The sequence below is a fragment of the Methanolapillus millepedarum genome (assembly GCF_032594115.1).
In the GTDB taxonomy this organism is placed as follows: domain Archaea; phylum Halobacteriota; class Methanosarcinia; order Methanosarcinales; family Methanosarcinaceae; genus Methanolapillus; species Methanolapillus millepedarum.
This window is the reverse complement of sequence record NZ_CP131060.1, coordinates 862,830-1,093,515: the sequence shown is the minus strand read 5'-3', so window position 1 is coordinate 1,093,515 and position 230,686 is coordinate 862,830. Positions and strand designations below refer to the sequence as shown.

The following is a 230,686-nucleotide window of genomic DNA, read 5'->3' as shown; positions in this document are numbered from 1 at the left end:
TGGTTGGCAATAAGTCCCGAGACGGATTGGCTTTCGACGTCAATGATTAAATCAACAACTTTTCCGACATAAATACCGGTGACGGTATAAATGTCCAAACCAAAAAGTGAAGTAATTTCTGTTCGCATGTTCTCGCCTTTGAATTGGAATTTGGAAGTAAGAGGGTGTGTATCGGATTTGTAATTATGGAATAGACTACTTGATAATCTGATTGTATAACATAATACTGAAATGTAATATAAATTATTTGTTTGAAATTCAATTTATTCATGAATTATTTCAATTTCATTTATATTTGATTCGGATATTATTTTTGTTTTATTTTATTCGTCTTCAATTTTGAATTGAACGGTTGTAAACATTGGTCCGCGAACATCGATTTTCTTTTTGGTTCCGGTAATATACCTTTGTCCAAGGTCGGTCAATTTTAAATTGACTTCGGAAAGCATTTTGATCATGCGAGCCCGGGTTTCGTGTTCGGATTGTCCCGACAAAACTGCCTCTTCAGCTTCCGCCGCTGCTTCTGCCGCAAACGCACCGATAAACGTTATTTCGGTTCTTGCGGAATGGTTTTCCAAAGCTTTTTGCCATTTTTTATCGTTGGGAATTCCGAGAATATCGCCGTTATAAGCCACAATTTCGTTAAAGGCGGCGGGTCCGCACAGGTTGGTGTCCGGTTCGGGTTCCACCAATCTGACGGTGACTTTTTTGCCGTTCAGTTGTCCGGACCAAATTTCAAATTCGCATGGGCTTGGAGTTTTGCCGTACTTTTTGCAGCCGTCGACAATCGCGTCCGCAATTTCCCGTCCGGCATCGGTGGCCGGCATTTTGACGAGTTTGACTTGGCGCGCGAGATTTGAATCCGACATTTCCCAGTCACCGTATTGTGAAAATTGAGGATAGGACATAGAGCGCATGTCTTTGGCGTCATGCACAATCATAGCCAGGCGCTCAACACCGAGACCAAGATTCATCACCGGCATCGGGATGTTGTATTCCGAGAGCGCGCAGGGGGAATAAATGCCGAATGTGGCGACTTCAATCCAGCCGTCTTTGTATTTGGTATTGCCGCCGTCGAGTTTCGGGTGGTAAGCATAAACTTCAATTTGCGTATCGGGCGCATAGTATTTGCTGCGCTTCGTATCCGGTTTGAACATGAATTTTTGGAAACCGAATTGGGAAAGGATGCCTTCGGCAACGGCTTTTCCGTGGTCTATTGTCACGTTTTCGTCCATGATCACGCAGGAGGCGGAATAATAGGTCATTAAGCGGGACGCGTCTTCCTGTTGTTCGCGGCGGAAGCAGCGGTCGATGGAGAAGAGAGAAAACGGCGGCTCGTTTCGTTCGAGGAGTTCGGAAAGGGAAATAAACCAGCCGCTGGTCATGTGGCTGCGCAGGGTTTTTGTGGTTCCTTCGGGTTTGAGTTCCTTAAATTCCGGGAAAACTTTGTCAATGACATCGACGACAAGTGCGTCTTCGACGCCAAGCTGTTCGGACAGTTCAAATACCAAGTCGTCGCCTTCAATCGTTCCTTTTTTGTACATGTGAAGAACTTTCCGGATTTTTTCAATGCCGTCGTCATCGGTTCCGGGTAAAATGTCGCGAATCATCCGGATGCGCTCATCGGAAATGCCGACGTTGGGACGGGGCAGTCCCGCCAAATAGAAACAGCGGTCCAGAACAGCCAGCGCTTCTTCGCCGAATTGTTTGTGCACATCTTTTTCGTCAACGATGAGCGGGTTCATCATTTCGATAAATCCCATTCTCATGTACGCTTCCCGGAGGCGTTGAATCGTATCATAAACCGGATGCGGCTTTCCAAAACCCAATTGGAGGCGCGGATATTCTTCTTCAAGAGGCGCTTTTTTGATGTATTTTTTTGTCTCGTTCCACGCTTTTTCGAAATGGTCGTTTTTTTCCTCGCGAACGGTTTTCGGGTCAAATCTCATAATTTTCCTCATCAAAGTTATCTTTCAAAATAAAAATTCAAATTGACTCTTAAAATCATCTTTTCATTATTAATCTTTGTCACAAAAAATTCCTACGCTTCGCTTCGGAATTTTTCAAAGGGCGGGGAGTCTATTTCCAAAGAGTTCGCTGCGCGAACGGCTCCGCTTAAAAATTCCTACGCTTTGCTTCGGAATTTTTCAAAGGGCGGGGGAGTCTGCATCTGTAAGTTCGCTGCGCGAACGGCTCCGCTTAAAAATTCCTACGCTTCGCTTCGGAATTTTTCAAAGAGTGGGGAGGAGTCTGCATCTGTAAGTTCGCTGCGCGAACGGCTCCCTTCGGTCGCTGTTTTTGTTTTGCTTTTTTTGGCGGCCAGCTAGCGCGCGCGTTACAGCAACACATTTTTATTTAGATTTCAAAAATTGGGGGGGATTTTTTTGAATCAAGCAAGACTGTTTGGCAATTTCGATTTTTGAGTCAAGCAAACCTCTCCGCTTAAACAGACGCTCATCGCGTCTGTTTAAGCGGATTTCATTCAAAGGATTGGATGCAGGAGTGGCAGATGCAACCGGAACTGTAAACAGCCGGTACAAACTGAAAATAGAAAACAGCAGATACAAACCAATATTTGGAAAACAGCTGCTGCACCGTTCAAATTAAAAGTGGCGTTGCCATCCTAATCGGAATGAAAATGTGCCGCCTTAATGCGCGCGTATGCCGCCGCCGAATCAAAACCATTGGTCTAAGGTCGTTTTCTTTTTTGCTGATCTGGCCGCATTCAATTTTTGAGCCGCGTTCAAAACCCGGTCTTCGGAAAAGTCGCGTTTGCGGCATAAAAACTCAACCATTTTGTCCGCATCCGGTTTTTCCCATTTGAGCACGTAATCGGTCGTCACCGGCGGATGTTCAAAAAACGCTTTTGCCGAATGATAAGCCGGAATCAGGTCTTCTTTGTCTTTTGACCGGAGAATTTCATCGACCGTTCCTTTTTCCTTAATTAACTTGAGAGCGGTTTTCGCGCCGACACGCTCAAGTCCTTTGTTAAAATCCGTGCCGACACACAAAGCGATGTCAATGAACTGTTCGTGCGTGATTCCAAGCCGCTGCAAATTTTTGCTCAAATCGACTTTTTCGGGCACAACATCCACATAAATGCTTTTTCCGGGAAGCTTTCGTTTGCCGGAGACTGTTAAATTCCGAACAACCGAATTGGCGCCGAAAATGAACGCGTCATAATCCTGAGACGACACAAAATCCACATCTTTTTTTCCAAGCATAAAAGCCGCTTGCGCTTCGCCTTCCGACGGACTTTCAACAATCGGAATGCCCATCATGGACAAAAGCATTTTTGACTCGTCAATCACTTGCGGGTCAATGCGGGCGGATGCTTGCGCGTATTTGTAAATTTCAGCGGCGTCGCCTTTCTCAACCGCCAGCTTCCATTTTTCATGCGCCTTGTCCCGAAGCTCACGGCGCTTTTCAATTGTTTCGGCTTTCAGTTCCGGCGGTTCGCCGTCAAAAACAAAAACCGGCTTGATGCCGGCCTCCGCAAAACTCGCCGTCCGGTATAGAAGTCCGGTCAGATGCGAGGTGATGTTTCCGTTGGAATCGGAAAGCGCTTGCCCGTCCCGCCCGCGAACGGTGGTCACAAATTGATAAATCACATTAAAAGCGTCAAAGGCAACGATTTTTCCATCCAAATCTTTCATGGAAATGTCGTCCCGTTCCAGCAAATCGCCGATATCCGCACCCATTTTTTCACCAAGAGGAAAAAGGAAAACGTTCTATAAAATGATTTGGAGGCGGACGGCATGCGCGCGCGTTATAGCGACAATTTTTTTCAAGTTTAGAAAAATCGCGGGCAGTTTTTTTGAAATAACAGGCAAACCCTCCCGAAAAATCAAACGCTTTGCGTTTGATTTTCTCGGATTCCGATGAAAGATGGCAAAATTGGAAACAGCAGATGCAGACTGAAAATAGAAACCGCAGATGCAGACTGAAAATAGAAACCGCAGATGCAGACTGAAAATAGAAACCGCAGATGCAAACTGAAATGAAAGATTTATTCAAAAATACAGACTTTCGTCCATCATTTTAGAATCATTCAAAAATCGATTGTGGTTATGAGGGTTGTGTTGTGATATCAATGACAGGGCCTTCTGCCGCGTCGAATTTAGAAACAGTTAAGATATTTCCTTTGCGCTCAACCAATGTCGCTTCAGAAATTTTAATTTGCCGCGCCCCATCTTTACATTTGTGGACAACCAATAATTTTTGTCCTTTTTCAGGGTGGTCGCCGAATTTATTAACCATGCTTGTGACGACTTGCTCAAATTCCGAATAAATTAATATTTCGGTTTTGTTCGCTTGTTTTCTAATACTGCCAATCGGTTCAACCGTAAGGAGCATATGCAGATTCCGTTCCTGTAAATGAAGTTTTATGTGAAATTCAAAATTTCATTAAATTTTCATTTTAAGATATTTAAATTCACTTTTGATAATTCAATGATCATTCTGCCAAAAAGGCATCAGACATCAACTTATCGTTAGTAGTCGATAATCAATTCGCAAGTATATATGTATTTCGTTGATGAACGTAATAATGATTGATGATTGGTATAACAAGACTCTGCCTCTATACTTCGAAATTTTCGAGGGCAAGCAAGGATACAGACAAAAAATGAACCGAAATGAACAAAAAAGTGTCGAAAATTCGGGAAACTGTCGATAAAATGAAACGGAAAAATGAAAAAATAAATTATTCATTCACAACAAAAAGTCCCGGAAACACAATGGTATAATTTTCCGTCCCCCAGTTTTTCGCATAGACTAAATATTTATCCCCGACCTTCAAATCCCAAGCATCCGGATAATACGACTCCGGCATGACAAACTGATCAACCTGCCCACCCTGAACTTGAATCGTGACATCTTTTGTTTGCGGTCCTTTGACCCAATCATTAACTTCAAAAACAACATCCGTATAAATGTATTCATCCAAACCGGGAACTGAAACTTTATCAACTTCATAAAAACAGGTTTCGTTTCCGTATCCGCCTTTTCCAACGATCGCTGACTCCGAATACAAAACCGCCGGTGTATTTCCGTCTGATGTCGACCAAACCGAGGGGCGAACTTCTGTGACCGTTCCGTAAAAAATTAAGTCGGCTTCCGAAGTAAGTGTTTCATTTGAAAAACCGGCGCCGCAAAAATTTGTCCATGTGCTGTACCAGAGCAGGCCGTCACCGCGAGGAATATTGTCCATGGCACCGGTTTCAAACTCGGAAATATCTTTTCCGAGAGGATTGAGCGAATCTTTGGGTTCACCGACACAGCCGGTTGCCAAAATCGAAATCAAAAGAATGATTCCGATCCCAATGATTTTGAGTTTCATAGACTTCATCTCTTACGGTTGAAAAAATAAAGAATTAAAACCAATGTTAAGGCACAACTTTTCGAATTCCGGATGGCATAATCAAGTCATATTCATCCGAATATTCTTCCAAATAGAGCAAATATTGTTCTCCTTCCTTGAAATCCCAATATTTCGGGAAATCGCCGCCATACATGACAACATTACCGACTTGACCGCCCGGTAAATAAAGATTGATCACATCAGGAGTTTCCCCTTTGACCCGTTCGTCGACCGTGAAATAAACGTATGTATAAATTTCATAACTGCCGGCGTCGAGATACTCTTCCGATTCCGTTTCATTTGTGAGATAGTTCATCCATTCCCGAGTTTGAATTTCACCCAAATTCGGCTCGGCTCCGTCCGGCGTTGTCCAAAAAGAACGAACCTCTTTCACTGTGCCGTAAACCACAACGTCGGACCAATTTGTGACATTGACCGGATCATAAGAAACATAGTCGACATTGGAAGAAATGCTGTTGAACTTGTAAGCCCGAACGCTCAAATTGTCGTTGGGTCTATTATCCGGATTGGAAAAGAAACTGACCGTTTTGATGTCGGTACAATCAACGGCAATCGGTTGACCGGAATAATAGTCTTGAGATTTCCGATTGCTGTTGATTTCATTGATGTCACAAACAGTTGTGCTTGTATCGTCGGAAGAACTGTTCAAACAGCCGCCCGCAAAAACCGACATCAAAAGAAGAATTCCGACAACAATAATTTTGAGTTTCATTCGTCTTACCTGCTTATATTTTTAATAAAATGAAACTGTTATTCTCTTTCTTAAATGTTTTTAATTTATCAAATAATAATATAATAAATATATAAAATTAAAAACATGATCATATCGACCATTTCTCATTTCAATTTATTGACATCTTAAACCATCCGCAGATTTTTAAAACTTGAAACAAAAATGTGTCGTCATAACGCGCGCGTATGCCCCGCCGCAAAAACCAAAAAAAAGTAAAATGTAAATGAAACAAAATGAAAAACAAAAAAGAAAACAACCGACAAAAAGAATGTCAGTTGTTTCATTATGGAGAAAAAACCCAAAAAGTTATTTGTCCAACTCGAATTTCGTGCCGTAGTAAAGAATTCCGTCCTCACCGTCGCTGCCGAGTTTTCTGAACACGGAGTGAACGCGCTTTCCGATGTCGGCTTTTTCGGGCTCGTCCACAATTTGCGTGGTTAAGCACGGGCCTTCGTCCAACTTGACAATGGCAAGCGTGTACGGAACCAAATCGTTGAACTCGTCGGATGTGGTGTGGGTAATCGTATACGTCACGATTTCACCGTTTCCTTTGAATTTGTATTGCTCCATCTCACCGTCTCTGCGACAGTTCGGGCAAAGGTTTCTGATCGGATAGAAGTATTCATTACATGTTTTGCAGTGGGACCCGACTAAGTTGTACCGGCTCGCCTGCTCTCTCCAGAATCTTGGTACTGTCATTTAAATCACCTCTCGTTTGAGAAAATGTGCACAACAGCCGTCGCGCCCGAGCCGCCGACGTTGTGAGTCATGCCGTATTTTGCGCCGTCCACTTGACGTTTGCCGGCGTCGCCGCGCAGTTGTGTCACGGCTTCGACGGCTTGTTTGACGCCGGTCGCGCCGACCGGGTGTCCGCAAGATTTGAGACCGCCGGAGGGGTTGACCGGAATTCGTCCGCCGAGTTTGGTTTCACCGTTTAAGGAGACAACGCCGCCTTTGCCTTTTTCGGCAAATCCGAGGTCTTCAATCGCACATATTTCAGCGATGGTGAAACAGTCGTGAACTTCGACGAAGTCGATGTCTTTTACAGTGAGTCCGGCCATTTCATAGGCGCGCTTTCCGGCAACAACCGTCGCGTCAAGCGTTGTGATGTCACGGCGGTCATGAAGAGCGATGGTGTCGCTGGCTTGAGCGCTGGCTTTCACATAAATCGGTTTGTCCGTGTACTTCAAGGCGTCTTCAGCCGGAACCACCACAACAGCGGCCGCGCCGTCCGATACCGGGGAGCAGTCCAAAATGTGAAGCGGGTCCGAGACCATAATGGATTTTAAAACCTGGTCGATGGTGATTTTGCTCTTGAATTGAGCAATCGGGTTGTGCATTCCGTTCTCATGGTTTTTCACGGCAACCGCCGCCAATTGTTCGCCGGTTGTTCCGTATTTTTTCATGTGCAGCTTTGCGATCATCGCGTAGATGCCCGGGAATGTCGCTCCTTGAATGCCTTCCCACTCGCGGTCCGCCGCAGCCGACAAAGCGTCGGTGGCGCCCGACGATGAAATGTCTGTCATCTTCTCGGCACCGGCCGCAATGGCCACATTGCTGTAACCGGAAGCAACGGCTTGAATCGCTTGGCGCAACGCCAAACCGCCGGAAGCACATGCCGCTTCCACACGGGTAGACGGAACGTGAAGTCCGCGCGCCAGACCGGAATAGTCCGCAATGAGCGCTCCCAAGTGTTCCTGTTCCACGAACCGGCCGCCACTCATGTTTCCGACATACATGGCGTCGATTTCTTTTCCGGAAATTCCGGCGTCTTCAATCGCACCGATACCGGCTTCGACAACGATGTCACGCAAGGACCGTTCCCAAAGCTCTCCGAATTCTGTCGTTTTCGCACCGACAATTGCAACTTCTCTCATGTTATCCCTCCTCATCCGAACTTAATTTTACCTTTGTGGTGCGCGTATTTACCGTAGCTCAAGTAAATCGGGTCGGCCAGAAGTTGCTGAACGGACGGCGCCAAGTTTCTCTTGGCTTCGATTTTGTCAGTCACAAGAATGCTGAACGCATCGGAACCGGCACCGGAACCATAGGCGGTTGCAAAGATCCGGTCGCCGGGCTTTGCAATGTCAAGCGTTGCGGCAATTCCCATCAAACAGGATCCGGAGTAGGTGTTTCCGAGTTTCGGAACCACGAGTCCCGGCTGGATTTGTTCTTTGGTAAATCCGAGAAGCTGGGCGGCCCGTTCCGGGAATTTGCCGTTGGGCTGGTGGAAAACCGCATATTTGTAATCGGACGGGTTGGTTCCCATCTTTTTCATGAGGCCTTTTGCGCCGCTGGTGACGTGTTTGAAGTAACCGGGGTCACCTGTAAAACGGCCGCCATGGCCGGGATACGGTTGCCCTTCACGCCGCCAAAAGTCGGGTGTGTCGGTTGTAAAAGAGTATGTGTCTTCGATGATGGCGACGAGTTCGGATTCTTGGCGTCCGATCACAAAAGCGACACCGCCGGCTGCGGCTGTGTATTCTAAGGCGTCGTTTGGAGCGCCCTGAGAAACGTCAGCGCCGATCGCAAGTCCCAAATCAATCATGCCGGAACCGACAAGTCCCATACAAACTTGAACGGCTGCCGACCCGGCTTTACAAGCAAACTCAAAGTCTGCTGCAGTCATATCCGGTGTCGCGCCGACCGCTTCGGCCACAATCGTGCTGGTCGGTTTGACCGCATACGGATGGCTTTCAGAACCGGTGTAAACCGCGCCGATTCTTTGCGGGTCAAAGCCGCCGCGTTTCATCGCGTTTCGCGCCGCTTCGACGGCAATCGTCGCCGCGTCTTCGTCAACATCGGGAACCGATTTTTCATAAACTTTCAAACCGGCTTTTAAAATTTCGGCGTCGCCGCCCCAAACACCCGCGATTTCTTCGGTTTTAATTCGGTATTTGGGAATATACGCGCCATAGGAAACAATTCCGACTGTCATTTATTCACCTTTATTTTTTAAATAATTTCATTAAAAAAGCTTAAAGTCAAAAAAATTAAAAAGAAAAGAGGAGCATTTCAAGAACGCTCCCCGATCTTTTTGAGGTTCTAGAATTCGTTTTTTACTTTTGTTTTTATTTATTGTTTATTTTGGGTTTTTGAGAGAATTTAAAGATTCTTAACGGTTCTTTAAATTTTATTTTAGTTTGGTATTTTGTTCGTTTTTTCGTTTTTGTTTCTTCAAATTTTTCGTTTTTTATTTTAAACCATTTCTTTGAGTTTACCTCTGAAACTCTGAAATTGTGCTTCCAAATCAAGAGGCACGATTTCAGAGAACTTAATCTCACAAATGAACATGAGGTATATAAATATAACGTAGGTGACTTCGTTATTTGACGAAAAAACCGGTGAAAATGATTTCAAAAAATACGGTATCGACGAAGTTAAAATTTTATAAGGGGGAAGTAGAGGCAAATTTAAAAAATAAAAGGGACCGAAAGAACCATATAGCCAAAATTTCGGAAATAATATAATATTATATTAATAAATGAATTCAACAACGTTTTTTATTCGACGAATATGAGAATAGATGAAGTGCATACTTAAAAAATCCTCCGCTTCGCTTCGGAATTTTTCAAGGACGGGTAACGATGACAACAATAAGTTCGCGTCGTGAACGGCTCCCTTTGGTCGCTCAGCTTTTTGTGAACGGTTTTGTTGCCAATCAATCCCTCCCGAAAAATCAAACGCTTTGCGTTTGATTTTCTCGGATTCCGATTCAATGGATTAAGTACAGTTATAGCAGATGCAATCGGGACTGTAAACCGCGGATGCAATCGGAACCGTAAACCGTAGGTACAATCTGAAAAATTAGAATGGTTGATTTCGCTCAAAAAGAATGAAAAAAAGAATGCCGGTTTTTATTGATTTTCCGATAAATGTGCCGCCATAACGCGCGCGTCCGCCGCTGTGCCAAAAAACAAAACCGGTCAGATTCCTTTGATGGAATATTGTCCGTATTTTTTCAACTCGGCAATCGCTTCGCTGATGTCTTTTGTGGTACAAAGGAGCGGGATTCGGTCAACTTCCGCCATTTTAACAGCCATCGGGTCCACTTCATCTTTACCAAGCCCATGTAAAACGATGGCGCCCGGCTTTAAATTCGTCACCCGGATGGCGACGAGCGGAGACTTTCCGGTTGACACTTTTGTAAAAATCATGGCGCGGTCGGTACTCCAACCGTACAGGCGCTGAAATTCATATGACGACATTTCCAAAATGGAACGTTTGCTGTCGACGACGGAAAAACCGTAAAGCGGGCGCTCCATGCCGCGGTAAAGGACATGAGCGTCAAGAAGCGACACCAACTTTTGAAATTGAATCGGGATGGAATATTCGTAAGTGGAATAGATGGATTCTTTGGAACTGTCATTGGTAAGCATTGTTTCATAAGCATGAATTTTTTGCCCGCCGCGCTCGGTATCGATTGCCAAAAGAGATTCGACGATTTTACTGACCATGAGCGTTCCCGGAGATTTTCGCCGGCCGCTTTCATAGTCGCTGATTACCGAGGGTGAGACTTGAAGCGCGTTTGAGATATCGGTTTGCGATACTTCGAAGTTGAGACGCCATTTTTTGAGGCATTCGCCGGGCTTTTCGGAAAGTGTAATCTCTCCGGCCATCTTTTCGGCAAGCCTTTTTTTCAAATTTTCAAAAGCTTCGTTGTCTGTCATGACGAACAAGAAAAGGCTTGAATGAAATATAAACTTAACTCACCTTTTTTCAAAGGTTGACAATTAAAAAACAAAAACAACAGGCTTTTTAAAAACCGAATTTTCGGACTTTTCATCGCTGAAATTCATCGCATATAAACCTGTCGATTTTGAAAAAATGAAAAAGAAGATGAATAACCTTTGTTTTTTCCGATTTATGACACAAAATAAAAATTCTCAAGATTCGGTCATAGAAGAGACTCAAACGTATTGTTTTGAAAAAAAGCAAACCTATACAACCGTGTCAGACATCCGGTCTTGGTCAATTTGTCCGCGCCTGTTTTTCTTTAATGATTCATCCCCCAAAAATAAAAAACGACGGAATGAGAACGATGGAAACGATAAGAATGGCGGGGACGATGAGATATCCAACAGTTTCCTCTTTCAAAAAGATCCGGTTCATTATTTTGAATCCGAATTTTTAAGAGAAATGTGTTTCTTTTTACCGGAAATGGTGATCAGCGCCGCTCAGGAAAATGAAAACGGCGATATTTTAGATTTTCGCAAACTGGAGAAAGACATCAAGCAACTGGCCGATGATTTAAAAGAAGAAATGAAACTGTGGATTCCGAAAAAAACAGACTCAAACGCGGAATTGGCCAAAACAAAACCGGCGGACGAAATTTATAGTTTTTCGGAAAAACCGGTTTGGGACAATCTTCTTCAAGGAAAGCAAAATCCGGTCTTCTTGTCTGCGATTGTCGCCGAAAACGCGGATTTTGGTTATTCGACGTCTTTTGAAAGCAGCAAACCCGTTGAGAAAATCTCACCAAAAAATGAGTCCGCCATTGATGAAGCTTACGAAAACACAATCCGCCAAATTCCGGAACTGGTTCAAAACGTTTCCAAAACAATCGAAAGCCACGGCTTTTCAATTTATGAAGCAGCGGCAAATCCGATCCACACGAAAGCTCTTTTTTATTTTGAAAAGCTGAATCTGTCGGGTGCGCCGCACAAAATCATCGTTCTTGACAACAAAATTCTCCCATATTTGATTAAAACGTCAAAGGCGCCTCAAAATGGAATTTGGGAAAAAGATAAAATCGCGGCTGCTGCATATGTGCTTCTTCTTGAAAACAAGTTCGGAAAAACAAATGTTTTCGGCAATTTTGCCGTAGATTATGCCGGAGAAATAAGAATCGGACGCACTCGCTTGGAGGATAAGAAAGCCGTCTTTCGAATCTTGCGGCAAATGAAAGAAACGAAAAACGGAAAAATGCCCAACGCTCGAAATATCCGGTTTTGCGACCATTGCGATTACAAAGAAAAATGCCGGCCGAAGTTGACATCATTTTTTTCAAAACTTTTCGGATGAAAAATTTCGGACAAAATTTCAACATTTTTTTAAAGATTTTTCAAACAGAATCCAAAACAGAATCCAAAACAGAATCCAAAAAAAAACCCAAGACAAAACCCAAGACAAAAACCAAAACAGATTTCAAAACAAGTTTGGGAATTTTTAAATAGAGAAGCGGTATAGTTATGAAAATCAGTCTTGGAACAATCGGAAACAGATTAAAATCGGTTGAAACAGAAAAAATTTCAGGAAACGGACAATGGAAATCGGAAAAGTGCCGCACGATGTTTTAAAAAATATCGTTTTTGACAAATTGAAATTCTTCGACCCGGACGTCATGATTAAACCCGGAATCGGCGAAGATTGCGCGGTTTTAAATTGCGGCGAACAGTTGGCGGTTTTATCCTGCGACCCGATCACCGGCGCGTCCAAAGAAGTCGGACGCCTTGCCGTTCACGTTTCCTGCAACGACATCGCGGCGTGCGGCATTCGTCCGCTCGGCCTTTTGGTCTCCATTCTTCTTCCGCCGGGAACAACAGAAAACGATCTTGAAAATCTCATGACTGAAATTGCGGAAACGGCAACCGCGATTGGCGTGAGCGTCATTGGCGGCCACACGGAAGTGACCGATGCTGTCACCCGCGTCGTCATTAACATGACGGCGATTGGCATTTCCAGGAAAGAAAAGATTATTTGTTCATCCGGCGCAAAACCGGGCGATAAAATCGTCGTCACCAAAACCGTCGGTCTTGAAGGAACCGCCATTATCGCGAACGAAAAGGAACCCGAACTCAAAAAAGTGTTCGGACAGCAATTTGTTGACAAAGCCAAATCCTGCATCACCCAAATCAGTGTGGTGGAAGAAGGAATCGTTGCCGGCGAAATCGGACCTGAATTCGTTCACGCGATGCACGACATCACGGAAGGCGGTGTTTTCGGCGCCGCTTGGGAAATGGCGGAGGCTTCCGGAGCCGGTGTGATTGTTTTTGCCGACAGCATTCCGGTTGCGTCCGAAACCGAAACAATTTGCGGCCATTTCCGGCTCAACCCTTGCCGGTTCATTTCAAGCGGCAGCATGATGGTGGCAACATCCAATCCCGAGTTGCTGATTGAAAAATTGAATGAAAAAGGAATTCGAGCAACGGTTGTCGGCGAATTTTTGGAAAAAGCGGATGAACGGTTTATCGTCAAAACCGGCGAGAAAAAGATTTTAGAGCCGCCAAAATCGGATGAATTATATAAATTAGATTAACTTTCTATCTTTTTCTTTTTAAAAGACGGGGGTCGGCATTGGCGCGCGTGCAGCGGCACCGGCAAAAACAAAAATTCGATTTTTATGATTGCGCGACAATCCGATTTTCGGTATTGAGTTGCATCTGCTGTTCCTATTTTCAGTTTGCATCTTCTGTTTCTATTTTCAGTTTGCATCTACTGTTTCTACGATAATCCGATTCAATTCGTCGGAATCCGAATAAACAGATGCGATACGCATCTGTTTATTCGGGAACGTTTGCTTGAAAGTTTAAAAAGATCGCACGAATTGTTTTGACATTTCAATAAGGGCTTTGGCTTTTGAAATCCAAATAAAAATGTGTTGCCATAGCGCGTACGCCGCTGCCGCAATCAAATAAAACAAGTAATAAAGTGAAATAAATCAAAAAAAAAGCCGCCTGCCAAACGGCAAACGGCTTTCGCTAGGAGAAATACGCAAACGTCGAAATTACTTGTATTTTGCGGTTTTTGTGTATTCAACCAAGGCTTTCAAATTTTCCGTCGGAGTCGCGGTCACGATACCGCAGCCGACTGTCACAATGGTTGCGCCTTCGGCAAAGGCTTCTTTGCAGCGGGCGGTGACATCGGCCGGGGTGCCTTTCCAGAGGAGTTGAACCGGGTCGAGGTTTCCGACGATTTTTGCCTGCTTGGATGCGGCAGCTGCGGCTTTGATGTTGACTTTTTGGTCAACGCTGATACCGTCAACGCCGGCTTTGTCCATGAGAACGATTCCTTTTGTGGTGTCGCCGCAGATGTGAAGAATCGTGGAGACATTTAAGGCGCGCATGGCGTCCGCGATCTTTTTGTGGTACGGAACTGCGAATTTGTCGTAGAATTGGTCGCCGAGGAGTTCGTAGCTGGCCGTCGGGTCGATGATAACGATGGTGTCCGCGCCGGCTTTGACCATTTCGGTCGCGTATTTGATACAGAAGTCGGTAGACATGTCGAGAAGCGGTTGAACAACCGGGTCGTCCATCATGATTCCCATAAACCAGTTGTCGCCGTTGAGGTGCTGGGCGAGGGAGAACGGACCAATCATGGAACCGATAATCGGAAGCTCTTTGCCGTATTTGTCGGCCAAGATTTTGACGGATTTAATAATTCTGTCGACACGTGCGTTGCCGCCGAATTTGAAGTTTTTCCATTTGTCGACGTCTTCCGGTGTTTTAACGCTGTGTCCGACGACGGAGGGCTGTTGTTCGCGGGTTCCGGCTTTTAATTTGCAGCCGAAGAATTCCGCTTCCGCAGTGATGTCAAACGGCACACGGACCGCTTCAAAACCGACGACGGTGTGGGCAGCTTCCGCCAATTTGGCGAGCATTTCAGGGTCTTCGTGGGCTTCCGGCCAGAAAATCTTAACGGCTTCCATTTGTTCGACAGTTGCGGTTTGTGTGAAACAAACGGCCGGCATTCTGTCAACTTCCATTCCTCTTAAAACGCGGTATAATCTTTCTTTTGGTGTGTATGTTGTCATTTTGAGTTCCCCCATGACGAATAAAAATTCCGTACTTCAAAATTTGTCCTTTGCATCAAATCCAATGAATCCGACGCATCCGGCAATCTGACCAGTAAGCTGATCAGTTCTACTTATCAGTTTACGTTTATCTGATTTTTGAAGTTTTGAAAGAAAACAGCGAAATCATTAACTTTCGTTAATTTTCGCATTTTTTCGTTCAACTTTTCAACCATTTTCAAAAAATGATTAAAATCCAATTTATTTGCAAAAACAATTGCAAACGCCATGTAGTGCATTTCAATCGGATAAACTTACACTCATAAAGCCTTGAAGATTTTTAAATTTTATCCTGAATTTTCATGATATAGCGGATAAAAATTATACATGAGGTGTTAAATTATTACAACGCTGTAAAAATACAATAGGTTTGAATTATATGCGTCTGTTATCTAAAAGAGTCGAAAAGGAAATAAACCTAAAAAACGAATGACATTGATTTATTTTTTCAGTTTTGTCTGCTTTAAATGATGGCATCGGGCAGTATATTATTGAATAATTGTATACGATGTTATTTGTATGCATTATTGATGGACAGTATGCTGTTTTTACGCTAAAAAATGTAAATTGAGAGAGGGAAAAAATGTACGTTATCGCACTCGATCTTGGAACCAGCGGTTTTCGCGCGCAGCTTTTGGATCCGAAAACAAATGAAACAATAAAAACCGTCATCACCATGGGCCACCCGCTTCCCGGCGGAAACGTCATTGACCATTTGGAATTCGCCATCGTCACCGGCGAAGATGTGGCCAACGAAGTGATGCTTCAAACCGTGAAGAAAATGCTGAACGCCTTTGGCGTCGACCCGAAAGAAATCGATTACATTTCGATCTGCGGAAACCCGATTCAGTTGTCTCTTTTCCAAAACATCGAAATCCGCGACTTGGCTTACGCCGGAAAAACAAAGCAAAAGGCATTGGGCATTGAAAACGTCATGCGCGATGCCCGCATTTTCCCCACCAAAGAGCTTTTCGACGGCATTTGCGACCTGGGCGACTGCCAAATTATTGTTCCGCCCGCCATCCAGCACGAAATCGGCGCAGACGCGCTTGCCATGATGACAGAAACCGATTTTAATGTTCAAACCAAGCCCTGTATGGTCACCGACTACGGAACAAATGCCGAAATGGCGATTAAAGTCGGCGATAAAATTATTACTGCCAGCGCTGCCGCCGGTCCTGCGATTGAAGGCCAAGGAATCCCGTGCGGAATGCTGGCCAGCCCCGGCGCGATCAGCGACGTCAACTTGGAAGGCAACTACTGGCGCTTAACCGTTCTGGATGAAAAAATGCAATCGTCGATTGGCGACCTGATCAATCCGGTCACCGGCGAAATCATTGAAAAAGGCGCGATCCGGCCGATCGGCATTACCGGAACCGGTGTTATTTCCTGTATGTCGGTTGCCCTCAAAAGCAAACTGATGACCAAAATTCCGAAACTGCCCAACGGCAAAATCATTCTCGGAAAAGATATTGAGATCACCGAAAAAGACGTTGTGGAAATCGGAAAGGCCATCGGCGCCATCCGGGCCGCCCAGTTGACACTCATGAAAGCCGCCGGTCTTGGATACGACCAATTGGAATACGCCTATATTTCAGGCGCGACCGGCACTTACGTGGACGGCAAAAAAGCCGCCTACCTCGGATCTGTCCCGAATTACGCGAAAAATATCATCCAATTCGGAAACACATCCATTGGTCTCGCCCGCAAACTTGCGATTCATCCGGAGCGGTTGGACGAAGTGTCCAAAATGGCAAAAAAGATTACAGCCGACCACTTGATGATGGCAACGTCTCAAACGTTTAAAGACATTTACATTTGTGAGCTGTCCTATTGGGAGCAGGGCATGCCGATGGAAATGTTTGACGAGATGCTCAAAGCATTCAAAATCGAACCGTTTCCGCACAATCTCCCCGACCCGAACGTCGAGCGCCGCGTGGTCCGCGATATCGACAACGTCGGAAAAGAAGGTATTCAAATGGTGGAACATATCGGCGTCTACCTGACCGCTCCCGCTTACGGCTGTATTTTCTGTCACAAATGCGAAAAAATCTGCCCGGAAAACGCGATTGTCGTTGAAAAGCGTGACCCGGACAACTACATCATTATTGACAGTCAGAAATGCCTGGGTTCCAGCTGCAAGCGCTGCATTGCCGGATGCCCGAAAAATGCGGTGAACCACTCCATCTTGAAAGTTGTTCGCAAAGAGTAAATAATAACCAAAACCGGGTTTTGACGGCGTCAAAAAAATGTGTGCTGTAACGCGCGCGCAGGTTGCCCTGCAAAAAGAAACTGAAATGAATACTCATTTCGTTTCTTTTTAAAGGATTTATAAATGACAATTATTTGTAATCCGCTTTCACAACGCCCAAAATTCTTCCCGCTGTTTTTTTGCCGATACCTTTGACCCGGCAAAGGTCTTCTTCCGTCGCGCCAAAAACATTTTCAAGAGACCCGAATTCATTCAGCAGCAGTTTGGCGACGTGCGGCCCGACGCCCGGAATGGATGACAAAATATATTCCTGCTGCTCTGCCGTTGTCTTGGCAACTTTTTTGCCGTGCGGGTTGACGCTTTTCTTTTCGTTGATTTGCTCTTTTTTCGCCATCATTTTCAGCAACTGTGCCGTTTCTTCTTCGTTTTTGGTATAAAAAATCGACACGTTCAAATCCATTTCAATCGACAAAAGAGCGCCGCGAATGGAATTCGGATTAATCATATGTCCGGCTGTGATGTTTTCTTCGCCTTCCACGATCAACGCCGGTTTTTTGTACGTTCTGGACAAGTCAACTAATTGCGAAAACAGATTACGCTTTCCGTCTAAAAGAGACGCGGAAAAGTCAGCGACGCTTTTTCGTTCGACGGCCATCTCATCGCTGATGACATAATCGCCGACTTCCAATTGCGCCATTTGAAGTTCAACGCCTTCCGCCTCCAAACGTTTTCGAACCCCGCTTCTCATCTCACGGTTATCAACCAATATTTTCAAGGTTTGAGAATCTGATTTTTGGAAAAAATTGCCGGTTACAGCGGAAGAATCAGCCGGATTTTCATCATCAGCCTCAATTTCAATTCTGTCGTCTCCCGTCGAATTATCTTTGAATTCAAGATCTTCATTGATTTTGAGTTCGTTTTTAGTTTCCTTTTCCTTCCTTTGGGTTTGGTATTTTTCCTTGAACTCTTTTTCAAAATCCGAAAATGTTTTTTGCGGCTCTTCCTCTTCTTCTTTATCGGAATAAGCCTTTTGAAGATTTTTCATTGTCGAAAGCATTTTTTTCTCTTTGCTTTGGCTGCTCCAGCGGTAAGCTTCGTCGCGGGTGCCTTTCGTCACCAAAACAATCACGCGTCCGGTTTGGAACCGGCCGGTGCGTCCTTTTCGTTGAATACTTCGGACTTCCGACGGAATCGGCTCGTAAAAAAGAACCATATCTGTGGCCGGAATGTCCAGTCCTTCTTCAGCGACGGATGTCGCAATCAGCACATTAAATTCGCCGCTTCGGAATTGATCCAGTATTTCCGTCTGCTGCTTCTGAGTCAGTCCTTTGTCCTTATGGCGCGAGCCTTGCCCGACAAAACGAACCGGGCGGATGCCGGAAATATCCGAGAGCGCTTCTAAGACGGTATTGGCGGTATCTCGGAAGTTGGTAAAAACAATGATTTTCGACTCCGGAAATTCCGTCAATTGCTTTTGAACAAATTCCCGGACGGCGTAAAATTTCGGGTGTTCAACATCGCTGTTTTCTGCCAAATGAAGCGCTTGACGGAAATACAAATCGTGGACGAGCCGTTTTGCCGCTTTGCTTGAACTTGATGACGACGCTTCACTTTCCAGTTTTCTGAGATAAGCAAGGAGCGGTTTTGTGCCTTGTGTTTCAATCAGTTCGACGGCATGCTCGATTTTCATAATTTCCGCCAGAACCGAAATCGCCGAGTAAACGTTAGAGTCGACGTCTCCGGATTTCATTTCGTTCGCAAGCGTTTTTTGAAGGGCGAGTAAATCTTTTTTGGCGACATATTTGGTTCCGAGAGAGTAGCCGTATTCGGAAAGCTTTTGGAGTCGGTCGTCAAGAACCCTTTTGAGAGCCGTTTCAATGTCCGCCATTTCTTTCGGGAGGGACAGCATGATCCATTCCACTTCTTTTTGATGAACATACGGTTTGATGTCGGCATCGTTTTCGGTTTTAACGATTACGTTTTCAATCGACAGGGTTTGGCAAACGTCGGATATTTTTTCATCTTCGCTGCCGGGGCTGGCTGTAATTCCCAATATAAGCGGATTTTTAGCGGTTTCCATATACTTTTGCGCAATATACGTGTACGCGTAATCGCCAACGGTTCGGTGCGCCTCGTCAAAGACAACGCAGGAAACGTCGTTCAGAGAAATTCGGCGGGAAAGAAGATCGTTTTCAATCACTTGCGGCGTTGAAATGATGACTGTGGCTTCGTTCCAAATGTCGCCGCGTTTTTCCGGGGCAACGCCGCCCGTAAACGCCGCAACTTTTCCGTCCCCGAGTTTTAAAACGCGGGAGAAAAAAGAAAAATGCTGCTCCACAAGCGGTTTTGTTGGCGACAGCAAAAGGACTTTTCCGCCGGCGCGTTCCAGCCGGGCAACCATAATCAAAAGCGCGACAACGGTTTTTCCAAGAGACGTCGGCAAAACCACCAGTGAATTCTTTTTTGTACAGCCGGAAGCAATATTGAGTTGATAGAGGCGCTGCTCAACAGCGTTTTCCAAAATCAGCGGATGCTTAATATATTCCTTTTCCGGCATCGAATCAACTCTCAAATGATAATTTAAATTGACAGAAATCTGTCTGAAATAAATGTTCTTAGGGAAACATTCCTTAAATAGTTGAAGTTGACGGAGTGAAACTATTCAACATAATCAAAAAACAGCCCGCAGCTCTTTGATGCTGACATAAATGTGTCGCTGCACGCGCGCGCAAACGTCTCCGTAAAAAACAGAAAGAAAATGAAAAGAGGCGTGAAAAAGGTGAAAAGAAGAAAAAAGAAAAATTATTTTTCTTTCAGACTTCCGGCGGAATCGTTTCCAATTTTCCGAGAATGCTCCAAATCAGAGTTCCGGTATGCATCGGAAGGTTCGGGTCGGAGCTGACATCGGATAAGATGGAAAGTCCGGACGTCGCCCGTAAAAACAGTTCTTGGTCTTCGTTTTGGAGAATTGAAATAATTTCCGTCACCGAGCGTCTGATATTTCGCGGAACGGACGTATCATTTGCAATCATATCCAGTTCCGCCACACACTGCGCAATTGTTGACTTGTATTCGTCTGCTGACATTTGAATCACCGTAATTTTTGATAACAATAACAAAACTGCAAATCTTGCCGGAACCCGGGTGAGCGCATCTCTTTCATTTTGAAATAATCCTCAAGCCGATGGTAAAGCAATAAGGAAAGACGATAACCGGAAAAGGCTTTGAGATATTGAATATTTTGTTCAAACTGCGACAGTTCAAAGCACTTTCATGGACAGAGATTCCGAAAAAGCAAGTTCGCATCAATGAATTATACGATTTTTAAAGTTTCAGAAATAATTGTATGAAACGTTAGTCCTAAGAGATGCATCTATCATTTAAATCTAACCTTTAAAATTTAAAGAAAAAGACGGGTCTGCAATAAACAAACGAAAATGAGAACGAAAAATCTCATAAACAAAATATATATAAAATCGGATGAATAAAAATGATAACTTAACAATGACAAATCAATCAACAACAATTTATTATAAAAGCAAAGACAATTCGGCATGAAAAGATAAATCAGGTGAAAGAATGAGTTCAGACGACGATATTAAAAAGATTGCCCGCTTCCTTGAAACCGGCGGCACGATGTTGGCCAATCACTGCGACATTTGCGGTGCGCCGCTTTTCCGTTTTAAAGGAGAAATCATTTGTCCGCTGTGCAGCGGCGCCGACACCGATGAGCCGTCAAAATCGGTTTCCGAAAAATCAACGCCGGTGTTCTGCTCGGCAACACTTCCGGCCCAAAAATCCCCATCTCCGAAAGTGATTCAAAAGCAGCAGCAAAGACAAAATCGCGATGACGATTATGTGGTGGGAGAACGTGTTTATTCGGCCGCCGAAAACCGTCTTCGGGAATTAATCCTTCTCAAAATTACCATCATCGCCGAGGATGTTCAAAACGAATCCGATCCGCGCCGCATCGCGGAATGTTTCGATTTAATCGAAAAAGGACTCGACATGATTGGAAGGCTTTACTGACCTTCCTTTTATTTATTTTGGCGTTGTTTTTATTTTTGTTTATTTTCATCTTTTTCATTCATCTTTTTTTGGTTCAAAGTTGTCGTCCGGTTTTTAAATTCATTTTCAGAATCCGATGGGTTGATTCTTTTTTTGCGGCGGCGGTTTTTCGGATTAAGCCGTACGGCCATTTTTTATTTTGAAATTTTATTTGCAGCGGCTGTTTTTGTTTTTCATCGGCGCTTTCATTTCCGATTTGTGCCAGTCGGGTGCGATGCAGATTGCATCTATGAATGATATATCCAACTCTTTTTATTGAAATCCGATTAAACAGACGCGAAACGCGTCTGTTTAATCGGGAGGGTTTGGCTGACTCAAAAATAAAAAATGCAGGAAACTTCTTTGTTGAAATCGAAAAAATGTAAGCCGATTTTTTTAAAGGAATTTTATTTATTCTTTGAAAGATTTATGATTTTGTTTTAAAATTCGGGGGAATCATCTTGAATCAAAATTCAAATGCAAATTTAATATCGGAGTCCGATGTCAATCAAAAACCAAAAGCGAATATTTTGAAGATTATTTTCAACATTGTTTTTGTTATTGCCATTTTATTTTTTTCAATTTGTTTGGCTATTTTGGAACAAACAACCGAAATGGCGACGTTCATGCTTTTCGGTTGCATTTTGTATGCGCTTTTTAATTTGGATTCTTTAAAAAGCATCAAAGGCGGCGGTCTTGAAGTGGTTATGAAAGACATGGCGGAAATTAAAAAATCGGTTGAGGAGACGAAAAATATGGCGGCGGATTCCCGGAGAGCTTCAATGAAGGCTGAAGAGGTTTCCTTGGAGACGCAAAAAGCCGTTTATGAGGTTGAGTCGCAAGTGAGAAGTGTGAGAATGGTGAGGAGTGGGGACGAGATAAAAGGGTGAAGGGATTGAGATGCCGGTCAGTAAATATATTGAAAATTCAAAAATGACGGATTCGAAGTTTAAAATTCTTGTCCGCTTTTTTTTAATTGGTCTTCGGGCAGATCAAATTTCACAGGTTTTAGGATTTGATTTGGAAACTGTTCAATGCTAGATTTTTGAAATTCGATAGAGGCTTGCAAGATATTCGGATGAGGTCTCAAGAGAATGCGTGCCTCCTGATGATTTCAGTCATTTTCATTTAAATTCAAATGAAAGTGTGATCGGTCTGATTCAAAAAAATAAAGATGTTTTTATTCGAACATTACCGGATTGTTCAAAAGAAAAAATTCAAAAATGGATAAGTATCAGAGATTCAAATCCACTTGAAGCCGTCTACGGCGGGTAGGTTGATTTTGATTTTCATTATTATCGGGTCAAAGATGAAAGAACAAATACAGGACATGTAAAGCTTGGAGTTTTGGATAGCTTCGTCGCTTTTTCAAAGACATGTTTTAAGGACTATTCCGATTTTTTGGGTTTTTATTTGTATCTGAAGGAATGCGAATTTCGGTGGAATTGCCGGGAAAATGACAGCTATTTGAAAACATTAAGTGTTTTGAGGAAAGATAAGTTGGTTTTTTGATACAAATTCATCGTTTTTTAAAAACATTTATATATTTATTGGATTTAATTAGCTTAGCAACAAGAGTTGTTTCAACAAAACAGGTGTCAACGGTATAGTGTTTTTGAATCAAAAACCAAAAACATTCGCGCTTATACATAAAATACCGGCGTCGGGAAGTCTTTCCTACTATTGATAACCTTTTTAGGTAGTGAAATGTATGAACAGGAACAAAATGAGCAGCGTATGCTCTCACAAGAGGCTGGTTTTATGATCTCTGTAAACCGGTTGAAAAGACAAATAATTGAAAATAAATTTGTAAAAGCGGAGATAACGCTTCTGTTGGCGTTGATGCTTTTCAATTTTATTCCGGGAATCAATCAATTAATTGTTGACCGTTTGCTTTCCGGTTTGGAAAGCAATGTCTTAAACATTGCCGGCCAAATTGAGTGGTTTGATTTGATTAATGAAACGTTGCTTGCGTTTCTGACAATTCCTTTATACTTCTTATTTAATGAGGTTGCCAAGGACAAAGAGATTTTTAAATCCCGCATTGTACAGGTTTTTACGATCGGATTTTTGCTGTATCTTGCAGCAGCGATTGTTGTGTATCTGTATGCAGGTTCACTTTCTATTTACATGAACGCGCCTCCGGAGAGCACTCTTTATCTCCAAATGGAGACGATTGGTTTTATCGCGGGATTTGTGAGTTCGTTCATGTATGTCGTTTTTGTCGTTCGTGGGAACTGGAAATACATTATTTCCCTCTTGATTGCAAAAGTCGTTATGCTTTCAATCGGTAATGTGTTTCTGATTCCGGATTACGGCGTCTTGGGGCTTGCAACGACAAACATTATGTGCAACATCATTTTGTCGGCGGTTTCAATTTTTTTGTTGTACAAAGATGGCCTTCTTCAAACGAAAATATCATTTGAGAAAAAAACGCTTCAAACATGGGCACGAGTCGGTTTGTTTTCAGGCGGCCAAATCTTTCTGGACAATTTGATTTACATGCTCATTGTCTGCAAAATGGTCAATGCCGTCTCTTCCGCCGGCGTTTATTGGCTGGCGAATAATTTCATCTGGGGATGGCTACTCATTCCGATTGCAGCATTCGCTGAAATCGTCAAAAGAGATTATACACGCGGCTACTCACGGATTTATAATTACATCTTGTTTGTCGCAGGCATTGCCGTTTTATGGCTGCTCAGCTTCCCGCTGTGGTCGGTTATGTTTGAAGATGTGATTCATGCGCAAGAACCTCAGGTCATTCTGGACATTCTGTACATGCTGGTTCCGTTTTACGTAGCATATGCTTTGGCCACGGTTTTTGACGGGGTTCTCGTCTCTGTCGGAAAAACCCGGTATTTGTTTGCAAATTCCATTTTGGTCAACATTGGTTATTATGGAATTGTTTATCTGTTGTTTTTGACCGGAGTGTTCACGGCTTCGATTCCCTTCATTGTTATGATGTTCGGATTTGGAATGTTTGTTCATTTGATCTTCAGCATTGTGTTCTTTTGGGATGCGAAGAGGAAGTTTGGGGGACAGGGTAAAAGATATGATAATCGAAAAAACATAAAGACAGATGTTTTAAGAATACGATTCTCAAAACATGATATGGTAATGGTTTTATTAAAAAAAGAAATTAAATTTTTATAAATATTGGAAGCAGAGAAATCTGCTTCCGTATATATTATTACTTTTTATTTTTTGCGGCAGCACTTTGAGCGCGGCTTGCAAAATCTTGGTTTGTACCGGATTTTGTTGCATTTGATTGAATGCGTGATGCATCATTTTGAGTCATTGGCTTTTTATCGGCCATAGTTTTCACCTCCATAAAATTTATTCAATTTTAGCTGGTAAGGCAACACGGCTTTTAACCATGCTTGAAGTGACCGCATTGCTTTGGTCAACTACCATTTACGAAATAAATTATTCGTAAATACTAATATCAAATAAGAATATTTGAGTTAGCAACATTATTTAATATATCCTATTATTTAAATCTTATTAAAAATTATGTCGGGCATTTGTAAAAGTCACAACATGAGAGTTTTTTCCCATAAGTCCTATATTCTGTCCACCATCTTTAAAATCTTTGAAGAATTTATTAATATTATTGGGGAATGATATGAATATTGGTAAACCGTTTATCAAGTGGGCCGGGGGTAAACGCTGGTTTGTTAATAATCATTCAAATCTTTTTCCTCAACAATACAATCGATACATTGAACCATTTTTAGGTGGTGGTGCTGTTTTTTTTTATTTGAAGCCTGAAAAAGCAATTCTGTCGGATATCAATTCTGAACTAATTGTCACTTATGGTGCATTACAAAAAGATTGGGAAGCCGTTGTGAAAATATTAAAAAAACATAAAAAACTTCATTCAAATAAATATTATTACAAAATTCGTTCTCATAATCCTTTTGATAATGGTCAGAAGTATGATGAATTTCAAATCGCTGCTCGCTTTATCTATCTAAATAGAACTTGTTTTAATGGAATTTATAGAGTAAATAGCGAAGGTAAATTTAATGTTCCGATTGGAACAAGTTCAAGCATAATGTATGACACGGATGACTTTGAATGCGTATCTAAAATTTTAGAATCCGCAAGGTTGTTCGATGATAATTTTACTAAAACTATTTCAAAGTCACGAAATAATGATTTTATATTTGCTGACCCACCTTATACGGTTAGTCATAACAATAATGGTTTTTTACAATATAATGAGAAAATATTTTCATGGGAAGATCAGATTAAATTATCCGAATCTTTAGCAAGGGCAAAGGATAGAGGAGTAAAAATAATTTCTACAAACGCAAATCATCCAGCCGTCCTGGACCTATATCTTAAAAATGATTTCAAAGTAGACAAAGTTTCAAGGTACAGTTCGATTTCAGCAAATCCTCGAAACAGACGTCAATATGGTGAAATAATAGTTCAAGCAAATTTATGCGATTAAGCATGGGTGTGAGAATATGGGAATTGAAACAATGACAATGGCTGATGCAATTGAAAAAACCCCGATATCTTTATTAACTGCATTTTTAGAAAAACAAGAAAAATATGAAAAAACGCAACAATTATCAAAATGGCGTTTTGTCGGATATGTTTTGGAGCTTGGATTTGATTCCGCCAAAATTATTACTTCCGATCCATATAAGATTGCTGTTGGTGGAATTCCCAGAGGATCGTTTATTATAATGGTTCCAGAAAGTTTTGAAGGGCTAATCCCGCATTTTACTTTATTAAGAGTTACAGGTGTTGCAACAACTCCTTTAAGTTCTCAGGTCCAGCAGACATATTTTGAGTTGCATAAAAAATCAATGCCTGAAATAGATATTTGGACACAAAGTGAATTACAATGGGGTGCTTTAGATTGTGATGTTTTGGGAATGTTTTATCCGGATCCTGAGAATTTCAATAAATTATCTTTTTCCGGTGATGTAAACAATGTTGTCAGCGCTCATAAATATAAAGTGTATTCACCTGACGCTCAACTTTTGGATTTGGTTGTCAACTCTTTGGTGAAAGAAGAAAACAAAGTCGAAATTGGAAATTTGCGAACAATGGAGTGTAAATTGAGCTCCTCGGAGAATCCGATTTATCAAGTTCCTGTACAAATTTCAATGAAAGATTTTATGGGTTGCCGTACAGCCATGTTTGGAAAAACGAGACTCGGAAAATCAAACGTTGTCAAACTTATAATGCAAGGGATGCTTGATGCTACGGTAACGGATAAAAATGTAGGACAACTTGTTTTTGATGTAAATGGTGAATATGCAAACGATGGGGAACAGTTGGATATAACTGATACAGATGTGGAAAAAAATAGTTTATCAATCTGCTCGGCTAATAAAGAAAGGTGTGAAATTTATGCTCTTACAAAGCGTTCAACCACCGAATCAAAAGAATTAAGACTTAATTTTTATGAAAATCCAGAAATTTGCCTTGGTGTTTTAGCATCCATGCTTGAACAAAGCGGAAATAATTCAGGATATGTGAAAGGATTTTACAGTTCAGAATTGCCATCAATTGAAGATGTTGTTTCAGAGAAAAAAGAAAATTTAAAAATAAGATCCATTCGAAAAATTCAGATGTATTGGGCAATATTAAAAAAGGCCGGTTTTCCTTCCAATGAGTCAAATTTGAAAAAATTAAATCTTAGGGCAAAGTCGACTTTTGATTTTAATCCCGGATTCAGTGAGGAATTGAGGGCCGCTATAGAAGTTGATATCAACCAGATTCCCAATACATTAGATGCATTAGTAAATGAATTGGAAAAAATAGCAAAATTTGTTCATGAAAATGAAAGTTCTTCTTTGTTGTTAAGTAGTAGCGGCAATGCATTGTTTGATTCAGACGACAAAGCATTTTTAAAGTTTTTACGTCCAAGTTCTTCAAATAGCAGTGGGCCAAGCATTTTGAGAAGTTATATCAAATATCATAGTCCAAATGCAGGTGATTTCATTAATGAAATCCTTAAATCTTTAGATCAAGGGAAAACCGTAATTTTAGATTTAGGGAATGCAAATAAGGAAATTAGAGAATATTTTTCAAAAATACTATCTTCCGCTGTTTTTTCTCATCAAGAAATAAAATTTGTAAATAATAAGTTGGGAAATCACTTTATTGAATTGTATTTTGAAGAGGCCCACAATCTTTTTCCAAAAGATGATGATTTAACTGGGGTTTATGCTCGATTTGCAAAAGAAGGTGCTAAATTTCATATCGGTATGGTTTATTCGACTCAATCTCCTTCAACTATTAACAAGGAATTGCTTGTTCAAACAGAAAATTTTTTTGTCGGACATTTATCATCAAAATATGAAACAAAAGCATTATCCGATCTTCAAATTTCTTTTGCGGGCGTTGAAGAGGATATTTTACGTTCAAAAACTCCCGGATACATGCGAATGTTGACATTGTCTCATCGCTTTGTAATACCCGTTCAGGCTTATTTGTACGATCCTAAAATTGGAGAGGAGATTTAATGCCATATCAAAGTACGGATCAACGACTGCCAAGTGAAAAAGCCTCAAAACTCGGACACTTAACAGTCATTGAAAGTGATTGGGTTAGATCATTAGTAAATGATTTTGAAAATTTAGATGATTCTGCTCAGTGTGTTTCAAATATTGCCTGGGTCAAATTTCCTCATGAGGCAGATGCATTAACAAATATTTGGGCCGTTGATGGTTCGCATGTTGTTATCCAATCGGGCTCTCCTCCACAAAAAGAGTTGGCATATATAAAAACTGCACTATTAAGACTAGACAAATCAAAAATAGATAAAATTGATAAAAAGAATCCGCATCCACTGCAAATGAAAAGAATTATGGATAATTCTGCATTATTCCATTCAACAGTTCTTCCGCTTAATAACATTCGCACAAGCAAAGGTTCAAATTACAATTCGGTGAGAAACATCATTTTTGAATCGATTAAAATAGATGAAAATGGTCAGTATTATGAAACTTTAAAGTGGCTTGTTTATGAAAAATGGCTGCCTGGGAACGATCTCAAAAAATCACCTAATTTTGATTGCCCTCATTGTGACTTGGAAATTGCCGGTTTCCTGTTTGATGAAGATAAAATGAAGTGTCCGCATTGTAATAAGGAAGTTTTATTGACTGATATGTTAGGGTTTCATTTAGACATGAATGAAGAGAGTGCTTCTCACTCGATTGTTTCATCCTATATGCTTATTGTAGAAACTTTAATGCTTTTCACACCAATTCGACTTTTTTGGAATTATCAAGATTTGAATCTCATATCCAACGTCCTATTTATTAAAGACGGGCCTTTGAGTTTATCCAGTCAATATAGTAAAATTGTCCCCTTAATTCGTGATTTTTTACAATTTGCATCTGACCAGAGGCGCCCTGTTCACATTATCGGGTGTGAAAAAAGCGGTAAATTTTTTGACCATTTAATGAGCATAAGACAATTTTCTCCACCTTTAAACAAAGAGAATACTCCTTGTTATTCTGTATTATCTCATGGTTACATTGTCGATGAGGTACAACGTCGGCCACGTACTAAAAACCAATATGGTTCCCGAACAAACTGGGGAGAAAAAGTTTATGTGAAGTTGGAGCCGAATACTTGCATGGTTCTCAACATTCCAACAGGCAATTACAACAACGAAGATGTCGATTTCCCCAAAGATAGTGATATAATCGGATTAGCTCGCATATTGGCCACAATTCCTGCATTAATCAGCCGAAAGTATGAAGGTGCTTTATATCCAATAGCACTTGTAAATGGCATTGCTTCAATGTCCAATTATCCTTCCGCAAAAATATTGGAACATTTCACGGAAAGCAATATTCGGAGATGTTAAATTTTAATTGATTAATCAGTCAGCCCCATATTTATGCCTTTTATTTTTTTATAGAGATCTGAGGCGTAATTATCGGTCATTCCGGAGACATAATCAATTATGCATAATATTTTTTTGTATGGTTCCTCATCGGTTGTTTCAAATTGTTTTGGCAAAAGTTTTAACTTTGTTTTGTCTGCTTCTGTACGCTTTTCTTTTTCTTTTAATACAGGTTTTATGAAATGATCTAACAGTTCATACATTACGTTGTAACCGGCATTTTTAATTTCGACAACTGATGAATAATCATACATTTTCTTATTTTGAAACTCTTCAATCTCTTTAAGTTTTGATGGTTTTGGTAACTTCTCTTCGACAAGTTCATAAAGTGCTTTATTGAGGCTCCCATCAAGAATTTTTTCAAAATTGATTTTATATTTTTCAGTGGTGGCTATAATTAAAGTATTAATCGATTTGGCACGAAGGTAAGATATCATGTCATTTTCATCGGTTTCATCGCTGATCTTGTCATAAATATTTTTAATTTTTTCAAACTCAAACTCATCTTGGTCTAAATAATCTTTTAACTCCTCGATAAGTCCAAATAATAATTTGCTACATTCTTTAAATGGAATTATTTTTAAACGGTGTGCGTCTTCCAGATCTATAACACGGTTACAAATGTCATCGGCTGCTTCCACAAGCCAAACAAAAGGATGGCGGAAGTAAGCACCATTAATGTTAGGGTCTATAATCATGCCGGTATCATGAGCAATCTTTTTGACAATTTCCTTTTCTGTAGTTAGGTATCCAAATTTATTCCGTTTTAAATCTGTTTTCGTTTTATCTTTGGCAGTTGATGAACAGGGATATTTCATAATAGCAGCTAATGTAGAATAAGTAAGGTTTAGCCCGCCGACCGATTTTCCCTTTTGTTGTAAAACGAGGCACCGTATGGAATTAGAATTTCCTTCAAAATTAATCAGATCTAACCATTCTTCTTCTGAAATATTATATTTCACTTTTAACGATTCATTTTGTCTAAAATATTCAGCAATCGAATCCTCTCCTGAGTGCCCAAACGGTGGGTTTCCAATATCATGGCAAAGGCATGCAGCAGCAATGACAGATGATAAATCTCTCTCATAGAACCTTTTACTTTCATCTGTTAATTTTTCAGAAAATTCAGTTGAAATAAAATCTCCGATCAACACACCTAAGGACCTTCCGACAGATGCTACCTCCAGAGAATGAGTCAAACGATTGTGAACAAACTTGCTTCCCGGCAAAGGAAAAACTTGTGTTTTATTTTGCAGCCGCCTGAAAGAAGAAGAGAAAACAATGCGATCAAAATCACGCTGGTAATTTGACCGCGGATAATTGGGGTTCACTGGATGTTGAATTGAACTGTCATATAAACCTACATACATTTCATTCTCGGGTTCAACATCTGTTATTCTTTTATCCGAATATAATTTGTTTAAATCCATTGTTGGTTTCATGACATTCTATAAGAATTCAATAAATATATAACTATTTTATAATTTTTTCTTCTCCCCTTCACTCAAAACCTCATAAATGTCCGTTGCCACTTTAAAATCGACACCCAATGCTTTAAAGTGAGCTTTTCCGCATTTTAATTTTTCATTTTCTTTCCCGCGCCGTTCGAATTCATCAAGGCTTCCTTTTGTTTCGCGAACCAAATACAATTTTTTGTCATTTTCAAGAACAATTGCCCAGTCCGGACGATATTCACCGACCGGCGTCGGAACGGCAAACCAATTCGGAAGCTTACAGAAGAATTTGACGTTTTCATCGGAGTCAAGCTGCTCCGCGATTTTGTGTTCTAACTCCGAGTCATATTCAACAAAATTGTAAGGCGTCCGGTCATCTTTACTTTGAATTTCATATAAGCGGTCAAGATACTTTTCAACTTCATCAATGTCAAAAAGTCTCATCTCATAATATTGTCCGTCAATGATTTCATATTTGATTCCGTCAATCACCAGTTCATTCATGGCCCGATTGATTAATTTAGCAACTTCCGTCATGAATACTTGCGGATTGGATTTAAAGTTGTACAGCCTATCAGATTTTTTGAGGATTTCAACAAGAGTACTTCGGGTGAGTTCAGTTTCCCTTTGAAGGAATGAGAGTATATCCGGCAGCGGATACGCTCCCGTTACAAATTCAACCTTTGCCTCTTTAACCTTCCCTTTTTCAACACCGGCTTTAGTGATGTCAACTTCCGCTTTTTCGGTGATAGCACGAACACCGGTGACATCTTCCATGTTTTTTATGTTTTCAGAGGCTTTTTGAATCAAATGATCTGTTTTGAATTCCACAAAGTAACGGGTTTTTTTACTGATCTTCTCCCACAACACTTTGAAATCTTCATTCAATTCAATGGCTTTATTATACTTGACAAGTTTCTTATCATCCGACTTTTTAATCCGTCCTTCAAAGATGCGGCTTTTGATTTCCTTCTTGATTTCATTTTCCAAATGGACAAGTTCCGGCGGCAAATCTAAACTTTTGTCCGGTTTGAATTTGCCGGTGATTTGACCGGTTTTGTCGATGAATCCGTTCTTTTCAAGGAGTGTTTTGATTTCAGCGGACTTTTCCTGACCGATTGGTTTTTGTGTTTTTCCGTCCACTATTCCTGAAAAGGCAATAGCTTCGATTTGTCCGAATTTGAAATCTTCTCCCATATCTTTTTCGATATCTTCTTGGAGAGCAGCGGCATATTTTTCAAAAGATTCGCCGGCGATGACCGTTAATCTGTTGATGGTGTCGTCGAAAATGCGCTCTCCGGTTTGATTAACCGGCAGACGAAGACCACGACCGATAGTTTGTCTTCTCTCGCGTTCGGTTCCCATTTCTCGAAGAGAGCAGATTTGGAAAACATTGGGGTTGTCCCATCCTTCTTTTAAGGCAGAGTGACTAAAAATGAATTGAAGCGGAACATCGGTTGAAAGCAATCTCTCTTTGTCTTTCATAATCAATTCATAGGTGTCTTCATCATCTTTCGTTGTTCCGGATGTATCTTTCAAGGAAACAATTTTTCCTTTTTTAACATCGGCAGAGAAATAACCGTTATGCACCTCCTCAGCTTTGTAAGGAAGCAACCCTTGATACATTTGTTTTTTTGAAATTTCAGTGTAAAGCTCTTCAAACCAAACAGCCAATTTTCCGTTTTTCGGCTCGCCTTCTTCATAAACGCGATAATTAGAAACCTTGTCGATGAAGAATAAGGAAAGAACTTTAATTCCTTTATCTTTGAACCGCTTTTCTTTTTTGAAATGCTCTTCGATGGTTTGTTTAAGTTGGAATTTTAAAAGGTCATCTCCGGTGCCGCCTTCTTCTTTAGAAACTTCAAGGATCTTGCCGTTTGCGAATTCCACATGCTCCAATCCTTCTTCAGCACAAATGTTTGTCACAACATATCCTTCATATCCGGGACGATTCGTTTGGTCGCTGATGTCGGTTCCATGTTTTAATGAGACCGGCTTTTCACGGGTTCCGGTTGGAGTGTCTTCGTAAATAATTGCTTTTCCTTGGGGTGTTTTTGAACCTTTGGGATATCCGATGCTGACCAACCGAAGTAAATTTTTGTTATAATTTTGTTCAATTTGGACGGATGCGACTTCAATTTGTTTCACCAAGCGGAGGTCGTAGGCTTTGACAGGATCCAATTTGTAAATGACATTGTAAGATTCTGATTTTTTATGGGTTGCAGAGTAGCGAAGACCAAACAGTGGTTTTAATTTGGAAACGGCTTTTTTAGACTTCGGAGTTCCATCAACGCTTTGAGGCTCATCAAAGATAACAATCGGTCGTGTTGCCTGAATATATTCAATCGGGCGTCTTCCGGACATTTTGTCTTGTTCTTGGTGAATAACATTGAGTTTTTTGATTTGTTCCTCAGTCAATTTAGAATAATCTTCTTCATTTTCGCCGGCATCTTTTTGAAAAGCCTGAATATTGATAATCATGATTTGAATTTCATTACTGACAGCGAATTGGCGGACTTTATTGAGGTCCTTTGAATTGTAAATGAAGGAATCAAAAGGCACGTTGTCATAAAGTCCTTTGAAATGGTCTTTCATAATGCGGATGGACGAGGAAACGCCTTCGCGAATTGCAACCGATGGGACAACGATCACGAATTTTTTGTACCCGTATTTTTTGTTGAGTTCAAAGATCGTCCGCAAATAAACGTATGTTTTTCCGGTACCGGTTTCCATTTCCACGGAAAAATTCGGGAATTTATAAATACCTCCCCTCTCCGCTAATGCAGAGGATTTCGGAATGAAATTTCGTTCCTGAACAGCATGCAGGTTTTTTAAAATCGTTTCCTCATTTATGAACATTTTATTGCCGAGACCGAGTTCGGTATATTCCGAAACGCGTCCGGCTCCGGTTCCGGACGTAAACGTAATATCAAAATCGCTTTGTTTTTGAGGCGTTCCTTCAAACAGATCAACAACAGCAGAAATTGCTTCTTTCTGAAAACTCAGATTTGAATCAAATTTTAATTTCATGAAATTCCTCTCCAAAAATTGAAATCAAAATCAAATTGTTCTGAATTCCATTTGAAGTCCTTTTTCTCTTCCCTGATTTCGAGCTTCAAACGTTTTTACTGCATTTGCTTTCAATTGGTCGTTTCCTTTAAAGCCCAAATCCAAACAAATAAATTTAGACAAAACCGGCGACGCTGCAATTTCATCGATCAATTCCCGTGTTATTTCATTGTCCAAACAAATCAAAAGGGCGCCGTCCGAAACAGAATAAACAGTTTTTCCGGCCATCGTTTTCTTTTCAATTTTCTCCGTCAGCGAAAATCCGGCTTTAAGTAAAATCTCGTAAAGAATGTCTTCCTGGGACGCTCCATCCCGAATGTTGTCGATAAAGAGATCCAAGCTTTCCAAGATTTTCGAATCCGGTACCGTCGAATCCAAAGAATCCCACATTTTAAAGTTCGATTGATCCAATTTAAAAACTTTAAATCCGATATCCAATTCCGTTGCATCCTGATTTTCAGATTTAATTTTCAAACCGGCTCTTCGAATTCTTTCCTTCCCAACATCAGCAATCGTTTTGTATCCTGCTTTAAAGGCTTCTGAATCCTCCGCACACGGTTCCGGCAATTGAGCCATGATAAACTTTCGATTCCCACCGTCTTCAGCGTTGAGTTGCATGACGGCGTGGGCTGTTGTGGAGGAGCCGGAAAAGAAGTCGAGAACAGTTGAATTTTTATCAGAGCCAATAGTTAAAAAATATTTTATTATCTTTACTGGTTTAGGATAATCAAAAATTGACTCTGCTTCGATTTTTTCTAAATCTTTTTTTCCATCGGATGTTAGTGAAAAATCAATCCACGATCTTGGTACTAATCCCTTTTTGTCATTTAAAAACCTTTTTCGTTTTGGCATAGAATTTCCATCATTTCCAAACCACACCAAATTTTGTTTTATCAGGTCGTTCATATTCTCCTTTGTATAACTCCAACATTTTGTAAATATTCTCCCAGTAGGTGAAGTAACATCATATATCCTCTTGGGATCATTATCGTGCGCAGGAGCTGTTAAGTCTGTAGATGCCCAAGCTCCTCTCGCGTCATTATCAGGATTTGAATATTCCTTTTTCTGTTCATCTGTTAATGGTTGATACAATTCACCAAGTTCGGTAGCATTTTTTGCATACAACAATATACTTTCGTGTTGCCTGAAAAATTGCTTTGAATCAGCACCAGCTCCAACTTTCTTTCTCCAAACAAATGCTCCTATACAATTTTCTTCCCCAAAGATCTCATTACAAATCTTCTTTAAATTATCCACTTCATTATCATCGATTGATACAAAAATAACTCCATCTTCCGTCAACAAATTTCTTGCCAAATAAAGGCGCGGATATATCATATTCATCCACTTCGTGTGGAACCGTCCTTCATTTGCTGTGTTCGTTGAAAATTTCCGTCCTTCGTTGTCGACCAAACCGGCATACATCAGATAGGTATCCAAATTCTCGGAATAATTATCCGGATAAATGAATTCGTTGCCCGTATTGTACGGCGGATCGATGTAAATCATTTTGACTTTGCTGTAATATGATTTTTGAAGAAGTTTTAAAACTTCTAAGTTGTCACCTTCAACGTATAAGTTTCCCGTTGAATCAAAGTTGACGGATTCATCAGGTGACGGTTTTAAGGTTCCGATAGATTGCTGCTGAATGAGCGTCATACAATCCTTTTTTCCGGGCCAATCCATACCGTAACGCTCGCGGCGGCTTTCAAAAATGTCACTGAATTCCCCAAGCTCCGCTTTCAGCTTCTCAAAATCAATACTTTCAACAAGTTTTCCTTTTTCGTTTTTGGTTTCGGTGAAGACGGAGGGGAAGAGTTGTTTGAGTTTTTGTTTGTTGAGAGAAGCAATGTCTTCTGATTTCAAGTTTAATTTTTCAGGTTTTTGAAGTTTTTCAGGCATTTTGGAGGCTCCTTCAATAAAAATAAAGTTATTTTAATAATTTAAGTTCTTCATCTGTTTTCCATTCGTCAGGAATTAATTTTTCCTCGTACCAATTTTCAATTATACTTTCTTGGAACTTTTCATCTTTTTTGAAATCAGCGTGGTCAACAACAATAACTTGGAATCCATATTTTGATGAAACTTCTCTAACTAAATTATAAATTTTTAAAACGGATTCATTTTCCATATTTTGATATTCTTTATCATCAGTTGATTCAGGAGGATAGTGAGATTGTGAAGGTTGATCAATAAATAAAAATGATGGAACTGGTCTGTTGTTTTCAATAAACCATTTGTGAAGGGCCAGATGTGCAACAATATGGTAGCCTACAAAATTGTGACCGCTTCCCATTTTATCAAGAGTAATGGGAGAATTTTTAAAATCAGCGGAAACCGTTAATTTTTTGATGTCAAGCCGAATTGGGTTTTCCGAGTATTCCAATTCTAACTTCTTTGCGAAACATCCCATGTCTCTGGAAATATTCGACAATATTGAATTCAATTTTTCCTCTATTGCTTCACTATCCGTCTCAGATTCAATGCGTTCAATCTTTTTCTGAATTAATTCTACCTTTTCTTTTAATTCTTGACTATTATCTTTAATATCAGAAATTGATTCAAGATATAATTCGATTTTTCCCTTGAGTTTTAAACGTTGTTCTCTCGTGTCTTTTAATTTTTTATCATTCTTTATTATCTTTTCAATTGCATAGACATCCTTTTTTAATTTATTAAGCTCTGATATTATTAATGTTCTTGATTCTTCTTTTTCTTGAATTAGTTTATCAAGGTGGTAGTAATCATTCGTGAAAGCGGCTAAATCTGATTTAATATTTTTCAAATTTTGAGATATTTCTTGTGCTGTCGGAATTGGAGTTTCGAGGGTTGAAGAACACAATGGACACAAGCAATTATTGTAATCCATTTCCTTAAGTATCTTTATACTATTTAATCGGGATATCTGCTCTTTGAGTTCGGTCTCTGCATTATAATTTTTTTGTTTCATCTTGTTTAGTGACCGAATTTCCTCTTCAATGATTCGATATTCATATCTTTTCTTATTACGTTCTTCTTCAAGTTTGTCGAATTCTAAATTTTCAGTTTGAATAGAGTCGGTGGATGCTTCAAAATCAAGTATTTTCTGAAAAACATTTTGAATAATGACCACATCTTTTAGAATGGGACTGTTGTTCCCATCCATTTCTGCACCATAATCTACGACCATTGCACATTTTTCAAGTGTGGCAGATTCCTTGCTGTTACTTAATTCAAGCTCTTTTTGTTTATCATATAATCCCAAGCCTTTAGCTTGCACAAATAACATGCTTGCCTTTTCAAAATTTTGCCCAACAATTGACTTCATTTCAGCTAATTTGTTTTCATTTTGTTTTAATTCCTTTCTCAACTTTTTAAGTTCTTGAAGCTTGGATATATAATTCTCATCAATTGCACCTAAAAAATAAGGCAAATAATCTCGAATGCTAATTGGGATAAATGGTTCGTCTTGCCGGTGGAACAAGTTTTTTTTGTTTATTAATTCACTTTGCTCTTGAAAACAGTATGTTAATGATTTTTTAAATTCATTTTTTCCCGTTGGTAAACTTGTTGTACTATTCTCATTTGAGTACTCAACGATCCCAACAAGGTTAGAGAGAAAGGTTTTTAGTCCATCCATATTCATGTTCTGTTTTACATTTTCAAATGGCGGTAAATCTTTTCCTTCTTTGAAGTAAATGTATTCTGATGTATCATTCTTTTTGGGGCATTTTCGAAAAATAAAATATAATTCATTATTTTTATTTATTTGAAGACCATACCATGACACTTTATCACGTATAACAGAAATCGGGACGTTGCACTCACCCCCTAAACAATATTCAATTATTTGACTAATAGCACTTTTTCCTGTCCCTGACTTTCCTGTTACTATATTTATTCTATTTAAATTAAAATCTATTTTTCGAATGTTTCCTTCATTACTGTACAATATTAATGATTGAATTTGAAAACTCATGGTCTTACTCCCAAAAAAAGCATAATTGTATTTATATCCCCGGATCTTGCAAACCATTTTCCGCAGAAGGATGCCTTTTTTATACATTCAAGCGCATCCTCTGTAAAAATCTCATTTGAATATATGTCTTTTGACAATTTCGTTCGAATCTCAAAGTTTCCTTCTCGTGAAAATTGAATCAAATTCGTATTGCATGAGTATATGATAGCTTCTTTGACGTATGGAACAAAAGCGTTTGCTCTCGAATTATAGTCTATTTTTAATGAGGAATTTGTTTCATTTACCATCCATGTTGTAAATTGGGTTCTTGTAGTGCTCGGAAGCCGATCCCTCGTTTTTTTATGTAAAATAAATGGAATTATAAGAAAAGGCAAAATGAATGGCGAATTTAATTTTGTTTCCTCATTATAATTTTTTATTGATTCATAACATAGGATTGATAAAAATGGGGGGTTGAACAAATTTGCCTCCTCTTCATTTCGTTTTGACCAATCAATCATTTTCATCACCATTTTTCATATTTCTACTTTTTAATTTTTCATAATATTGTGGATGCCATCCAACTTCCAGTTCATCGGATAGTATGTGATACGATCCTCGAGAAAGAAAGGGGTCTGAAAAATTTTTCCGAATGGGTTCCCCGGTTTTTTGAAATGTATTATAGATTTCTTGACCTATTTGTATCAAATCTTCTTTTTTTAAATAATTATTTTTTGATTTTTCAAACTCAAATTGGCGCTCCCATTCTACTTTTAATTTTTTATCATATTTATCAAGTTCACCGGGATAAAGAAACCCTTCTCTAGCCCATCGAGATCTCTGTTCTCGAGACTGATAATAATCCTCAACAGCGTATCTTTTTGTTTTTTCAGACATGTGTATTAAATCAAGTTGCTTTATGAACATATATCTCCAATATGATTCATATTCCAGTTGAATCTCCATTATCTCAGAGTCCACAGGAAGATTGTCTCGTTTAAACTCTTCCCTCAACTCACTAATTATTGAATAAATATCAACGCCACTAATAAGTTTGTAATCTGATCTTATTTTAGTTTCAACCAGAGTTAGCCAACGCTCAATTAAACGATCAACAAACTTTTCGATTTGATTAGGTTCACAGGAATGGTGTATTTCCTTTGAAATTTCCTCTCGGATGTTCGAAATATTTATAGATTTATCCAAAATAAAACAATTTTTAAATAAATTTTCTTTTTCAAAACATTCCATCTCATTATATAACTCAAATATTTTTTTAAAATCTTTTTGGACTTTTTCTTTTACAGTCCACTCATCCATTTTTTTAATTGCTTCTGCAACATCTCTGTGACCGTCTTCTTTTAAGTAATAAGGAATTGAATCTTCAGAAATTGTTTCAGTTGTTATCAGATAAAATAAAGTATCGTTTGTAACACCCGGCTCATTTTTAGTATCAATCCATATTTTAACAGTTTTCCAAAAATCATTACTCGAACTTGTAAGATTTTTGCCACTTTCATGGTGTTTTACTTGTATAACATCAGTTACATTATCCTCATTCTCATAAACAATATCATCCAGTGTTTCAATTGACACAGATACTAAAAGACCGTCAGTTAATCGCCTCAAAGATTCTAGTAATGCAAATTGGCATTGAAATAAATAACCTTTTAGAGATGCTGCTGCTGAGTGGGGTATTCAAAACACTTCCTTTTACCGAGTCTTTGTAGTCCTAAAATTTTATATATAATTTATTGCTTAATTTCATTGCTTGTAAATACATTTGGTATTTCATTTCGGCTCATTCCCGAATACAAGTCTGGCCTTAGTGCCAATGATAGCGGTCTTCCTCATCATTTTATTCTCGGTATTCATTCTTGGATTTGTGTACTTAGAGAGCTTGAGATTGTCTAGGCGGGCAAAACATCGAAAAGTGGAGAAGTGGTGCTGCGTTGCTGGAAAGGTGACGTGGAAGGGAGGATTGATACTTATGACCAGGATCATAATTGAAATTGTCGTAAAGATGAGCGCGGACCCGTCATTCTTTTTTCAAACAACTTCCCATCTGATAACAAACAATTTTTCTTCTCGAATTTCCTGAACTAACTTCGCTTCGACTTCATCCAAAAATGATTCTTTTTGCTTGTCAATTTTGCGGGCATCTTCGTCATATTCCCGCCAAGCGTCGTCGTACTTTTTCTCCAAAGCTCGAAGTTGTTTCTGAATTTGGACCTTCTCTTGGAAACTGACGCCGGAGCGAATTTCAGCGTTTAACTTTGTCTTTTCAGATTCAATGTCTTTCATTGTTCCTTTGAGTGATTTTCTTTTGTCGTCCGCCCAACGGGTCAATTTGTCCATTTCCTCATCGAAATATTTCTCATTTCGGGCGTCGATTTGAGTGAGAATTTCTTGTTTTTGAATCTCATAAACGTTGGCAATAACAGATTCGTCAATTTCCGTTTCTGTGTTTGTATTTTGTTTCACAATTCCGGGAAGATTGAATAGACGGCGGGCTTGATCAGCGTCAAGTTTTGTTTCATCGTCGCAAATGCCGGCGAGAATGATGTGCTCTTCCTTATCCAGTGATTCAATCGCCATTTTGGATGCAATCAATGTTCCCGATTTTCCGATGACCGGATCCAAAATCGCGATGTTTTTACCGCTGTTTGTGTAATCAAAAACGATTGCTGCTTTCGGCAAGTCAATCTTTTCAACCTCGTCGAGAATCCATTGAGCCAATGGATTGTTAATTCTATAGCAATGGCCGGATTGGTTACCGCGTTTTAAAAAGTACAATCCGGTTGGAATTTCTTTTCCGGAATCGTCTTGAATGGATTCATGGAGCGTAAAAGACATTTGAGAATCATTAAAATCCGCCATTCCGTAGAGCATGTATTTGGTAAGCTCCCAAAGAAGAACCTCGTATTTGTTCAAACAAAGATTTGTCTGCTTGTTATAAACTTTCAATTTCTCGGTTACTTCGTTGTCAAAGTTTTCCAAAAGCTTTTGACGTGTCGTTTGCATATTTTCATCAATTTCAACGCTAAGTTCCTGCTGAAGCTGATCAAAAGAAGTTTGTATTTCATCTGATGTTCGACATTGCTGGTAAATTTCAGCGATTCGTTTCTCAAAGTCCACACCGGATTCTATTGCACCTAATACTTCATCACTCGCCCCGAAAACACCGTTGAAAAGACGGAATTTTTCCGACAAAAGCTGGTAAACTCTCTGATCAGCTGCGTTTTCTTTGTTGATGAAATTGACGACAACGACATCATATTTTTGACCGTATCGGTGACAGCGTCCGATTCTCTGTTCAATTCTTTGGGGGTTCCACGGCAAGTCGTAATTCACAACCAATGAACAAAATTGAAGATTTATTCCTTCCGATGCAGCTTCTGTTGCAATCATAATTTTTGCGTCTTCACGGAAATGGTCTACTAAGGCAGCTCGAATATCAGCACTTCTCAAACCGGTAATTTTGTCAGAACCTTCATTTTGTTTTTTCCAATTATTGTAAATTTGAGTTGACTTAGGATCATTATTATCTCCGTTGAAAAGAACAATATCGTCGATATAGCCGTTTTCAGATAACAGCTGAACCAGATAATTTTGAGTTCTTTTGGATTCCGTAAAAATAATTGCCTTTTGGGCGCCGCCAAGTTCATTGATCTTTTCAAAACCGATGCTTAACGCCTGTAACAGAGATTTTCCTTTAGCGTTGTTTGTAATTAAAACAGCGCGGTCGTAAAATACCTTAAGCTCTTGGATTTCTTCTAAAATAGCTTCACGGTCATAATCATTTAAAGCAGGTTCATCGTCTAAATCCGATTCAATTTCCTCTTCAAGCTCTCCAAGTGTTTCAAAATCATTACCAATCTCCTCTATAAATTCTTCATCAGAATCTTTCTTCCTTTTAGAGCTGCAATCCAATTGCTTCTCCAGCTTTTTAATTAAGGAATCCAGGGCGCCGGCAATCGCAAAAGTAGACGATGCCAACAGCTTTCTCAAGACAAGAGTCATCAAAGAACGCTGACTTGGCGGAAGTGCATAAAGGTTTGGACGTTGCAAATAAGTTGAAACCATTTCATAAAGCTGCTTTTCTTCTTTGGTCGGAATAAACTCCTGCGTTTGAGCAATTCTTTCCGTAAATCGAATATATTCCGTTACTTGTCGCCGAAGTGTTCGTTTACAAATCGGTTGCAATCTATGCTTCAAATCATCAAAATTACTTCCCGGAGATAGCCGAACGAATTGTTCCTGAAAACTTTTTTTGTCGCCGAAAACCATCTCATCAATGAAACTCACTAAACCGTAAAGTTCAAGCAAAGAGTTTTGAAGTGGCGTTGCGGTAAGCAGCAATTTTGGACAGCCTTCAAGAGCGCTTTTCAATTCCCGTGCGATCACATTTGACGGTTTATACACATTCCGGAGACGATGCGCTTCATCAATCACAACCAAATCCCAATGAACACGGCGGACGAAATCTGATTTGTTTTTTGCGAATTGATATGAACAGATGACGATTTCATCGTTTTCAAATGGATTTTTGTGTCCACATTTCATGGATTTATTGAAGTTTTTTGTTTCAAGGATCTGAGTCGGGAGACCAAATTTGTCCCACAATTCTTGTTGCCATTGTTTTCTTAAATTAGACGGTAAAATAATCAAGATCTTTCTTTTTCGTTCCGCCCATTTTTGAGAGAGAACTATCCCGGCTTCGATTGTTTTTCCGAGGCCGACTTCATCCGCCAAAATGACGCCTTTTGAGAGCGGAGAGCGAAAAGCAAAAAGAGCGGCATCAACTTGATGCGGATTTAAATCAACCTGGGAGTCCATTAATATTGCAGTTAAACTTTCAACATGGTCGGAAGGACCGCGTTTTAAAAGTTCTTCAGCGTATAATTTCGCATGATAATCTGTCGCCATCTAATCACATTTTAGTTAATACAATATAATGATAAAATATATATGTCAACATAATTTATCATAATATTATTTAAATTGTTGTTTTAGTATCCTGCCTACAAGTTATAATTATAATTAATCTATTATTAAACAAAATTCAACATTTCTATCCCTGCAAATAATGGTATGATTTTTATCGAAAATATAAACGAAATCCTAACATCTCTTCTCAATGAAGGAGATAAAATTGCCAAAGCCCACACAAAAGAAAGGTCAGATGGCAGTTTTTATATTTCCGGAAAAGAGTACAGAATCTGGCACAAAGGACCTATGAAAGGCTCACCGGAAAACTTTTGGCGTTGAAAGAATTTCCACCGATTGAAAAAAAGTCAAGTGATTTGATATCCGTTCTCAAAAACTTTGATAAATTTGCAAAGCAACTTCAAAATCGTTATAATCAGAGACTCAGTCACGAATTCAACGATGAACACGATGCTCTTCATGCGATTTTAAGATTATTTTTCCAAGACGTGCATGCTGAAGATTATGTTCCGGAAAATGCTGGTAGTAAATCGGTTGTTGATTTTTATATTCCAAGCATCAAGACAATCATTGAAGTCAAATATCCCCGAGAAAATTTCAAAGATAACAAAATAGGAGATGATTTACTTATCGATATTGGACGATATAAAGCTAGAAAAGACAGCGATCATCTTATTCTATTCATCTTTGATAAATCCGGGGTGTTAAGAAACCCTTACGGGTTGATTGGGGACTTAGAAAAGTTAGCGACTTATGAAATGAGTGTTAAGGTCGTTATTTCTCCGGAATAATTTTTTCAAAACTCAAACCCCATCCCATCAAACCCCAACGGATACCTCTCGCATTCCCCATCATGAGGTCCGTAAAAATGGCTCAGATGTGTAAAAACAACCTTCTTTGCCCCAATCTTCTCCGCCATTTCAAATGCCTGCGTCGAATTCATATGTTTATTGACGGCCATGTGTTCGGGAACAATCGCGTCAACGATAAACAAATCCGGATTTTGAATATAATCAATGCTTTCTTGCGGAATGTCCAACTCGCAATCCCCGCTGATGATAATTTTATGTTTACCGTCAGAAATGACGACGCCGACCGGAAGTTTTTCCGGGAAATGTTTGACCTCAAACAACGAAAACTCAAGACCGATGAGCGAAAACGGCTCGTAAAGGTTCATATAATGCTTGTCGGCTGTGATGTAAAAATAAATATTCGTGATGTAGTCCACCGTATCTTTGACGCCGTAGACGGAAACCTCTTTTTGAACCCGATAAAATTCGGCAAAGCCGCCGTAGTGGTCATAGTGGCCGTGTGTCCAAATCACGGCGTCGATGTGGGGAACATTTTCCCGAAGCAATTGTTCGCGCATGTCGGGACTGGTGTCGATGAGCACGTTTCCGAAATCCGTTTGAACCAAAACTGAAAAACGAGTGCGACAGCTCTTGCTGCCGGGCAATTTTGCGTCCGTGCAGGACGGGCAATTGCAACCAATCGTCGGCGTTCCGGGAGCGTCTCCGGTTCCAAGAAGTGTGATTTTCATGTCGGTCCCTGCAAAATTTAATAATAAAATGGACAATAAAAAATAATATATTTAACAACAAAACAAAAGAAGTAAATAAATGAATCGGAAAAGAGTCATTTAAAAACTATCCTTTCGTTTTTGCATCACGTCAACAAAAAGGTGTTGCTTTAACGCGCGCGTCGCCATCCGCTAAAAAGAAAAAGCGAAAACGGTTTAAACGTTTTCGATGTAAGACGCCGATTTCAAACCGGACCGCCGGTCAAAGGATTTAATCGCGTTTTCCAAATCGGATTGGATCAAATTGTAACGGTTTTCAAGAAGCGCCGACAAAACGGCTTCCCGAACAACCATACGCAAGTCGGATCCCGTGTATTCTTCCGTCCGCCGGGAAATCGCTTCGGTATCAATGTTGCCTTCGATTCTCTTCAAAATCGAATCCAAAATCTGCTTACGCATCTCAATCGTCGGTTTTTCAAAGTCAACGATTTCATCAAACCGTCGCCAAACGGCGTCGTCCAAACGCCGGGTGTGGTTTGTGGCGGCAATCAAAAGGACGCCATCTTCCACCAAACTGACGTTGTCAATCGCTTTTAACAATGTGTTGACAGCCTGTTTGATGGCGGCGTGTTCGTCGGCGGAACTACGCGACATTGCGATAAAGTCAAATTCGTCAATAAACAATATGCAAGGGTTGAACCGCTTCGACAGCGCGAACACACGGTCAATGTTTTTGGATGTTTCTCCCAAATACTGATCCGTAATCATTGAGAGATGGACTTCAATGATCGGAACGGATAATTTTTTGGAAAGCGCGCGCGCAAAAGATGTTTTTCCGGTTCCGGGCGGCCCCACGAACAGCACTTTTCCGATGTCGTAAAGACCGATTTGTTTCAAATGGTCTTTGTTTTTGATGGCCATCTCAATCTTTTGCAACTCATTTTTCTGCCGTTCGGTTAAAATCAGCTCGTCCATTGTTTCGCGGACTTCTTCGGGCGCTTTAATATACGCCAGTTTCAGCCATTCCTTGCCGTTTCCTTTGTCGTCTTCAAGCTCTTCGATAATGGACTGAATCCATTCCCGGGACGCTTCTTTGGGCGGGTTTTTGGAAGCGGTGTTCTCGTAATTGACGTTGTCGCGCTTTAAAACATTTTGGAAATAATACGCTAAAACCGGATTCATATTGATTCTGTCGCCGGCGCCGTCCTGTTTTTCAAACCACTGGGCTGCCGCTTCAAGACCGCCGTCGGTCAAACGAAGCGTACCGGAATTTTCGTCAAAAATCGCGTAACTGAATTTTTTGCCGTTGATTTTTAAGGCTTCTTCGACATTGTCGATGCCGTAGATCTTTTTGACAATCGCCTTGTTCACTTTAATTGGTTTTTGGATGCCGCGGATTTTGCTGTCCCAAAAAGAGCGCCGAATTTCGGACGGGATATCGTTGGCATACAAACTGTTTTCCGTGTTGTATATTTCAGCCGTCAAGAGAAGCTCAATGACGTTTAAAGATGTCTCACTCATGTTTTTCCTTGTCCTTTTTTTGAATTTGAATAGAGTTCAACCAAAATCGATGCGAATGAATTATTTATTCCATATTATTGTACGGAATGTATAATTATATAATTCCTAGCATATATATTTGATTTCAGATAATATTTCAAGATTTTTCAATCTTTGATTTTAAGTCAAAGGAAAAATAATGAGATGACTTCCTTAATTCAAATTCAATTCAAATTCATTAAATTGAAATTTTTGAAATAGCCCATTATATACTCAAACGTAATAAAATTTTGCTCCCAAATACATTTTAGTTATTTTAAAAAATATCGTTCGATTTTTAATGTTAATCTTCATTCCATTGAAACTCTCTCACTTCCAAAAAATTCAATTAACAAAATAATCCTTCCGATTCTTATATTGGTATTCGTCCATTTTTAATGGATGAATTCATTCATTAAAAATGGATGAAATTATTCATTTCTGATAGACGAACTCGTTTTTTTCCGATAATGAACTCGTTTGCTTTCGATAATGAATGAAATACCCTTTTCTATTTGTTTTTCATTGCTATTTTTCATTTATTATTTTTGATTTCGATCTGTTCATTCTGTTAACGTCTCCTGTTTTTTCAACTTATCCAATCCAAATGACTGAAAATATTCAATACAATTGAATGATTTCATTCATTACAGGTGAATGAATTTAAATATTTTAAGTGGCTAGTAAAATATATGCTCAGACAAGATCAGATTAAAGCGGCAATTGATTTACAGAAGTCGTCTTTTTTAAAAAAAGATGCCGGATTGGGTCGCGAATCTTTGATCGAGATTCCGGTCTCAGATTCTTATGCAACAGTCGTCACAGGAATCCGACGATGTGGAAAAAGCACGCTATTGCTTCAATTGCTCAAAAAAGAATATTCTGATGCGTTTTATTTGAATTTTGAAGATATTCGGTTGGTCGAATTTGAAACATCTGATTTTTCAAGGCTTTATGATGAAATTATCAGTCGCCATCTCAATGTTTTGTTTTTTGATGAAATTCAATTCATAGACGGATGGGAAATTTTTGTCCGCCAGTTGCTGACCGAAGGGTTTACCGTTTTTGTTACCGGCTCCAATGCGTCCCTGCTGAGCCGGGAACTTGGGACGCGCTTGACCGGACGGCATTTACCGATGGAATTATTTCCATTTTCTTATCGGGAATATGTCCGGCTTAAAAATTTGGAAATAAATGAAAATTCGCTTGCAGAATATTTAAAAGTTGGCGGAATGCCGGAATATGTCAAGAAGGATCCGGATGTAAGAGGCACAATTTTGCCGGCTCTGGTGGATGATATTTTGATGCGCGACATTGCCGTCCGGTATTCGGTCAGAGATGCGGATTCGCTTCGGAAACTTGCGGTTTACTTAATGTCAAACATCGGAAATTTGGTCTCGGCTTACAAGCTGGCCGGTATTTTCGGAATCAAATCCAGTACGACGATTTTGGAATATTTTTCCTATTTTAAAAATGCGTATTTATTCGAATTTTTGCCGCAATTCAGTTGGTCACTCAAATCCCAAGCCAAAAATCCGAAAAAAGTGTATTCTATTGACACCGGAATGGTCACGGAAATTTCCGGCGCGTACACAGAAAATATCGGGCACAAATTTGAAAATTTGATTTATTTACATTTGCGGCGCAAACACAAAAGCAGCGAGATTTTTTATTTCAAGGAAAAGGGAGAATGCGACTTTGTTGTCTTTGAAAAAGGAAAAGCCAAGGAAGTTGTCCAAGTTTGTTATGCCATCGACGACTTGAATTTTGAAAGGGAATACAGCGGACTTTTGGAAGCGATGTCGTTCTTTAATTTGAAGGAAGGAACAATTGTGACGCTCAATCAGAAGGACCTATTCAAAAAAGACAAAATGACGGTTAAAATGGTTCCGGCACATGAATATTTAAGTTAAATCGATCAAAGATGATGAGAATAATTTTTAATCAACATTTTCAGTCAACATTTTCAGTCAACATTTTCAATCAATCGGCAATGAATAAAAATATATAAGAACCAAAACTTTTCAATTCACAATTAGGATTGATGTTGAAAATCCGTCAAAAATCCTGAAAATCAATTTTAAATAAAAAGTTTTAAAAACTCAATCGGAGTCCTTAATATGGTTTCAAAAGAACTTCCTTTCTCCAAAGAAAAAATTGAAGAAATTATTCAAACTTATCCGACGCCGTTTCACATTTATGATGAAAAAGCCATCCGTGCGAACGCTAAAGACATGCTGCGCGCTTTTACGGTCGTGAACGGTTTTAAGGAATTCTTTGCCGTCAAGGCTCTCCCGAATCCGTATATTTTAAAAATACTCCAAGAAGAAGGATTTGGCGCCGATTGCAGTTCCCTTCCGGAACTTTTGTTGGCCGAAAAAGCCGGCATTACGGGTGAAAACATTATGTTCAGCTCAAATGACACGCCGGCGAATGAATTCGTCAAGGCCCGGGAACTCGGCGCGATCATCAATTTGGATGACATCACACATATCGAAGTTTTGGAAAAAGCAGCCGGTCTTCCCGATATCTTATGTTTCCGGTACAATCCGGGACCCTTGAAAGAAGGAAACGCGCTCATCGGAAAGCCCGAGGAAGCCAAATACGGTTTTACGCGCGAACAACTTTTTGAAGGATATGCCGTTCTCAAGAAAAAAGGTGTCAAGCGGTTTGGTCTTCACACGATGGTCGCGTCAAACGAATTGAATCCGGATTATTTCATTGAAACCGCTCGTATTTTGTTTGAGGTGATCGTCGAGATTTCAAAGAAAGTCGGCATCGATTTTGAATTTGTCAATTTGGGCGGCGGCATCGGAATTCCGTACCGGCCGGAACAGGAACGTGTTTCGTTTGACAAAGTGGCTGCCGGCGTTCAAAAAGCTTACAACGACACGATTGTCAAAAACGGCTTAAAACCCTTGAAGGTTTATTTGGAATGCGGACGGGTTATCACCGGCCCTTACGGTTATTTGGTGACGCAGGTCCGCCACTTGAAATCCATTTACAAAGATTATGTCGGAACTGATGCCTGCATGGCAAACCTTATGCGTCCCGGCATTTACGGTGCCTACCATCACATCACAATACTCGGGAAAGAGAAACAGCCGGCGAATTTCAAATATGATGTGACCGGCTCCTTGTGCGAAAACAATGACAAATTCGCCGTTGACCGAATGCTTCCAAAAGTTGAGCGCGGCGACCTTTTGGTTATTCACGACACGGGCGCCCATGGTTATGCGATGGGATTCAACTACAACGGAAAACTGAGATCCGCCGAACTTCTGCTGCGTCCGGACGGCAGCGTCAAAGAAATCCGGCGGGCTGAGACGGTTGATGATTATTTCGCGACGCTGGATTTGGACGGATTGAACCGTTTCAAATAAAAATTCCTTCGCTTCGCTTCGGAATTTTTCAAGGGCGGGGGAGTCCGTTTCCGTAAGTTTGCTTCGCAAACGGCTGCTCCCTCCGATCGCAGCTTTTTTCTTTTTTTGGCGGGTGGTTGCGCGTGCGTTATGGCGACACATTTTCTTTTTGTCATGAAAAACATTGGCGGTTTTTGAATAAAATTAGGGTCATGATAAGAACACAAATATAATTTGGTGTTCAAATCATGCTCAAGAATATGAAAAACAAATATGTCAATCGTTCAAAAATTTCTGAAGCAAAATTTCGTCAAATTGTCAAGCTTTTTGCTTTGGATCTGGATGCAACACAAATATCCCAAATTGTTGGAGTCAGCCGTATTACGATCAACCGATACCTCATGGCAATCCGCGAGCGGATTGCCGAATTCTGTAAATTGGAATCTCCCTTCCAAGGAGAAATTGAAGTTGATGAGTCATACTTTGGCCCGAAACGTGTAAAGGGAAAGAGAGGACGCGGCGCCGGCAATAAAACGATTGTATTTGGATTGGTGAAACGGCAAGGGAAGGTTTACACAGAAATTGTTCCGGATTGTTCTAAATCCACATTACAATCTATCATTAAAGGAAAAGTTGATCTTGATAGCGTTATTTATTCCGACAACTGGCATGGATATGATGGATTAGTTGATGTGGGATATGATAAACACTATCGAGTAGATCATGGCAAATATGAATTCGTCAATGGAAGAAGTCACATTAATGGGATTGAGGGATTCTGGGGATTCTCCAAAACCAGGATGAGTAAATACAGAGGAATTGATAAAAGATACTTTAATCTTTACTTGAAGGAATGTGAATTTAGGTATAATTATAGGAATGAGGATTTATATCTTAAAATCCTAAAAATTGTCAGAGAAAATCCTCTATTCTTATCATGACCCTAAAATTAAATAAATCGACTGGCACTTTTTTGAAAAAAATCAAGCAAACCGTCCCGATTAAACAGACGCATTTTGCGTCTGTTTAATCGGATTGCGATGTGATGGATTGAGTACAGGTGCGGAAGATGCAGTTGAAACTGGAAACTGCAGGTGCAAATTGAAACTGGAAACTGCAGGTGCAAATTGAAACTGGAAACTGCAGGTGCAAATTGAAACTGGAAACTGCAGGTGCAAATTGAAAATAAGAAGTGCGGCCGAAAACTGACCCGGTATTTTCCGTCGAAAATCAACAGATTATTCAAAAGTTTGAAACGGAATTTATTTAAATAAGGAAATTCATTTGAGGACCTCCACGAAATCAAAAGGTATAAATTTAAAGATAACATTCTGTCGGAAACATTCCGCAGCTTTACTTTTATCACGCTCATCATTTCAACGAAATAAAAGAATTAAAAACCGACACAGAAGGAGATATTATGGGAAACATAAGACAGTCTAACATCAAAACCATTTCGTTCAAACTCTTAAACACGTACGGCGACGTTTTCACCGGCGACTTCGACGAAAACAAAGCCCTTGTGACAAAATACACCACCATCGAAAGCAAAGTCATCCGCAACAAGGTGGCCGGCTACGTCACAAGAAAAGTCAGACGCGCCCCAAAATACTGATTTTCTTTTTCATTTTTATTTTTTGTTTCATTTGCCGGCTCAATTTTTAAGAAGCCGTCTTCTCTTTTTTATTATAATGCCAATGAAGTGTTCATATTATGTTGGTATCAATGGCTATAAGGCAACAATTTATGGGTAATCAATGAACAAAAAAAATTTGTATTTTTATAGCTCGATTTCAGGAAATCTTTTGATTGCATTGACACCTAATTTGTTATTCAATTAAATAACACTTGTTCCTCTCCTGTAAATAATGGATGTGCAACAGCGATATATAAAAGATAAGTAAAAGGACATTTAAAATGAAATATAAACCAACACAAAAAACCAACATTATCTTATTTGTTGGTTTTTTTATTTTTTACATTATTCTGTCACATGCATATCATTTAGGACTTAATGATAATTCCTTTTCAAGCAGTTTGGTTTTTTTATTGGCATTACTGATTTTATTTATCATTTTCGTTGGTTCAGCCTGTTACGCCTTATTTTCAAAAAATCAACTTTTGTCATTCATTTTCGGAATATTGCTGCCGATTATTCCGTTTTATGACCTTTTGACGTCGGAATGGACGCTTTGGGTGACAATTCTTTTAAGCGGTCTTTCCGGATGGTTTTTTGCAAAAGAAGAAGAAGATCCTGAAATTAAAGGGTTTTATTACTTGATTGATTTTTCACTCATCTTTTTGCTGTTGATTTTTATTGTCAAATTTTATCGTATTAATTAAACATTTTCCTAAACATTTTCCGAAAGAAGGTCTCTTTCTTATGAAATACCGCTGTGCCTGACAAAATCCCGCCCACTTTTCATTTTTTTCAAAAACTTGCGTTTTACTTTCACTCCGCTTACCAAAAGCCCTTTTAAGAGATAAGGCGTAAAGTTGAGAAGAATGTCAGAAATCCAAACGGAAAACCGCCCATCAATTCTTGAAATCCCTTCCAAAACAAGATCGGAGATGCACTCGGTTCTTGAAAAATACTTCGGTTACACATCTTTTCGTCCGAATCAGGAGGAAGTGATCGCATCGATTTTGGCGGGAAAAGACGTTTTTGTTCTCATGCCGACCGGCGGCGGTAAATCTCTTTGTTATCAAATCCCGGCATTGATGATGAAAGGAACGGCAATTGTGGTGTCGCCGCTCATTTCCCTCATGAAAGACCAAGTGGACGGGCTCCTTGCGGCCGGCATTCCGACGGCATATTTAAACAGCACGCTTTCGGATTCCGAATCGGCGGAAGTTCGAAACCGGCTCATGAAAGGCGATTTAAAAATTCTTTACATGGCGCCCGAACGGCTGATGATGTCGGGAACGCTTTCACTTCTCAAAAAAGCGAACATCAGCCTTTTCGCGATTGATGAAGCGCATTGCGTTTCTGAATGGGGGCACGACTTCCGTCCGGAATACCGGAAACTTTCGGAACTTCGATCGTTGTTTCCGGACGTTGGCATGGTTGCGCTTACGGCGACCGCCACCGAACGGGTCCGAAAAGATATCGTTTCCGTTTTGCATCTCAAGGATCCCGTTATTAAAATTTCCAGCTTCAACCGGCCGAATCTATCCTATCAAATCGTTGAAAAAAAGGATCCGAACGAGCAAATCATTTCTTATTTGAAAAAGAACCGCGGTAAATCCGGCATCATTTATTGCCAAAGCCGCGAATCCGTGGAACGGCTGGCGGACCGGCTCAACAAAGCCGGTTTTTCAGCACTTCCGTATCATGCGGGTCTTTCGGATGACCGGCGTTCCAAAAATCAGGAAAAATTCATCCGGGACGATGTGGACGTTATCGTTGCGACGGTGGCGTTTGGCATGGGAATCGATAAGCCCGACGTCCGATTCGTCATTCATTACGATTTACCAAAGAATCTGGAAAGTTACTATCAGGAAACAGGACGTGGCGGTCGGGACGGGTTGGAATGCGAGTGCATTTTGTTTTTCAATCGCGGGGATTGGCATAAAATCCGGTTCTTTATTGAAAAAAAACCGAGCAAAAAGGAACGCGATTTGGCTTTCCAACAGTTATCTCAAATTATGAATTATTGCGAAAGCACGGAATGCCGAAGAAACGCGCTTCTCCGCTATTTCGGGGAAAATTTAACGGAGCCGTGCAACAACTGCGATTCCTGCATCAGCCCACGGGAAAAGTTTGACGGGACCAAACAGGCGCAGATGTTGATTCGCTGTGTTTCCGAAACCGGACAAAAGTTCGGCATATCGCATGTGATTGACGTTTTGTACGGCGCCCGAACCAAAAAAGTGAAAGAATCCCGGCACGACCGCCTGGAAATTCATGGTTTGGGAAAGAGCGTTTCCAAGGACGAATGGAAAAGAATCGGCAACGAGCTGATTCAATCCGGCTGCCTCAGCGTCAGCGGCGAACGTTATCCGATTGTCAAGATGAATGAAAAAAGCCGGAAAATTTTAGCCGGAACACTTTCGGTTGAACTCACAGAGCCGCTGATTTCCAAAATCTCCAAAACAAATACAAATCCGGCTTATTCGGTTCCGGCGTCGGATGCGGAAGACGACATTGATTCCGAATCTTTGTTTGAAGGGGGTGAGGTTTCGGATTTTGATTTTGATTTTGAGTCCGGCGAAAATGAAGAGACGGAATTCAATGAATCGGGCGGCGCCATTGTCTATAATGGTCGGCGTTCGCTTTTATCGGAAGAATTGGAAAGAAATCCGGTGACTGTGGTTCAAACGGAAACGAAGACAATCTCAATTCCGCTTCCGGAAAAGGTTTCGTCCAAATCCAAAAAAACGTCGTCTTTGGATTCTTTCGGAAAGCCGGCGGTCCGTGCCGTCAAAAAAGGATCGTTCGATCCGGTTTTGTTTGAACGCCTTAAAGTTCTCCGAAAGAAAATCTCCGGCGACAAAAATCTGCCGCCGTATATTATTTTTGCCGACACGAGTCTCAAACAAATGGCGACCGATTTTCCGACGGACGACGTTTCCTTTTTGAAAATTTCGGGCGTGGCGGAATACAAACTTCACAAGTACGGGCGGCTGTTTATTGAAGAAATTGTCGATTATTTAGGAGAAGATCCGGCGGTGCCCAAACCAAAAACAAAAACAGATGCCGCTGTTTCTCCGACCGAAAACAATCTTGAATCTTTTGACGTTGCGGCGGACGGCGATTCTCCGATTTTGCCGGAATCATTTTCGGATGACGATTTAAACAAAACAATGGGTTTGTTTTCTCAAGGGCTTTCCATTGGAGAAGTTGCTGAAATCCGGGGTCTTCCGGTTTCAAAAGTGACGGCGCACATTGAGGAACTGATCTTATCCGGCCGGATTGATAGTTTTAACTCGTTAATTTCAAATCAAAAGCAAGCGGCGATTGAAAAAACAATCCTGGAATTTCAAATTGAATTTATGAACCGTTTGCAGTCCGCGGCAATTGTTGAAAAATCGGATGTGGTGTGCACAGACGGTGAAATCCGCTTGATAAAAGCATTTTTGATTCAAAAAATGAAGAAAGAATGCGGTGAAAGATGTCCGGAAGACCGCTCTTCTTAATTTGCGTTTTGTTTTATTTTTTATTTTCTATTGTTTTATTTTTTCTTTCCATTTCAACGGTTTGTTTTGCCATCTTTTTCCTCTCTTCCGTTTTCTTAACCTTATTTTCAGAGTTTTCGACGCTGTTTTCTCTTTTTACCGCGTTATTTTTCTCCTCGCTCTCCAGAAGTGTTTTCGCTTCCTCTTTTCCTTTCCCTTCTTTCTTTTCTTCCGGAATTTCTTCTTTCATGTCGATAATGTCGGAATTTTCCGTAATCGGCGCGATTTTTTCTTTAATTTCTTCCGTTAAAACCGGATCTTCTTGGATAAATCCGTAAACGATCGTCGCTTTAATAGAACGAAGCGCGAGGAGGAGAGAGTACAAAAAGAGAAAAACAGCAATGCTGAGAATGATGGCGGTAATATCGCGGGTTTGATGGATGGATGAAGTGACGATGATTGAAAAGATTAAACTGATGATGGTGATCAAACATCCGAGTGCGTTTCTGTAATGCGCCATCACGGTTTCAATATAATATTTTTCTTTCTGCCGGTATTTTTTCTCTTCGTGTTCCGGGAAAAGCGATACGATGATGGTTAAGCTGGCAATGATAATCGCCAGAAGAGCGGCAGTCACTTGCAAAAATGTCAGAAGAATGCTGATTAAGCTGGTCGGTTCGATTTCAACGTTGATGTAAAGTAAAATTCCGGCGACAACGGCCGCCAAAATCAATGCCAGAATTAATTCAAGAATCGTTGCCCGCCACCCGAGTGTTTTCCGGTTGGCTTCGCGAATGACTTTCGTTTTTTTGGATTCGTTTTGACCGAGTTTGTCTAAAAAATTCATTGGATGTCTTCCGATTTTGCTTTTTACTTTTTATTTTTCATTTTGATTTTCCGGTTCAGTTCCGCATTTTATGGCATTTAACAAATATAAATCTATTTGAATAAAAATAAAGTTATTTTCAAAAATAAATTCCCAAAACAGATGGTCGTTAAAAATCCGAAAGAAATCGGAATCAGATACGGAACTCCGGGAGTTACCCATCCGTATTTGTCAATTTTTCCGGCAACGATGGATTTTCTCAAATTCTCAACATAATTTTGTTCTCCTTCCTCTCGAAAATCAATTCCCGAAAAGATCACTTTTTGAGTTACCGGTGGATTTTGACTTGAAAAATCGTACCGTTCTATCAAAAGCGGATATAAATTCAGCCTTTTGTTCCCTTTTTTGTTTGTTTGAGTTTTTATCAAATTCCAAACGTCTGTTTTGTATCCGGTTAAAAAAAGCGGCAACTCTTTTGGTTTTATTTTTTCGTGCCGTTTTTTGAAATCAAGTATATTTTTCAAAAACAAAAAGACCGGCAAGGTCAAAACAAAAACGGTCGAGTTTGAAAGCGTCGCTATCGGAATTGAGTCCAAAAATAAACCATCCGGCTGCGCCGGAAACAGAACGGAAAGACAAATCAAAGCTTTGGCGTCGGCGCCGCCCCAAATTTTCAAATAAAAAAAGGAGGCGGAGATGATTGCCATCAACAATCCGGAAATGAAAATTGCGGCGGCGTATGAAAGTCCGACGGTTTTGGTTTCAAACATCAAAATCGGAAGATTACACAGAAGTAGTTTAACCCATACCGAATCGGAAACGGCTCTCGTTTTCAAGTCTTGGAACGAGGCGGCCGTTAAAAATAAAAAACAAAGAATGATTTTGATTTCAAAGGGTTGATTGAGGTCCGGCAGCGAGATCATTCCCTTCAAAAAAAGAAGAAAGTATTTGTTTGTTTTTAAATAATTTTTTAATCGATAAAATTCCAGTTTTTAATTTTCTAACTCACAATTCATACCATTCGATGTCGTCCGTTTCGCTTTCGCATTGGACGTCCGCGTTTTCTTTCGGCGAAATCCCTGCCGTTCCCATCGCTTTTCGAATAGCGTTTCCGAAATCGTCCAAATAATCCGGGCAGGACAAACTGTTGTAAACGAATTTCTTATTCGGTTGAATGTTTTCTTGAATCGTTTCATCCGACGGCACAATCAAAATATCGATGCCGGTTTCTTCAGCCGCCCGCGTCATCGCTTCCCGGAAATCGCCGATGCAATACGCGATCCGGAATTCGTAATTGTCTTTGGTCCGGTTTAAATAATCGGCCAGCCGTTTTGTTTCGGTTTTTAAAAAATCGCGCTTCACTTTCGCTACGTTGCATTTTCCCATCATGAACGAATAATCCATAAACGGATATTCCATATCCAGTTCCCGTGGCGCGACCCCGCAGGTGCCAAACGTCACAATGTGGACGTCGTCTTGTTCCAGCATTGAAAAAATGACTTTGTCAAACTGCCGGTGGGACGGGCTTTCATGGTACGGTTTTTTCTTGGAACACGGCACAAAAATACAAATTTTCCGAACCGGAATTTCATATTCGGAAACGACCCAGTCGTTTGCGCGGACCATATCCGGATGGTGGATGATGTTTTCCGTGTCCAGCGGTTCGGCTGACCGCTCATTTTCGGGAATAATACGAGACATGATCGGGGATTTACGCGTTCTTTGTATTAATATTCTCAGGGCGGTGGTTTTGCGGGCAGACCATGCGCGCGTTACAGCCGACACATTTCCTTCAAATTTCAATAAAAAACAGGATAATTTTTGTTTTTATTTGAAAAAATCAATGGAATTCAAAAACTCCAACAATCTTAAAAAAAATAAAAAACCGGCAGAAGCTTTCGCCTTTGCCGGCAATTCGTTTTCACATTTTTTTCAATCTGTTTTGTTTTTATTTCTTTTATAGAAATACCAATACGCAACGCTGCCGATTAACACAATCACGACAACGATGACGACAATCCAAAACCAAGACGGAAGGCCCTTATTCTCATCTCCCGTTGTTTGCTCCGAACCGGTTTGGTTTTCTGAATTGCTCGTTCCGACTTGCGATCCGGTTCCGTTGCTGTTTTCGGTTCCGTTCGTTTCATTCGCCGCACTCGTTGCATTTTGTTGTTGTCCGGTTTTTGTTCCGCCCACAACTTTCACACTGCTGCTGCCACCGGAGCCGCCTGTCTGTGTTTTAGCAACCTCCAGGTACGCTGCATCGGATTCAATCGGCGTTGCCGGCTCAATTCCGGGTCCGGTGACTTGAACTTTGTATTTCCAGCCGGTCATATTCAAACGCGCGTCAATGTCCAAGGACGCGTTTGTTTCGCCGGTCAACTCGACAAAACCGTTTGTATCGTTTTTGTCAACAAGCCATTGATAAGACAGACCCGAAATGTCCGCCACCGAAAACGTTACCGGATGTTGTTCCTGAATGGTTTGGTTGACGGGATGAGCGAGAACTGTCAGCCAAACGGCGTCGGATGTTGAAACGGTATTGGTGCCGTTTTTGACCAACACATTGTATTGTCCGTCATCATTTGTTTTGTCGGCGTCGTCGATTATCAATTCAGGTCCGACTTCGTCGGTGATATTGGTGAAAGTTCCGGAGATGTTTTTCTGCCACTGATACGTCCATCCGGTCGGAAGCGTGCCGGTGACTGAAAACGAAGCGTCGTTTCCTTCAAAAGCCGTCGCGTTTTCCGGTTGTGTTATTATTCCCGTTATAATCGTCGAACCGGCCGATGTTTTGTACAAATGCAATCTTCCGTTTTCATCTGTGTATGAGGAAAAGGCACAATTCGGCGTTACTTCCGTGTTTGTCATGTTATAACGCTTGTTTGCGTTTTCAGGACCCAAGTCTATGATGTAAGGTTCAACAACATTTCCGGCGCTGTTTTTTGGCGTTCCTCCGAGAAGCGTTCCCGCTGTTGTGCGAATGCTTCCGCCGTCAATGACGATTGTTGAAGTTCCATCCGTTTCTCCTTCTCCGCCGCCGATTGCGTAATGGCTGCCGGCCGGTGTGACAATGACGGTTCCACCTTTTATTGTAACCTCTCCGGTTCCGCCGCCGCTATTGAAGCCGCCGCCACCCCCACCGATTGCTGCGCCGCCGCTGCTACCGCTGCCGTTGCCGCCCGTTGCTGTTGTAATTGTTACCGAGTCTGATAATGTAACATTTCCGGCTCCACCGTTGCTACCAAAGCCGCCACCACCACCACCGATTACCGCGCCGCCGCCGCCGGCAAGGCTGTCGCCGCCTGTTGCTGTTGCAATTGTTACCGAGTCTGATAATGTAACATTTCCGGCTCCGCCGTCACCGTCACTGCCGCCGGTGCCGCTACCTAAGCCACCGCCGCCGCCACCGATTGCCGTGCCGCCACCGCCACCACCGGCAAAACCGTCACCGCCCGTTGCTGTTGCAATTGTTACCGAGCCTGATAATTTAACATTTCCGGCTCCGCCGGCTCCGCTGCTGCTGCCGCCACCAATTGCCGCACCGCCACCGCCGCCGTCGCCGCCGTCGCCCCCCGTTGCTATTGTAATTGTTACCGAGTCTGATAACGTAACATTTCCGGCTCCTCCGACGCTGTCGGAGCCGCTGCCGCCGCCACCAATTGCCGCGCCGCCGCCGCCACTGTCGCCGCCGTTGCCTCCCGTTGCCGTTGTAATTGTTACCGAATCTGATAACGTAACATTTCCGGCTCCGCCGGCTCCGAAGATGCCACCGCCGCCGCCACCGCCACCGATTGCCGCGCCGCCGCCACTGTTGCCGATGCCGCCTGTTGCTGTTGTAATTGTTACTGAGTCTGATATCGTAACATTTCCGTCTCCACCGGTTTTGAAGACGCCACCGCCGCCGCCACCGATTGCCGCGCCGCCACCGCCGAAGCCGCCGTTATCGCTGCCGCCTGTTGCCGTTGTAATCGTTGCCGAATCTGATAACGTAACATTTCCGGCTCCGCCACTACCGAAGCCACTGCCGCCGCCACCGATTGCCGCGCCGCCACCACCGAGGCCGCCGTCATCGCTGCCGCCTGTTGCCATTGTAATCGTTACCGAATCTGACAACGTAACATTTCCGGCTCCGCCACTACCGAAGCCACTGCCGCCGCCACCGATTGCTGCGCCGCCGCCGCTGTTACCGATGCCGCCTGTTGCTGTTGTAATTGTTACTGAGTCTGATATCGTAACATTTCCGGCTCCGCCGTCACCGTCGCCACCGCCACCACCACCGATTGCTGCGCCGCCGCTGTTACCGATGCCGCCTGTTGCCATTGTAATCGTTACCGAATCTGATGACGTAACATTTCCGGCTCCACCGTCACCGTCGCCGCCGCCACCACCACCGATTGCTGCGCCGCCACCGCTGTCGTCGCTGCCGCCACCGCCTGTTGCCATTGTAATCGTTACCGAATCTGATAACGTAACATTTCCGGCTCCACCGACGCTGTTGGAGCCGCTACCGCCGCCACCGATTGCCGCGCCGCCACCACCGGCAAAGTCACCGTCGCCATCACCGTCGCCACCTGCAGCTGTTATAATTGTTACCGTGTCTGATAACGTAACATTTCCGGCTCCGCCGCGACCAAAGCCGCCGCCACCGCCACCGATTGCTGCGCCGCCGCCACCGATTACAGCGCCGCCGCCTATTACCTCGTCAATCACGACAAAACCGTTGATGACGATTTCTCCGCTTGCCTCTTGGTAATTTCCGCCAATTCCGGCGCCGAACGCGCCGCCGTAAATTTTCAGGTGATTCGTGTCTTTGACAGATTCGTTTGCGGTGATTATCAAAAAGTTACCGGAGATGACGTGAATGCCGGCTGAAGTTCCTCCCCGGATTGTGTTGTTGCCTTCGAGGAAAAGAGTGGTATTGTTGACGCCGTCGATGTCAATGCCTTGTCGGTTGGGTGCAATCGATACGTTTAGATTTAAGTTTTCGATTGTCAAGTTCAAAATCGTTGTGCGGGAATCTGCGACGATGCTGACGTCTAATTCCTTGCTTTCATTGTTGCTTATGATTTTTAAATTATTGATTCCGGCCGGAATTGTTATTGTTCCGATATCGGTCCAATTGTCGGCATCTAATGTCAGGATGAACGGTTCTGTTCCGGAGGATGCCCAAGTTGTCAAGTTTGAATTTGCGTCCGTTACGCTTGTAACGGTTGCCTCGTTTGCCAATGCCGGTGCTGCCGTTAGGATAAAAAGAATCGCCAGGACAGCGGCGAGTAAAAAGATTCGTTTTGAATGTTTTTGAGTCATATTTATCTGTTCCGTTTTAGTTATTCTTATGGAATATATGAATAATTTTCCGATATATTCCATTTTGTTGGTTTATTATTCTATTATATAAAAATAGTAGTCGAACCGATTAATTTTTTTTACACTATTTTATATTATGTTAACCAAATGGATGATTCATGTTACTATATGTCATATTTTTGAAAAAATAAATTGAACAGATGAAATACAAAAATAAGAAACGGTCCGGCTCTCAAATTAAAAAAATGTGTCGTTGTAACGCATGCCGAGCTGGTGGAAAAAATAAATAATAAAAAACAAAAAAGGAAGGAAAGCAAGAAAAAAGGAAGGAAAGCAAGAAAAAAAGAAGGAAAGCAAGAAAAAAAGAAGGAAAGCAAGAAAAAAAAGAAAACAAGAAAAGAAAATAATTGAAAAATTACTTTCTTTTCACAAAAGCGATGTCGCCCAAAGTAGCGCCGCTGCTCTTATGGCTTTGGAACGTTTCGCCGGTTTCTTTAGATTCCATCAACCGAATGTTGAGCGCTTTTTCCAATTTTTGAATGACGGCTTCTTCCGGATGAATTTCTTTTCTTTCGATTTTCTTAATCAAAGGCGCTTTTTCTTTGATTTGAAGCGCCAACTCTTCCTGAGTCAAACCTTTGGCTTCGCGCGCTTTTTTGATGACGGCATCGTAATCTTCAACGATTTCATTATCCAAGCCGGCAAAATAGTTTTTGGCGGTTTTTCCGGCGCCGGCCGGAGTTTTAACATGTTTTGTCGGCGCGGCGGAACTGACGCGGGGCGCAATCGTTTGCTTTTTAACGACAACAACACCGAGTTTCGTACAATCCGGACAAACGTTAAACTCAGCGCCTTCGATTTTGATTGTGGTCGTCTCCCCTCTTATTTTTTTACCGCAAATTTCACATTCTTTTGTTTCCATGGAACTCATCACTGGTTTTTATTTTATTATTGGATTATCTTTAATTTTTTAATTTTATTCATTTCGGTATTTCATATTATATAAATGAATGGAAAGCGGGGAATGAAAAGGTTCATTTCTATTTCAATTTAATGATTTTGATTTCATTAAGATTTCACCGGAATTGTTATTCAAGTCTTTTCACGATTCATTAAATCTATTATTATAGGAGATATTATATATTAATTATTTTATTTATTGAACTGTTTTATTTATTGAATTGTTTTATTTATTGAATTGTTTTATTTATTGAATTATTTTATTTATTGAACTGTTTTATTTATTGAACTGTTTCATTTATTGAAATGTTTTATTTATCGAATTGTTTTATTTATTTGATTTGTTTGGTGAATCTGTTGAATTCAAATGTTAATGAGAAAGGCATATATATTTATCAAATTTATTTGGTGTACTTAAATTAAATTCAGTAATAAACATGAAAAACAGATCAAAAACAGTGACAAAGGAGAGATAAAAATGGCAGATATGGTCAATTCCAGGGATAAACCCATATATTCGGAATCCGGCAAAGCAAAGCCGTTGTCGGAAGATATCTCCGGTCAGGAAATTACCCGTCTTCAAAATGAACTCAAAAAGGCGGAAACTTTGCTGAAAAGAACAAAAACGATTTCAGCGCAGCGACTGGAAGAAGTCAAAATTTTAAAGGAAAATTTTGAGACCGAACGCCAGGTTTTTTTGAGTGAAATTGAAAAGAGTACGGCGTTTTCCCGTGAGGTTCAAGACGATTTCAAAAGGTTGGCCGAAGAAAGAGATGATTTGAAGCGGATGCTGGACCGTTCTCGAAAAGAAATCACGGCAGTCAAAGACATTTTAAGTGAGACACGCAATGATTTGTCAAAAGTGCGCGATGAAATTGTCAAAGCCGCCGAAGACAATACGCTCCTTCGCGAAAAGGTCCAACATTTGGAAACCGAAAAGAAGACGGCGGATTATGAACGTATTCACTTTGAGCGTGAAACCCGACGCCTGCGCGCTGAACTTGACCGCATGAAAACAACGCCGCTTCTCTTGGGAACGGTGGTCAAAATGATTGACAACGAAAACGTTGTTGTTCGAAGTTCCGCCGGCCCGCAGCTTGTGGTCAGCGCCCCTGTTGAAATGACGGAAAAGGAGCTGTCGCCCGGCGCGAATGTGGCGCTTAACCAGCAGACCTTTTCGATTGCAAAGATCCTTCCAATTCTGGAAGAGCCGGAAGTATCGGCTTTGGAACTTATCGAAGCGTCCGATGTGACTTATGAACAAATCGGCGGCTTAGCCGATCAATTGCGTGAAATTCGTGAAGTGGTGGAACTGCCGCTCATCAAACCGGAAATCTTTGAACGCATCGGTATTGAGCCGCCCAAAGGCGCCTTGCTTTACGGACCGCCGGGTACCGGAAAGACGATGATTGCAAAAGCGGTGGCCAACAAAACAAATGCCACGTTCATTCGTGTCGTCGGCTCCGAATTGGTTCAAAAATACATCGGTGACGGCGCCAAAATGGTTCATGAACTTTTCGAGATGGCTCAAAAGAAAGCCCCGTCGATTATTTTTATTGACGAAGTGGATTCCATCGCTTCCAAAAGATTGGATGATACCACCAGCGCCGACCGTGAAATTCACCGGACGCTCATGCAGCTTTTGGCCGAAATGGATGGATTCAGCCGCCGCACCAATGTGAAAATTATTGCCGCCACGAACCGGCTTGACATTTTGGATCCGGCTATTCTCCGTCCCGGCCGTTTTGACCGGATGGTTTACATTCCGCTTCCGGATGAAGCCGGCCGTGAAACGATTCTGAAAATCCACTCCGTAAAGATGAACTTGTCGTCGGAAATCAATTTTAAAGAGTTGGCGAAAATGACGGAAGGCACCAGCGGCGCCGACTTAAAAGCCATTGTCACGGAAGCCGGCATGTTTGCCGTCCGCGAAGAAAAGTTGTCGATTGAGAAAATTGATTTCATCAACGCCAAAGAAAAAGTGATGAGTTCCAAAAAGAAAGAAAATATGCTTCCGGTTCCGGAAAATATGTTCTTGTAAATAAGAAGTTGGAATTGAATCATCGGTTTTGCCGGTGATTCCTTTACTTTTCCTTTTTTTGTTTTTTTGTTTAATTTTTTTTATTTACCTTTTTTGCTTTTATTCTGGCAGCGCCGACGCGCGCGTTATGGCAACACATTTTCTTTTCGCGTCTTCAAAACTCGGGGTCGTGTTTCGTGTCTTTCAAAGCATTTCGTTCAGATGCGCTGATGTATCAAAAAACATATATTATACCATGGGAATATATAGTCTGGAATTAAATTTCTAAAAATCATTAAAAATGAAATAAAAAGTATTAATACCAATAATCTAATATTGTGATAAATTTTAAGTCAATTGTGATGATTTAAAAATAATAAACTCATTTCATTGATTCAATGATTCGAATTTTCAATGACTGATGCCCACTTTGTACCGGCCGAAATCGGTAGAAAATCAGTCCGCAATTTTGAAAAAATAAGAGGTTCACACATGAAATCCATCGTCGAAGAAGCACTCGCCCGTACCGCCAGAGAGGAACGCGACCCCCGCTACCAATCTTATAACAACACCAATCTTGCCGGAGAAGATGTTGATGAAGAACTCCGGGCCTTTTTGGAAGGCTTAAAGACCAACATTAAAGTGATCGGCTGCGGCGGCGGCGGCTCTAACAGTATTCAAAGAATGCTTGAGGAAGGTATTTCCGGCGCTGAACTTTACGCGGTGAACACCGACGCGCAGCACCTTTTAAAAATCGGAACCAACAAAAAAATCCTCATCGGAAAAAAGAAAACACGCGGCCTTGGCGCCGGCAGTTTGCCGCAAGTTGGCGAAGACGCGGCGGTTGAAAGCGTGGACGATATCCGAAGAGCGGTTGACGGCGCCGACATGGTTTTCATCACCACAGGACTTGGCGGCGGTACCGGTACCGGATCCGCACCGGTTGTCGCGGAAGCGGCCCGCGCGGCAGGCGCATTGACGATTGCGGTCGTCACGTTGCCGTTTGCGGTCGAAGGCCGTGTCAGAAGATCCAATGCCGAAGCCGGCCTTGAACGCCTTCGTGACGTTGCCGACACTGTGATCGTGATTCCGAATGACCGTTTGATTGAAATGGTTCCGAAACTTCCGCTCCAAGCGGCTTTTAAGGTTTGCGACGAAGTGCTCATGCGCGCCGTGAAAGGAATTACGGAATCCATCACAGAAGACGGACTCGTAAACGTTGACTTTGCCGATATCCGCACCATTATGCAAAACGGCGGCGTCGCGATGATTGGCCTTGGCGAATCTTCCGGCGAAAACAAAGCGGTCGAATCGATCCAAAAAGCGCTCAGAAGCCCGCTTCTCGATGTTGACATTTCCGACGCGACTTCCGCTCTCGTGAACGTGACCGGCGGTCCGGACATGACCATTGAGGAAGCGCAAACGGTTGTTCAAGAAGTGCACAACAGAATTGACCAAAACGCCCGCCTCATTTGGGGAGCCAGAATCGACCCGAAACTCGAAAACAAGATCAGAACAATGATTATCGTGACCGGCGTCAAATCCTCTCAAATTTACGGACAAGGCAGCGGCACGTCTATCGCCATGAAATATGGCATTGACTTTGTCGAATAAATTCAAAAACCGGAAAAAGGTCTTCTTTTTCCTTTTTTTGTTTTATCTTTTTTTGTTTCTGTTTCTTATTTCTTTTATTAAATTATTACATTTTTTAAATTTGTCTTCTTGGGCAGCTTTTGCTTTTTTCAACTCTTCATGCAAACCTTCCCGCAAAATCAAACGCCTTGCGTTTGTATTTTGCGGATTCCCATAAACAGATGCATTCAAATTGGTAATTTCCGGTGCTGAACTGCTCCAATCATTTACAGTTCTGGATTGCACCTACTGTTTACTTTTTGGATTGCATCTGCTGTTTACTTTTTGGATTGCATCTGCGTTTTTCAGTTCCGGATTGCATCGGCCATTTTGTACCCAATCCTATCGCATCGAAATCCGAGAAAATCAAACGCAAAGCGTTTGATTTTTCGGGTATGTTTGCTTGATTTTCAAAAAAGCGGTCGTCTGCTTGCTTGATTTTCAAAAAAACAGTCGTTTGTTTGCTTGATTTTCAAAAAAACAGTCGTCTGCTTGCTTGATTTTCAAAAAAACAGTCGTTTGTTTGCTTGATTTTCAAAAAATGGTCACGTGATTGACTCAAATCAAAAATGTGTCGCCATAACGCGCGCATGCCTGCCCGCCCGCACCCCGCATCTATCCTTTGTCGCAAAATACGGTAAGGTATATTTAGGAGAAACGTCTTTACACGCGAGTATCTTTTTTGCGTTTTTGCTCGGATACCTGTGAGGCTCGATTTCGTCTCGCGTTTTTCGGCGAATGAAAAGGATTTAATTATATATGATAAAGGCGTAACAGCCTTCATTATGGTGTTTAAAATAATTCGGATGTGAAAAATTGTCGGAAACAGGCAATAAAACAGATAAAATTAAGGAATCGATCAACAACATCGTTCCGACCATTCGTTCTTATTTCAGAATTTTGAAATTGGCAAAAAAACCCTCCCGAGAGGAGTTTCTAACCATCGCGAAGGTGGCCGCTGCCGGCATTTTAGCAATCGGTATTGTGGGCTTTATCTTCTATGTGTTAATGGATGTCTTCCCGCAGATGATTATATGAGTGAGTATGAAGGCAGCGACGACGTCAAAATCTTCATTGTGAAGACGACCGTCAATCAAGAAAAATCAGTGGCGAAATCCATGGCCCTCGTGGCCAAAAAAGAGCATTTGGATGTGCGCGCCATTTTGGCTCCCGAAGAGCTGAAAGGTTACGTTTTTGTTGAAACGCCGCGCTCCGATGTGATTGACAGTTTGATTCAAGCTGTTCCGCATGCCAAATCCATGCTCAAAAGCCATTCCTCAATCGGCGAAATCGAACACTTCCTCAAACCAAAGCCGATCTCCACCGGCATTACGGAAGGTTCCATCATCGAAATCACGTCGGGACCGTTCAAAGGCGAAAAAGCCAAAGTCAAAAGGATCGGTACCGGCCAGCATGACGAAATCACGGTGGAACTGTTTGACGCTGTCGTTCCGATTCCGATTACGATCCGCGGCGATACTGTCCGCGTGCTCAAAAAGGAAGAAGAGTAAGAAAGAGTCCGAAAAATTTGAAAGCAAAAATCCGTATACGTTGCGGATTTTTTGTGTTTTTCATCATTTTTCTAAAATCTGTTTCCGTAAAAGTTTTCCATGAATTCATTTCATGAGAAAAGTTTAAATCAAATAATCCGATTTATTAAGAACCCGAACTCCCGCATTTTTGACATTTGCGGAAATTCTTGATTATAAAATCTATCTTATTTATCTAATATTATCTATAAAAATGGTGATGAAATGGTAAGCACTGTTGAAGCCTTAGTCCCCGGAGGAAAAGCCACACCCGGACCGCCGCTTGGTCCGTCCCTTGGCCCTCTCGGAATCAACATTAAACAAGTGATCGAACAGATTAACGAGAAAACAAAAGATTACAACGGAATGCAAGTTCCGGTCAAAATCATTGTTGCTGACGACAAAAGCGTTCAAATCGAAGTTGGAACTCCGCCGACCGCATCGCTTCTTCTTCAAGAAGCCGGCGTTTTGAAAGGTTCCGGAAAACCGAACGCCGAAAAAGTCGGAAACATCACGGTTCAGCAGGCCGCAAAAATCGCCCGCATGAAGAAAGATACTCTTCTTTCCTACGACTTAAAAGCCGCCATCAAAGAAGTCACCGGAACCGGTGTCTCAGTCGGCGTCACCGTCGAAGGCATGGACGTCCGCGATTTCCAAAAGGCCGTTGATGCCGGAAAGTACGACGACGTTCTCAGCAAAGAAGACTGGTAAATTGATAATTCAAACAATTATCATTTATCACCAATTATTTATTCCCGCTCATAAAAGCAAACGGTAACCTTTTTGGTTGCCGATTGTTTTTATTATAAATTAACCGTAGAAAGCCAAATCGGCTGCGCTTAAAAATTGTAACGGGCAAAAATAAATTCATAATCAAGGTTTGCTTGATTTTGATTTTTGTTTTTGTTTGTTGTGAAATTGAGAAGACTACGGGGAGGCCTTAAAATGGCAGACGTATCAATTGTAGAAATCGTAAAAGAATTATTAGAGGAGTCGCCTCAACGGAATTTCATGGAGAGCGTCGACCTTGCGATAAATCTCAAAAACATCGATCTGAATCAACCGAAAAACAGAATCGATGAAGAGGTTGTTCTTCCGAATGGTCTTGGAAAAGACTTAAAGATCGGAGTTTTCGCAAAAGGTGACATCGGTCTTCAGGCAAAACAAGCTGGCGCCGCATATGTCTTTGATGACGCGGCCATTGAAATGATGAAAGGGGACAAATCCTATGCCAAAACCATCGCGGAAGAATGTGATTTCTTCATTGCGGAAACGCAATACATGCAGGTGATCGGTAAATCCCTCGGTACCATTCTTGGTCCTCGTGGTAAGATGCCGGTTCCGGTTCTTCCGGGAAAAAGTATCGCTGACATGATTCAAACCAAACAAAGCGCTGTTCGTGTCAGATCCAAAGACAAAATGACATTCCACGTCTCCATCGGTCAAAGAAACATGCCGCCGGAAAAGTTGGCGCAAAACATTGAAACGGTGATTGCGAGAGTCGAGCGTACCTTAGTGAAAGGAAAGCACAACATCCGCTCCGTTTATGTGACCACGACGATGGGAACTTCCAAGAAGGTGGTCTGATGACAGAATCACGTGGTGCGGAAAAGATCCCGCAATGGAAGATGGATGAAGTCAACAACGTCAAAGACTTAATCAAATCTTACAAAATTTTCGGTGTTGTCAGCTTTGAAGGTATCATGGCTGATCAAATTCAGAAAATGAGACGTGATTTAAAGGGAACGGCTGTTCTTAAGGTCTTGCGAAACACGTTAAACACCAAAGCTTTAAGCGAAAGCGGCGATGATGTTTCCGAAATGACGCAATACATCGAAGGTCAGTCTGCTTTAATTTTCACAAATGACAACCCGTTCAAATTATACAAGAATTTATCCAAGACCAAAACCCCGTCACCGATTAAAGCCGGCGCGATTGCACCTGCCGACATCACCGTGACGAAAGGTCCGACCGGTTTTCCGCCGGGTCCTCTCTTGGGCGAATTCCAGTCTGCCGGAATTCCGACTGCGGTCGAAGCCGGAAAGATTGCCATCAAGGAAACGAAAGTTGTCTGTAAGGCCGGCGAAAAAGTATCGCCGAAATTGGCCACCGCGCTTGCAAAACTCGAAATTTATCCGCTTGAAGTCGGATTGAATTTGAGAGCCGTTTTTGAAAACGGAACAATTTATTTGCCGAGCGTTCTTGCCGTTGACGAAGACAAGATCTTTGCCGACATCGTGGCCGCTGTCCAGCAAGCCAACAACTTATCGGTTAACGCCGCTATTCCGACCAAAGACACAATCGTTGCCATTCTCCAAAAGGCACACAGAGAAGCAATCAACGTTGGCGTTGAAGCTGTTATTCTCGAAGAAGATGTTGTCGAATTGCTCATCGGAAAAGCAAACGTTCAAATGGTTTCCGTCGCCAAAATCGTGGCTGCCAAAGATGCAAACGCGGTTGACGACGAATTGAAAAACCTTTAAACGAAAAATGAAAAATTATAAATTAAAATTAAATCAATAAACCAAAAATACAAGGTGAATTCAAATGGAATACATTTACTCAGCACTTTTAATCTACAAAAGCGGAAAAGAAATCACAGAAGAATCAGTCACAGCTGTCCTTAAAGCAGCAGGAAACGATGCTGACGCATCCCGCGTGAAAGCTCTCGTCTCCGCTCTTGAAGGAATCGACATCGAAGAAGCCATCTCCAAAGCCGCCTTCGCAGCCGCCGCCGCACCGGCCGCCGCCGCACCGGCCGCTGCCGCTCCGGCCGCTGCCGCCGCACCGGTTGTGGAAGAAGAAGACCACTCCGAAGAAGAAGGTATGGCCGGCCTCGGCGCTCTCTTCGGTTAATTCGGTTGAATTTTCTGAATTCTGAAATTCTTAAAAAATCAAAGTCCTGTAGGATTTTCCTGCAGGACTTTTTTTTTGGACTTTCCATATTTGTAACTGAACCTGTTGGTATGCGGCGTAGCCGCTATTCGCGAAGCGAATTTTAGTGGTTTTTTCATTTTTTGAAAAATTCCGAAGCGTAGCGGAGGAATTTTTGAAGGCATGGCCGGCCTCGGCGCTCTCTTCGGTTAATTCGGTTGAATTTTCTGAATTCTGAAATTCTTAAAAAATCAAAGTCCTGTAGGATTTTCCTGCAGGACTTTTTTTTTGGACTTTTTTTGGACTTTCCATATTTGTAACTGAACCTGTTGGTATGCGGCGTAGCCGCTATTCGCGAAGCGAATTTTAGTGGTTTTTTCATTTTTTGAAAAATTCCGAAGCGTAGCGGAGGAATTTTTGAAGGCATGGCCGGCCTCGGCGCTCTCTTCGGTTAATTCGGTTGAATTTTCCGAATTCTGAAATTCTTAAAAAATCAAAGTCCTGTAGGATTTTCCTGCAGGACTTTTTTTTGGTTTTTTGGCGCGTCGGCGCGCGCGTTATAGCGACACATTTTTTACAGTTTGTCAAAAACTGACGGTTGGTTTTTGAATTTTGACTCTTTTAACAAACTATTTGAATCATCAAACGCTTTTTTCTGTGTGTCCAAATTCGATCCTGTTTTTATGGCCAAAAATGCTTGGCAAATGAAAATCAAACGCAAACCGACGATTTTATCGCATTCGATTAATTCAGATTGCAATCTACGCTGTGTGTTTTGCGACGAGTGGAAGAAAAAATTATCATCCGACTTAATCTCGGATTCCTCCTCCAAAAAGTCTGATGTTTCTTTGGAAGACATTTTTAAAATCATTGATCTTGCCCGCGATTTCGGAATTTTGTCTTACAACGCCTGGTCAACCGAACCGCTTCTTCGGAAAGATTTACCGGAAATTATGGCGTATGCGAAATCTGCCGGCATGAAGACGTTTATGATCACTAACGGCCTTTTGCTTAAGAAAAGGATGAATGATTTGTCGGATGTCGATTATATTTCAGTTTCAATGGACGGGCCGACGGCAACGCGTGAAATCCGAGGCGCCGATTATGATAAAATTATGGACGGCATCCGGTTTGCCGCAGAAAGCGGACAACTCAACAACCCGCTTTTGATGAATTGCGTTATCAGCTCCAAGAATCTGGATGAAGTGGTTGATTTGCTTCATTCGGCAAAAGACTTGGGCGTCAAGATGGCGGTAGAACCGGTTTATCTTTTTAAGCGAATGAATGAAACGCAATGGGACGATTTGATGATTCAGGACGATCAGCAGGAACAATTCATTAGCGTGATGAATCAACTGATTGATTTGAAGAAAAAAGGCTATCCGATTATTAATTCTAAAACTTATTTGAAAATGGTGCGGGACCAAAAGCCGATTTCCAATTGCAAAGTTAACTTAAGCCTTCTGGCGATTGACCATTCGGCAAACGTGTATAATTGCCGCATTCACAATCAACCGCTTGGAAATATTTTATCCGAATCCGTTTTTGATGAAAACGGCAACATTCAAGTGAATGGAATCACGCAGGTTTGGAACAAAAGCAAAAGCGAGCGGATGAACTTAATTCATGATTGTGCCGGCTGCCAGTTTTTCGGATATTCGGAACTGACGCTCATGAATAATTACAATCTGGAATCATTTTACGGATACGAGTGGCTTTAAAGTTTAAGTTTGTCAGCGGGTTTTAACAATACAGTTGCTTACTTGTTCCGATTTGCAGCTGCTGCCGCCCCACAATACAGTTGCTTCTTTGCTCAGTTTGCAGCATCCGTTTTCCAAAAGCGTATTCCTTCTGTTCATCATTCCTGTTTTTTGCGGTATCCGAGAAATTCGAACGCGAAACGCGTTCGAATTTTCGGGATGGCTTGCATTTTTAAGATCAGATCAGTCGTCAGATTATTTATTCTGAAACAAGCCGGCCACGGTTTTTTAATTTTGTCTCCAAAAATGGTCGCTATAACGCGCGCGCCGCCGCCCGCCGCAAAAAATCAGAGTAGGAATTTTTAAATACCACCGTTTCCGATACATTCCTTATTCTCACACCTGAATATAATTAAAATATAAAAATTGAGGAATTTAAAATGATTCTCCCGCCGACCATGTATGATGCGATTTACGATTATGATGACGCCGAATACGTTATTTTCGGTGTTCCGTTTGATAACACATCCTCTTTTCGAACCGGAAGCCGCTGGGCGCCGGACACCATTCGAAAAATGGCGTTTAATTTCGAAACGTACAATCCGAAATATAACCTCAACATGACCGACATTTTGGTTCACGACGCCGGAAACTCCGAAGTTTCAGTCAATTCCGACGAAACGCTGCAATGGGTCTACGAAGACGTTAAAAAAATCGTGGACGACGGTAAGTTCCCGATTATGCTTGGCGGCGAACACACCATGACGTACGCGCCCGTCAAAGCCTGTTATGAAGCCTGCGAGGACAAAGATGATTTTGCCGTTGTCGTTTTGGATGCCCACTTCGACCTCCGGACTGAATTCCGCGGGCTTAAAAACAATCACGCTTGCGTGTCCCGCCACATCATTGACGACATCACCACGAAGTATGTTTCCATCGGAATCCGAAGCGGTCCGCAGGAAGAATGGGAATACGCACGAGACACCGGATTAAAATTCTTCTCCGCCGACGACGTTTTTGAAATGGGCATTCAAAATGTGATTGATGAAACACTTGAATATTTGGACAGTAAGCACATTTATTTGTCCTTGGACATGGACGCGCTTGATCCCTCTTTTTGCCCGGGACTCGGAACACCGGAACCGTTCGGGATGACCGACCGTGAAGTCCGTGAAGTTTTGCGCCAAATCGCGCCGTATACGGTTGGGTTTGACGTCATGGAAATTGCGCCCGAATACGACAACGGTATGTCGGCCAACATTGCCGCAAAACTCATGCGCGAGTTTATTTTCGCCCGGGAAGCGTCCAAAAACAAGAAGTGTTAAATATCATTTTTCTTTAAAAGTCAAAAATCCGTTAAAAAAACAAAATGCAAACGCATTTTGTTCTTTTAAAATAAATCGGTTTGATTCATTTTCACTTTTTATTTTATTTTTATATTTACTTTAATTTATTCAGCTTTTTCTTTCTTGCTCTTTTTGCCGGCCTTTTCGGTTTTGCCGCTTTTGCACATGCCGCAGCAGCATCCGCCGTCCATGTGGTGTTTCAACAAAGCAAACGCCGCAATACCGGCCATAATTAAAATTGCAAGTTTAAGGATTTTCTTCATTTTATCATTCCTGTGATTTTTTGAAAAACAAAACGTTTATTTTGTTTTCCGGATTTAAACGAATAAAATTAGTCTCGAATTATATATAAATTTAATCATATATTTATACAGCTCTATTCTACGTATAATAAATGAAAAAGAAATCAGTTCTTTTTCATCATTTCAATGATCTTATCCGCCACTTCACTGAGTTTTTTGTCGCCGCCCAAATCATATGTCACATATCCTTCGGAAACGGCTTTTTCGGCAGCGGCAAAAATCTTTTTGGATTGTTCCTTCTCCCCCAAGTAATCCAGCATCCAGGCGCCGGCCAAAATCGTTGCGTAGGGATTTACTTTGTCCATGCCGGCGTATTTCGGAGCCGAGCCGTGCGCCGGTTCAAACATTGCGTAGTCGTCGCCGATGTTGGCGGAATAAATCATGCCGATGCTTCCGACCAACGCCGAGCATTCTTCGCTGATAACATCCATGAACAAATTCGTGGACAAAAGAACGGTTTTGTCAAACACCTGCGGGTTTTTAATCAGCTGCATCGCCACGTTATCAATGTGATATTCCCAAACTTCGATGTCAGGATAATCTTTCGCGACTTCTTCGACAACGGCGAGGAATGTGCCGCACGTCTTTTTCAAGATGTTACTTTTGTGAATCGGGACAACCGCTTTGTAACCGCGGCGGCGGGCTTCTTCAAAAGCGTAAACGGCAATTTTTCGAGACGCGCTTTTGGTAATTTTTCGGATGGCGATGACCATGTCGTCGGAGAGCTCAATTTCTTCGCCGATGTAAAGCCCTTCCGTTCCTTCCCGGACGCAAACATGTTCGACTTTTCCGAGGGGTCCCACGGCACCTTCGACGGATTTGATCGGACGGACGTTCGCATAAAGGTTAAACGCTTTTCGGATGGACACGGCAACGCTTCTTGGGGAGCCGATTCCGCCCGGCGTTGTGGTCGGACCTTTAAAACAGGCGTCCGCCGATTTTAAAATATCCCACGTCTCGGGCGGCACCAATGAGTTTCCGCCGTTTGCTTTCCACCACGTTTCGCCGGCGTCGCACATTTTAAATTCGACTTTTGTTCCGGCCGCTTTTAACACTTTCATCATGGCGTCCACAAGTTCGGGTCCGACGCCGTCTCCACGGATGACGGCAACAGTTTTTGTCATTTTTTCACCTTTATTATAGTTGATTTTACGATATTTACTGGTTTACTGATTTACGGTTTATTATTCGTTTTTTATTGAAACGGATGGATGGAAAAAACCTTATTCATTAATAAATTCATTGTTTGAGCGGTAAATTGTCCGGTTCGGTCCCATCGGCGTTTTGTGAAACACGTCATTTATGTTCATTTTCATAGAAACGGTTAAATGCTTATGTGACATTCTGTGCATTCCTTCATTTTATCAGCTGATTTTCATTTCAAAATCCGGTATCTTTCAAATTTTTAATTTTCATCTTAGAAGTGATTTCACATGCAATTTTGTCCGAAATGTAAGAGTATGATGTTTCCCGTCAACGGAGAATACAAGTGTAAAAAGTGCGGCTGCACGTCCGAAATGGATCAATGTTCCAACACATCTTTTAAATCCGAAATCAAAGAACGTGAAGTTGTTGTTTTGGAAGGCGACATTCAAGAAGGTTTGCCGACAACGGATGTGATGTGCCCGGAATGTAAAAACCGGACAGCTTACTGGTGGCTGCGCCAGCTCAGGTCCGCTGACGAATCTGAAACCCGGTTTTTCAAGTGTACCAAATGCGCTTACACCTGGCGTGAATACGATTAATCTTGTTTGCTAAGCTTGGTTTACATAATTTTGGAGGAATTCAAATGGAAGAAAAATATTGTCAAAGCTGCGGCATGCCGATGGGAAAGACGGATGAATTGTACGGAACCGAAAAAAGCGGCAGCAAAAGCAAAGATTACTGCCTGTATTGCTACGAAAGCGGTCAGTTTACCGCAAACGTTTCCATGGATGAAATGATTGAAATTTGCGTTCCGCACATGGCAAACGCCGATTCGGGAATGACGGCAGAAGAAGCCCGAAAAATGATGCAGCAGTTCTTCCCCATGTTGAAACGTTGGCAATAATGCTCATTAACTTCTTTTTTTATTTACTTTATTTATCTTTATTTTTGCCGGCACGGCGACGCGCGCGTTATGGCATTCGGTTTTGAAGGGTTTTTCAAAGAAAGCGGGATCATTTAAGAGAATCGAATAAAATAAATCCGTATTTTTCGTTTTTCATATCCTTTTTAAACCTTTTCATTTGTTTGGAATATTAAATATTATATATTTGGACCCTTTTATACCATTAGAATTTTCACGAAAACGATTTTATTTTAGGTTGTTCTTTCATATCTATCTTTTATTTTACATGAAAAGAGTGATTCATATGTTCAAAGCTTCTATTGATATTGATCTCCTTCGGGATTCGATTGCCGCGCTTTCTGTCATCGTTGACGAAGTTCGCTTAAAAATCACACCGGCCGGCCTCTCCGTTAAAGCGGTCGATGCGGCCAATGTTGCCATGGTTATTTTTGATTTAAAAGCCTCCGCTTTTGACAGTTTCAGTGCTGACGATACCGAAATCGGTCTTGATTTGGTCAAACTCAACGACATTTTGGGTATCGTGGAAAAGAAAACGCTCGTCGATATGGAGCTTGAACCGACCGCTCAAAAACTTCATCTCAACTTCGGCGGTCTTTCTTACACGTTATCGCTTCTTGACCCGTCCACCATCCGTTCCGAACCCCGCGTTCCGCAGCTGGACCTTCCGGCCCGCGTCGTTTTAAACGGACAAGATCTCAAACGCGCCGTGAAAGCTGCCGAAAAAATCAGTGACCACATGACGCTCGGCGTTTCCGGAAACATCTTTTTCATGGAAGCGAAAGGCGACACCGACCAAGTGCGCCTTGAAATGGATTCTAACCAATTGATTGACCTCAAATCGGGCGAAGCCAACTCTTTATTCTCGTTAGACTATTTGTTGGACATCATCAAACCCGCCGGAAAAGCCAACGAAGTATCGCTTTCCATTGGATGCGATTTCCCGATTTTGATTCAATTTGATATTGCGCCGGCTGTCTGCCATGTGATGTTCTTACTTGCGCCGAGAATTGAATCCGATTAAATGGTCAATCCGATAATTAAAAAGATGAAGTGTAAAGAAAAATAAAGAATAGAAGTTGTTTTTCTTCTTCTCTTTTTCCTTTTTTTAAAAAAGTATTTTTTATTGATTTCTTTGATCTGCAGAAATGTGCGGCCCGTCTGTCTGTTTATTTGAAAATTCCCAATTGAACCAGATATGAATTAACGTCCGAGAAATAGTAAATCACGGAAACGGAAATGACCGTCGCTATAAAGGTGAGTACCATAAAGGCGGAAACAGAAAAAGACCATCGGTAGAATTTAATCACGTAATATTTTTCTTTGTAAACGCGTCCGGTTGCCCGCTCTACATATGTTCCGATGATGGTTGAAACAATCGTACTGATGAAAAACGTGCTGATCAAACCGCCGGCAAGCGCGTAAATGGAACGGAATCCGGAAAAATAATAGGCCAGGTATTGCAAAACAGCCATTCCAATAATGAATAAGGCGACTTTGATTTGCATGGATTTATAAGGTTTCACAAAAGCAGTAAAGGTTTTTTTGTATAAATATTCAACCAAATTTTATTTGTCATTTTCTTTTGTTTCTCTTATATTTCATCGGTTAAATATTTGATAAAATTTCACGATCAATTGTTATATTTTTGAATGACGTTTTCAAAAAACCGAATCTATTTTCCTTCCTTTTTTGGCAAAATTGAAAAATTTCAAGAAAAATCAATCCAATTTGTTTTTTATACCATTCATTTTTCTTTTTCATTTTCCTTGCTTTTTGTGTTTTTTAAAAATAGATCATTTCTTTTGGTTTTCAGTAATTTTTCCGTCTCTTGATTTACATTTGGAATTGAATATCTTGTTTGGCACGAAATAACGGGGTCAATTATAATCTTGTAACATTTTCTGAAACTTATTGATGGATGATTTATTTTTCTCGAAGACGAAAGTAAAAAACGGTTATGCTATATATTTTTCATACCTTATGACTGCCCGTACAAGTATTTTCTTGGAAGTTTTTTATTGTACAAGGGGGGGTGCAAAGTTGTTTTTGCATCTAAAAAACCGCTCCATTTCGTTCAAATGAATAATCCTGATAATTGCTCAATATTATTCAATTCATGAATCTAATATATTGAATTCAATTATGTGGAAAAACGGGAATTATTCATCCAAAAACTACAATATTTACGGAGGTAAATAAATGGACAAACAACAAGTTTTAAAAGAATTGTCAGACGCCATGGTCACCTGTAAAAAAGACAACATCATGGCCGCAGTCGACAAAGCAAAAGCAGCCGGCATGCCGAGTGAAGAAATTATTGACGGTCTTGCCGCCGGTATGACCGCTGTCGGTGACCAATTTGAACGCGGAAAATTATTCCTTCCGCACGTGATGATGGCCGCAACCGCTATGCAAGCCGCTGTTGACTCTCTCAACCTTGGCAGTAAAGGCGGCGCTGTCGCTGTCAAGAAAGTTATCATCAACGGAACGGTCGAAGGAGACGTTCACGACATCGGAAAATCCATCGTGTCCACCATGCTCCAATCCTCCGGCTTTGAAGTCCACGACCTCGGCCGCGACGTCCCGATCCAAAAATTCATTGACGCTGTTAAAGAATACAACGCAGACATGGTCGGCTTGTCCGCTCTGATGACCACCACTTTAAACGGTCAGAAAGATGTTATTGAACTCCTCAAGGCCAACGGCCTCAGAGACAAAGTGAAAGTCATGGTCGGCGGCGCGCCCGCAACCACAGCCTGGGCCAAAAAAATCGGTGCCGACTGCTATGCGGAAAACGCCAGCGAAGCCGTTGTCCAAGCAAAAAAACTCTTACTCTAAGGTGATTTCAAATGGCAACAGAATATGCATTAAGAATGGGTGACGGCAGCAGAGTCTTCATGACCAAAGACAAAATCAAAGAAGACATCCTCGCCGGTGCCGGAAATGCGGTTGATTACGGAGGCGTTCCGGACCTTTCCGCCAACGAAGTTGAAAAATTAATTGAAATTATTACCATGCCGGGAAAAGCCGTCAGTGTTGAATACGGTATGGAAGTTCCGGTGACACACGACATCGGTACCATCCGCCTCGACGGTGACCAGGGCAACAGCGGTGTCGGTATTCCGTCCAGCCGCTTGGTTGGTATCTTGACCCACGAACGCGCCTTTGGTGCCGACACGATGGAACTCGGACACATCGACTACAGTTACAAGCCGGTGAAGCCGATTGTTTCCCAAGAATGCCAAACCATGGAAATGTGCCAGGCCAACACCACCATTCCGCTCTTCTACGGCGCTATGCCGAACATGGGTCTTTACTACACCCCGGACGGACCGTTCGAAAACCCGGGAGACTTAATGAAAGCTTTCAAAATCGAAGAAGCCTTCGCCTCCATCGAACACTCCGCAGAACACCTTTCCCGCGACATTGTCTGGATTATGCAAAAACTCTGGGCCAGCGGTGCAGACGGTGTCAACTTGGACACCACCGCAGCAGCCGGCGACGGCGACGCTTTCGGTACCCTCAACGCGGTTAAAGCTCTTCGCCAGCAATTCCCGGACATGTACATCGAAGTCGGAATGGCCGGAGAAAGCATCATCGGTATGCACGGCATGCTTGAATTCGAAGGACACGTCCTTGCCGGCCTTTGGCCCCAGCAACAGGCGCCGATCGTCGAAAAAGCAGGCGCCAGCGTCTTTGGTCCTGTCGTGAACACCAACACCAGCAGAACCTTCCCGTGGAACCTCGCCCGCTCCGTGACCTTCATCAAAGAAGCCGCCAAGGTTTCCAAGATTCCGGTCCACGTCGACATGGGTATGGGTGTCGGCGGTATCCCGATGCTTGAAACCCCGCCGATTGACGCGGTCACCCGCGCCAGCAAAGCAATGGTCGAAATGGCCGGCGTTGACGGTATATAGATCGGTGTCGGTGACCCGCTCGGTATGCCGATTGCCCACATCATGGCCTCCGGTATGACCGGTATCCGCGCCGGCGGCGACCTGGTTGCCCGTATGGAATTCTCCAAGAAGATGAAAATCAAACAAGCCAAGGAATACGTCGCCAAGAAAGTCGGCGTCGACCCGTACGACTTGTCTGACGAATACGCCATGAGAGAAGTTCGTGAAGAACTCGGTATCGGTGTCGTTACCTCCATGCCGGGAACCCCGAAAGGAACCGCAGCCAAGATGAACATCGAGAAAGTTCTCGACATCAAGATCAACAGCTGCAACTTCTTCAGAAACCAACTCAAGAAGTAATTTGAAAAGCAATTCGAAAACTCGTTTTCGAACTCCTTAAAAATCATGTTTGGCAGCCGTTTGAATTTTTCCAAACGGCTCCGAATTTGACCGCCGTTTAATGTTTTGTTCTTTCTTTCATTAATCGGTAAAAAACGGATATATCTCCTTAAAAAATGGTTCCTGAATTTGTTTTGTGATTGACGGCAGACGTCTGATTTTTCAGCAATGCGGTCGCGGTGAAAGTTTTGCCCCAATGAATTCATGAACACGCCAAAAACGATTTTCAATTCCATAAACATATTTAATTTTATAAATTAAAGAGGTTTTAAACGATGTCAAAATGCAACGCATTCGCTGCAACCAAAGCACTCAATGGTGTCGAGTTTGAACTCTTCACCCCGGATGAATTAAAAGCCATTCATGAAGCGACAATGGACGTTTTGAGCGACCCGGGTATCCAGGTATCCAACGCTGACGCAAGAAACGCCTTCAAAGAAGCCGGCTGTCTTGTTGACGAAGCAACAAAAATCGTCAGAATCCCGGAATTCGTTGTCCGAAGAGCACTCCAAACCGCACCGTCCCGGTTCACTCTCTGGGCCAGAAACAAGAAATACAACACTGTCCAGGAATGCGGCGGTAAAGTCCACTGGACCTGTTTCGGTACCGGCGTTAAAATGTGCAACTATGTCGCTCCGGGAAAATACGAAACCGTTGACTCTGTTGAGCAAGACATTGCCAACATCGCCAAGCTTTGCGACTGGGCCGAAAACATCGACTACTTCTCCTTGCCGGTTTCTGCGAGAGACTGGGCCGGAAAAGGCGCGCAAGACGTTCACGAAGTCTTCACCCCGCTCACATCCACCGAGAAACACTACCATGACATTGACCCGGTCGGCGAAAACGTCGAAGAATACTGGGAAATTATTAAAGCTTACTACGGCGGCAACGAAGAAGAAGCCCGCAAAAAGCCGATCATGTCTATGTTGGTTTGTCCGACCAGCCCGCTTGAACTCAGCAACAACGCCTGTCAAGTCATTATGAAAGGTGCCCGCTACAATATGCCGGTCAACGTTCTCAGTATGGCCATGTCCGGCGGATCCGCGCCGGTTTACCTCGCGGGAACCCTTGTAACCCACAACGCCGAAGTTCTTTCCGGAATTGTTTTGGCCCAAATCGCCAACCCGGGCGCACCTGTTTTCTACGGCAGTTCCACCACCACGTTTGACTTGAAGAAAGGAACCGCACCGGTCGGCTCTCCTGAACTCGGTTTGATCAGTGCCGGCGTGTCCAAACTCGCCAAATTCTACGGCCTTCCCGCCTTCGTCGCCGGAGCATAGACCGACACCAAAATTCCGGACCAACAGGCCGGCCACGAGAAAACCATCACCACGCTCTTTGCGGCCCTCGCCGGTGCCAACAGCATCTACGGTGCCGGTATGCTTGAACTCGGTATGACTTTCTCCATGGAACAGCTCATCATTGACAACGACATCATCCAAATGGTCAAGAAAGCCTTGGAAGGCATTCCGGTTTCCGAAGAAACGCTTGGTGTCGACCAAATCAAGAAAGTCGGTATCGGTAACAACTTCTTGGCGCTTAAAAAGACCCGGGAACTTGTGGACCTCCCGTCTTCCCCGAAACTCATCGACAGAATGATGTTCGGTGACTGGGCGACCGCCGGCTCCAAAGACATTGCTACCCGCGCGCACGATGTTTATGTTGATGTCATGAAGAACCACGAAGTTCCGGCTGTTGACAAAGACATTTACGCGGCGATGAAAGCAATTGTCGACAAAGCAGACAAAGCATTCAAGATCTGATTCTGATTTTTCAGATCTTTATTTTTAATTTTAAAATTGAGTCCGCTTAATTTTATTTTTAAAAAGGATTTGAAATCTCAAAATCGACGACGGATTATATTCTCTAAATTTATCTATTATCTCAGAGGTTTTAAATATGGCAAACAAAGATGAAATTATTGCAAAAGCAAGAGAATCCATTATGGAATTCGACAGTGAAATGGCAGAAGAAGCAGCAGAAGAAGCAATCAAAGCCGGTATCAACCCGACTGAAATGATTGAAAACGGCTACACCGCCGCCATGAACGATGTCGGAAAGCAATTTGAACAAGGAAAACTTTTCCTCCCCCACGTGTTGGCCGCTTCCGAAGCCATGAACGCCGGCATTAAAGTGTTAAAACCGGCCATGGAGAAAGCCAAGGCTCAAACCAAGAGCCACGGAAAAGTCGTTATCGGTACCATCGAAGGCGACATCCACTCCATCGGTAAAGACATCGTTGCGTCCATGCTCGGTATTGCCGGTTTTGACGTGATCGACCTTGGCCGTGACGTCCCGATCGCCCAATTCGTGGCCAGCGTGAAAGAACACAAGCCGGTCGTTGTCGCATCTTCTGCTCTCATGACCACCACCATGGTCAACCAAATCCAAATTGAAGAGCAACTCAAAGAAGCGGGCCTTCGCAGCAATGTGAAAACCATGATTGGCGGTGCTCCGTGCACACAAGACTGGGCAAACAAAATCGGTGCCAACATCTACGGTGAAAGCGCCTCCGACGCGGTTTCAAAAGTGAAAGCCGCCGCCGGTATTTAAGCCAAGTCTATTTTTTACCTTCCGTCGGTAAAGGAAGCATTTGCTTCCTTTGCCGTTTTCTCCAACTTTTTTTATTGTTGCCGCTGCCATTTTAGTTATTGATGTTGTTCTTTTTTCTATCGTCTCCTTATCTGTTTATTTATTCATTGAATTGTAATTTCTGAAATCAGGGGATTTTTATGTCGTATTGTTTAGGAATTGATACCGGTGGAACTTATACGGACGCCGTTATTGTTGATACGGAAAATCAGATTGTTTTGGTGTCTCAAAAATCATTGACGACGTACCCGAATCCGATCGGCGGCATTTCAAAGGTTTTGGATTCTTTGCCGCCGGCTCTCTTGAATCAAGTGTCATCCATTGCCGTTTCAACAACACTTTCAACAAATACTGTTCTTGAAAACACAGGTGACTCTGCCGCTTTAATTTTGATCGGCGATGAAAAGTATTTAAAACCGGACGATTCGGTTTTTCCCTCTCAAATTAAAAATTATATTGTTGCCGGGGGCGGTCATGATGGAAACGGCGACCCGTTGGCTCCGCTTGATATTGCCGCCATTGAACAATTTGTTCTTTCCGTCAAAGATAAGGTTTCAGCCTTTGCGGTTTCCTCTTATTTCAGTGTCCGAAATCCCGCGCATGAACTGGCGGCCAAAGAACTCATTTCAAAGTTGACGCTTACAGATGGTTTTTCACATCCGGTGGTTTGCGGGCATGAATTGGCGCAATCGCTTGGAGCGTATGAGCGTGGAGTGACCGCCTATTTGAACGCGATGTTGCTTCCGGTGACGCGCCGGTTTGCGGAAGCGGTTCTTTCTGAAATGAAACGGCGAAATATTTCGGCGGATGTTAAAATTTTGAAATGCAACGGGTCTGTTGTCAGCATTACGGAAGCCATGGAAAAGCCGGTTGAGTCCATCTTTTCAGGTCCGACGGCCAGTCTCCTCGGCGCTTCGTTTTTATCAAAGCGTGACACATGCCTCATGATTGACGTCGGCGGTACCAGCACGGATATTTCCATGATGGAGGAAGGTTTTCCCGACATTTCAGAATCCGGGGCAACCGTGGGCGGCTGGAAAACAAAGGTGCGGGCCGTTCGGATGGAAACGTCGGCGCTTGGCGGCGACAGCCAGGTTTGGCTTCACTCTCCTTCTGTTTCCGATTTCAGTTTGGAAAAAATAAAATTGGGTCCCCGCCGGATTATTCCGCTTTGCCGCGCGGCGGTTCTGTTTCCGGAAATTCTGCCCATTCTTTCCGATCGCGTTTTCGTTGATAAATTCCGGCTCAATGAATATGTTCAGCCGATTCGCTTTTTCATTCGAAGCGGCGCTGACGTTTCGCTCACGCCCGATGAAAAAAAGGTTTATGACAAAATCGGTGACCGCCCGACGTCGCTTCATGATATTTTATGGGGCATGACTTATTTGCCGCTTGAAATCTTGTCATCGCTGGTTCAAAAGAAAGCGGTTTATATGATCGGTTTTACGCCGACGGACGTTTTGCACGTTCTGGGCGATTACACGGAATTTAATGCGGAGGCGTCCGCCATCGGCGCCAATGTTTTATCATCCTTTTTGAACATGGACCCGATTGAGTTTTGCTGCCACGTCAAAAAGCTGTTTGCCCGAAAAATGGCGCTTGAAATTGTTTATTTCCTCACGGAAAAAGGACTCTCGGAACAGACTGTTTCAGATTGGTCTTCGTCCGGTTTGCCGCCGTCGGATTCCCGTGATTTTATCCGATCGTTTTTGTCTTTCAAAAAACCGTATGCGAAATTTCAAATCAATATTCCGGTTGTTATGATTGGCGGCCCCGTCAAGGCGTTTGTTTCGGAACTTTCCGAACTCATCAACGCCGAAATTTTGACGCCGGATTTTTTTGATGTCGGAAACGCGGTCGGATCGTTGGTTGGCAAAGTTTCAAAACGGGTCGAGTTATCCGTTCGAACGGTTCAAACGGAATCTAAATACGATTTGAGAAGCAAAGGCGTTTTGGTTCATTATCCGGGAGGACGCCGCGCGTTTGATCTTCGGGACGACGCCGTCGCGTTTGCGAAAGCGACCGGCCGGGCTTTGATTGAAGAGTACATGCGGTCGGAAAACATTCCGCTTGAACGGGTCGAGTTTAAGTCTCGGGAAGAAGATGTTTTCATCAGCAAGGGGTCGGTTCCGGTTCAGACGACATTTATTTTTGAAGGATACGCGAAGAATTCGTTGTAAATCTTATGAATTTTAGATGCGGATTCATATTTCATTGAACGCCTCTTCATTTTTATTTTTTCTGGTTGCGGCAGCCGCCGCGCGCGTTGTGCAACACATTTCTTTGGTATTCAGAAAATGCAGGGATTGTTTTTTGAATCATTTTCCATTAGTTTTTCTTTTTTCATCGCTATCTTTTTAATTTTGATTTCCCTCTTCTTTTCAAATGGCAAAGAAAGAACTTTTCAGAAACGATTATTTTTTTTCCGATAAAGGAGAAATGGTCTGTTTAACGGAGGCGGCGCCCGGCAAGTACGGAACCTATCCGAAGGACCGCCCGATTCGGGAATATATTGAAAAGGGCGTGGTTGTCATTAATAAGCCGTCCGGTCCGACCAGCCACGAAGTGGCGGCGTTTGTGCGCGACATCTTAGAGGCCAATGTTGCCGGCCATTCCGGGTCCTTGGATCCGGTCGTGACCGGAACGCAACCGGTGATGATCGGGAAGGCAACGCGGGCAGTTGCTGCGCTTCGTTTGTCCGGAAAAGAATACATTTGCCTCATGAAACTTCACCGCGGTGTTCCGAAGAAAAGAATTGAATCGGTGCTTTCCGAATTTGTCGGCGGGGTTTATCAAATGCCGCCTGTCCGCTCGGCGGTCAAGCGTGCCGTCCGCGTCCGGCAAATCTATTATATTGAGCCGCTTGAAATCACGGATACGCTCGTTCTCATGAAAGTCGGCTGCGAAGCGGGAACTTATATCCGAAAGTTATGTCACGATATCGGAATGGCTCTTGGCGTCGGCGCGCACATGCAGGAATTGATTCGTTCTAAAGCCGGCCCGTTTACGGATTCGGAATGGGTGTCACTTTGGGAACTCAAAGATGCGTATTTCGACTGGAAAGAATCCGGTGACGAATCGGAGCTTCGGCGCGTGATTTTGCCGATGGAGTCCGCCTTTTCACATCTTCCGAAAATCGTTGTCCGAGACACGGCGGTTGACGCGCTTTGTTCGGGGGCGTTTTTGGCGCGCGCGGGAATTGTCAGTTACGAGACAAGCCTTCAAAAAGGAGAAATGGCTGCTGTTTTCTCTCAAAAAGGAGAAATTATATCGCTTTCCGTCGCACTCATGTCGCCGGATGAAATTCAAAATTCGAAAAACGGGTTTGTCGCAAAGCCGAAAGCGGTTTTAATGGAAAAAGGAACCTATCCATCCTGCTGGAAACACAAAAATCCGGCAGACGAATCATAATTTTATGTTCAGATGTTATTGTAATTCAGATGTATTATGTCGGTATGTTTTCATTTTTTATTCTTTTATATCTTATTTTTATTCAAAATGATCAAAAAACAGCTTGCTTAAAACAAAGAATCGCTTTCTTGAGAATAAAGAATATATACAATAAATCTATTTTATAACTCCTGCTTCGTGCCGAGGTAGTCTAGTGGTAGGGCGCAAGCCTGGAAAGCTTGTGGGGCGTAGCCCCTCGGGAGTTCAAGTCTCCCTCTCGGCGTTTTATTTATTTTCTTTTATTTATTTTTCAGTTTTTATGACTTTTCTCCATTCTTGATTTCTCATTTGAAATGGTTTAATTTGAATAAAATGAATGCAATTTTGCTTTCAAGTATTTATTCCATTATTTAATCCATTATTTAATCCATTTTTTCACTACAATCTTTTTACGAATTTACCACCTTTACGAATTTACCACCTTTACGAATTTACCACTTTACGAATTTACGACATTTATGAATTTACGACATTTATGAATTTACCACATTTTTTATAATTTTATACTTTAAAATATTATTTCAATATTTTTATCATGTGATATTAATATCTTATTGAAACTTACTTCTAATAATATGATTTCTTTCATATTTTGTTTTTTAAAAATTTAATGTAAAATCATGTCTTTATTATCTGTTTTTTAAAAAATAAAAATTATTTATTAATTTATATAATTATTATTTTATTCATATTTGATTCTTTATTCTCTCTTTCTTCCGCATAATTTATATTTTTAATACCATGTTAATGGTTAGCATGTACCATGTCACGGCATGCGTAAATTCTCATCAGAAACTATATATGCTAGATTTGTCATTTAATTATTATGAATGATATAGATCTGTCCCGACTTCAAAACTCTGTCATTCATTATATGATTCATAAGGGTTCGTTAGACCGCATTGACGATGCTGACGCCCTTACAATCTGTATGATGAAGGACATGTCCAGAAGTTATGCGGCATAAGTTTAGAGTCTTTCAATAACCCCCGGCTTGCCCGAAGCCGAAAAGTTTCAACTTTTTCGGCTTGTATAGTGTTTTTTGTTTATTTTTCCAAAGAGTTTTCGGGCTTTTTGAAAAACATTTCTTAAAACATTTTGCGGCTTTTGCTTTTATTTCTCTATTATTCTGTTATCATTTGTTATTACCCTGTCAAAAACTCGACGGGATTTTATTTTTATTTGGGTTGGTTTAACCTTTTTTGCTCATTCTTATTTTGAACCCATTTTGATTTTTGCCGTTGTTCTTGCATTATATTTATATAAAATAAAATATATTATTTGAACAGATGTAATAAAACGCTGTGGGGTGTAAGCATAAGTCCGGTTCTTTCCGACCTTCATAACCAAGTCATTTCCTTCTTATCTCAAAAACACCGTCAAAATCCGGATTTTTGGCATAAAACCATCAGCTTTGCCGCCGAATCATTCTTTTATTTTCTTGTGATTCCTTTTATTCTTCTGTTTGTCGGAAGCCGTATTTTTACGGAGCCGGTTTTTGTCCTTTCAACAAACCAATTCCGATTTATGATGATTTTTTCTGTTTTGGCTGTGTTTTACGGTTTGTTTTTGGTGGCTTTTGCTGTCCGTGAACTTTGGATCTACGGTTACGGGTCGCCGGCTGTGCACGCTCCGCCGCAAAAATTGGTCACAACCGGACCTTATGCTTTGTTCAGAAATCCTTTGGTTATCGGCAATTTAATTTACTACGCCGGAATTATTTTTTTGGTTTCCGGCTCTCTTGAAATTTGCCTGTTGTCATTTGTTGCCACGGCTATTCCGGCTTACTTTTACCACAAATATATTGAAGAACCGGAGCTTGAGAAGACGTTTGGGGATGAGTATGCCGATTACAAAAGGGACGTTCCCGGCTTGATTCCGTTTGTTGAAAGAAAGCCGATTCAAAACTTAAAGCAGTATTTTTTCCGAAAATAAGTCTGATCCGGCTTTTCGAAAAAAGTAATTCTGTCAAGAAAAATTCCTGTTTTTTTCAGACCTGAAAAGGTTATATAAGATGAATACCTTGGGTTTCGAGCATTTATTGAAGCCTTTTATTTTTTAACGGGCTGCTCAACCTGTTTGTCGTTATTTGCAGGGTTGGGCTACAAGATGCGTTTTTCCATGGAGGAAAACATATGGCTAAGAAAGCAGAAGATCCTAATAAGATTCAAGATAAGAATCTTGATAAAAAGAATAACCGTCCTCCGGTTGAAGAAGAAAAATCGGAAGAAGACGAGATCAGGCATCTTGTTCGTGTGATGAATACTGACTTGAAAGGCACGCAACAAGTTCAATACGCGTTAACCGGTATTGACGGCATCGGCCTTCGAATCTCCAAAATTATCGCCAAAGATGCGGGAATTGAACCCACCGCGGTTATCGGCTACCTTTCCGAAGAGGAAGTTGCTAAAATCGATGCGGCCATCCAAGGCGTTGAAAAATCCGCTCCCACCTGGATGTTAAACCGCCAAAAGGATTTGACAACCGGCGAAAACAAACACCTTCTCGGCATTGATATCGATTTGACCTTTAAGGAAGATATCAACACACTTAAAAAAGTGCGCGCTTACAGAGGTCTCCGACACGAAAGAGGACTCAAAGTCAGAGGACAGAGAACAAAATCCACAGGCAGACGCGGTTCGACTGTTGGTGTCAGAAAGAAGAAGTGAGCGTGAGTTAAATGGTATATCCGGGTAAGAAACACAAGACTTATGATACTCCGAACCACCCCTGGCAGGAAGCCAGAATGGCCGGAGAAGTTGAATTGATTAAAGCATACGGCCTCCGTAACAAAAGAGAAGTTTGGAAGGCAGAAAGTCTGCTCAGAAAATACAGATCCGACGCCATGGGCCTCTTGGCTTTGCTTGCGGCCTCTGAAGGCGAATTTAAAGGTCCGGCCAAAACCGAAGCCGACCAAATCCTCGGAAGACTCATCCGGTACGGGATCTTAAAACCCGACTCCGAAATCGATGATATCTTGGGCTTAAAGGCGGAAAACATTCTTGAACGCCGGCTCCAAACCCAAGTTTTAAGACTCGGTCTCGCCAGAACCGTTCTTCAGTCCCGCCAGTTTATCACACACGGGCACATTGCCATCAACGGCAGAAGAGCAACCGTTCCGAGCATGCTGATTTCCAAAGAAGATGAAATGAATATCACTTACTATGGCGAATCCCCGCTCACGGCGGAATCCCACCCCGAAAGACCGGTTCAGATTGCCTCCTCCATCGCAGACGGCGTGACCCTCAGAACGGCTGCCGAAAACAACCGGAAAGCCCGGACACAGGGCGACGGAAAGAAAGGTGGCGACCGGAGAAGAGGCGGTCCGGGCGGACGGCCTCCCCGCGGTAACGCTCCGGGCGGTGCCCCGCGCGGCAATGCTCCGGGCGGAGCCGGTGCGGGTAGTGCCCCGCGCGGTCCGGCAAAGGGCGGCGCTCCTAAAAGCGGTTCAAGCGGCAACAGGAGGAACTAATTATGTCTGAAATTAAATGGGCAGTGGCTCACATTAAATCCTCGTTTAACAACACCATCATCACCATCACCGATTTGACCGGTGCCGAAACCATCGCGAAATCCTCCGGTGGTATGGTTGTCAAGGCCGCCAGAGACGAAAGTTCTCCGTACACAGCCATGCAGATGGCAAACCAATTGGCTGAACAATTGAAAGACAAAGGAATCACCGGCATTCACATCAAAGTGAGAGCGCCGGGCGGAAACAAACAAAGAAACCCGGGACCGGGCGCTCAAGCCACCATTCGTGCATTCGCGCGGGCGGGCATCCGTATCGGAAGAATTGAAGACGTAACGCCGATTCCCCACGACGGTACCCGGCCAAAAGGCGGCAAACACCGCATTTAACGACGGGCCGGTTTAAATCTGAAACAAAAAATTCGATATGAAAAGTTCAATGATTCAAATTTCAATGGCTGAGTTCAATAGCTCGGTCATTGATCACGAATTCATTGAAATTTTAACATTTTCGAATATTCTTTTTCATTTTTTATTGATCATCCGGTATTGAAAATCCAAATCCGAAATCGTCTTTTTTCATTCATTAATAAACCAAGGTGAGTTAGATGGACATTGATATTCTTGAGTTGTCTAAAGATTCCGCCAAATTTATCCTGTCGGGAACCAACGCAGCTTTTGCGAACGGTATCCGGCGCGCGATGATTGCGGACGTCCCGACGCTTGCAATCGAACATTTGATTTTAAACGACAACACTTCCGTCCTTTACGATGAGCAGCTCGGCCTTCGCTTGGCGCTTGTGCCGCTTTCGACCGATTCCGGATATGTCCCGCAGTCAGAGTGTACATGCGGCGGCACAGGCTGTCCGGCTTGCGAAGTCACCCTCCGTCTTGACGTCGAAGGTCCGAAAATGGTTTACTCCGGCGATTTCATCTCGGCCGACCCTAAGGTTCGCCCGGCTGATGAAAAAATCCAAATCGTCGATTTAAAAGAAGGACAAAGAATTATGCTTGAAGCCGTTGCGCATGTCGGCTACGGACGCGACCATGTCCGCTGGCAGGCGGGAATTGCTTGCGGTTACAAAAATATTCCGATTTTAACGGTCGAGGCTTGTGAAGCATGCGGCAACCAGATCTACGAAGTTCCGGACGGGATTGTTTATTTGGTGGACGGCGAAGCGCGCGTTTCCGATGAAGACCTTTTAACCTGCAAAGAGTGCGGTTTTCAAAAACGCGTCGGTGATTTAAACGACCCGTCTTCCCTGAAAATTACGTTTGATGAAACATCGTTTATTTTCACCATGGAGTCCGATGGTTCTTATTCGGCGTCCGAGCTCATTCTCAAATCAGCCGACGTCATCAGAGGACGCGCTCAGGAGTTTTTGGATATCTTGCAAGATTTGTAATTTGCTCATATGAAATAATGAAATCCAATAATCTCAAATTGATTGAATTTGTTGATTTCATATTTCATTTTTATTCAATATTCTTCAAAAAAAGATACAAAATCCGCTTTAAACAACATCTTTATATACGATAAATCGTATTCTCAAAGACTGTACCGGCGTTGAAATACGCGGTCAAGTAAATTTTTCATCGTATGCGGGGGTTGCCCAGCTGGTCAAAGGCGCTAGGTTGAGGGCCTAGTCTCGTAGGAGTTCGTGGGTTCGAATCCCATCCCCCGCACCTTATTTTAAGTTTTATATTTTCCTTTTTGTTCTTCTTTTCGTCCTTCCTTCTAATTTGTTTCTTCATTTTTCTTTTTGGAAAAATATTTATCTATTCCCTATCTTCTTTGTTCCATGGAACCGGATTTGGACGATGTTTGTTTTGTGTTAGGCCGTCTCTCGATTAAAAATTTGAAGTTCTTTTTAGAATCTTTGGACTCTTATTGTGACGAACATAATTTGACGATTCAAGGATTTGACGAGAGAAAAATTGCAGACATGGATCATTTGCTTTTTGCGATTCATCGGGCCAAGGAATCCTTTTCAAACAACACAAACGTTGCAAAAAATCCCGGGCTTGAAATTTTACGTTTTGCATCGGGACAACGGCAAATCGATAAGGCTTTTTCGATCGGGCTTTCAGCGGGCGACAACAAGTGTATTTTTGCCATTTTCGGCGATTTGAGAAACCCCGAACCGGTTAAATCTATGTTTATTGAGGAATTCCAACTTCGAAAGACAACGCCAACACCCTTGGAGGAAAAAAAGCCGTATCTGATGTCTCAGTTTGGCATCACCAAAGAAGAATTGGCAGCTGTTGGCGATGATAAATTAAAAGATTTGGTCATGGAGCGCATCGCGTTGGTTGATGGGACTCGGTGAATTTTTTTCAATCGGCGATTGAAAACTATAATAACGAAGAGCCTGTTTTAAAGTTCAAGTTTAGTTCAATTCTTATTTTTTTGTTTATTTTCGTACTCAAAGTGATTTATCATGCCTCATCCCAAAACCGTCGAACAAATGATGAACTCGGCCGGGCCGATTGAAAGAAACGTCTTGTTTTCTCTTCTTCAAATTACGGAAGCGGCAGCCGTCGCATCGGCCTATCAAATCGGACGCGGCGACCGCAAATACGCGGACCACGTCGCCGTCGAAGCTATGCGGCGCATGCTGAACAAAATCGATATTCAAGGAACCATTAAAATCGGTGAAGGTGAACGCGACGAAGCCCCGATGCTTTTTATCGGCGAGTCGGTCGGGACCGGAAAGGGTCCGGTTGTGGAAATCGCCGTTGATCCACTTGAAGGCACCAATTTGGCGGCGGACGACGTGAACGGGTCCATCGCTGTTATGTCCATGGCTGAAAAAGGCGGTATTTTCCATGGTCCGGACATTTATTTCGATAAAATCGTCGTCGGTCCGAAAGTGGCGGCGTATGAAAAAAAATCCGGACAAAAAATCAATATTGACGCGCCGGTGACGCAAACTCTTGAATTGGTCTCAAAAGCACTTGATAAGCCTGTTTCTGACCTCACCGTTGTTATTTTAGACCGCGAACGCCACAAAAAACGCATTTCCGAAATTCGAGCCGCCGGTGCTCGCGTTCGTTTGATTCCGGATGGAGACTTGATGCCGGGCGTTATGACGTGCTTTGCGGACTCAGGCGTTGATCTTGTGATGGGCGCCGGCGGTTCCGGAGAAGCGGTTTTGACAGCGAGCGCCTTGAAATGTTTGGGCGGAAAAATCACGGGACGGTTGGTTCTTCCAAGCGCCGCCAACGGAAAATCAAATGCCGACATTGAAAAGGAACTTCTGGAAAAACTGCCGCGGCTTGAAAAAATGGGCATTTTGAAAGCTGATATCGGAAAAATCCGGGAAACAAACGATTTGGTTCCGGGAAAAGATGTTATTTTTTCGGCAACAGCCGTTACCGATGGTCCTTTTATGAAAGGAACTCATTTGTTAAAAGACGGAGACGCTTGCATGACCAGCATTTGTATCGGAAGTTCCGGCGTCGTCCGAATTGTCGAGAGCATTTATGTGAAAGACAAAGAGGGTAAACTGCTTTATGTTTAATTCTATGCCGGCCGATTCGTTTCGATGGGTTTTGATTCGTCTCGGTAACATTTGATTTTTTAAAATATGGTTTTTAAAATTTGGTTTTAAAATTTGGTTTTTAAAATTTGGTTTTAAAATTTGGTTTTTAAAATGATCCATTCTGATTTCGTTTATCTATTCCGGTTTTCAAATTTCAAATTCAAAAACGATTGCTATGAAGATTTATTTTGAGACATTCGGCTGCTCCGCCAATCAAGCGTCGGCGGAAACCATGCTGGGCATTATCCGGTCCATGGGGTTTGAGATTTCAACGGAAGCGGACGCTCAAGTTTATGTTTGTAATACTTGCACGGTCAAATACACGACCGAGCAGAAAATTCTTCACAAAATCCGCAGCTTTGGCGATTCCGGGCGGTATGTTGTTGTTTCCGGCTGCATGCCGGAAGTTCAGCTGGACTTGATTTTAAACGCCAATCCGGAAGCTTATGTTTTGGGAATCAATTCCGTTGCCGACCTCAAAAACGTGTTGCTGAGAATTCATGCCGACCTGCTTTTCCGCAACGGTTCCAATTATAGTTCGGTTTCCGATTCCGGATTTGTTTCCGGTTTTGTTTCCCGTTCCGTTTCTGATTCCGCTCTCGAATCTTTTTCTTCTCCGATTCGTATTTTTTCCAAGTCGCCGGATGGGTTTTTGAATTTGCCGAAAGTGCGTTACAATTCAAACATACATATTTGCCAGATTTCCACCGGCTGCAATTTCGGCTGCTCTTACTGTATTGTCAAGTTGGCGCGCGGAAATTTAATTTCGTTTCCGCCGGAAGAAATCGTTTCCGACATTTCCGCGGCGGTTGCGGAAGGCTGTTCCGAAATTTGGCTGACCTCTCAGGACGACAGTCAATACGGAATGGATTTTAAATCGGATTCGCCGTCTTTCGGAATCCGTCTTCCCGAGCTTCTTTCCATGATCGTTCAAATTCCCGGAAACTTTAAAATCCGCGTCGGGATGATGAATCCATTTTCGGTTTTGCCGATTTTGCCGCGTCTGGTTGATGCGTTTTCGGACCCGAAAATTTTTAAATTTTTGCATTTGCCGATTCAATCCGCTTCGGAAAATGTTTTAAAAACAATGAACCGCCGACACAAAATGGTGGACGTCGATTTCATCATTCAAACGTTTCAAGAACGATTTCCGGATTTGACGCTTTTTACAGACGTTATTGTCGGCTTTTGCGGGGAGTCCGACGACGATTTCCAAAAGACGGTCGATTGGGTGAAAAAATACCGACCGGCGAAAGTGAATATTTCCAAATATTCGCCGCGCCCGGGAACAAAAGCGTTTGGTCTTCGAAATTTGGATTCAAGAATCCTGACGCAGAGGTCTAAACTCTTGTCCGAAATCACCGACCAGATCAAACTCGAAGACAAAAACAAACGCATCGGGAAAATCGAAAACGTTTTTGTTTCAAAATACGGAAAAGAAAGCGGTGTGATGGCGCGAACGGACGATTACAAACCGGTCGTTATCAATCAGACGGATTTAAAGCCGGGAGATATGGCAACGGTTCGGATTGTTGACGCGACGCCCGGATATTTTATCGGAGAACTTGTTCGGTCAAAATAATTTCCTGATTGGACGGTCATTTTTATTTTGAGTTGCATCTGATATTCCCGGTTTTCAGTTTCGGTTTGCACCTGCTGTTTCTATTTTCCGTTTCCGTTTGCATCTGCTGTTTCTATTTTCCGTTTCCGTTTGCATCTACTGTTTCTATTTTCCGTTTCCGTTTGCATCTGCTGTTTCTATTCTCCGTTTCTGTTTGCATCTGCTGTTTCTATTTTCCGTTTGCACCTGCTGCTATTAATTCCCATTTTCATCGGAATCCGAGAAAATCAAACGCAGAGCGTTTGATTTTTCGGAATGATTTTAACGAATTTTAAAAAAGAGGCATGATTTTAACGAACTTTAAAAAAAGAGGCATGGACTTCATGAATTGAATAAAATGAACTTATTTTTTTCATTTCATCTCAAAAAAACGTGTCGCTGTAACGCGCGCGCCGCCGCCTGCCAAATCCGAGACAGAAATATCGTTATTCCAAAATCGTCACATTTCGCCCGTTTATCCGGAGTTTGTTTTCCACAAACAACTTCACCGCTTCCGGATACGCTTTATTTTCCTCAATCAAAATACGCGCAGCCAGCGTTTCTTCCGTGTCGCCGGGAAGGACCGGAACTGTTTTTTGAAGAATCACGGGACCGCCGTCAAGTGCCGGTTCCACGAGATGAACAGTGCAACCGGACACTTTGACGCCGTATTCTAAAGCCTGCTTTTGAGCGTGAAGGCCGGGAAAAGCGGGGAGAAGAGACGGATGAATATTGATCATCTTATTTTCGTACGCCAAAGTCAACCGGCCGGTGATGATTCGAAGATAGCCGGCCAAAAGAACAAGATCGGTTTTGTTTTCCTTCAATATGTCAAGCAAACAGTCGTCGTAAGCCTCGCGGGAAGAAAACGATTTCGGGTCTGCAAATATTCCGGGAATATTGTGATTTTTGGCACGGGTTAACGCGTACGCTTCCTTTTTGTCGCTGATGACGGCAACGATTTTCGCGCCGGAAATATCGCCGTTTTCAATCGCGTCGATGACCGACTGCAAATTCGTACCGCGTCCGGAAACCAAAACCGAAATATTCGTCATGATTCTGTCCATTACTCCCGATTCCTATATATGTTTTTGTTTTTTGGTTTATCTTTTTTTGTTTTTTTGTTTTTTTGTTTTTTGTTTTAATAAAAAGAAATAAAATGAAAGAACACCTTTTTCATTTTTGGTGGAATTTATGGCAAATCAAATCGGCCCGTTCAATCCGGAAAGTATGTCCGCTCCGCACGGAGAAAATAAAACCAATATCAAACGCGTTAATAAAATTTATTATTTTTCCGGCACAGGAAATTCACTTCTCGTCGCCCGAAAATTGGCGGCCCGCCTGTCCAAACCGTGGGCGGAAAAAGATCCGAAATCAAACGCCGATTTGTCTGTTCTTGAAACAGAACTGATTCCAATCGCATCTGCCGATTCCGCCAAAGTGTCCGCCGATGAAAAGATCAATTGTCTCGGTCTCGTTTTTCCGGTTTACATGTCCAATCCGCCGCATATCGTTTTGGATTTCATTGCCAAAATGCCGAAAGCCGATTATGTTTTTGTTGTTCTGACGTGCGGCATGATGGTCGGCGACGCGCTTTACAAAGTTCAATCCGCGATTGACAAAACCAAAAACCGGATGAATGCCGGTTACGTGATTCCGCTGATTTCCAATTTCATCGTGCTTCCGAAAACCAAATCTGACAAAAAAGTCGATCAATCGTTTTCAAAAATCGACGACAAAGTGACTTTCATTTGTAAGAACGTTGAAACCGGTTTTTTTCATATGGACAAACAGACGTCGCCGGTTTTAGTTAAACCAATAAATTGGGTTGCCTTTGACATGATGTATGAAAAAATCCCGGAACTCGACAAAAAGTTCACGGTCAACGACAATTGTACAGCTTGCGGCACCTGCGTGCGGGTCTGCCCGGTGGATAACATTGATTTGAAAGACAAAAAACCGGAATGGAACCACCGCTGTGAAATGTGTTTTGCGTGCATCAACTGGTGTCCCGAATCCGCTATCAATTGGACGAAAATCACCAAAAATAAGAACCGGTATCAATGCCGGGGAATGGCGGCCGACGACTTGATATTAAGATAAAAATGAAAAATTCATACTTTTCTTATTTCTTTTTTATTTTCCTCTAATTCAGCTCCGAAAAAATTTGTCCGGCGTAAGAACTCGCTTCTTTCGCTTTTTCTTCAATCGGCGATTCAAAATACGCTTCAACCTCGTAATCACTTAAAATTCCATTGTCATTTCTCCATCAGTAATCTTCATAGCGGGTTATCAAAAACAAATTATCGGCGACCGACCCGTAGATATTTCGAGCCTCTTCGCAAAGTCCGAAAAACTCACGATGCAATGGAATATCGCTGCCGGTAATCGGAATTTGAATCTCCAGAAAATGCCAATCGCACTCCACTTCAATTTTCATTTTCCGAAGTAAGCGAGACCCATACTTTTCTTTTAAAGCTTGTGTGACATACCATAAAATTTCCGGAAAATTCGGCTGGCGGGCATAATATTTTTTAATTTCATTCGGGTTTTTGACGAAAAACATGTCATCCTGTTCAAGTTTTTTTAATACGGCATTCATTTTTAAATGTCCGGGAAGTTCGCTCAATTCAAGTTCCGCTGCCACTTTGTTTCACCCTTTCGCTCTCATTTAATGTTTCAGGTTGATTAAACATAATTTTGAATATTTGCCGGGGATAAATATACTTGCCGATTTTTTTGCCGATGATGTTTAAGGCGTTGCATTTTTAATATTTTGATTATGGATAGAATTCATTATTATAAATTTATCACAAATTCAATATTTGGTACGTACTTTCTACAATCTGTTTTTCACATATTATTTCTCATTTCATCCGCATGCTTAAATATCAAAAACGCGTCAGGAAAAACAATTATGAATTCAAATTCGAAACTGACTTTTTCAAATCCCGCTTTTCGCGTTCTTAAAAAAGACGGCGAGCCTTGCCGCCGCTTGCTTGATGAGTTGTTTTTGTTGAATTATTCTGCCCGCCCGTTCGCTGATGACGTTTATTTGTATCTTCCTCTCACGAGGCGTCCAAACGGCGATGAGCTTTCCACTCTTTTTTCCCGCTTATCTCATTTGGAAAGTTTTGCGCTCGTTTCATCTTTTTCTCAAGAGGGAAACGAATCCGGATTCGAAAACATTTTGCTTGAAAAATTCGTCGTCGACGCGGCTTTTTCGGCTCAGGAAAAACAGCCGACCGTTTTTGATATCCTGGGATATGCGGTTGCTTATGAAATGGTCGGCGATATTGCGGTCATCGACGACAAAAGCGTTTCCGAAAAAGCATCGGAAACCGTTTCAGAAATTGCCGCCGCTATTTTGGCGGCGCATTCCGGCATTCGGACCGTTTTACTGTCACGAGGGCCTGTGTCGGGGGAATTCCGCATCCGTGACTTGGAATTTATTGCCGGCGCCGACAAAACCGCCACCGTTCACAAAGAATACGGTTGCATCTACAACATTGATTTGGCACGTGCGTATTTTACACCCCGCCTGTCCACCGAGCGGTCCCGGATTTTGTCTCAAATTCATGCAGATGATTTTGTGATCGATATGTTTGCCGGCGTTGGTCCGTACAGCGTTCTGATTGCCAAAAACGCTCAGCCGAAAACCGTCATTGCCAATGATAAAAATGAAGCGGCCGTGTCTTTACTGGTTGAAAACATCGCGCAGAATAAAGTCAAAAATGTTGTTCCGCTCAATTTAGACGCGGTTGATTTGGCGAAAGAATATGCCGGAACGGGAGATCACGTGATCATGAATTTGCCGCACAACGCTTGTGATTTTCTGGACACGGCCGTGAAACTGACCAAAGCCGGCGGCATCATTCATTATTATGCGATGACAAGCGACGACGATCTTTTTGACGGCGAAATCGAAAAAATTCGGGCGACCGCCGAAAAACAAAGGCGGTCCATTGAAGTTATTGAAAAAAGAACTGTGCGTTCGTATGCGCCGCACCAATACAATATCTGTTTAGATGTTCGGATTTGCTGATTTTTTGATTCCGCCAATTATTTTATAATTTTTTCAGAATTTAAAAAAGTATTTATTCTGTTATTCCGATGTTTATTCAAATTTATTTTTAATTGAGTTTATTTTTTATTCATTCGATTTTGGAGAGATTCATTATGGAAGAAGTGTCCCCTGCGAATTATAAAGCCGGAAAATATATTCTTCAGATTGTTGTTTTAGGAATGTGCGTTCTTTTTCTTCCGTTTTATGTTTCTCTTTTGGTAAAAAGGGATCCTCAAGATGCTTTTCGAATTGTTCCGTTTCGTCTCGTTTCGTCTGTATTTCTATTGATAACTGTTTTTACTTTGATGTATTACCGTCTTTTTCCGGTTCAAAATGTTTCTCTCAAAAGAATTCGTTCGATTCTATTGTCTGTATTGTTTCTGATTTATTTCGCTTTCATGGCATTTGAAAACTACATTTTATCGGCAAACAATGATGCCATCACGAATTTGTTTTTTATTGCTTTGGCGGCGGTAATCGGCATTGTTTTTATTTTGGCAGCCTGGTTCGGAAACAGAAAACTCAATGAGAGGGGCAATATCGAATCTGGTGAAGAGAAAGCAGCGGATGAGAAAAAATCAGTTCGCATAATGAAAAGTTTCTTTGCTCTGATGTCTTTGATTTTTATCGGCGTTATGACGTACGCGGCTTTCCATACGCCTTATAATGATTTAAATGAGGAAATTCTTGAATTCGGGGTCACCTGTTCATTTATCGCCGGTTTTTCTTTTGTGAATTTCTTTTTGTCTTACAAGCCGCCGGGCGAATCGAATAAAAAAGGTATTTTTATTCTTTTCATCGTTGTCATGATGATTCCGCTGGTGTATTTCTTTTTCAAAATTTCAAATTATTTCACGGATCAGTTCGGGTATCCGTTAACTCCGATGGCGGCTTACATGAAGTTTTGGGCGTTGCTCTTATACAGTGTTGTTTTCAGCATCGTTGTTATCGGTTTCAAAAACCTGTTGGATAAAGTCAATTTCGACAGTAAAAAAGGAAAAATTTGGGATTGGATTCGGGGATAATGGAATGAAAAATTATTCTCAAATACCGTTATTAGTAAAAAGAGTGGATTTTAAAAATAAATTCATGAAATATTTTCATAAGTCTTTTATAATCTTTGTTTTTCTGAAATATCTATGTCTCCATTTTCTTTTTCGTACTCTTCCATTTTTAAACTCAGTTCCGTCAATAATATTTTCGCAGCTTGTGGCGTGAGTATGGCTAATCCGTCGCTGTGATAAATCCATTCATCTCCTGCCTGATACTTTTCATTAAATAATTCTATTCTGAAATCCAAATCGGTCCGAATAACGGAAACATTTGTTGCATAAGTTTTTGTAAATAATGGCGTTCGAATGATGGAAATTTTCTCTTTTTGGTCAATCGGATTGCGTTTTCTGTCCGTTTCATTTTTGTTTTTGGGGGTGGAAATTATTTTTTTTGTCATGGGATCACTTATGCCGAAATGGACTGAATTGAAATTATATTTTTACCTTCAGTTGATGCATATTTTGGAATTTTGTTTGTATTTTTCTGTTCATCAATGAAACATTCGCATTCTTCCAAATTGTTACTTTCTCCGATATCCGCTTTTATTTTTTGGATCTCCTGAACGTCATTTTCATATCTTGCTGTCCACGAACTATTCTCCATAATACTCCCGACCAATTTCCGGTTAATTTCGTTATTTGAAAGCTGGTAATAATTTGAATTTCCTCTCCTTTCCTTTATTTCTACGATTCCGTTAAAGATCAGTTCCGGTAATTTTTGGTTGACGCTGGTCCTTGAAATATTCAAACATTTGCTGATTTCGGTTTGGTTGTAATCAAATATGGAATTTTGGGCTAAAAAATCAATGATTTTGATTTCAATTGTATTTCCCAGAAAGTCTTGTAATGCCATTTAAATCTCCTTTCTTTTTAATAAGCTGTTCAATTAATTTTTATTATTTTTTATTTGTATTTATATTTTTTGAAAATACTGTTCAGTTTATTAAACAAAAAGAACATTTTTATACTATAAAAAATTATGGTATGTTTATGGAAATCGATTGGGGTCTTGAGTTTACAAAATATGAGTTGCATATCATTTACCGGATCTATCAAAGCAAAAGAATTTGCAATCGGCATATTCAGGAACAAAGTCTTTGCAGTGGAGTTAAAAGCAACGAACTCGGATCTGTAAAAAAGGCACTTAAAGATTTAGTCCGGTGAAATATTCTTAAAAAATATAAGACCCAAGACCGGTATGATTATTGTATTCCTCTCGAAAATTTCATTTTCGCAGAAAACGTATTGATTACGTATTCTCAAAAATATCAATGGATTCGAATGTAAAAGATGATCATTTAATCGTTTTTGTTCTCAAAACCATCCTCTTTTTCTGAAATACGCAATCATCATCACAAAAATCAAAAGCATCAGTCCCAGGCACACATAATACCCGTACCGCCAGTCCAATTCCGGCATGTATTCAAAATTCATGCCGTAGACGCCGACGATGAATGTCAGCGGGATGAAAATGGTGGAAATGACGGTAAGCACTTTCATGGTTTCGTTAAGACGTTTGGAAATGCCGGAATTGTAAATGTCAAAAATGCCGGTGACGATTTCCCGGCCGGTTTCGACGGATTCGACAACGCGGGTAATATGGTCCTCAACATCCCGGAAATAAACGCGGGTCGACTTTTTGATCAGTTTGGATTCGGATTTTTCCAAGCTGTCGGTGACGTTAATCAGGGGCCAGACGGCTTTGTTAAACAAAAACAATTCCGTCCGCATTCGGTTAATTTCACCGGCCGATTCTTTTTCGGGGTGGTTGACCATTCGTTTTTCAACTTCGTCAAACCATTCTTCAAATCCTTCCACCACCAGGAAATAATTGTCAACGATGACGTCAATCAAGGCATAAGTGAGATGATCGGTTCCGTATTTTCGAATCCGTCCGTCTTTTTTGATGCGTTTGATGACCGGGTCGAAAATGTTACAAGGTTTTTCGGCGAAGGTGATGACGGTTTTTTCCATGGTGATCATGCTGATTTGATTATTTTCGATTTCTTTTTCAGCGTCATCAAAAGTGATGTTTTTCAAAATCGTGTAAATGTAATTTTCAAAAGCTTCCGTTTTAGGCCGCTGTCCCATGCTGAGAATATCCTCAAGGGTCAACGCGTCAATGCCGTATTTTTCGCCCAGCACGCGAACGATTTCGGTATCCCAAAGCCCGGTGACGTGAATCCATGTGGTTGATGCCGGCACGCTCGAATCTTCCGGATTTAATTTTTTTAAATCGTCGGCCGATTCGATTTTCTTCTCCTCAAATCCGGATTCGTTGTAAGTGATCGCAAAAACCGTCACTGTTTTTTCGCTTTCCGGAATTTCCATGTCTTCGTCGGAGACGTAAATCAAAGAACCCGGCGGAAGACCTGCTTTTTTGGATTGTTTGGCGGCCATAAACATCATGGGATGTTATTTTTTCTTCTATTTATATTTTCATTTCGTTTTTATTTTCTTATATCTCATCTATTTATTCTCGGTATCGACTCGTCATTTTATGCAAGCATCAATATATTGGAAAATTTTATATAATGCATGTCATATATCTCAACGTAAGTGCATAATAAAATGTTGTGCATGGTTTGTTTGTTATTTTTGTATTTTTTGTAAAAAATAAAGAGGCTGTTATCATGGATGAACAACAAAAGAAATACTTAACCTACGGCGTCGTCGCGGTTGTCATTATCGCAATCATCGCGCTTGCCGCTTACTACTATTACTATATGTAACTGTAACGCGTTCTTTTGAAAAAGGCCGCTGCATCATTGAAAATTAAATTCAAAGCAAGATCCCGCAGGAACAAAATGCTCGATTCTTGTTTTGATTTCTTTTTTTGAATTCAAGCGCCGGTTTCCAATTATTGTAAACTTTCTCTATTTTATTGTTCACATAATCATTTTATACGATTTTTATTATTTTATACTCTAATAATTTCAACCGCCCATTTTTTTAAAAAATTATATATATTCTTAGTTTATACTATAAGTTCGGTGCATAATTTATTATGCATGATTTTTTCAGGTTTATAAACAGTGAGGTTTTGGTATGAACTCAAAATTAAAGCTTTCTTATTTGGCTTTGTTTGTTGTTTTGATTGTCTTAGCGGCCGGTTTCAGCGGCTGTATTGGCGGTTCGACAAACAACACAACCACCAATGTCACAAACACGACAAACAACACAACAAACAATACAACAAACACAACCACCGTCTCAAACACGAGCAACGGAACGGCAACGAATACGTCCAACACGACGAACACAACGAACACGTCCAATCTTTCGGTTATTAAAGCGAACCAAACAACCGGCGGCGGCAGCGCTCCGGCTTCAGCTGCTTCTATCGTCGGTTTCTGGGGCGTTAAAACTCTTGATGCCGAAATTACAGAAGGACCCACAATTGACGAAGGAGATATTGACTCATGGTCTCAAATCGCTGTTTACGGCGATGGAACATGTTATATGTATATCTTTACAGATATTGAAAATTTAGAGGCTGACGGTACTTGGGCTAAAAAAGCCGGCGTGGCCAACACATACACTTTTACTTTCGGTGAATCATCCTACGATGCGAAATTGGAAGGAACATTATTGAATTTTACCGGACTCAATTTCACATCCGGCAGCTATGATGTTGATGTCACGGCGCTTGTTTTAGAACCGGTTCTTATGAGTAGTTGGGTAGTTTATGATCTTTCAGCTACTGTAACACCACCAACACCACCGGAGGCCGATCCAATTACAGTTGATAAAATCGACCTGGTCCCCCCTTCCAATATGGGTGTCGTTGACGACAGTTTCGAAGTAAAACTTACAATGGATGATGGTCCGTCAACGTTAAAAATAAGAGGAACTTGGGCGTTTGATACGACAACAAGCGACACCGGAGATTTCATTTTCACAATTGATGGGATGCCTTACAAAGCAAAGTATAACAGCGACTGCAATTTAGAATTGAGCAATCCGGTTGTTTTTGATGTCAGCGACTATCATATTTCTATCGACACATTAATTTTTGAATATGAAATTCCTACTTAATTTTAAAAACCTTGAATTGGACTTCTTGTTCAATTCAATTTTTCCTTTTTAAATCTGAATCATTCGTTTTTTTCCCGAATTTTCTTCTATATATTATTACCGCTTTATTGTTCACTCATAATTAAAAGTGATGTTTACATATTTGGAAATTTCTTATTTTCTCTCTACTTTTGATCCTATATTCCGGTCAACCTCGCGGTTTTAAATAAGTTTATATCTTATTTTTACTTTTTATTATATTAGTGCATAAAATATCAATTATGCAGGGTTAATCATTAATTTTGTTTTGTTCACGTGAGTAAAATAAAATTAAAAGCGGGGTTAGACTTATGGATAAAAAGACGCAAAATTACATCATCATTGGAGTCATTGTTCTTCTGATTCTCATTGCCGCCCTTTTCTTATTCTATTATTCCGGCAAAGATAACACACCGGCGAACACAACGCCGTCAAATACAACGCCAAGCGCGCCGAGTACGTCCGGTGCCGGTCCGACTTCGACACCTTCTACAGGCGAAGGTTTGTCGGGCAATAATACGATTTACGCCAACCGGGAAATCGGGGGCGGAAGTTCGGCGCAAGCAACGAATATTCAGACCATAGAAGACTTGTATAACGTCCGCAACAACTTATCCGGAAATTACAAGTTGATGAATGATTTGGATTTCTACAATCCCGAATGTTACGATTTCAGCAATCAAGATGTTTGGGATCATGTAGCCTATGAATGGTTAATCTATCAGGAAATTATTGATTCAGGGGAGACAGGCTTTGAAGATTTGACTGAAGATGATTGGAATCAGGTTGATTGGATAGCCGTCAAAGGAACTGACGACGGTGGTTGGAACGGCCAATGGGAATACATGCGTTTTTTCAGTTCTAGCCATTGGACGCCGATCGGCTCTGTCAATCTTTCTTCCATATCTGACCCGTCCGATCCGGAAGCTGTTATAGACGCCGCTTTTAAAAACGCGTTTAACGGTTCTTTTAACGGAAACGGAAAAATCATTGAGTTTGGCGGCGGTTATAGTCCAGGAATTTTGCTTGAAGAAGTTTCTCTCTATCGCTCCCGCAGTTCCGGCGGTCTCTTTGCCATCATCGGGAAAACCGGTTCGGTTTCAAATGTCACTTTGATGAATTCCAATGTTTACGAAGGTTTCCTCGGAACCGGTAACATCGCGAACATCAATATGGGAACGGTTTCTTCCAGTTTTGTTTATTCTATGGGTGGTGGTCCCAAACTTGCCGCCGTTGAAGATACCCCTCTCATGAAAAAATCTCTCAGTTTCGGAAGCGGTGAACTTGTCGGCATCAACTCCGGAACCATACGGAACAGCGGTATTTACGGTGGCAGAACAGACTCAATGTACGGTTCAGGCGGCATTGCCGGTATGAATCTCAATTTGAATGAAAGCCGGTTTGAAGAGATGGAGTCAATCGCTGCCGAATCTGAGGGAAGTTCCGGATTGGCTTTCATGGTCTCTAAAGGATATTTAAGTGGACCGGCAACGATTCAAAATTGTTCCGTTTCTAATTCCCATATTAGTGGCACCTTTGGCGTTGGCGGTATTGCCGGTTTGAACGCGGGTGGAATTGTTAAGCAAAGTTCCGTTTCCGGCACTTACGTTAGCGGTTCTGATGCTGTCGGTGGTATCGTCGGTTATTCTTTCTATGGAAATATCACGGACTGCTACTATCAATTCCAAAACACCTATTATGATGGGTATTCCATTGACGGTTCAGCCCACGTTGGCGGCATTGCCGGTTCAATTTTCAACGCAAATGTTTCAAACTGTTACTTCACGGGAGAACTTTACGGAGATGAATCCAATGTCGGCGGTATCGTCGGCCGGGTTGAAGGCGCGGAAGCTTTTGTGAAAAACAACATGGTTGCCGATTCATATATTGAACTGGATAGCAGCTCTAATAATAATACCGGCCGGATTGTCGGATTCATTAAGGGCAACGACGCCAAAGACAATTACAAAGAAGAGCCGGAACAAAACTATGCCTATAAGGGCATTGAGGTTTACTGCCCATCAACCGCTTCCGGAAACTATGACGGTACGGACAAGAATTTAAGCGATTTGTATCAACAGGCCACTTACACGACAGCTGTTTCGGAACAATGGACTGCGTGGAACTTCAATTCTATTTGGAAGATGGACGAAGGACCGTACGGACTTCCGATTTTCAAATGGCAAGACTCTTCAATTTCCGAATATTGGACGGTTGATTCCGGAACTTTGACGGTCAATGGAGAAGGTGTGGAAATCACGGAAGCTGTCATTTATCTTTGGGCGGATGGATCGGCTGAGTTTTACGTCAACAGTTTCGATTTTGATGGCTTCTGGATGTACGATACAAACACTTCCCAACAAGATGATATCATTGTCTACTTTGAGGACTATGAAGACGGATTCAAAGCTCATTTGGATAACCAAGGCTATCTGATCTTTGACAATTTGAATTTCACGTACTCCGGCACTGTAATCAACGCGACCGGAATGAAATTAAGAGAAGTTCCGCCAAACGAAGATGTCTGGTGGTATTGGGAAGAAATGATCGCTCTGAACGCAACGGTCAGTGAAAGTCCGATATCAAAAGGTGATATCAGCTCTATCTCTCTTGATCTTAACGATGACAACACATATGGTTTCAGCATTACTGTTACAGATGTCGGATCATTTGAAACGAGTGGAGGTTGGTCAATCAATGAAACACGTTTGCTCGGAGACTATACCTTTGATTTCGAAGAGGGTCTCTACAATGCGAGAATAGTTCGTGGTCACGGTTGGAGCTATTATCTGATCATTGATACGGAAGAGTTCAGTTTCATTGTCGAAGACGAATACCCGGTTGCCCTTATTGAATCTGTCATTGGCGGAAATTGGGATTAAATAAAAACAACAGTTTGAATTGAACTTCCCGTTCAATTCAAATTTTTCTTTTTTAAATTTACTGATTTTTTAAATTTACTGATTTTTTATTTAGTGTCAATAATTTCTTTTTATTATAATTTTAAATCTATATATTATGAAAAATTTTAAATAATATCTTTTTCCAATACATTTTCGGAAGCTTCGGCTTCTCAATTTTTCTAAAAAACGGCTACCTTGAACATGTTTCAAGTGAGGTTCTCTTATGACTAAAAAACAAACTCGATCCATAATTGCCATTGCGGCTGTTGTTTTGTTTGTCTTTGCGGTCGGTGTCAGCGGTTGCTTGTCACCCGGCTCTGATAACAAGACGCCGAATGGTACGGACAGTACAAACAGTACAAACAAAACAAATAACACAACCGGGAACGAGGTGAATACCTCCTCTCCGAACGAAACAAACCTCTCTTCTCCGAACGGAACCAACACAACTCCGAATGGAACAAACACCACAGCTTCAAACGGAACAAACACTTCTCCGAACGGAACAAACACAACAGTGAATGGAACAAACACAACAAGGAACGGAACGAACACTTCCTTTTCAAACGGAACAAACGCGACGGTGAACGGAACGAACGGTTCAGCCGGCGGCTTTATTCACGTCACGTAACCGGGACGTGTTTTAGAAACGACAAATTCAGAATCAGAATCAAAATAGGGCAAACTTATTCAATATTTCACTCCGAAATATTGAAAATCAGCGGAAACCTTTTTATTTCCGGCGTTCTATTTTTAATTCTCTTTCTTTTAATTTTCTTTTTGTTTATTTGACTTTTTTTGTAAAAGGAAATGCCTTTTATACATCTTTTGTGTTTTTGTTTTCCTCGGCGTGTTTTTTCGATTCAATTTTTCAAATTAAAGTGGAACGCCGCCGGCAAAAAACCGGCGGAAACTGTTTGAAAATTGAGTCTTTATTGAGGTGGAAATTTTGGATTTATCAGGTATTCTCATTTACGTTTTATTTATTTTCGGCCTTGTGCTGATTACAAAGGGCGCGGATTGGTTCGTGGACTCCGCCGTCAGCATTTCAAAACGAAGCGGGATCCCAAAAGCCGTCATCGGCGCGACCATTGTCAGTTTTGCGACGACGGCGCCCGAATTTACGGTCAGTTTTATGGCAGCGATTTCCGGACACGCCGACATGGCGATCGGAAACGCGGTCGGATCAACGATTTGCAACATCGGGATTGCGATTGGTTTTATCGCGATTTTAAAAACAATTACGGTGGATGATAAGGCCTTTAATGTCAAAGCTCTTCTTCTCTTGCTGTCCGGCGCCGCTTTATTTTTGTTGTGCATCGACGGCATGATCACATGGGTGGACGGCTTGATTTTGCTGGCTGTTTTTGCGGCTTACATGGTTTACACCTATCTGGCTCAAAAGAAAAATCCGGAAGGTGCGGCTTCTTGTGAGCTTCCGGACGACAAAACGGGTATTTGGGCGAAAGTGCCGCTTTCCGGTTATAAGTTAGACGCCGTTGTTTTCATCGCCGGCGCCGCGCTGGTGATCCTCGGCAGCAAACTTGTGGTTGACAACGGCATTACAATTGCGCAGCAGCTCGGCATTCCCGAACTGATTATCAGCTTGACCGTCATTTCCGTCGGAACATCGCTTCCGGAAATCGTGACGGCGATCACGTCTTACAAAAAAGGATGCCAAGAACTTTCCGTTGGAAACATTGTCGGTGCGAACGTTCTTGATATTACGATGATTTTAGGCGTTTCGTCTCTTTTTGCCAAACTTCCGGTCAACAGTCAACTGATGAGTTACGATTTCATTTTCATGATGATTTTGTTTGTCTTGCTCGCGATTTTCGGCTACAAGAAAAGAATCACAAGATGGCAAGGCGGGCTTATTGCCGTCATTTATGTCATTTACGTGATCGGATTGTTTGTTTGGGTGTAATGCGGCCATTCAGCAGGTTGGAAATCATGAAAAATAAAAAGTTTAAGGATGAATGAAATTTTTTATTTTTCAATTATTTTAAACCCCTTTACTTTTTAATTGAATTTTTTGATTCATTTGTTTCATCAACAACTTTTTAATATTATTCCTCTCCATATCATGAATAAATCCAAAATAAATTCAGGAATGAATCTGAGGTGATATGATAAACCCATCCGAAAAACCGGCATTATGTACAATGGATGATAAAATCCGCCGTTTGGCGAAACTGGCCGGAGATGCGGCGGATATGATTAAGCAGCAGTCTTTTGTGCATCTTTTCACGCACAATGACACGGACGGGTTGACTGCTGCCGCCATTATGATTCAGGCGCTTAATCGTGAAAATATTCCTTATCAACACATTGTTCTGTCAAAAATAGATCATGGAATCGTTACCGGGTTGAAGCAAAACTTAAAAAAAGAAGCTCTTTTAATATTTTGCGATATCGGAAGCGGTCAGTCAAGTTCCCTGTCCAAATTTCCGCCTTCAAACCCGATCATTGTTTTGGACCATCATGTTCCCGTTGGAGAGTCGCCGGCCAAAATCGTTGTCAATCCGATGACTGTTGGTCTTGAAGGCGCCAATATGATTTCCGGTGCCGGTGTTTCTTATTTGGTGGCCAAATCCATGAATCCGGGAAACATTGATCTGTCCACGCTGGCCGTCGCCGGTGTAGTTGGAGACCGCCAGTTAATGATTTCCGCCAATGCTCAAATTTTGGATGATGCGAAAGGTGCCGGAATTTTAACGTCAAGATACGGGCTTAAAGTCGGCGGAGGGCCTCTGTTTGATATTTTTATGACGACAACTGAGCCGTATTTGGATATCACCGGAAATCCCGACAAAATCAATTCCTTTCTGTCCCATTTGAATTTGGCGGGAAAAACAATCGAAGAATTGACAGATGAGGAAATGAAGCGGCTGACAGACGCTGTTTTAAAGGATATTTTGGAGCACGGCAGTCCGGATGCGGCGGAAGCGGTTGTCGGTGAAATTTATTATTTGAAAAACCAATTGGTGGAAAACGTTTTTGATTTGTCGGGCATTTTGGGCAATTGCGGCAAAGATGAAGCGTTTGACACGGCCATTTCTCTTTGCCTGGGTGACCGGACTGTTCTCCGAACGGCTTGGGAAATTCATTTACGCAATCAGAAATATCTCATCGAAAGCTTGTCGGAAGCGTTTCCGAACGTTCGTACGTTAAACCACATTTCTTATGTCCACGGAAAGGATTTGCAGTCGGCCGGCGAAATTTCAACAACCTACATCCGTTACGTCGATCCGAGTAAACCTTTTGTTTGTTTGAATGAAAATGAGGACATCATCAAAGTTTCCGCCCGCGGAACACGGGATTTGATTCAGCGCGGGCTTAATTTTTCAACCGCGATCAAAACGGCGGCAGAATGGGTTGGCGGGAACGGCGGCGGACACAATATTGCGTCAGGCGGCGCCATTCCGCTCGGATCCGCTGATGCTTTTTTGGAAAAATTGGATGATCTGGTCGGCTCCCAACTCAATCCAAATAAATAATATGATAAACGGAAAGGAATACGCATAAGTGGAAAGTGACGCGGGTGATGATTTGTCCAAATTAAAAATTTCAGGAACCATTCGTTTTATTGAAGAAACAGATGCTGAAAGAAATGAAAACTTGTCTCGGAAGTTGGTTTTGTCATTGGAGCCCGATAATTTCTTGGGGATGACAACAAAAACAGGAGCCGACTGTTCCGAGATTCATCTGGAATCCGAAAAGGTCGGGTCAATTTTGGCGACGGCGGATGATTTGCTCATGAATGCTGACGGGGCGGTCCGCGTTAAAAAATCGTCTGAGAAATGAAGAGCTATGTTTGATTTCATATATGGTCGACTTTATATGGTACCCTCTATTTTGATTAATCACGAGGTGTAGAACCGTGGCGCACTGCGCCACACATTTGTCAACTTGATTTGTTTTGAAAAAACATAATATTACAGTTGGTTTTTTAAAAAAATAATTTTTTAATATGTAATTTTCTAAGAAATTCAATTTTGGTTAACTGTTCTTTTAAAGATTAAAAAAAATAAAATTTACTTGTTTTGTACATTTTATTTCTTTTTCGGTTTTTTAAATTCGTTCGACTTTTGTCTTATTTGTTTCATCTTCTTTATTACAATAAAACTCAAAAAAATTAAAATGTTATTTATACCTCCTCCCTAGTTTAACATTATTGATTTGTTGGGAGGGATTATTTTTATGGAAACCGAATCAGATGAAACTGTTTATGAAGATATAAAGTCTATATTGGATTTAGCAAGAAAAAATATCAGTTATGCTGTTAATTTTTCTATGGTTGGAGCTTATTGGAATATTGGCCGAATTATTGTAGAAACTCAAAATAAAAGAAAAGATACTGATTCATTTGATTTTTTAATTAAAAATTTTTCATTAAAATTGATAAAAGATTATGGAAAAGGATTCGAACAATCCAACCTTAGACGAATGCGCCAATTTTATCTCATGTTTCCGGTTTTAGATTCGCTATCTTCTGCATTAAGCTGGACTCATTACAGATCTCTTCTTAAAATTGAAAACGAATCTGCTAGGCAATTTTATATCAATGAATGTATTGAAAATAATTGGAGTACAAGAGAACTTGAAAGGCAGATTACTTCTTTCTATTATGAGCGGCTTTTATCTCATCAAAAAAAGAGAAAATCCACCTCAAAATCGGGTGCTGGCAAATCTCCCAAGTCCCTCTCAGATCAACAAATCATTCCGGAAGACATTATCAAAGATCCTTTTATATTGGAATTTCTAGGGTTAAATCCGGCAGATTCTTTGTATGAAAAAGATTTAGAAAAGTTGTTAATTGACCATTTACAGACATTTTTGCTGGAACTTGGGAAGGGTTATTCTTTTGTTTCCCGGCAAAAGAGGTTATCTTTTGACGGAGAACATTTCTATATTGATTTGGTTTTTTATAATTATATTTTGAAGTGTTTTGTTTTGATTGATTTGAAAGTGGGGAAACTGACTCATCAAGATTTGGGTCAAATGCAAATGTATGTCCATTATTTTACTCGGGAAATGATGAACGAAGGAGATAACTTGCCGATCGGTATTGTTTTATGTGCAGACAAGACAGATGCTGTTGTTCGGTATACACTCCCGGTGGATAATTCTCAAATTTACGCGTCAAAGTACAAATTGTATTTACCGACGGAAGAAGAACTTAAAAATGAAATTGAAACGCAACAGCATCTCATCGAACTCAATAAAGAAACAGTTTCATCTCATCGTCGTCACGGATTTGCAAATGTTTAAAGCAGTGATTTTTCCTTTTCATCCAAACGTTAATTAAAGAGAATGCTCTTTTCTGACTCATTTGTAATATTCATGATTCAATAAAAAAGGTGTTTTGATGGAATTTTACCTCAACTGTTCTTTAAAAACCAGTGCAGACCCGGCTGTTGCGAAAGACGCGATTGCCAAAATTATGGCGGAAGCCGAAACCGGAATTTTAGCGAAAGGCGCGCCTGTTGGCGAGGGTGCTAAAATCAAATCCTGGTCCCTTGGCGACAACAAAATCAATTTGGAGCTCACCTCCGGGAAAAATGTCCGCGTTCACGATGCGGTTTTACGCCTCCGAAAACAAATTGCCGAAGCGCTCGGAAAATCCAAAATCGGCGTTCGCGGTCTTGACGTCGAAAAATTCACCATTACGGTTCCGTCTCATCACGATTTAAAAAATAAGAGCATTCCTTACGTCAAATCCGTTTTGTTTGACGAAAAGGCGCAAACGCTTTGTTTGGAACTTGACGTCGGCGAATCCGAAATGAAAAACCAAGTTCCGGATCGCATTCTCACTCTTCTTGAAGACAAAATCGAACAGGTGGAATACGGCGCCAAAGCCGAACACTGGCATTTGCTTTGGGAAAGCGAAGACAGGCCGTTTCATTATGTGAACGACCCGACCGAAGACATGCTCAAAAGCGGTTGGTTAAAGCGCGGCGCCGGACGCGGACAGTGGATTCACGGTTCGGCTTCCACCAAACTTTTCCGGACGTTTGAAAAAATCGTCGTCGATGAAATTTTAACGCCGCTCGGTTACAATGAAATGATTTTCCCGAAAATGATTATGTGGGACATTTGGAAGCATTCCGGGCACGCCAAAGGCATTTACCCTGAAATTTATTACGTCTGCCCGCCAAAAACACGCGACCCGGCTTACTGGGAAGATGTGATGGACTACTACAAAGTGACCCGCGAAGTGCCGGTCGAACTGATCAAAACCAAAATCGGGGATCCGATCGGCGGTATGTGTTACGCGCAATGTCCGCCGTGTTGGGGATTTTTCCAAGGGGAAACGATTGCCAAAGACAGCCTTCCGATCCGGGTGTTTGACCGTTCCGGAACGTCTCACCGCTACGAAAGCGGCGGCATTCACGGGATTGAGCGGGTGGATGAATTCCACCGGATTGAGCTGGTCTGGCTGGGTACCAAAGAGCAGGTGGTTGAAACCACTCAAAAGCTTCACGAGCGCTACATGCACATTTTCAATGATATTCTCGACTTAAAGTGGCGAAAAGCCTGGGTGACGCCTTGGTTTATGGCGCAGGAAGGTCTGGCGGGCATTGCGGCGGATGAAGTCACCGGAACAACCGACTATGAAGCGCCGCTTCCTTACCGCGGAAAAGATGGCGAATGGCTGGAATTCCAAAATGTGAGCATCAACGGCGAAAAATATCCGGAAGGCTTTAATGTGAAATGCCAAACCGGAGAACCGCTTTGGAGCGGCTGTTCCGGTGTGGGATTGGAGCGCTGGACAGCAACATTTTTAGCGCAGCACGGACTGGATCCCGAAAACTGGCCGGAAGAATTCAAAAAGCGTTTCGGAGAAATGCCGAAGATTGTTAAGTTCATGTAATTGAAATTTGCTCCCTTCGGGCTCAAATTTCCAAGGGAGGCGGCGGAATGCCGCCTCCGTAAACGCTTCGCTTAAATTCGTCGCAACGTTTCGCATGAATCCGTCACAACGCTCCGAATTTAATTTTAAAATTCATTTTTTAATTTATTTTTTAAACGTTTTATTGTTCTTGTTTTATGTTTTGTTTTACGATAAGGCAGTGGCTTCTTTTTTGAAAAACTCGCAGAAAAGACGGCCGCCGTCTTTCCTTTTCTCGATTCGATTTAAAGAAGGCCGGCGGCCAGTCTTGAAATGCCCATTTTAAACCGAAGCCACAAGCTCCGTTTGTCGTACATTTCCTCGGTGTATTCCGTGCAATATTTCAAATCGTCCATAAAAGCGTCAATCATTTCTGTTCCGATTTTTTCGGAATAAACGACGGCATTGGTTTCAAAGTTGAGTTTGAGGCTTCGCTCATCAAAATTGGCGGAACCGACGGAGCAATATTTGCCATCGACAACCATGGTTTTGGAGTGAACAAAACCGCGGTTGTAGTTGTAAACGCGAACGGATCCGTCTTTAATCAACTGTCCGGCAAAAGCAAGCCCCGCCCAATACACAAACGGATGGTCGGGCTTGTCCGGTATAATGATTCGAACATCGACGCCCGAATAGCCGGCCAGAATCAAAGCGTCCCGGATGGTGGTGTCCGGAATCAGATACGGGGTGTGAATGTAAATGGATTTTTTGGCCGCGTTGATCAGTTTGAGATATTCTGTTTGAATCGGATTTCGAATGGTGTCGGGGCCGCCTGAAATGAGCTGCATTTTTTCCGTCCATGTTTTTTCCGGTAAAATCGGCGGATAATATTTTTTGTCCAGCGGCAACTCCTTATGCGACGCGTATTCCCAATCCATCATAAATCTCAAATTCATCGTGTAGACACCGATTCCTTCCACACGGACGGCGGAATCGCGCCAGTAGCCCAGCGGACCTTTTCCGAGATACTCGTCGCCGATGTTAAAACCGCCGACATACCCGACAATTCCATCGATGACGGCAATTTTTCGGTGGTTCCGGTTGTTCTTTTTCGGGCTTAAGAGAACAGTAATGGTTTTGTGAAATGTTGTAAATTCGCCGCCCGCTTTTTGAAATTCAACCAACTTCTTTTTCGGACCTTTGTTATTGCCGACCGCGTCAATCATGAGCCGGACTTCGACGCCGGCTTTGACTTTTTCAATCAAGATATCCATGAATTCGTTTGACAGCTTATCGTTTCGAATGATGTAGTATTCGATATGAATGAATTTTTCAGCTTTTCTGAGGTCATCAAACATCCGCTTGAATTTCTTTTCGCCTTCCGTAAACAACTCAACCGCATTTTCTTCCGTGTAAAACGAGCCGCCGGCTTTCATGAAAGCTTCGCTCATTTGATAAATTTCAATATCCTCATCCGATTTGTCTTTTTCTTTTGTTTTCAAAAGTCCGATGATTTCGTTTTTCGTCGCCAGAAGTTTGTCGTCATCTTTCTTTTTCAATTTGAATTGATGGCTTCTGTAAACGGTTTGCCCGATAAATAAGTAGACGATAAACCCGATGATCGGTACCAAAATCAAGACCAATATCCATGAAATTGTGCTTCTCGGGTCCGCTCTTTCCATAAAAATGAGCGCCATGATAAAAATAAAGTTGACAATCAAGATCAGAATCACAAGCCAATAAGAGAGCGTTCCGGTCGTAAGCCCGGATAAGAGGGACGGGAGAAATAACATCATAAATAGCACCGGCTGAACTTTAATGAAATCAAACTTAATCCATGGATTTAACGAAAATAAATTGAATGGTATATAAATAATTTAAATTATATAAATGTGTCATTGCCGTTCAAGATTGGAATTGAAAAAACAAAAAGCAGACCTCATTTTTTCCAAAATCGATAAAGCCGGTGCATTAACGCGCGCGCCGCCGCACAAAAAGAAGAAACAAAAAAATTAAACAAAAAAATTAAACAAAAATAAAGATCAGGAAAACGAATTCGATTCATGAATTCGCCCCCTGTCTGAGTTATCTTAAGAAGTAATTTCGTCCAATTTGTTTAACTTGACGGCGTTTTTAATTTCCCGGGCAATGCGGCGTCCGGTGGATAAATTCTCTTCCACCAAATCCGAATACGGGGAACCGGATACGTAAAGATTGGTTCCGGCAACGATTCTGGCTGAAATTTCAAACACTTTGATTTCAAGGTCGTCGGTAAAAACCGTTTCAAGACAGAACGATCCGATCATACCGCCGAACAATTTGATGGATTCTTCGACGACGCGGGCGCCCAGCTCAAATATAAGCGGGAGAAGCGATTCGCGGGCAACAAGCGGCGCGTTTCCGGTGACCACATAGGTGGGGATGATTCCGGCTTCAAGCAACTCTTTTGGGGATCCGAGTCTGAAAATTTCGTCGGCGTTGGACTCGACGCGGCGGTCCATGCTGAGCATTTCCAAACTTCCTTTGCTGAGCGTGTACCCGGTGTCTTTAATCGGCGAATAGAAATAGTGCAGATAGTAACGGGTTCCGACGATGAATCTTTGGATTGTGTATGTTTTTGTGGTATCAATGTGTTCCATAAAGTCTTCGTAGGTTTTGGCGATGAAGAATCCTTTTCCGCCGTGGGCGCCGTCGTACTTGATCATGACGGGACCGTCGATGTTGTGCGGATCTTCAATGACATCAGGCATGTGAATGCCGGCGCCGACAAGCCATTGTCTTTCCTTTTTGCGGATGGATTCCCATTCGAGAACGAGGCGGTTGCCGAATGTCGGCAAATCCATTTCGACGAAAATTTCAGGGCCCATGTAGGCAACGAACGATCCGTGCGGGATGATAATTGTATTTTTGGCTTTCAGTTCCTCGATGTGGTCGAGCAGTTCGCTGTATTTATTCAGAACCAAAAATTCGTCCGGTTTTCCGAGCGGAAACGCGTCGTAATATTTCGGCGGTTCCCGAAGGCAAATGCCCAGCGTTTTAAAACCTTCCTTTCGAGCGCCGTCGAAAATTTGAAGGCTTGAGTGTGAACAAATCGTTGCAATGGTGATGTTTTCAAGGTCGTAGGACTTCACAACATCCGAAATGTGTTCTTTTGTAATTACCATAAAAATGTGTCCTTGAACTTTTGAATCTAAAAGAAGTTATCATATTTAAGGTTATTTTTTAAAGAAGGAACAAGAGTCAATTTGAATGATTTTTAGGATTAAAGAAGATTAAAACTCTGCTAAAACCTAAAATTTAAAACTGATACTTTTCAAATAAAATACAAAATTAAGTTATTTGATTCGCATATTCGGATATTTTTAAGATAAAATTTAGTGCAAAGCTTATATATATTCATTCCCATTTCTGAAAAAGACTGCAGAAAACGCATTTTAAAAAATGTGTCTTTGTGGTCAATGTTGGAGTATTTTTCAACAGATATTGTTGTTATTTTTATATTATTTGTTAAATTTGTAAAACACACAAAACACATCAAAGGTTTTTGGAGAATCTGAATGGATATTACAGATATTAAAAAATATTTCGCCGAACTCATCGGAACCGCCGTCTTAGTTCTTTTCGGCTGTGGCAGCGCTGCAATTTTCGGCGCGCAGCTTGGAATTCTCGGTATTGCGATGGCTTTTGGCCTTTCAATTGTTGCGATGGCTTACGTTATCGGCGGCATTTCCGGCTGCCACATCAATCCGGCGGTTTCCATCGCGATGTTTATTGACAAACGCTTATCTGCAAAGGATTTTGTCCTTTACGTTGTTTTCCAAGTGATCGGCGGTCTTGTCGGTATCGCTCTTTTGGCGCTCATCATCAACATGGCCGACCTTGGCGGATTTCAGGCCACCGGCCTCGGACAAAATGGATTTGATTCCGCGTCCCTTGTCGGACTCAACATGGTCGGCGCGCTCATCGTCGAAATTATCTTAACTTTCGTCTTCGTTTTCACCATCCTCGGCGTGACCGAAAGCGAAAAGTACGGCTCCGTTGCCGGAATTGTCATCGGTCTTGTCTTGGTTTTCGTCCACATCATGGGCATTCCGCTCACCGGAACTTCCGTGAACCCGGCCAGAAGCCTTGCGCCGGCCATTTTCATGGGTGGTCTTGCTCTCCAGCAAGTTTGGGTTTTCATCGTTGCTCCGCTCGTCGGCGGCGCCCTTGCGGCCCTTGTCTACCGTGTCTTTAAAATGACAAACGACAGCAGTGCCAAGAAAAGCAAAAAAGCTTAATTTTATTTCCCCGGGCAGGCCTGCATTGACAGGCCTGTTTCTTTTTTATTTTTTCTATTTTGGCAGCGGCATGCGCGCGCGTTATGGCGACACTTTTCCCCTTTGATTCAAAAACATATGGGTTGCTTTTTGAAAAATCAAGAAATGAAGCCATGCTTTTTAAAAAAATCAAACAAACCCTCCCGAAAAATCAAACGCGAAGCGTTTGATTTTCTCGGAATATTATGAGGGGGATTGGATGCAGCGATGGCAGATGCCAGTTGGAAATAGAAAACAACAGATGCCAGTTGGAAATAGAAACAGCAGATGCAAATTGGAAATAGAAAACAGCAGATGCAAATTGGAAATAGAAAACAGCAGATGCAAATTGGAAATAGAAAACAGCAGATGCAAATTGGAAATAGAAAACAGCAGATGCAAATTGGAAATAGAAGATGCAAATTGAAAATGAAAAAAGAAAAGTTGAAAATTTGACGATTCAAATTTTCACGCTTTTAACAAAAAATCGTAGATCAGTTTTCGATGATTTCTTCCACTTCGATAACTTCAATCATTTCATTGCCGGCGGCATCGACTTCATCGATAACAAGGGTTTCTTCAACAACAGTTGCTTGTTGCGGAACTCTTCTTTGGCTCGGTGTTTTGATGACTTCAGTCTTTCTGACTTCGACGCGTCTGAGCGGGTAGATGTTTTTGGTTTGCTTGTAAATAGCGGAGGACATCTTTCCGGTGACGATTTCTTGAATCAAGTCTTCAAAGTTGGATTTGACAGCGCGGCGGACGACGATTCTGGTCATCAAGTTGCGGATGGCTTTGATTTGACTGGTTCTGGCTCTTTTGACGGTGAAACAGGTCGGCTTGATGCTGATAATGTATCCGTCCGCGGTTCTGACGGTCAAGATGGCGTCGATTTTGGAGGTTTGTCTTTTCACAATGGAGCGGAGGTAATCGTTGGTGAGCATGTGTCCCAAAAAGGCGGTTTCAGCGACATCGCCGTTCACGCGGACAATTCTGAATCTCATTTTCATGTTGTTTTTGGACATGTCGTTGGTCATTTCGCCGACAGTTGTCTCGATAATCCGGTCCATCATCAAAGCCGGGTCCGAGGCAACGGTTTGTCCGACGACGGTTCTGTTTAAGAATTCCGGGGCGACGATGTTGTACCATTTCTTTTCTTTCCAGCTGTCCACTTTCTTTTGTTGTTTTCTTGCCATAATTTAATCCTCCGATTATGAAATTAATTTAATTTTTAATTTTTATTTATTTTTTAATTTGTTTATTAATTAACAAATGAATTTTTTCATTTTGAGAATACGACTCAATAGATATGACGAATAAATGAAGCAAAGATTGTTAAAACGACAAAAACGAGGTCTGCATCATTCACAGATTTACATTTATAATCGAATTAAGAATCAAAAGGCTTTAAAACCCGTTGCCTTGGACAACAATTACCGACCAATTTAGATACGAATCAAAATTGCAGACTGTTGTCTCTTGGATTTTCAAGAGCCGTTGTGATTCCGAAAAACGGAATCGGGATAAATAAGAATAAAATTTGGATTGGCGAGGTGACAAGTCCTTTTTTGTATATAAAGAATATGGTTCGTATCAGCAGAGAAAAAATGAACACAGAATAAATGAACACAGAACAAATGAATGTAAGAATCAATGGGATAATGGAAAATGGGAAAATATGAGGATTATGTCTCATATTTTGAAATTATTGTTTATTGTGTTGATGATGCTGATTGTTGTGCCTGTTCATGAAGACATTGCTGATGACATATGTGTTTGAACGGATGTCGTATTTAGAACCTTTGTCATTGTAGACGACTGATTTTGCGATTTCTTTGACCGAACCGGCTGCGAATTCGGACGTTTTGTTCAGGGCTGATTTTGCCGACAAAAATACAATATACGGAACCGACATCACAATAATTCCTAAGGACACTTTTTTGGAAAAAACCATCACCATATCCGTCAAAGCCAAAACCGACATCACCCCCAGTCCGGTGAGTGTAATAATTTTGACAGGGTCGGCCGGTTCAAACAAACTGACAAGAATCCAAGATATGCACACCGTTATGACATATCCGGTGAAGAACAACGCCAAGAAGTAGTAGGAAAATACCGCAACACTTGTCAGCATCTGTTTTATGATTTGATTGATATTGTTTTTATTTTCGTTCATACAATTTCCTCATTTTCCTGATTCTATTCTTTTTTTAAAACTTTTATTTTTCCACTTGTCCCTCATGTCATCTTTTTTCAGATCAAGATAGATATCTTTTGTTACAAAAACAACGCCTGTCCCTGTGAAAAAAATCAACAGAACAACCGAAGAGAATCCGGCAATATTTTTTAAGACAATCGTCCAATAATCATTTTCAAGTCCGAGGGTGATTGAAAAATTAATGACGGCCGCCGTCGTTAATAACAATGACAAGGTGCAGATTGTCCCCGTCAAAATGGCGACGAGAAATGTACCCAAATAATAGAAATTGAGAGCAATCGCCGGAATAAAACGTTCAAACATCGGAACACCTCGGAAAGGAAAGCATCAGTAAATGCATTATTGAGATGTAGTTCCTGTCATTATATATTCTTTTTGATTTTGTTCTCAAAAATAGATAAAGATAGAGATTATTTAGATACATTATTTCCGGATAAAAATAGAAAATAGGAAAAATAGATAAAAATAGATAAAAATAGGAAAAATAGATAAAAAAAGGAATAAAAATAAAGAAGTGAATAAAAAATAAAGAAGCGATGAGGACAGATAAAAATAATAAAAAAATAACGGGAGAACTCAATCAGACTTCTTCCGCTTCAAACATTTCTTTTCCTTCGCCGCAAATCGGGCAGCACCAGTCATCCGGCAAGTCTTCGAAAGGAGTGTCGCCGTCATACACATATCCGCAAACCGTACAAACATATTGAGTTGCCATATTTTTCACCTTTTTTGATTTCCGAATTAAATCATTAATTTCAAGCCGTCGATTATTAGTTTAAATTTCTTTTAAGACAAAATTTTCTTTTCCTTCGCCGCAAGTCGGGCAAATCCAATCTTTTGGCAGTTCCTCAAATGGAACATCTCCATCGTAAATATGTCCGCAAACACTGCAAACGTAGGCTGTTCTTTTTTCTTTTGGTTTGACTTCATCAACAGGTTTTTCGTTTTCATTCGCCGGTCTGGTCGGATCCGGTACATCCGGCTTGAGGTGCGTTGGTGCATTTTTGGGAGCGTTTCCTTTGATGACGTGGTGGTAATAAGCGTAAGTCATTGGCGTTTCGAGGTCCAAAACACCCGAATCCAAAACCTTTGAAATAAAAACGGTGTGAGTCGGAAGATCAACGGTTTCCAGAACTTCGCATTCCAGCCATCCGCAAGTCTTTTCCGTGATATACGGTAAGTTTGACGGTAAAATTTTGTACGTCACGTTTTCGAATTTATCGGCCTTTCGTCCGGTTCTGAATCCGAATGTGTTGATGACAGCAACCGGTGTATTTTCGGAGATCACGGACGCTGTAAATACGCGTTCTTTCATGATTAAGTCGTGCGTGTAATTGTCTTTACTGACGCTGACACCGATCAATGGCGGTTCTGATGTTAATTGAAACACGGTGTTGACGATACATCCTGAATATTTGTCGCCGTTTCTGGTTGCTAAAACATACATCCCGTAGGATAATGTTCGAAATACTGATTTGTCCATAACCTCCCCTCTCAAAATAATCCGAATAGTTGATTTTTGTTTTTAAAGTCGTTCTTCTTTTGCTTTTATTTGGTTCTTGTTTTTGCTTGTTTTTGGTTTTTATTTTTGTTATTATTTTTTGTTATTAGTTTTTGTTTTCATTTTTATTTGTTATTTGGTTTTTGATTAAATTCTGTTTTATTAATAACAAAATAATAAATAAACATAATCCATTTCATCTTATTAATAATTATTCCTATTAATTATACCCTTATCATTGATATTTTTATATAATTACATTGTTGTTATTCGATGATTAAAATGCCATACTTTCCCTCTCCAATTCCCAATCAAATTTTCAACCAAATCTCCAAGGCTTATTTTGCTTCCGGCTGCTTTTGGGGAACAGAATATCATTTTCAAAGAAAACCCGGCGTCATCTCCACAACGGTCGGCTATATGGGTGGTTCTGTTCCGTCCCCTTCTTATCCGCTGGTCTGTACAGGGACAACCGGACACGTCGAGGCGGTTGAAGTTGTTTATGATGAAAATATTGTTTCTTACGAGGAATTGGTCCGCTTGTTTTTTGAAACCCATAATTTTACGCAAGAAAATGGACAAGGTCCCGATATCGGCTCTCAATATCTTTCCCGAATTTACTACACCGATGAATTACAGAAACAGATGGCTGAGACGTATGTTCGAATATTGACCGGTCTCGGATACGATGTTGCGACCGAAATTCTGCCGGCGGGACCATTTTGGAAAGCGGAAGATTATCATCAGCATTACTATTCCAAAAAGAACAACACGCCCTATTGCCACGCCTATCGGAAAATATTCTGAGACTGTAACGAACCATTATGGTCGCCGCATCGTTTTCATTTGTTGAATTCCGGACAAACTGATGAGAATTCACACCAGCGGCAGGCATTTCCGACACAAGCAGGGAAATTGTTTTCCCAAGACGCCAGTTCAATAATTTGAATCAGGTTGACGATTTTCTTTTTCAGTTCTTCCAATTCGTCGTCGGACTTTTGAAGCCGAATTTCTTTTTTAAATCTCAAAAAGTGGTAAATGATGTCGAATTCCCGGTCATTGAACTCATATTTTTTTCGGACGCCGATTTGATAAAGCGCAAGCTGTCGGTCATTTTGAAGATCTGAAATGTCGGGGAGATGGTTTGACGTTTTATAATCGTGAATTTCAACATGTCCGTTTTCCTTGTTAACGGCAAGCCGGTCAATAAATCCCATTAATTTGAAGCCTTCGATGGAAATGTCAATCCGTTCTTCCACCGACAGCGTTTCATCTCGGTCAAAAGGCTGATACATGTGATAGTATTCGGATAAAATCAGTTTTCCCTGGTCAAAATAATCCGCAGCGGTCATATTCTCTTTCACCACTTTCACATCGTCCGCCCACTTGTTTTTCCAAATAAAATCATAGTAGGACAACAGTTCGGACAGAGTAATTTTTTCCATCGGCGATTTTTTGCGTTGCTTATACACATATTCCAGTGTATCGTGAACCCGGGAGCCCATAAACATTTCAATGCTTATAAACGCCTCTTCCGGCTTGATTTTGTCAATGTAGCGGAATTTATATGCCAACGGACATTTTTCATAAAGAGCCAGACGCGTGTGAGAATAAACAGTCATGGGTTCACCAACAATTTGAGAAATCAAAGATCAAATGTATAAATCGGTTCAAGGTTAAAAAATTAAAACTCAGGGTGAAAGTAAAGAAAACATATATTTTTATTTATTTTGCGGGACAAATCAACTGTTGTGAAACTTTGAAACATACCAAACATCGAGGTTTATAAATAAGAAGCGTGTCAATGTTTCTTTGGAATATAATTATTAAGTAAGAATGAATTTGAAGTTATCGCAATATTCAAATGAGTTGTTATGAATCATATTTAAACAAGTTCGCTATATTATTATAATCTGAATATTACAACTTCAAACCGTCAAAATTTGAAAACTGAATCTTTTTAAAAATAAATTTGATTATTTAATATTTAATATTTAAAAATTAAACTATTATTCAGTCTGCCCTGAACTGAATAAAAAAGGATGAATCGCATGAACTCTGTTGAAGAAAACCGTGGAATTCAAAAACCGAAACCAAAAGACCCTATCGTTTCAGATACGCCGGACGATGAATCTTTTGAAGAGTTTGATGCCGATAATTTGATTATTATTCCGGTGAATGACGATTCTAAAAAAATCCGGCAAATTCTGTCGAATGAAACATCCATGAAAATTTTGGATGCTTTGAAAAAAGAAAGTATGTCTTCCAGTCAGCTGTCCGACAAATTGGGTCTGTCGCTCACGACCATCAAATACAACGTTGACATTTTGGTTGAAAACGGTCTCGTGAATGTTAAAAAAATCAAGTATAGCGAGAAAGGCCGGCAGGTTAAGATTTATGAAGCGCCTGAAAAAGTGATCGTGTTCGCGCCCGAGAAAATCAGCCGCATTTCGATTGTTTCCATGCTTCAGAAGTATGCGTTCGCATTCGGTTGCGCTGTTTTTGCCGGGTTCGGATTCAGCTATCTTTTCCGACAGCATCAAACCGTTGTTGAAAAAACGGCGATGGACGCAAGACTGATGAGTTCTTCTGAAAATTATTATGATCTTTCCGGGGCGTTTGCGAACAACACAAGCGCCGGGGTGGTCGTTCAGTCTGCAATACCGGACGCGTTTTCAAACGGTACGGTTCCTCCCACATCGGAAGTCATATCCGGCGCCGGTCAACTTGCCGGCAATATGAATATTCCCTATGCGGGAAATGTGGATTTAGCAGCGATTTCCAATGTTTCCAACATGCATCTGCTGTACGGATCCGATGCCGGTTCAGTTGTCGGTTACGTCGATCCCAATTATGTGCTCAATGAAAGTACATATTCTTATGTCAGCGACGCGGCTTACAATGCGACGGTTGCGGCCGGAAGCGGGGTAAGTGCCGCTCCGAGCGGTGTTCACGACAGTTTTGTTTCGATTTCCAATTGGATTTACGATACCATCGGCTACCAAGCTTTTTGGTTCATCTTGGGCGCTCTTTTCGTCTGCGTTGTCATTTGGGTGGTGGAATACGTTTCCGTTTCGAAAAACAAAAACGTAAACAATAAAGTCCAAAATCGGAAATAATTCAATCCATTTTTTGTTTTTTCTTCCTCTTTTCTTTGTTTTTCTGTTTTTTTTCTTTGTTTTTTCTCTCATTTTTTATTTTTTCTTCGTTTTTTCTCTCATTTTTTATTTTTAATCTTCATTTTTATCAGGTATCCATCCTCAAACGCAAAAACTTTTTTATATTTTTAAACTTTCAATTCTATTGTAATCCTGATTCCTTATTTTATTTCTTTTATTTTTGAGTTTTATTTTGCATTTAAATGGCCATTGAATTATTGTTGGGACAAAATGAAAATTGCTTTAAAAATCGGTTATGAAGGCACGGAGTTTTCCGGCTCTCAAATTCAGCCGGAACTGCGAACCGTCGAAGGCGAACTCTTAAAAGCGCTCAAGGAAGCCGGCACAATCGATGATTTTGAATCCGCGGATCTTTCTTCCGCCGGACGGACGGACGCCGGTGTTCATGCTTTTTGCCAAATTATTTCTTTTAAAACAACAAATCCGGGACTCGCCATTCCGCGTGTCATAAATTCCAAACTTCCGCGCGATGTTTGGGCGTGGGCCTACGCGGAAGTTCCCGACGATTTTGACCCCCGCCGGCATGCGGTCCGCCGGAAATACCGCTACATTTTAAGCGGGGATTACGACATTTCCAAAATGCGGGACGCCTCTAAGTTAATTTTGGGCGAACATGATTTTGCCAATTTCGCGAAAAAAGATAAGAAAAATCCCAAGTCGACCGTTCGCCGGGTTGAAAAGTTGGATATCCGGACCGGCAACGGAATCATTCGGATTGATATCGAAGCGAACGCCTATTTGTGGAACATGATTCGGAAAATTGTGACTGCGCTCACTTTGGTCGGCAGCGGCCTTCGTCCGGTGGAATGGGTCGAACAAATGCTTGACCCGGACAATTATGAAGAAGGCATTGAACCGGCGCCGGCGTTCGGATTGATTTTCCTGGACATTTGGTACAACCCCGAACCGGAATGGAAAATGGACAGCTACGCCATCCGGCACGTGAATGAACATTACGTTAAAGAAGCCGACCGCCACAAGGTTATTTCGGCGATGATGGAACAATTTATTATCCACGAAAAAAAACCGGAGTAATCGGCTTCTGATTTTGGTTTTTAATTTTTCAATGTCTGACCTTTGGTCTTTAGAATATTTGTTTTTCTGCCTTTACTTTTTTTCAAGAACCGTCATGGTCCGCGTCAAACTGCGGTGAACACGTTGTTTGTATGTCTTTTGAATCTCAAATCCGGCGTTTTTCGCGAATTTTTCCACTTCGATCTCGGAGACAACAACGGCTTTTCCGTTTTTTTTCAAAATTCGGTACATTTCTAAAAATGATTTCTCATACAACCCTTCCAGAGATTCGGCTTTGATCGCGGCCGACCGTCCGTAGGGCGGGTCGGTCACAATCGCATCGGCGATTTCGTTTTTAAAAGGAAGCCGGCAAGCATCTCCGGCTAAAAGTTCGTAATCCATCCGCCCGCAACTTGCCGGTCCGGATTCATTTTGATTTTTTTCCCGTTCTTCTTTGGAAAGCAATTCGCCCGTAATGGAATATCCGGCCATATTCATGCCGGCGCCTTCGATTATTTTTTCCTGGGCGTCCACGCCAAACACTTTGGCGCCGAGAAGCCCTGCCTCCATCAAAATGCCGGCTGTTCCGCAAAACGGGTCCACAACAATCGTGTTTTCTTTGACGCCGGCCATGTTTACAAGAGCGCGCGCAACCCGCGGCATCAGAACGCCCGGATAAAAAAAAGGTTTTCTTTGAGGCGACCGGTGTTCATAAGAGCCGCGGTCAACGGCGGACACCAAAACCCCGAATACGGCTTTATCGGTGAGTGTCAACCGAAAAACAACATCCGGCCGGCTCAGGTCCGCCCGAAATCCCCGACGAAAAATACGTCCGCCGATTCGGCCTTCAATGTCGACGGATTTAAGAAGTGTGCCGTCGCCCATTCTTTTCGCGCGGACGACAAACGTTTGTCCGGGTTTTAAGTAATTGTCAAGCGGGAAGTTCTCCGCCAAACCTAATACGTCATCTTCCGACACGTCAACGATGTCAATGACCTGAAAAATCGTGTGTGACATCGCCAACACCTTGGAAATATCGTCTTTTAATGTTTGAAAAATGTCATTGTCGGAACGCGTTTCCGAAAATATATCCGCCACCAAACACTGTTTGTATTCGGCAAAAACAGTATAATTCAAATTTCGGGACGTCAGCGTTCCCAAAACTTCCGCAACCGGCAAACTTTGGTGTTCTCCGGAAAGCTCAAACGCGTACAACATGGACAGTAAAATGGAGATTGATTATATAAAGTTCCCCTTGAAAATTCCTTGCTTCTTTCGGAATTTTCAAAAATGGTCTCTTGTTTTTTGAATCAAAAGAGAACATGTTGCCATAATGCGCGCGGTGCCGCTCGCTTCAAAAAACAGAAAATAAAAAATATGAAAAAAGGGTTATAAGAATCTTTTTTTATTGATTTCGGAAACAGCCCGCTCAACATTGTTATTGAGCCGGGAAATGTTGTTTTCAAGATCCGCTTCAACCGTCATGATGCTGACCCGGATGGATTTGTCCCGCGCTTCCATTCTTTCTTCCAATTCTTTAAAGCGGTTGTTTATGGACAAAATCATCAGTGAAAGAATGCCGATGACAATGAGCAGGCATAAGATGATGACCCAGTTGAAGGGATTGTAGACGAATCTTTGGAACCAGGCGTAAGCCATAACGAGCGTGGCAACCTCGATTAAGACAAAGGCAATGATATCTTTTGTTTCCATGGTGTTTTCCTCTTACGGTTTTAATGTGTGAAATCAAAACGAAGAATTCATAAAAATTAAAAATAACTCCGTTCGAATGATGAAGTTAGTTGAATTCAATAACAATATAAGACAACATAAAATAATCAATAAATCCCGCGAAACTATATAAATATTGACTTACATGTTGCTTCATAATTCGATGTTTCGATTCCGATTTTTATCTTTTTATTTGACGTCACAATTTTCAATTTTGATTCATGCATTGAGGTTTTCAGTTGAGCAAAAATTCATCGTCCTTTTTTTCCAAAGTTAAAGACGTTCTCCCGATGATTTTCATGGGATTTTTGATTTTGGCCGTTCAGCTTGGCGCGCTTTGGCTTTCGTCCAATGAATACATCACGGAGCAGCCGGTTTTTGAAAACCCTGAAAGTGTCGGCAACGCCGTTTATTATATCGTGATTTTGCTCGTCTTTTCCGCCATTGTCGTCTACGCCGTCAAGAAAAGCAAAACCGGATTCATTCGAGGCGTTGTCTATCTCTCGATTACGGTGACGTTTTTTTATGTGATCAGTTCCATCATTGCGGAAATAACAACACTCACCGGAATGCTTTCTCTTGCCGCCGCCGCTCTTTCGCTCATCCTTGCCGTCATCCTGTACAAATATCCGGAATGGTATGTGATTGACATCGCCGGGATTGTGATTTCAGTTGGCGCCTGTGCAATCATCGGCGTTTCCCTATCGATTTTGCCGATTTTCGTCCTTCTTTTAGCTCTTTTAATTTATGATTTCATTTCCGTGTACAAAACAAAACACATGTTGACGCTGGCCGGCGGCATGATGGACATGAAGCTTCCGATTCTTTTTGTCGTCCCGAAACATTTGGGTTACTCTTACATCAAGGATGATTTTTCAGACAAAGATATTCAGCCGAAGGAAGATGAAGCCGAAAATGAAAATAAAACTGAAAGCAAAACAGAGAACAAGACCGAAGACAAAAATGAAAACAAAGAAGAACCTGTGGACGAAAAGAAAGAACGTGGCGCCCTCTTTATGGGTCTTGGCGACGCCGTCATTCCAACACTTCTTGTCGTTTCCGCCAATCACTTTATTCCGCATGACGGAATCATTTCAATTCCGGCGCTTTTGACAATGGCCGGCACTTTTGTCGGATTTGCGGCGCTGATGTATGTCGTCTCCAAAGGAAATCCGCAAGCCGGGCTTCCGTTTTTAAACACAGGCGCCATGGCGGGATTTTTGATTGGGGTTTTTGTGTCGGGAATTTCAGTAATGAGTTTCTTGCCGTTTTGAGTTTTAATGAATTGAAAACGAATCTTCATTCTTTTTGATTTACTTTTTTGATTTAATTTTTCAATAACGTATTCAGCGTCTTTAATGGCTTGATTGGTTTGTTTAACAATCGTAAGTCTGAAATTTAACGTTTCTTCATATCGCTTTCGTTTCTCATAAGTTTTAAAAAACTCAAAACATCTCCAATTTTATGCAGCTCTTCATTTAAAATCGAAAAATATAAATCTTGAATTCGGGGGTTTTTCCACTTCAAAAATAAATATATATCTGATTTAATATGTTATATGAGAAATCCCGGCTCAGGAAATGAATATGTCCGACTACACAATCTATAAAGAAGAGAATTTGACAGTTGAAACGAAAAACGAAATCTTTCAGGTCATGACGCAATCTTTTATGAAAAATCCGTTGATTGGTGGCTATTTTTTCCGCCAAAACGAAAAAAAGGTTTACGCTTTTATTAAAACGACCGTTGAATACTATATGCGTCTTGGTGACATCATTGTTTGCAAAAACGAAGACGGAAAAATCGTTGCCGTCTGTGTGCTCGGAATGCCGGACACCGAGCCGCTCTCTTTGGGCAGCGTGATTAAAAACGGCATGCTTTTGGATTTTATCGGCCTGATCTTCAAAGTCGGTCCGTCGGATATGAAAAGAACGCTGAAGGCCGCCCATATCCTTGAAATCAATCACATTCATGAACCGCATTGCTACATTTATATGATCTCGTCCGTGGAAAAAGGAGCGGGACGAGCTTTACTCAACCAAGTTATCGACACATACACGCAAAACAACGTGATTTACTTTGAAAGCACTGTGGCGAAAAACAATCACGAATATTACAAATCGTTTGGCGCAAAACCGGTTGGTGAGACGACCGTTGGCGGGGTCAGTCATATGTTCTTCATCTTTGAGAAAAAAGGAAATGAAAAGAAGTCCGCGAATTTTCTTAAATTTTGTTTTTTATTTTTTTATTTTTTTGCACATTGTGTTGTCGTCCTTCTGATTTCTTATAAAAATCAATACGTTTTAAGCGTCAAAACAAATTCCAACAACAAAAAAACCAAAACGCAGGCGGCATAGATTATTTTTTGAATTTTATCATTTCCTCTTTTGGATGCAAAAAATCCTGCAAATCCCCAAACAATCGAAATAATAAACGTTTTCGGCATCCAAAGAAAACTCAAATTTCCGGCAAAACTCGGGTCAAGACTCGGGTCAAGACTTAACGAATAAATAAAGTCAAAAATTTCCATCGCCGGCAGGAATAGAAATCCGAATATGAATGACTTGATTGCATTTTTTGAAATAAAACCGTAAATTATGGGTTCAACGTAGATGAGAATCCACAAGATGACGATGAAAATTCCGATTCCGAAATAGTCTATGCCGGAAATGAGCAGAAAGAAAATGGCATAAAACAGAAGGAATAGAATGTTGTTTCTTTTTTCAGATTGATTGATCATTTTTTCCATAACATTTCTTCCAGTTCAGCCGCCGGATTTTAAATCCGAACCGACATTGCGATTATAAAATAACATCCTTGATTCCGTTTCTTCTAAAGTCATAAGATCCTCTGAAGAGAGACCGTTTGAAAGTGGTAATCCCATTGTCATGAAAAAAATAAAACTGATGATAATAAGATATTTTATTTTTTTGTGTATCATATTATCACCATCTTTAATACCTATTTAATAATTTTATATTTCTTTAATTTGTTCGTTTGCAGGAAGCCGAATTCGGTCAAAGTCTTTTATTCCGGAATCAACTATTTTTTGATACAAAATGACTTCATCAAATGATTCAGGTTTATTCTGATCAAAGTTTTCCAAATGAATTCGCCCATCCGGATAACCAATTGTACATCGTCCGTCAAGTTGTGTAACGGTAATGAAAAGGTAAACTTCTCCGACTTCAATCAAGGAATCATTTGACTCTAAAAATCCGTAATAACCTTCACCATACTTTTCAAAAGAATCCAAAAGCTCTAAACTTACATTGCTTTCATTCTCTTCTCCGATTATTTCTTTAATGAGATATTCTTCGGTGTAATATCCTCCGAGTTGTTTCAACTCAATTTTGTTTTCAAGTGCTGGTCCTTTTATGAGTTCAATTACTTCGACATCATAAAGGTTGTAAGGGTTAAGGTCTTCATTTTTTTGAGCTTGATAATTTCCTTTATGATTGACGACCCGCCCGACGAAAATATGGTCACAGTAAGCAACGCTAAATTCTTTGGAAGTTTTTCCATACTTTTCAATATCGGATTCGTAAGCCTTTTCCATTTCAAATGTTCCGGCTCTTATTCTTTTATAATCGTCTTCATTGACATCTTGATGATAAATTTCAGACATTGCTTTTTTAAACATTTGAAAATCATATTCTTCCTGTTCATCCGGCGTCATCTTGTTGTAATCTTCGATGGATGATACGTATCCAATGGCAATCACCGACAAACTCAAAATGGCGATTGCAGACATAATTAGGATTAGATATGTTTTATTTTTTAAAATCACGTTTATCATCCCCAAATACATCGATAAACTTCTTTATCTTTTGTTCCTAATGACGTTTGAGATAATCTGCCCTGTCTCATGATATTGTTATCAATGTTAATGTCTTTGATACCCAATGCATGTCCGAGTTCATGCGTCAGTGTTTTCGTTCGTTCATTTGATGAATATCCATATAAAATGGCGGTATTAATTTTGATGTGTTTTGTACCATTTTCAGACCCATTGCTATAACCAGCCGAAGGCCAGTCTCCTGTGTATCCGTATGGCCTGGGTGAATCTACATCCAATATTTTAAGATCTTTTTGACTGAGTAAATGGTCGGCTTTAATGGTAACCGAACCCATGCCGTTCCATGTTGAAACCGCGGCAGACCATTCATTTGAATATGTTGTAGACCCATACCAATGAATTTTTTTCAATTTAACGGCATGTTCGTTTGAACCCATGTGATAACTACATGCTGAAGCTACAGGGCTCAATAAAACAAGAACAAGAATACATAAAATTATTATTTTATATTTCACATTAAATCTCCTGATCATATTTCATTTCGCATTTATTTTAAATACTTTAAAAATCAAAGAGAGGAGCGAATTCTAATCGTCAACGACTTGAATTCGCTCACATCTAAGCACCGAATCTTAACGGTATCAGCGTCAAGATTCGGTGGTGAGCTTTCCTTTTTTCAATCGAAATTTTCACAAATTGAATTTATATTATTATGTATAAAATAATTGCGGTCTGTCTAAATAATTTCTATTTACTTGTAAAAATAAAAATCTTCCGGACTTGAAATGAAAAAATTTCAGAATAGACAGACATCTAAAAAAAGTTGTTTTGAACTCAAATTCAAAAAAGAAAAAATATTTCTAAAAAGAGTAGCCTACGTCTCTTTTAATGTGAAAAACTTAAAATTTTTTCTTCAACCGTTCATAAAAGACCGCATCATCTCCTGAAGATGATAAAAACAGTTTTTCGACAATCAATTCCGGCGTGCTTTTCGCGATATGATTTTTCACCGGGCTTCGGTTCACGATTAAGTTCAAATTTTCATCCAGACCTTCGGCCTCAATTCCGTCAACCTGAACCGGAACGCTGCAATTTTTCAGAATCGGCTCCGCCAGATGGGATACAAAAAGCGTTAACGCATTTGCATCTTCACAAAACGCTTCCAAAAGGCCGGCAATGATTTTAGCGGAAGCGCCGGGCTCCGTAATCGCTTCAAGTTCGTCGGCAAAAATGGCTTTTCGAGTTTCCTGCCCATTCTTTTTTTCTTTTGATTTTCTCAAAACACCCGAAAAGTTGCGCAGCGTCGTTTCAAACGCGCCGGCGTCGAGCGTCCCTTTGGATTTTCCGAAATAATAAAATTCGTCCAAAGCAGACAGTTCAAACGATTCGGCCGGTACCGGAAATCCCATGTGCGCCAAAATCAAGCATTGACCCAAAAGCTCTAAAAGCGACGTTTTTCCGCCGGAATTAACACCGCTTAAAATGGTCACCGATTCCGCCGAATAGGAGACGGGAACCACATCGGATAAGCCGTATTTTTGAGACAAAAATAAATTCTTCCCGGATGCCATCGAAAAAAACGAGGCGTTTGATTTTGTTTCTATTTTCGGAAAAGTCATTCGGTACGCTGCGGCAAATCCGGCGGCGGAATACCAAACATCAAATTCAAGAGCCGCTAAAACCAAAGACTCGCAAACTTCCTTTTTTCCGGAAAGCTCTTTTGACAATTTCTTTTTATAAGCGGCGGCACGTTCGGCAATCTGAGCCGAAATATGTTTCTTAAATCGCGAAGCTGCATCCGAATTAACGGAAACCGGACAACGGATTTCATCTCCAAAGACATCGCCGATGAGAAATTCCTCTTCTTTTTTAAGCGACAGGACGGAGGTGATTTCAGATAAGGCGGATGCCGCATATTCCCGATAGTTTTTGGAAATTTTTTCGCTGACAATCTCTCTTAAATCAACGCCGGACATGACTTTCATCATTTGGGCGCCGTCCAACGTGAGCGTACTCGCCGACAGCGACTCTTCCATTTTTTTGGATAACACACCGGCCGCTTTTAGAAAGGTTTCATCGGCGTTTTTGATGATGAAATTCAGCCGGTCCGTTTCAGCATCTGTCCCCGGTGCAAAGTTTCCGGAGGAATCCATTTTTGAGATCTGATTAAGAAGGAGGGCACTTTCAGCCGAAAAACCATTGAAAATATTTGAATTGGTTGCTAAAATTTCGGCCAATTTTAAACATGAAATCAACGTCTTTTGATTTTGAACGAAAAAGTCCAAAGAAATTTCAGGCGCCAATTGTTCCAAGGTTGTATTTTCAAAATCCCGGAAATAATCGTAACCGTCAGGCATATCAAATTCAGGGAATTCAAATAAAATAACGGAAGTGTACGCGGAAAAATAATCGGCGCATTCCTGCGGGTTTGAAACCCAATAGACGTTGATATTTTTTCCGAATTTTTCCTTGGCGGAAAGATATGTTTTTTCCGAAAACGCCAAAATTGCCTTGTCTTTAATTTTGACAGCGGCCGTTGTCTTAAGCGGCATTATTTGAGATAAAAATCCGTCAATCAAATCAATGTCATCACCGGAAAGCGCGTCAATCAACATCATATGCGTTTTAATCTTATCGGAAACGGCGTCCGACAAATCCAACCTGCACTTGGGATACGGAATCAGCCGGTCCATATAATCGGACGCAAAAGATGTATGGCAATATTTTTTAAGCATTTTTAAAATGCCCAAATATAAGGATTCGGCTTCCTTCGTTTTTAAAAAATCGCCGGCAGAAACCCCGGATTGTTCCTTTGAGGCGTTTAAAATCAAAGACAGCGCTGCTTTTTTAGTGAGTCCTTCCACCCGGCAAAGTTCTTGGATATTTCCATCCAAAAGAGAAGAGACCGCCTTTTCTTCACTGCCGAAATGCGCAATCAAACGCTTTTCAAGAATGAGTCCGATGCCGGAAATATCCCGAAGCCGAATTTCAAAATCCGTTCCGCGATCTTCCGGGGCACCGGCCGGACCGGTCTCCAATCGGTTTTCCGATACAGACTTTTTGGCCGACACCGTCTGATTTGACGGCGATATTTTCCGTACAAGTCCGGTCCCTTGCGGTTGAGCGTTTGTTTGAGAAACAAAGGTCATTTGTTTCGATTCCGTGATCATAGACGGTAAAACGAAAAAAACGAATATAAATGTCTTATAAGCGGGGTGAAAGTAATGAACTATTTTGAAATGTAAGTTATAACAAACGAATCCGTGTAAAATCAACAAATAAATCCTGTTTATCCGATACAAGATAAACGCCGTCGTAATCAAATCAAGTACACTTCATATTAAATCAAATTTAATTGATTTCAAATTTTCATTTAATTTTATTTATAATTTTTTCAAAATTGATTGTAGAAAAATACACACCTGTTGACAGAATAATAAAATATAATTGATTTAAAATCAAGTTTATTTTTTGAATATATTTATAATCTAAAAACACATTTTCTCTTTATCACGTTGTCAATGGATGATTTTAAATTCAATACTCTTGAGGGACGATAAATCATCCGACACCATGCAAAAACATACTTTGCAACTATCTATACATTATTACAAATCAAAAAGGAGTTTTGATAAATGTCAATTGTTACAGATGCCAAAGCCGGTAAAATTACGGAGGAAATGAAAATCGTCGCTGCCAGAGAGGAGCTTGACCCTGAATTCATCCGCCGCGGAATTGCTGCCGGAAGAATCGTTATTCCGCTCAGCCCGTACCGCAAAGTGAAATACGCCGGAATCGGACAGGGATGCCGGACCAAAATCAACGCGTCCATCGGTGCTTCTTCCGACATCGTTGACATGGAAATGGAAGTTGCCAAAGCCAGAGCTGCCGAAAAAGCAGGTGCGGACACATTAATGGAACTCGGAACCGGCGGAGACTTCCTCGGCATGAGAAAAGCGGTTTGTGACGCCATCTCCTTACCGGTCGGATCCGTTCCGCTCTACCAAGCCTTTATTCAAGCTGCCGAAAAATACGGATCAATCGTCCACATGACGGAAGACGAACTCTTCAAAGCCACGGAAGACCAGGCCAAACTCGGAACCTGTTTCATGGCGATCCACACCGGTATTAACCAAGTGACCCTTGACCGCTTGAAAAAACACGGACGCTACGGCGGACTTTGTTCCCGCGGCGGCGCTTTTATGAGCACCTGGATGCTTCACAATGAAAAAGAAAACCCGCTTTACAGCCAATTTGATTATCTTTGTGAAATCTTAAGCGAACACGAAGTTACCCTTTCCACAGGAAACGGAATGCGCGCCGGTGCCGTTCACGACGCGACCGACCGCGCTCAGGTTCAGGAACTTATCATCAACTCCGAATGCGCCGAAATCGCGCACGACAAATACGATCTTCAAGTCATTGTCGAAGGACCGGGACACGTGCCGCTTGATCAAATCAAAACCAACGTCCAATTGATGAAAGTCATGAGCAACTACAAGCCGTTTTACATGCTCGGCCCCTTGGTGACTGACATTGCTCCCGGATACGACCACATCACCACCGCCATCGGTGCCGCCGTTTCCGCATCTTACGGCTGCGACTTCCTCTGCTACGTGACGCCGGCTGAACACCTCGCCCTTCCGAACTTGGAAGACGTCGTGACCGGTGTGAAAACCTCCAAGATTGCCGCCCACATCGGCGACATGATCCGCCTCGGAAAAAGAGACGAAGACTTGGCCATGGCCCGTGCCAGAAGAGACCTCGACTGGGAGAAAATGTACAGCATTGCCATTGACGGAGAACACGCAAGAGCGGTCCGCAACAGCCGGGCTCCGGGCGACGAAGACGCATGTACCATGTGCGGTGACTTCTGCGCCTTAAAGATTGTGAATCAACACTACGACCTTGCCAAATAAACTTAAAACAGACAGGCCGGATCCGGGTTTGATTCATCAGAATAATTTATCCGACAAAACCCGGATTTTTTAAAACGGATTAAAAATATCCCCAAAAACGAAAATCTCCAAAAACCTTAAACCATTAAAAACAAGAAAATGCATTCGGAAAACGTTCCGAATGCAAATTCAAACAGACCCTGTTTTTCATTTATTTTTGAATAATTTTAAAAACACTCTTCTTTTCTATTTTCTTTCTTTATTCTTTTTCATTCACAGGAAAATCAGAATTGATCGTACTCTTGCTCGTTTTGTTTCCGGTGAGCTTTCATCGCCTTTAAGGTTTTCCGGTGAAGCATTGTGTTGATATCGGAGACAAAACCCGCCAAAAGAACCATCACGGCCATCAAAAAGAACAAGCCGGCACTGAAAAGAAACAGTTGATTTTCGGAATAATAAGCGTAACCGGCAGAAACCGCGGCCAGAAGGAGCAAAGGAACAGACCAAATGCCGAAGAAGAAAATCGGATTGTAGAACCGGGAATATTTGTAAACGGCGGTACTGATCCGGTAGCCGTCCTTAATCGGATGCAACTTTGACGCGACTTCTTTGGCTCTCGGATAGTAGGTCACCGGAACTTCGATGAGGCGTTGTTCTTTCATCAAACATTCGACTGTAAGCTCCGTTTCAATCACAAAATTGTGTTTCTTTAAATCCAGTTCCTGAATGGATTCGCGGGTAAACGCCCGGTAACCGGTTAAAATATCATAAAGATTTGAACAAAAAGCAATCCGGAAAATCCAGTTCATCATCTTATTTCCAAATAAATTCACGGGCGTGAACGCTTTTTCCGTTCGTCCGGCAATCCGGTCGCCAGCGACATGGTCGGCCTTCCCTTCCAAAACCGGATTGAGGAGGCGGTAAATTTCGGATGCGAGTTCCGTTCCGTCGCCGTCAATCATCACAATATATTTCGAGTGGATCATGGAAAACGCTTGGATCATCGCTTGTCCTTTTCCTTTTCCGCTCTGAATGACGACACGGGCGCCCGCTTCTTCGGCAACCTCGCGTGTTTTGTCTTTACTGTTCCCATCCACAACTAAAATGTTGTAAAATCCTTCCTTTTTAAAATCTTCAATAACGCCTTTGATGGCGTATTCTTCATTTAAAACCGGGATAAAAATGCAAACATCGTTTTTATCAAAAATTAAATTATTTTTTTCATCATTGTTTTCAGACGACATAAAAATCACTTAAAATTGGAATGGTAAGAATATAAAAAATATAAAAAATATAAATGAAACAAATTTACAATTAAAATCATTCATTTTTGATAACAAACAACGGGCGGACAGAAATATGACTTTTTAAAGGCCGCAATCGTCCGAATCAAAAAACCGAAAAACGGAGTTTGATTTCTCAAACCCCAATCGGCAACATTACAAAAGGCCCATGTTGTCGAGTTGTTCGCGGACCACTTCAACGCCGCGCTCGCAATCTTGGGGAGACTTTCCGCCGGTCACGACAAGTTTTCCGGAACTGAAAATCAAAACGACGACTTTCGGGTCATTGATTCTGTAAACGAGTCCCGGAAACTGTTCCGGTTCGTATTCAATGTTTTCAAGACCGAGTCCGATTGCGATTGCATTTAAGTTTAAAACAGTTTTTAAGTCAGCGGACGCGACGATATTTTGAACGGAAATTTCCGGCTTTGGAAGGGTGGCAATGCCGATTCCGTTTAATTTTTTGGCCATATTTCCGATAACGGTGTGGACATCTTCCACATTTTTGGCGCCGGTGCAGACGACTTTTCCGGACGTAAAGACCAAAAAGGCCGCTTTCGGGTCGGAAACGCGGTAAACAAGTCCCGGGAATTTTTGTTTATTGTACTCTGCCGTTTGGAATTTCTCAACGATTAAGTTCAAATCAAATTCATTGGCAAGCTTCGTCGACGCGACGACATTTTCAATTTTAATATTGGATTCGCTCATAAGGGTACGACCATGATAATTGTAATAAGTAGAATAACAGGTTAAAGTTGATACGTTATGATCCAAAAAATAAAAAGACACACAATTTTGTGAATTGATATTTTATGTAGATTAAGTGTAAATGTTCCACCACATATATAAAGGTGTATATAAATTTTATATACTCTCTTCTCATTTCCTAAACATTTTGGAAATGCGGAACATATAAACAACCTTAAAACAAAACCTTAGACCTGAACCCTTTTAAAGGAGAAACGAGTTCTGTCATTCATGGAAATTGATGATTCGTTTTCCTCTCCGGAAGAAATCATGGACATTCTTTCAAAAGAGGGCTTGACGTTTAAAATCGGATTCGACGACGAAGATTTTGATGATGATGATTTAACAGATTCCGATTTTGAAACGAATTCCGAAAACCAATCCGAGTGTTTCACCTCAAACAGCCTTTCAAATGCTCTTTTTTCGGTGGAAATGAGTCCGGAAGAACTCAACCGGCTTGAATTGATATTGGAAGACGCCGAAGACGACAGCGAAGAGTTTGACGAACGTGAATGTGCGGCCGGCGAAGAACAAGAGCATGAGCAATCTTTTATTCAAAAAAGCGAAAGTGACGCCGACAAATTTAGAAAAGAGTTTAAAGACGCCGACATTATCTATTTTGACTTGTTCAAATCCAAAAGATACGTTAAGACGCTTATTTTTCAAAGAGAAAACGATCGCGGCAGAAACACTTATTGTCTGGTCGGCGACTGTGAGGCACCGATGTGTTTTGGAAAATAAAATGAGAAAATTAAGAAAAAAACAAATAAACCAATAAAATGAAATAGATTATTTTTGAATTCCGGCCATCATAAACGCTTTTTCTTTCGCTTTTTCAAAATCGGACGCGTTTTCCGATTTCAACAAGTCCCAAATGTCGCCGGAATCCATGATTTCCCACAAGATTTCTTGCCGCTTCTTTTGATCCGGCACCCTGTTTTTCAGAAGATTTCGAACGTCGTTTTGAATTTCAATCATCTTTTCAAAATCGCTGCCGATTGCTTTTTCAATCTGAAGGCGCGCGTATTTGGTGACCGCGGGACTTTCGCCGCCGGAAGAAATCGCAATTTGAAGACCATTTCGGTCAATCAGAGACGGAATGATGACTTCTTCGGCGCCGCCGGTATGATTCACAAGAATGCCGGCCGATTTCGCCATCTGTTCAATCCGGTTGTTTTGTTGTTCGTCGGGCGTTGCGACAATCACCAAAAAAACACCGTCCATCATCTTTTTTAAATCGGCGTCCGAAATTTCGGAAACATCTTTTTCAAGAACTTGAATCCGTCCGGCTTTCGCGTATTCCGAAATTTTTTCGGTAAATTTGAGGCTGACAACCTGCAGCGGCGCGTGAATGAATCGTTCGACCTTTCGCTCGCCGACGGCGCCGCCGCCGAAAATCAGAACCGGTTTTTCCGAAAAATCAATAAAAAGAGGAAGATAGGAATTGTCGGAAGAAATATTGGAAAAATCGCCGGAAGCGGATGAAAAATCCTGTTGTTCAGCTCCGGTATTTGGATTTTTTTTCATATGCGGACACCTGTTTTTTTGAACTCTTTTTCGCTGAAAACAAGTTTATATTCCGAAATGCCGGTCACTTTTGAAATTTTAGAGGCGACCGCTTCGCAATCTTTCGCGCTTTTGCCGTGAATCATCGTATACATGTTGTAAGGCCATTCCGCCGACGCCGGACGTTCATAACAGTGGCTGACCTCATCAAAAGACGCCATCCGTTGCCCGACATCGGAAACACAGTCTGCCGGAACATTCCATACGCACATAGCATTTGCGGTAAAGCCGATCACCAAATGGCCGACCGACGCGCCGAAACGGCGGATTTTATCGTTTTCAAGAAGCGCTTGGATTCGAATCACCACATCTTCTTCGGAAATCCCCAATTGACGCGCGTATTCCGAAAAAGGAGAATGCGTCAACGGAATTCCGTCCTGCATCAGCCGGATTAATAATTCATCCGTTTCATTCAGTCCTGACAAACTTGATTTGGACTCCGATTTTGAAAAATCAACATCTTTGAAATCTGTGTTTTTACAGGACACGTCTTTTTCTCCGGAAATGGTTCGGTATAATTATAATTTGAATTTGACTTGAATTTTAAATTGCCGGATTGTCGGCAAATTCAGAAGCGGACACTTCAATTTGTCTTGAATTTCAAAAAGAACGTCATCCAGTCTTTCTTGAGTAGAGGCCGACACGGTAAACCAAATGTTGTATTCCTCATTTCTCAAATAGTTGTGAGAAACTTCCGGGTAAGCGCTGATGACAGCCGCCGCCTTTTCAACATCTGCTGCCTGAACTTTGACCGCCGCCAACGTATTTGAGCCGCCGACGGCACGGGTGTTGATAACCGGACCGATTTTTCGAATGGCTTTTTCTTGCCGGAGCCGTTTTAATTTGGAAATGACGACGTCTTCCGTCGTTCCGATTTGTTCGGCAATGGACTCAAACGGATGAACCGTGAGCGGAAAATCCAATTGAATCAAATTGATGATCTGCTTATCCAGCGCGTCAAGCTCAATCGAAGAACCGGACCGATTCTGCCGCATTTGCGTTTGTGCCTGTTCCAAGCATTCTTTATTCAGTTCACCGGCTTCCATTTCCTGTATCTTACCTCTGATATCTATCGTTTTTATCCAGTTTTCGATAAAATGCATTCTTTTTCATTCAATCTTATATAAAATGTTTTACCTTAGAATTAATAAGATTATTTCTATTAATAGGCTTCTTTTTCTCTTTTACATTAAATCCAAATACTTACTTCGACCTCCTTCTCCATTCCAATATTTTCTTTTTTCCTGATTTCTGCTTTGAGCGGAAGCAAATAAGTATTCTGTTTTGTGTCAAACCAAATTGCGGTTTTCCATTCGCTGTTGCCGATCTTTGCCGTTACCTTCAACCGCCCCCAGCCCTCTTCTAAAAATTTCAGATTTTCTCTGATTTCGTTTGCCATTTTTTTGGAAGGGAAACAAAACGCCAGGTACAAGCTTGCCAAGGTTGGGCGCTAAACTCATATTTTATCCCATTGTTGTTCATTTTGCCCCCGTTGCCTTTTTTAGACGTATTGTTCAATTCCCGCATTTTCTATTATTTATGATTTATCCGCCGGCCTCTTAAATTTCGGCGGGACGTATGAACACAATGGCTCTTCTTCCATGTAATTTCCGGTTTCATGATACGCGCGAGCCCGGCATCCGCCGCAAACTGTTTTGTATCCGCAGGCGCCGCATTTTCCCAAATATTTCGAATAATTACGCAAATCATTAAACACCTGCGCGTTTTCCCAAATTTCTTTAAACGGCGTTTCCCGCACATTTCCGGCCGAAACGGGAAGATACCCGCAAGGATTCACGTCGCCGACACTGGAAATAAATCCGAAAGAAATGCCCCCGAGACAACCTTTGGTCATAGCGTCTAACCCGTGTGTTTTGGGCGTCACTTCAATGCCTTCTTCCTTAGCCTTTTGCCTTAAAATCCGGAAGTAATGCGGCGCGCAAGTCGGCCGGATTTGAAGGTCTGTTTTTTTATGGATGCCGTAAAGCCACTCAAGCGCTGTTTCATATTCTTCCGGCGTGATTTCAAATTCCGTCAGTTCCGCGCCCCGGCCGGTCGGCACCAAAAAGAAAAAGTGATGCGCTACCGCGCCAACTTCTTTTGTAAAAGCGTGAACGTCTTCCAGTTCATCCACGTTAAAACGGGAAACCGTGGTGTTAATTTGGAATTCAACGCCCGCTTTTTTCAAATGGTCAATTCCCCGCATGGAATCCGCAAAGCAGCCCGGAATACATCGGAATGTATCATGCGTCCGTTCCCGCCCGTCAAGGCTGATACTGACCCGTTGAATGCCGGCGTCGCGTATTTTTTCGGCAATTTCTCTTGTAATCATCGTCCCGTTTGTAGCCAGCGTCATTCGAAATCCCAAATCCGTCCCGTAGCGGGCGATTTCAAAGATATCGGGGCGCATTAAAGGTTCGCCGCCGCTTAAAATAATAATCGGCGTTCCCGTTTCCCGAATGTCTTCCAAGAGCTTTTTGGCTTCCGCTGTTGTTAATTCTCCTTTGGCGGAATGAATCGTTGAGGAGCCCCGGCAGTGTTTGCAAGCTAAGTTACAAGCGGCCGTTGTTTCCCAAGCCAAAATTCGAGGAGGGCGAACACCGGAATCGTCCGTATTTGAAACCGGATGTCCGGGATGTCCGCCGGGATGACCCGGATGCCCGCCGGAATGAACGGCCGGCTGTCTGCCGGAATGAAGGACCGGATGATTTCCGGAAGGCATATTTTGGGAACCGGTTTCTTTTTCCGGCATTTTATTTTCCATATTGTTTCCCGTTTTCTGTTCCATATTTTCCGTTTTCTGTTCCATATTATTTTTTGTTTTCTTTTCCATATTTTCCATTTTCTGTTCCATATTATTTTCTGTTTTCTTTTCCATTTTTTCCCTTGACCACATTTTGAAAATTACTTTTTCAGTTCTTCTAATTGGTTTTAGCTCAATCTTTAAAATAACTCGACATTTAATTTCATTTGTTCAGTTTTCAAACATCTTTTTCAAATGCCTTTCCGTCATGATAATTAAAAGGACCATGAACAAAAGGAGCAGAAAGGTGTCAATAAATGCCATTTGGGCCGCATATTCATCGGTTGGATCTTTCAAAAACCACAACCACAAAGTGACGGCGATTAAAATCAACGAGAATTCCACCAGCAACTTTGAAGAGTAACGATTCGCTTCCCGCCACGCTTCCGGACTTCTTTTTGATCTCGGCGTCCGGTATCCCATATAATAATTAACCTTTTTCGGCGGGAATTTGTACATCCAAATTCCAACCATGAACAAAATAACCGGCGCCGAAAGCAAAGCCGGCAAATATACATAATCGACTGCCATAAAAATCGTCATGACTCTTGTTTCGTCTCAATCATTTTATGGCGCAGCAAGTGATCCAAAATAACAATCGCCGCCATCGCTTCCGCGACCGGAACCAAACGCGGGGCAATGACCGGATCATGCCGCCCTTTGATTGCCAGGGTTGTATTTTGTCCGGTTTTCAGATTCACTGTTTCCTGCAGGCACGCAACCGACGGCGTCGGTTTGACAGCCGCCCGGAACCGAATTTCCATACCAGTTGAAATCCCGCCCAAAATACCGCCGCAGTGATTGGTTTTGGTGATTACTTCATTCCCATCGTACATAAATTTATCATTAAATTGACTTCCCGTGGCAACAGCGGCGGCAAATCCGTCTCCGACCTCAAACCCTTTGACGGCGCCGATACTCATAATCGCTTTTGCGAGGTCGGCGTCCAATTTGTCAAAAACCGTTTCTCCAAGACCCGCAAATACGCCGGAAATGCGTCCTTCGACGATTCCGCCGAGAGAGTCGCCGTCTTTTGCGGCACTTAAAACCGCTTTCTCCATGATGGCGGCCGCGGCCGGATCGGCGCAACGGACCGGATTTCGTTCAATCCGTTCCTTGATTTCACCCACCGCCAAGTTATTCAGCAGATCCGCGTCGGCTTTTTCCGTTCCGATTTGAACCACATGGCAAACAAGATCAATCCCGTATTCCGATAGAATTTTTTTGGCAACAGCACCGGCTGCCACCCGTCCGGCCGTTTCCCGTCCGGAACTCCGGCCGCCGCCGCGGTGATCACGGATTTTGTATTTGCAAAAATACCCGAAATCCGCATGTCCCGGACGCGGTGTGTCCCGAATATCCTCATAAGCCGATGAATCATGATCTTCATTTGGAACCATCAGAAGAATCGGCGTCCCGATTGTTTTTCCTTCAAAAACACCGGACAAAATCGAAACGGCGTCCGACTCCTGCCGCGCGGTTGAGACAGCGCTTTGCCCCGGCTTTCTCCGATTCAACTCTTTTTGAATATCCTCTTCCGATAAGCTTATTCCGGGAACGGCGCCGTCAATGACAACGCCAATCGCGGCGCCGTGAGATTCTCCCCACGTTGTGATCCGAAATGCTTCCCCAAAACTGTTGCCTGCCATAATATCCGCGGATTCCTGAAAGTATAATTATTTTGATTAATTTCCTTGAAGTAAAAAAATTCTCTTTTCTACCCTTTCACTTTTTATTCTATAAAACCTATATGTGCTTTTCTCAGAACGTCATAAATTTCAGATTTGAAACTTTTCAGGATATGCTTGTTATTGTTTTTATTTTAATTTTCGGTTCATTCACCGTCGTTCATTCACCATTCACTGATACGGGTCTATAACAATGGATATTCTTAAAAAACATATGCTTGAATGCGATCTTTGCGGCGCTTGCGTGGATGTCTGCCCGAGTTACAACGATTTGGGAATCATAACGGACTTATATAATTATTTGGACGAGTCGGCGCGTCCGGAATCGCTCCCGAAAGAAGAACATGACATCCGTTTGTGTTATACGTGCAACATTTGCACGGTGTCATGTCCAAAAGAACTCGGCATTCGAAAACTCGTTTCCATCGCGCGTGAAAAAAAGACGAAGCAATTCGGAAAATCGGAAGAGCAAGGACTTGCGGATCCGTTTTCCGCAAACAACATGTACCACAAAATCGGCGACTGGGAACCGCCGGTCACGTTTCGAAACGAAGGCAAAAAAAGCGACGTGATTTATTTTCCGGGATGTGCGGCGTCCTGCATGAATAAAGTGGTTGGAAAATCCACGGCCAAAATTATGGACGCTTGCGGCATTGATTATTCCGTGATGAGCGGCGTTGATTATTGCTGCGGCTCGGTGGCGTTCGGCGCCGGAAACCCGTCCCCGCTCCAAAAAATCGGACAAAAAAATATTGATGAAATTCACCGCCGGGGCGCGAAAATTTTGGTAACGACTTGTCCCGGTTGCTACCGCGCGTTTAAAGTTTTGTATCCGATGATTTTCGGCGAACAAAATTTTGAAGTTTTGCAAACATCCGAATATCTTTGGCGGCTCATTCAAGAAAATAAATTGGTTTTTAAAAGAGACATGAAAGAATATTTGACTCAAAAAGAAGTGGTCGCCGGATCCGATAATGGTGATGTGGTTCTTTATTACCAGGACCCGTGCCATCTGACCCGCGCCGTCGGAATACATGAAGCGCCGCGCCGGGTTTTGAAATCCGTTCCGAATGTCACCCTGTCCAATCCGACGCCGGAAAATTCCGCATGTTGCGGATTTGGCGGCGGCGTTCGAACCGTCTTTCCGGAAAAATCCATTGCTCAAGCCGCAAAGATCCACGAGCTTGCCAAAAATGCGGGAAGCAACGTGATCATTACCAATTGCGGTGGCTGCATGAAAAATATTATCGAAGGCGGCATGACTCTAAAAAATGGTTTGCCGGTGTTTGATTTGGCGGAATTTATTTCTTTGGCGTGCGGCAATCCGGCGACTGAACGGGACGATAATAAATTGGTCCGGCTATCGAACAAGGCGTTGCTTCGCAGTTTATCGCGTTACGAGTTTAACCCTTACGGCGACAAATAATTAAAAATGTTAATTCATTCCATTCAAACTGAACCCGAAATTTTGGGCGGTTTGCCGAGTTTTTCTGAACAGATGATAAAGTTTTAATAAAAAAGAGGAGTTAGTCCCTCAATCAAACCGATTATTTTCGTGGGCGTTCCAATCAATCGGGCGCCTCCCTCAAAGGTATTAAAATGACAGAGATTACACACTGGGCCGACGTTGTTGCCGAAGAAGTCGTTGCAAAGCGCGAACAAAACACTATCTCAACCGGTATCACGCCGTCCGGTCACATTCACATCGGGAATATGCGTGAAGTCGTAACAGCTGATGCTGTTTACCGCGCCGTTAAAGACAAAGGAACCCGTCCCGAATTTTATTACATCGCGGACAATTACGACCCGCTTCGAAAAGTCTATCCGTTTTTAACGGAAGAAGAATATGCCGCACACGTTGGAAAACCGATTTCCGAAATCCCGTGTCCGTGCAAAAAGCATAAAAGTTACGCGGAACACTTTTTGGACCCTTTTTTAAAATCCATGGAAAAGCTTGGCATTCATCCGAAAGTGCTTCGGACCGACGAGCTTTACAAAGCCGGTGCTTTTGTCAAATCCATTAAAACAGCACTGCGTTGCCGCGATCAAATCGCCGCCATTTTGAAAGAAGTTTCCGGAAAAGAAGTGCAGCCGGACTGGAGTCCGTTTAATCCGATTTGTGAAAACTGTTTGAAAATCAACACCGCCAAAGTGACCGGTTTTGACGAAAAAGAAGAAACGGTCAGTTACGCTTGCTCTTGCGGCAAATCCGGAAAAGTGTCCATGACCGGCGGCGGCAAACTGACTTGGCGCGTCGAATGGCCGGCTAAGTGGGGAATTTTAGGCGTGACGGTTGAACCGTTTGGAAAAGATCACGGCTCCAGCGGCGGTTCTTATGATTCCGGCGTCCGGATCGCGCGCGAAGTTTTCGGATACGAACCGCCTTACCCGATCGTTTATGAATGGATTATGCTGGGCGAACAAGGTGCTATGTCGTCTTCCTCCGGCGTCGTCGTTTCGATTTCGGACATGTTAGACGTTGTCCCGCCGGAAACACTTCGTTTCCTCATCATGAAAACAAAGCCGGAAAAACACATCAAATTCGACCCGGGACAACCGCTTTTAAACCTGGTGGACGAATATGAACGCCTCCGCGACAAGGAAGAGGCGACAAGCCTTGAGAAACGGATTGTCGAACTTTCAAAGGCGGAAGGGGTCAAGCAATCTAAAATTCCGTTTAAACAAATGGTCACCATTTACCAAGTCGCCGGCGGCGACCTCGCTCAAATTGAAAAAATCGCCAAACGTTCGGGCTTTGACGAAGACCCGGACGTCATCAACCAAATGGCGAAAAACGTCGGCGTGTGGCTTGACAAATACGCGCCGTCTTTCGCAAAATTCGGCGTCAAAGACACGGTCCCCGTTCAATGCGCGTCTTTAACGAACACACAACGCGCGTTTTTGAACGCTTTTGCGGATGAGTTATCCCATCTGAAAAATGAGCTGACCGCCGAAGACGTTCAACGAATTGTTTACGAAACAAAAACAGCCGGCACACCGATTGAGATTAGCATGAAAAAATATGCCGGAGCCGACATCCCGGAAAACGAAATCGACCCGAAGAATTTCTTTGCCGCTATTTATTTGGCGCTTCTCGGGCAAACCTCGGGTCCCAAAGCCGGATGGTTCCTGACGTCATTTGACAACGCTTTTTTAATCAAGCGGTTTAAAGAGGCTGCGGCTTACCGGCCGTAACTTCTTTTTGTTTCTTTTCCGTTTTCTTTTTATTTTGGATGTGACTTTTTATTGCCATTTCATTTTTGTTTAATTTTTACCATTTAATTCATCTTTCGGAGCACAAAATGCTTGAAAAACTCAAAAAATCCCTGATTGAAGCGCCGGTTATTCAAAAAGAATCCGATGGAAACATTTACAATTATTTCGTTCATCCGATTTCAGACGGAATTCCGGCAATCGGCACGGATATTTTGGATGAGATCTCCGATTTTATTATTCAATCCTGCGGCGGATGCTCCGATATAGATGCCGTTTTAACGGTGGAATCGATGGGAATTCCAATCGCGATTCCGATTTCCATGAAAACGGGCGTCCCAACCAGTATCGTCCGAAAACGTCAATACGGCCTTCCCGGAGAAGTGGAATTATCGCAATCCACCGGCTATTCCAAAGGAAAGTTATACCTCAACGGCCTTAAAAAAGGCGACCGGGTTTTGGTTGTTGATGACGTTATCAGCACCGGCGGAACTCTTTTAGCATTGCTCAAATGTTTGGACCGCATGGGTGTTGCGGTTGCCGGCATTTTTTGCGTCATCGGACGCGGATGCGGACCCGAAATTATTGAACGGGAAACCGGACATAAAGTCACCGTGTTGGTTGACATCGATGTGACAAGAACCGGCGTTACAATTTCCGGAGGCAACGGATGAAAACGCCTTTAAACCTGACTCAAAAAGACTCAAAAGAAGAGCCACCAAAAAGTGATTCCGGCATTGATTTTACAAAATCGTCTTATGATTTTGAAGTGAACCGGATATTTGAAAAAATTGATGAAATCCGAGAACAAAAACATCAACGCGGCGATTTTTCACCAATCTTCGTCGGTCTTCAGTTTCCGGAAGGACTTAAAAAACACGCGGTGGAACTGGCGTTTTTAATCGAAAAAAAGACCGATGCAACCGTATTTATTTCAGCCGACCCTTGTTTTGGCGCCTGCGACCTGGACGCTCATTTGATTTCCAAAACGGATATTTTGTTCCATTTCGGACATGCGCAGCTGGAAGAGACTGATTTGGAAAAAAAAGTTTGTTTTATCGAAACCCGTTCCAAAGTGAATGTAAAACCGGCCGTCCTTGCGGCAATTCCATTACTTTCCGAAAAGAAAATCGGATTGGTCACAACTGTTCAACACGCTCATCAATTGGAGGAAATCAAATCCATCCTGGAAAGCGCCGGAAAATCCGCCGTTATTGCCAAGGGCGACCGCCGGACGCCGTATTCCGGACAGGTTTTAGGCTGCAATTTCTCAGCCGCTCATTCTCCGGATTCCGATTGCGACGCTTATCTGTTTATCGGAAGCGGCCGGTTTCATCCGATTGGTGTTGCGTTGTCGTCCAAAAAACGGGTGGTTTGTGCCGATCCATTTTTGTCGGAAGCGTTTGAACTTGATTTTCGAAAATTTTTGATGCAAAGAAGCGCCGTCATCGGCAACTCCAAAGAAGCCGAAACGTTCGGAATTATTGTTTCCACCAAAAACGGACAGTGCCGGGAGAAGCTGGCGGAAAGTCTCAAAGAAAAAGCAAAAGCGCACGGAAAAGAGGCCGTTATTTTGCATATGGATTTGGTGACGCCGGACCAGATGCTTAACTTTCCGGTGGATGCTTTTGTGAATACAGCCTGTCCGAGACTTGCGATAGACGATTCCGGACGATATCCGGTTCCGGTGCTGACGCCGCAGGAATTTGAAATTGTACTTGGAGAACGGGATTGGGAAGATTTGGTTTTGGATGAAATTTTGGAAGGGGAACGGGAATAAAATAAGCGATTCAATTCATTCAGAATAAAATGAAAAAGTATATATTCTTAAAAAGACAACGCACCTATATAAGATAAAATAATTTATATTTTGGTGCGGGGTTTTGTATGTCAAAAGATAATTCTGATTTTTTTAAAGTGAAAAATGAATGGTCGGCCGCAAAAGATGAGTTGTTGGCTTGCTATCTAAAACCTTATTTTGCAAAAATAGTCTTTACACGCCATCCCGTTCAATATATTGATTGTTTTTCCGGAAAAGGAATGTTTGAAGACGGAACAAATGGATCACCCATCATTGCGCTTGATATTGCAATTGAATGTTTGGAAAAAACAAAATCAACGTTTGCAAAAATAGACATGACCTTTATTGAAATGGTTCACGCAGACGATTTAAAAACCAATTTGGATAAATATTCAAAAAGCGTACCGGAGTTAAAAACTTCAATTATTTCCGGAAAATATGAAGATTATATTGAAAAATTACTTCAGAGGAAACAAAAGGATAATGTTTTCTTATATATTGACCCATTTGGAATAAAAGCTATTGATTTTTCAATTTTTGATCGATTATCCAAGAAAAACTTTTACAGTTTAGAATTGTTGATTAATTTAAATTCTTTTGGGTTCATTCGAGAAGCCTGTCGGGTCATGAAAGTTTCATTTGATATCGTCTTAGACGATTTCTTTATTGAGTCTGCTGTTTCTGAAAGTCTGGAAGGTTCAATTCAAATTTTGACGATGATTGCCGGAGGAGATTATTGGAAAGAGATTATTAACGATATGAAAAATGGTGTTATAGATGGCTATGAAGCGGAGAAGATATTTGCAGAAGAGTATTGTCGTCAACTCAAGATGAGATTTAAATATGTTTTAGATATGCCCGTACGATTAAAACAAGGTCATCGTCCCAAGTATCGAATGATTCATGCAACAAACCACGAAGATGGATGTTTATTGATGAATGAAAATATGTATAATCGATGGCAAACTAAAATTTTAAAGTTGCAATCGGGCGGGCAACAAAAATTATTTCCGGAAGATTCGGAAAACAATATAATTGATTATGATTTCATTAAAAGTAAATTGTTAGAAATGGTCAAATCAAATGAAGATGAATCGGGTATTGAAATTAATATTCTTTTGGCTGAATTCATCTCCAAACATGGTGCTCGCTATTCAACAAAAGACATCAGAGATCAAGTTAAAATATTGGACAATGAAAATAAAATTGAAATTTTTCGTGTTCCGGCCAAAACCAAAACCGGGAAAGATTCATCTTTTTGGGAACCCGATAAAAAACAATCATTGAAAATAAAAGCAAAAAAGAAGTGAAATAAATGAAAAAAGTAACCGGTTTTATTGAGCGCAAATCATTGCTTTATAAAACGGATGTCGAGTATGGAGATTATACGGTTAATCACCTGAAAGGTTGCTCTCACGGTTGCCTTTATCCTTGTTATGCTTTTATGATGGCAAAACGGTTTGAAAGAATGAGCTATGAGGAGTGGCTGGAACCGAAAATTGTCAGCAACGCGTTGGAGCTCCTGGACAAGGAAATTCCTAAAAACAAACACAAAATAAAATCGGTTCATCTGTCGTTTTCAACAGACCCGTTTATGTATGGATATGAAGACATCGCCGATTTAAGCATAAATGTCATCAAAAAGTTGAATAATTCCGATATACCTTGCACAGCATTGACAAAAGGAGTTCTACCGGAAAGGTTGGCGGAATTAAGTCCAAAGAACCAGTATGGCATTACGTTGATTTCTCTTGATGAAGATTTTAGAAAGAAAATGGAACCCGGGTCAGCCCCTTATTTGGAGCGAATTTCAAGTCTGAAAAGGCTTCATGATGCCGGTTGCAAGACATGGGTCAGCATTGAGCCTTATCCGACGCCAAATATTGTTGAGCAAGACTTCTCCGAAATATTGAATTCCATAGAATTCGCGGACAAAATCATTTTTGGCAGACTGAATTACAATTCTCAGGTTTCGGCATATAAGGAATACAAAGAGTATTATAACGACCTTGCAAAACAAGTTCAAAAATATTGCCGGCTGAACCGCAAGGAATGTCACATTAAAAATGGAACACTAACTGTACTTGATAAAAAGCCAACCGCCAAAAAATCGAATGAAACTAAAATCAAATCCAAAGTTAACAACAGTTCTAAAAATTGTTCACCGACTGTTTAAAAGCCTTCTTCTGGCTGGATTTAATCTGTTCATTCTCCAACCTCCGTTGGAGATATTGTTGACGAGGATTTGCCAATTTTTCTGTAACCAATGTTGTGGAAAACCATTTCGTTGATACTCTTTCATGTTAATTATACAAAATTATACAAAACTTTTCTACTTATAAAATTCAAACAATTTAAAAGGTCCATTTAAATAAAAGAAAAAAGTATCATGATTGATTTTATGAAACTCCGAAAGCTGGAAATGGAACTTGAAAAAGTCGAAGGTTTTGACGCGCCGAGTCCGGCTCTTGAGCAATACAAAACGCCGGCGACACTGGCCGCTTCTTTTCTTCATCTGGCGTTTATGAGCGGAGACATTGAAGATAAAATTGTTTATGATTTCGGGTGCGGAACGGGCATTTTATCAATCGGCGCCGCTTTGTTAGGTGCCCGGACGGTAACCGGATTTGACGCGGATGAGAAGGCTGTTTTGACCGCTGAAAAAAACGCCGGAATGATGGATGTCTCAGACCGTGTTTCATTCTTAAAATCGGATATTTCCAAAGTTTCCGAAAATGTTTTGTCCGGAAAATGGGAGCGTGCGGACACCATTGTCATGAATCCGCCATTCGGAGCACAGGAAAAAGGAAACGACCGGCCGTTTTTAATGGCGGCAATCAAAACCGCGGATGTCGTTTATTCGATTCACAACAAAGGAAGCCGGTCCTTCATAGAAAAATTTATAAAACCCGCAACTATTACGGATTGTTTTAAAGCGGAATTTCCGATTCGAAAAACATTTGATTTTCATCGGAAAGAAATCGAAACAATCGACGTTGAAATCTACCGGATTGAAACGTCCGGAATGAGTTGATAAATATTTAAATTTAAACAACCGGTATCAAAGGATTAACATTATTGAATAAATTATTTAATTCAATCAATTCAATCAGGTTCGAGTTTTCAAATTTTTGAGAGCTCATTATTAAATGAAAGTATTATGAAAGATATTATTCAGGTGTTTAATTTATCAAGGTTTAATTCTATTATGGAATGTTCAAGTTTAGAAACATTCAAATGATCATTTTTAAGGGATATTATGAGCCGCGTGCAAAAAAAACCGATTCGAAGAAAGTTAAGGGATGCCTCATCCAAAACCGAAGAGCCGAAGGATGTCGAAGAGACACAATTCAACCGTGATGCCGAATGCGAGGCGCCGGCTCAGGCACCTTTGAAATCCCCAATTCCGAGAAAGCCAAGACCTCAAATTGAAAACAGGGAAGCTGAATCAACCGCCCCAAGGCAGGTTCGGGAAGCTGAATCAACCGCCCCAAGGCAGGTTCGGGAAGCTGAGCCTTTCACGCCAAAACCCATCCGGGAAAAATTCGAACGTCCCGACCGCAGCGGAGAGCGAAATGATAGAAGCAGCGGAGAACATGGGAAATTCAGCGGCAGAAATGACCGAAACAGCAAGTTCGGCGAACGCGGCGGAGAACGCAACGGACGCGAGAAAAGCGGACGGGACGGCGGGCGCGGCGGCCGAGATGGAGGACGTGGCGGACGGGACGGAAAACGACCGGAGAGAAAGAAACGGCCGGAGAAGGTTTTGTTTGAGAACACAAAACAATTCGCGATTCCGGGAGATATTATCGGCGCGGTCGAAGAGTTTACGCCGGCGTTTGGCGCGGTCATTGATGACGGCGATATCCGGGCAACGGTTTCCGGTTTTGTCGCCATCAACATTGAGAAACGCTTGATTACGATTATTCCGAAAACGAATACGCCGAACACAATTTCGGACGGCGACATCGTGATTGCATCGGTGACGGACGTCCGAGAATCAAACGCGCGCGTCGAGCTGGTCGCGGCGGAAAAGAATTTAGAGGATGAAATCGTCAACAATGGAACGGCTGAAATTTACGTCTCCAATATCAAAGACGGGTTTACAAAAATGGTTTCGGACGAATTTGCCGTTTTGGACATTGTCCGCGCAAAAGTCATTGACAGCAACAAAATCGGATTGTCGACTGTGGACAGCGATTTGGGCGTCATTAAAGCCTACTGTTCCAAATGTAAGACCTCTTTGACCCGAAGCGGCGACATTCTGGTTTGTCCGGTTTGCGGCAACAGAGAACGCAGAAAATTAGCGGAAAGTTATGGAAAAGGCGTTTCTATTTCCTAAAAATAAGAGAAGCTCAAATAAATTCAACTGTCAAATCCAAATGAAAGAATAAATATAGTATCAATTCTATTTTTCGAATCCAAATTTGATTCGGATAATTAATTGATTTATTGTTCTTTCAATTTTTCATTTTTATCTTTATTTCATCGGATTCAAGAGAGATTTATATGGAAATTACAATTTTATCGCAAGGAAAAGACGAGATGGAAATTCTTGTCAAAGGGGAAACACACACTTTAATGAACATCATTAAGGCGACCCTTCTTGAAGATGAACGGGTGGAAACCGCGTTTTACGACGTCAAAAGGCTTTCAAACTCCGTTGAGCGCGAACCGGTTTTATACATTAAAACCATGCCGGGCGAAAAGCCGATTGAAATCTTAAAAGACGTCATGATCAAAATCATGGGCATGTGCGATGAATTTTCGGAAGCGTTTACCGAAGCCGTTCAAAACTGCTGATTTTTAAAATATTGAAATGATGCGTTCATTTCAATGTTTTACTTTGATTTTTTGCTTTGATCTCTGTTTTTCGTTTTCTTTATTCCGTTTTGTCATTTTGTTTTTATAGTTTTATGACATTTTGACTCGTATTCTTACGATTTTGACCATTTTCGATCAATATTTCACAGGTGGAAATCATGTCTCTTGATGACAATTCTTTAAAAATGTTTCAATTTATCAAGCGGGATGCGTTGGGTTCAATTAACATCGATCCGCTTCAGACGGGCGGGAAGTTAACCGACGCGGCCAAAGCGGCTCTTTTGGAGTGGGGCGACGGTTATTCCGTTTGCGATTATTGCGGCGGCGTCTTGGATTTGATTAAAAAACCACCGATTGAAGAATTTGTACACAAGGCTCTTCCCGAATTTTTAGGCACCGGAGCCGCCCGCGTGACAAACGGCGCGCGTGAATCTAAATTCGCAATTTTTCATTCGCTTGCCAAGGTTGCCGACGGCAAAAATTATGTGGTGATGGACTCGCTTTCACATTATTCGAGCAAAGTTGCTGCCGAGCGGGCAGGCCTTGAGATTGTTTTTACCAAGAAAGTGGACAAACCGGAATACCGGATTTCGCCGGAAGATTTCACGGAAGCGATTGAAGCCGGCATTTCCGCACACGGAAAAAAACCGCTTGTCACACAAATCACCTATCCGGACGGCAGTTACGGTAATTTAGCGGACGTGGCAAAAATCGCCAAAATTTCCCACGAATACGATGTTCCCGTTCTTTTAAACGGCGCGTATTCCGTCGGCCGGATGCCGGTCAACGCAAAAGAGCTTGGTGTTGACTTTATTGTGGGGAGCGGCCACAAATCAATGGCAGCATCCGGTCCGGTCGGTGTCATGGGGGTTACCGACGCGGACAGCGTTTATGCGCAAAATTTATTCCAAAAATCCGCGTACAATAAAGTCAAAGAAGTGGAACTTTTAGGCTGCACATCCCGCGGCGCTCCGATTATGACATTGATGGCGTCTTTTCCGGAAATTGTTAAAAGAACGCGTCCGGAGAATTGGCAAAAAGAAGTCGAAGCAGCGCAATATTTCATTAAACGGTTGGAAGACACCGGACAGTTTATCCATTATGGTCAAAAGCCGCATCAACATGACTTGATCTTTTTGGAGTCCCCCGGGTTTTTTAACATTTCGGAAAAGACTAAGAAGGGGCGCTTTTTCCTGTATCATGAACTCAAGGAAAAGAAAATTCACGGCATCAAAACCGGTCTTACCAAAAATTTCAAAATCAGTACGTTTGGCGTCGGAATGGAAAATCTCAAATACGTGGCGGACGCGTTTGAGGATATTTTGAAAAAATATGATGAAATCTGATCATTTAATGAAAATAAAAGCGGGTATTTTCGACAGACGTCAATAAACCGGACGGCGTTTTTGGCAGCTGCCAAAAATGTGTTGCGGTAATGCGCGCGCTGCCGCAAACGCCAAAAAAACCGAATAAATTAACGAAATAGATAGAATAAAAAAATGATACAGAGGAACGATTTTGGGAACGGAACTGTTGTGGATTTCAATCGCTTTGATGATTATTTCCCTTTTGCTTTACAAGGAAAAAAAGATCTTTGAGGTTTTTTGCGGCGCCGCTTGGCTTCTTTTTGGCGTTTACTGGCTGTCTTTAATCCCGCATTATTATGAAATATCCGATTACACAAATATTTTCCTGGTCATTTTGCTCTTCCTCTTCTGCTTGATTTTGGCCATTTTTATCGGACACGCCTTTAAAGATAAAAGCCGGGAAACAAATCCGGAAAGTCCCCGATCAGCGGCGCTTGAAAAAAAAGTTCAACTTTTCTTTGACGTTACAAAGCTTGTCGCCGTCGTTTGTCTGATTTACATGCCGTTTAAAATGATTGAACCGGTGAATCATTTCCTCATCGACATGGTGGCGGTACAAACCACTTTTCTCCTGAATTTGTTCGGTTACGACGCCGTTCAGACCGCGTACAATACAATTTCCTACAACGGAATCTCCGTCACCATCATTTTAGCGTGTACCGCGATTGAAAGCATTGCGTTTTTCGCTGGACTCGTTTTGTCAGTCCGGACAAAAAATACCAAAAATAAAGTGCTGGCATTCTTGCTGACAGTTCCGATGATTTATGTTTTGAATCTGTTCCGAAATGTTTTTGTGGTCGCCGCTTACGGAGACATGTGGTTTGGCGCCGACAGTTTTCTCATCGCCCACCATTACATCGCCAAAGCCGGATCCGCGATTGCTTTGATTGTTCTGGCATACATCACGCTGAAACTGCTTCCGGAAGTGATGGACATGACGCTCGGGCTTTGGGATTTGGTGGCGGATGAAATCCGTCGGATTTTAAAAATGGGTAAGAAAGAAAAAGCGGGAGAATAACATTTCTCCTTTTGTTTTTTGATTTATTTTCTTTTTTATTTTCTTCATTTTCGTTTCATGGCGGCAACCTACGTGCGCGTTACGGCGGCATATTTTTGAGATAAAGTTCAAAAACGAGAGCTTTTCAATCATTTATTTTTATAATAAACAATTCTATTATTTTTCGGATTCTTTAAAAAAAGATAAATATGTCAGCGACCTTGCTCTTTTCATTGTTTCATCAAAAGTGAAAAGGAGGCAAAAATATGGAAAATAACTCTCAACTTCCGGATATTGAAGATGTTGCCGATTGGTTTTTGAGTCAAGGGTCTTTGCAACACAAAAAGCTTCAAAAATTGTGTTATTATGCGGTGGCTTGGCATTATGCGCTTTTGGATCATCCTCTGTGTTTGCGCGATACATTTCAGGCCTGGGTTCACGGACCGGTCAGCGCGGTTCTGTTTGAAAAATATAAAAAATATGGGTGGACGCGGATTAATTCAAAAGAATGTGGGGTTGATTTTGGAGAATCATTGGAAGTGCTGGAATTTGTTTGGGAATCTTACAAAGACTTGTCTCAATTTCAATTGGAAAATTTAACTCATGAGGAGTTCCCATGGGAAAATGCGAGAGGCAGTTATCAAGAATTCGAACCGGCTTCTGCAATTATTTCTATTGACGATATGAAACTTTATTATCGAAAATTGTACGAAGATTCTCAAAATGATTGAAAATTTTAAAAAGGGGAATAATTATGGGATTTAATTCCGCTTCGTCAAATATTTCTATTGATTCTAAGATTCGGAGCAGGCCGATTTCTTCCAAGCCAAAGAAGTATGCGCCAAAAGTTAAACCATTGGATTATCAATTTGGTATCTCTGCTGAATTAATGGATAAGTTTGTTCAATTTCGTTTTGCGGATTACAAGTCTTGTAAAATTCCGGAAAGATGTTTTTGCAAGCAAACAAAAACCGAACGAAATGAATTAGATAATTTTTTCGAAAAATCATTTTGTTGCCGCATTGATGATTTTCGGAAAGAATAGGGGACAACGCCCACCGGACTAGATTCCGAAACTTGGAGAGACCCGACACATCCGGACCGCGGAAAGCATCCGATTGAGCATGTTCGGGTCAATAATTTATACAGAATTCACGGATACTACACCGGAAACATATTTCACATTGTTTCAATTGATCCGGACCACCAAGTCAACAAATCAAAGTAATTCAAAAGTTACTTTTATTGTTTTTTTCAATACCGTTTTCCGTCGTCATACATCCGTTTCGGTTTTTTGGCGTAAACCCGTTTGATTTTTTTAGCGGTCACGGAATCTCCGGTTCTGGATTTGAAGCCGCCGCTGCGAACTTTAATGGAAACGATCGGATATGTTTTTCCGTCGATTTTGACATTTTGACCGACGACATAAGAGAAGTCTCCCGGAACTTTTTGTTCGACGGATTTGGTGATTTCTTTATCTTGAATGGCAATTTTGACGGTCACTTCATCAATCGCCCGTCCCCAAATCGTTTCAATATCTTTGACAAAGGCAGACGGCGGACGCCGTTCTTTCGTCTCAATGGCCGTCACCATAATCGGATAAGCGGCGCCGGTGGCATCGTCATCGACAATAATTTCGTCGCCAATGAAATAACGTTCTTCTTCATTAAACGTCGTCTGAAGCACAAACGTATTTCCCATTTGACTTACAATCACCTTGACGGTCTTCTTTTTCGGACGGCTCACACGGTAACTGTGGATTTGCCCGCAGTCCATGCATCGTGCGACGGGACTTTGTCCGGATTTGATAATTTCATGCCAGGTTTCGTCCTGAGGCGAGCAGCCGGGGCATTTTAACTCAATGTCTCCAAACAATTCTTCTTCATCATCGTCATTATTTTTCAGCCCGGTGTCCGCCTGTTCTATGCCGTCCGCTTCTTCAACGTCTTCCGCCTTAAATCCGGTCTCTTCAACGTCTTCATTTTTATTCGATTTTTGAACCATAAGAATCAACTCAGCTACAATTGCATAAATAGTATTTGAATTATGGCTTTATTTTTTCTTTTTGCTTTTGTAATATAAAACTATTAATAGAATGCAAATCTCATTATTGAGAAATGCCTCAATTTTGAGACGATTTCTTAAAAGTCAAAAGAAACAGGAAAACTATGGACCAAATTAAATATCTGAAAACGCTTGCACTTCTCGGTTGCGACAAGAAGTTCGTCAAGATTTCCGCCAAAGATTTGGAAAAGGAAATAGACGCCAGCGATAAAACCGTTTCACGCCATCTGAAACTTTTGGAAGAGGAGGGATTGATTGACCGTGAAATGACCGGCACCGGTCAAAACATTATGATCCGCCCGTCCGGCATGAAGCTTCTATCCCACGAATTCGCGGATTACAAAAAAATATTCGGCGCCGATGAAGAACTTGAACTCGACGGAACCGTTGTCTCCGGAATCGGCGAAGGCAAATATTACATTTCAATCAGCGGATACATGAAACAATTTGAAGAAAAATTGTGTTTCAGACCATATCCGGGAACTCTGAATGTCCGGGTCCGGGAATATTCGCTCGCCCTGCGTCGAAAACTCACAGAAATGCCGTTTATTAAAATTAACGGTTTTTCAGAAGGCGGACGAACTTTCGGAAACGGATATTGTTATCCGGCTGAAATTCAAGGTGTCATTTGCGCAATTATCGTTCCCGAGCGGACACATTATCAAGAGGATTTGCTTGAAATCATTGCTCCGACCAATCTGCGGGAAAAATTGCAACTCAAAGACGGAGACGACGTTTCCGTCATTGTCGGGCGTCCGACTTGCCGCTAAAAAGAAGATCCGGCGGCAAAAATCAATTCTAAAAATCAATTCTAAAAATCAATTCTAAAAATCAATTCTAAAAATCAATTCTAAAAATCAATTCTAAAAATCATTCTAAAAATTAATTCCAAAACTTAAATTTAAAAATTAAAATGTCGATTTTAATTTTTGATTCAATTCAGTTCATCTTCTTAAAAAATCATCATCATTAGAGGGAAAACAATGGAAAACTCAGCTATTCAACAACGTCAACAACCTGCTCCATCGGCTGATATTGGTCTTCTGGAACCGGAATATTCCGAAAACATCAAAAACGCGATTTTGGCGATTCGGGAGGGAAGATTTTTCCTGCTGTACGATTCAGATAAACGTGAAGGAGAAACTGATTTTGTTATCAGCGCGACGGCTGTAAAACCGCAAGATGTCAAACGCATGAGAAAAGATGGCGGCGGTTTGATCTGCGTCGCTATTGCTCCTGACGCTGCCAGATGTTTAAAACTTCCGTTTATGGCGGACGTCGTCGATGCTGCCGCCAAAAATTCAACCGCGAAATTGGACATCGGAACCGTTGTGGAAAGGGAAGGCGACATTCAATATGATAAAAAATCATCTTTTTCGCTGTGGGTCAACCACCGGGAAAACCGGACCGGAATTCCCGACAACGACCGCGCCCACACGATTAACCGGCTCGGGGAAATCACCAAAAAAGCGCTGTCCGGGGAACCGGTTGAGTTTTCATCCGAATTCAGAACGCCCGGGCACACCGCAACTCTTCGTGCGGCCGACGGCCTTTTGGATGTCCGACGCGGGCAGACGGAACTTTCAATCGCTTTGGCATTGATGGCCGGTTCCAATCCGGCAACGGTTGTCTGTGAGATGCTTGATGACAACACCGGGTGCGCCTTGTCAAAAGAAGATGCCAAAAATTACGGGCAAAAAAACAACATGATCTTTGTTGAAGGATATGAAGTCGTCGAGGCTTTTGAGATGTGGAAACAAGCAAAACGAATTTAAAAAATACAATAAAATGGAAAAGGAAGATACAATGGATTTGAAAAATTGCACACCTGTTTTGTTTGTCAAAGATGCCCAAAAAGCACGCGAGTTTTACACCGACATTTTGGGAATGACAATCGTTGCGGATTTCGGAGGAATGAATCTTGTTTTTAAAGAAGGATTTGCGCTTTGGCAAATTATGGAAGAAAACATTATTCCCCAAACGCTCGGCCCTGAAAATATTTACAATTCCAAATGTGTAAGCCGTTTTGAGTTGTGCTTTGAAACGGAAGAAATCGACAAAATTTACAAAACCTTGAAGGAAAAAAATGTCAAATTCCTGCACGAAATGAATTTAGAGCTTTGGGGGCAGCAGAACATTCGTTTTTACGATCCGGACGGGCATTTAATCGAAGTCGGCGAATCCATGTCATTTTTCCTCAGAAGAATTTACAATGAGGAAGGACAAAATCTGGAAGCAACGTCCAACCGTACATTTACGCCGCCGGACGTTTTGAAACAAATTCTCGGCATTTAAAAATAACTTTTATTCTCTTTTTTTCTTTATTTTAATATTCCGGGATGCTGTCAAAAAATACACGAGAACGATTAAACGTTTCAATAAACGCCGCGAATGAAATTTCCTCTCGTATATTGGGACCCGTCCGACGATTCTTCGTTTTCAGATTCGTTGTCCGATTTATTGTTTATTCCGGCGTAACTTTCATTTTGCCCGCTCATTTTGCCGTCATTTTGAAGCCGCTCAATCTCTTTTTTATAACGCGCGGCCAATTCGAGAATTTCATCTTCTGTGTGTCCGATTCCGTCAATTCTGAATGCGGTAATGCCGGCATTTTTCAATTTCGGCAGCAAATCAAAAACATTGAGTTCTTTCGAATTAAAAATAAAACTTCTGTTCTTGGAATCGGTCAGCACCGGAAACACAAAGTCTTTTGAATCCTTCAAAGCATAACGGAAAATATCAGAGCCGGTCTTTTTTTGACTCTTTGGAATTTTCATTCCTTTGTTTTCATTCAAGAGCATTTCAAGAAGCGGGTGCTCCGTCACCATCAACCGTTGGCGCCCGAAAACGACACATTCCAGTTCGCCGGCTTCGCTTCTTTTCTCAAAAAGATGTTCCGATAACGCGGAAATATTCCGAATGGAAAGCTCGGGAGAAAGCGCCACAGAAGACACGCCACCATCCAAAAACAGTTCGGCCGCTTCCGAATTAAATATATTAAAAGCGCTATCGGTCGCGATTCTGAATTTTTCGCCGAATTTGGTTCGGACAAAATGATAAACGCCCGGATTGGACGCTAAAATACCGGAAATTCCGAGTTCGGACAGCGTGGAAAATGTCGGATACAAGTCATCAAAGTCTTCTTCTTTGGTGACAAAAGGCATCTTCCAATAAATCTTTTCCAAATCAGAAGCGTTCAGTTCGGCAATTAATTCTTTGAAATCGGAAAGCGTCAAGCCATATTTTTCTTTTGTCAAGGGATCGATAAAAACGTCGCCGCCGACATAAATGCGGTCGGCGCCGCCTGCCAGAGCGGCCGCAACGCTTTCCTTCGTATAAACGGAAATAGAAAGAGCCAATGAATGTGAAATTTGATTTTGAGACGGAACGGATTTTGTTTCATTCAAAGCCAAAAGAGTCTCTTTCAAGTTCGGTTTTGATTTTCGAATCCTTGCCGCCAAGAGCGCCCGCAGCGCCTTGTTGCGCGTCTCTTTAAAGACACCGACCGGGACGAAACAATCATCGATGACTTCGGCGTCAGCCGACAGGACAGCGTAGACGGAAGGACCGAGTTTTGAAAGCATGTCAACAGCCGATTCTTTTGAAAACGGGTTTTTAATGGCCGGCTGAACAATATAGTCGGATTCAATTTTGATCTCATTTCCCTCTTTGTCCGCAGCGGAAATTTCAAGCGCAAAACCGGGACAGACAAAACATTTCATGCGGACCGGGATTTGAACCGGATTTTGAGGCGTCAGTTTTTCAATAAATTCCGCAATGGCGTCATCTTTTTCATCCGTGGTTTTATTTTTCAGAGTCAGGCTTTCAATTTGAAGCCGGATGTCCTCAATTGGTATTTCCGGCAGTGTTTTTTGAATATTTCGCTGAAGATTGAAGTCAAATGTTTTGTAAACGGAATCGCCTGCTTTTGGCATGTACCGATTGTTTTCCCCCTCAAAAAGCACCGGCGCCAAAATGTTGACCGTGTCTCCCGGGCTGGCTTCGCTGACCATTTTTCGAGAAACATACATTTTTTTCACGACAAAACCTTGCCGCGGGTCTTCGACGCCGTCTGTTTCTTTACCGAGGTCGCCGATGGAAATCCCGTCCTGAGAAGAGAGCGCCGCCGCCAGCTGCACACTGATTTGCGCACGTTTCGGATCGACGTCGGTAATTTTTCCGATGAGAAAACCTTTATTGTAAGGAAGTTTCCGGCTCATGAGTTCATTTTTCGGATTTTTGACAAAATAGCCGGACGTAAAATCGCGGTTAAACAATTTTTTTAAGATTTCTCTCTCGTCCAAAGTGGGTCCGACGGATTTTGTTTTTAAATTTTCATTTTTGCGGGAAGGATCATTTTCATGAGCCGCCGCATACCGGTCAATCAGTTTCCGGTAAACGGAAACAACGCCGGCAACATACTCCGGTTTTTTCATACGGCCTTCGATTTTGAATGAATCAACCCCCGCTTCTATCAACCGGAACAAATCATCCGACGCGTTCAAGTCACGGGGGCTGATCAGGTATTTTCCGTCAGTCGTCACCGCTTTTCCGTCAACGACCAACATATATTTTTTCCGGCAGGGCTGTGCGCACTGCCCGCGGTTTCCGCTTCTTCCGCCGACTGCTCCGCTGAACTGGCACTGACCGGAATAGCAAATGCACAAAGCGCCATGGATAAATGTTTCAACTTCAACGCCGGTTTCTTTGATCGCGGAAAGTTCCGCGATATTATTCTCGCGCGCCGGAACAATACGTGAAATGCCTTTCTCTTTTAAGAAAGCGGCATGATAAGAATTGTGAACCGTCATTTGAGTACTGGCATGAATCTGAATCGGGTGCGAGACATCCGGTTGAATTTTTTGAAGCAAATTTAAAAATCCGAAATCTTGGATGATGATTGCGTCCGCCCCCATTTGATAAAGTTCGTTCAAAAGAGCGGCGACTTCTTCCAATTCGTCATCCCGAAAAAGCGTATTGAGCGTGATGTATACTTTTTTCCCGAAAGCGTGCGCAAAGTCAATTCCGATTTCCAGTTCCTCATCCAAAAAATTTCCGGCATAAGCGCGCGCGTTGAATTTGGCGGCACCCATATAAATCGCGTCAGCGCCGTTTTCAATGCCGGCAATTAAAGACAAAAGAGTCCCGGCCGGCGCCAAAAGTTCCGGCTTTTTTTTCCCACAGTTTTCACTCATTTTAAAATCACAACGTCCCATTCTTTCTCATGTATGGTATTCGTACTTCTGTTTAAAAGAACTGCTAGAATAAAATGGTAAGCCTTTAAATCGTTTTGTTTTCCGCCGGTTTATCTCAGGCACACGTTATTGCCGCCGCGTTGGATGAATCGGTAAAACAGAGGGGATAGACTTTTACTAAAAAGAAATAAAAGGAAAAAAGGAGGAAGAAAAAAAGGAGGAAGAAAAAAAGGAGGAAAAAAAAGAGGAGGAAAAATAGAAAGATATAAAAGAAACAGCCAACGGCCTTATTCGCAAACCGGAATGCCGTTCTTTTTAAGCTCTTCTTTTACATCGCCCACGGTATATTTATTGAAGTGAAAAACACTGGCCGCCAGAACCGCGTCGGCGTCGCCTTCTAAAATGCCTTCCACCATGTGGTCAATCGTTCCGACGCCGCCTGAAGCAATTACCGGAATAGAGACAGCCTCGGCCACCGCGCGCGTGGCGGGAAGATCGTATCCGTCGCATGTGCCGTCGCGGTCTTTGCTCGTGAGCAAAATTTCGCAAACGCCGAAATTTTCAACTTCTTGGGCCCAGTCAACGACATCCATACCGGTGCCTACGTTTCCGCCCATGATCACAACTTCATACCAGAATTTTTGGCCGCCTTCTTCAAAGATACGGACGTTCGGAACTTTTATGTCCGGATTTCTTTTACAATCAATCGCAATGACAATTTTGTCCGAACCGAATTTTTCGACGGCCTTGGCGATAAAATTCGGGTCTTTCACGCCGGCCGTGTTGATGGACACTTTTGACGCGCCCGCATCAAGCATTCTTTGAATGTGGTCCATGGTTGAAATGCCGCCGCCGATGGTAAACGGAATGGAAATTTCATTGGCCGCCCGCTCAATCACATCCAGAAGTGTTTCACGTCCTTGGACGGACGCCGTGATATCCAGAAAGACCAAAGCGTCTGCACCTTGCGCTTCATATTTTTTGGCAAACTCCACCGGATCTCCGGCATCTTTGAGTTCTTCAAATTCGACACCTTTTACAACTCGGCCACCTTTTTCATCCAAGAGAAGGTCAAGACAGGGGATAACGCGCTTTTCCTTTGACATAATTTTTACTTAAAAGGTAGTAGTTTATATAGTTTTTTGATGAAATGTTTAACGCTCAATCGTGATATTCAAAAACAAATTCATATTTTTTGAATGAAATTATGAGCCGGAATTATTTTTGACCGATGCCGTATTTTTATCTGATCTTTCGAGTTTCAAACATAAGATTTTTATTCATTTTTCACATTTATTCGGGAAATAACTATTATTCATCTTGATTTTTTGAAAGCATATTTTTTCAAAAAAGAACAAATTTATTTTATTTCAATTTTTAATGGGTATTACATTTATAGGATGAAAGTAATACGGCTATTTCGATTACTTTCCGTTGATGTTTCGGTTGTCTTTTCAATGAATTGGGATTGAAAAGCGGTCGGAGGACTTAAAAATAGGTCGTCAGTTTATGAATGAAATTTCAAGCATGGTCATCTCCCACAAAAAAGCAACAGTGGCTGAAATGGAATGTGCGTGGCCGCTCACCGCAGAAGAGATGCTTCAAAAACTTTATGAAAAAGAATTCGTCTACGAGTGCGTCATTTTAAAAACGTGCAATCGGGCGGAAATCTATGTTGTTTCCGAAAGGGGCAGCAGCGTCTTATTTAATTTTTCAAAGGAAATGGGTGTTGAAACACGCATTGTTGACTTTTATGATCATGACGAATCTTTGGAGCATCTTTTAAGGCTGTCCTGCGGACTTGAATCCATGATCGTCGGCGAAGACCAAATTCTGGGACAAATCAAAGACGCGTACACACTTGCCGTCAAGAAAAAAACAATCGGTCGAGTTCTTGACACGGCGTTTACCAAAGCGATCCAAGTTGGAAAACGCGCGCGGACAGAAACACGGATTAACAAAGGGTCCGTATCCATCGGCTCGGCCGCCGTCGAGCTTGCGGAAGACTGCCTGGGCGGCCTTGAAGGAAAATCCATCATGGTCGTCGGAGTCGGCGAAATCGGCGTGCTGGTCGCGCGCGCGCTGGCGGACAAAAACTTGGACGCGATTTATATTTCGAACCGGACATACAAAAAAGCGCAGGATTTGGCGTTTGAGCTGGGCGGAAAAGCGATTCATTTTGACGACATCGTGTCTCATTTGGAAAAAGCCGACGTTTTAATCAGCGCAACCGGTGCGCCTCATTATGTTTTGACAAAAATAACCGTCGAAAAAAGCCTTCCGAAGCGAAACGGAAAACCTCTTTTTATGGTCGACATCGCCAACCCGCGCGATATTGAAGAAGCGGTCTCGGAACTTCCGGGCGTGACGTTGTGCAACATCGATAATCTGCGTGTTGTCAGTGAAAAAACGCTGAAAATGAGAAATGAGGAAGCAAAAAAAGTGGTCGAGATCATTGACGAGGAACTGATTCTTGTGAATAAACAGTTTAAGCGCCAAAAAGCAGACTACATCGTGGCGGAACTTTATAAAGGCGTCTACGGCATCCGGGAAGAAGAAAAGAATAAAGCCGTCAACAAATTCCGCGTCAAGCATACAATTGGCGAATTTGAAGAAAATATTTTGGAAAATTTAACGCACGCGATTGCCAACCAAATTTTGGCGGAGCCGACCAAAATCCTCAGAAACGCCGCGGAGCAAAACAATGACGAACTGCTTGAAGCGGTTGCCCAGGTATTTAACATCAAAACGGACAGCATAAAATCAGAACATTGCTCTTGCGAAGAAAAAAATAAATAATAGAAGCGAAATCAACCTAAAATGATTCTGATCATATCACCTATGATTCTTATCATAAAAATTGGCGTTTTAAAAACCGCTATCAAGCATAACTATTAACAACAAAACGAACACAGTAAACCAAAATAACCAATGAAAAACGACCCATGAAACAATACAGCCGTTAAAGCGGCGACAAACAAAAACTATTTATAATTTTTAACATTGGGGATGTGTCATGGAAGAAAAATTAAAAGATGTTATAAACGAACAGATGGATTTAGTCATTATTTCATTACGGGACGACGACGATTACGGTGTTTCGATTCTGACGATTCAGGACGATGACCCGGTTTGTCAAATCAAACTTTACCAAAACCCGCTGGATTTGGACGGGAAAAGTTTTTCAAAAGCGATGGAAGAACTGAATGATTACTCCAAGGTGTATGTTGAGGAATCCAATGATATTTATGAGGTTTTAAACGTCCACCGCGATTTCTGTCTTCATCCGGAAATGACGCCGGAAGAGTTCGATAAAATCAATGTCCGTATTCTTCAAAGCAGCGCCGACCTTGAAAAAGTCTTGAAAAAAGGCGTCAAAGGCATGTTTAATTATTTTGCGATTGAAACAAAATGAATCAGCCGGAGGATTTAAGCGCTTGAACGAATTCTAAATTGACGCGTTTGGCGTCTTTTTCCTCAAAGATTCATTTTTAAATAATTTATTTTCTGAGTCGGTTTTTTCGTTTTGTTCATAATTCGTTCATTTAATTCGTTCATTTAATTCGTTCATTTAATATCTGTTCAGTTCTTTTTTATACAACCACCGTTTACATGATTCATTTATTTTTGAACACTTATTTCCAATAATTTTCAAAGCTGATTCAGGAGATCCAAATGCCATTCCCAGTAAACAGAATGCGGCGGCTCAGATCCGGAAACTTAATCAAAGAAATGGTCCGGGAAAATACGTTATCGGTATCGGATTTGATTTACCCGTTTTTCGTGGACGAAAACGCAACAAAAAAAGTTCCGGTGTCCTCCATGCCGGGTGTTTTCCGCTGGCCGCTCAACCTCTCGGTTGACGCCGCGCGTGAAGCTTTTGAGTTGAAAATTCCGGCCGTTTTGATTTTTGGAATCCCGAAATCAAAAGACGCCAAAGGAACTCATTCTTACGGGGAATCTGATGTCGTTCAGGAAGCGGTCCGCCGGATCAAAGCGGAATTTGGCGACAAACTGCTTGTGGTGACCGACTTGTGCATGTGCGAATACACAGATCACGGACACTGCGGCATTGTGGACATGAAAACGCATGAAATTTTAAACGATGAAACGCTGCCGGTTCTCGGAAAAATTGCCGTCAGCCACGCCAAAGCCGGCGCCGATATCATCGCGCCGTCCGGAATGATGGACGGAATGATTGCGGCGATTCGGTCGGCCTTGGATGAAAACGGTTTTTCGAACACGCCGATCATGTCTTATTCGTCCAAATACGCGTCCGTCTTTTACGGACCGTTCCGGGACGCCGCCGATTCCGGTTTTTGTTTCGGCGACCGCGCGTCTTACCAAATGGACCCGGCAAACAGCGACGAAGCTGTTCGTGAAACACAACTGGATGTGGAAGAGGGCGCCGATATTTTAATGGTAAAACCCGGCATGCCGTATCTGGATATTGTTTTTCGCATCAAGCAAGAGTTTAAAATGCCGCTTGCGATTTATCAGGTGAGCGGAGAATATTCCATGATCAAAGCGGCCGCCAAAAACGGCTGGTTGGATGAGGAAAAATGTTTCCACGAATCGATGATCTCCATGAAACGCGCCGGCGCCGATATGATCATTACGTATTACGCCAAGGAAATGGCAGCGATTCTGTCTCGAAAATAATGGATTTTTCATATTGAGGCGAAGATTTTTATTTATAATTGAAGATTCAGCGGGGATTTCAATGGTCAAAAATAATGAAACGGGATTTCATGCCAACCACACCCAATCGGAAAAATTATACGATACCGCCAAAAAAATAATTCCGGGCGGCGTCAGCAGTCCGGTGCGCGCCATTAAACCGTTCCCGTTCTATACGGCGTCTGCCAACGGTTCTAAGATGTATGACGCGGACGGCAACGCGTTTATCGATTACTGTATGGCATATGGCCCCGCGATTCTCGGGCACAACCATCCGGTGATTAAACAAGCGATTTCGGCGCAACTGGATAAAGGCTGGCTGTACGGAACGCCGACAGAACTTGAAATTGATTTGGCAAAACGCATTCAATCCTATTTCCCGTCTGCTGAAATGATGCGGTTCGTGTCGTCCGGTTCGGAAGCGACGATGAGCGCGATTCGTCTCGCGCGCGGATTTACCAAAAAGAATAAAATTATCAAAATCGAAGGCGGATTCCATGGCGCACACGACGCTGTTTTGGTCAAAGCCGGATCCGGCGCAACCACGCACGGCGAGCCGAACTCTCCCGGAATTCCCGCGGATGTGACCAAAAATACACTTCAAGTGCCGTACAATGACATTGAGGCGATGGCCGACGTCATTGAGAAAAATAAAAATGACATGGCGGCCGTCATCATCGAGCCGGTCCTCGGAAACATCGGCCCGGTTCTTCCAAAAGACGGTTATTTGCAGGAACTCCGAAAACTCACGGCGGAAAACGATTGTTTATTGATTTTTGACGAGGTCATCACCGGTTTTCGGCTGGCGGCCGGCGGCGCCCAAGAATATTACAACATCAAGCCCGATTTGACGACGCTTGGAAAAATCGTCGGCGGCGGCATGCCGGTCGGCGTTTTTGGCGGCCGAAAAGAAATTCTGGAATTAATTTCTCCCAACGGTCCTGTTTATCAAGCCGGAACATTCAGCGGAAGCCCTTGTTCTATGGCGGCGGGAATCGCCACATTGGATTATATGAAACAAAACAACATCTGGGCAGCACTGAACAAAAAAGGCGACGCTTTTAGAAAATCGCTGTCCGACATTGTCGCGGACAAAAAATTAGATTATTATGTCGGCGGCATCGCGTCCTTGTTTGTAATCTTTTTCGGGCAAAAACCCGCGAATTACCAAGATGTTTTGAAATGTGATTCAGCATCCTACATGCGGTTTTTTGAGCGGATGCTGAACGACGGCGTCTTTTTGCCGCCGTCTCAATTTGAAACAAACTTTATCTCAACGGCGCACACAGATGAAGATTATGAAAAAACGCTCTTGGCGGTTGAGAAAAATTTACCGAAAGCGAAATAAAAGAACAGATTCTTTGCAGAACAGAAAATCGGAAGCTTAAATTTATCATTTAATTTTGGAAAAAGGAAACATATTATGATTATCGGAACGCGCGGAAGCAATTTGGCTTTGGTTCAAACCCGGAAGGTGGCCGAGCTTTTAAAAGAAAAAGGATTTCCGACAACGGAGCAAATCATCAAAACAGACGGCGACCGTTTCACGGACCGACCGCTTTACCAAGTTTCAACCGGCGTCGGCGCCTTTGTCCGAGAGCTTGACGACGCAATGATCGCGGACGGCATTGAAATCGCGGTTCACTCAATGAAAGATTTACCAACGATCCGCCCGCCGGAATTGGTTACCGCCGCCGTTTTGGAACGGGATTCTCCGTATGATGTGTTGCTCACAAAAGAAGGGCTGACCATTGACGAACTGCCGAAAAACGCGATCATTGGTACCAGTTCCATGCGCCGGCGTGCGCAATTGCTCCGGTACCGTCCCGACCTTCAAATTGAGGAACTTCGGGGAAACATCGACACCCGTCTCCGAAAATTAAACGAAGGACAATATGACGGTATTCTTTTGGCGGAGGCCGGTCTTGAACGTATGGGTTGGGACGATATTGTGCGCGTCCGCCTGCCGATTGACGAGTTTTGCCCGTCCCCGAATCAGGGAACTGTGGCAGTGGTCGCCCTCGCCGGAACGCCGGCAGTGGAAGCCGTATCACTTTTAAATCATCTTTCTTCCCAAATTGAAACGCAAACCGAGCGCTTGGTCGTCAAAGATTTGGAAGGCGGCTGCACGACACCGATTGGTTCTTACGCAAAATTTGAACCGAACGGCAAAAAAATACGGGTGCGAGCAGAAGTCTTATCCTGCGACGGAACCAAAAGCATTAAAGTCGATGAAAAAATTTCCGTGGAAAATTGGAAAGCAGAAGCTGAAATGTTGGGAAAAAAGCTGGCGGAGTCCGGCGGCAAAATGCTTGCGGAAGAAGCGATTTGTTATATTCAAGATTTGAAAGAAAAAAAGAACAAATGATTATTTATTATTTTTCACACTTTAAACATGAGGCAGATGCTTCATTTGAAATGATTGGCATTGAATTTTGAAATCGGGATATTTATGTATCAAATTGCGGGCATTTTTCTTCAAAATCCGACGCTTCTGGCGGCCGGTGTTTTGGGAACCACGGGCGCCTCTATGGCGCGCCAAATCCGAAACGGCGCGGGCGGCGTCGTCACAAAATCCATCGGTCCGGTTCCGGTATTCGGACATCCGAATCCGTCGATGGTTCGGCTGAACCATGGTTTTATCAACGCGATGGGCCTTCCGAATCCTTCTTTTGAAGAATTCCGTCCGGAAATTGATTTTGTCAAAAACAAAAAAAATAACACCGGCGGCGTGCCGGTCGTCGCGAGTATTTTCGGCGGCGACAGCAAAGATTTCGTGGCGGTGGCGAAAGGGCTTTTGCCGGCAAAACCGGACGCGTTTGAATTGAACTTAAGCTGCCCGCATGCGAAAGGTTACGGCGCGGACATCGGCAGCCAACCCGACCACGTGGAAGAAATCACGGCAGCTGTCAAAGATATTGTCGATATTCCGGTGTGGGTGAAATTGACACCGAACGTGGCCAACATCAAAGACATCGGGCTTGCGGCGCAGGCCGGCGGTGCCGACGCGGTTGTTGCGATTAACACCGTCCGAGCGATGGCGATTGATATTTATTCCGGCTGGCCGGTTCTTGGGAACCGTTCGGGTGGACTTTCGGGTGCGGCTGTTAAACCGGTGGCAGTCAAATGCGTTTATGATTTGTATGAAGCGTTGGACATCCCGGTGATCGGCGTCGGCGGCATTTCTTCCTGGGAAGATATGATTGAAATGATGATGGCAGGCGCATCGGCGGTTCAAATCGGATCGGCCGTTTATGAAAATGATTTTGTTTTCCGGGATGTTTGGTCCGGAGCCGAGCGGTTTATGAAAGAAAACGGTTATTCTTTATCCGAAATCACCGGACTTGCCCATACCAAAAAGCTGTCAGCTTCCGGCACCGGTGTGTCTGATAACAAATCCTGCTCCGGAGGGAAAAAATGACCGATAACAATTGTTTTTCATTCGGCGGTCTTCCGAAAAACGCCAAAATCGTCAAAATCATCGATGAAGCTCAAAATCAAAAGCGAACGCTTCTTTTTGACGTCGATTTTGAAAAGGCGGCGCCCGGGCAGTTTTGCATGGTTTGGATTCGCGGAACGGATGAAATTCCGCTCGGTTGCTCATCCAAAAACGGCGTGACGTTTCAAGTGGTCGGCGATGCGACCAAAACTCTTTTTGACTTAAAAGTCGGCGATTCGGTCGGTCTTCGCGGACCGTTCGGACACGGCTTTTCGCTTCCGAAAAAAGGAGATAATATCTTGATTGTCGCGGGCGGAATCGGCGCCGCGCCCTTAGCGCCTTTGGCCGAAAAATCCAAAGAAATCGGCGCCAAAGTCACGACCATTTTGGGCGCCAGAAGCGGCAACGATTTGATTTTTGAGAAACGGTTCAAAGAGATCGGCAACGTTTTACTGACGACCGATGATGGTTCACTGGGACGAAAAGGTTTTGTGACCACTGTTCTCTCGGAACAGAATCTCTCCGAATATTCCAAAATCTATGTTTGCGGTCCTGAAATCATGATGAAATTCGTGATGGATATTTTGATTCAGAAAAATGCGGTGGAAAAGTCCGAATTTTCAATGGAGCGTTACTTTAAGTGCGGCATCGGCGTTTGCGGTGCCTGCTGCATGGATGAGACCGGCGTCCGGATTTGTAAAGACGGTCCGGTTTTTCCGGGGACGGCTCTTTTGAATTCGGAATTCGGCAAATATCATCGTGATGCTTCCGGAAAACGGATAAAATATTAACGTTCAAGCTTTCGGATTTCCGGCACTCGTTTTCAGACGTTTTTCAGAAACACTTCCGGAAAGTCCTTCGCTTTTGAAAATCCATCCGACAAAAAGTTTATAGACAAAACTTGACTTTTCACATCATGGACTCTTTTAAACAAAAAGCGGTTGTCTTTGACTGTGCGGGAACGCTGGTTGAAATGTACCGCGTCACGAAAGAAATGGAATCGGGGGAAGTCATCTCCGAAGCCGACAATTTACAATTGGTTTCCAAAACAGAACGTTGCGGACTGGTCATCTTGGACGCGCCGGTCGATCTCATCAAATCCCAGGAACCGGAGTTGCTTTTATCCGAGTTTTTGCGCGCGGAACAAATTCCGTTCGGAATTGCCTACGCAACCAAAGGGTTTGAAACGGGAGACATTTCCCGCATTCTTTTATCGGACGAGACGCAAATTTATCATTTTCATGAAACGAATGAAAAGGCTGTTGACTTTTTTGACGATATCATTTACGAAGTCTCCGGGTTCGTCGCCGACGCCCGGATTGATAAAATATCTTATGTGATGAGCACCGGCGGAAAACTGTTTGAAAACGCCCGACACGTGGTGGATGCGCTCCGATCCGAATATGATATTTTTATCGCGTCGGGAGACAATTATGATAACTTATACAGGGTGGCGGAAAAATTAGGAATTCCGGATGACAATGTTTTCGGGCTTTGTAATGACCGGAAAAAACTCGAAATCGTTCTGGACCTTGGAAACCATTATCCGTTCGTCGCAATGGTCGGCGACGGTCTCAACGACAAACTGGCGCTTGAAGCTTCCGATTGCGGAATTCTGATCAGCCGGCACAATTACCACACCCCGGACGAACTCAAAGACGTTTCCGATTTTGTGATCGGCGACTTGGGCCAGTGTGTTGAAATTTTAAATGATTTTTAAGTAAAAAATAATAAAATAAAGGAACATCATTAAATAAGAATAATTCCTATTTAAATTTCTATTTTTGAATTAATTTGAATAAATAATAGAAAATATAAAAATAGTTGCATATTTATATAAATACTCATACTAAAGTAAGCGTCAAAAATAAACAATTTTCACGCAGAGATTATTAATAGAATCTCATAAAATACCATTCTATTTCATTACATTACAGGATAAATAATGAAGCCAATGACGTAAGTTAAATCAAATTATCTATGAAAAAGGACGGAGGAAATTTTTAATGTCTGTATTTATTGAGGTCAAAAACCTGTCCGTTGATTTTGACGGGAAATTTGTCCTCAAAAACGTGAATTTAACGGTGGAAGAAGGCGAAGTCATCGGCATCCTCGGAAAAAGCGGCGCCGGAAAAACGATTTTGATGCATATTTTGAGAGGAACGGAAAACGTCGGGCATGCCACCGGTGAGGTTTTGTATCACATCGCCAAATGTGACGGCTGCCACCGGGTGGAATTCCCCAGCCGAGTCGGAGAAACATGCAGTTGCGGGTGCGGCGATAAATTAAAACCGTATACCATTGATTTTACCAAAACGGGTTTGTATGACGAAGAGCGAAAAGATGTGACAAAACGCGTCTCCATTATGATTCAACGCACTTTCGCTCTTTACGGAGACGACAGCGTTCTGACAAACATCTTAAACGCGTTGACCGAAGTCGGATACCAGGGAACGGATACGATTAGAAAAGCAGCCGACCTCTTGGAAGAAGTCAACATGTCCCACCGGATGCTGCATATCGCGCGCGAATTGTCGGGCGGTGAAAAACAGCGTGTTGTTCTCGCCCGTCAGCTTGTCAAAGAGCCGCTCATTCTTTTGGCCGACGAGCCGACCGGAACGCTTGACCCGATGAACGCGGAACTCGTGCACCAAGTGATTATGAACGCCGTCGAAACCCGTCAAATGTCCATGGTCATCACGTCCCACTGGCCGGATGTGATTTTGGAACTCGCGCACAAAGCGGTTCTCCTGGACAACGGCGAAGTTGTCGAGATCGGTGACCCGAAAGAGATCGTCGGAAAATTCATGAGAAGCCATACCGGCATTGAAACCAAAAAACCGGAAAGCTTTGGCGAACCGATCATTAAAGTGGAAAATCTCACCAAAAAATTCGTCTCGGTTGACCGCGGTGTCGTCCGAGCCGTCGATGACATCTCTTTTGAAGTTCATGAAAAAGAAATTTTCGGCTTGATCGGCCTTTCCGGCGCCGGAAAAACGTCCACGTCTAAAATGTTAATCGGCGTTTTGCCGCCGACTTCCGGATCCATCAACGTCCGAATCGGCGAAGACTGGGTGGATATGACCGTCCCGGGCGTTGATAACAAAGGCCGGGCGACTAAATACATGGGGATTCTCTATCAGGAATACAGTTTGTATCCGCACAGCTGCATCATTGAAAATTTAACGGAATCCATCAGTTTGGACCTTCCGTATGAATTGGGCGTCCGAAAAGCCATTCAGGCGCTTAAAGTCGCCGGATTTTCGGAAAACGCCGCCAAAAGCATTTTGGAAAAGCAGGCGTTTGAACTCAGCGAAGGAGAACGTCACCGTGTCGCTATGGCACAGGTTTTGATGAAAGAGCCTTTAATTGTGATTATGGATGAGCCGACCGGAACGATGGACCCGCTGACGCGGGCGGCCGTCACGAATTCGATTTTAAACGCCCGCGAAAAACTCGGCGAAACATTTATCATCGTGTCCCATGATATGGATTTCGTCCAAGAAGTTTGCGACCGTGTCGCTTTCATGAAAAACGGAAAGATTGTCGCGACCGGAGAGCCGAAAGAAATTGTCAGCCAACTGTTGTGCGAAAAAGACGCCGTCAAAAAATGCAAACCCGGCGACAAAAAAGACAAAGGCGGCGACAATAAAAACCAAAAAGAAAAAGGACCCGGCAAAGCCGAACTGGACGAATTTGCCGAAAAAGACGAGGCGAAAGGAGAAATCAATACGGAAGGCGGATGCTGTACATAACGGTCACGTCCAACCCGTTCAAAACTCGCCGGTTACCCGAAAATCGATGGATGAATCCGTCCGTCCGCATCAGAAAATAAATCGTAATCGTAAAATCATCTTTGAGGGAGATTTGAAGTTATGGCAGATATAAATGTTGAAATTGACGGTATCGTCAAAACGGTCAAAGCCGGCGCGACACTGGCCGATGCCGTGCCGCATTTCGGCCATCCTTACGCGCCGGGAGCGTCGATTTGCATTGTCAAAAAGAAGGCAAAAGAAGACGCTGTGCCGACAAAGGAATTTACGGTCAAAACGTCAAAAGGTGTTTTGGTGATTGAGATCAAGGATTTAGCATCGGTTTCGGCAAAAATTTGGCTGGAAAAATACAAGGGGTTGAAGTATCCGGTTCTTCTCGAAAATCAAAATGCTGTTTCATTCGGTCCGTTTGAATGCGATTATGATGTGTCCCGCGGAAATAAACGCTATCGGAAATACGATGTTTTACTCGGCGCCGGCGGATTTGACCCGTCTCAAACCACTTTGATTGTTTGTAAAAAAGAACATTATGCCGAATATGGAACGCCTGCAGACGGTGTTTTTGCGACACTGGTCGCCGGACGAACCAACCTGGAAAAACTGCAGCGCGGCGACGTCATCGAATCGATTGAACCGTACGTCAAAGAAGAGTCGGCACTTCAGGGATTTTGTACGTCGGACCTGTCCGCAAAACTGGAAGACGGTGACCGTTTGATTACGTTTGCCGAAATTGAGTTGTCTGCGCATTCCCCAACCGGCGCCGAAACGTTTTACGCGCTCACCAAAGACGGGACGTTTCAAATCAATTCCACCGCTTTTGCTTTTCGTTCCGACGACACTTTAAAGGGCGAACCGTGCGAATATGAAAACTTCGAACCGAGAAAGATCGGCGCGGTGTCACTTCGAACCGCCGGAACCGGACGCGGCCGCATTTATATATCGACCGCCAACCGGGCGTCAAGTCTTCTTCATTCCGTGATCGGACACGTGATTTACGGTATGGAGCTGCCTTACTTTTCGGGTCCCGGCAGTAAATTTTCAGTGGAAACATCCCCGCCGCACATCATGCTTCTCGGACACACGATTGAAGAATCCAAAGAATTGCTCGACTCCATCGGCATCAAATTCACGCACGAAGGATACGATGGTCCGGACAACGTGATTGTACAGCAGATGCCGGTCACATCGCTTGAAGTTCTTCAAAAAGGCGAAGTCGTTGTGACCGCTGTTCCCAAATCCAAGCTCATTGAAGTGGAATTTTATTATGATTTGGCGCCCAAAACCATTGAATTTTTCCGGCACGCCATCGAACTGAAAACAAAACCGATCGGGGCGCTTCCGTCGTCGATGATTTATGACGACACCTACATTTTCAAAGCGGAAAAGCAGGCGGAAAAATACAAAGAGATTATGCCGGAAAACGTACCGACCGACATTGTCAAGGCCTGCGATTTGGGCATTACCAATCAGTCCGCCAAAAGAATGGGATACGTCGGCGTCCGACTGGTCGATGAAACCATGTTCGGCCCGACCGGCGAAAAATTCGGAGCGACCAACATCATCGGAAAAGTGCTGAATCCCGACAATTTGAGAAACTTAAAAGAAGGCGACCGCATCTACATCAAAGAAATCTACGGCGAAAGCGCGAAACGCCTGCTTCTCGGAATAAAAGCAGATGAAGAGGCGAATGACGAAACAGAAGCTTCGGAGGAAATGAAATGACAAGTCCTAATAATTCGTCGCCGCCCGCGGCGCCGGAAATGGAAAACACCCTTTCGGGCTCCAAAGAAATTACCAAAATCGTCGCCGTCAGTTCCGACAAAGTTCTTCCGGCCGACGCTGCTCAAGCCGCTTTTGCGTCCGGCTATCCGGTGTCTCTCAAAGAAACTTGTTACGGGCTTGTGGTGACCGGAAAAGAGGAAAACGTCAACGCTGTCGTGAAAGCTGTTCAAGATTTGGATTACAATCATATTTTTGTGAAAGACCGCGGATTTCCGGCCGGCGACAAACGGCGATGCCGCGCCACCCGAAACGGCGGTCAACGTCCCGGATTTTACACGCTTCACGCTGAAATTTCCAGAATGGGCGAAGTGGGAGAGGCGCTTGACGATTACGACGCCAATGTCAAAAAGGCGCCCGCTAAGTGGCCGAAAAAGCCGTCTTCTTTTGCAATGGAAGATTTTATCAACGAAACTCTTGACGAAACAAATCGTGGAAGCGAGAAGAAAGAAAAAAAATCCGGCGATGAGAAGAAAGAACAATGAGATTTATCAATCACAATTTAATTTAAAGATAACGAAGAATGTTTTTAAGATGAGGTGGATGTTTTGGCAAATGTTTTCGTCTATCCGACAAACAGTTTTATTTTGGCGGACTTGGTCACCCGTTCCGGGCATGAACCGCTTGTTATTATGAATCAGGTTCGAGAGAAAGTCACGGTTTTGAGTGTGGACTCGCCGCCTCTGAATATTACCGCGGAGGACCCGAAAGCCGGTTTGAAATACGCGGCCATCGAGGTTCCGGCCGGCGTTCGCGGACGCATGGCGCTTCTCGGACCGCTGGCTGAAAAGGCGGACGCCGCTATTATTGTCGAAGGCGCGCCGGCGGATTTCGGCTGTTCCGGCTGCAACCGGACAAATGAACTTTCCAAATATCAGGTGCGGACGCTTCTGGACCGAAAAACCATATTGGAAATCAAATATCCGGAAAATGAAGAACAGATGCACGAATTTGTGTATACGATTTTAGACTTTTTAAAGACCGTCCCCAAAGAAAGCGCCCACGGCGATGGAAAAGGCGGTGACCGGAAATGAGCACTAAAAATGAACAGACGCCGCTTAAAATGGCCAATGCCGGCGAAGAAAAATTGTGTTTGGATTCGGAACCGCCGAGAAACTTTGAAAAAGGACCGGAAACTGTGCCTCCAAAACCGAAAAAAGAGAAAAAGGAATCCAAAGTCAAGATTGCGCTCGTGTCTTGCGGAACCGAATACGGCGGCGTTCAGCCGGCGTTTGAAGCGGCGGCGGCGAAAGTGAATGCCGAATTTATCTACCCGGAAATTGAAATCGAAAGCTTGGATACCATTGGAAAAGACTTCGGAATCGACGCGGCAAGCGGCGATTTACGCCTGATGATGGCGCGCGCCCAAGCAGTCGTCCGCGGCGAAACCATGGCGGACGGCGTATTTATCACGACTTGTTTCCGGTGCGCGGAAGCCGCAATTGTCCGAAACGAGGTCCGTCGCTACATTCACAAGTATTCCGACATTCCGGTGATCAGCTACTCTTTTACGGAACAAACGGATGCTGCGACACTGTATACCCGGTTTGAAGCGCTCACAACCATCGCGAAACGCCGCCACTTGTTGGCCCGGGAAACGCAGCACGGAATCACCGCAGGTATCGATTCGGGCTCAACAACGACAAAAGCCGTCGTTATGAAAGATAACCAAATCGTCGGGTTCGGTTGGGTGCCGACCAATGAAGTGTTGGCCAGCGCCGAAGCCGCCTATTCGGCCGCTCTTGAAATGGCCGGAATTAAACGGGAAGAAGTTCAAGCGCTTGGAACCACCGGTTACGGACGTTACCTTGTCGGCGAAGGGTTTAAGGCCGACTTGGTTCAGGAAGAAATTACGGTCAACTCAAAAGGCGCCGTTTATTTGGCGGACTGCCAAAAAGGTCCGGCAACGGTCATTGATATTGGCGGCATGGACAACAAAGCGATTTCCGTCGAAGACGGGATTCCCGGCATGTTTACGATGGGCGGCATTTGCGCGGGCGCGTCCGGCCGGTTCTTTGAAACCGTCGCCAAACGCCTCAACGTCGACATTACGGAACTCGGCGACTTGGCGATGCAGGGCGACCAAAAGAAAGTGAGCATGAACAGCTACTGTATCGTTTTCGGAACGCAGTCCTTGGTCAATTCGCTTGCGAAAGGATCGCTCCCCAAAGACGTCGCCGCCGCTGCCTGCCGCAGTGTGGTGGAACAGATTTTCCAGCAGCAGTTGCAGGAAGTGGATGTGAAAGAACCGGTCATCTTGGTCGGCGGATCGTCGCTCATTAAAGGTGTTCCGCGGGAACTGGGGGACCTCTTGAACGTGAAAGTTTTGGTTCCGAAAAATTCGCAATATATCGGCGCTGTCGGTGCCGCTCTCCTCTCATCCGGATTTGTGGAGGATTGAGCAATATGGCTGTTATGGAACCGCTTGAATATTTTGTCGTGGATTCGGAAATCCCAAGCGAAGCGCTCATTTACCGGGACATTATCGCCGACATCATGTCGGACTTGCGTCTTGCGTCCGCTATCGGCCGCATCCGGGTGGAAATCGTCCCGAAAAAAGCGCTTTTTACCATGGCGGTTCTCCTCCGCGACATCGAAATTCCGGTCCGTGTCTCGGATATGTCCAAAGTGGAAACCGCATACGAAGGCGGGAAAGGATTTGTACGCCTGTCGATTGAACGGGAAAAATATATGCCGGAGTTGACGCGGTTTTTGTGGGACCGGTATACGCCGGCCAACGTCAACCAAGCGGACCGTTGGACAATCCTGGTTTCGGCAGAGGATCCGGTCGCGGAAGTTTCAAAAATTCAAAATGAAATTATCGCCAATCCGTCCCAAAGCCTCCACGCCAATTTGATTGAATTTGCCATTCGGTCGATGCCGGAAGGATTCCGCGTCCGGTACCACACTTTTGAGAACAACGAATTTATGTTTGTCGCGTCGGAAGACATTTTGGAAAAAGAATGGTTGGCGCGCGGGAAACAAATGGTGGAAGAACTCAAAACCGTGAAAGTCGGGTCGGAAGCTGTGGAAAGCGGGCAGCCGGCAAAACAACCCGGTTCACGGGAAGCGAAATTGGCGGAAGGAAAAGGAAAGCGTGAGCGCGTGAACAGAGAGGAGGAAGAATCATGACGGTTTTTGAACCTTACGTTTTTAATGGCGGCGTCTATAAGCACGGTCTTGTGATTGAGCTTTTGGAAGACGTCGGCGGTTATTTGGTCACCAAGATGGTTTCCGTTGCGGAAGTGACGATGGATATGATGGTTCCGCGCGAAGACGTGCCGCTATTAGAGGAACTCGCGAAAAAGCTTCTCGGGTCGCTCACAAAATCGCCGCTTACCGGCGTTGAAATTGCGGTCGTGTCGCCGACTTTGGCCTCTCACCATCTGCCGCACTCGGCGTGCGACATCGCGGAATATTTACGCCACCCGGGCGCGAAGACGACTATGATCGGTTTGGCCCGCGGTATGGGAAAACGGGTGTCTCTGAATGACGATTATGAACGCCGCCTCATCAATGAGCACGACATTTCCGTCTTTTGTCTCGGTTCGTTTAAGGACTGCATTATGAATCATAAAATCCGCTTGTTTGAAGGCATTGAAATTCCGATTGTGGCAACCGGTGGCCCCACCGACATTGATGTTGAAGATGTGGAAGGCGCCGACATTTATGTCGGACGGCTGGGACGTTTGTCTCACCGGATGCGCGGGGCGGATGAAATCAATTCTTTGGACGTTTTGAATGAGAAAGTGTCGGAACTCGCCGATAAAATGCGGGATGAGATCGCGCGCGACCCGCCGGCTGTTCTTCCGGCAAGAGCGATGAAAGAAATCGAGAATCAGGTTCCGGAAATAACGCACAGTTTGGCGCCCGCGCCGTTGTCGCTCAAATTGTCCGGCATCCGCGTAAAATTACCGTATGATTTGTTCCACGAGAAGGTGGAAAATGTGGAATTTGACGAAGGGCCGAAGCTTTCCGAAATTGCCGACATTACGAAGTCAAAATTAAACGATTACATTTTGGTTCAGATTAAACCGAGATCGGAAGTCGGTTTTGAGATTTAAGTAATCTCAAATCTGTTTTCTTTTTTTGGCGGGCGGCAGACGCGCGCGTTATGGCATCCGTTTTCATTTGGATTCGGCAAAAATGGAATGAATTTTTCATTTTGATTTGAAATTATCCGGTTCATTTTTCTTTATTCCGGAAAACTGCCCGTTTAAACAGACGCTTTGCGTCTGTTATAAACGGATACCGTGTTGCAATCGGTACTGGCGCCGGTACAAATCGGTATCAAGAAGCAACTGTATTGTCAGGAACAGAAAGGTGCAAATCGGTACCAAGAAGTAACTGTATTGTGGAAACAGAAAGGTGCAATCAGTTCCGGAAAATACAAACATAACGCGACCGAAGGGAGCCGTTCGCGAAGCGAACTTGCAGGAACAGACTCCCCCCGCCCTTGAAAAATTCCGAAGCGAAGCGTAGGAATTTTTAGAATAAGCATTATATACCACTTCTTCTGTTTAAAAGTAATCAATTAAGCAGATTCTTATGGAGATTTCTATTTTTGAAATTCGATTAAAATCAATCTACTTATCCATTTATCTATCACGTTTATCCCGTTTCTGAGAGGAATATTGAATGAAAGAACAAGTTGAAGTGAAGGAATTAAAAGAAGGAAGATATGTCATTATTGATGACGAAGCCTGTATGATCAAAAGCATCGCCAAATCCAAACCCGGAAAACACGGCGCTGCCAAAGCCAGAATTGACGCGATCGGCATTTTTGACAACCAGAAACGTTCCATCGTCAGTTCCGTTTCTTCCAAAGTTTACGTTCCGATCGTCGAAAGAAAAAGCGCTCAAGTGCTTTCCATTTCCGGCAACATGGCGCAATTGATGGACCTCGCCGACTTCACCACGTTTGAAATTCCGATTCCGGAAGAATACCAAGGAAAGGTCAAGGAAGGCGAAGAAGTTCAGTACTTGTCCGCTCTTGAAAAAATGAAACTGGATATCAGAATTTAATGATTCAGACTCTTTTTTTATTTTAATTTTTTATTTTTGATTTAAAAAAGAAAAGGCGCAGAATGCGCCTTTTTTTATCGAGTTTTTTAGATTATATTTTTCTTTTTTGAATTTGAGTTCAAAACAACTTTTTTTAGATGTCTGTCTATTCTGAAATTTTTTCATTTCGAGTCCGGAAGATTTTTATTTTTACAAATGAATAGAAATTATTTAGACAGACCGCAATTATTTTATACATAATAATATAAATTGAATTTGTGAAAAATTTCCATTGAAAAAAGGAAAGCTCACCACCGAATCTTGACGCTGATACCGTTAAGATTCGGTGCTTAGATGTGAGCGAATTCAAGTCGTTGACGATTAGAATTCGCTCCTCTCTTTGATTTTAAAGTATTTAAAATAAATGCGAAATAAAAATAGGAGATTAAATATGAAATTAAGTCAATGTGTTATAATACTGTTGATTGCGTTTATTTTTTTGATTTCAGCAACTACACCTGTATTAGGAGCTACAGTCAAGCTTCAAACATGGGATTTGGTCGATTCGGGCAAACATCTGGATTGGGGTGGAAGTACAACATACCAATCTGAATTTAATGCATCCGTTGTAACGTGGAATAATTATAAAGCTGGAATAATTAGAAAAGATGGTATAGCCAATCTTAAAGATGTTACAATTTCAGATTATTCTCTTCAGGATTCATACTCCGGAGTCACAAGTCCCAGCGGTACTCTGAAATTTAATACATATTACATGAAAGATTATAGTACAGATGTTAGAAAAAATGTGTGTACTCATGAACTGGGGCATGCTCTTGGATTAGATCATAACTCACAAGGCGATGTTATGTATTCGCAAGTAACTGTCAGAAATGATTTATCTGCAAACGACAAAGCCTCTTATGATGCTGCTTATTTAAGGTATTAAAGGAGGAAGGAAAATGAAAACAATCTCATTTAATAGAAAAATTGTGTTGGCAGCAATTGCCATACTTGTCATTATTTTAGCTGGAATTGTTGCATTGACATTTTACGATAACAACTCGGATGAAACCGGAGAAATTCCAACGTATTATACACACGGATCATATGTGATTGACATTTCCAATCCGGAAGAACTTTCCGGTCAAGCCGATTATGTATTTGTAGGCAAAGTAGACAAAATCGCAGGGACAGAATATCTGTTTCCAGTAATGGTTGAAGTTATGAGCGATGGCAAAATAAAAGAAGTTGAAGTTGCTGACCCATATACTAATTATTATGTAACTGTCATTGAAAACATAAAGGGCGAACTTGTTCAAAACCAGTCCATTCCGGTGTTAAAGCAAGGTGGAATCAGCAAAGATGGGCGTTTTTATGTCTTGCCGGAGGGTGATTTTATGCCGGAAGAGGGAAAAACTTACGTTTTTTACACCAATACCCTTTCAAATGGAACTCTTCTAATTCCGGGAGCGAAGACAAATATTGAAATAAAAACCGATGACGTTAATTCAGAAAGCGTTAAAAATTCATCTGCCTATCAAATTGCTGTTAAAGCAGTTGAAAATCAAAAAGAAAACAAGCGGGAACGATTTGTTTCGACATATGATTTAACAAATGAAAACGTGACAAATAACTAAAAATTTCTGCGATGATAATATGATACACAAAAAAATAAAATATCTTATTATCCTCAGTTTTATTTTTTTCATGACAATGGGATTACCACTTTCAAGCGACATCATATCTAAAAAAATTTATACATCTTCCGTATAAAGTCACCGAACGCCAAACACGTTTCAAAATCAATCCCTCTCACATTTTTCCGCTATATCTCTCTCGAAGCTCACGCCGAAGAAGTTTCCAGCCATTGACGCGCGGCAAATTGTCCACCGTCATGATTTTTCTTGGTATTTTATAGCCGGCCAAATGTTCTTTTGCAAACGTCAACAATTCCGCCGTATTCTTTTGCGTTTGACATTCATCCATCCGTTCTTTTCCGACACTTGCCCAAACGACAGCCGCCACCGGAACTTCTCCGCGGTGCGGGTCAACGACGCCAAAGACGGCAATTTCTTTAACAACCGGACAGCGGTATAAGGTTTCCTCGACTTCCGTCGGGTAAATTTTCCAGCCGGACATTACAATCATGTCTTTTTTGCGGTCGGTGAGACAGAGCCGGAAATCCTGATCCAAATAGCCGATATCGCCCGTTAAAAACCAGCCGTCCGGCAAAAAGACGCGTTTTGTCTCCTCCGGATATCCGAAATATCCTTTGGCAACAGCAGGTCCACGCAAAGCGATTTCCCCGTTTTCTCCTGGCGGGAGCGTTTTAGAAGAATCGGTTTCGTCCACGATTTTGACTTCCGAAAAGCAAACCGGATGCCCGACGCTTTGGAATCTGTCTGCAAAAGCGTAGTCCGGCGGACGAATCGTCGTTCCTGTCCCGATGACAATCGTTTCCGAAAGTCCGTAGGCATTCACGACCGGAATACCGTAGCGGTGGTGGAACTTTTTCCAAATTTCGTGGTGCAGCGGTCCGCCGCCCGAAATAATTTCTCGGACCGTTTTAATCCGGTCTTCGGTTCCGGGTGGGCAGCCGGCCAAAGAATGAATGACCGGCGGCATTCCGGAAAGCGCTGTCACTTTATGTTTTTCAATTAAATTCAGATATTTTTCCAGCTCGTAACGTTCCATCATAATGTAAAGCGCGCCGGCGCGAAGCGCTGAAATTCCCCAGCTGACGCCGACATGTCCCATCGGATAAATTCCCAAGTAGACATCCGCATCCGTAAACGTCATCACATCGCATTCGTTGGAAATGGCCGCCAGCCAATTTCCATGCGTCAGCATCGCTCCTTTTTGTTTTCCGGTGGTTCCCGAGGTGTATTGTATTTGACACAAATCTTCGCACGTCACACAAGTCGGCGGGATAACCGGGTGGTTTCTCATCTTTTCAATTTCGTTCTCGGTTGGGATGTAGGCGGACAGATTTTGAATTTTAAATTTAAAATCCGGGTCGGATTCCGATTCCCGAACCATTTCTTCCAAAAAGACAGCGCCGTCGGAATCTGTAATGACGACTTTAGCGCCCGAATTTTCAATCATATATCCGATTTCAAATTTTGTGTAAACACGGTTGGTCGGGACAACAACGGCGCCGATTCGCCAGCCGGCCAAGTACGAAAAAAGATATTCCGGGGAGTTGTTCAAATAAATTAAAACACGGTCGCCTTTTTGAACCCCGATTTGAATCAATTTTTCCCCGATTCCGGAAACGATTGATAGAATTTCCTTGGACGTGTAAGAAGAATTTCGTTCCGGGCAGTGGAAAACCTCTTTTGACAATCGGCAGGCGTTCGCGTCTAAAAAAGTCGTAATATTCAGCATTCCGATTCCTTTCAGCTTTAATTTTATAATTTTCAAATTATCAATGTTCTGTTAAGTTCTTTTATGTACAATTTTGTCCATTCAATATAAACCTATCCTTTATGAGGCTGAATCGAAATCAGGAGAACTCAAACATCAAAATGAAAAACAGAATTCAATGATGAAAATCTTTTCATAAATGAATAAAAAAGATACTTTTCATTTTCGAATGAAAAGTATCTTGGTTTTATTACATCGCCTCCTGCTTTTGACAGGTCGCGTTGTAATTATTTATTCCTTATTTTTAGAACTTGTATTGACGCTTGTTGTTGTATTTAATCAACGCGTAAACCACAATTCCCAAGACGGCAATCACGACGATGGCAATTAAAACGTACCAAATCCAAGACATATTGCCGTTACCGGATGGTTCCGGGTTCGTTGCGTTGGATTGGTTGCTTTCGTTGGACGGGTTCGACTGGTTGGATTGATTGGTTTCGTTGGACGGCTGCGGAGAAGTATTGCTTCCCAAAACCGAAATGGCCGGGTTGCTTGAGCTGGAATTTAAGGCCACCGTATAGACAATCGATTGGTTTGTACCGGCGCGGTATCCGGTGTCTTTGGAAAGACTCGGATATCCGGAAGATGTGTCAAAGACGGCGTCGGCTGTAATTCCGGCGGCATCCGTGCTTGAAACTGGGAATTTTCCGGATCCTTTATAGATGCCGACCAAGTTGTTGCCAAGGCTTTGAACGGTGGCGTTTTCTTCGCCGAAGTCAACGCTTCTCGGATCTTTGTTGCCGACGATCACGTTGTTTCCGATGGACGCGTGTCCGCGGGAAACGTTTAAGCCGCCGCCGGCGGATTGGTTGGTTCCGTTTCCGTTGGCCGTGTTGTTGGTCAAAACGGTTTTGTTCATGGTGGTGCTGCCGTCATTCCAGGACGCAACGGCGCCGCCGTAAAGTTTTGCGGTGTTGTTCGTTGCGGTACACGCGGTAATGGTGGCGTTTCCGACGTTGAAAATAGCGCCGCCATAACCGGCACTGTTGTTGTTAAAGGTGCAGGTATCCAGTGTTGCGTTGGATCCGCTTCCGATGTGAATGGCACCGCCGTCATCGTTGGCTTTGTTGTTGGAAAAGATTGAGTAGCGGACCGTTGCGTCGGCACCGGTTCCGAGAGAAATGGCACCGCCGGACGTATTGGACTTGACGTTATCAAAGATACAGTTTTCCGCAACCAAGCTGCTGACCGTGTAAATGCTGCCGGAGGAAAGTCCGGTGTTGTTGGTAAAGGTACAGTACTTGAAAGTCATGGACGTTGCAGCTGATCCGTTCACGGTCGTTCCGATGTCGCTGACGCTGTTGTTCGCGAAATTAACGTTGGACGCGTCAAACCGTCCTTTCATCAGTTGGATGGTGTTGTTTTTGGAGGTATGCGTGTCCACATATCCGCCGTTCATGGTGATGGTTCCGTTTTTAATCACAAAGGCGCCGCCATCCGTAATGGCTGAGTTTCTGTAAACGGTTGTAGACGTCATGGTGACGGTTCCGCCATCCAAATAAATAGCGCCGCCGTTTGCAGCACGGTTCCGTTGAAGGGAACAGGAGTCCAGCGTTACATTAGCGTTTCCGGTCACCAAAAGACCGCCACCGTTTCCGGTGGTGGTGGAACCGTTTTCAATGTTGATGTTTCTGAAAACCACATTTCCGCCGGAAATGTTAAAGACGCCCATTTCTTGGGTAGCCGAACTGTTGCTGCGTCCGATGATGACTTTATTGGCGTTTCCGCTGATGGTCAAATCTTTATTGATTTTGAGTTCGCCGTAAACCATGTTCACAGCGGAGACGTCATTTGCAAATGTGATCGTATCGCCGGAAACTGATTTTTCAACAGCTTGGCGAAGCGTCAGATTGTTTTGATCGGTGATGTTGGTGTTATTCACCGTATCTCCGGAAGAGGTGACGACCCACTCTTGGGCGCTCGCGACGCCAACCAGCAACAACAGTGCTAAGAGAGAGAACATCATGATTTTTGTCATTTTCGAATAATTCATTGTATCCTTCCTTGAATTGAAATTGATTTCAGTCAATTATTCCAGGCTTATAAAACCCGATTAAAGAATAATCCGTCCGAAGATATATAAAATATTTGAGAAAAATTATATCATCAAGATATGCCGTCCAAATTTCTTTTTCCAAGGATTTTATTTTTCTCTTTCCAATGCTATTGTTTTTGTTGTTTTCAAAGTTTTCATTTTTTTGTTACGGCTTCTTTTCCTTTGCCTTTTTTTCAACAGCGTCCAACACTTTTTCAAAATTTGTTTTCCAAACGGAATCTTTCATCATCCATTCCAACATTTTTCCGTCTTCTTGCGCTTTTGAAAATTCGGGGTCCAAAGGCAATTGCGCTAAAACGGTCGTGTTGAAATCTTTGGCCGCCTTTTGAACACCTTCGGCGCCGAATAAAGCGATCTTTTCATCGCAATGCGGACAGACGATGCCGTCCATGTTGCTGACGATGCCGACAGGTTCGACATCGACCTTTTGGAGAAACGTGAGCGATTTTCGGACGCTTGCCAAAGCGACATCTTGCGGAATCGTAACGACAACGGCTCCGGTCAAGTTCTTAATCAGCTGAACAATTCCAAGCGGCTCGTCGCCGGTTCCGGGCGGCAGGTCAATGATGAGGTAATCCAAATTTCCCCAATCGACATCTTCGAAAAATTGGTGAATCGCGCTTGTTTTCGCGGGCCCGCGCCAAATCACCGGCATGTCGTCGTCCGGCAAAAGAAGGCCGATGGAAATGATGCCGAGATGAACGTTTTCGGCCGGACGTACCGGTATCATTTTGTTGTCGATGACGCTTAAATTTTCTCCCGTCATCCCGAAAATAGCGGGAATGGTCGGGCCGTGAAAATCACAATCCGCAAGTCCGACGTGGTTTCCGCGCAGAGCAAGCCCTGCCGCCAAAGCCGCGGCAACCGTGCTTTTTCCGACGCCGCCTTTTCCGCTCATGACCACAAAAATGTTTTGAACAAGGGCCAGGTTCTCGCTGATTTTTTCTCCTTTTTCTTTCCCGCCGGCATTTGCCGGTTTTTTGTTAACCACATTGAGCACGTCGGCCATTTTTAATCTCCAATCTTTTTTATGTGTTAAATTTCTTTGATGAGGGAAGCGGAGTCACAATCCGGATATTTGGAACAATTGACGCAATCCGCCCAGATTTTCCAGGGAAGATCTTCCCGCTTAATCTGCACAAAACCTTTTTTTTCAAAAAACAGAGGACTGCTGGTCAGGACGAAAAGTTGGTTCATCCCCACCTCTTTCGCGTCTTTGACGCAGGCGTCTAAAAGTTCCGTTCCGATGCCTTGACGGGTCCGACCGCGGGCGACGGCAAAGGAAACGACTTCTCCCAAGTCTTCCCAGTCCGGATGAACGCCGCAGCAACCGATGATATGTCCGTTTTCTTCAAAAACCATAAAGTCACGGATGGTTGTATACAAGCTGTCCAAAGACCGCGGAAGCATACACCCTTCCGATGCGTATGAATTAATGAGCGATTTGATTTCATAAACGTCGCTCATTTTGGCTTTTCGAATCATTTCATCCACCTGAAATTTTACTTAAAACATCTGTCCTGTTTAAAATTTTATTTAATTTGAGTCAGCGGGCGTGGGAGGATTCGAACCCCCGGCCTGCAGCTTAGGAGGCTGCTGCCATATCCGGACTAGGCCACACGCCCCGGCGAACCATTTCAAAAAGCACTTTCAGATATTAAAATATATTTCTTTCCGGCGTGTGTTTTGGGAACGGATTCTCATGGAGATGATTGTCGGATTGGCAGATTAGACAATACAAATAAATAGGAATAACTTTTATTGTCCACCGTAAGGTCAATTTTGGTTAACATATGTTCAGCGCACTTAAAGGAATATTGGAACTAGCAAAAATTTTTGGAAATTACCATCGATTTTCAATAGCTTAAAATTCAATAGCTTAATAATTCAATAGCTTAAAATTCAATAGCTTAAAATGGAAATGATTATTTATAAAAACGAAAAATCATAAAACGGTTCATTTGGGTGGAAAAATGGAAGATTCGGCAGAGGAAGCTCATCTTAAGATTATGAAAATGGTCTTAGCCGCCCTTTTTGCGGCTTTGATTGCGGTTGGCGCTTATATGTCCATTCCAATCTCCTTGGTTCCGGTTACGCTTCAGACTTTTTTTGTTTTCCTTGCGCCTCTTGTCATCGGCAAAAAATGGGGAACCATCAGCGTTTTTGTCTATCTTCTCGTTGGACTTATTGCTCCGGTATTCAGCAACGGACAAAGTGGTTTTGGTGTTTTGTTCGGGCCTACTGGTGGTTATTTAATTTCATTTTTGTTTGTCGTTTATCTGATTGGTTGGTTGTATGAAAAGTCTGACCAAAAAATGCTAACGACCTTTTTTATCGTATTGTTGGGTTGTATTATCAACTTAATTTTTGGTTCATTATACTTCTCTTTTGTTACTCATTTTTCACTTTTTAAAGCATTTTCCATTGGATTTGCCCCTTTCATTATCGGTGGGGTTATTAAAGCCGCGGCAACCGTTATTGCGGCGGCGGCCATCAATAAAAAATTAGGAAAATATCTGATTGATTTCAGTGAGGCGGATCTGTAATGACAGAGAATCATCCGACAACAGTAGATGCAGTCGGTACAATAACAGCAGGTGTGGTCAGTACAGAAACAACAGGTACAGAAGAGGTGCCGCCGCCTCAAACCACCGAAAAAGAAGTGGCGATTGAAGCGGTCAATTTATCTTTTAAATATCCGGACGGCACTCTCGTTCTTGATAATATCAATTTGAAAATTTATAAAGGCGAATTTACAATCATTGCCGGGCTCAACGGTTCCGGAAAATCGACATTTGCGCTTCATTTGAACGGTCTCCTCAAACCGACTTCCGGGAAGCTTTTGGTTTTCGGGATGGATACGAAAAAACGTCAAAATTCATCGGCCGTTCACAAAAAAGTCGGCATTGTCTTTCAAAACCCGTACACGCAATTTGTCGGCAATTCCGTCGAAGAAGACGTCGCGTTTGGTCCCGAAAACTTAAACGTTCCGCGTGACGAAATTAAACAAAGAGTCTCAGACGCGTTGTCAGCTGTTCGTTTAACCAATCTTTCCGCTCAAGATCCGTCATCGCTCAGCGGCGGAGAAGCACAGGCTGTCGCCATTGCCGGGATTTTGGCGATGGAAACGGATTGCGTGGTTTTTGACGAAATCACATCCATGTTGGACCATAAAGCGACTGAACGTGTTTTAAACATCATGGAAGAGTTGAAGAACAAGAAAAAAACAGTGATTTACATCAGCCATGAGCCGAAAGATGTTCTGAAAGCAGACCGGATTATCGTTTTAGACAAAGGAAAAGTAACGTTTGACGGAAAAACCAATGAATATATCCGTTCCGAAAAGTATCCGCTTCCGGATTTAATTCATTTCATGAAATTACTCAAAGACGGCGGGTATGACGTTTCGGAAATGGTGTCCACCCCGGAAGAAGCGGTGGAAGAAGTTCGGAAATTCATTGCCGGTAAACCGTGAATTCAAAAATGTCGAAATGAGGACAAACTCAAATCATGCCGACCAAATTGGTTCTTTAATCCCAAATCATTCCGGCCATCATAACAAACCAACCTCCAAACAAAAATAAAAACGGACCCTGACTCCAATGATATATCGAAAATTCCTGACGTATGAACATGGAAATTCTTTTTTCCATAAATTGGACCCGCGCACAAAAATTATTGCGCTTGTGGTCATCAGTTTAATCATCTTCAGCGAACGCCTTTTCAGCGGTTTGATTTTCATTTCTCTTTTGTTTTTGATTTGCGTTCTCATCTCGCGTGTTTCAGTCCGCAAGCTCTTTTTATCTGTTCGGCCTATGCTTCTTTTCATTGTATTGGTGTTTTTGCTTCATTTTTTGTTTACCAACGATCCGTTTGCGATGAACCGTATTTTTTTAGATATCCATCCGGCTGCCGAATTGTCGCCGGGCCAATTCATTTATCAGGATCCGGTCCGGCCGTTTATCGTTTCCGTGAAAGCGGTTCCGGTTGTTCAATATCATTTCTTTTCCCCAAGCGTTTACAGCTTTTTGACCGGAATCGGCGTGGCGCTTAAATTTTTGCTCTTGGTTCTTTTTGCCGCTCTTGTTACGGCAACGACCAAACAATCCGATTTAATCCAAGGCATTGACAAATTGGCGAAGCCAATTCTTCCGAAAAGTGTCGGCTTTACATCGCATGATTTAGCGGTCATGGTTCTTTTAACGATTCGTTTTATTCCGCTTCTCATTGTGACCGGGCGGCAAATGACGATGTCAGCGGTGTCCCGCGGGTTTGAAATTAAAAAGCATCCGTTCCATTATATCAATATCTTATCGGTCGGGCTCATCTCATCGGTTATTCAATTTTCAAGAGATGTGGCGTTTGCGATGGAAAATCGGGGATATACCGGAAATGAGCGGACATATATGAACGAAATCAAAATGAAGAAAAAAGATTATGTCTTTTTTGCGATTTTCACGCTCTTTTGTCTTCAATTTTTGTTCTTTTCAATTTATTTCCTTTTCCGACATCCGGAAATGCACGCGGCTTTTTTTGTCCGTTAAGAAGACTCAAATCAATAGATTTGGCTCTCTTTTGTGTTTTTGAGTAGAAAAATTATTTATATTCTCAATTATATATTATTCATCAAATTTGATGGAAATCATTTTATAGGACAAACGTTTAGTATCTAAATTATATCGGTATCAATTAACAAAGTATATTTTGGATACTATGTCGAATCAATTCGAGTTGAATCAAATTCAAATATGATTTGTTCAATTTGGTTTCTATTTTACGGCGAATGATGATATTTTGCGGTACCGGATAATGCCGCGTTTTGTGTTTTACGAAATTTACAAAATTCAAACACAGGAGTCAAAAAATGCTTCAAATTGAAGATCTGTATGTCGAGGTGGCTGAGCGCCCTTTGCTCAAAAATGTCAGTTTGGTGGTGGAGAAAGGGGACACAAATATTTTATTCGGTCCAAACGGTGCCGGAAAGTCGGCGCTTTTGAGCACAATTATGGGCTTTTCCAATTACAAGGTCACGTCCGGAAAGATTTATTTCAAAGGAAAAGACATCACAGACGCCCCGGTTAACGAACGTGCCAAACTGGGTTTGGGGATTATGTCCCAACGCCCGCCCAATATTGTCGGCGTTAAACTGAAAGAATTATTGGAAATCGAAGGCGACGGAAAGACTTTGAATTTGGACCAATTGGCTGAATCCATTGATATGAAACGGTTTTTGGGCCGCGACATCAATGTCGGTTTTTCCGGCGGTGAAATCAAAAGGTCGGAGCTTTTACAGCTCAGCGTTCAAAAACCGGATTTTTATTTGCTGGACGAGCCGGAATCCGGGGTTGACCCCGTCAATATGGCACAGGTCGGGCATACGATTCAAAGGATGTTGTGCGGCCTTGAGGACTGTCACGCTCAAAACCGGCAAAAACGCAGCTCGGCTCTTATTATCACGCACACGGGCGAAATTCTCAATTATATCGACGCGGACAAGGCGTTTATTTTGTGTAACGGGACCGTTATGTGTTCCGGAAACCCGAACCGATTGCTCAACGAAATTAAATCAAAAGGATATGAGGAGTGTATCAGATGCAAACTGACAAACATTCAGTAAAAAAGCAAAAGAATGAGGCGGGCAATCAAACTGACAAATCGTCCGTTTCCGGTTCTTTGGACAAGGAAGCCATGTACGGCACTTTTGTGGATATGAAAACGTTTCAAATTCCGGATGAGTCGATTCGCGTCAATAAATTAACGGAGCTTGACGACGTTGTCAAGCGGTCGCTTGCCGGCGTCGGTATTTCTGCCGATGGTCAAAATAAAAGCGGCAATTTTTTGATGTACAACAATAAAGTGGCGCATCACTCGGCGGCTGTTGACGGTCTTGAGCTTATGCCGCTTTCCGAGGCGTTTAAAAAGTACGATTGGCTGAAGGATTACTCTTGGAAATTGGTGGATCCTGAAACGGATAAGTATACAGCGACAACGTATTTGGAAGACTCGGACGGTTATTTCATTCGCGCGCTGCCCGGCAAAAAAGTGGGCTTTCCGGTTCAGTCTTGTTTGATGATCGGTTCTGAAAAGTCTATGCAAACGGTTCACAACATCATTATTGTGGAAGAGGGCGCCGAGCTTGAAGTGATTACGGGTTGCGTGACGCACGAAGATATCCGACGCGCGCTTCACATCGGTGTTTCCGAGATGTACATCAAAAAGGGTGCAAAGTTGACTTTCAGTATGATTCACAATTGGGAGGAGGAAGTCGAGGTCCGCCCGCGGACGGGAATCCGGATTGAAGAAGACGGTCAGCTGGTGAACAATTATGTTTGCCTTAAGCCGGCTCGTTCCATTCAAACAAACCCGACGGCCCGTTTGGTCGGCGAAGGCGCAAAAGCGTTTTTCAACACGATTGCCGTCGCGCATCCGGGATCCGTTTTGGACATGGGCAGCCGTGTCTTTTTGGACGCTCCGAGAACCAAAACGGAAATTATCTCCAGAACGATTACGCTTGGCGGCGAAATGATTTCCCGCGGCGATATTATCGGAAACGCGACTGAAGTTTACGGACATTTGGAATGTAACGGGCTCGTTTTGAATGAAAAAGGAAAGCAGCGCGCGATTCCGGCGCTTGAAGCGAACGCCATGAATGTGGAAATGACGCACGAGGCCGCCATCGGCCGGATTGCCCGCGACCAAGTGGAATATTTGATGTCGCGCGGCCTTGAAGAAGGCGAAGCGGTTGGTTTAATCGTCCGCGGATTTTTGAGCGCCGGCATTGAAGGCATTCCGGAAGATTTGAAAGCCGAAATCGCCGATATTGTCAAAAAGACGGAAAACGCCTCTTAAAGCGTTTTCTTTTTTTGTTTTTTGTTTTCTTTTTTGCGGCGAGCGGCTGCGCGCGTTATGGCGACACATTTTCTTTTTGAGTTCAAAAATCGGGGACCATCTTTGAAAATTCAACCAAATCAGAGGATGTTCTTTTAATAATTCAAGCAAACCGCCCCGAATAAACAGATGCGTATCGCATCTGTTTATTCGGATTCCGATGAAATGCGTTGGGATAGCAGCAGCGGGTGCACATTGGACGTTCAAATTAGAAGTGCAAGCAGCAGATGCAAACCGGAAATGTAAATTGCAGGTGCAAATTGGAAATTGGAAACAGCGGGTGTAGATTGGAAATTGAAAGCAGCAGGTGCAGATTGAGAATTGGAAGCTGCAGATACAAATTGCAAGCAGCAGGTACAAATTGGAAATTGCAAGCTGCAGATACTAATTAGAAATCGGAGTCAATAGGTGCAATTCAAAACGGAAAACCGCCGGCACATTCCGGACTGAAAATCCGTACCGATTCATGTAAATCCGCTTAAACAGACGTGAAACGCGTCTGTTTAAACGGAATGGTTTTTACGAATTTGAAAAATAAAGAGCCTTCCGGGTTTTTCAACTTAAAAAATGACCCCTTGTTTTTTTATGGATTGACTTGAAAATGTGTCGCTTTAGCGCGCGCCCGCCGCGCCGCAAAAAAGAAAAAATATTAAAAAATGAAAAGAAATCAAAATTTTATCTTTTCTTTTTCTTCTTTTCTAATTCTTCCTGCTGCTTCAGATAATCTTCTTTGATTTCTTCGGGCGTTCGGACAATGTCCGTCTTTCCGAGGAATCTGTCAAAGGCGTTCGCGTTTGTAAAAACTTGTTCTCGTTTTCCTTTTTGATTAATCATGAGTCCGACAAAAATAAGCGCCAAGCCCAAAATATCGCTGACGCTCGGAATTAAGAACGTACCGAGCAAAACCAACGTAGACGCGATAATCCCTTTAAACGCACCTTTTCGATATGAAAAGTATCCGGTGCGCCGGAAAATCCGCATGTCCCGATATGTTAAATACAAAATCGCGATGTACGCGAAAATGCCGATTCCAATGTAAAGATTGATTAAATTAAGTTCGACCATTTTTATTTCCCCGTTTTCTAAAATCGGGCGGTGCCCTTCATAAGCTAAAGCTGTTGGAATGTAAAACAGAAAAGTAAATATGCAAAAGAAATATAAAACAATATTTGAAATCTTTCAAAAATAAAAAAATTTATGTTTTATCTTGAAGACATTTATTTAAGACAAAATAATTTGAATCATTTTTTTGTTTTCAATTCTAAGAGTGTGAAAAGACGTGGACGCCTCCGGTGGTTTGTGGTATTTGTTGCTCTTTGTTTTATTGGCGTTTTCGGCGTTTTTTTCGGCTTCCGAGACGTCTTTTTCTTCCATTCATAAAATCCGGTTTAAAACGATGGCGGAAGAAGGCAATGACAAAGCAAAACGTGTTTTAAAAATCGTCGGCAATTACGATAAGTTTATTTCAACCGTTCTCATCGGCAACAACATTGTCAACATCGGAGCCGCGACGATCGCAGCCGTTATTTTCGGACAACTGTTCCCGGCGGAAACAGCCGCTGCTATCTCAACCGTCGTCATGACGCTTTTGGTTCTCACCTTCGGGGAAATTTTGCCGAAAAGTTTCGCAAAAGCAAATGCGGATCGTTTGGTCATGATTTTTGCCCGGCCGATCGAATTGATTTCAATCGTTCTGTCGCCGCTTGTTTTCATCTTCGCCAAAATGGCGTCTTTTGTCGGGAAGTCCCGCAAAAGCGATGGAAAGCAGCCGACAGTTACGGAAGAAGAACTCAAATATATCATCGAATCCATTGAAGAAGAAGGCGTCATCGGCGAGCTTGAAAGCGAACTCATTCAATCGGCGATGGATTTTGACGACACGACGGTTCAGGAGATTATGGTTCCGCGTGTCGATGTGGTGGCGCTTAATGCGAATGATCGTCCGGAAGAGATTCTCAAACAAATTGTTGACGCCGGTTTTTCCAGAATGCCGGTTTATGAAAACAATATTGACAACATCATCGGGATTGTTCACATCCGGGACGTTTTGATTGAAATTGCGCAAGGCCGGCAAATTGATCTGCGAAAAATGGTCAACCCGGCGAAGTTTGTCTACAAAACCATGAAGATTGAGCCGCTTTTGAATGATTTCCGTCATTCAAAAACACATTTTGCGATCATCGTCGACGATTACGGCGGAATGAGCGGTATCGTGACAATGGAAGACGTTTTGGAAGAATTGGTCGGCGAAATCTGGGACGAATCGGATGAAATCATCAACCCGATCATTGAAATTGAAAAAGATATCTATGAAGTCAGCGGCAATTACAATATTCATGATCTGTTGGAATATTTCGAGGTGGACGAGAAGGATTTCGAAAGCGACTATACGACGGCCGGCGGGTGGACGCTTGGTGTTTTTGAACGTATTCCCGAAGTCGGCGAAAGCTTCGATTACAAAAACCTTCAAGTGACCATCTTGGAAGTCAATGACCAGCGGGTTGTCAAATTAATTGTCCAAAAATTGAATCCGGAAGACATTATCAAAAATGAAAAAAACAACAATGGTGAAAAACGCGAATCTCCATGAATCCGATAAAAATGTTCCGGCGGCTGAATAATTTCAAGGGTTTTCGGAGATTTTTATTCGACATCCTTTTTTCCATATCGAATTTGGTATGAAGTTCCCCATTCTCCCATCACGTTCATAATCGGCCGAAGTGTGTTGCCCAGATCGCTCAATTTATATTCCACTCTCGGCGGAACTTCTGCGTAAACAGTGCGGACCACGAGTCCGTCTTCTTCTAAGGACCTCAAGTTGTCCGTTAATACTTTTTGGCTGATCCCGGAAACACTTTTTCTCAACTCTCCGAATCGTTTTGTTCCGGACAATAAATCTCTTAAAATCAAAAGTTTCCATTTGTTTCCAATCAGTTCAACAGTCGTTGCGACCGGACATAACGGCCATTCTTTTTTTGATAGCATCAATATTGGTCTCCAATAGTTTCAAAATAGTTACTATATTACAAATATGTTTCTGCTTTCTTTTTAAATATTGCATTCTTATTTGTTTATTGCAGGCAAAATTATATCAAGTTTTGCTTTTCGAAAAAGAGCTTTAAAAATAGAAAATTCAAAATCAAAGGTAAGTGATTTCATGAAAAAAGACGATTTTAAATCGATTCAATTGGGCAAAGGCGAAATGAATGTTTATGATTTTGGCAACATCAAACTTCATGCTTACAAAACAAATGATCTTTTAGGCGACGAGGTTTTCTTGGTTGAGAAAAACAAAAAAATGATCATCATCGAAAGTCCGTGTTTCTTTGACAACATAAACGAGTTGACCGATTACATTCATTCGTTGAATGTTTCCGTCGAAGGAAAATTGCTGTCCTATCACATGGCCGGTCAAACATTTTTGCCGGAAGTTCCGGTTTATGCCACTCAAAATGCGGACGTATACGGCCACTCCGGTGGCGGTAAGGCGTTGATTGAAAAGTTTTCCGGTTTGTTTGGGACAGGTTTTGACGCATCCCTTCCGAAAGTGGACTATTATCTAAACGAGGGAAAAATATCAGTTTCCGGAATCAAGGTCAACATCATTCAAACGTCGGAGGCTTTTGACATTGAAATTCCGGAAATCAACGCAGTTTACATTCACATGCTTGGTCACGATTGTCATTCGATTGTGGCCGGCGTCGGACACGCGGATGTTTTGATTGCTCAGTTGAACAGCTTTAAAAAGGCGGGATTTCAATTGATTTTGACATCACATTACACACCTGAAGACTTAAAAGACGTGGAAACAAAAGTCAACTATTTGGAAGAACTCAAAAAAATTGCTTTAAATTCAAAATCAGCAACTGATTTTAAAGCAGCAGTTGCGGAAGCGTATCCTGAATATAATGGCGAAAACTATCTGGACATGACGGCCGGATTCTTTTTCCCAAGCGCATAAGTTCTGCCAAACGAAGCCGGTTTTCGGTTTCGTTTCTTTTTTTGCCTGAATATTTTTAAATTTGAATCTTTTTGTGTAACTTTAGTTTTCAATTATGTTCTTCTTTTCAATTCTCATGAGTTGTTTTTCCGTTTATTTTTATGTCTCTCCTTCTCTTTTTAATCGAATCTATTTCAGAAATTTATATATAGAAGTTCTGACATTAATTTACCTGAATCTGACATGAACAGATTCTCTTAATCACCGTTTATTTCGTTTTAAACAACGAAAAACAAAGAATCGCATCATCTGTGAAAATTATTTGGTGCCGAACTTTGTTTCTATTGATCTTATCATTGATTGAATAACAATGGTTAAGCCATTCACGTTCCACTTATTATTTTATTACATAATTAAAACAAAATTCAGGAGGATTTATACTAATGTCCGGACAAATGGGACAACCGATTTTTATTTTAAGTGAAGGAAGCCGAAGAACCCGCGGTTCTGACGCCCAAAACAACAACATCATGGCGGCAAAAGCCGTTGCGGAAGCCGTTCGAACCACACTCGGTCCGAAAGGCATGGACAAGATGCTTGTCGACTCCATGGGCGATGTGATCATTACGAATGATGGCGCCGCTATTTTAAGAGAAATGGACATTGAGCACCCGGCCGCCAAAATGATTGTCGAGATCTCAAAAACTCAAGACGCCGAAGTCGGAGACGGAACAACCACCGCCGCCGTTTTGGCCGGCGAACTTCTCGCCAATGCCGAAGCGCTTTTGGATGAAGGAATTCACCCGACGATTATTTCCGCCGGTTACAGAATGGCGTCTGAAAAAGCTCAAGAAATCGTCAAATCCATTGCCATCAATGTTTCTGTTGACGATGTCGAGACATTAACCAAAATTGCCGCGACCGCCATTACCGGAAAAGGTGCAGAATCTCACAAAGACAAATTGTCCGAACTCACCGTTAACGCGGTTCGCGCGATTGTTAAAAAAGGTGCCGACGGAAAGTATGTGGCTGACACCGACAAAATCAAAGTCGAAAAGCGTGCCGGCGGAAGCATCGGCGACTCCGAGTTAATCGACGGTGTAATCATTGACAAAGAACGCGTCCACCCGAACATGCCGGACAGAATTGAAAACGCCAAAGTTCTCCTTCTCAGCGCCGCCATCGAATACAAGAAGACGGAAGCCAAATCCGAAATTAAGATTACTTCTCCGGACCAAATGCTCGGCTTCATCGAACAGGAAGAAGCGATGCTCAAAGAAATGATTAAAAAAGTCATTGACTCCGGCGCAAACGTTGTTTTCTCACAGAAAGGAATTGATGACCTGGCGCAATATTATCTCGCAAAAGCCGGTATTTTGGCCGCCCGCAGAATTAAGAAAAGCGACATGGACCGCCTTTCCGAAGCGACCAACGCCAAAGTTGTTATGACAATTGACGAGATTACCAAATCCGACCTGGGAACCTGCGGTCTCGTGGAAGAGCGCGAAACTTCCGGTTCAAAGATGATTTATGTCACCCAATGTCCGGGCGCAAAAAGCGTTTCCTTGTTCCTCCGCGGCGGAACCGAACACGTTGTTGACGCGCTTGACCGTGCCGTTGAAGACGCCATCCGTGTTGTCGGTGTCGCCATTGAAGACCAAAAAGTCGTGGTCGGCGGCGGATCTCCGGAAATTGAAGTTTCCCTGCGCCTCCAGGAATATGCGGCAACGCTTTCCGGAAGAGAGCAGCTTGCCGTTTCCAAGTTTGCCGACGCGCTTGAAGTGATCCCGCAAACCCTGGCTGAAAACGCCGGTCTTGACCCGATCAACAAGCTTGCCGAACTGAAAGTCGAGCATGAGAAAGGAAACAAAAACGCCGGGTTAAATGTTTACATCGGAAAGGTGGAAGACATGTACAAAAACGGCGTCGTTGAACCGCTCAGAATTAAGACGCAAGCCATTAACGCGGCGACCGAAGCCACCATTATGATTCTCAGAATCGATGATGTCATCGCTTCCGCAAAAGCCGCGCCCATGCCCCCGGGCGGACCCGGTGGAATGCCGCCGATGATGTAATCGGCAATTAGTATTGAAAATGAGCTGTCGCTCATTTTTCTTTTCTTTTTTTATTTCTTTTTCTCTTGTTTTTTGGCGGGCGGCATGCGCGCGTTACATCGACACATTTTATTTTTGAGTCACAAATCCCGCACAGGTATTTTTAAAAATTCAAGCAAAAAACATGGAAATATAGATGCGGACCTGACAGCAAAAACGGAAATTCGGTTTTGATATCATCCGCCAAGAACAGGAAATATAAAATCGAAAAATAACGAATACAATATGGAATACAATATATGACATACGATCTAAAAAAAGAAATTTCAATTCAACCGGTGTTGAATTGAAACGGAATTTTGAATCATCTTTCTTTTGATTCGGCTTTCGCCTCTTTTTCCTTATGATTCTTCGATCTCGTCGGGGTCGGCCATGGAAATGGATTTACATTCGCAGGGTGATCCCGTCGTATTTTCGATTACCTTTTTTACACAATCCGTACAGTATGCCATGATTTCTTCCAAAGAACATTCGGCGTCAATTCCGGCTGCGCCGCTATGACCGCCGCCGGTTCCGTTGTATCTTTCTCCGACTTCTTCCATCATCTTTCCGAGATTGATGCCGGCAGAGATCATGTCTCGTTTTGCCCGGCTGCTTACGCGCACGCTTTTGTCATCTTTGACGGAGCCGACAAAGGCAACGTCTGCCCCGATGTTTGTGAGCATGGAGGCGGCGGCGCCGCCGTAAGAACTCACGTATGTCGTTGCGATTAAGCGCTCATCCACACGTTCCAATTTGCACCGCATGGCGGCTTTGAGCATGGCGATTCGGATGGAAACGTCTTGCGGAGTTGCGGCCATGAGTTCAAGCGCGTCGAAATAATCGACATTGCTTTGGATCATGATGTCTGAGAGCGTTTTGAACGTGCCGGCGTTGGCGTGTTTGAGATGGCCGGTGTCGGTAATAATTCCGGTAATCATGGCCAAGCCCATTTTTTCCGAAATCGGAATTCCGGCACGATTGAGCATTCGGAAGATAATTTCAACGGTCGATGTCGATTCTTCGTGAATGAAGAATTTGGCGTCGTCGAGAAGCGCGGTTGTCGCATGATGATCAATGAGGCAGTAATTCTCAAACTTTATATCGTTGAGTTGTCCGCGTGTGGATGTGTCAACAACGACCGTCAGATCAAAATCTTTCGGGTCCGGGCACATGACAACGGGAATGTCCAGCTTTTCAATCAGATTGCTTGCGACGCGGTTGCATTCATCGACGATTCCGATGGTTCCACCGATGGCTTCGGCAAGCGTAAAGGCGCTTCCGATGGCATCGGGGTCGGCGTTTCTGTGGCAAACGTAAAGAATGTTTTGATAATCTAAAAGGCGACCCAAGAATTCAGTGTCTGTAGCCCTCATAGATTTCATGGTTGGCTCAGTTGGAATCGTTCGGCGATTCGATCATGCTTTGGAGCTGTTCTTGAAGTTGTTTAAACCGGGAGTTTAAACGTTCTTCTTGACGTTCGATGGATTGGATCCGAAGCGAGAGCGTTTCTTTTTTCTCGATTAAATCGTTTAAAAGCGCGTTTTTGTCGGATTTGACCATCAGTTCGCCGACGGACTTGTAAACAACAGCGTCGTCGGCCGCCTTTTTTAATTCCTCGATCGCCATTTCCGTTTCTTTAATCATGACGTCGGTTTGTGATTTTTGCATCGCGAGCGCTTGCGCTTGCTGTTGAACTTGCTGAATTTGTGCCACTTGATTTTGCACTTGTGGAGATATTTCCGAACTCATAATAGGTTTCACCTTGAGAACTAAAAGCGCGCTGAAAGATTTTAATGTTTCTACTCAAAAATTCCTCACTTAAAAATTCCTCACTTCGTTCGGAATTTTTCAAAGGGCGGGGAAAGTCTGTTTCCAAAAGTTCGCTGCGCGAACGGCTCCCTTCGGTCGCTTGGTCTTATTTCCTTTTCTTTAAAATCCCAAGCAAACCGCCCCGAAACATCAACCGAAAAATTCCTTCGCTCCGCTCGGAATTTTTCAAAGGCGGGGAGAGTCTGTTTCCAAAAGTTCGCTGCGCGAACGGCTCCCTTCGGTCGCTCGATGTTTATTTCCTCTCTTCAAAATCCCAAGCAAACCACCCCGAAAAATCAAACGCTTTGCGTTTGATTTTCTCGGATTTCTTTAAAAAGATTGGGATACAGCGGAGGCAGATACAGTCTGGGCAGCAAACAGCAGATGCAATCGGAACAGTTAATGGCAGATGCAATCGGAACAGTTAACGGCAGATGCAATCGGAACAGTTAACGGCAGATGCAATCGGAATAGTTAACGGCAGATGCAATCGGAATAGTTAACGGCAGATGCAATCGGAATAGTTAACGGCAGGTGCAATCGGAACAGTTAACGGCAGATGCAATCGGAACAGTTAACGGCAGATGCAATCGGAACAGTTAACGGCAGATACAATCGGAACAGTTAACGGCAGATACAATCGGAACAGTTAACGGCAGATGCAATCTGAGAAGAATAGACAAAATAAAGCGGAATTTTTTATTTTGAAAAATATGGTGGGATAGCGCGGATTTAAACCGCGGTCCGAACGTCCCGAACGTCCGAGGATGGATCAGGCTACCCTACTATCCCAGTTGATATAAATGTATAAATGTCGAGGCTTGTTTTTTAGAAATCGTTTTTCATTATTGGCGGCTTGTTTTTCCTTTCAATGGGGTAACGCGGATTTGAACCGCGGTCTAAACGTCCCAAACGTTCAAGGATGGACCAAGCTACCCTACTACCCCGAGCGAGTGGTCATAGAATCACGTTATAATTTATAAAGATTTCGACCGCAAACACACGTTTCCGGTTTTGGCTTGGGCGTTTTTTCGATATTTTTGTGTTACTGATCAGCCGGCTGCTTCCATCTTTTGTAAACATCGTTGTCGATGCCGAGCAAATCCAAAGCTCGTCCGGCCATAATATTATATAAATCGTCAATGGTTTGCGGGCGCCCGTAAAATCCGGGGGACGCCGGCAAAATGGTTGCGCCGGCTTTTTTGGCTTTCACCATATTTTCCAAATGAATCAGATTGAGCGGCGTTTCCCGAGTCATTAAAATCAATTTGCGTTCGTCTTTTAAACAAACGTCGGCGGCGCGTGAAACCAAATTGCCGGAAATTCCGTTCGCGATTTGGCCAAGCGTTTTCATGCTGCACGGCGCGATAATCATGCCGGCGGTTTTGTATGATCCGCTTGCGATCGGCGCGGTAAAGTCATTTTCATCGTAGACGGCGTCTGCCATTTTTTTAATTTCCATCGGGTCGCGGTCGGTTTCAAGGCGGATGATTTCTTCCGCCGATTTCGTCATCACCAAATGTGTTTTAATCTTCTCGAACCCTTTCGTTTTTTCGGCGGCCTGATTCATCTGACCGATAATCTCAAGCAAACGAATTCCATATCCGGCGCCGGATGCCCCGCTGATCCCGATGATTATTTCCATGTTATCTTTCCGCAATTTAATTTTACTTCGTTTGTCTTTTGTTGTCAATAGGTGCCCTTTGAATTTAATTTGATTTCATCCCGAATGTATTTGATGTATTCGTTGACCATGCTCATGCATGTTTTTTCAATTTCCGAAATTTCGTCAAGCGTAATGTTTTTCAAATGAATGCCGGCCGCAAACAATGTTGTCTTTTTTGTTTCTTTGCTGATCACACGGGCGCCTTCAAGAGCGATTTGTTCTTCTCGGTGTCCGGGAGCGCTGATGACGGACGAATTCGCAATATTCGTTTCCTTGTCATAATATCCGAGAGCCACCGCCCCGATATGTTCTTCGCCGCCGGTGAGCAAAATTAATGTATCATCGCCCACATGCCTTTTCTCAAGAATCAATGTAATGCGGCCGATTGTTTTTATAATTTTCATGGAATCACCTGGATTATTATAAAATTTGTTGAATGAATCTATAAATGTAAATCTTAGAATAAAAATTTGATGATGAAATTCAATTAAAAATCAAAATTTTTCATCATTTAGACGCCAAAATTTCAAATTCGCAGGTTTCCGTGTCATAATTGTGGATATTTCCGGTTTCCAATTCAAAATACCAGGCGTGAAGGGATAATTTGTTGTTTTCGACACGTTCGGCAATCCATGGAAAAGTCATTAAGTTTTCAAGAGACAGAATCATGGCAGCCTGCTCGCAAACTTTGCACTGAATCTCAAACGGCTTTCCGATCATTTCTTTTTGAACAATGTTTTTGGCAGGAAGGGCGATGTCCACCCAACTGTTAATAAATTCGCTTTCAGTCTCTTGCTCGTCGTTTTCCGTCATCAAAAGATTAATGCCGCTGCAAGAGGAATGCCCAAGGATAATGATATGTTCCACTTTTAAAAAGCGTACAGCATATTCAATAGAAGAGCTGACGCCGTGAAACTTTGTGTCAGGTTCATACGGCGGAACCAAGTTGCCGACGACACGAACAACAAAAATGTCTCCCGGTTTGCAATCGGTCAAAATTGCCGGGTCGACGCGGGAATCGGAGCAGCCGATTATCAAAGTTTTGGGGGATTGCCCGTGGCGCAATTTATCATAAAGATAATTGTCAGATTCAAAAAAACGGTGGTGAAAGCGGTTAAATCCGCGAATGAGGTTGTTGAGGTCTTTCATCGCTTCCTCCTAACGGTCAAATTCTATAAAAATGAACCTGAAATTTAATCCGAAATGAATCGGAATGAATCCATGAATCCGAAGTTTAATTCAAAATAAACCCGAAATAATAAACCTGAAATAATAAACCCGAAGATTTAAGAAGACAAAAAACCTTCGACCATTATGAAATCTTCACTTCCGATTACCGATAATCACATTCATATTGATCTTCTCCGGGGGCGCGGCCTTTCGGCTGTTTCCGAGTTCAAAAACGCCGGCGGAACGCATATGTTTTTGGTGACGCTTCCGAGTTGGTATTTGGGTGTTTCCGTTCAAGAGAAAAGTGATTACATATCTGTTTTTGAAGAAACTATCCGGACAGCGGAAATCATTCAAAAAGAAACCGGCATCATCGCGTTTCCGGTTCTCGGCATCCACCCGGTTGAAATCATGCATTTGTCGGAAGAAATCGGACTTAAAAACGCGGTTGATGTCATGTGCGGCGGGTTTGATATCGCCGCTCGGTATGTTTCGGAAAAAGCGGCTGTCGCCATCAAAAGCGGACGCCCGCATTATCCGGTTTCCGCTGAAATCCGGGAAGCTTCGAATCAAGTGATGTGTCACGCTTTTGAAGTCGCCCGTGATTTAAAATGTACTGTCCAGCTCCATGTCGAAGATATGACGGCGGAAAGTTTAAAAAGCATTTCCGCTCTTGCGAAATCTGTCGGAATTTCTCCCGAAAAAGTTGTCAATCATCATGCGACGCCTCTTGTTGCGGATGCGGAAAAGTTTGGTATTTATCCGAGTGTGACGGCCGGCAAAGATTTCATTGAAAAAGCATTGGAACAAGGGTCTCGTTTTTTGATGGAAACCGATTATGTGGACGACCCGCAACGTCCCGGTTTTGTTCTCGGACCAAAGACGGTGCCGAAAAAAACCAAAAAATTGATTGAAATTTATGGTGAAGAGCCGTTTTGGAAAATTCATCAGGAAAATCCGAGCCGGATTTATGATGTGGAAATCGAATAAGTCGGCGGTATTTATTTTTTGGCGGATGTTGATTGAAATCAAAAACGATGATGTCACTTTTATTCTTAATCATCCGGCATCTGTCGTTTCTGTTTTACTGTTTGTATCTGCTGTTTCTACTTTTCCGTTTGCATCTACTGTTTCTATTTTTCAATTTGCATCTACTGTTTCTATTTTTCAATTTGCATCTACTGTTTCTATTTTTCAATTTGCATCTGCAGCCGCCAAGTCCGATTCATTTCAGCGAAATCCGAGAAAATCAGACGCAAAGCGTCTGATTTTTCGGGAGGGTTTGCATGATCTCATAAAACCCGCCCTTCGGAATTGCAGAAAAATAAAAAATAAACCCGGTTCTTTCGAGTCTTCAAAAAATGTGTCGCCGTACGCGCGCGCCGCCGGCGCTGCAAAAAAAGAAAAAGAAAAATCGGAAAAGTTTCCGAAAATTCAATCGCACTTTTTGGTCACAAGGAACCACGAAGCACATTTTTTGGTGCTGTCGGATTTCCAATTGTCTCTCTCTTGCGCCTCTTTAAACGTTGCCGGCGCGCCCATAACGACATCGTCTCCGGGCTGCCAGTTCGCCGGGGTTGATACATTGTCGGCGGCATTTTTCTGAAGCGCGAGAAGAAGCCTTTTGATTTCTTCCATGTTACGTCCGGCCGACATCGGATAATACAGAATGGCTTTGACTTTGGCTTTCGGGTCAATAATAAAAACCGCGCGAACGGCTTTTGTGTCGGATGCGCCCGGCTGAAGCATGCCGTATTTTTTGGCAACCTCCATTTTTATGTCGGCGATGACCGGAAACTTTACTTCCACGCCTTTTGAACCCTTGTATTCGATGTTGTCTTTGATTTCTTTCAGCCATGCGATGTGAGATGTTACACTGTCAATGGAAAGACCGATTAATTCGGTGTTGAGTTTGGCGAAATCATCCGACATCTTGGCAAATGTGATGAATTCGGTTGTACAAACCGGTGTGAAGTCAGCCGGATGGCTGAATAAAATGACCCATTTCCCTTTGTAATCTTCCGGGAAATTCATGGGGCCGTTTGTTGTGTCTGCTTTAAAAGCCGGGGCATCGTCGCCGATGAGCGGAAGAGAAGCGCATCCGCAATCACATTTGTGTTCTTCTGTCATTTTTTCACCTGATTTATTTAATCCGTTTTTTAAAGTAAAGCTTAATTGTCGGATATTTATTTAAATTTTTTTATTAAAATAATATTTTTAAAAATAAGGAATTTGTGGATATTTATTGTACTTTTTATTTATGATGAATCGTCAGCTATATATAAAAATAGCAATTTATCATAAAAATGTAATACGAAATATGATTAATAATATAAATACATGTTATTTAATCATCTGCGTATTTTGTTTTATAATTTTTTAAAATCAGAAATTTAAAACTTTAAACATAATTCTATGAAATATCTGTTTCAATCTATTATGCCGCATAACCATTTCGTCTAAGCGACATTCTTTTGTGCAGGCGAATAATTGAATCGGGATTAGGATAAATGATACGTATGAAGAAAATAATCTCACTTTTTGTTACTCTCGTTCTTTTGCTTGTTTTGACAGCCCCGGCATCCGCTCACAACGTCATGATCTTTCCGGCCGATAATCAACCGGATTCCGTCAACATCACCGCTGATCATTTTTATTTCAATGTCGGCGATTCAACCAATCTTTACCTTTACATCATTCACGGCCCTGATGGCGGTTATGCCGAAATCGCTCCCAATTTTAACATTACAATGACGCTGATTGCGCCGGACGGCACAATCACACCGGTGACCGCAACACGTTCGGACGGAAACGTCACCTACGACAAAGGAAACGGGACAATGGTCACCGCCAATTGGTATTTCGGAAACGTCACCTTGAATCAAGAAGGCGTTTATTACATTATGGGCACCCAGCGCGGTTATGATGAAAACGGAACGCTGACCCGTGAAAGATTCTCTTTCTCCCCGCTTTATGTCGGAAACAGTACAAAAGGATGGGACAACATCCAAACATACGGGCAAGCCGCCGGCGCAAACGTGACGGTTTCCCCGACAGCCGACCCGAAAAATATTCAAGTCAACAGCTCTTTGACATTTAAAATTTCGGGCGATTTGAACTGGTTCTTGAATGAAAAAGAAGATCCGGTTCCGGTGAAAAATCCGTTCCCGATTGTTGCCGAAGCCTATGTTCCGCCGACTCAAGTCGCTTCAAAAGGACCCGGAACAGACATCAATTCACATGTCGATTCCAACATGACTCACACATTTGCTTTTGATATGGGAGAAGCCTGGGCAATTGTTGCCGTCAACCAAGAAGAAGGTGAAGACCGCGACAATTTCCAATCGGTTTTTGTCCTTCCGGTTCAAACAAGCGCTGACGACGCCGGCGAAAAAACAACTCCGGGGCTCGGATTCCTCGGAATTGCGGCTTGCATCGGTATTGCCGGTGTCTTGGTTCTCAGAAAAAAACAATCATAAATCTTTAACATTTAAATCATGAATCTCAAATTCATGATTTATTTTTATATTTTTGATCTTTCCTTTGAGTTTATATAGAAAAAAACCCTATATTGCTGTGTAGCGATTTTTCTTTTTCTCCTTTTGTGAATTTCAGATTATATCGCGCCTTAGCTATTGATTGGCTTTAAAAACGAGAAATAGAGGTTCTTTAAACTTATGATTATTACGAAAGCAAAACCGATTGAGGAGATTTTGCCGTTTTTGGAAGGAAAAGAACGCATCTTCATCGTCGGATGTAACGTCTGCGCGGCGAAAATGAAAACAGGCGGAGAGCCGGAGGTTTTGGCTCTGCTTGACTCTCTGACAAGCGCCGGTTACAACGTAGTTGGCTGGGCGCTCCCGACCGCTGCGTGCAGTGTCCGCTCTTACGATTCTTTGGCTGAAAAAAACGAAAAAATAAATGACGCCGACTGTGTTTTGGTGATGGGATGCGGCAGCGGGACATCGGTCATTGCTTCCCTATTGGATATTCCGGTCACCGGAACCAATGACACGCTCTCTCTTGGCGGACAAATCGGTTCCGCCTCGGTCGTTCATCTGTGTACGCTTTGCGGCGACTGTAACATCGGCGATTACAGCGGTATTTGCCCAAACGCCTGCTGTCCGAAATCTCAAATCAACGGGCCGTGCGGCGGTTCTAAAAACGGGAAATGCGAAGTTTCAAAGACAAGCGAATGCGTCTGGTATTTGATTGAAAAGAAAATGGATTCACTCCAATCCCTTCCGATCTTAACCAAAATTAAACCGCCGAAAGATCATTCCGTTTGATTGCAGCGCTTAAATTTTAATCTTAAATTTTATTAATATCTCCTTTGATCTCTTCCAGAATTCCGGTTGATGACCATGGTTTTAAAAAGCAAATTTCATGAAAAACTCCTTTCGGACAAATTTTTAATTACGGGAGAAGTTTCTCCGCCAAAAGGAACCGATGTTTCCGCGCCGCTCAAAAACGCGGAACGGATTCATACGTTTGCGGACGCGATCAACGTCACCGACAACCAATGCGCCACGCTTCACATGTCATCTCTTGCGTTTTCCCGCCTTTTGATTGAACAAAAATACGGGGAACCCATTATGCAAATGACTTGCCGGGACCGAAATCGGATCGGACTGCAGGCGGATTTGTTGGGCGCGTCAGCGCTTGGAATTTCAAATTTGCTGATTATGAGCGGCGATCATCCGGCAACCGGCGACCACCCAAAGGCGAAAGCGGTCTACGATTTGGATTCCGTTCAGCTGCTCAAAACCATCGGGCAAATGAAAAACGGAACCGACATGTCCGGAAATCCGCTGAATCAAAGTCCGTCTTTTTGCGTCGGAGTTGTGTCAAACGCCGACCCGAATGAACGGCTCCAACTTATGAAATTGGAGAAAAAATTACTCTTTGATGTTGATTTCATTCAGACGCAAGCCGTTTTCGACCTTGAGAAATTCAAGGAATTTTTGGAAAAAATAAATGTCTATGACATTCCGATTATTGCCGGCGTCATTCCGATCCGCTCCGTGAAAATGGCGGACTATATGAATGACCATATTCCGGGCATTTCCATCCCGCCTGAAATTCGGGAACGAATTGAGTGTGCCGAAAATCCGGAGTCCGAAGGAATTCTGATTGCGTCCGAATTGATTTTTGAATTAAAATCCATCTGTCGGGGCGTTCATATGATGCCGGTCGGCCCGCACACCAACACACGGCTCATTTTGGAAAAAGCCGGCGTTTTGTAACTGTCTTTTTCCGTCAATTTTTTAAAGGTTCTTTCATTTTACCTTTTATTCGTTTGCTTACTTATTTATTTGTTATTTTCAAATCTAAGACCAAGGACTTGCTTGATTATGCCTTCCGACTTATCCTCTTTGCCGCCCTCCTCTCCTCCCCCCTCGGCTCCTTCCTCCTCTCCTCCCTCCTCTCCATCTTCTCCGCTTATGATTTTTGGGCTTAAGAGTGCTTTAATCCGTCCCAACGACAACATTTTCGATATTCTGTGTTCTTCTTTATCGGCAGCCGGGCTCTTTTTTGAGGACAACGATATTCTGGTCATTGCCGAATCGGCGTTGGCAACTTCCGAAAACCGGTTGGTTGCTTTAAATTCCATTTCCCCCGGCGATGAAGCGCGCCGGTATGCCGAACTCACCGGTCTTGACGCGCGCGAAGTCGAGCTTATTTTGCGGGAATCCGATGTTGTTTACGGCAGTGTTCGCGGCGTTTTATTAACGCTTCGGGATGGTATTTTGTGCCCGAATGCCGGCATTGATAATTCAAACGCGCCGGACGGACATGTCATTTTGTATCCGGAAAATCCGTCCAAAAGCGCTCAGCAAATTGTGACATCCGTTTTCAAGAAATTCGGAAAAAAAGTCGGCGTGATTGTCGCGGACAGCCGGACGCAACCGCTTCGCCTCGGATGCACGGGTGTTGCCATCGGTGCCGCCGGGTTTGACGCCGTTGTTGACAAACGGGGGGAAAAAGATTTGTTTGGAAAGCCTCTTTACATCACGCGGATTGCCGTTGCCGATATTTTAGCGTCCGCCGCGGAAGCGGTGATGGGCGAATGCGGCGAATGTATCCCGTTTGCGCTGATCCGCCATTCATTTGCGGCCATCAATCCGGAAGCTATCGGCGTGGCGACGATTTCCGCAGATGAGTGCATGTATCTGGGATGCTTGAAAAAAGAATGATTTGCTTTATTTATCTGAAATTCCGTAACAAAAGCGATATTCAACAAAGTTTATCTATGATTAATCTTTTATTCTTTATTAATTATATTAAAAATTCAAAATCATTGGGTGGTAAACATGAGTTTAGAATTGATTGATTTCTCCGCGACATGGTGCGGTCCTTGCCGTATGCAAAAACCGATCATTGAAGAATTGAAAACGAAGTATGCAAAAGTTAATTTCAGAATTGTCGACATCGACGAATCGCCGGACATGGCCCGGACATACAACATACATGCTGTTCCGACCTTGGTTGTTTTAAAAGACGGCAAAGAAGTCAGCCGGTTCGTTGGCGTTTCGTCCAAAGAAAAATTGGAAACCGAAATCGGAAAGTATCTTTAATCTTGAGATATTTTCCATTTATTTTATTTTTGATTGTTTTTCATTCTGTTTTATCTTTTGCTTTCCGCCTTTGATTCGCGCCGGTTCACGCGCGCGTTATTGCCGTCGTTTTTAAAAATTCAAAAAAGTGGGGATGCATTTTATTCGTTTCATTCAATTTGAATTACTTTTCTGCTGTTCATTTTTAAGTCCGATGGCCCGGCACCGCCGGTTTGCGCAGAAATCTTCGGCTTCCTTTTCATTTTCTTTGTTTCTGAATAAGTTCCATCCGCAAATCGGACACTTTTCATCCAGAATAGTCAACCGCCCCGCTTTTGGGAGTGATTGCGTATGCCCGCATTTTTTAGAGCAGGATAAAAAACGGCTGTCGGAAAGCCGGACCATGACCATTTGCCCGTCTTTGCATTTGGGACATATTCCGGCGGTTTCCGGCGGGTCGCATTCGTCTTTTTGGTCACAGTTAAAGCACGGTCCGACACCCACGGCCCAATTGTATTTTTTCCCGACGTCGATGACGGCGATTCCGCCTTTTTGACATTTTTTGGAACGCAAAATCGTCAAAGCGCCCGTTTTCGGAACCGGATATGTTTGCGAACAATCCGGATAACCGACGCAGCCGATGAATCTTCCTTTGTCGGTGGTGATCAGGCGAAGAGCGTTGGCGCAAACCGGGCAGACGCCGACATAATTCTTCTTATCACTTTCCGCCGCTTCACTTTTGATGCTTCCGGCCAGTTTTTGAACCAACCGGTCTTTATTGGCCGTCAAGTCGCCATACATTTTTTTAATGAGCGCCGTTCCGGACAGAAGCGCTTCATTCATGGTCATTTTTCCGTCTTCAACTTGCTGAATCAGATTTTCAACTTGGGAACGGATTTCCGGACGAATCACTATCGGAACCGCCGTATCCAAACTTTCCATGAGCATGTAGCCGGTATCTAAAATCGAAATGGTCTTTCCGGCGGTTTCAAAATAGCCGCGTTTTTTGTTTGTTTCAATATGTGTCGGTGCCGTTGCTTTGGTTCCGATTCCGTTTTTGTCCATCAGCGTCAGCAGTTCGCTTTCCATCAACTTTTTTGGCGGCGCGGTTTTTGAGGCCATGTTTTGAATTTTTTGAACGAACAAAATGTCGCCTTCTTCCATCGGCGGAAGCATTTTGTCTTTTTTGGTTTCATAATCGTAAATGGAAAGCCAGCCGCTTGATTTTTTCATGGAACCGGTCACGTCAAAGATTTCCTCTTTGATTTTGATGTCCAATTTCGTTTTTTCAAAAATAGCGGACGGCATTAAGTTGGCGATAAAATGCCGGCAAATCAAATCATAAACCGGATACGCGCCCGGCAAATTCACCAGTTTTTCCACATCAGGTTGCGTTGCTCCCCGAATCGGATAAATTGGAGGGTGGTCTTTCGCGTCTTTCGTTCCGTTTTTCGGGACAACTTTTCCGGCGGTTTCCCGGATGAGCTGCTCGATTGTTTTGGAATAAGACGGGTTTTTGGTCAATTCGGACAAAATCGGCAAAAATTCAAAATCCGGCGCGTACATATTTGTTTCCGTTCTCGGATAACTGGTCAGGCCCGACAAGTACAACTGTTCCGCAATTTCAAGCGCTTTTTCGGGACTGATGTTTAAGAATGAAGAGGCGCGTTTTAAAAATTCGGTGGTGTTGAGCGGTACCGGCGGCGCTAAACTCTGTTCTTTCACGGTTTTTTTATCCACAACCGCTTTTTTTTCACCTTTGATGCGTTTGAATATGTCGTCCGCTTTTTCTTTCTCGGTAATCTGTCCCGTGCGGTGCGTTCCCTGAAACTCAGTTTCCGATTCGTTTTTTTTGGTGCGCTTCGCTTTTGTTTTTCCACCGGCGTCATCGTTGGGATTTTCGTTTCCCTTTTCACTCTTTTCTTTTTCGGCTGTTAATTTTTCGCCCTCTTTCGTGTCAAAATCAGCCAAAATTTTCCAGAAATCTTTGGGTTTAAATTCCCGGATTGATTTTTCCCGCTCATAAACAAAACCGCATGTCGGCGTCTGACAAGGGCCAATGGACAACACTTCTTTCGTATAGGCTTTTTCACGAACGGAAAGCGTGACATAACGGGTAAACGCGGCGCCCATTTTCAAATCTAAAATTTGGCGGGTTTCGGCAGCCATGGCCAGGTTTGTATCCGGTTCCCCCGGATGGTCGAACGCTTTTTCAATTTCGGATTTTGAAAAACTGGAATAGCGGGCGCGTTTAATCGGTGCGGTCGACACCCGCTCGGCCAGCTCCTTGGCTTCAAAACCGATGTTTTCGCCTTCGCGGTCATAGTCGCACGCCAGAATAATCAAATGCGCGTTCTTTGACAACTTTTCAACAGCGTTGGCCAGATTTTCTTTTGTGACGAATTTTTGCGGGTCAACATCCAAAAGAATGCCCGGGTCCACTTCGTTCCAACGGTTGTATTCCGTCGGATAATCGTAACCCATAATGTGTCCGGCAAGACCTGTGATAATCCAATCTTCGCCGTTGCGTTTAAATTTATACGCAGATGCTCCCTCAATGTTGGTTCGGGAATAGCTTCCGCTGCTCAAAATTTTCGCAATTTCTTCAGCCGCTTTATTTTTTTCGGCAAACGCAACGACAGTCATTTTTATAATCCTGAAAAAAGTTCAAACGGAAATTTCTGTTCTTTTCCTTTTGATTTGTTCTTGTATGAACGGTGAGACGTATTGAAAGGTTAAAAAGGTAATTCACGCAAGGTGAATGTAATTTATGGAAAAAAGCAGGCGTACCGGAATGAAAAAATGTTTAAAAAGGTCAACCGGTTCCAAAGCCGGTGACGTTTTTAATAAAACGTTGGAATCGTCGGAACAAAACGTTTTTAATAAACGATCGGAAGCCTTTTTGAGTTCCATCCGTTAAATCCGCCCTCAATTGAATAAATTTCGGGAAATCCGAGTTTTTCAGCGGTGGCAGCAGCTCTTCCGGCCCGGACACCGGATTGGCAGTAAAAGATAACCGGTTTGGATTTGTCAAGCGCGTTGAGTTTCGGTTCAAAATCCGGGGCGTTGACGTTTATCGATACTGAGTTTTGAATATAACCGGAGGCCCGTTCTTGCGGTGTTCGGACGTCGACCAAACTAACACTTTTCTCAGTCATCCATTTTTGAATTTCGATCGGGGGAAGTACTTTTACGCTCATGTTTATCCTCTTTTTGTTGATTCATTCTATTAATTCAATTCAAATTATTAATTCAAATTTTATTTATTAATATTATTTGACTATGGTTGATTTTATATTTGATAAAAAGTTATTTTAATAAATGATCTGATTTATATCTCTAAAATTATTATATTTTCTACTATATTTATTTTAGGGATTTTTTAGATTTGCGTTTGAATTTAGAGACAGAGGTAAAAAATGGCAGAGAAATCCGATCGGTTTGATCAAACGGTTTTATCGGATTCGGCAAAATCGTCCGAATCCTCCGAAAAAGAAAATACACCGTGTGTTTGTGCGGGCAGTGACGTTTGCGGTTCGCCGGCAGACGATGATTCATATTACACGGATGAAATTATCGAACCGAAGATTATGAAATATATTCGCACCGGTTTAATTCTTGTTTTGGTTATCAGCATTTTGATGTTTATTTACAGGTATTTTGTCGGGTTTGGCAATGAGATGACGCTTGACGAGTATGTCGAAAACGAATTTTTCTTCCTCTTTTTTACGGTGGCCACTCTGATTTATTTGTCACTGCCGACTTATGTTCAAAAGAAAATGAATTTCGTCGCGGACCCGTGGTTGGTTATTGCTATCGTTTTATTCATTTTCGCCGGTTCTTTTTTGGGACAAGGGCTCGGCTTTTTTGAGCGTTTCGCTTGGTGGGACACCATGCTTCACACCATTTCCGGTGTGATTCTCGGATTGATTGCTTTTGCGCTCACATCGGCACTGAACGATTCCAAAAAATGCGGCCTTTATTTAAATCCGTTTTACGTGGCGCTTTTTTCTTTTACTTTTGCCGTTGCGGTCGGCGCTTTATGGGAGATTGTGGAATATTCGTTTGATTGGATTTTGGCGACAACCATGCAGTGTTGGGACCAAGATCCGTCACTTTACCTCACAGGCAGAATCTACCAGGGTGCGGGACTTATTGACACCATGGAAGATTTGATTGTGGACGCGATCGGCGCCTTTTTCGTATCGGCGGTCGGTTACTTCTATTTGGTCCGCGGAAAACCGTTCATGGAAGGAAAGCGGTTGAGGAAATCGGAGCAGAGAAAAAAATCGGGAAAATACGGTTCCCGCCCGGAGAACAAGTATAAGAAATAATTAATAAATGACACTATAAATGAGAAATTAAAATATAAATCAATTTTTTTCAACGAGGAGTTAAATCTCCTCATACGTCTTTTTTAACAAAAGCGCGTCGGATTCGATATTCGGACTTTCGCAAATAATCGTTCCGGCCGCGCCGAATTCTTTAAACACCTTCATCAAATCGCGGTAATTCATATCCGATTCATCCAAAAAAAGATGGTTGCGTTCGCCTTTGGCGGTGTATTCAATACCCGAAATATGGCAATGCATACTTAAAAGGCCGTCTTTTCCCAATTCTTTTTCGATTTTTTCAAAAATCGCGGAGAATTCCTCATACGTATTGTGTTTGCCGTCGCGGGCGTGAATGTGCGAAAAGTCAAAACAGGGCAAAACGCCGTCAAGTTCGGCGGACATAGAAATTAATTCATCCAAGTCGCCGAATTGAGTGGCTTTGCCGGTGGTTTCCGGGCGCAAAACCGCCGGAATTCCTTCATCATCCAGCCGCGTCCGAAGTTCTTTTAAAAGATTAAATACTCGGTCGTAAACGGTTTTTTTGTCGTCCTTGAGGTAAAACGCCGGATGAAACACGATATTTTGAGCGGAACACAAACTGCCGACACGAGCCGATTCATATATCCGTTCGACGCTCGCGGTCAACTTCTCGGGTTCAACCGCGTTTAAATTGATATAATAAGGACCGTGAACGCTGAGGGATATGTTATTTCCTTTGGCTGTTTCGTTGACGTCAGCAGCGGTTTTATCGCTCATCCGAACGCCGTGGACAAATTCAAGTTCCATACAATCCAAGCCAAGCGTACGAACTTGCCTGATTCCGGAAATCGTATCCGGTTTTGGGGAACTGATGGGAACGCCTGCGGTTCCGAACAACAATTTATCATATTTTTTGGCTTTCATTGTGGTCATTCTTGATTCTTTTCTATTATCCTTTTTTGATCCTTTTCTATTTCCTTTCTCTTTTTCGTTATCGCCGGTCAACGATTCCGAGATGATGAACGATTTCTTTTCTTTTATCCGGCGACACTTTGTCTTCGACCAGTTGGAGGAAATTATCACGATCCTCGTCATCCAAACTCGTTATTTCTTCCTGATTGGCTAAAACCAGGTCGGCCAAATATAACACTTCTTCCGGGTCCAGCCGGTACAACCGTTCTCGAAAATCGTCGGCGTCTTCCGCAAAGCGGTGGGAAATCGGCCGAAGAATAAACGGAAAGTCGTGACCGGCGCCGGAGTCGACGCTTCCGTCCGATTCCGGAGCAAGCTTGTGAAAAATTTGGCGGTCATAATCCGAAAGTTTTCGTCCCATATTATGCCTCAGATTATTTTTATTATAAATTTATTATGAATTTATAACGGATATATTATTTTTCCGGCCGGTTCAAAAATTCAGCTTTTAAGATTATTATCTTTGCACCCGTCCGTTTTTATCGATTTCGCCATTGTAAATTCGGGTGGACGATATTGGTATTTTGTCGTCGGCCATCACGAAATCCACTTCACAAATCCGAATTTCTTTAAGCCCGCTGTCGCGTCGGATTTGATTGATTTTTTCGGCGCCTTTTCGTGTTTCCGGGGATACGACAATATAATCGTAATCTCCGGCGGCGGCCGGTCCGATCGGGTCATCCAACTTTGAAATAAAGCAGCAGTCTTTTGAAAGGCCGTTCTTTTCAATGAGAGCGGCGGTATATTTTTCAAGTTCGTTTTTCCGGACGGAATATTCCGAAACGGCATGATTTTTTTTCCCGGCCATTTCGTCGGAAGTGAGACCGATGTGAACGCAACCGCCGCCCGACTCTTTTAAAATCAGAAACGCTTTGTCGATCAATCGGGAATGGCCGGCGTGCAGGTACTCAAAAGTCCCGCCCAAAACAACTTTTACCATAAGCAAAAAACAGTACAGATATTAAATAATCTTTTGCCTTATTTGCTTATTTTTTCTTAACTTTTATTTTAATTTCAATTCATTTTTTTAATCATTTCATCCTTTCATTTTAATTTGGGATATTGAATATTTCTAAAATAAATCATAATCGGAGTAATTTAAAAAGGTAAAAATATGTGTTGAAATTTTGTTGAATCGTTAACGTTTACCGGGAATATTTTGATTACTTTCACCGCGCTCACTTGAACTATTTATAAGAAATCGGTGTTTTAGGGGTAACAAATGCACCCGGTGAAATTTTAACTTTGTTTATGAAATCCATACTTAATTAAAGAATAAAACTGTGCATCTATAGGAGATTTGAATATGACAGAAATGCTTTTGGAAGACTTGCCCGGCGTCGGTCCGGCAACGGCTGAAAAATTAAAGGAGGCCGGATTTGCGACAATTGAGGCGATTGCCGTTGCGTCTCCGGCGGAGCTTGGGACAATGGCGGACATCGGCGAAGCGACGGCCGCCAAAATTATCGCGGCGGCACGGCAGTCGGCGGACATCGGCGGATTTGAAACCGGCGATATGGTTTTTGAACGGCGTCTGCACATCGGGAAAATCAAAACCGGCTGTTCCGAGTTTGATGAAATGATGGGTGGCGGCATCGAAAGCCAGTCCATCACGGAAATCTATGGCGAATTCGGTTCCGGAAAAACGCAAGTTGCTCACCAATTGGCGGTCAATGTTCAGCTGCCGGAGGAATATGGCGGCCTTGACAGTTCTGTCATTATTATCGATACGGAAAATACGTTCCGGCCGGACCGGATTAAGCAAATGGTTGAAGGGCGCGCGAACGAACTCGGCCTTGAGTTGGATGCTGATGAAATTCTGAAAAATATTCATGTTGCCCGCGCTTACAATTCCAACCATCAAATCTTACTGGTCGACTCGGCCATGGATTTGGCGAACGAACTCAAAGATTCCGGGCGCCCGGTTCGCCTTTTGATTGTTGACTCCTTAACCGCGCACTTCCGCGCCGAATACATCGGCCGCGGCACTTTGGCTGACCGCCAGCAAAAGTTAAACAAACATTTGCACGGGCTTCAGCGCTTTGCGAATTTGAACAACGCGGCTGTTTTGGTCACTAATCAAGTGATGTCAAAACCTGACGTCTTTTTCGGCGACCCGACAAAACCGATTGGCGGGCACATTTTGGGTCACACGGCGACTTTCCGCCTGTATATCCGAAAGTCCAAGGGCGACAAACGCATTGTCAAACTGGTTGATTCGCCGAATCTGCCGGAAGGCGAAGCCGTCATTGCCGTGACGAAAGACGGCGTCACGGACGCGTAACCTCGCTCTTATTTTGTATTTTTTCTCCCATCTGACGGTGAAAGTAACAAAGTTTTGTTACTTTCATCGCATCACCCAAATCATCCCATCTTTTATATAATTCAAAATCTAATGAAGTGAATTATATATTCTATGAACTTCATGAAAATGACTGAATTATGTCCCCCGAAGATCTGGCTCTTTTCCCGTTTTTAACCGCGTCGTCTCAGTATGTCGAAGAGCTTGACTTTTCTTTAGTGTCGCTTCTGTCGGAACGCGCTTTTCATGATGCGCGCCGCCTCGGTTTTTCCCGTGTGGCGGAGTCGATGAATGGCGAGATCTCTAAACCCGCCTCTTTCGGGTCGGACCGGGACATTTTAAACGAACTTCTCTCCTATCCGTATGCTCGAATTTTAGTCTCCTGTGTGAGCGAGCCGGCTCTCATCCGAAAATATGCGCTTTCGGAAGCTAAAGCCGCATATGAGGTTCTTCGTAAATCCGCTGAAAAAAATCCTGAATTTTTAATCGAAGTCGGCGAAGATTTTGGAATTTCCGCAAATGATGATGGTTCTCGCGTTCATATTTATTTTTCCGACTACATCCGCTATTCTTTATCTCTCAAAGATATTTCCTGGAAAATGGTTAACCGACATCTGTCAAATGGTTTCGTCACGATTCACCGAGATGAGTTTGCGCGCCTTCTCCAAGAAGCTGTCCGGAAAAAAATAGAACATTCTCTCCCGGTTCCCAATATTCCTGATGAAATTCAGGAGCAATGCGCTTCCTATGTTTCCGATTTAAAACAACAGTATGAACTGAAGCGAAAAGATATGGGGGAAACAGATTTTGGGGAAGTCGACTTCAACATATTTCCGCCCTGCATCAGCAAATCCATCTCTGATGTTAAATCCGGCGTTAACTTGGCACATTCCATGCGTTTTGCGCTGGTGTCGTTTCTGTTGAATATCGGAATGGCGGCGGATGATGTCGTCCAATTGTTTAATATTTCCCCCGACTTCAGTGAAGAAAAGACACGGTATCAAGTTGAGCATATTGCCGGCAATGAATACAAAACGCCATCATGCGCCACAATGATTACGTACGGCAACTGTGTCAACAAAGACAAAGTCTGTGAAAAAATCAATCATCCGCTCGGTTATTATCAACGAAAAGTTTTCTTTAAAAGAAAAGATGAAGAGGCTTTGGCAGACACCATTAGAGACGAAACAGGTTCGGCAAAATCTTTAAATGAAAAAGATAGTTCGGAAAGCCATTAAGTCGTTTTTATTTTACTTTATTTTATTTTGCTTTTATTTTTTTGTTGTTTTTATTTTGCTTTTATTTTGCTTTTATTTTTTTGTTGTTTTTATTTTGTTTTTATTTTGTTTTTATTTTTTTGTTGTTTTTATTTTGTTTTTATTTTTTTGTCTTTCTGTTTGTCTTTTTTATTTTAAGTTCGAAACATTTTCAATGTCTTCTATTTAAATTTTACTATTTTAATAATTTCGAATCGTTTAAATGGAATTGCAGGTTTGTTTGAAAATGACTGAAAAATTAATTTTTGGTTATTTTGGTCTTTTTAAGGCTAATTATAAATAAATTGGAATTCAATATTTAATGATAATTATAATATGAATGTAATAAATCTAATTCATTATTATAATTATTGATAAATATAACCGGGATCTGAATGAGTAAAATAAAAAAAGAGGTGTCCTTTTGAAGGATTACGAAGTTAAAATATTAGACGATGAAGACGTGCGGTTTGCTGCTCACCTGAAATCATTGGGTATTCAAAAAAGTGTTGCTTTGACATTAACTTATCTTTTAAACGTGGATGAAGCCTCTTCCCGTGATATTGAAATTGGAACAGGACTCAGACAACCGGAAATCAGTTTAGCGATTTGTTTTATGAAATCTCATTCCTGGGTGGCCGGAAAGTTGGTTAAAGTCAACAGGAAGGGGCGCCCACTTCATGTTTATTCTCTTTGTGTTCCGCTTGAACGCATTTTTGAATATTATGAATCGATTATCTATCATGACTCTCAAGAATCTATTGCTAAAATTCAGAAAATAAAAGATCTTTTACATAATGAATAAGGGAACTTCCCATATCTTACGTGCACTTTTTTATCGAACTGTCCTTTTATAAAAATATTATTATTGTTTATAATTAAATTGAATCTATTTTTATAATCAGTGTTGGACTCGTCAGAGTTATTTTATTTTTCCGTGTTTTCAAATCCTTTTTCACATCAGCGAAACCATTATATTGTCCGTTATTTTTAATTAAATACCCTTTTAGGAAAATAACAAATTTTGAGGCTTCGCTATGGCAAAAATTAAAGTAGGCATTTTAGGCGCAACCGGAAACGTCGGTCAACGCTTTATTCAAGTTTTGAACAACCATCCCTGGTTTGAAATTTCGGCACTTGCTGCTTCCGAAAGAAGTGCGGGAAAAGCGTATGCGGATGTTGCGGACTGGAAAGTCGGTACCGAGATTCCGGACAGCGTTTGCGATATGGAAGTGGTTCAAATTGATCCGAAAAATATTGATGCCGACATTGTCTTTTCGGCTCTTCCCGCCGATTTGGCGCTCACGGTTGAGCCGGCTTTTGCCAAAGAAGGATTCGTTGTCGCAAGCAACGCATCCGCCTTCCGAATGCAGGAAGATATTCCGCTCGTGATTCCGGAAGTTAATCCCGAGCATCTCGGCCTGATTGACGTTCAAAAGAAAAACAGAAAATGGGACGGCTGCATCATCACCAACCCGAACTGTTCAACCATTATGATGTCCGTCACCCTAAAACCGCTTCTCCAATTCGGCATTCAAAACATCAATGTCGCTACCATGCAAGCCATTTCCGGCGCCGGTTACAATGGCATTTACGCCATGTCCATTTACGACAACGTTGTCCCGTACATCGGGGGCGAAGAAGAGAAAATAGAAACGGAAACCCTGAAAATTTTCGGCAGCTTTGACGGCAAAATCGTGAAAGACGCCGACTTCAAAGTCAGTGCTTCTTGCAATCGCGTGCCTGTGATCGACGGTCACACCGAAGCGGTCTGGGCTGACCTTAAATCCAAACCAAAGCCGGAAGCTGTTCGGGAAGCTTTCTTAAAATTCGACCCGGGACTTTCGAACCTTCCGACAGAACCCAAGCATCCGATTATCGTTCGGGATGAAAAAGATCGTCCGCAACCGCGTCTTGACCGTGATATGGGCAAAGGCATGAGCGTTTCCGTCGGCCGAATCCGTGAAGGAATCCGCTACGTTGCGCTCGGACACAACACCATTCGCGGTGCTGCCGGTGCCAGCGTTTTAAATGCGGAACTTATGCACAAAAAAGGTTACTTATAACCTTTTTCTTTTTTTTAATTGTTTTGTACTTTGCGGCAGCGGCGCCGCGCATATATAGCGGTACTTCTTTTCGAGTCTCAAAACGAGGTCTATCCTTGGAACAATATTAAGCGTTAAATTCCGCCGCAAACTTCTTTTGGTTTGCTTTTTGCCGCAAATATGATACACCGGAAATAACCAAATACACAATTCCCATCACCATAATGATAACGGCGCCCGACGGCAAATCAAATTCGTAGGACAAATAAAGGCCGACAAAACTGAGAATTGCGCCAACGACGCTTGAATAAATCATCATATTTCTCATGTTGTGGGAAAATTTCCGGCTGATGGAGGCCGGGATGGACAGCATGGCAATGATAAGGATGATTCCAACGACTTTAATCATCGCAACGACGGCTAACGCGATGAGCGCCAAAAGAATCAAGTATAAAATATCGGCGGAAACGCCGGTGACTTTTGTGAATTCTTCGTCAAAACACATGGCTAAGAATTCTTTATAAAACAAAAGAACCGTCAGAAGAATCACGATGTCGATACCGACCATCAGCCAGATGTCGGAAGCCGGAACGGTCAGGATGTTCCCAAACAAATACGTCATTAAATCGGGTGCGTATCCGGGTGTCAAATATATCAGAATAATACCGACGGCAACGCCGAGCGACCACAAAATTCCGATGGCGGTATCCTCTGAAACTTTTGTTTTTTTGCTGAGAATCCCCAGTGTCAGCGCCGACACCACACTGAACGGCAAAAGCCCGATGAGCGGGTTGAGTCCCAAATAAAAGCTGAGGCCAAGACCGCCGAAACAGGAGTGTGAGATCCCGCCGGCAATGAATACGATTCTTTTGGTGACGATGTAGACGCCGATTACACCGCAAGCCAGAGACGTTAAAATGGTTGCCAAAACCGCGCGCTGCATGAACTCGTATCCGAATATTTCAAACATTATTTCTCCTCCGGCTTCTTTTTATCCGAATTATTTTTTTCCGAATTATTTTTTTCCGAATTATTTTTTTCCGAATCATTTTTGTCCGGTTTGCTTTCGGGCCGGTTCAGCTGAATCGGCGCCGTGCATCCGCATTCTGAATGGATATGACTGCCGTGAGCGTAAGCGTGGCTGTCAAAAACGCGATGTGGGACACCGTGAGCCACCAAGTCGATCGAACAGCCGTAAGCGGCAACGAAATCATCCTTTGACATCTCTTTGCTGTCGTGGAAAAACAATTTTTTATTCAGGCAGGCAATTTTATCCATGTGGGCGGACACAGCGCCGATGTCGTGGCTGATCACAATAATGGCCATTTCCTTTTTCAGCTCTTCCAGAATTTTATACAACTCTTCCTGCATAAATGTATCCAAACCGGTGTTGGGCTCGTCCATTAACAAGAATTTCGGATGGTTTGACAAGGCGCGCGCAATGAAAACCCGCTGGCGTTGCCCGCCCGAAATTTCACCGATTTGCTTGTCTTTGTAATCCAGCATGCCGACTATTTTTAAAGCTTCATATGCCGCTTCTTTGTCTTCTTTGGAATAACGGCGAAACAGTCCCGCACGCTTGAGCCGGCCCATCAAAACAACTTCCAGGACACTGATCGGAAATTCGTAATCGAATTTACTGTATTGGGGGACATAACCGATATTTTTTCGGGCTTTTTCGGGCGTGTCTCCAAAAACAGAAACAACTCCTTTGGATGGTTTGACAAGCCCCAGAATTGTTTTGAGGAATGTTGTTTTTCCGCCGCCGTTCGGGCCGATAATTCCTAAAATTTCGCCGGGACCACTAATGGTCAGGCTGATGTCTTCCAAAACGACTTGCGAATCGTAGCGGACCCACAGGTTTTTGACGTCCAGGATCGGTGCGTCTTTGCCGACCGATGCCGCGGCAATAGACATATCGGTGACAGAATGTGAATAGACATCAATATCAGAGAGTGTTCCGGCATCGGCAACAGTTTTGTTTTGACGGATGGATTGCGTGTATTCCATATGGATTTCCTGTTCTCATTTTTGGGTCATGACAAGTTTTCAGCCAGCGCGTTTGCAACGTATTTTGTATTGTTAACGTAATCTTTGGCCAGCGGATCGACAACGAATACTTCCGCGCCGACACTTTCGGCAATAGCTTCCGCGCTTGTTTTGCTGACTTGTTCTTGGACGAAAATGACGGTGATGTTGTTTTCTTTGGCCAAGTCAATGAACTTTGAAAGCGTTTTCGGCGTCGGTTCTTTTCCGTCAATTTCGGCAGCGATTTGATTCAGTTGATAGTCTTTTGCAAAATAACTCCACGCCGGGTGGTAAACCATAAAGTTTCGATTGCTGAGGTTTGACAACTCGTTTGAAACTTCGGAATCAAGGGACGTCAGTTCGGTCAGGTAGTTATCTCTGTTTTGTTCATAATACGTCGCGTTTGCCGGATCCAATTCCGCCAGTCCTTCGCAAATATTTTCCACCATGATTTGAGCGTTTTTCGGCGATGTCCAAACATGCGGGTCGGATGTGTTTCCGTTGACGATGAGTTTGATGCCGGCAGACGAATTGACGATTTTCATCGTCGGGTTGATTTGCGTAAACGAGTTCATGTGGGTTGTTTCAAAAATTTCTCCGGAACCTAGAGCAACATACATGTTTGCGTTTGAAAGATCTTCTATTTGGCGCGGAGACGGGTCGTAGTGGTGTCCGGCGCCTTGGGGGATCATGGATATCGCAACGACTTTATCGCCGCCTACTTTCTCCACAAATTCTGATTGCGGAACAACGCTCACGGCCACCAGTATTTTTTCGCCGGATTTGATTTGATTGAGGGCCGATTCATTTAACGCGGCATAATTTCCGGTTGCGTCTCCGTGGCCATGGTTGTCATCTTCGCCAATGCAGCCGGAAACAACCGCAAGTGAAATGAGAAGAACAAGCAATAGGCATAATTGTTGAAGTATTCTTTTCAAAATGATCTCTCCTTCTTTTTGTTTTTTATTTTGTTTTAATTTTAGTTCCAATTTCTTATTTTGAGATGTTCTCTCTCGATTCAGATTATTGTGTGTAAATATATTGTGCATGAATAAAATCATATCAAATTTAGCCTTTACTCAATTTTTTTGGTTATATACCAAAATTGATTTTTCAGGGATGGTTGTGGAGTTTACAATCTTCCAAGCATGAAATATGTTTGATTTGCTTGATTTCGCCGTGGGCCGTGCAAGAGGCTGTTGTCGGATGCCCCATGGATGCGCAAATGGTATCGATTGCGTTTTTTGAGACAAATGTCTCAAATCGTGAAATTTCTTCGCAAGCAGCGTCGGGAGATAAGCCGTAATGGGAGAATACAAGTCCCAAAATTTGATGCCGCTTGAGGCAGAATTCGGCGTAAATTTTCCCCGTTTCCGTTAAGCGCACACCCCGGTAGGGAATATGGTCGATGTATCCGTCGTCTGCCAATTCATTAATTAATTTGGTAACTGTTGACGGTTCAACGTCAAAATTCTCCGATATTTCAGAAGTACGGGCCGCGTCTTCCCGGGTCAGTAAATATTTCAAATACGCCGCTTTTCGGGGACTGAGTTCAAGTCCGGTCATTTGAGAATCGTTTTGAAACTCGTTATTTGTTTCATTTTCTGACATGCGTCAAAATCAGTCATTTTGGTTTATATATTTTTTGTTTTGTCGGTAAATTTATTCTTTATTTTTGGCATGTATGAAAATTTATTTCAAATTTATTTATATTGTTATTTCCATCTGTGGTCTTTTACTCCGAATTTAATTTATATTTTCAAAAGCGATGGCATTTAATGAGAAAAAATAAATATGAATCATAAAAATGAGAGAGATTTTTCAATAAACTATTTAACTTATCAATCTTAATTTATCACACCTACTACACAGATATTATCCGCATTTAAGTTCAACATTTTTAATCACATCTCTTTGCTTTGCACAAGGTTTTCATCGTTCTCGGTTTTGGAGTTAAAGTCCCATGTTCTTTGAGATTTTTATTATCTTCGTTTTGATTATAATCAATGGTTTTTTGTCCATGTCGGAAATTTCTGTCATTTCGGCCCGAAAATCCCGCCTGGAAACTGAAGCTAAAAAAGGAAACGCCGGTGCAAAACGCGCTTTGTCCCTCTCCAACAACCCGGATCGCTTTTTGTCCACTGTTCAAATCGGTATCACTTTTGTCGGCATCTTCGCCGGTCTTTTCGGCGGTGAAACGATTTCTGCCGACCTGGCGGTTTATATTGCCATGATTCCGGGACTTGCGCCTTATGCTGCGCCGATTTCGTCTTTGGTTATCGTCCTCTTGATCACGTATTTTACGTTGGTTCTTGGCGAATTGGTCCCGAAGCGTCTCGGGCTTTCAAATCCGGAAAAAATTTCCGGAATCATTGCGGCGCCGATGATTGCCTTGTCTAAAATCATGTCTCCTTTCGTCTGGTTGCTTTCCGCGTCATCCGGGTTTGTTTCCGGAATTTTGGGTATCAAACGGCGCGGGCCGTCGGCGACTGAAGAAGACGTGAAAGCCGCTTTGCAGGAAGGTTTTGAAGTCGGTGTTATCGATGAAACCGAACAAGATTTGGTCGAGCGTGTTTTCAGTCTGAATGACCGGAAAATCAGTTCTCTTATTACACATAAAAACGACATCATTTGGGTCGATTTATCGACAAACGCCAACCAGCTGTTTGAGATTATCAAAAAAACACCTTATACGGTGTATCCGGTTGCGGACGGCGATTTTGAAAGCGTTGTCGGTGTTGTTCTTCTCAAAGATTTGGTCGGCAAACTCAAAAATCCGAATTTCGTTTTGGCTGACAGCGTCCGCCCCGCTCATTTTCTGCCGGAAAACATGACCGTCTTGTCGGTTCTTGACAATTTTAAGGAACAAAAACTCCAATACGCGCTTATCACCGACGAATTTGGTTCCATTCAAGGAATTGTCACCATCAACGATATTTTTGAGGCATTGGTTGGCGACGTGACGGCCGGCCCCTCTTTAGACGACTTTGAAATTATTCAACGGGATGAAAAATCCTGGATCATCGACGGCCAATATCCGTTTTATGAATTTTTGGATTACTTTGATTTGCAGGACTACTACAACGCTTATCCGTACAATACGTTGAGCGGTTTTATTCTCGACAAACTCGGAAAGATGCCGCGCGCCGGCGACAAATTCCCTTGGCTTGATTTTGAAATTGAGGTCGTGGATATGGATTTGGCCCGCATTGATAAAGTGATTGTGACAAAAGTTAGTGAAAATGTTGGAGCGGAGTGATTTATTCCAATTATTTCAATGCGTTATCTCTTGATTTTCAATTTTAATTGATTCATTGATCTATTTTTGCCATCGGAAGAAGTTGTTCGGAAATTCCGAACAACTGAATTTTTATCAAGTCCTTCATACTTGAATATACTTTTCAAATGTCGGATAATGGCGGTTTTTGAATATTCTCGTGAAATTCTTTACTTTGGGAATATAGTTAAATATTTATAAGCGCGTGCATTAGTGTTTAATTGTTAGTAAAAACTGCAATTATTATTGCGGCATTTACTTAAACCAAATATTCTCCGCTCCTCGATATGCGGAGTTGAATAAAATTGTCGAGTCCAAATATTCTCCGCTTCCCGGTATGCGGATGAAAATAAATTGCCGGGTTCAAATCTTTTTTATTTCTCAAGGTGATTAGCATGAGCGGTTGTTTTTATTTCATTTCTAATAAATTTTATGAAGATTTTCCGGATAAAACGCTCATGAAAAATAAGGAAAGCATGGGAGGATGTTTGCACGATCGGCCTTGTTTTTTTGCCTTTCCGGATTCTGATCATCCGGAAATTTTTTGGTTAATCCCTATTTCATCTCAGATTGAAAAGTATAAGGTTATTTATGAGGACAAAGTCAAAAAATATGGATTTTGTAACACAATTTATTTTTGTAATCTTTTGGGTTATGAAAAGGCTTTTCTGATTCAGAATATGTTTCCAATAACTGCTAAATACATTGTTGAGACTTATGTTCATCCGCATACCCATAAAGACGTGCATGTCAAGCCGCATGATGAAAAAATTTTGATACGAAAGGCAAAGGAAGTATTACGGGCGTACCGGAACGGAAAGATTTTAATTTTTACAGATATTCATCTCATAGAATCCGGTTTATTTTCTCAAAAATAAATTATTTTTATTCAAACCTTTCATTTTCGACGAAATTTCTCAAATCTCATTTACTTTGTCGAATTTTATACAAAACATATCTAATATTCACAATCGGTCAATGATCTCAAAATTATAATCCTCTTATATCGGTCATATTCCGTCCCAAACCACACGTCCAAACGTCAAAAGGTCTGTCGTCGATTATCGACTTACCCATCGTTTCAAAGTGTAATTCTGACCCTTTTTCTATATAAATGACCGCAAAAGTTTAATACCCCATTTATCAGTTCTACCATCTGTATAAGCTCGGGTACCGTGGAGTATCGCAGATTTTGAGACATTTCAAAATCCGTCCCTCGTTCCGGTGCTTACCATAATAATTATGGAGGAAAAATACATGCAAATGAAACACTTACTCGTTGCATTAATTGTCCTTCTTGCTATCGCCGGAACCGCATCCGCGGCAACCTCCGTCGATATCAGAAGTACAATCATTGACTCCACGGTCGCAGGACCCTGGACTATTAATGCGATGAATTGGGCAGGTCTCTATTATGACCTTGATGATAACCAATCAACAGAAACGATTACAATTACATCAGTGGGAGCTGCAAATCCAGCCACCAAATTAAACATTACTTACGAAACAGAGCCGAAAATGATCGGTTATGAGTTTGGTAACTGGTCTTATGGTGGTTCTCCTGCAAAGTACGCAATCATTGGTTTTTTCGCTGAGCCTTATGTTGCTCTCGGAAAAGAAAACACAACAGCTGTTGGCGATGTTAAAGCAAACAAAATTGCAAAACTGTTAATGGACAGCAATGACAAATATACCTTAACCACAGGTCAAGCATTGGACCTTGGAGATGGTTACTCATTGGTTGCTAACCAAATTGATGTTAACGGAAACAAAGTCTACCTTGAACTTTTCAAAGACGGAAAATCCATTGACACTTCTATCCAAAATTCTAATTACACTGATGCAAACAACAGAACATGGGTCTTGACTCAAGATGTTCTTGGCGAAAAAGACATGCAGTTCTTCAGAGTTCAAGTCAGCCAAGTTTTCCAAGGAACTTCAAGCAGCCTTGTTGAAATCAAAGGAATTTGGCTCGTTGATATCGCATCCGCCTTTGAAGTGAAAACAGATGTTGACTACGGAAAATTCGAATGCCAACAAGCTGACGCTACAAAACTCGAGTACTTCGCAAAAGAAATTCCGGTCGGACAGAACACCTCCACGGAACTCGGAAGAGGCATTTACCTCAAAACACCTGACAAAACAGGAACAACCAAATTCTATCTTGTCAAGACATACACTGAACCCGGCAAATATGAAATCAGAAGTACTGTGAACTCATATGGTGCTGCAGCTACATTTAATTATGATTACAAGAACTTTGCAACTTTCTACTACAACGTTAATGCAGACATTGACACTGAAAACATGTCTGTCGCATTTGCAGGAACAGATGGAAAGATTGCTGAAGGAGATTTAATCTACAACACAACACCGAAAAAAGTTGGTTATGAATATGGTAACTGGACTTTCAACGGTCAAGGTGGCGTTGATGAATACTACGTTATGGGCCTCTTCGGAGAAGCTTACGTTCCGTTCAACATCAACACAACTGTTAACTCTTCGTCCACACCCATTCTCAAAGCAGAAAAGATGAGCAAGCTCATCCTTGACAGCAACGATAAATACACCTTGTCAACCGGTCAAACTCTTGACCTTGGAAACGGCTACACTGTTGTTCCGAACCAAATTGATGTGAATGGTAACAAAGTTTACCTTGAATTCTTTAAGGACGGAAAATCTGTTGACACTGCAATTATCAACACCGATAACAACTCTGACAACCAAAAAACCTGGGTTTTGGAACAAAACCTCCTTGGTGAAAAGAACGTTCAAGTCATGAGAGTTCACGTGAGCCAAGTCTTCCAAGGAACAGAGAGCAGCCTCGTCGAAATCAAAGGAATTTGGCTTATGGACTACACCGCTGCCAAAGAATTGAAGACTGACGACAAGTTCGGTTCATTTGACTTCACAGGCTTCACTGGTGGAAAACTTGAATTCGAATCTAACAAGAACATCACTGTTGCACAGGACTCTGATATCCAGATTGCAAACAACATGTACCTTAAATCTGCCGACAATGCCACAGAGAAGAACTTCTACTTCTACGTAATGGCAGAAGTTGACGGAAGCGGCCCGACCCCGGACAACAACACAACCCCGGTCCAACCGGACAACAACACGACCCCGGTCCAACCGGACAACAACACAACCCCGGTCCAACCGGACAACAACTCAACTCCGCCGACTCCGGAAAAACCATCCTTCTGGGACCAATACATGTGGTACATCATTGGTGCTGTCGTGATCATCATCATCTTGGCAGCTGGTGGATACTACTACTTCAAGGTCTACAAGCCGAAGAACAGCTAAGTAAAATGATGTTGTTTTTTAAGTGAAAGGATTTTTCAAATCCTTTCTACTTTTCTTTTTTTTCTTGGATTTGTTTTCTTTTGCTTTTTTATAATTTCAGTTTTCTGAAACATACTTACATTGTCTTGACTGATTGTTTATTTCAGCTCTTTTCGCATTTCTGTGTGGATTTCTTTTTTTCTTGCTTCTCTTATTTATAAAATGAGTTAAATTTTTATGCTCCCCTGCATGGTTTTTATAAAATATCTCTGTCGTCAATTATCGACTTTTTCATCGTTTAG

Annotated in this window: 204 protein-coding genes, 5 tRNA genes and 5 pseudogenes (1 of these 214 running past the window's edge); 124 read left to right on the top strand and 90 right to left on the bottom strand. The window is 42.5% G+C overall.

Annotation, left to right across the window (positions count from 1 at the left end):
• From MsAc7_RS05130 to MsAc7_RS05085, 10 genes are all read right to left on the bottom strand, one after another.
• A protein-coding gene (locus MsAc7_RS05130; RefSeq protein WP_338101855.1) for a PRC-barrel domain-containing protein crosses the window boundary here: on the bottom strand, positions 1-128 show its start. 130 nt of this gene lie to the left of the window's left edge; only the first 128 of its 258 coding nucleotides appear in the window; the start codon lies at positions 126-128; its stop codon lies off the left edge, out of view.
• Positions 129-323: 195 nt separating this feature from the next.
• Positions 324-1,949 carry an O-phosphoserine--tRNA ligase gene (gene sepS / locus MsAc7_RS05125; protein WP_338101854.1) on the bottom strand — a complete coding sequence of 542 codons (1,626 nt, stop codon included), beginning with the start codon at positions 1,947-1,949 and terminating at the stop codon, positions 324-326.
• 726 nt (positions 1,950-2,675) lie between these two features.
• A complete protein-coding gene (gene fen / locus MsAc7_RS05120; RefSeq protein WP_338101853.1) occupies positions 2,676-3,701 on the bottom strand; it encodes a flap endonuclease-1 in 1,026 nt (341 codons plus the stop codon).
• A gap of 367 nt (positions 3,702-4,068) precedes the next feature.
• Positions 4,069-4,356: a hypothetical protein gene (locus MsAc7_RS05115; protein WP_338101852.1), complete on the bottom strand. Its 288-nt coding sequence runs from the start codon at positions 4,354-4,356 to the stop codon at positions 4,069-4,071.
• A 349-nt stretch (positions 4,357-4,705) separates the two neighbouring features.
• The gene (locus tag MsAc7_RS05110) at positions 4,706-5,341 is read right to left on the bottom strand and encodes a hypothetical protein (RefSeq protein ID WP_338101851.1); all 636 of its coding nucleotides are present in this window, start codon (positions 5,339-5,341) and stop codon (positions 4,706-4,708) included.
• A 46-nt stretch (positions 5,342-5,387) separates the two neighbouring features.
• Complete coding sequence (locus tag MsAc7_RS05105) at positions 5,388-6,095, bottom strand: hypothetical protein (protein WP_338101850.1); 708 nt, start codon at positions 6,093-6,095, stop codon at positions 5,388-5,390.
• 327 nt (positions 6,096-6,422) lie between these two features.
• Positions 6,423-6,815 carry a Zn-ribbon domain-containing OB-fold protein gene (locus MsAc7_RS05100; RefSeq protein ID WP_338101849.1) on the bottom strand — a complete coding sequence of 131 codons (393 nt, stop codon included), beginning with the start codon at positions 6,813-6,815 and terminating at the stop codon, positions 6,423-6,425.
• A 5-nt stretch (positions 6,816-6,820) separates the two neighbouring features.
• A complete protein-coding gene (locus MsAc7_RS05095) occupies positions 6,821-7,993 on the bottom strand; it encodes an acetyl-CoA acetyltransferase (RefSeq protein ID WP_338101848.1) in 1,173 nt (390 codons plus the stop codon).
• 11 nt (positions 7,994-8,004) lie between these two features.
• The gene (locus MsAc7_RS05090; RefSeq protein WP_338101847.1) at positions 8,005-9,054 is read right to left on the bottom strand and encodes a hydroxymethylglutaryl-CoA synthase; all 1,050 of its coding nucleotides are present in this window, start codon (positions 9,052-9,054) and stop codon (positions 8,005-8,007) included.
• Between the two features lie 988 nt (positions 9,055-10,042).
• Positions 10,043-10,786, bottom strand: coding sequence for a helix-turn-helix domain-containing protein (locus tag MsAc7_RS05085; protein WP_338101846.1), 744 nt, complete (start codon positions 10,784-10,786; stop codon positions 10,043-10,045).
• Between the two features lie 196 nt (positions 10,787-10,982).
• Here MsAc7_RS05085 and MsAc7_RS05080 point away from each other — a divergent pair, with 196 nt between their 5' ends.
• Positions 10,983-12,140: a CRISPR-associated protein Cas4 gene (locus MsAc7_RS05080; protein ID WP_338101845.1), complete on the top strand. Its 1,158-nt coding sequence runs from the start codon at positions 10,983-10,985 to the stop codon at positions 12,138-12,140.
• A gap of 241 nt (positions 12,141-12,381) precedes the next feature.
• The gene (locus MsAc7_RS05075; RefSeq protein ID WP_338101844.1) at positions 12,382-13,374 is read left to right on the top strand and encodes an AIR synthase family protein; all 993 of its coding nucleotides are present in this window, start codon (positions 12,382-12,384) and stop codon (positions 13,372-13,374) included.
• 468 nt (positions 13,375-13,842) lie between these two features.
• On the opposite strand, the gene MsAc7_RS05070 is transcribed toward MsAc7_RS05075, so the two are convergent.
• Positions 13,843-14,868 carry an MtaA/CmuA family methyltransferase gene (locus MsAc7_RS05070; protein WP_338101843.1) on the bottom strand — a complete coding sequence of 342 codons (1,026 nt, stop codon included), beginning with the start codon at positions 14,866-14,868 and terminating at the stop codon, positions 13,843-13,845.
• Between the two features lie 622 nt (positions 14,869-15,490).
• On the opposite strand from MsAc7_RS05070, the gene MsAc7_RS05065 reads away from it, so the two are divergent.
• Entirely contained in the window at positions 15,491-17,119 is a 1,629-nt protein-coding gene (locus MsAc7_RS05065) for a methylamine methyltransferase corrinoid protein reductive activase (RefSeq protein WP_338101842.1), read from the top strand.
• Between the two features lie 130 nt (positions 17,120-17,249).
• Here MsAc7_RS05065 and MsAc7_RS05060 read toward each other — a convergent pair whose 3' ends face one another.
• Both MsAc7_RS05060 and MsAc7_RS05055 read right to left on the bottom strand, forming a co-directional pair.
• Complete coding sequence (locus MsAc7_RS05060) at positions 17,250-19,676, bottom strand: DEAD/DEAH box helicase (RefSeq protein WP_338101841.1); 2,427 nt, start codon at positions 19,674-19,676, stop codon at positions 17,250-17,252.
• A 256-nt stretch (positions 19,677-19,932) separates the two neighbouring features.
• Positions 19,933-20,205, bottom strand: coding sequence for a stationary phase-response protein (locus MsAc7_RS05055; RefSeq protein ID WP_338101840.1), 273 nt, complete (start codon positions 20,203-20,205; stop codon positions 19,933-19,935).
• 493 nt (positions 20,206-20,698) lie between these two features.
• Here MsAc7_RS05055 and MsAc7_RS05050 point away from each other — a divergent pair, with 493 nt between their 5' ends.
• From MsAc7_RS05050 to MsAc7_RS05040, 3 genes are all read left to right on the top strand, one after another.
• Complete coding sequence (locus MsAc7_RS05050) at positions 20,699-21,148, top strand: Sjogren's syndrome/scleroderma autoantigen 1 family protein (RefSeq protein WP_338101839.1); 450 nt, start codon at positions 20,699-20,701, stop codon at positions 21,146-21,148.
• A gap of 479 nt (positions 21,149-21,627) precedes the next feature.
• Positions 21,628-22,056, top strand: coding sequence for a hypothetical protein (locus tag MsAc7_RS05045; RefSeq protein WP_338101838.1), 429 nt, complete (start codon positions 21,628-21,630; stop codon positions 22,054-22,056).
• 871 nt (positions 22,057-22,927) lie between these two features.
• Positions 22,928-24,319 carry a hypothetical protein gene (locus MsAc7_RS05040; RefSeq protein ID WP_338101837.1) on the top strand — a complete coding sequence of 464 codons (1,392 nt, stop codon included), beginning with the start codon at positions 22,928-22,930 and terminating at the stop codon, positions 24,317-24,319.
• Between the two features lie 37 nt (positions 24,320-24,356).
• On the opposite strand, the gene MsAc7_RS05035 is transcribed toward MsAc7_RS05040, so the two are convergent.
• A complete protein-coding gene (locus tag MsAc7_RS05035) occupies positions 24,357-24,482 on the bottom strand; it encodes a hypothetical protein (protein ID WP_338101836.1) in 126 nt (41 codons plus the stop codon).
• 309 nt (positions 24,483-24,791) lie between these two features.
• On the opposite strand from MsAc7_RS05035, the gene MsAc7_RS05030 reads away from it, so the two are divergent.
• From MsAc7_RS05030 to MsAc7_RS05020, 3 genes are read left to right on the top strand one after another with little or no spacing between them, the layout of a single operon-like run.
• The gene (locus MsAc7_RS05030) at positions 24,792-25,625 is read left to right on the top strand and encodes a DNA adenine methylase (protein ID WP_338101835.1); all 834 of its coding nucleotides are present in this window, start codon (positions 24,792-24,794) and stop codon (positions 25,623-25,625) included.
• 16 nt (positions 25,626-25,641) lie between these two features.
• Positions 25,642-27,657 (top strand): ATP-binding protein, encoded by a 2,016-nt coding sequence (locus MsAc7_RS05025; protein ID WP_338101834.1) that lies wholly within the window; start codon positions 25,642-25,644, stop codon positions 27,655-27,657.
• Complete coding sequence (locus tag MsAc7_RS05020; RefSeq protein ID WP_338101833.1) at positions 27,657-29,009, top strand: Rcat domain-containing protein; 1,353 nt, start codon at positions 27,657-27,659, stop codon at positions 29,007-29,009. The genes MsAc7_RS05025 and MsAc7_RS05020 overlap by 1 nt, the downstream gene beginning before the upstream one ends.
• A gap of 11 nt (positions 29,010-29,020) precedes the next feature.
• On the opposite strand, the gene dgt is transcribed toward MsAc7_RS05020, so the two are convergent.
• From dgt to MsAc7_RS04985, 7 genes are all read right to left on the bottom strand, one after another.
• A complete protein-coding gene (gene dgt, locus MsAc7_RS05015; protein ID WP_338101832.1) occupies positions 29,021-30,490 on the bottom strand; it encodes a dGTP triphosphohydrolase in 1,470 nt (489 codons plus the stop codon).
• A gap of 36 nt (positions 30,491-30,526) precedes the next feature.
• Positions 30,527-33,532, bottom strand: coding sequence for a restriction endonuclease (locus MsAc7_RS05010; RefSeq protein WP_338101831.1), 3,006 nt, complete (start codon positions 33,530-33,532; stop codon positions 30,527-30,529).
• Positions 33,533-33,562: 30 nt separating this feature from the next.
• Entirely contained in the window at positions 33,563-35,473 is a 1,911-nt protein-coding gene (locus tag MsAc7_RS05005) for a site-specific DNA-methyltransferase (protein WP_338101830.1), read from the bottom strand.
• A gap of 28 nt (positions 35,474-35,501) precedes the next feature.
• Positions 35,502-37,529, bottom strand: coding sequence for a DUF3732 domain-containing protein (locus MsAc7_RS05000; RefSeq protein ID WP_338101829.1), 2,028 nt, complete (start codon positions 37,527-37,529; stop codon positions 35,502-35,504).
• A complete protein-coding gene (locus MsAc7_RS04995) occupies positions 37,526-38,029 on the bottom strand; it encodes a three component ABC system middle component (RefSeq protein ID WP_338101828.1) in 504 nt (167 codons plus the stop codon). Before MsAc7_RS04995 ends, MsAc7_RS05000 begins: the two co-directional genes overlap by 4 nt.
• Entirely contained in the window at positions 38,022-39,206 is a 1,185-nt protein-coding gene (locus tag MsAc7_RS04990; protein ID WP_338103469.1) for an ABC-three component system protein, read from the bottom strand. The genes MsAc7_RS04995 and MsAc7_RS04990 overlap by 8 nt, the downstream gene beginning before the upstream one ends.
• Before the next feature lie 351 nt (positions 39,207-39,557).
• A complete protein-coding gene (locus MsAc7_RS04985) occupies positions 39,558-42,437 on the bottom strand; it encodes an SNF2-related protein (protein ID WP_338101827.1) in 2,880 nt (959 codons plus the stop codon).
• 332 nt (positions 42,438-42,769) lie between these two features.
• Between MsAc7_RS04985 and MsAc7_RS04980 the strand changes: the two genes are divergently transcribed.
• Positions 42,770-43,249: a PD-(D/E)XK nuclease domain-containing protein gene (locus MsAc7_RS04980; protein WP_338101826.1), complete on the top strand. Its 480-nt coding sequence runs from the start codon at positions 42,770-42,772 to the stop codon at positions 43,247-43,249.
• Between the two features lie 5 nt (positions 43,250-43,254).
• On the opposite strand, the gene MsAc7_RS04975 is transcribed toward MsAc7_RS04980, so the two are convergent.
• Both MsAc7_RS04975 and MsAc7_RS04970 read right to left on the bottom strand, forming a co-directional pair.
• Complete coding sequence (locus MsAc7_RS04975) at positions 43,255-43,998, bottom strand: MBL fold metallo-hydrolase (protein WP_338101825.1); 744 nt, start codon at positions 43,996-43,998, stop codon at positions 43,255-43,257.
• Between the two features lie 195 nt (positions 43,999-44,193).
• Positions 44,194-45,498 (bottom strand): ATP-binding protein, encoded by a 1,305-nt coding sequence (locus MsAc7_RS04970; RefSeq protein WP_338101824.1) that lies wholly within the window; start codon positions 45,496-45,498, stop codon positions 44,194-44,196.
• A 710-nt stretch (positions 45,499-46,208) separates the two neighbouring features.
• On the opposite strand from MsAc7_RS04970, the gene MsAc7_RS04965 reads away from it, so the two are divergent.
• From MsAc7_RS04965 to recQ, 6 genes are all read left to right on the top strand, one after another.
• Positions 46,209-47,429: an ATP-binding protein gene (locus MsAc7_RS04965; RefSeq protein WP_338101823.1), complete on the top strand. Its 1,221-nt coding sequence runs from the start codon at positions 46,209-46,211 to the stop codon at positions 47,427-47,429.
• A gap of 207 nt (positions 47,430-47,636) precedes the next feature.
• Positions 47,637-48,899 carry a diaminopimelate decarboxylase family protein gene (locus tag MsAc7_RS04960; RefSeq protein ID WP_338101822.1) on the top strand — a complete coding sequence of 421 codons (1,263 nt, stop codon included), beginning with the start codon at positions 47,637-47,639 and terminating at the stop codon, positions 48,897-48,899.
• A 239-nt stretch (positions 48,900-49,138) separates the two neighbouring features.
• A complete protein-coding gene (locus MsAc7_RS04955) occupies positions 49,139-49,819 on the top strand; it encodes an IS1595 family transposase (RefSeq protein WP_338103468.1) in 681 nt (226 codons plus the stop codon).
• A gap of 479 nt (positions 49,820-50,298) precedes the next feature.
• Positions 50,299-50,493, top strand: a complete 195-nt coding sequence (locus MsAc7_RS04950; RefSeq protein ID WP_338101821.1) for a 30S ribosomal protein S17e — start codon at positions 50,299-50,301, stop codon at positions 50,491-50,493.
• Between the two features lie 434 nt (positions 50,494-50,927).
• Positions 50,928-51,221: a hypothetical protein gene (locus MsAc7_RS04945; protein ID WP_338101820.1), complete on the top strand. Its 294-nt coding sequence runs from the start codon at positions 50,928-50,930 to the stop codon at positions 51,219-51,221.
• Positions 51,222-51,383: 162 nt separating this feature from the next.
• Positions 51,384-54,017: a DNA helicase RecQ gene (recQ, locus tag MsAc7_RS04940; RefSeq protein ID WP_338101819.1), complete on the top strand. Its 2,634-nt coding sequence runs from the start codon at positions 51,384-51,386 to the stop codon at positions 54,015-54,017.
• A 13-nt stretch (positions 54,018-54,030) separates the two neighbouring features.
• Here the strand turns inward: recQ and MsAc7_RS04935 are convergent, their stop codons facing one another.
• The 4 genes from MsAc7_RS04935 to MsAc7_RS04920 all read right to left on the bottom strand — a co-directional run bounded on the left by MsAc7_RS04935 (position 54,031) and on the right by MsAc7_RS04920 (position 60,132).
• The gene (locus MsAc7_RS04935) at positions 54,031-54,843 is read right to left on the bottom strand and encodes a hypothetical protein (RefSeq protein WP_338101818.1); all 813 of its coding nucleotides are present in this window, start codon (positions 54,841-54,843) and stop codon (positions 54,031-54,033) included.
• 92 nt (positions 54,844-54,935) lie between these two features.
• Entirely contained in the window at positions 54,936-55,745 is an 810-nt protein-coding gene (locus MsAc7_RS04930) for an A24 family peptidase C-terminal domain-containing protein (RefSeq protein ID WP_338101817.1), read from the bottom strand.
• An 82-nt stretch (positions 55,746-55,827) separates the two neighbouring features.
• On the bottom strand, positions 55,828-56,523 hold the full coding sequence (locus tag MsAc7_RS04925) for a DUF5591 domain-containing protein (protein WP_338101816.1): 696 nt from the start codon (positions 56,521-56,523) through the stop codon (positions 55,828-55,830).
• Positions 56,524-56,754: 231 nt separating this feature from the next.
• Positions 56,755-60,132: a hypothetical protein gene (locus tag MsAc7_RS04920; RefSeq protein WP_338101815.1), complete on the bottom strand. Its 3,378-nt coding sequence runs from the start codon at positions 60,130-60,132 to the stop codon at positions 56,755-56,757.
• A gap of 273 nt (positions 60,133-60,405) precedes the next feature.
• Here MsAc7_RS04920 and MsAc7_RS04915 point away from each other — a divergent pair, with 273 nt between their 5' ends.
• Positions 60,406-60,543: a hypothetical protein gene (locus tag MsAc7_RS04915; RefSeq protein WP_338101814.1), complete on the top strand. Its 138-nt coding sequence runs from the start codon at positions 60,406-60,408 to the stop codon at positions 60,541-60,543.
• Between the two features lie 4 nt (positions 60,544-60,547).
• Here the strand turns inward: MsAc7_RS04915 and MsAc7_RS04910 are convergent, their stop codons facing one another.
• Complete coding sequence (locus tag MsAc7_RS04910) at positions 60,548-61,054, bottom strand: multiprotein bridging factor aMBF1 (protein WP_338101813.1); 507 nt, start codon at positions 61,052-61,054, stop codon at positions 60,548-60,550.
• A gap of 516 nt (positions 61,055-61,570) precedes the next feature.
• On the opposite strand from MsAc7_RS04910, the gene MsAc7_RS04905 reads away from it, so the two are divergent.
• Positions 61,571-63,133: a proteasome-activating nucleotidase gene (locus tag MsAc7_RS04905; protein ID WP_338101812.1), complete on the top strand. Its 1,563-nt coding sequence runs from the start codon at positions 61,571-61,573 to the stop codon at positions 63,131-63,133.
• Positions 63,134-63,604: 471 nt separating this feature from the next.
• A complete protein-coding gene (ftsZ, locus tag MsAc7_RS04900; protein ID WP_338101811.1) occupies positions 63,605-64,726 on the top strand; it encodes a cell division protein FtsZ in 1,122 nt (373 codons plus the stop codon).
• A 42-nt stretch (positions 64,727-64,768) separates the two neighbouring features.
• Here the strand turns inward: ftsZ and MsAc7_RS04895 are convergent, their stop codons facing one another.
• On the bottom strand, positions 64,769-64,990 hold the full coding sequence (locus MsAc7_RS04895; protein WP_338101810.1) for a hypothetical protein: 222 nt from the start codon (positions 64,988-64,990) through the stop codon (positions 64,769-64,771).
• A 7-nt stretch (positions 64,991-64,997) separates the two neighbouring features.
• Positions 64,998-65,189, bottom strand: coding sequence for a hypothetical protein (locus MsAc7_RS04890; protein WP_338101809.1), 192 nt, complete (start codon positions 65,187-65,189; stop codon positions 64,998-65,000).
• 401 nt (positions 65,190-65,590) lie between these two features.
• Here MsAc7_RS04890 and MsAc7_RS04885 point away from each other — a divergent pair, with 401 nt between their 5' ends.
• The 7 genes and pseudogenes from MsAc7_RS04885 (at position 65,591) to MsAc7_RS04855 (ending at position 70,868) form a co-directional block, all read left to right on the top strand.
• Entirely contained in the window at positions 65,591-65,782 is a 192-nt protein-coding gene (locus MsAc7_RS04885) for a protein translocase SEC61 complex subunit gamma (protein ID WP_338103467.1), read from the top strand.
• Positions 65,779-66,255: a transcription elongation factor Spt5 gene (locus MsAc7_RS04880; RefSeq protein ID WP_338101808.1), complete on the top strand. Its 477-nt coding sequence runs from the start codon at positions 65,779-65,781 to the stop codon at positions 66,253-66,255. Before MsAc7_RS04885 ends, MsAc7_RS04880 begins: the two co-directional genes overlap by 4 nt.
• A gap of 243 nt (positions 66,256-66,498) precedes the next feature.
• Positions 66,499-66,984 carry a 50S ribosomal protein L11 gene (locus MsAc7_RS04875; RefSeq protein WP_338101807.1) on the top strand — a complete coding sequence of 162 codons (486 nt, stop codon included), beginning with the start codon at positions 66,499-66,501 and terminating at the stop codon, positions 66,982-66,984.
• 234 nt (positions 66,985-67,218) lie between these two features.
• Positions 67,219-67,860, top strand: a complete 642-nt coding sequence (locus MsAc7_RS04870) for a 50S ribosomal protein L1 (RefSeq protein ID WP_338101806.1) — start codon at positions 67,219-67,221, stop codon at positions 67,858-67,860.
• Positions 67,857-68,753, top strand: a pseudogene (locus MsAc7_RS04865) (50S ribosomal protein L10); the annotation flags it as partial. The gene MsAc7_RS04870 and the pseudogene MsAc7_RS04865, both read left to right, overlap by 4 nt.
• Positions 68,754-68,820: 67 nt before the next feature.
• Positions 68,821-69,129 carry a 50S ribosomal protein P1 gene (rpl12p, locus tag MsAc7_RS04860; RefSeq protein ID WP_338101805.1) on the top strand — a complete coding sequence of 103 codons (309 nt, stop codon included), beginning with the start codon at positions 68,821-68,823 and terminating at the stop codon, positions 69,127-69,129.
• Positions 69,130-69,830: 701 nt separating this feature from the next.
• Positions 69,831-70,868: a radical SAM protein gene (locus tag MsAc7_RS04855; protein ID WP_338101804.1), complete on the top strand. Its 1,038-nt coding sequence runs from the start codon at positions 69,831-69,833 to the stop codon at positions 70,866-70,868.
• Between the two features lie 12 nt (positions 70,869-70,880).
• Here MsAc7_RS04855 and MsAc7_RS04850 read toward each other — a convergent pair whose 3' ends face one another.
• On the bottom strand, positions 70,881-71,009 hold the full coding sequence (locus MsAc7_RS04850) for a hypothetical protein (RefSeq protein ID WP_338101803.1): 129 nt from the start codon (positions 71,007-71,009) through the stop codon (positions 70,881-70,883).
• A 278-nt stretch (positions 71,010-71,287) separates the two neighbouring features.
• Here MsAc7_RS04850 and speB point away from each other — a divergent pair, with 278 nt between their 5' ends.
• Positions 71,288-72,172, top strand: a complete 885-nt coding sequence (gene speB / locus MsAc7_RS04845) for an agmatinase (RefSeq protein ID WP_338101802.1) — start codon at positions 71,288-71,290, stop codon at positions 72,170-72,172.
• A gap of 125 nt (positions 72,173-72,297) precedes the next feature.
• Here the strand turns inward: speB and MsAc7_RS04840 are convergent, their stop codons facing one another.
• Together MsAc7_RS04840 and MsAc7_RS04835 are read right to left on the bottom strand one after the other, a co-directional pair.
• Positions 72,298-72,456, bottom strand: coding sequence for a hypothetical protein (locus MsAc7_RS04840; protein ID WP_338101801.1), 159 nt, complete (start codon positions 72,454-72,456; stop codon positions 72,298-72,300).
• A gap of 143 nt (positions 72,457-72,599) precedes the next feature.
• The gene (locus MsAc7_RS04835) at positions 72,600-73,619 is read right to left on the bottom strand and encodes an isocitrate/isopropylmalate dehydrogenase family protein (protein WP_338101800.1); all 1,020 of its coding nucleotides are present in this window, start codon (positions 73,617-73,619) and stop codon (positions 72,600-72,602) included.
• A gap of 309 nt (positions 73,620-73,928) precedes the next feature.
• Between MsAc7_RS04835 and MsAc7_RS04830 the strand changes: the two genes are divergently transcribed.
• The 3 genes from MsAc7_RS04830 (at position 73,929) to MsAc7_RS04820 (ending at position 75,587) form a co-directional block, all read left to right on the top strand.
• Positions 73,929-74,240, top strand: a complete 312-nt coding sequence (locus MsAc7_RS04830) for a transcription factor S (protein ID WP_338101799.1) — start codon at positions 73,929-73,931, stop codon at positions 74,238-74,240.
• Between the two features lie 44 nt (positions 74,241-74,284).
• Positions 74,285-74,545 (top strand): zinc ribbon domain-containing protein, encoded by a 261-nt coding sequence (locus MsAc7_RS04825; RefSeq protein WP_338101798.1) that lies wholly within the window; start codon positions 74,285-74,287, stop codon positions 74,543-74,545.
• Positions 74,546-74,849: 304 nt separating this feature from the next.
• Positions 74,850-75,587, top strand: coding sequence for a DNA polymerase sliding clamp (locus MsAc7_RS04820; RefSeq protein WP_338101797.1), 738 nt, complete (start codon positions 74,850-74,852; stop codon positions 75,585-75,587).
• Positions 75,588-75,732: 145 nt separating this feature from the next.
• Here the strand turns inward: MsAc7_RS04820 and MsAc7_RS04815 are convergent, their stop codons facing one another.
• Entirely contained in the window at positions 75,733-76,071 is a 339-nt protein-coding gene (locus tag MsAc7_RS04815; RefSeq protein WP_338101796.1) for a hypothetical protein, read from the bottom strand.
• Between the two features lie 694 nt (positions 76,072-76,765).
• Here MsAc7_RS04815 and MsAc7_RS04810 point away from each other — a divergent pair.
• From MsAc7_RS04810 to MsAc7_RS04735, 16 genes and pseudogenes are all read left to right on the top strand, one after another.
• Positions 76,766-77,404 carry a methyltransferase cognate corrinoid protein gene (locus MsAc7_RS04810; protein WP_338101795.1) on the top strand — a complete coding sequence of 213 codons (639 nt, stop codon included), beginning with the start codon at positions 76,766-76,768 and terminating at the stop codon, positions 77,402-77,404.
• 11 nt (positions 77,405-77,415) lie between these two features.
• Positions 77,416-78,822 (top strand): annotated as a pseudogene (gene mtbB, locus MsAc7_RS04805) ([dimethylamine--corrinoid protein] Co-methyltransferase).
• 314 nt (positions 78,823-79,136) lie between these two features.
• A pseudogene (mttB, locus tag MsAc7_RS04800) lies at positions 79,137-80,624 on the top strand ([trimethylamine--corrinoid protein] Co-methyltransferase).
• A 136-nt stretch (positions 80,625-80,760) separates the two neighbouring features.
• Positions 80,761-81,414 (top strand): methyltransferase cognate corrinoid protein, encoded by a 654-nt coding sequence (locus MsAc7_RS04795; RefSeq protein ID WP_338101794.1) that lies wholly within the window; start codon positions 80,761-80,763, stop codon positions 81,412-81,414.
• A 179-nt stretch (positions 81,415-81,593) separates the two neighbouring features.
• Positions 81,594-83,633, top strand: coding sequence for a hydantoinase/oxoprolinase N-terminal domain-containing protein (locus MsAc7_RS04790; RefSeq protein ID WP_338101793.1), 2,040 nt, complete (start codon positions 81,594-81,596; stop codon positions 83,631-83,633).
• A gap of 259 nt (positions 83,634-83,892) precedes the next feature.
• Positions 83,893-84,864: an RNA-guided pseudouridylation complex pseudouridine synthase subunit Cbf5 gene (locus MsAc7_RS04785; protein WP_338101792.1), complete on the top strand. Its 972-nt coding sequence runs from the start codon at positions 83,893-83,895 to the stop codon at positions 84,862-84,864.
• Between the two features lie 179 nt (positions 84,865-85,043).
• Positions 85,044-85,126 (top strand) — tRNA-Ser (locus tag MsAc7_RS04780).
• Between the two features lie 1,304 nt (positions 85,127-86,430).
• The gene (locus tag MsAc7_RS04775; protein WP_338101791.1) at positions 86,431-86,838 is read left to right on the top strand and encodes a methyltransferase family protein; all 408 of its coding nucleotides are present in this window, start codon (positions 86,431-86,433) and stop codon (positions 86,836-86,838) included.
• A gap of 200 nt (positions 86,839-87,038) precedes the next feature.
• The gene (locus MsAc7_RS04770; protein WP_338101790.1) at positions 87,039-87,572 is read left to right on the top strand and encodes a 30S ribosomal protein S13; all 534 of its coding nucleotides are present in this window, start codon (positions 87,039-87,041) and stop codon (positions 87,570-87,572) included.
• 11 nt (positions 87,573-87,583) lie between these two features.
• Positions 87,584-88,228, top strand: a pseudogene (locus MsAc7_RS04765) (30S ribosomal protein S4); the annotation flags it as partial.
• Positions 88,229-88,377: 149 nt separating this feature from the next.
• The gene (locus MsAc7_RS04760; protein WP_338101789.1) at positions 88,378-88,761 is read left to right on the top strand and encodes a 30S ribosomal protein S11; all 384 of its coding nucleotides are present in this window, start codon (positions 88,378-88,380) and stop codon (positions 88,759-88,761) included.
• 218 nt (positions 88,762-88,979) lie between these two features.
• Positions 88,980-89,777 carry a DNA-directed RNA polymerase subunit D gene (locus MsAc7_RS04755; protein ID WP_338101788.1) on the top strand — a complete coding sequence of 266 codons (798 nt, stop codon included), beginning with the start codon at positions 88,980-88,982 and terminating at the stop codon, positions 89,775-89,777.
• 196 nt (positions 89,778-89,973) lie between these two features.
• A tRNA-Leu gene (locus MsAc7_RS04750) sits at positions 89,974-90,057 on the top strand.
• 77 nt (positions 90,058-90,134) lie between these two features.
• Positions 90,135-90,701: a KEOPS complex subunit Cgi121 gene (gene cgi121, locus MsAc7_RS04745; RefSeq protein ID WP_338101787.1), complete on the top strand. Its 567-nt coding sequence runs from the start codon at positions 90,135-90,137 to the stop codon at positions 90,699-90,701.
• Positions 90,702-90,812: 111 nt separating this feature from the next.
• Entirely contained in the window at positions 90,813-91,895 is a 1,083-nt protein-coding gene (glpX, locus tag MsAc7_RS04740) for a class II fructose-bisphosphatase (RefSeq protein ID WP_338101786.1), read from the top strand.
• A gap of 196 nt (positions 91,896-92,091) precedes the next feature.
• Entirely contained in the window at positions 92,092-93,498 is a 1,407-nt protein-coding gene (locus MsAc7_RS04735; protein WP_338101785.1) for a tRNA (N(6)-L-threonylcarbamoyladenosine(37)-C(2))-methylthiotransferase, read from the top strand.
• A gap of 464 nt (positions 93,499-93,962) precedes the next feature.
• Here the strand turns inward: MsAc7_RS04735 and purN are convergent, their stop codons facing one another.
• Positions 93,963-94,583, bottom strand: a complete 621-nt coding sequence (gene purN / locus MsAc7_RS04730; protein ID WP_338101784.1) for a phosphoribosylglycinamide formyltransferase — start codon at positions 94,581-94,583, stop codon at positions 93,963-93,965.
• Between the two features lie 127 nt (positions 94,584-94,710).
• Here purN and MsAc7_RS04725 point away from each other — a divergent pair, with 127 nt between their 5' ends.
• A complete protein-coding gene (locus MsAc7_RS04725; protein ID WP_338101783.1) occupies positions 94,711-95,619 on the top strand; it encodes an EFR1 family ferrodoxin in 909 nt (302 codons plus the stop codon).
• A 166-nt stretch (positions 95,620-95,785) separates the two neighbouring features.
• Here MsAc7_RS04725 and MsAc7_RS04720 read toward each other — a convergent pair whose 3' ends face one another.
• Positions 95,786-96,163 carry a hypothetical protein gene (locus tag MsAc7_RS04720; protein ID WP_338101782.1) on the bottom strand — a complete coding sequence of 126 codons (378 nt, stop codon included), beginning with the start codon at positions 96,161-96,163 and terminating at the stop codon, positions 95,786-95,788.
• A 270-nt stretch (positions 96,164-96,433) separates the two neighbouring features.
• On the opposite strand from MsAc7_RS04720, the gene MsAc7_RS04715 reads away from it, so the two are divergent.
• Entirely contained in the window at positions 96,434-97,561 is a 1,128-nt protein-coding gene (locus tag MsAc7_RS04715) for a class I SAM-dependent methyltransferase (RefSeq protein ID WP_338101781.1), read from the top strand.
• 134 nt (positions 97,562-97,695) lie between these two features.
• Complete coding sequence (locus MsAc7_RS04710; RefSeq protein WP_338101780.1) at positions 97,696-98,607, top strand: hypothetical protein; 912 nt, start codon at positions 97,696-97,698, stop codon at positions 98,605-98,607.
• Between the two features lie 86 nt (positions 98,608-98,693).
• Here the strand turns inward: MsAc7_RS04710 and MsAc7_RS04705 are convergent, their stop codons facing one another.
• Both MsAc7_RS04705 and MsAc7_RS04700 read right to left on the bottom strand, forming a co-directional pair.
• The gene (locus MsAc7_RS04705; protein WP_338101779.1) at positions 98,694-99,032 is read right to left on the bottom strand and encodes a DUF3467 domain-containing protein; all 339 of its coding nucleotides are present in this window, start codon (positions 99,030-99,032) and stop codon (positions 98,694-98,696) included.
• 8 nt (positions 99,033-99,040) lie between these two features.
• Complete coding sequence (locus MsAc7_RS04700; protein WP_338101778.1) at positions 99,041-99,487, bottom strand: ArsR/SmtB family transcription factor; 447 nt, start codon at positions 99,485-99,487, stop codon at positions 99,041-99,043.
• Positions 99,488-99,624: 137 nt separating this feature from the next.
• Here MsAc7_RS04700 and MsAc7_RS04695 point away from each other — a divergent pair, with 137 nt between their 5' ends.
• Positions 99,625-99,798 (top strand): hypothetical protein, encoded by a 174-nt coding sequence (locus MsAc7_RS04695; RefSeq protein WP_338101777.1) that lies wholly within the window; start codon positions 99,625-99,627, stop codon positions 99,796-99,798.
• Positions 99,799-99,948: 150 nt separating this feature from the next.
• Here MsAc7_RS04695 and corA read toward each other — a convergent pair whose 3' ends face one another.
• Positions 99,949-101,034 (bottom strand): magnesium/cobalt transporter CorA, encoded by a 1,086-nt coding sequence (corA, locus tag MsAc7_RS04690; RefSeq protein WP_338101776.1) that lies wholly within the window; start codon positions 101,032-101,034, stop codon positions 99,949-99,951.
• Between the two features lie 648 nt (positions 101,035-101,682).
• Here corA and MsAc7_RS04685 point away from each other — a divergent pair.
• The 8 genes from MsAc7_RS04685 (at position 101,683) to MsAc7_RS04650 (ending at position 112,470) form a co-directional block, all read left to right on the top strand.
• On the top strand, positions 101,683-102,672 hold the full coding sequence (locus MsAc7_RS04685) for a hypothetical protein (RefSeq protein WP_338101775.1): 990 nt from the start codon (positions 101,683-101,685) through the stop codon (positions 102,670-102,672).
• 329 nt (positions 102,673-103,001) lie between these two features.
• The gene (locus MsAc7_RS04680) at positions 103,002-105,572 is read left to right on the top strand and encodes a GLUG motif-containing protein (protein ID WP_338101774.1); all 2,571 of its coding nucleotides are present in this window, start codon (positions 103,002-103,004) and stop codon (positions 105,570-105,572) included.
• A 244-nt stretch (positions 105,573-105,816) separates the two neighbouring features.
• Positions 105,817-106,224, top strand: coding sequence for a hypothetical protein (locus MsAc7_RS04675; protein ID WP_338101773.1), 408 nt, complete (start codon positions 105,817-105,819; stop codon positions 106,222-106,224).
• 318 nt (positions 106,225-106,542) lie between these two features.
• On the top strand, positions 106,543-107,520 hold the full coding sequence (locus MsAc7_RS04670) for a calcium/sodium antiporter (protein WP_338101772.1): 978 nt from the start codon (positions 106,543-106,545) through the stop codon (positions 107,518-107,520).
• A gap of 202 nt (positions 107,521-107,722) precedes the next feature.
• The gene (locus tag MsAc7_RS04665; RefSeq protein WP_338103426.1) at positions 107,723-109,093 is read left to right on the top strand and encodes a RecJ family nuclease; all 1,371 of its coding nucleotides are present in this window, start codon (positions 107,723-107,725) and stop codon (positions 109,091-109,093) included.
• Between the two features lie 52 nt (positions 109,094-109,145).
• A complete protein-coding gene (locus MsAc7_RS04660; protein ID WP_338103425.1) occupies positions 109,146-109,400 on the top strand; it encodes a KEOPS complex subunit Pcc1 in 255 nt (84 codons plus the stop codon).
• A gap of 396 nt (positions 109,401-109,796) precedes the next feature.
• Positions 109,797-110,867 carry a PDDEXK nuclease domain-containing protein gene (locus MsAc7_RS04655; RefSeq protein WP_338103424.1) on the top strand — a complete coding sequence of 357 codons (1,071 nt, stop codon included), beginning with the start codon at positions 109,797-109,799 and terminating at the stop codon, positions 110,865-110,867.
• Positions 110,868-110,964: 97 nt separating this feature from the next.
• Positions 110,965-112,470, top strand: a complete 1,506-nt coding sequence (locus MsAc7_RS04650) for a serine--tRNA ligase (RefSeq protein ID WP_338103423.1) — start codon at positions 110,965-110,967, stop codon at positions 112,468-112,470.
• A gap of 263 nt (positions 112,471-112,733) precedes the next feature.
• On the opposite strand, the gene cls is transcribed toward MsAc7_RS04650, so the two are convergent.
• Both cls and MsAc7_RS04640 read right to left on the bottom strand, forming a co-directional pair.
• A complete protein-coding gene (gene cls / locus MsAc7_RS04645; RefSeq protein ID WP_338103422.1) occupies positions 112,734-114,224 on the bottom strand; it encodes a cardiolipin synthase in 1,491 nt (496 codons plus the stop codon).
• 294 nt (positions 114,225-114,518) lie between these two features.
• A complete protein-coding gene (locus MsAc7_RS04640; RefSeq protein ID WP_338103421.1) occupies positions 114,519-115,592 on the bottom strand; it encodes a formate--phosphoribosylaminoimidazolecarboxamide ligase in 1,074 nt (357 codons plus the stop codon).
• A 393-nt stretch (positions 115,593-115,985) separates the two neighbouring features.
• Between MsAc7_RS04640 and MsAc7_RS04635 the strand changes: the two genes are divergently transcribed.
• A complete protein-coding gene (locus MsAc7_RS04635) occupies positions 115,986-116,708 on the top strand; it encodes an MIP family channel protein (protein WP_338103420.1) in 723 nt (240 codons plus the stop codon).
• A gap of 253 nt (positions 116,709-116,961) precedes the next feature.
• Complete coding sequence (locus tag MsAc7_RS04630; RefSeq protein ID WP_338103419.1) at positions 116,962-117,153, top strand: hypothetical protein; 192 nt, start codon at positions 116,962-116,964, stop codon at positions 117,151-117,153.
• A 67-nt stretch (positions 117,154-117,220) separates the two neighbouring features.
• Here MsAc7_RS04630 and MsAc7_RS04625 read toward each other — a convergent pair whose 3' ends face one another.
• The 5 genes from MsAc7_RS04625 to MsAc7_RS04605 all read right to left on the bottom strand — a co-directional run bounded on the left by MsAc7_RS04625 (position 117,221) and on the right by MsAc7_RS04605 (position 120,427).
• Positions 117,221-117,922 (bottom strand): 30S ribosomal protein S3ae, encoded by a 702-nt coding sequence (locus MsAc7_RS04625; RefSeq protein ID WP_338103418.1) that lies wholly within the window; start codon positions 117,920-117,922, stop codon positions 117,221-117,223.
• A 509-nt stretch (positions 117,923-118,431) separates the two neighbouring features.
• On the bottom strand, positions 118,432-118,902 hold the full coding sequence (locus MsAc7_RS04620; RefSeq protein WP_338103417.1) for a hypothetical protein: 471 nt from the start codon (positions 118,900-118,902) through the stop codon (positions 118,432-118,434).
• Between the two features lie 9 nt (positions 118,903-118,911).
• Entirely contained in the window at positions 118,912-119,247 is a 336-nt protein-coding gene (locus tag MsAc7_RS04615) for a hypothetical protein (RefSeq protein ID WP_338103416.1), read from the bottom strand.
• 277 nt (positions 119,248-119,524) lie between these two features.
• Positions 119,525-119,659 carry a rubredoxin gene (locus MsAc7_RS04610; protein WP_338103415.1) on the bottom strand — a complete coding sequence of 45 codons (135 nt, stop codon included), beginning with the start codon at positions 119,657-119,659 and terminating at the stop codon, positions 119,525-119,527.
• Positions 119,660-119,719: 60 nt separating this feature from the next.
• Positions 119,720-120,427 (bottom strand): flavin reductase, encoded by a 708-nt coding sequence (locus MsAc7_RS04605; protein WP_338103414.1) that lies wholly within the window; start codon positions 120,425-120,427, stop codon positions 119,720-119,722.
• A 300-nt stretch (positions 120,428-120,727) separates the two neighbouring features.
• On the opposite strand from MsAc7_RS04605, the gene msrA reads away from it, so the two are divergent.
• A complete protein-coding gene (msrA, locus tag MsAc7_RS04600; RefSeq protein ID WP_338103413.1) occupies positions 120,728-121,252 on the top strand; it encodes a peptide-methionine (S)-S-oxide reductase MsrA in 525 nt (174 codons plus the stop codon).
• A gap of 35 nt (positions 121,253-121,287) precedes the next feature.
• Here the strand turns inward: msrA and MsAc7_RS04595 are convergent, their stop codons facing one another.
• Positions 121,288-122,067 carry a RecB family exonuclease gene (locus MsAc7_RS04595; RefSeq protein ID WP_338103412.1) on the bottom strand — a complete coding sequence of 260 codons (780 nt, stop codon included), beginning with the start codon at positions 122,065-122,067 and terminating at the stop codon, positions 121,288-121,290.
• A 429-nt stretch (positions 122,068-122,496) separates the two neighbouring features.
• On the opposite strand from MsAc7_RS04595, the gene MsAc7_RS04590 reads away from it, so the two are divergent.
• Together MsAc7_RS04590 and truA are read left to right on the top strand one after the other, a co-directional pair.
• Complete coding sequence (locus MsAc7_RS04590; protein ID WP_338103411.1) at positions 122,497-123,564, top strand: ArsR/SmtB family transcription factor; 1,068 nt, start codon at positions 122,497-122,499, stop codon at positions 123,562-123,564.
• Between the two features lie 270 nt (positions 123,565-123,834).
• A complete protein-coding gene (gene truA / locus MsAc7_RS04585) occupies positions 123,835-124,659 on the top strand; it encodes a tRNA pseudouridine(38-40) synthase TruA (RefSeq protein WP_338103410.1) in 825 nt (274 codons plus the stop codon).
• Positions 124,660-124,731: 72 nt separating this feature from the next.
• Here truA and MsAc7_RS04580 read toward each other — a convergent pair whose 3' ends face one another.
• The gene (locus tag MsAc7_RS04580; protein WP_338103409.1) at positions 124,732-125,856 is read right to left on the bottom strand and encodes a THUMP domain-containing protein; all 1,125 of its coding nucleotides are present in this window, start codon (positions 125,854-125,856) and stop codon (positions 124,732-124,734) included.
• Between the two features lie 171 nt (positions 125,857-126,027).
• Positions 126,028-126,351 (bottom strand): hypothetical protein, encoded by a 324-nt coding sequence (locus MsAc7_RS04575; RefSeq protein WP_338103408.1) that lies wholly within the window; start codon positions 126,349-126,351, stop codon positions 126,028-126,030.
• 257 nt (positions 126,352-126,608) lie between these two features.
• On the opposite strand from MsAc7_RS04575, the gene MsAc7_RS04570 reads away from it, so the two are divergent.
• Both MsAc7_RS04570 and MsAc7_RS04565 read left to right on the top strand, forming a co-directional pair.
• Entirely contained in the window at positions 126,609-127,643 is a 1,035-nt protein-coding gene (locus MsAc7_RS04570) for a presenilin family intramembrane aspartyl protease PSH (protein ID WP_338103407.1), read from the top strand.
• Positions 127,644-127,955: 312 nt separating this feature from the next.
• Positions 127,956-128,726, top strand: coding sequence for an N-acetyltransferase (locus MsAc7_RS04565; RefSeq protein ID WP_338103406.1), 771 nt, complete (start codon positions 127,956-127,958; stop codon positions 128,724-128,726).
• Here MsAc7_RS04565 and MsAc7_RS04560 read toward each other — a convergent pair.
• The 4 genes from MsAc7_RS04560 to MsAc7_RS04545 form a co-directional block, all read right to left on the bottom strand.
• Complete coding sequence (locus tag MsAc7_RS04560) at positions 128,663-129,118, bottom strand: hypothetical protein (protein ID WP_338103405.1); 456 nt, start codon at positions 129,116-129,118, stop codon at positions 128,663-128,665. The two genes, MsAc7_RS04565 and MsAc7_RS04560, sit on opposite strands and share 64 nt — an antisense overlap.
• Positions 129,119-129,343: 225 nt before the next feature.
• A complete protein-coding gene (locus MsAc7_RS04555; RefSeq protein WP_338103404.1) occupies positions 129,344-130,123 on the bottom strand; it encodes a hypothetical protein in 780 nt (259 codons plus the stop codon).
• A 41-nt stretch (positions 130,124-130,164) separates the two neighbouring features.
• A complete protein-coding gene (locus MsAc7_RS04550; protein WP_338103403.1) occupies positions 130,165-130,683 on the bottom strand; it encodes a zinc metalloprotease in 519 nt (172 codons plus the stop codon).
• 384 nt (positions 130,684-131,067) lie between these two features.
• A complete protein-coding gene (locus tag MsAc7_RS04545; RefSeq protein WP_338103402.1) occupies positions 131,068-133,317 on the bottom strand; it encodes a P-loop NTPase family protein in 2,250 nt (749 codons plus the stop codon).
• A gap of 486 nt (positions 133,318-133,803) precedes the next feature.
• On the opposite strand from MsAc7_RS04545, the gene thiC reads away from it, so the two are divergent.
• Positions 133,804-135,087, top strand: coding sequence for a phosphomethylpyrimidine synthase ThiC (thiC, locus tag MsAc7_RS04540; protein WP_338103401.1), 1,284 nt, complete (start codon positions 133,804-133,806; stop codon positions 135,085-135,087).
• A 263-nt stretch (positions 135,088-135,350) separates the two neighbouring features.
• On the opposite strand, the gene aglJ is transcribed toward thiC, so the two are convergent.
• Positions 135,351-136,310: an S-layer glycoprotein N-glycosyltransferase AglJ gene (gene aglJ, locus MsAc7_RS04535; RefSeq protein WP_338103400.1), complete on the bottom strand. Its 960-nt coding sequence runs from the start codon at positions 136,308-136,310 to the stop codon at positions 135,351-135,353.
• Positions 136,311-136,505: 195 nt separating this feature from the next.
• Positions 136,506-137,057: a TATA-box-binding protein gene (locus MsAc7_RS04530; protein ID WP_338103399.1), complete on the bottom strand. Its 552-nt coding sequence runs from the start codon at positions 137,055-137,057 to the stop codon at positions 136,506-136,508.
• 270 nt (positions 137,058-137,327) lie between these two features.
• On the opposite strand from MsAc7_RS04530, the gene MsAc7_RS04525 reads away from it, so the two are divergent.
• A complete protein-coding gene (locus MsAc7_RS04525; RefSeq protein ID WP_338103398.1) occupies positions 137,328-137,837 on the top strand; it encodes a hypothetical protein in 510 nt (169 codons plus the stop codon).
• 48 nt (positions 137,838-137,885) lie between these two features.
• Here the strand turns inward: MsAc7_RS04525 and MsAc7_RS04520 are convergent, their stop codons facing one another.
• The 7 genes from MsAc7_RS04520 to aroC all read right to left on the bottom strand — a co-directional run bounded on the left by MsAc7_RS04520 (position 137,886) and on the right by aroC (position 143,114).
• Positions 137,886-138,623 (bottom strand): precorrin-2 dehydrogenase/sirohydrochlorin ferrochelatase family protein, encoded by a 738-nt coding sequence (locus tag MsAc7_RS04520; protein WP_338103397.1) that lies wholly within the window; start codon positions 138,621-138,623, stop codon positions 137,886-137,888.
• Positions 138,620-139,150 (bottom strand): siroheme decarboxylase subunit beta, encoded by a 531-nt coding sequence (gene ahbB / locus MsAc7_RS04515; RefSeq protein ID WP_338103396.1) that lies wholly within the window; start codon positions 139,148-139,150, stop codon positions 138,620-138,622. Before ahbB ends, MsAc7_RS04520 begins: the two co-directional genes overlap by 4 nt.
• 30 nt (positions 139,151-139,180) lie before the next feature.
• Complete coding sequence (ahbA, locus tag MsAc7_RS04510) at positions 139,181-139,708, bottom strand: siroheme decarboxylase subunit alpha (protein ID WP_338103395.1); 528 nt, start codon at positions 139,706-139,708, stop codon at positions 139,181-139,183.
• Positions 139,709-139,851: 143 nt separating this feature from the next.
• A complete protein-coding gene (locus MsAc7_RS04505) occupies positions 139,852-140,061 on the bottom strand; it encodes a DUF1905 domain-containing protein (RefSeq protein WP_338103394.1) in 210 nt (69 codons plus the stop codon).
• A gap of 138 nt (positions 140,062-140,199) precedes the next feature.
• Positions 140,200-141,540, bottom strand: coding sequence for a heme b synthase (gene ahbD / locus MsAc7_RS04500; RefSeq protein WP_338103393.1), 1,341 nt, complete (start codon positions 141,538-141,540; stop codon positions 140,200-140,202).
• Positions 141,541-141,636: 96 nt separating this feature from the next.
• Positions 141,637-141,996 carry an SdpI family protein gene (locus MsAc7_RS04495; RefSeq protein ID WP_338103392.1) on the bottom strand — a complete coding sequence of 120 codons (360 nt, stop codon included), beginning with the start codon at positions 141,994-141,996 and terminating at the stop codon, positions 141,637-141,639.
• Positions 141,997-142,004: 8 nt separating this feature from the next.
• Positions 142,005-143,114, bottom strand: coding sequence for a chorismate synthase (gene aroC, locus MsAc7_RS04490; protein WP_338103391.1), 1,110 nt, complete (start codon positions 143,112-143,114; stop codon positions 142,005-142,007).
• Between the two features lie 232 nt (positions 143,115-143,346).
• Here aroC and MsAc7_RS04485 point away from each other — a divergent pair, with 232 nt between their 5' ends.
• The 14 genes and pseudogenes from MsAc7_RS04485 to MsAc7_RS08965 all read left to right on the top strand — a co-directional run.
• Positions 143,347-144,579: a (Fe-S)-binding protein gene (locus MsAc7_RS04485; protein WP_338103390.1), complete on the top strand. Its 1,233-nt coding sequence runs from the start codon at positions 143,347-143,349 to the stop codon at positions 144,577-144,579.
• A 173-nt stretch (positions 144,580-144,752) separates the two neighbouring features.
• Entirely contained in the window at positions 144,753-146,348 is a 1,596-nt protein-coding gene (lysS, locus tag MsAc7_RS04480; protein ID WP_338103389.1) for a lysine--tRNA ligase, read from the top strand.
• A 107-nt stretch (positions 146,349-146,455) separates the two neighbouring features.
• A complete protein-coding gene (hpt, locus tag MsAc7_RS04475) occupies positions 146,456-147,040 on the top strand; it encodes a hypoxanthine/guanine phosphoribosyltransferase (RefSeq protein WP_338103388.1) in 585 nt (194 codons plus the stop codon).
• Positions 147,037-148,146, top strand: coding sequence for a diphthamide biosynthesis enzyme Dph2 (dph2, locus tag MsAc7_RS04470; protein WP_338103387.1), 1,110 nt, complete (start codon positions 147,037-147,039; stop codon positions 148,144-148,146). Before hpt ends, dph2 begins: the two co-directional genes overlap by 4 nt.
• A gap of 107 nt (positions 148,147-148,253) precedes the next feature.
• Positions 148,254-149,477: a three-Cys-motif partner protein TcmP gene (gene tcmP, locus MsAc7_RS04465; protein ID WP_338103386.1), complete on the top strand. Its 1,224-nt coding sequence runs from the start codon at positions 148,254-148,256 to the stop codon at positions 149,475-149,477.
• Positions 149,478-149,482: 5 nt separating this feature from the next.
• Positions 149,483-150,343: a radical SAM protein gene (locus tag MsAc7_RS04460; RefSeq protein WP_338103385.1), complete on the top strand. Its 861-nt coding sequence runs from the start codon at positions 149,483-149,485 to the stop codon at positions 150,341-150,343.
• Between the two features lie 213 nt (positions 150,344-150,556).
• Positions 150,557-151,201: an METTL5 family protein gene (locus MsAc7_RS04455; protein ID WP_338103384.1), complete on the top strand. Its 645-nt coding sequence runs from the start codon at positions 150,557-150,559 to the stop codon at positions 151,199-151,201.
• A gap of 225 nt (positions 151,202-151,426) precedes the next feature.
• Positions 151,427-152,509 (top strand): exosome complex RNA-binding protein Csl4, encoded by a 1,083-nt coding sequence (locus MsAc7_RS04450; protein ID WP_338103383.1) that lies wholly within the window; start codon positions 151,427-151,429, stop codon positions 152,507-152,509.
• Between the two features lie 167 nt (positions 152,510-152,676).
• Positions 152,677-152,970 (top strand): DNA-directed RNA polymerase subunit L, encoded by a 294-nt coding sequence (locus tag MsAc7_RS04445; RefSeq protein WP_338103382.1) that lies wholly within the window; start codon positions 152,677-152,679, stop codon positions 152,968-152,970.
• 179 nt (positions 152,971-153,149) lie between these two features.
• The gene (pscS, locus tag MsAc7_RS04440; protein ID WP_338103381.1) at positions 153,150-154,337 is read left to right on the top strand and encodes an O-phospho-L-seryl-tRNA:Cys-tRNA synthase; all 1,188 of its coding nucleotides are present in this window, start codon (positions 153,150-153,152) and stop codon (positions 154,335-154,337) included.
• A gap of 172 nt (positions 154,338-154,509) precedes the next feature.
• Positions 154,510-155,376: an archaeosortase A gene (gene artA / locus MsAc7_RS04435; protein ID WP_338103379.1), complete on the top strand. Its 867-nt coding sequence runs from the start codon at positions 154,510-154,512 to the stop codon at positions 155,374-155,376.
• A 245-nt stretch (positions 155,377-155,621) separates the two neighbouring features.
• The gene (locus MsAc7_RS04430) at positions 155,622-156,086 is read left to right on the top strand and encodes a Panacea domain-containing protein (RefSeq protein ID WP_338103378.1); all 465 of its coding nucleotides are present in this window, start codon (positions 155,622-155,624) and stop codon (positions 156,084-156,086) included.
• 23 nt (positions 156,087-156,109) lie between these two features.
• Positions 156,110-156,400: a hypothetical protein gene (locus MsAc7_RS04425; protein ID WP_338103376.1), complete on the top strand. Its 291-nt coding sequence runs from the start codon at positions 156,110-156,112 to the stop codon at positions 156,398-156,400.
• A gap of 66 nt (positions 156,401-156,466) precedes the next feature.
• A pseudogene (locus tag MsAc7_RS08965) lies at positions 156,467-156,583 on the top strand (MAG6450 family protein); the annotation flags it as partial.
• 26 nt (positions 156,584-156,609) lie between these two features.
• Here MsAc7_RS08965 and MsAc7_RS04420 read toward each other — a convergent pair.
• On the bottom strand, positions 156,610-157,359 hold the full coding sequence (locus MsAc7_RS04420) for an HVO_0476 family zinc finger protein (RefSeq protein WP_338103375.1): 750 nt from the start codon (positions 157,357-157,359) through the stop codon (positions 156,610-156,612).
• A gap of 164 nt (positions 157,360-157,523) precedes the next feature.
• On the opposite strand from MsAc7_RS04420, the gene MsAc7_RS04415 reads away from it, so the two are divergent.
• From MsAc7_RS04415 to MsAc7_RS04405, 3 genes are all read left to right on the top strand, one after another.
• Complete coding sequence (locus tag MsAc7_RS04415) at positions 157,524-158,189, top strand: winged helix-turn-helix domain-containing protein/riboflavin kinase (protein WP_338103374.1); 666 nt, start codon at positions 157,524-157,526, stop codon at positions 158,187-158,189.
• A gap of 213 nt (positions 158,190-158,402) precedes the next feature.
• On the top strand, positions 158,403-159,194 hold the full coding sequence (ribB, locus tag MsAc7_RS04410) for a 3,4-dihydroxy-2-butanone-4-phosphate synthase (protein ID WP_338103373.1): 792 nt from the start codon (positions 158,403-158,405) through the stop codon (positions 159,192-159,194).
• Positions 159,195-159,225: 31 nt separating this feature from the next.
• On the top strand, positions 159,226-159,714 hold the full coding sequence (locus MsAc7_RS04405) for a VOC family protein (RefSeq protein ID WP_338103372.1): 489 nt from the start codon (positions 159,226-159,228) through the stop codon (positions 159,712-159,714).
• A gap of 80 nt (positions 159,715-159,794) precedes the next feature.
• Here the strand turns inward: MsAc7_RS04405 and MsAc7_RS04400 are convergent, their stop codons facing one another.
• Positions 159,795-162,614, bottom strand: a complete 2,820-nt coding sequence (locus MsAc7_RS04400) for a U32 family peptidase (protein WP_338103371.1) — start codon at positions 162,612-162,614, stop codon at positions 159,795-159,797.
• 287 nt (positions 162,615-162,901) lie between these two features.
• On the bottom strand, positions 162,902-163,720 hold the full coding sequence (gene hisF, locus MsAc7_RS04395) for an imidazole glycerol phosphate synthase subunit HisF (RefSeq protein ID WP_338103370.1): 819 nt from the start codon (positions 163,718-163,720) through the stop codon (positions 162,902-162,904).
• A 403-nt stretch (positions 163,721-164,123) separates the two neighbouring features.
• On the opposite strand from hisF, the gene hemA reads away from it, so the two are divergent.
• The 18 genes from hemA to MsAc7_RS04305 all read left to right on the top strand — a co-directional run bounded on the left by hemA (position 164,124) and on the right by MsAc7_RS04305 (position 182,929).
• Positions 164,124-165,413, top strand: a complete 1,290-nt coding sequence (gene hemA, locus MsAc7_RS04390) for a glutamyl-tRNA reductase (protein ID WP_338103369.1) — start codon at positions 164,124-164,126, stop codon at positions 165,411-165,413.
• A 217-nt stretch (positions 165,414-165,630) separates the two neighbouring features.
• Positions 165,631-166,029, top strand: coding sequence for a hypothetical protein (locus MsAc7_RS04385; RefSeq protein ID WP_338103368.1), 399 nt, complete (start codon positions 165,631-165,633; stop codon positions 166,027-166,029).
• Positions 166,030-166,289: 260 nt separating this feature from the next.
• The gene (gene hemB / locus MsAc7_RS04380; protein ID WP_338103367.1) at positions 166,290-167,276 is read left to right on the top strand and encodes a porphobilinogen synthase; all 987 of its coding nucleotides are present in this window, start codon (positions 166,290-166,292) and stop codon (positions 167,274-167,276) included.
• Positions 167,277-167,337: 61 nt separating this feature from the next.
• Positions 167,338-168,642 (top strand): glutamate-1-semialdehyde 2,1-aminomutase, encoded by a 1,305-nt coding sequence (gene hemL / locus MsAc7_RS04375; RefSeq protein ID WP_338103366.1) that lies wholly within the window; start codon positions 167,338-167,340, stop codon positions 168,640-168,642.
• Between the two features lie 75 nt (positions 168,643-168,717).
• On the top strand, positions 168,718-169,662 hold the full coding sequence (hemC, locus tag MsAc7_RS04370) for a hydroxymethylbilane synthase (protein WP_338103365.1): 945 nt from the start codon (positions 168,718-168,720) through the stop codon (positions 169,660-169,662).
• A gap of 84 nt (positions 169,663-169,746) precedes the next feature.
• Positions 169,747-170,715, top strand: a complete 969-nt coding sequence (locus MsAc7_RS04365; protein WP_338103364.1) for a dihydroorotate dehydrogenase — start codon at positions 169,747-169,749, stop codon at positions 170,713-170,715.
• Positions 170,712-171,524, top strand: a complete 813-nt coding sequence (locus MsAc7_RS04360) for a dihydroorotate dehydrogenase electron transfer subunit (protein ID WP_338103363.1) — start codon at positions 170,712-170,714, stop codon at positions 171,522-171,524. Before MsAc7_RS04365 ends, MsAc7_RS04360 begins: the two co-directional genes overlap by 4 nt.
• A 125-nt stretch (positions 171,525-171,649) precedes the next feature.
• Entirely contained in the window at positions 171,650-172,453 is an 804-nt protein-coding gene (locus tag MsAc7_RS04355; RefSeq protein WP_338103362.1) for an HAD family hydrolase, read from the top strand.
• Positions 172,454-172,739: 286 nt separating this feature from the next.
• Positions 172,740-174,488 (top strand): methyl coenzyme M reductase system, component A2, encoded by a 1,749-nt coding sequence (gene atwA, locus MsAc7_RS04350; RefSeq protein WP_338103361.1) that lies wholly within the window; start codon positions 172,740-172,742, stop codon positions 174,486-174,488.
• Between the two features lie 120 nt (positions 174,489-174,608).
• The gene (gene mmp3, locus MsAc7_RS04345) at positions 174,609-176,228 is read left to right on the top strand and encodes a methyl-coenzyme M reductase-associated protein Mmp3 (protein WP_338103360.1); all 1,620 of its coding nucleotides are present in this window, start codon (positions 174,609-174,611) and stop codon (positions 176,226-176,228) included.
• Positions 176,225-176,770, top strand: a complete 546-nt coding sequence (locus MsAc7_RS04340) for a methanogenesis marker 6 protein (RefSeq protein ID WP_338103358.1) — start codon at positions 176,225-176,227, stop codon at positions 176,768-176,770. Before mmp3 ends, MsAc7_RS04340 begins: the two co-directional genes overlap by 4 nt.
• Positions 176,771-176,833: 63 nt before the next feature.
• Positions 176,834-177,319 (top strand): methanogenesis marker 5 protein, encoded by a 486-nt coding sequence (locus tag MsAc7_RS04335; RefSeq protein ID WP_338103357.1) that lies wholly within the window; start codon positions 176,834-176,836, stop codon positions 177,317-177,319.
• A complete protein-coding gene (locus tag MsAc7_RS04330) occupies positions 177,316-178,686 on the top strand; it encodes a methanogenesis marker 15 protein (RefSeq protein ID WP_338103356.1) in 1,371 nt (456 codons plus the stop codon). Before MsAc7_RS04335 ends, MsAc7_RS04330 begins: the two co-directional genes overlap by 4 nt.
• Positions 178,687-178,691: 5 nt before the next feature.
• Positions 178,692-179,417 (top strand): methanogenesis marker 17 protein, encoded by a 726-nt coding sequence (locus MsAc7_RS04325; protein ID WP_338103355.1) that lies wholly within the window; start codon positions 178,692-178,694, stop codon positions 179,415-179,417.
• A complete protein-coding gene (locus MsAc7_RS04320) occupies positions 179,414-180,349 on the top strand; it encodes a methanogenesis marker 7 protein (RefSeq protein WP_338103354.1) in 936 nt (311 codons plus the stop codon). The genes MsAc7_RS04325 and MsAc7_RS04320 overlap by 4 nt, the downstream gene beginning before the upstream one ends.
• A 574-nt stretch (positions 180,350-180,923) precedes the next feature.
• Positions 180,924-181,310: a translation initiation factor IF-5A gene (locus MsAc7_RS04315; RefSeq protein ID WP_338103353.1), complete on the top strand. Its 387-nt coding sequence runs from the start codon at positions 180,924-180,926 to the stop codon at positions 181,308-181,310.
• Between the two features lie 430 nt (positions 181,311-181,740).
• Positions 181,741-182,238 carry a M57 family metalloprotease gene (locus MsAc7_RS04310; protein WP_338103352.1) on the top strand — a complete coding sequence of 166 codons (498 nt, stop codon included), beginning with the start codon at positions 181,741-181,743 and terminating at the stop codon, positions 182,236-182,238.
• A 13-nt stretch (positions 182,239-182,251) separates the two neighbouring features.
• Complete coding sequence (locus tag MsAc7_RS04305) at positions 182,252-182,929, top strand: hypothetical protein (RefSeq protein ID WP_338103351.1); 678 nt, start codon at positions 182,252-182,254, stop codon at positions 182,927-182,929.
• A 175-nt stretch (positions 182,930-183,104) separates the two neighbouring features.
• Here the strand turns inward: MsAc7_RS04305 and MsAc7_RS04300 are convergent, their stop codons facing one another.
• The 5 genes from MsAc7_RS04300 to MsAc7_RS04280 form a co-directional block, all read right to left on the bottom strand.
• Entirely contained in the window at positions 183,105-184,679 is a 1,575-nt protein-coding gene (locus tag MsAc7_RS04300; protein WP_338103350.1) for a class I adenylate-forming enzyme family protein, read from the bottom strand.
• Between the two features lie 283 nt (positions 184,680-184,962).
• Positions 184,963-186,711 (bottom strand): autotransporter outer membrane beta-barrel domain-containing protein, encoded by a 1,749-nt coding sequence (locus MsAc7_RS04295; RefSeq protein ID WP_338103349.1) that lies wholly within the window; start codon positions 186,709-186,711, stop codon positions 184,963-184,965.
• Positions 186,712-186,919: 208 nt separating this feature from the next.
• Positions 186,920-187,783 (bottom strand): Mrp/NBP35 family ATP-binding protein, encoded by an 864-nt coding sequence (locus MsAc7_RS04290; protein WP_338103348.1) that lies wholly within the window; start codon positions 187,781-187,783, stop codon positions 186,920-186,922.
• A gap of 26 nt (positions 187,784-187,809) precedes the next feature.
• Entirely contained in the window at positions 187,810-188,259 is a 450-nt protein-coding gene (locus MsAc7_RS04285; RefSeq protein ID WP_338103347.1) for an N-acetyltransferase, read from the bottom strand.
• Between the two features lie 65 nt (positions 188,260-188,324).
• Positions 188,325-188,399 (bottom strand) — tRNA-Arg (locus MsAc7_RS04280).
• A 348-nt stretch (positions 188,400-188,747) separates the two neighbouring features.
• Here MsAc7_RS04280 and MsAc7_RS04275 point away from each other — a divergent pair.
• From MsAc7_RS04275 to MsAc7_RS04255, 5 genes are all read left to right on the top strand, one after another.
• Positions 188,748-189,320: a biotin transporter BioY gene (locus MsAc7_RS04275; protein WP_338103346.1), complete on the top strand. Its 573-nt coding sequence runs from the start codon at positions 188,748-188,750 to the stop codon at positions 189,318-189,320.
• The gene (locus tag MsAc7_RS04270; RefSeq protein ID WP_338103345.1) at positions 189,320-190,249 is read left to right on the top strand and encodes an ATP-binding cassette domain-containing protein; all 930 of its coding nucleotides are present in this window, start codon (positions 189,320-189,322) and stop codon (positions 190,247-190,249) included. The genes MsAc7_RS04275 and MsAc7_RS04270 overlap by 1 nt, the downstream gene beginning before the upstream one ends.
• A 127-nt stretch (positions 190,250-190,376) precedes the next feature.
• On the top strand, positions 190,377-191,318 hold the full coding sequence (locus tag MsAc7_RS04265; RefSeq protein WP_338103344.1) for an energy-coupling factor transporter transmembrane component T family protein: 942 nt from the start codon (positions 190,377-190,379) through the stop codon (positions 191,316-191,318).
• A gap of 320 nt (positions 191,319-191,638) precedes the next feature.
• Positions 191,639-192,391, top strand: a complete 753-nt coding sequence (locus tag MsAc7_RS04260; RefSeq protein ID WP_338103343.1) for an ABC transporter ATP-binding protein — start codon at positions 191,639-191,641, stop codon at positions 192,389-192,391.
• The gene (locus MsAc7_RS04255) at positions 192,367-193,623 is read left to right on the top strand and encodes a SufB/SufD family protein (RefSeq protein ID WP_338103342.1); all 1,257 of its coding nucleotides are present in this window, start codon (positions 192,367-192,369) and stop codon (positions 193,621-193,623) included. Before MsAc7_RS04260 ends, MsAc7_RS04255 begins: the two co-directional genes overlap by 25 nt.
• 714 nt (positions 193,624-194,337) lie before the next feature.
• Here the strand turns inward: MsAc7_RS04255 and MsAc7_RS04250 are convergent.
• Positions 194,338-194,727: a hypothetical protein gene (locus MsAc7_RS04250; protein WP_338103341.1), complete on the bottom strand. Its 390-nt coding sequence runs from the start codon at positions 194,725-194,727 to the stop codon at positions 194,338-194,340.
• A gap of 156 nt (positions 194,728-194,883) precedes the next feature.
• Positions 194,884-195,036, bottom strand: coding sequence for a hypothetical protein (locus tag MsAc7_RS04245; RefSeq protein WP_338103488.1), 153 nt, complete (start codon positions 195,034-195,036; stop codon positions 194,884-194,886).
• Here MsAc7_RS04245 and MsAc7_RS04240 point away from each other — a divergent pair.
• Complete coding sequence (locus MsAc7_RS04240; protein ID WP_338103466.1) at positions 194,969-196,252, top strand: hemolysin family protein; 1,284 nt, start codon at positions 194,969-194,971, stop codon at positions 196,250-196,252. The two genes, MsAc7_RS04245 and MsAc7_RS04240, sit on opposite strands and share 68 nt — an antisense overlap.
• Before the next feature lie 53 nt (positions 196,253-196,305).
• Here the strand turns inward: MsAc7_RS04240 and MsAc7_RS04235 are convergent, their stop codons facing one another.
• On the bottom strand, positions 196,306-196,647 hold the full coding sequence (locus MsAc7_RS04235) for a winged helix-turn-helix transcriptional regulator (RefSeq protein WP_338103465.1): 342 nt from the start codon (positions 196,645-196,647) through the stop codon (positions 196,306-196,308).
• A 172-nt stretch (positions 196,648-196,819) separates the two neighbouring features.
• Here MsAc7_RS04235 and MsAc7_RS04230 point away from each other — a divergent pair, with 172 nt between their 5' ends.
• Positions 196,820-197,623 carry a hypothetical protein gene (locus MsAc7_RS04230; protein ID WP_338103340.1) on the top strand — a complete coding sequence of 268 codons (804 nt, stop codon included), beginning with the start codon at positions 196,820-196,822 and terminating at the stop codon, positions 197,621-197,623.
• A 422-nt stretch (positions 197,624-198,045) separates the two neighbouring features.
• Positions 198,046-199,677 (top strand): thermosome subunit alpha, encoded by a 1,632-nt coding sequence (thsA, locus tag MsAc7_RS04225; RefSeq protein WP_338103339.1) that lies wholly within the window; start codon positions 198,046-198,048, stop codon positions 199,675-199,677.
• Between the two features lie 380 nt (positions 199,678-200,057).
• On the opposite strand, the gene MsAc7_RS04220 is transcribed toward thsA, so the two are convergent.
• The 7 genes from MsAc7_RS04220 to MsAc7_RS04190 form a co-directional block, all read right to left on the bottom strand.
• Positions 200,058-201,071 carry a DHH family phosphoesterase gene (locus MsAc7_RS04220; protein ID WP_338103338.1) on the bottom strand — a complete coding sequence of 338 codons (1,014 nt, stop codon included), beginning with the start codon at positions 201,069-201,071 and terminating at the stop codon, positions 200,058-200,060.
• A 16-nt stretch (positions 201,072-201,087) separates the two neighbouring features.
• Positions 201,088-201,447 carry a prefoldin subunit beta gene (locus MsAc7_RS04215; RefSeq protein WP_338103337.1) on the bottom strand — a complete coding sequence of 120 codons (360 nt, stop codon included), beginning with the start codon at positions 201,445-201,447 and terminating at the stop codon, positions 201,088-201,090.
• A gap of 774 nt (positions 201,448-202,221) precedes the next feature.
• Positions 202,222-202,299: transfer RNA gene (locus MsAc7_RS04210), tRNA-Pro, on the bottom strand.
• Positions 202,300-202,379: 80 nt separating this feature from the next.
• Positions 202,380-202,454: transfer RNA gene (locus MsAc7_RS04205), tRNA-Pro, on the bottom strand.
• A gap of 98 nt (positions 202,455-202,552) precedes the next feature.
• A complete protein-coding gene (locus tag MsAc7_RS04200; protein ID WP_338103336.1) occupies positions 202,553-203,152 on the bottom strand; it encodes a UbiX family flavin prenyltransferase in 600 nt (199 codons plus the stop codon).
• Positions 203,153-203,196: 44 nt separating this feature from the next.
• The gene (gene lpdD / locus MsAc7_RS04195; RefSeq protein ID WP_338103335.1) at positions 203,197-203,577 is read right to left on the bottom strand and encodes a prenylated flavin chaperone LpdD; all 381 of its coding nucleotides are present in this window, start codon (positions 203,575-203,577) and stop codon (positions 203,197-203,199) included.
• A 103-nt stretch (positions 203,578-203,680) separates the two neighbouring features.
• Positions 203,681-204,322 carry a carbonic anhydrase gene (locus MsAc7_RS04190; protein WP_338103334.1) on the bottom strand — a complete coding sequence of 214 codons (642 nt, stop codon included), beginning with the start codon at positions 204,320-204,322 and terminating at the stop codon, positions 203,681-203,683.
• Between the two features lie 165 nt (positions 204,323-204,487).
• Between MsAc7_RS04190 and MsAc7_RS04185 the strand changes: the two genes are divergently transcribed.
• Positions 204,488-205,333, top strand: coding sequence for a TatD family hydrolase (locus MsAc7_RS04185; protein ID WP_338103333.1), 846 nt, complete (start codon positions 204,488-204,490; stop codon positions 205,331-205,333).
• A 444-nt stretch (positions 205,334-205,777) separates the two neighbouring features.
• Here MsAc7_RS04185 and MsAc7_RS04180 read toward each other — a convergent pair whose 3' ends face one another.
• On the bottom strand, positions 205,778-206,473 hold the full coding sequence (locus tag MsAc7_RS04180) for a peroxiredoxin (RefSeq protein ID WP_338103332.1): 696 nt from the start codon (positions 206,471-206,473) through the stop codon (positions 205,778-205,780).
• A 389-nt stretch (positions 206,474-206,862) separates the two neighbouring features.
• Between MsAc7_RS04180 and MsAc7_RS04175 the strand changes: the two genes are divergently transcribed.
• The 5 genes from MsAc7_RS04175 to MsAc7_RS04155 all read left to right on the top strand — a co-directional run bounded on the left by MsAc7_RS04175 (position 206,863) and on the right by MsAc7_RS04155 (position 210,921).
• A complete protein-coding gene (locus MsAc7_RS04175) occupies positions 206,863-207,822 on the top strand; it encodes an LPXTG cell wall anchor domain-containing protein (protein WP_338103331.1) in 960 nt (319 codons plus the stop codon).
• Between the two features lie 198 nt (positions 207,823-208,020).
• Complete coding sequence (locus tag MsAc7_RS04170) at positions 208,021-208,632, top strand: methylenetetrahydrofolate reductase C-terminal domain-containing protein (protein WP_338103330.1); 612 nt, start codon at positions 208,021-208,023, stop codon at positions 208,630-208,632.
• Positions 208,633-208,707: 75 nt separating this feature from the next.
• Positions 208,708-209,589: a methylenetetrahydrofolate reductase gene (locus MsAc7_RS04165; protein ID WP_338103329.1), complete on the top strand. Its 882-nt coding sequence runs from the start codon at positions 208,708-208,710 to the stop codon at positions 209,587-209,589.
• 108 nt (positions 209,590-209,697) lie between these two features.
• Positions 209,698-210,540 (top strand): coenzyme F420-0:L-glutamate ligase, encoded by an 843-nt coding sequence (gene cofE, locus MsAc7_RS04160; RefSeq protein ID WP_338103328.1) that lies wholly within the window; start codon positions 209,698-209,700, stop codon positions 210,538-210,540.
• Between the two features lie 117 nt (positions 210,541-210,657).
• On the top strand, positions 210,658-210,921 hold the full coding sequence (locus MsAc7_RS04155; RefSeq protein WP_338103327.1) for a thioredoxin family protein: 264 nt from the start codon (positions 210,658-210,660) through the stop codon (positions 210,919-210,921).
• 153 nt (positions 210,922-211,074) lie between these two features.
• Here MsAc7_RS04155 and MsAc7_RS04150 read toward each other — a convergent pair whose 3' ends face one another.
• Both MsAc7_RS04150 and MsAc7_RS04145 read right to left on the bottom strand, forming a co-directional pair.
• Complete coding sequence (locus tag MsAc7_RS04150) at positions 211,075-213,546, bottom strand: DNA topoisomerase (protein ID WP_338103326.1); 2,472 nt, start codon at positions 213,544-213,546, stop codon at positions 211,075-211,077.
• 233 nt (positions 213,547-213,779) lie between these two features.
• Positions 213,780-214,100, bottom strand: a complete 321-nt coding sequence (locus MsAc7_RS04145) for a rhodanese-like domain-containing protein (protein WP_338103325.1) — start codon at positions 214,098-214,100, stop codon at positions 213,780-213,782.
• Positions 214,101-214,319: 219 nt separating this feature from the next.
• Between MsAc7_RS04145 and MsAc7_RS04140 the strand changes: the two genes are divergently transcribed.
• Positions 214,320-215,234, top strand: a complete 915-nt coding sequence (locus MsAc7_RS04140) for a DUF2238 domain-containing protein (protein ID WP_338103324.1) — start codon at positions 214,320-214,322, stop codon at positions 215,232-215,234.
• A 60-nt stretch (positions 215,235-215,294) separates the two neighbouring features.
• On the opposite strand, the gene MsAc7_RS04135 is transcribed toward MsAc7_RS04140, so the two are convergent.
• The 3 genes from MsAc7_RS04135 to MsAc7_RS04125 form a co-directional block, all read right to left on the bottom strand.
• Entirely contained in the window at positions 215,295-216,146 is an 852-nt protein-coding gene (locus MsAc7_RS04135; RefSeq protein ID WP_338103323.1) for a TIM barrel protein, read from the bottom strand.
• Positions 216,147-216,204: 58 nt separating this feature from the next.
• Entirely contained in the window at positions 216,205-216,546 is a 342-nt protein-coding gene (locus MsAc7_RS04130) for a hypothetical protein (protein ID WP_338103322.1), read from the bottom strand.
• A gap of 96 nt (positions 216,547-216,642) precedes the next feature.
• Positions 216,643-217,125, bottom strand: a complete 483-nt coding sequence (locus MsAc7_RS04125; RefSeq protein ID WP_338103321.1) for a phosphopantetheine adenylyltransferase — start codon at positions 217,123-217,125, stop codon at positions 216,643-216,645.
• A 366-nt stretch (positions 217,126-217,491) separates the two neighbouring features.
• Between MsAc7_RS04125 and radA the strand changes: the two genes are divergently transcribed.
• The 4 genes from radA to asd all read left to right on the top strand — a co-directional run bounded on the left by radA (position 217,492) and on the right by asd (position 221,809).
• Positions 217,492-218,469, top strand: coding sequence for a DNA repair and recombination protein RadA (radA, locus tag MsAc7_RS04120; protein ID WP_338103320.1), 978 nt, complete (start codon positions 217,492-217,494; stop codon positions 218,467-218,469).
• 158 nt (positions 218,470-218,627) lie between these two features.
• Positions 218,628-219,725 carry a DNA primase regulatory subunit PriL gene (priL, locus tag MsAc7_RS04115; RefSeq protein WP_338103319.1) on the top strand — a complete coding sequence of 366 codons (1,098 nt, stop codon included), beginning with the start codon at positions 218,628-218,630 and terminating at the stop codon, positions 219,723-219,725.
• A gap of 442 nt (positions 219,726-220,167) precedes the next feature.
• Entirely contained in the window at positions 220,168-220,548 is a 381-nt protein-coding gene (locus tag MsAc7_RS04110; RefSeq protein ID WP_338103318.1) for an MreA family transcriptional regulator, read from the top strand.
• 232 nt (positions 220,549-220,780) lie between these two features.
• Positions 220,781-221,809, top strand: coding sequence for an aspartate-semialdehyde dehydrogenase (gene asd / locus MsAc7_RS04105; RefSeq protein WP_338103317.1), 1,029 nt, complete (start codon positions 220,781-220,783; stop codon positions 221,807-221,809).
• Positions 221,810-221,915: 106 nt separating this feature from the next.
• On the opposite strand, the gene MsAc7_RS04100 is transcribed toward asd, so the two are convergent.
• The 4 genes from MsAc7_RS04100 to MsAc7_RS04085 all read right to left on the bottom strand — a co-directional run bounded on the left by MsAc7_RS04100 (position 221,916) and on the right by MsAc7_RS04085 (position 225,427).
• A complete protein-coding gene (locus MsAc7_RS04100; protein WP_338103316.1) occupies positions 221,916-222,758 on the bottom strand; it encodes a metal ABC transporter permease in 843 nt (280 codons plus the stop codon).
• The gene (locus tag MsAc7_RS04095; RefSeq protein WP_338103315.1) at positions 222,758-223,798 is read right to left on the bottom strand and encodes a metal ABC transporter ATP-binding protein; all 1,041 of its coding nucleotides are present in this window, start codon (positions 223,796-223,798) and stop codon (positions 222,758-222,760) included. The genes MsAc7_RS04100 and MsAc7_RS04095 overlap by 1 nt, the downstream gene beginning before the upstream one ends.
• Before the next feature lie 26 nt (positions 223,799-223,824).
• Entirely contained in the window at positions 223,825-224,754 is a 930-nt protein-coding gene (locus MsAc7_RS04090) for a metal ABC transporter solute-binding protein, Zn/Mn family (protein ID WP_338103314.1), read from the bottom strand.
• 175 nt (positions 224,755-224,929) lie between these two features.
• Positions 224,930-225,427, bottom strand: a complete 498-nt coding sequence (locus MsAc7_RS04085) for a metal-dependent transcriptional regulator (protein WP_338103313.1) — start codon at positions 225,425-225,427, stop codon at positions 224,930-224,932.
• A 352-nt stretch (positions 225,428-225,779) separates the two neighbouring features.
• Here MsAc7_RS04085 and MsAc7_RS04080 point away from each other — a divergent pair, with 352 nt between their 5' ends.
• The 3 genes from MsAc7_RS04080 (at position 225,780) to MsAc7_RS04070 (ending at position 230,405) form a co-directional block, all read left to right on the top strand.
• Entirely contained in the window at positions 225,780-227,075 is a 1,296-nt protein-coding gene (locus MsAc7_RS04080; protein WP_338103312.1) for a hemolysin family protein, read from the top strand.
• Between the two features lie 413 nt (positions 227,076-227,488).
• Entirely contained in the window at positions 227,489-227,971 is a 483-nt protein-coding gene (gene cptIN / locus MsAc7_RS04075; RefSeq protein ID WP_338103311.1) for a type III toxin-antitoxin system CptIN family toxin, read from the top strand.
• A 364-nt stretch (positions 227,972-228,335) separates the two neighbouring features.
• Positions 228,336-230,405, top strand: a complete 2,070-nt coding sequence (locus MsAc7_RS04070; RefSeq protein ID WP_338103310.1) for an S-layer protein domain-containing protein — start codon at positions 228,336-228,338, stop codon at positions 230,403-230,405.
• The last annotated feature ends 281 nt before the right edge of the window (positions 230,406-230,686 follow it).

Coding starts and splice junctions, on each gene's coding strand:
- sepS (WP_338101854.1), bottom strand. CDS start 1,949: ATGAGATTTGACCCGAAAACCGTTCGCGAGGAAAAAAACGACCATTTC.
- fen (WP_338101853.1), bottom strand. CDS start 3,701: ATGGGTGCGGATATCGGCGATTTGCTGGAACGGGACGACATTTCCATG.
- MsAc7_RS05115 (WP_338101852.1), bottom strand. CDS start 4,356: ATGCTCCTTACGGTTGAACCGATTGGCAGTATTAGAAAACAAGCGAAC.
- MsAc7_RS05110 (WP_338101851.1), bottom strand. CDS start 5,341: ATGAAACTCAAAATCATTGGGATCGGAATCATTCTTTTGATTTCGATT.
- MsAc7_RS05105 (WP_338101850.1), bottom strand. CDS start 6,095: ATGAAACTCAAAATTATTGTTGTCGGAATTCTTCTTTTGATGTCGGTT.
- MsAc7_RS05100 (WP_338101849.1), bottom strand. CDS start 6,815: ATGACAGTACCAAGATTCTGGAGAGAGCAGGCGAGCCGGTACAACTTA.
- MsAc7_RS05095 (WP_338101848.1), bottom strand. CDS start 7,993: ATGAGAGAAGTTGCAATTGTCGGTGCGAAAACGACAGAATTCGGAGAG.
- MsAc7_RS05090 (WP_338101847.1), bottom strand. CDS start 9,054: ATGACAGTCGGAATTGTTTCCTATGGCGCGTATATTCCCAAATACCGA.
- MsAc7_RS05085 (WP_338101846.1), bottom strand. CDS start 10,786: ATGACAGACAACGAAGCTTTTGAAAATTTGAAAAAAAGGCTTGCCGAA.
- MsAc7_RS05080 (WP_338101845.1), top strand. CDS start 10,983: ATGACACAAAATAAAAATTCTCAAGATTCGGTCATAGAAGAGACTCAA.
- MsAc7_RS05075 (WP_338101844.1), top strand. CDS start 12,382: ATGGAAATCGGAAAAGTGCCGCACGATGTTTTAAAAAATATCGTTTTT.
- MsAc7_RS05070 (WP_338101843.1), bottom strand. CDS start 14,868: ATGACAACATACACACCAAAAGAAAGATTATACCGCGTTTTAAGAGGA.
- MsAc7_RS05065 (WP_338101842.1), top strand. CDS start 15,491: ATGTACGTTATCGCACTCGATCTTGGAACCAGCGGTTTTCGCGCGCAG.
- MsAc7_RS05060 (WP_338101841.1), bottom strand. CDS start 19,676: ATGCCGGAAAAGGAATATATTAAGCATCCGCTGATTTTGGAAAACGCT.
- MsAc7_RS05055 (WP_338101840.1), bottom strand. CDS start 20,205: ATGTCAGCAGACGAATACAAGTCAACAATTGCGCAGTGTGTGGCGGAA.
- MsAc7_RS05050 (WP_338101839.1), top strand. CDS start 20,699: ATGAGTTCAGACGACGATATTAAAAAGATTGCCCGCTTCCTTGAAACC.
- MsAc7_RS05040 (WP_338101837.1), top strand. CDS start 22,928: ATGATCTCTGTAAACCGGTTGAAAAGACAAATAATTGAAAATAAATTT.
- MsAc7_RS05035 (WP_338101836.1), bottom strand. CDS start 24,482: ATGGCCGATAAAAAGCCAATGACTCAAAATGATGCATCACGCATTCAA.
- MsAc7_RS05030 (WP_338101835.1), top strand. CDS start 24,792: ATGAATATTGGTAAACCGTTTATCAAGTGGGCCGGGGGTAAACGCTGG.
- MsAc7_RS05025 (WP_338101834.1), top strand. CDS start 25,642: ATGGGAATTGAAACAATGACAATGGCTGATGCAATTGAAAAAACCCCG.
- MsAc7_RS05020 (WP_338101833.1), top strand. CDS start 27,657: ATGCCATATCAAAGTACGGATCAACGACTGCCAAGTGAAAAAGCCTCA.
- dgt (WP_338101832.1), bottom strand. CDS start 30,490: ATGAAACCAACAATGGATTTAAACAAATTATATTCGGATAAAAGAATA.
- MsAc7_RS05010 (WP_338101831.1), bottom strand. CDS start 33,532: ATGAAATTAAAATTTGATTCAAATCTGAGTTTTCAGAAAGAAGCAATT.
- MsAc7_RS05005 (WP_338101830.1), bottom strand. CDS start 35,473: ATGCCTGAAAAACTTCAAAAACCTGAAAAATTAAACTTGAAATCAGAA.
- MsAc7_RS05000 (WP_338101829.1), bottom strand. CDS start 37,529: ATGAGTTTTCAAATTCAATCATTAATATTGTACAGTAATGAAGGAAAC.
- MsAc7_RS04995 (WP_338101828.1), bottom strand. CDS start 38,029: ATGATTGATTGGTCAAAACGAAATGAAGAGGAGGCAAATTTGTTCAAC.
- MsAc7_RS04985 (WP_338101827.1), bottom strand. CDS start 42,437: ATGGCGACAGATTATCATGCGAAATTATACGCTGAAGAACTTTTAAAA.
- MsAc7_RS04975 (WP_338101825.1), bottom strand. CDS start 43,998: ATGAAAATCACACTTCTTGGAACCGGAGACGCTCCCGGAACGCCGACG.
- MsAc7_RS04970 (WP_338101824.1), bottom strand. CDS start 45,498: ATGAGTGAGACATCTTTAAACGTCATTGAGCTTCTCTTGACGGCTGAA.
- MsAc7_RS04965 (WP_338101823.1), top strand. CDS start 46,209: ATGCTCAGACAAGATCAGATTAAAGCGGCAATTGATTTACAGAAGTCG.
- MsAc7_RS04960 (WP_338101822.1), top strand. CDS start 47,637: ATGGTTTCAAAAGAACTTCCTTTCTCCAAAGAAAAAATTGAAGAAATT.
- MsAc7_RS04955 (WP_338103468.1), top strand. CDS start 49,139: ATGAAAAACAAATATGTCAATCGTTCAAAAATTTCTGAAGCAAAATTT.
- MsAc7_RS04950 (WP_338101821.1), top strand. CDS start 50,299: ATGGGAAACATAAGACAGTCTAACATCAAAACCATTTCGTTCAAACTC.
- recQ (WP_338101819.1), top strand. CDS start 51,384: ATGTCAGAAATCCAAACGGAAAACCGCCCATCAATTCTTGAAATCCCT.
- MsAc7_RS04935 (WP_338101818.1), bottom strand. CDS start 54,843: ATGAATTTTTTAGACAAACTCGGTCAAAACGAATCCAAAAAAACGAAA.
- MsAc7_RS04930 (WP_338101817.1), bottom strand. CDS start 55,745: ATGATCTCGCTGCCGGACCTCAATCAACCCTTTGAAATCAAAATCATT.
- MsAc7_RS04925 (WP_338101816.1), bottom strand. CDS start 56,523: ATGTCTCGTATTATTCCCGAAAATGAGCGGTCAGCCGAACCGCTGGAC.
- MsAc7_RS04920 (WP_338101815.1), bottom strand. CDS start 60,132: ATGACTCAAAAACATTCAAAACGAATCTTTTTACTCGCCGCTGTCCTG.
- MsAc7_RS04910 (WP_338101813.1), bottom strand. CDS start 61,054: ATGGAAACAAAAGAATGTGAAATTTGCGGTAAAAAAATAAGAGGGGAG.
- MsAc7_RS04905 (WP_338101812.1), top strand. CDS start 61,571: ATGGCAGATATGGTCAATTCCAGGGATAAACCCATATATTCGGAATCC.
- ftsZ (WP_338101811.1), top strand. CDS start 63,605: ATGAAATCCATCGTCGAAGAAGCACTCGCCCGTACCGCCAGAGAGGAA.
- MsAc7_RS04880 (WP_338101808.1), top strand. CDS start 65,779: ATGAGTGAGTATGAAGGCAGCGACGACGTCAAAATCTTCATTGTGAAG.
- MsAc7_RS04875 (WP_338101807.1), top strand. CDS start 66,499: ATGGTAAGCACTGTTGAAGCCTTAGTCCCCGGAGGAAAAGCCACACCC.
- MsAc7_RS04870 (WP_338101806.1), top strand. CDS start 67,219: ATGGCAGACGTATCAATTGTAGAAATCGTAAAAGAATTATTAGAGGAG.
- rpl12p (WP_338101805.1), top strand. CDS start 68,821: ATGGAATACATTTACTCAGCACTTTTAATCTACAAAAGCGGAAAAGAA.
- MsAc7_RS04855 (WP_338101804.1), top strand. CDS start 69,831: ATGGCCAAAAATGCTTGGCAAATGAAAATCAAACGCAAACCGACGATT.
- MsAc7_RS04850 (WP_338101803.1), bottom strand. CDS start 71,009: ATGATGAACAGAAGGAATACGCTTTTGGAAAACGGATGCTGCAAACTG.
- speB (WP_338101802.1), top strand. CDS start 71,288: ATGATTCTCCCGCCGACCATGTATGATGCGATTTACGATTATGATGAC.
- MsAc7_RS04840 (WP_338101801.1), bottom strand. CDS start 72,456: ATGAAGAAAATCCTTAAACTTGCAATTTTAATTATGGCCGGTATTGCG.
- MsAc7_RS04835 (WP_338101800.1), bottom strand. CDS start 73,619: ATGACAAAAACTGTTGCCGTCATCCGTGGAGACGGCGTCGGACCCGAA.
- MsAc7_RS04830 (WP_338101799.1), top strand. CDS start 73,929: ATGCAATTTTGTCCGAAATGTAAGAGTATGATGTTTCCCGTCAACGGA.
- MsAc7_RS04825 (WP_338101798.1), top strand. CDS start 74,285: ATGGAAGAAAAATATTGTCAAAGCTGCGGCATGCCGATGGGAAAGACG.
- MsAc7_RS04820 (WP_338101797.1), top strand. CDS start 74,850: ATGTTCAAAGCTTCTATTGATATTGATCTCCTTCGGGATTCGATTGCC.
- MsAc7_RS04815 (WP_338101796.1), bottom strand. CDS start 76,071: ATGCAAATCAAAGTCGCCTTATTCATTATTGGAATGGCTGTTTTGCAA.
- MsAc7_RS04810 (WP_338101795.1), top strand. CDS start 76,766: ATGGACAAACAACAAGTTTTAAAAGAATTGTCAGACGCCATGGTCACC.
- MsAc7_RS04795 (WP_338101794.1), top strand. CDS start 80,761: ATGGCAAACAAAGATGAAATTATTGCAAAAGCAAGAGAATCCATTATG.
- MsAc7_RS04790 (WP_338101793.1), top strand. CDS start 81,594: ATGTCGTATTGTTTAGGAATTGATACCGGTGGAACTTATACGGACGCC.
- MsAc7_RS04785 (WP_338101792.1), top strand. CDS start 83,893: ATGGTCTGTTTAACGGAGGCGGCGCCCGGCAAGTACGGAACCTATCCG.
- MsAc7_RS04775 (WP_338101791.1), top strand. CDS start 86,431: ATGATGATTTTTTCTGTTTTGGCTGTGTTTTACGGTTTGTTTTTGGTG.
- MsAc7_RS04770 (WP_338101790.1), top strand. CDS start 87,039: ATGGCTAAGAAAGCAGAAGATCCTAATAAGATTCAAGATAAGAATCTT.
- MsAc7_RS04760 (WP_338101789.1), top strand. CDS start 88,378: ATGTCTGAAATTAAATGGGCAGTGGCTCACATTAAATCCTCGTTTAAC.
- MsAc7_RS04755 (WP_338101788.1), top strand. CDS start 88,980: ATGGACATTGATATTCTTGAGTTGTCTAAAGATTCCGCCAAATTTATC.
- glpX (WP_338101786.1), top strand. CDS start 90,813: ATGCCTCATCCCAAAACCGTCGAACAAATGATGAACTCGGCCGGGCCG.
- MsAc7_RS04735 (WP_338101785.1), top strand. CDS start 92,092: ATGAAGATTTATTTTGAGACATTCGGCTGCTCCGCCAATCAAGCGTCG.
- purN (WP_338101784.1), bottom strand. CDS start 94,583: ATGGACAGAATCATGACGAATATTTCGGTTTTGGTTTCCGGACGCGGT.
- MsAc7_RS04725 (WP_338101783.1), top strand. CDS start 94,711: ATGGCAAATCAAATCGGCCCGTTCAATCCGGAAAGTATGTCCGCTCCG.
- MsAc7_RS04715 (WP_338101781.1), top strand. CDS start 96,434: ATGAATTCAAATTCGAAACTGACTTTTTCAAATCCCGCTTTTCGCGTT.
- MsAc7_RS04710 (WP_338101780.1), top strand. CDS start 97,696: ATGGAAGAAGTGTCCCCTGCGAATTATAAAGCCGGAAAATATATTCTT.
- MsAc7_RS04705 (WP_338101779.1), bottom strand. CDS start 99,032: ATGACAAAAAAAATAATTTCCACCCCCAAAAACAAAAATGAAACGGAC.
- MsAc7_RS04700 (WP_338101778.1), bottom strand. CDS start 99,487: ATGGCATTACAAGACTTTCTGGGAAATACAATTGAAATCAAAATCATT.
- MsAc7_RS04695 (WP_338101777.1), top strand. CDS start 99,625: ATGGAAATCGATTGGGGTCTTGAGTTTACAAAATATGAGTTGCATATC.
- corA (WP_338101776.1), bottom strand. CDS start 101,034: ATGGCCGCCAAACAATCCAAAAAAGCAGGTCTTCCGCCGGGTTCTTTG.
- MsAc7_RS04685 (WP_338101775.1), top strand. CDS start 101,683: ATGAACTCAAAATTAAAGCTTTCTTATTTGGCTTTGTTTGTTGTTTTG.
- MsAc7_RS04680 (WP_338101774.1), top strand. CDS start 103,002: ATGGATAAAAAGACGCAAAATTACATCATCATTGGAGTCATTGTTCTT.
- MsAc7_RS04675 (WP_338101773.1), top strand. CDS start 105,817: ATGACTAAAAAACAAACTCGATCCATAATTGCCATTGCGGCTGTTGTT.
- MsAc7_RS04665 (WP_338103426.1), top strand. CDS start 107,723: ATGATAAACCCATCCGAAAAACCGGCATTATGTACAATGGATGATAAA.
- MsAc7_RS04655 (WP_338103424.1), top strand. CDS start 109,797: ATGGAAACCGAATCAGATGAAACTGTTTATGAAGATATAAAGTCTATA.
- MsAc7_RS04650 (WP_338103423.1), top strand. CDS start 110,965: ATGGAATTTTACCTCAACTGTTCTTTAAAAACCAGTGCAGACCCGGCT.
- cls (WP_338103422.1), bottom strand. CDS start 114,224: ATGATGTTATTTCTCCCGTCCCTCTTATCCGGGCTTACGACCGGAACG.
- MsAc7_RS04640 (WP_338103421.1), bottom strand. CDS start 115,592: ATGGTAATTACAAAAGAACACATTTCGGATGTTGTGAAGTCCTACGAC.
- MsAc7_RS04635 (WP_338103420.1), top strand. CDS start 115,986: ATGGATATTACAGATATTAAAAAATATTTCGCCGAACTCATCGGAACC.
- MsAc7_RS04630 (WP_338103419.1), top strand. CDS start 116,962: ATGCCAGTTGGAAATAGAAAACAACAGATGCCAGTTGGAAATAGAAAC.
- MsAc7_RS04625 (WP_338103418.1), bottom strand. CDS start 117,922: ATGGCAAGAAAACAACAAAAGAAAGTGGACAGCTGGAAAGAAAAGAAA.
- MsAc7_RS04620 (WP_338103417.1), bottom strand. CDS start 118,902: ATGAACGAAAATAAAAACAATATCAATCAAATCATAAAACAGATGCTG.
- MsAc7_RS04615 (WP_338103416.1), bottom strand. CDS start 119,247: ATGTTTGAACGTTTTATTCCGGCGATTGCTCTCAATTTCTATTATTTG.
- MsAc7_RS04610 (WP_338103415.1), bottom strand. CDS start 119,659: ATGGCAACTCAATATGTTTGTACGGTTTGCGGATATGTGTATGACGGC.
- MsAc7_RS04605 (WP_338103414.1), bottom strand. CDS start 120,427: ATGGACAAATCAGTATTTCGAACATTATCCTACGGGATGTATGTTTTA.
- msrA (WP_338103413.1), top strand. CDS start 120,728: ATGCCATACTTTCCCTCTCCAATTCCCAATCAAATTTTCAACCAAATC.
- MsAc7_RS04595 (WP_338103412.1), bottom strand. CDS start 122,067: ATGACTGTTTATTCTCACACGCGTCTGGCTCTTTATGAAAAATGTCCG.
- MsAc7_RS04590 (WP_338103411.1), top strand. CDS start 122,497: ATGAACTCTGTTGAAGAAAACCGTGGAATTCAAAAACCGAAACCAAAA.
- truA (WP_338103410.1), top strand. CDS start 123,835: ATGAAAATTGCTTTAAAAATCGGTTATGAAGGCACGGAGTTTTCCGGC.
- MsAc7_RS04580 (WP_338103409.1), bottom strand. CDS start 125,856: ATGTTGTACGCGTTTGAGCTTTCCGGAGAACACCAAAGTTTGCCGGTT.
- MsAc7_RS04575 (WP_338103408.1), bottom strand. CDS start 126,351: ATGGAAACAAAAGATATCATTGCCTTTGTCTTAATCGAGGTTGCCACG.
- MsAc7_RS04565 (WP_338103406.1), top strand. CDS start 127,956: ATGTCCGACTACACAATCTATAAAGAAGAGAATTTGACAGTTGAAACG.
- MsAc7_RS04560 (WP_338103405.1), bottom strand. CDS start 129,118: ATGGAAAAAATGATCAATCAATCTGAAAAAAGAAACAACATTCTATTC.
- MsAc7_RS04555 (WP_338103404.1), bottom strand. CDS start 130,123: ATGTCTGCAATCGCCATTTTGAGTTTGTCGGTGATTGCCATTGGATAC.
- MsAc7_RS04545 (WP_338103402.1), bottom strand. CDS start 133,317: ATGACCTTTGTTTCTCAAACAAACGCTCAACCGCAAGGGACCGGACTT.
- thiC (WP_338103401.1), top strand. CDS start 133,804: ATGTCAATTGTTACAGATGCCAAAGCCGGTAAAATTACGGAGGAAATG.
- aglJ (WP_338103400.1), bottom strand. CDS start 136,310: ATGTCGTCTGAAAACAATGATGAAAAAAATAATTTAATTTTTGATAAA.
- MsAc7_RS04530 (WP_338103399.1), bottom strand. CDS start 137,057: ATGAGCGAATCCAATATTAAAATTGAAAATGTCGTCGCGTCGACGAAG.
- MsAc7_RS04525 (WP_338103398.1), top strand. CDS start 137,328: ATGGAAATTGATGATTCGTTTTCCTCTCCGGAAGAAATCATGGACATT.
- MsAc7_RS04520 (WP_338103397.1), bottom strand. CDS start 138,623: ATGAAAAAAAATCCAAATACCGGAGCTGAACAACAGGATTTTTCATCC.
- ahbA (WP_338103395.1), bottom strand. CDS start 139,708: ATGGAAGCCGGTGAACTGAATAAAGAATGCTTGGAACAGGCACAAACG.
- MsAc7_RS04505 (WP_338103394.1), bottom strand. CDS start 140,061: ATGGCAAACGAAATCAGAGAAAATCTGAAATTTTTAGAAGAGGGCTGG.
- ahbD (WP_338103393.1), bottom strand. CDS start 141,540: ATGGAAAAGAAAACAGAAAATAATATGGAACAGAAAATGGAAAATATG.
- MsAc7_RS04495 (WP_338103392.1), bottom strand. CDS start 141,996: ATGGCAGTCGATTATGTATATTTGCCGGCTTTGCTTTCGGCGCCGGTT.
- aroC (WP_338103391.1), bottom strand. CDS start 143,114: ATGGCAGGCAACAGTTTTGGGGAAGCATTTCGGATCACAACGTGGGGA.
- MsAc7_RS04485 (WP_338103390.1), top strand. CDS start 143,347: ATGGATATTCTTAAAAAACATATGCTTGAATGCGATCTTTGCGGCGCT.
- lysS (WP_338103389.1), top strand. CDS start 144,753: ATGACAGAGATTACACACTGGGCCGACGTTGTTGCCGAAGAAGTCGTT.
- hpt (WP_338103388.1), top strand. CDS start 146,456: ATGCTTGAAAAACTCAAAAAATCCCTGATTGAAGCGCCGGTTATTCAA.
- dph2 (WP_338103387.1), top strand. CDS start 147,037: ATGAAAACGCCTTTAAACCTGACTCAAAAAGACTCAAAAGAAGAGCCA.
- tcmP (WP_338103386.1), top strand. CDS start 148,254: ATGTCAAAAGATAATTCTGATTTTTTTAAAGTGAAAAATGAATGGTCG.
- MsAc7_RS04460 (WP_338103385.1), top strand. CDS start 149,483: ATGAAAAAAGTAACCGGTTTTATTGAGCGCAAATCATTGCTTTATAAA.
- MsAc7_RS04455 (WP_338103384.1), top strand. CDS start 150,557: ATGATTGATTTTATGAAACTCCGAAAGCTGGAAATGGAACTTGAAAAA.
- MsAc7_RS04450 (WP_338103383.1), top strand. CDS start 151,427: ATGAGCCGCGTGCAAAAAAAACCGATTCGAAGAAAGTTAAGGGATGCC.
- MsAc7_RS04445 (WP_338103382.1), top strand. CDS start 152,677: ATGGAAATTACAATTTTATCGCAAGGAAAAGACGAGATGGAAATTCTT.
- pscS (WP_338103381.1), top strand. CDS start 153,150: ATGTCTCTTGATGACAATTCTTTAAAAATGTTTCAATTTATCAAGCGG.
- MsAc7_RS04430 (WP_338103378.1), top strand. CDS start 155,622: ATGGAAAATAACTCTCAACTTCCGGATATTGAAGATGTTGCCGATTGG.
- MsAc7_RS04425 (WP_338103376.1), top strand. CDS start 156,110: ATGGGATTTAATTCCGCTTCGTCAAATATTTCTATTGATTCTAAGATT.
- MsAc7_RS04420 (WP_338103375.1), bottom strand. CDS start 157,359: ATGGTTCAAAAATCGAATAAAAATGAAGACGTTGAAGAGACCGGATTT.
- MsAc7_RS04415 (WP_338103374.1), top strand. CDS start 157,524: ATGGACCAAATTAAATATCTGAAAACGCTTGCACTTCTCGGTTGCGAC.
- ribB (WP_338103373.1), top strand. CDS start 158,403: ATGGAAAACTCAGCTATTCAACAACGTCAACAACCTGCTCCATCGGCT.
- MsAc7_RS04405 (WP_338103372.1), top strand. CDS start 159,226: ATGGATTTGAAAAATTGCACACCTGTTTTGTTTGTCAAAGATGCCCAA.
- MsAc7_RS04400 (WP_338103371.1), bottom strand. CDS start 162,614: ATGAGTGAAAACTGTGGGAAAAAAAAGCCGGAACTTTTGGCGCCGGCC.
- hisF (WP_338103370.1), bottom strand. CDS start 163,720: ATGTCAAAGGAAAAGCGCGTTATCCCCTGTCTTGACCTTCTCTTGGAT.
- hemA (WP_338103369.1), top strand. CDS start 164,124: ATGAATGAAATTTCAAGCATGGTCATCTCCCACAAAAAAGCAACAGTG.
- MsAc7_RS04385 (WP_338103368.1), top strand. CDS start 165,631: ATGGAAGAAAAATTAAAAGATGTTATAAACGAACAGATGGATTTAGTC.
- hemB (WP_338103367.1), top strand. CDS start 166,290: ATGCCATTCCCAGTAAACAGAATGCGGCGGCTCAGATCCGGAAACTTA.
- hemL (WP_338103366.1), top strand. CDS start 167,338: ATGGTCAAAAATAATGAAACGGGATTTCATGCCAACCACACCCAATCG.
- hemC (WP_338103365.1), top strand. CDS start 168,718: ATGATTATCGGAACGCGCGGAAGCAATTTGGCTTTGGTTCAAACCCGG.
- MsAc7_RS04365 (WP_338103364.1), top strand. CDS start 169,747: ATGTATCAAATTGCGGGCATTTTTCTTCAAAATCCGACGCTTCTGGCG.
- MsAc7_RS04360 (WP_338103363.1), top strand. CDS start 170,712: ATGACCGATAACAATTGTTTTTCATTCGGCGGTCTTCCGAAAAACGCC.
- MsAc7_RS04355 (WP_338103362.1), top strand. CDS start 171,650: ATGGACTCTTTTAAACAAAAAGCGGTTGTCTTTGACTGTGCGGGAACG.
- atwA (WP_338103361.1), top strand. CDS start 172,740: ATGTCTGTATTTATTGAGGTCAAAAACCTGTCCGTTGATTTTGACGGG.
- mmp3 (WP_338103360.1), top strand. CDS start 174,609: ATGGCAGATATAAATGTTGAAATTGACGGTATCGTCAAAACGGTCAAA.
- MsAc7_RS04340 (WP_338103358.1), top strand. CDS start 176,225: ATGACAAGTCCTAATAATTCGTCGCCGCCCGCGGCGCCGGAAATGGAA.
- MsAc7_RS04330 (WP_338103356.1), top strand. CDS start 177,316: ATGAGCACTAAAAATGAACAGACGCCGCTTAAAATGGCCAATGCCGGC.
- MsAc7_RS04325 (WP_338103355.1), top strand. CDS start 178,692: ATGGCTGTTATGGAACCGCTTGAATATTTTGTCGTGGATTCGGAAATC.
- MsAc7_RS04320 (WP_338103354.1), top strand. CDS start 179,414: ATGACGGTTTTTGAACCTTACGTTTTTAATGGCGGCGTCTATAAGCAC.
- MsAc7_RS04315 (WP_338103353.1), top strand. CDS start 180,924: ATGAAAGAACAAGTTGAAGTGAAGGAATTAAAAGAAGGAAGATATGTC.
- MsAc7_RS04310 (WP_338103352.1), top strand. CDS start 181,741: ATGAAATTAAGTCAATGTGTTATAATACTGTTGATTGCGTTTATTTTT.
- MsAc7_RS04305 (WP_338103351.1), top strand. CDS start 182,252: ATGAAAACAATCTCATTTAATAGAAAAATTGTGTTGGCAGCAATTGCC.
- MsAc7_RS04300 (WP_338103350.1), bottom strand. CDS start 184,679: ATGCTGAATATTACGACTTTTTTAGACGCGAACGCCTGCCGATTGTCA.
- MsAc7_RS04295 (WP_338103349.1), bottom strand. CDS start 186,711: ATGAATTATTCGAAAATGACAAAAATCATGATGTTCTCTCTCTTAGCA.
- MsAc7_RS04290 (WP_338103348.1), bottom strand. CDS start 187,783: ATGGCCGACGTGCTCAATGTGGTTAACAAAAAACCGGCAAATGCCGGC.
- MsAc7_RS04285 (WP_338103347.1), bottom strand. CDS start 188,259: ATGATTCGAAAAGCCAAAATGAGCGACGTTTATGAAATCAAATCGCTC.
- MsAc7_RS04275 (WP_338103346.1), top strand. CDS start 188,748: ATGGAAGATTCGGCAGAGGAAGCTCATCTTAAGATTATGAAAATGGTC.
- MsAc7_RS04270 (WP_338103345.1), top strand. CDS start 189,320: ATGACAGAGAATCATCCGACAACAGTAGATGCAGTCGGTACAATAACA.
- MsAc7_RS04265 (WP_338103344.1), top strand. CDS start 190,377: ATGATATATCGAAAATTCCTGACGTATGAACATGGAAATTCTTTTTTC.
- MsAc7_RS04260 (WP_338103343.1), top strand. CDS start 191,639: ATGCTTCAAATTGAAGATCTGTATGTCGAGGTGGCTGAGCGCCCTTTG.
- MsAc7_RS04255 (WP_338103342.1), top strand. CDS start 192,367: ATGCAAACTGACAAACATTCAGTAAAAAAGCAAAAGAATGAGGCGGGC.
- MsAc7_RS04250 (WP_338103341.1), bottom strand. CDS start 194,727: ATGGTCGAACTTAATTTAATCAATCTTTACATTGGAATCGGCATTTTC.
- MsAc7_RS04245 (WP_338103488.1), bottom strand. CDS start 195,036: ATGGAAGAAAAAGACGTCTCGGAAGCCGAAAAAAACGCCGAAAACGCC.
- MsAc7_RS04235 (WP_338103465.1), bottom strand. CDS start 196,647: ATGCTATCAAAAAAAGAATGGCCGTTATGTCCGGTCGCAACGACTGTT.
- MsAc7_RS04230 (WP_338103340.1), top strand. CDS start 196,820: ATGAAAAAAGACGATTTTAAATCGATTCAATTGGGCAAAGGCGAAATG.
- thsA (WP_338103339.1), top strand. CDS start 198,046: ATGTCCGGACAAATGGGACAACCGATTTTTATTTTAAGTGAAGGAAGC.
- MsAc7_RS04220 (WP_338103338.1), bottom strand. CDS start 201,071: ATGAGGGCTACAGACACTGAATTCTTGGGTCGCCTTTTAGATTATCAA.
- MsAc7_RS04215 (WP_338103337.1), bottom strand. CDS start 201,447: ATGAGTTCGGAAATATCTCCACAAGTGCAAAATCAAGTGGCACAAATT.
- MsAc7_RS04200 (WP_338103336.1), bottom strand. CDS start 203,152: ATGGAAATAATCATCGGGATCAGCGGGGCATCCGGCGCCGGATATGGA.
- lpdD (WP_338103335.1), bottom strand. CDS start 203,577: ATGAAAATTATAAAAACAATCGGCCGCATTACATTGATTCTTGAGAAA.
- MsAc7_RS04190 (WP_338103334.1), bottom strand. CDS start 204,322: ATGAAAGACCTCAACAACCTCATTCGCGGATTTAACCGCTTTCACCAC.
- MsAc7_RS04185 (WP_338103333.1), top strand. CDS start 204,488: ATGAAATCTTCACTTCCGATTACCGATAATCACATTCATATTGATCTT.
- MsAc7_RS04180 (WP_338103332.1), bottom strand. CDS start 206,473: ATGACAGAAGAACACAAATGTGATTGCGGATGCGCTTCTCTTCCGCTC.
- MsAc7_RS04175 (WP_338103331.1), top strand. CDS start 206,863: ATGAAGAAAATAATCTCACTTTTTGTTACTCTCGTTCTTTTGCTTGTT.
- MsAc7_RS04170 (WP_338103330.1), top strand. CDS start 208,021: ATGATTATTACGAAAGCAAAACCGATTGAGGAGATTTTGCCGTTTTTG.
- MsAc7_RS04165 (WP_338103329.1), top strand. CDS start 208,708: ATGGTTTTAAAAAGCAAATTTCATGAAAAACTCCTTTCGGACAAATTT.
- cofE (WP_338103328.1), top strand. CDS start 209,698: ATGCCTTCCGACTTATCCTCTTTGCCGCCCTCCTCTCCTCCCCCCTCG.
- MsAc7_RS04155 (WP_338103327.1), top strand. CDS start 210,658: ATGAGTTTAGAATTGATTGATTTCTCCGCGACATGGTGCGGTCCTTGC.
- MsAc7_RS04150 (WP_338103326.1), bottom strand. CDS start 213,546: ATGACTGTCGTTGCGTTTGCCGAAAAAAATAAAGCGGCTGAAGAAATT.
- MsAc7_RS04145 (WP_338103325.1), bottom strand. CDS start 214,100: ATGAGCGTAAAAGTACTTCCCCCGATCGAAATTCAAAAATGGATGACT.
- MsAc7_RS04140 (WP_338103324.1), top strand. CDS start 214,320: ATGGCAGAGAAATCCGATCGGTTTGATCAAACGGTTTTATCGGATTCG.
- MsAc7_RS04135 (WP_338103323.1), bottom strand. CDS start 216,146: ATGACCACAATGAAAGCCAAAAAATATGATAAATTGTTGTTCGGAACC.
- MsAc7_RS04130 (WP_338103322.1), bottom strand. CDS start 216,546: ATGGGACGAAAACTTTCGGATTATGACCGCCAAATTTTTCACAAGCTT.
- MsAc7_RS04125 (WP_338103321.1), bottom strand. CDS start 217,125: ATGGTAAAAGTTGTTTTGGGCGGGACTTTTGAGTACCTGCACGCCGGC.
- radA (WP_338103320.1), top strand. CDS start 217,492: ATGACAGAAATGCTTTTGGAAGACTTGCCCGGCGTCGGTCCGGCAACG.
- priL (WP_338103319.1), top strand. CDS start 218,628: ATGTCCCCCGAAGATCTGGCTCTTTTCCCGTTTTTAACCGCGTCGTCT.
- asd (WP_338103317.1), top strand. CDS start 220,781: ATGGCAAAAATTAAAGTAGGCATTTTAGGCGCAACCGGAAACGTCGGT.
- MsAc7_RS04100 (WP_338103316.1), bottom strand. CDS start 222,758: ATGTTTGAAATATTCGGATACGAGTTCATGCAGCGCGCGGTTTTGGCA.
- MsAc7_RS04095 (WP_338103315.1), bottom strand. CDS start 223,798: ATGGAATACACGCAATCCATCCGTCAAAACAAAACTGTTGCCGATGCC.
- MsAc7_RS04085 (WP_338103313.1), bottom strand. CDS start 225,427: ATGTCAGAAAATGAAACAAATAACGAGTTTCAAAACGATTCTCAAATG.
- MsAc7_RS04080 (WP_338103312.1), top strand. CDS start 225,780: ATGTTCTTTGAGATTTTTATTATCTTCGTTTTGATTATAATCAATGGT.
- cptIN (WP_338103311.1), top strand. CDS start 227,489: ATGAGCGGTTGTTTTTATTTCATTTCTAATAAATTTTATGAAGATTTT.
- MsAc7_RS04070 (WP_338103310.1), top strand. CDS start 228,336: ATGGAGGAAAAATACATGCAAATGAAACACTTACTCGTTGCATTAATT.